Below are 226,336 nucleotides of genomic sequence, written 5' to 3'. Positions count from 1 at the left end.
TTCGAACGATTTCACGCGCAGGCCCATCGCGGCCATGCCATCGCCCATCGCGCTGGTCACCCCGGCGATGACGCCGGTGGCAGAGGCGAGCATCAGCATGCCGGCCAGCACCACGCCGGTGATGGTCCATGCCGCCACGCGCCGCACCGTATCCTGACCGCCGGGCAGGGCCGCGACGGCATGATCCAGGATGCCCGCACGCGGGGTCCGCGCCGTCTGCGGCTTGCGCTTCGGCTTGACCGGCGGGCGATTGGCAACGCGGCGGGTGGACTGGCGCGCCATTACCGGGACGCTGCCATGGGGGCATCGGCCATCGCCTCATCGACGATGCGCTGCACCAGTTCGGGATAGGAAATGCCCAGATGGCTGGCCTGTTCGGGCACCAGGCTGAGCGGCGTCATGCCGGGCTGGGTATTCACCTCCAGCAGGAAAAGCCCGGCGACCCCCCGGTGATCGTCCCAGCGGAAATCCGACCGCGATGCGCCCTTGCACCCCAGCAGGCGGTGGGCACGCAGCGCAATCGCCTTGCACGCATCGGCCACATCGTCGGGGATGTCGGCCGGAAACACGTGTTCGGTCATGCCGTCGGTATATTTGGCGTCGTAATCGTAAAACCCGCTTTTGGGCCGCAATTCGGTGACGCCCAGTGCATGGTCGCCCAGCACCGCCGTCGTCAGTTCCCGCCCGCGAATGAACGGTTCGGCCAGCAATTCGTCAAAGTCGTGCCAGGGCCCGGCGGCATCGCGGCTGATCGGATTGCCGTAATTCCCCTCATCCGTGACGATGGCGACACCGACCGACGATCCCTCGTTGACGGGTTTCAGCACATAGGGCCGCGGCAGGGGATCGCCCGTGAACAGTTCTTCTGTCGCCACGATGCGGCCACCCGGCATGGGGATGCCATGGGGAACCAGGCTGTTCTTGGTCAGCACCTTGTCGATGGCGATGACGGAGGTGGCAAGGCCCGAATGGGTGTAGCGCAGACCCATCAGGTCCATCATCCCCTGAACCGATCCGTCCTCACCGGGGGTACCGTGCAGCGCGTTGAACACTAGGTCCGGCTTTGCCTCGGCCAGCCGCAGCGCGACGTTGCGGTCCATATCGATCCGCGTGACCCGGTGGCCAAGCTGTTCCAGCGCATCGGCAACGCCGGCACCGGACATCAGCGACACCTCACGCTCGGCGGACCAGCCGCCCATCAGGACGGCGATATGGAGGGGGGTTACCGATACGCTCACTTGGCTGCTCCCGCACGCTCATTGCCGCCATCGTCGGCGAACACGCCGACCCGCTGGATTTCCCAGTGCAGGTCGATCCCCGAATGCGCCTTGACCCGCGCGCGGACTTCCTCGCCCAGCGCCTCGATCTCGGCGCTGGTCGCATCGCCGGTGTTGATCAGGAAATTGGTGTGCTTTTCGCTCACCTGCGCCCCGCCCAGCGTCAGGCCGCGACAGCCGGCCGCATCGACCAGCGCCCATGCCTTTTCGCCATCGGGGTTCTTGAAGGTGGAGCCGCCCGTCTTGCTGCGCAGCGGCTGGCTGGCCTCTCGCGCCGCGCCGATCCGGTCCATCTCTGCCTGGATCGCGGCGGGATCGCCCGGCTCGCCCCGGAACAGCGCGCCGACCACGACCGCGCCGTCCGGCAACGCGCTGTGGCGATAGGTGAAGCCCAGCGCATCGAGCGGCAGCGTGACCCGCTCGCCCGAACGCAGCACAACATCGGCCTCGACCAGCACGTCCTTGACCTCGCGGCCATAGGCGCCGCCGTTCATCCGCACGAACCCGCCGACTGTGCCGGGGATGGAGCGCAGGAACTCAAGCCCCGCAATGCCGGCATCGCGGGCGGTGGAGGATACGAGGATGCCCGATGCCCCCGCGCCGCAGCGAAGCAGGGTGTCGTCCAGCCGCTCGACCCGCGCAAACGCCTTGCCCAGCCGCACGACCACGCCGGGCACGCCGCCGTCGCGGACGATCAGGTTGGAACCAAGGCCAAGCGCCATGACCGGCGTTGCAGGGTCCAGATCGCGCAAGAACGCCGACAGATCGTCGGCATCCGCCGGTTCGAACAGCCATTCGGCCAGCCCGCCCGCCTTGAACCACACCAGTGGCGCAAGGGGCGCATTGGCGGTCAGCTTGCCGCGCACGGGGGGCAGCGATGTCGGGGCAGCGGCGGTCAGGGTCATTTCCACCCCCACAGCCTGGCCCAGGCTTTCCAAGCCTTGACGTTCGCCTCGGCCGCCTGTTGCCCGGCGGCCTGCATGTCGGCAATCACCCTGCCCTGATCGAGCAGCTTTTGCGCGGCATGAAGCTGTGCCTGTTGCGCGCGGATGATTTCGCGCTGCATTTCGATCGCGGTGGAGAACCAGTCGCTCATGCCACCGCCTCGCGCTGCCGTTCGATGGCGGGGGCAAGGCCGGCGGCCCATTTGGTGATGTCGCCCGCGCCAAGGCAGACGATCAGGTCGCCCGGCCCGACCTCTGACGCCAGCATCCCGGCCAGCGCATCGGCGCTGTCCACCGTGCGGGCGGACCGGTGGCCTCGGTTCAGGATCGCCTGGGCCAGCGCATCGGCGGAAACGCCCTCGACCGGCGCCTCACCGGCGGCATAGACCGGGGTGACGATGACCGCATCGGCATCGTTGAACGCAGTGGCGAATTCTTCCATCAGGCCGCCCAGCCGCGAATAACGGTGCGGCTGGCACACCGCGATCACCCGCCCCTCCACGCTTTCGCGCGCGGCGGACAGGACGGCGCGGATTTCCACCGGATGATGGCCGTAATCGTCGATCACCGTCGCGGGCGAGCGGCCGTCGCCAAGGGCGATTTCACCGACGCGGGTGAAGCGCCGCTTGACCCCGCTGAACCGGGCAAAGCCGCGCTGGATCGTGGCATCATCCACGCCCAGTTCCAGCGCAACGCCGATCGCCGCCAGCGCGTTCTGAACATTGTGGCGGCCCGCCATGGGCAGGTCCACGCCCTCGATCACCCGTTGCTCGCCGTCGCGCTGACGAACAACGGCATCGAACCGGTTGCCGCCCGGATAGGGGGTGACGTTGGTGCCGCGCACATCCGCCTGTGCGGCAAAGCCATAGGTGACGATGCGCCGGTCGCGCACCTTGGGAATGATCGCCTGAACCTCCGGATGATCGAGGCAGAGCAAAGCCGCGCCGTAAAAGGGGACGTTTTCGACGAATTCGACGAAACATTCCTTCACCCGGTCGAACGACCCGTAATGATCCAGATGTTCCGGATCGATGTTGGTGACGACCGCGATGGTGCCATCGAGGCGCAGGAAGCTGCCGTCGCTTTCGTCCGCCTCCACCACCATCCAGTCGGACGCGCCCAGCCGGGCATTGCTGCCATAGCTGTTGATGATGCCGCCATTGATGACCGTGGGGTCGATGCCACCCGCGTCCAGCAGCGCGGCGATCATGCTGGTCGTCGTCGTCTTGCCATGCGTGCCGGCAACGGCGACCGTGGATTTCAGCCGCATCAGTTCGGCCAGCATCTCCGCCCGGCGGACCACCGGGATGCGGCGGGCATAGGCGGCATCAACCTCGGGATTGCCGCGCTTGATCGCGGTCGAGGTGACGACCACCGCCGCCTCGCCCAGATTGTCGGCATCATGGCCGATGAACACGCGGATGCCCCGGTCGCGCAGGCCCTGGATCACATAGCCCTCGGCCACGTCCGAACCCTGAACCGAATAGCCCATATTGGCCATCACCTCGGCAATGCCGGACATGCCGATGCCGCCGATGCCGACGAAATGGATCGTCCCGATATCGGTGCCGACGCCCTTCATGCGTAGGCCTCCCGGCTGGATGCGGCCTTGACCTTGCCGATCGGCGCGGGCGGTGCGTCGACGCTTTCGACCAGATCGGCCAGATCGCGGACCGCATCGGGGCGACCGACCGACCGGGCGCGGGCGGCGGCATTGGCCAGCGCGTCCGGCTCCAGCCCCAGCTTCTGCATCTGCTTGGCCAGTTCGGTGGCGGTAAAGGCGGACTGGCGAATGGTCCGTGCGCCGCCCGCCTCCGTAATCTCGCGCGCATTGGCGGTCTGATGATCGTCGGTGGCGGTGGGCAGCGGCACCAGGATCGCCGGACGGCCGGCCGCGGTCAGTTCCGCAATGGTCGATGCGCCGGCGCGGGCGATGACGATATGCGCCCAGGCCAGCCGCTCCGGCATATCGGGCAGATAGGTGGCGATTTCGGCCGGGATGCCGTGCGCGGCGTATTTCGCGCGCACACCGTCCACATCCTCTGGCCGCGCCTGATGCGTTACCTGAAGCCGCTGGCGGAAATGCACGGGCAGCATCGCCAGGCCATCGGGCACCACCTGGCTCAGCACGCTGGCCCCCTGACTGCCGCCGGTGACGAGCACGCGAAAGATGCCGTCGGCATCCAGCGGCGGAAACGGCCGGCTGCGCAGATCGAGCACCGCCTCGCGCACCGGATTGCCGACCAGGTGCACCTTGGGCGCATAGGCGGGCTTCAGCCGCTCGACCGTCGCATAGCTGGTGGCTATGCCGTCCACCCGGCCCGCGACAAAGCGGTTCACCCGGCCCAGCACGGCATTCTGTTCGTGCACGATGGTCGGGATGCGCTTGTGAAATGCGCCGAGCAGTGCGGGCAGCGCGGGATAGCCGCCAAAGCCGACCACGGCGGTCGGCCGCATCTTGGTATAGATCTCGATCGCACGGGCGCGTCCCTGACGCATCTGGTTAACCGCACGCAGCCAGCCCAGCGGACCGCCGGTCAGCCGCCCGGCGGGCAGCACATGGGTTTCCACCCCGTCGAACAACCCCGGAAAGCGTACGCCGCGCGCATCGGAAATCAGGGCAACGCTGTGCCCGCGCCGGATCAGTTCAGCAGCCAGCGCCGCCGCCGGCACCATGTGCCCGCCCGTTCCACCGGCCGCCAGCGCAAAATGGCGGGTTCTCTTCATCGTCCGTTCCACCTCGACCCATAGGGAGATTGGGCCAGATACGGATTCCGGCGCGTAAAGGCGAGCAAAAGCCCGGTGGTGATCGCCATTGCACCCATCGACGACCCGCCATAGGAAATGAACGGCAGCGTCATGCCCTTTGCCGGGGCAAGACCGGTGTTGACCATCATGCTGATCAGCGCCTGCAGCCCGATCTGCACGGTGATCCCCGCCCCGGCGAGCAGGCGAAAGGCGTCGGTTTCGTCGAACAGGCGAACCGCGGAACGGATGATCAGCGCAACGAACAGCGCGGCGATGACGGCACAGGCGACCAGCCCGAATTCCTCACCCACCACGGCAAAGATGTAATCGGTATGCGCCTCTGGCAGGCGGAACTTGGCCTGACCCTGAGTGGGTCCGGTGCCCAGCAGCCCGCCGCCGGTCAGCGTTTCCATCGCGCGCTCGATCTGGAACCGGGTGGATTCGGTATCGTCGCTGGAGGGGAACAGGAACGCATCGATCCGGCGCTGGGCCGTGCCGTAGAAGAAATAGGCCGCGACGATCCCGCCAAAGCCCGCCGCGATCAGCGCGGCGATTGCCCGGAACGGGATGCCCGCCAGGATGACCATGACCAGCCAGATGCTGCACAACAGGAACGTCTGGCCGAAATCGGGCTGAAGCATCAGCAGCGCGGCGGTCAGCGCGGTGATCGCGCCGGTCACGCTGAACATCGGCAGATAGGGGGCATCGGCGCGCAGCGACAGCATCCAGGCGGTGGACACGATGAACACCGGCTTCAACAGCTCGGATGGCTGAAACGAAAAGAAGCCGAGCGGGATCCAGCGTGCCGCGCCATTGGTCCCTTCGCCCCCGACCACCGCGGCCAGCCCGACCAGCAGGATGCAGACCGGCAGCGCGGGCAGCGCGATGCGCGACACCAGCCGGGGCGGCGCCATCGACACGGCGATCATCACCGGCACGGAAATGGCCACCCACACCGCCTGCCGCCAAAAGAAATACATCGGCGGAAAGGTAACGTTGGTGCCCGAATAACGAAGCGCAGAGGCAGGCGAGGCCGCAGCGACGGCGAACAGGCCGAACGCGATCAGGATCAGCGTGATGGCCACCAGCGACCGGTCGATTTCGTGAAACCATGCGGAATAGGCGCTGCGGCTGCGCGTGGTCAGTGCCCGGCCGGTCGGCCCGCCACGCAGGATATCAGTCATTTCAGCGCCTCCACCGCCGCGCGAAAGGCGGCCCCCCTGGCTTCGAAATCGCGGAACTGGTCGAACGAGGCACAGGCCGGCGACAACAGCACCGTGTCGCCCGGCACCGCTTCGGCAGCGGCAGCGGCAACGGCGCGGTCCAGCGTGCCCAATTCCTCGACGGCCATGTCCCCCCTCAACAGGTCAGCGAAACGCCCGCCTGCATCGCCGATCGTATAGGCTTTGGCGACATGGGGGAATCCCGCACGGCACGCCTCCAGATCATCGGTCTTGGCCAGTCCGCCGACGATCCAGCGGATGCGTGGATATGCCTGAAGGGCGGGCGCGACCGAATCCGGATTGGTCGCCTTGCTGTCGTTGACGAACGTCACGCCGTTGATCGTCGCCACCCGCTCCATCCGGTGCGGCAGGCCGGGAAACGTCTCAAGCCCCCGGTCGATGGCCGCACGCGGCACGCCCAGCGCCTCGCAAGCCGCGATGGCGGCCAGTGCGTTCAATGCATTGTGCGGCCCCTGAAGCGCGGGCCAGCGCGACTGATCCATGCAAAATCCCGGCGCGATCTTGGTCAGCCGCTCGCCCCGTTTCGACAGGCGGCGGGCAATGGCGGCGGAGGCGGCATCGAAAATGCCGACGATCGCGTGATGATCGTTCGACTGCATGGCGAACAACCGCTCCTTTGCCGCGGCATAGGCATCGAACCCGTCATACCGGTCCAGATGGTCGGGCGTGATGTTCAGCAGCACCGCAACGTCGCAATCGAGCGTCCGGGTGATGTCGATCTGATAGCTGGACAGTTCCAGCACATAGACACCGCCCGCAGGCAACGGATCCTGCTCCAGGATCGGCAGGCCGATATTGCCGCCCATCAGGCTGGGGATATCCGCCCCGGCGATGATGTGGTGGGTCAGCGCCGTCGTGGTGGATTTGCCGTTGGTGCCGGTGATGCCGACCACCTTGTGCGGCGGCAGCGTTGCCCGCGCCTCGGCAAACAATTCGATATCCCCGATCACCGGCACGTCGAACCGGGCGGCATGGGCGGCAATCGGATGCGTGTTCAGTGGCACGCCGGGCGACACGATCACGGCATCGTAACCGGTCAGGTCCAGCGTCAGCGGATCGGCCAGATCCGCGCCCTTCGTGGCGGCGCGTCGCCCCTCATCGGCATCCCATGCAGTGACTTCGGCGCCGCCGGCCAGCAGCGCGCGCACGGTCGCCGCACCGGACCGCGCCAGTCCCAGCACCGCATAGCGTCTGCCGCGCCAGTCGGGGCTGACGATCACCTGAGTTTCAGCGTCGACAGGCCGGCCAGCGCCAGCACCAGCGCGATGATCCAGAACCGGATCACGACGGTCGGCTCGCTCCAGCCAAGCTGTTCGAAATGATGGTGGATCGGCGCCATGCGGAACACGCGCTTGCCGGTCCGCTTGTAGAAGAACACCTGAATGATGACGCTCAGCGCCTCGACCACGAACAGGCCGCCGATGATGCCAAGGACGATTTCGTGGTGCGTCGCAACGGCGATGGTCCCGATGGCCCCGCCCAGCGCCAGGCTGCCCGTATCGCCCATGAACACCGCCGCCGGGGGCGCGTTGAACCACAGGAACGCGAGGCCGGCGCCAACGATGGCCCCGCAGAAAATGGCCAGATCGCCCGCCCCCGCAACGTGCGGGATGCCGAGATACGTGGCGAATTTCACATTGCCGACCAGATAGGCGATCAGCATGAACGCGACGCAGGCGATGATGACCGGCATCGTCGCCAGCCCGTCCAGCCCGTCGGTCAGGTTCACCGAATTGCCGAACGCCACGATCGTGAACGCGGCAAAGACGATGTAGAAATAGCCAAGGTCGATGGCGATGTTGGAAAAGAACGGGACATAGAGCTGCGTGCCGTTCTGACCGGTGATGATCCACGCCGCCAGCGCCGCAATGGCGAATTCGCCGGCCAGCCGCACACGGCCGGAAACGCCCGCCGTGCTCGCCTTTCGCACCTTGTCGTAATCGTCCAGGAACCCGATGAACGCAAAGCCCAGCGTGACGAACAGGCACGCCCAGACATAGGGGTTTTCAAGGTCCATCCAGATCAGGATCGACAGGCTCATCGCCGTCAGGATCATCAGGCCGCCCATGGTGGGCGTGCCGCGCTTGGCCAGGTGCGATTGCGGGCCGTCGGTGCGGATCGGCTGACCCTTGCCCTGCCGCACGCGCAGCCATCCGATGAAGCGCGGCCCGATGACCAGGCCGATGAACAGCGCCGTCGCCACTGCCGCACCGGTGCGGAACGACAGATAGCGCACCAGATTGAGCAGGCCGGGAAAGCCGAGCGCCTCGGCCAGCAGGTACAGCATCAGTTTTTCCCCGCCAGCGCCGCCACCAGCGTCGCCAGCCTCACTCCGTTGGATCCCTTGACGAGCACCACATCCCCCGGCGCCAGCCAGGGGCCGATCGCTGCCGTTGCGGCTGTGGCGTCGGGCACATGGACCATTTCCACCCGCCCCTCAAGCGCCTTGGCCAGCGGGGCCATCCCCTCGCCCACCAACACGGCGAAGCGGACATCGGCCGCGACGACCGGATCGGCCAGCGCCGCGTGCAGCGCCGCCGACTGATCGCCCAGCTCGCGCATTTCGCCCAGCACCACCGCCCGACGAGTCGCCGGTTCGGCCGCCAGCACGGCCAGGGTCGCGCGCATCGAGGCGGCGTTGGCGTTATAGCTTTCATCGATCAGCAGGGCATGGCCGCCGCCGACCGCAATCCCCACCCGCGCGCCCCGCCCCGGCAGGTCGGCCATGTCGGCCAGCGCCAGGCCCGCCAGCGCCAGATCGCCGCCCGCGGCATCGACCGCCGCCAGCACCGCCAGCGAATTGGACACCCAATGCGCACCGGGCATACCGATGCGATAGGTCAGTTGCCGGTCGCCGACCTTTGCCGTCACCTCGCTGCCGCCGGTCAGCGTGCGCACCACGTCCAGCGCGCGCACGTCCGCGCCCTCGCCAGTCCCGAACGTCACGATCCGCCCGGCATGGGGCCGGGCATGGCCGATCAGCCGGTCGCGATGCACGCTGTCGAACGGCACGACCGCCGTACCGCCGGGTTCAAGCCCCTGAAAAATCTCACCCTTGGCGTCGGCGATGCCGCTTTCGTCCTTGAAAAACTCGATATGGGCGGGGGCGATTGCGGTGATGACCGCGACGTGCGGGCGGACCATCCGGGTCAGGGCCGCGATCTCTCCGGCATGGTTCATGCCCATTTCGAACACGCCGAACCGGCTGGCGGCGGGTGCGCGCGACAGGCTGAGCGGAACGCCGGTATGGTTGTTGTAGCTTTTGACCGACCGATGGACCGCGCCCGGTGCCGTCCGGTCCAGCGCGGCGAACAGCGCCTCTTTCGTCCCCGTCTTGCCGACCGAACCGGTGACGCCGATGACCGTACCCGTCATCCGGGTGCGCGCCGCCACGCCAAGGGCGTTCAGTGCGGCAAACCCGTCGGCCACGCGGACATGGGGATGATCCGTCGGCTCGCTGACGATCAGGCCGGCCGCACCGCGAGCCATCGCCTGATCCAGATAGCGATGGCCGTCGCTCGCCTCGCCCTTCATGGCGATGAACAGGTCGCCGGTTTGCACCTCGCGGCTGTCGAAGGTGACGCCGGTGACGGTAAAATCGGCCGAGGCAGTGCCCCCGGTGGCAGCGGCGATTTCGGCTGCGGTCCACAAGGTCATGCGCCCGCGCACTCCCGCGCCACGGAAACATCGTCGAACGGCAGCACCCGGTCGCCCACGATCTGCCCCTGTTCGTGCCCCTTGCCAGCGATCAGCACGATATCGGTCGCGCCCGCCTCTGCAATGGCGGCGGCAATCGCCGCGCGGCGGTCCCCCACCTCCAGCGCACCCGGCGCGCCGGCCAGCACCATGGCGCGGATCGCGGCGGGATCTTCAGACCGGGGATTGTCGTCGGTGACGATCACATGATCGGCCTCGGCCGCTGCAACCTCGCCCATTTCCTCGCGCTTGCCGACATCGCGGTCGCCGCCCGCGCCGAATACCAGGATTAGGCGACCCTCGGCATGGGGCTTCAGCGCGGACGTGGCCGCCGCCAGCGCATCGGGGGTATGGGCATAATCGACATAGACGGGCGCGCCCGCCCGGGTGATCGCCGCCCGCTCCAGCCGCCCGCGCACCGGGGCCAGCCGCCCCAGATTGGCCAACGTCGCCGCCACATCCCCGCCAGAAGCAATCACCAGTCCGGCCGCAACCAGCGCATTGGCCGCCTGATACGCACCGATCAGCGGCAGCATGACCCGGTGCTGCACGCCGTCCGCCTCAATCACCAGCCGCTGGCCAAGCAGCGAGGGTTCGCGCGAGACGAGGCGCAGGGCATCGCCATGCTCGCCCACGGTCAGGATGCGGTTGCCGCGGTGCCGGGCAAGGTCGATGACGCGTTCCGCATGGGGATCGTCGGCCCACACGACCGCCGTTCCGTCCGCGTCCAGCACTTCGCTGAACAGCCGCAGCTTGGCGGTGAAATAGGCGGCCATGTCGCCATGATAGTCGAGGTGATCGCGCGACAGGTTGGTGAACGCCGCCGCGCGGACGGGCAGGCCCTCTGTCCGATATTGCGCCAAGCCATGGCTCGATGCCTCGAACGCAACATGAGTCACGCCTTCCCGCGCAAGGCCAGCGACGTTGGACAGGAAGGTGACGACATCCGGCGTGGTCAGGCCGGTGACCACGCGCTCATCGGCGGTGGTGACGCCCAGCGTGCCGATGCTGGCGGCATGATGGCCGGCCATGCGCCACAACTGGCGGGTCAGCTCGACCGTGCTCGTCTTGCCGTTCGTGCCGGTGACCGCCACCGCCGTTGGCGGAAACGGCGCAAAGAACCGGGCGGCCAGCCGGGCGAAATGCGCCCGCGGCGTATCGTCGGCAATGTGGACCGCGCCTTCGACCCGCGCACCGGGCCGGGCGACGACGGCGATCGCACCGGCTGCCACCGCCGCAGGAATGAAATCCTCGCCATTGACGCGCAGCCCCTCGAACGCGCCAAAGATCGTGCCAGGCGCGACCTTGCGGTGATCGATGGCAAAGCCGGTGACGGTCCGCTCGTCCGTGCCGCCGATCAGGGTCGACAGCCTCATTCCCCCGCCGCCTCCGCGCCGGGCGGCGACCAGAGCAGGGGTTGCAGGTCCGACAGGTCGATGTCGCGGGTGGGATCGGGCAGCACGCCCAGCATCGGGCCGGTGCGCTGGATGGTGCGGCTGACGGCGGGGGCCACCGTCCATGCCGCAGCGGTCTGGCCGAACGTGTCGGCGCTGGCTTTGGGCGAATCAAGCATGGCAACGACCACATAGCGCGGTGCGTCCATGGGGAAAGCCGCTGCAAAGGTGGAGACGTTGACCGTCTTGGAATATCCGCCCGTTGCGCTCAGCCGTTCGGCGGTGCCGGTCTTGGCGCCGACCCGGTACCCGGCGGCGTCCCCGCGCTTTGCCGTGCCGCGCACCGCGATCAGGCGGAGCAGCTGACGCATCCGCTGGCTGGTCGATTCGCTGAACACCCGGGTCCCTTCGGGCACTTGGCTGGGGGCCAGCTTCATCATCGTTGCGGGGCGCAGGATGCCGCCATTGACCAGCGCGGCATAGGCGATGGCCAGGTGCATCGGCGTCACCGCAACGCCGTGGCCGTAGCCGCTGGTCATGATCCGCGCCCGGCTCCACCGCGCATCGGAAAAGCGGGGATTGCTGCGCTCGATCTCGATATCCAGCGGCTGATGAAAGCCAAGGCTGCGGAACAGCGCCTTCATCCGGTCCTCGCCCATCTCGTCCGCCAGCCGGGCGGTGACGATGTTGGACGAATGAACCAGGGTTTCCGGCACGTTCAGGAACCGGCGCTGGGCATGGTCGTCCTTGATGCGGAACCGGCCGACGGCCAGCGGCTCGACCGCGTCATAGCGGCGCTGCATCGACGTCACCACGCCCGCCTCGATCGCGCCGGCAATGGTGATCGGCTTGAACGTCGAGCCGAGTTCGTAAACGCCCTTGGTAACGTTGTTGAACTGTCCCTCCAGCGACCGGACATGATTGGGGTTGAAGCTGGGCAATGACACCATCGCCATCACCTCGCCCGTGTCCACGTCCAGGATCACGCCCGCCGCGCCCAGCGCCTGATGCTTGACCATGGCGTGGCCAAGCTCGCTTTCCAGCGCGGACTGGACGCGAAGGTCGATGGACAGCGATGCCGGCCGGCCCTGCATCCCGCCATCGGTCAGGCGCGCGTCGAGGAACCGTTCCATCCCCATCGCACCGCGCCCCTGCGCGTTGGTGAAGCCAAGGACATGGGCCGCCGTCGCGGATTGGGTATAGAGCCGCTCCGGCTCCCGCCCGATGCGGATGCCGGGATCGCCCAGCGCGTTGACGGCCACCGCCAGTTCGGGCCGGGCATGGCGTTTCAGATACTGAAACGGCTCGGTGCTGGTCAGGCGAGAATAATACCATGCCTCGGTCTGTTCGGGCATCAGTTCGGCCAGCCGCCGGGCCAGATCGCGCTTGTCGCCGATCACCTTGTCCGGCTGAACCCCGATCGACGGCACCAGAATGGTCTGCGCCAGCGGCACGCCGTTGCGATCGACGATATCGCCGCGCGCGCTGGGCACGCCATAGCGGCTGGCCGTCATCTCCGTATCCGGCATCAGCGCCAGCCAGGTCAGCCGGACGATCACGGCCGACACCGCCAGCACGAACAGCGCCAGGATCACGGCCATACGGGCATGGGCGACCGGCACCAGGCCAAGTGGCGGCGGCGGCAGCGGGGTGGGACCGGCGGGCGCCGTGTCGATCGACAGATCGCGCCCAAGCAGCAGCGTGCTCACCGAAGGGTTGACCCCCCGGCATCCGATCCGCGCAGCAGATCGTTGAAGCTGGTTTCGCGCAGCAGCCGCTTTTCAACCGCCTGGGCACGCGGCGAACCGCGCTTGGCCGTGCGTTCGGCCGAAATGGTGACCGATTTCACCTTGACCGTATCGGCAGGCGCAATCGGTCGCGGCTTGACCGGCGCAGTCGCGGCCACCGTCTGCACGGCTGGGGCCGGGGCGGCGGGGCGCGGCGCGGGCTTTTCCGTCGTCGATGCCTCAACCGGTTGAGGCGTGGCCAGTTCCGGCACCGCCTCGGGCACGATGTACCCGGCAAATTGCCGGTCGGTCGGTGCGCCCGGCTGATCCAGCTGCGCCAGCGCGGTTTCGCCCACCAGAAACTGTCCGGCGGCCGGGACGCTGAGGCGCATCATCTCGCCATTCCATTTTTCCAGCTGAGCCGTGTTGGCGCGGGTCATGAACTCCGCCTCCAGCATCCGGATATCGTTCTGGGTCGCGGCAATCGCCTTGTCGAGCGCGACCAGCCGCTGCCGTTCGGCATCGACTCTGGATGAAACCATGTTGCAGCCAAGCGCGACGACGACCGCCCCGCCCAGCCAACCCAGCCCCTTGAAGCCCCTGACTGCCATCAGCCCGTCCTCCTGCTGGTCCATGGCGCGGCGGAGGTCCGCCGGGCCGCACGTAAAGTTGCAGAGCGCGCACGCGGATTGCGCGCCAGTTCTTCCTCATCCGCCCGCACGGCCCGCGCCGGCGTGGCAAAGGTCGCTGCCTGTTCGGCGACCATCGCCGGGCGATGGCGCGATCCGGCCGGCTCGCTGCCCGACCGTTCGCGCAGGAACCGCTTGACCATCCGGTCCTCGCCCGAATGAAAGGTGACGATGGCCAGCCGCCCCTGCGGCGCCAGCACCTGTTCGGCGGCGATCATCGCGTCGGCCAGTTCGTCCAGTTCGCGGTTCACATGAATACGGATCGCCTGAAAGGTGCGGGTGGCCGGATCCTTCTTGTCATGCGGCCGGTGGCCCAGCGCCTTGCGAACCGTGTTGGCCAGCTTGCCCGTGGTGTCGAACGGCCGGTCGGCTACGATCGCACGGGCGACCCGGCGCGCGCGCGGTTCATCGCCATAACGATGCAGGACTTCCGCAATCGCGCCCTCGTCCGCCGTGTTGACGAAATCGGCGGCGCTTTCGCCCTCCTGCGCCATGCGCATGTCGAGCGGGCCGTCCTCCGCCTGAAACGAAAAGCCGCGATGCGCCTGATCCAGCTGCATCGACGACACGCCGATATCCATGACGACGCCGTCGACCGGCACCTTGCCGATCCCGGCCAACGCCTCTGCCATCGCCGAAAAGGGCGCGTGGATCAGCGTCAGCCGCCCTTCGCTTTCGGCCACCAGCGGCTGGCCGTCGCGGATCGCGTCGGGATCGCGGTCGAACGCGATGACCTCTGCCCCGGCGGCCAGCATGGCGCGCGTGTAACCGCCCGCGCCGAACGTCGCATCGACGTGCCGTTCGCCGGGCAGGATGGCGAGCGCGTCGAGCACGGGGCCGAGCAGGACCGGGATATGGGGCTGGCCGGGGGCGCTCACAGCACCACCTTGTTGCGTTCCATGTGGAACCGGCACGCCTCGCGCAGGACGGGCGGCGCGCCCTCGAACGCCATCAGCGTCGCAGGGTCCCAGATTTCGATGCCGGAAATGCGGCCGTAAAAGAACGCATGACGGGTGATGCCGGCATGCGCCTTCAGAAAAGCGGGCAGGATGAAGCGGCCATTGGCATCGAAACTGGCATTTTCGGGCACGCCGGTGCCCAGGCGCAGGATCCAGTCGTTGATCGCGCCATCCTCTGCCCCATGGGCGCGGGCGCGCGATTCGACGTCCAGCATCATCTGGTCGAACCACGGTTCGTCATAGGCGAGCAGGCAGGGATCCCGCTCGTGCGAGGTGATGGTGAGGACGCGGCCTTCCTTGTGCTCGGCCATCGGGCCCAGGTTGCGTTCGACGAGGATGCGGAGCGCCGACGGCAGGGCGACACGACTTTTGTCGTCCACCGCCTGCAGGCCAACGCCCTTATATCCGCTTCGCCCCGTCACGCTCCCGATCGCACCCTTTGCTGGGCAAGGCTCAGGCGCCACCGGAAGCCACGCTGTGAAAGCGTGCCGGAACGTGACTCTGGCGCGTGAAATCCCTGCCCTGTTAGCGATTAGAGCTATCGCAAACCCTGCCGGGATTCAACGCCATTTTCCGGGAATTTGCCCCACAGCGCTCTAAAAGCGGCATGAGCGGCCGAGCGATCCAGTTCTGAGCGCGGTTTATTCGATCTATGTTCTCATTGCCGGGTTAACCATTCGGGGGTCGCAGGCCAACGGATGGGCCCTTTTGCACCCGTCAGCAACGCAAAAGGGGGTTTTCGGCAACCGGTGGGGCGATTTGGGGGCGGTGGTGGGGAAAAGTGGGGGACGCAGCCCCGCGGGATCAGGGCTGCGGAGTCGGCTGGTCCGCAGCGGGATCGGCCGGAACCGCATCTTCCTTTGGCCGGGCACTCGGCGCGACGCCCAGGGTTGCCAGCGGTTCGTCATTGTCGGGCGGGCCGGCGACATTGGCGACAGGCGTGGCCATGGTCATGTTCGCCACGACATCGGGATTGGGCTGGCCGATCACATCGGGCTGCACCTCGCGAGAGGCGGACCGATAGATGATGGCAGCAACCAGAATCAGCAGGACGACGATCGTCAGCCCGGTCAGGCCGACTCGGACCCGCTGAAGAACCTGCCCCCGGTCGGTTGTCGATTGTTGCAGCACTGTTGCAAGGAAGTAACAGGGAAGCCCGTCCCTGTCCACCGCCCATCGCGCACGGTTCGTCAGCCGCGATCCGCCCATTCGGGCACCACCAGCCCCTTTGCCGCGCGCCATTCTGCGTTGTACAGGCTGGACAGATAGCGAAAGCCGGTGTCGCACAGGATCGTCGCCACCCGCGATCCCGGCCCCAGTTCCCGCGCCAGCCGCACCGCGCCCGCCACGTTGATGCCGGACGACAGGCCAAGGCACAGCCCCTCCTCGTCCAGCAGGCGGCGGACCCATTCCATGCCCTCTGCATCCGACACGCGGTACTGGGTGTCGATCGGCGCGCCTTCCAGATTGGCGGTGATCCGCCCCTGCCCGATCCCCTCGGCCACCGACGATCCCTCGGCCTTCAACTCGCCATGGGCGTAATAGTGATAGAGCGCGGCGCCGTGCGGGTCGGTCAGCGCGATCCGCACCTTTTCGTCCCGCTCCTTCAGCCCCAGGCCGATGCCGGCCAGCGTCCCGCCCGTGCCAACGGCGCAGGTGAACCCGTCGATCCGCCCGTCCATCTGATCCCAGATTTCGGGCGCGGTGCCGACGATATGGGCGCGGCGATTGGCGATATTGTCGAACTGATTGGCCCAGATCGCGTTCGGCGTCTCCTCCGCGATCCGACGGCTGGTGTGCACGAAATGGCCGGGATTGGCATAGGGCGCAGCGGGCACCAGCACCAGTTCGGCCCCCAGCGCGCGCAGCGTATCCATCTTTTCCCGGCTCTGCGTTTCCGGCATCACGATGATCGCCTTGTACCCCTTGGCATTGGCGACCAGGGCCAGGCCGATGCCGGTATTGCCGGCCGTCCCCTCGACAATGGTGCCGCCGGGCTGGATGGCGCCGCGCGCTTCCGCATCCTCGACGATGAACAGCGCCGCCCGGTCCTTTACCGACGCGCCGGGGTTGGCGAATTCGCACTTGCCATAGATTTCGGCGCCGGCGGCCTCGCTCGGCCCTTTCAGGCGCACCAGCGGGGTGTTGCCGATCAGGGCGAGCGTATCGGGGATGGTCGTCATGCCCCGTTAGCTATGCCGCCCGCCTGCCCACCGCAAGCAAGGGCTGCTGCGAGCGCATCAAGCGCGGCTTGCCACCCCGGCCCGCGCCAGATGCGGGCCGAGCCGCCCGGTCAGCCACAGGAAGAACATCCGGTAATCGCTGACCAGCGACAAGAACGGATAGGTGAACGTCGCGGGCCGATTGCGCTCCACGCCGAAATGCGCGGCCCAGGCAAAGCCGTATCCGGCCAAAGGGATGCCCAAAAACCACCAGGCCGAACCATTCAGCCCCAGCGCCAGCGCGACAAAGGTCAGCGCGGTGCCCGCATAATGGATCGCCCGCGTTTCCGGCCGCCCATGTTCGCGCAGATAATGCGGCCAGAAATCGGCATAGCGGCGGATCGTGGCGGCCATGGCTTTGCGCTCCTCTGTCCGCCATCCTATCGAATGGCAGGGTCAGCGCAACGGCAGGGGGAACCATGCGGACAAGAGCCAGCATCTGCGCGCGCAAGGCCCGCTATCGCAGCGGCGGGGAGGCCGCAGCCGCGGCCGCCAGCCATGGCCTGGCCCTGTTCCCCTATCGCTGCGACCGGTGCGGCCAGTTCCACCTGACCAGCCGGTCAAAGGGTCGGCGGCTGCCTCGGCCCTGACGCTCGCAATGACGGACATGGGTAACCCCTAACCCGCCACCTGCTCCAGCGCCTCGCTCAGGTCCAGCCAGCGGGTTTCCGCCGCTTCCAGCCGCGCGACGACATCGGCGTGGCGCTTCATCAACTCGCTCATCGGCAGCTTGGCCAGCGCTGGTTGCGCCTCGGCGGGGGCGAACATCGCGTGGTCCAGCGCCTGTTTCTCGGCGGTCAGCTTGGCCACCTCCGCCTCTGCCGCGCGCGCCTGCTTCTTCAGCTCGGCCTCTTTCTCGCGCGCTTCTGCGGCAGCCTTGCGGTCGGCCTTCTTGTCCTTTTTCGACGCCTTTTCGGCGGCATTCTGGCCCAGCACATGGGCGATGTAATCGTCCAGCGTCCCGTCAAACTCCCGCGCCGCGCCCTGATCGACCAGCACCAGCCGGTCGGCCGTCGTCTCCAGCATATGCCGGTCGTGGCTGACCAGCAGCACCGCGCCGGTATAGGCATTGAGCGCCTGGATCAGCGCCTCTCGCGCGTCCACATCCAGGTGGTTGGTCGGTTCGTCCAGGATCAGCAGATGCGGCGCATCCCGCGTGATCAGCGCCAGCGCCAGCCGCGCGCGTTCGCCCCCCGACAGCTTACCGACCTTGGTCGTCGCCTTGTCGCCCGAAAAGCCGAACCGGCCCAGCTGCGCGCGCACCGCCGCCGGGGTCGCCCCCTTCATCTGGCGGGTCATGTGGTCCAGCGGGGTGTCGGTGACGTCCAGTTCCTCGACCTGATACTGGGTGAAATATCCGACCTTCATCTTGCCGGTCGCGTTCATCGCCCCTTCCATCGGGGTCAGCTGCGCGGCGAGCAGGCGGGCCAGGGTCGTCTTGCCATTGCCGTTGCGGCCAAGCAGCGCGATCCGGTCGTCCGGGTCCATCCGCAGGTTCAGCCGCCTGAGGATCGGCGTTTCGCCATAACCGACCGACGCCATGTCCAGCGTGATCAGCGGCGGGCGCAGCTCGTCGGGATCGGGGAAATCGAAGCTGAGCGACGGATCCTCGGCCAGCGAAGCGATCGGCGTCAGCTTGGCCAGCGCCTTTTGCCGCGACTGCGCCTGTTTCGCGGTCGATGCGCGGGCGGAATTGCGGGCGATATAATCCTGCAGCTTGGCCCGCTGCGCTTCCTGGTTCGCCTTGGCCGCGGCCAACTGCGCCATGCGTTCGGCCCGCTGCTTTTCGAACGCGTCATAGCCGCCGGGATAGAGCGTCGCCTTGCCGCCCTGCAGGTGGAGGATATGATCGACGACATTGTTCAGGAAATCGCGCTCGTGGCTGACCACCACGATGGTCGCGCGATAGGCCTTCAGGAAATCCTCCAGCCACATCACCGCTTCCAGGTCGAGGTGGTTGGACGGCTCGTCCAGCAGCAGGATGTCGGGCTGGCTGAAGAGCAGGCTGGCCAGCGCCACGCGCATCTTCCATCCGCCCGAAAAGCTGTCGAGCGGCCGCTGCTGCATCTCCTCGTCGAAGCCCAGCCCGACCAGGATGCGCGCGGCCCGCGCGGGCGCGGCATAGGCGTCGATGGCGATCAGCCGCTCATGCACATCGCCCAGCCGGTCCATGTCGGTCTGGGTCTCGGCCTCCTCCAGCAGCGCGGCCCGCTCGGTATCGGCGGCCAGCACCGTCTCGAACGGCGTGGCGGTGCCCGACGGCGCTTCCTGCGCGATATAGCCAAGGCGGCTGCCGCGCGGCATTTCCACGCTGCCGCCATCCGGTTCCAGCATCCCGGCAATGACGCGCACCATCGTCGATTTGCCGGCGCCGTTCCGCCCGATCAGGCCGACGCGCGACCGGGGGGGCAGTGCGGCACTGGCGCCGTCCAAAATGGTGCGGCCGCCCAGCCGCACGGTGATGTTGTTGAGGTTCAGCATGATCGCCGCGCCCGATAGCAGGGCGCGGCCCTTACCGATAGCCCGCTGCGCGCACCCGCCGGGCGTTCAGTAATTCCATTGCAGCTGGGCACGGATCACATCGCCCTCGGCCCGGCCAAATCGGCGCTCATCCGCCTCCCGCCGCCGCATATGGGCATAGGCAAGCGTCAGCTCGATCGGATCGGCGAACTGGAATTCCGCCCCGATTTCCCAATCGTCGGTTTCCAGCCGGGGCGCGTTCAGCGCGGCCTTCCACCCGCCGCGATAATGCTGCCACCGGGCAAAGGGCGTGACCTCGCCCAGCGGGCTGTCCTTGATGCGGAACATGGTCTGCACATAACCGCCGGTCAGCGGCTTTTCGGCGATGGCGCCGATTGCCGCGTCATATTCCGGCCCCTTGCCCCAGTTCCATTCCGCCTGGATGCCGAAGGGCTGGGGATACAGGATCGCGTGCAGCCCCACCCGCTCCTCGCGGAACGCCGTGGCGCTCACCCCGCCGCTGCGCAATTCCGGCTGGAAATCGTTGCGCAGCAGCGCCCCGCCCAGTTCGATCACCTGTCCGTCCAGCGCGCCGCCAAGCTCGATGGGCCATGTCGCCATGGCCACGGTCATCAGGCCGTTGTTGCTTTCCCGGCGATTGGTCCCCTGTCCGTTATAGACCGACAGGCTGAACGCGCCGTAATTGCCGAACAGCTTCTGCCCATCCTCCTCCAGCCGGTCCCAGATCCGCTGAAACCGGGGCGGCGTGTAGAACAGGGTGACGCCGATATCCCGCTCGCCCGGCACCGCGCTGTTGATCGCATCCGTCCGGTCGATGGGCACGCGGCTGGACGAGGATTGCAGGTTTTCCCATCCGAACGGCACCTTTGCCTTACCGAACCGCACCTGCCAGCTTTTGGCGTCGTCCAGGAACCAGTCGACATAGGCATCGCGCAGCTGGGCATAGCCCTCGCGCGGTTCGCCCGCCGTCTGGTTGCTGACCGCGACGGCGAAATCAGGCTGAACGTAAAAGGACAGGCGGTCGCTCAGGTCGCCCTGCATGACCAGCCGGATGCGCCGGAAACTGAAATTGCCGCGGTCGCTGATCCCGCCATCGGCCACGGATCGCAGCCGCGAGACGCCGGCCGGTGCCGTGGCATCGCCCGCCACGATCTCGTTCAGCCGCAACTGGGCATAACCGCGCAGGCGGATGCGTTCATACCAGTGCGGGGATCGCGGCTTGTCCCCGGTGGCGGCGACTGCAACCGGCGCGGCGGGTACGGCGGGTGCCGCGGGCGGGACGGCAACCGGCGGTGCCGCCGCAATCGCGGGTGTAGCCGGCGGCGGCGGCGGAACCGGTGGGGATGCGGGTTGGGCGGCCAGAGCGGCCTTCAATTCGGCGACCGTTGCCTTCAGCTCGTCAATCTGTCGCTGCAGTTCCTCGACCGTCTGGGCACGCGCCGCATCGACCGGCAGGAACAGCGCCATGGCCCCGATGGCAAGCGCACCGCCCGCCCGCCGCAGCGGGGCGCCTTGCAACATTTCTGTCACGGAAAACCCCTCCGCCGTCACAAATGGTTCACGAACCCGTCCGCCCGGCGATGGACCACCGCCCCGCCGGATGCAAGTCCGTCAGCGGCGGCGCAACCGGACGATTGCGGTGTCCAGCGCCTGCAGAAAGGCGGACCGGTCCGCTTTGCCGAACGGCTTTGGCCCGCCGATCTGATCGCCCCCCGCGCGCAGGTCGGCCATGATCGCGCGTGTGGCGATCGCCGATCCGATCGAACTGGTCGTGAACGGCCGGCCGGTCGGGGCGATGACGGTCGCCCCGGCCTTGAGACACCGGTCGGCAAGCAGGATGTCGGCGGTGACGACGATGCTGCCCGCATCGCTGGCCGCAGCGATCCAGTCGTCGGCCGCGTCGAACCCGTCGCTGACCACCACCCGGGCGATCAGCGGGTGATCGGGCACGCGCAGATGACTGTTGCTGACGACGGTCACGGGCACCTCGTGCCGCCACGCCACCTTGTAGATCTCGTCCTTCACCGGACAGGCGTCGGCGTCGACGAGGATCTTGACGGTCATTTGGGACGCGGACCCCGGTGCGCGGGCTTGCCGCCCGGTCCCTTGCGGAACGGCTTGGGTCCGCCGCGCGGCGGGCCAGCCGGGCGGCTGGGCTGCGCGCGGTGCAGCGTCGGGCGGCCGCGCGGCGGCCCGGCGCGATGATCGCCGCGCACATGGCCCTCCGGGCCGCCCTCGGCAGGCTCGATCCGCACCACATCCTCATCGCCTTCGGTCTGGCCGGTGCGGATGACCGCTGCCTGAAACTTGGCGGCGATGGCGCGGGGGATCTGGAAATGCGTTTCATGCTGGCCGATGCGGATCGCGCCGACCTCGTTCTTGGTGATGTGCCCGCGGCGGCAGATCAGCGGCAGGATCCACCGCGCATCGGCATTCTGGCGACGGCCGATATCGACGCGGAACCACACCGTATCCTCGAACCCCGGACGGTGGCGTTCGGCCTGCGCCTCGCGCCGCGCTTCCGGCGTGTTCTCGATCAGCTCCTCCGGCTGCGGCATGGCGGCGCGGTGGGCGCGCACCAGCGCGGCGGCGATATCCTCTGCCGACCGTTCGGCCAGCAGGCGCGCCGCCAGCGCCCGATCCTCGTCATCCACCTCGACCGGGGCAAGCAGCGCGGCGATCAGCCGTTCGCGATCCTGTTCCCGGATCGCTTCGGCGGTCGGCGCATCGATCCATTCGGCGGCGATGCGCGCCCCGCGCAGCATCGATTCCACCCGGCGGCGACGGGGATAGGGCACGATCAGCACGGCCGTCCCCTTTTTTCCCGCCCGGCCCGTGCGGCCCGACCGGTGCTGCAGCGTTTCAGCATCGCGGGGAATTTCGACATGGATGACCAGGCTCAGCGTCGGCAGGTCGATGCCGCGCGCCGCAACGTCCGTCGCCACGCACACCCGCGCCCGCCGATCGCGCAGCGCCTGCAGCGCATGATTGCGTTCCGACTGGCTGTGTTCGCCCGACAGCGCGACGACGCCAAAGCCGCGTTCCTGCAGCGTCGCGTGCAGATGGCGCACATTGTCGCGCGTGGCACAGAACAGGATCGCCGTTTCCGCCTCGTGATAGCGCAGCAGGTTGACGACCGCCGCCTCGATCTCCGCCGGCGCGACGGTCACCGCCTGATAGGCGATGTCGCCATGGCCGCGATCCGCCCCGACGGTGGAAATGCGCAGGGCATCGCGCTGATACCGGCGGGCCAGCGCAACGATCGGCCCCGGCATGGTGGCGGAAAACAGCAGCGTCCGCCGCCCCTCCGGCGTGCCGTCCAGGATCTGCTCAAGATCGTCGCGAAAGCCCATGTCGAGCATCTCGTCCGCCTCGTCCAGCACCGCGGCGCGCAGGTCCGACAGGTCCAGCGCCCCGCGCTCCAGGTGATCGCGCAGCCGCCCCGGCGTGCCGACGACGATATGCGCCCCGCCACGAAGCGCGCGCCGTTCCTTTGACTGGTCCATGCCGCCGACACAGGTGACGACCCGCGCCCCCGCCTTGGCATAAAGCCACATCAGTTCTCGGCTGACCTGAAGCGCCAGTTCGCGGGTCGGCGCGATGACCAGCGCCAGCGGGCGCTCGGCCGGCGGCGCGGCCCCGTCCGTATCCAGGATATCGCCCGCCATGGCGAGGCCAAACGCAACGGTCTTGCCCGATCCGGTCTGGGCGGAAACGATGAGGTCGCGCCCGGCCGCATCGGCGGCGATGACGGCGGCCTGCACCGCAGTGGGTTCGGCATAGCCACGCTCGGCCAGAGCGTCGGCAAGGATGGTCGGCAATTCTGAAAAGGACATGGATCTCGCAACAGGTCTGCCCGGCACAGGCGTGCGGGGCGGGAGGGAAAGGGGTGGCTCGCCCGTCGCCGGGACAGGGCCTCTCGCTCACCCGTCCATGGCGGCGCAAGGCCGTTCGGCCGGGTCCATAGCCGGTTTGTGCGGAAAATGCGCGTGCTGATTTTCCCTGTCGCGCGATGCCCCCGATTTTCGGTTCTCCGGCCCGGCCATGTTCTGCTATTGTTCCGCGCGTCATGTCGAGTCGTCCCGACCTTCCCCCGCGCCCGCTGCGCTGGCTGTTCCTTGATCTCAACAGCTATTTCGCCAGCGTCGAGCAACAGGATAATCCCGCCTTTCGCGGCCGGCCGCTGATCGTGGCGCCAGTGGACAGCGACACGACGGTTGCCATCGCCGCGTCGGTTCAGGCTAAGAAATTCGGCATTTCGACCGGCACTCCGGTGTGGGAGGCAAAGCGCAAATGCCCCGACATCATCATCACCCCCGCCCGCCACGACCGGTATGTCGCGGTACACGAAGCGGTGGTGGCAGAGGTGTGGCGGCATATCCCGGTCACGCGGGTCTGCTCGATCGACGAAGTCGCCTGCCGCCTGCTCGACAATGAAAACAGCCGGGAACAGGCGGTTGCCCTGGCGCACCGGATCAAGGCCGGGATCCGCGCCAATGTCGGCGAATGTCTGACCAGTTCGGTGGGCATCGCGCCCAACCGGCTGCTGGCGAAACTGGCCAGCGATCTGCAAAAGCCGGACGGGCTGGTGGTGTTCGAGGGGCATGAGCTGCCCGAACGGCTGTACGATCTGTCCCTGCGCGACATTGCCGGGATCGGGGCCAAGATGGAGCGGCGGCTGGCGCGCGACGGCGTGCTCGACATTCGCCAGCTGTGCGCACGGCGGCCGCGCGATGCGGGCACCGCCTGGGGCGGCACCAATGGCGACCGGCTATGGTATCTGCTGCACGGCGTCGATTTGCCCGAAAAGCCGACACAATCGCGCACCATCGGGCACAGCCATGTCCTGTCCCCGCAAAAGCGCGGGCCGGAACCGGTGCGGTTGACCGCCCGCCGCCTGGCGCTGAAGGCCGCAAGCCGCTTGCGGCGCAAGGGCCATGTCAGCCGCCTGCTGGTCCTCCACGCCCGGTTCGAGGACAAGGCGAAGTTTCAGACCAGCATCAAATTACCCGCCACGCAGGACAGTTTCGTCGTGCTGTCCGCGCTCGATCAACTGATCCCCCGGCTGCGGGCCGCTTCGGCAGAACGCCCGCGCGGCGTTCAGGTGCGGATGATCGGCGTCACGCTGATGGAGATCGAGCCGGTGGCCGGGGAACAGGGCAGCCTGTTCGGCGCGCTGAACCCCGATGATCCGCTGGCCCGCGAGACGCGGACGCTCAAGCTGTCGCGGGCGATGGACCGGATCAACGAGAAATTCGGGCGCCACGCCGTATCAGTCGGCCCGATGGGCGGTGGCCGGATCGACCGGGTAGGTGCGAAAATTGCGTTCGGCCGCATCCCGGAGGCGCATGAGTTTCACGATTGACCGCCATGGGCACGAAAACCATCGCTGCGGTGCATCAATGCCGGCGGCGCGGCGAGGCCAAAAGGGTTGACGCGCCGTGCTGCATCAGCGAACAACTGCGCGTCATGAAAAAGCTTCCCCTGCTCGCCGCAGCCGCCATGGCCGCTGCCACCCTCGCCGCCTGCCAGTCCGAACCGGAAGTCGTCTCCAGCCGCGCCCCCGACCCCTATGCCGAGGCAAAGAAGAAGGCCGGCCCGGTCGAGCTGCCGCCGTCGATCCGCGAAACGGTGACGTTCCGGTGCAAGGACAACAGCCTAGTCTATGTCGATTTCTTCAACGGCGACAAGCTGGCGAACATCAAGACCGACCCCAAGGGCACGCCGACCCAGCTGCGCGCCGCAGCCCCGGGTGAGGCGTTCACGGCGGACGGCTATTCGCTGACCGGCGATGCCAAGAACGTCACCGTCACCCTGCCGGGCAAGGGCGAGCTGACCTGCAAGGCGTAAGCGCGTCAATCAACCCGATATCCGATCGGCCGCCGACCCCCAGTCGGCGGCCTTTTTCATGCCCCGGCACGCCCGGCATCCGTTGCACCGCCATCCCGATGCTTGCACCCCGTCCCCTGCTGCGGCAGCTTGGGGACCGTGAGCGCGCTGACTGAACTGGACCCCGTTGTTGTGCTCCGCGCCTATGAGATGGGCGTGTTTCCCATGGCCGATCACCGCGATGCCGCCAGCGTCTATTGGGTGGAGCCCAAATGGCGCGGCGTCCTGCCGCTGGACGGCATGATCCTGTCCCGATCACTGAGGAAACGCATCGGGCAGGACCGGTTCCGCGTCACCGCCGACCGCGATTTCGCCGGCATCATCCAACTGTGTGCGCAAAGCGCCCCCGACCGGCCGGATACCTGGATCAACAGCGCCATCGAACGCTGTTTCCTGCGCCTCCACGCGCTGGGCCATGCCCATTCGGTCGAGGTGTGGGACGCGGACGACAGGCTGGTCGGCGGCCTGTACGGCCTGGCGCTCGGCCGCGCGTTTTTCGGGGAAAGCATGGTCAGCCGGGCGACCGATGCGTCAAAGGTGGCGCTGGCCTGGCTGGTCGCGCGGCTGCGCACCGGGGGCTTCACCCTGCTCGATTGTCAGTTTCAGACGGATCACCTTGCCACGCTGGGCGCGGTGGAAATTCCGCGCGTGCGCTATTCGTCCCTGCTGGGCGCGGCGCTGGGCGGGCTGGATCCGGCTGCGGGCGCGGGCGGCGGGGCGGCCGACGGTTCGGCCCCCTCGGCCGCCGCATCGCCAGCTTCGCCCTCGGGGGATTTCGGTGCACTCGACCGGCTGGCCCCGCCATCGGGCGTTGCGGGCGCATCGGCACCGGGCAAGGTCATCTTGCAGCTCTTGGGCCACACATCATAGATCGGATGCTGGACCACGTTCAGCGCGGGCCGTTCCTTGAACAGCCATCCGGAAAAGGCGCGGCCCCATTGCCCCTCGCTGTTCTGCACGTCCAGCTGGACAAAGGCGCCGGTATATTGATCCGGCTCCCACGGCGCGGTCACCTCGCACGCGCGCAGGCGGACGATCACCGGCCCGGCGCGCACCGCCTGTCCGGGGCGCAGCGTGATATCGCGCGTCTCGCCATTGCGCTTGTTCAGCAGGCCCAGCACGGCGACGCGCTGGTTCATCGGGGTCGCGCCCGCCGTATCGCGGCTCTGCGCGCTGGCCATGGTCACCACGTCCGTGCGCGCGGCGTCCAGCCCGTCCGTGCCCTTCTCGGCAACCGCCTTTGTTTCGGTCCGCTGCGTTGCGCCGGGCCAGAACCACCATGCCGCCGCTCCCGCACCGGCCAGCAGGATCAGACCGCCGGCCGTGGCGGCAAGCCAGCCTCGGCTCAAGCGTCCGGCGTCCATGCTTCATAATCGCCGGTGGCGCGGGCGCGGCGCCCCCCCGCCTCCAGCGCGCCGGGCGGGCGATAGGCCAGGCCAGTGCCGGTCAGGTTCGGCGTCGCCGGTTTTTCGAACACGCGCACCGGCGGCAGCGATTCGTCGGGCGTCCCCTCGATCTGATGGTGCAGCCAGCTGAACCAGTCGGGCGGCACGCGGCTGGAATCATTGGCCCCGGAATAGATCACCCAGCGGCGCGGATTACCGGCGGTATCGCGCCCGCCCTCGTAATAGACATTGCCGAGTGCATCCGAACCAACGCGCTTCTTGCCGCGCAGACCCATATGCGTGCCAAAGGTGGCGCCGTTCCACCACGTGAAGATCGAGCCGAGCAGTCCCATGCCCGCCGCTTAGCCCGGTCGCGCGGCCGGGACAACCGGGGAAGCCGCCATCTGGACGAAAAGTCGGCTTCCCCGATCGAACGGGCTCAGGCGTAGCCCGCCTTACCGCTCATACGCTTTCGGCAGCGCGCCTTCCTGCGGCTGGGCATAGCGCTTGAACAGGCGGGTCTGCCGGTTCTGCAGCGGCTGTTCGACCCCGTCGATATAGACCGCCTGCGCCGCAGAGCCGATTTCCAGCGGATCGCCGTCCCAAATCACGACATCGCCGCGCTTGCCGGGGGCCAGCGATCCGATATCGGTCAGGCCGAGCACCGACGCCGGGCCGGAACTGATCGCGGCAAACGCCTGACCCCAGCTCAGGCCCGATGCGCCCGGCACCTTGGTCAGCGCGACCAGATTGCCGGCATATTGCTTGGCCAGATGCGCCTGACGCGCCTCGTTGTCGTTGATCATGCCGATGCCGATCTTGACCCCGGCGGCGGCCATGCGGCCGATGTTCGACTGGGTCGAGGCAAGCTGGTCAAAGCTTTCGGGCAGGTCGACCAGCGCCGATGCCATCACGGGAATGCCAGCCGCGGCGATCTCGCTGGCCAGCGTCCAGCCCTCACTCGCGCCGACGAACACCAGGTCCAGCGTCGGAAATTCGCGCTTGATCGCGATCAGCGTGCGCATATCCGCGGCGCGCTCGACATGGACCAGCAGCTTTTGCCGGCCGTTCAGCACGGGGACCAGCGCCTCTGCATCGGCGCGGGTCAAGAGCGCGTCCTTGCCCCGGTCCAGATAGGCCGCCGGGCTGGCGGCATAGGCCTTTACCTCAAACAGGGTGTTGCGCAGCATCGCCAGCGCCGCCGGGCGGCTGCCACCCGCCGAGCGCGCGCCTGATTCGCCATATTCCATGAACTGGAACGCCTTGGCCCGCGTCACGGGATCGGTATCGACGCCCAGGTCGATGACCGCGCCCTGCCCGGCAAAGATCGATCCCGCCGTGTCGGGCGCGACCACGGCGCGGGTGATCCCCTCTGCCCGGTTCAGCTGGATGGCGCTGACCCGCGGATTGACCGCCGGAGCAATGTCGATCGCGGCGTTGAACGGCGATCCGCTGGCGCTGGTGTCATTGGTGTCGCCAACGGCATCCACCTCGACAATACCCATCCGGGTAAAGCCCGCGACCAGGCCTGGGGTCACCCATTTGCCACCGGCATCGACGGTCTTGACCCCGGCCGGCACGGCAACGCCGACCCCGGCGGCAACGACCTTGCCGTTCTGGATGACCACGGTGCCGCCGTCCTTGGGCGCGGAACCATCGCCGGTGACCAGCTTGGCATTGGTGATGGCCACCGTCTGGGCGGCAGCGGGAAGGGCGAACGCAAGCGCCGCCGCGGAAAACATCAGGCGGGCGATCATTTCACATCTCCCTCGCCGGGCTGGCCCAGCTCGAAATCGGACACGGGGCGAAGCGCGGGGTTATTGGCGTCGAACATCAGCGCGCCGTCGATCCACACCCGTTCGGGCCGGGTATAGACGCTGAACGGATCGCCGTTCCACAGCACCACGTCCGCCATCTTTCCGGCGACCAGGCTGCCGGTCATCTTGTCGATGCCCATCGCCTTTGCCGGGTGCAGCGACAGCCATCGCCATGCCTGCCCCTTGGTGTATTCCATGCCCGCCCGCTTGGCGTCGGCCAGCACCTTGGCAACTTCCTGGTTCAGCCGCTGGATGCCGTTGGCATCGTCCGAATGGATCATCGCGCACGCACCCGCGCGATCGACCAGCGCCAGGTTTTCCGGCACCATGTCATAGCTTTCCATCTTGAAGCCCCACCAGTCGGCCCAGACGGCGGCACAGGCGTCGCGTTCCTTCAACAGGTCGCCGATCTTGTACGCCTCAACCGCATGGTGGAACGTGCCCAGCTTGTAGCCGAACTCCTTGGCCATATCGAGGACGATGGCCATTTCATCGGCGCGGTAGCAGTGGTTGTGGACGATGATCTCGCCGTCCAGCACGCCGCGCAGCGTGTCCATGGCGATGTCGCGGGTCGGCGCTTCGCCGCCCTCCTTTTCATACTTGTCCCACTTGCGGTCATACTCGCGTGCCTTCGCCCAGGTCTGCCGATCGACCGCGACGTTACCCATGCGCGTCGACGGCTGGCGTCCGCGCGATCCATAGACGCGCTTGGGATTCTCGCCGCACGCCATTTTCAGGCCATATGGCGCGCCGGGAAACTTCATCCCCTGAACCGTGCGGGCATAGACGTTCTTCAGCGTTACCGAACGACCGCCCATCAGGTTCGCCGATCCCGGCAGGATCTGAAGCGCGGTCACGCCGCCATTGGCCAGTGCGCGCGAAAAACCGGGGTCCTGCGGCCAGACCGAATGTTCGGCCCATACGTCCGCCGTCACCGGGCCGGTCGCTTCATTGCCGTCGGAATGCGCGTCCACGCCGGGGCTGGGATAATCGCCCAGATGGCTGTGCACGTCGATGATGCCGGGCGTCACCCATTTGCCGGCGGCGTCGATCGTGGTCGTGCCGGCGGGTACGTTCAGCGCGGCGGCATTTGGCCCGACCGCGACGATCTTGCCATCCGCAAACAGCACTGCACCGCCATCGATCTGCTGCCCCTCGCCGTCCAGCACGGTTGCGTTGACGATCAGCGTCGGCACGCCCGGATAGGGCTTGTAGGTCGACGGGAAAGGATCGCGGTTATAGGTTTCCCCGCCCTTCTTGGCTCCGTCCGATTTTTTCTCCCGCTCCGCGGCGGTGGCGGACATCGCTGTTCCGGCCAGCGCGCACGCAGCGGCCATCGCTGCGCACCGCATCAGCGTCATTTTGTTAAGCACCCCGATCTACTCCCTGTTCCCCAAGCGGCCGGTCTGATCGCGGCCGTCATGTTTAGGTAGTGCGAAGCTGGCGCGAAAAGCATTGCGTGTAAATCGTTCATTTGCTCCAATAAAACGGCAAGGTTGCTGCGACAGTCGCAGCGCCGGGGGACAGCCGCGTTAATGACCGTCACCAATGCGCCCGATGTGACGCAAGCGGCCCCGGCGCCCCCCGCCCCGTTTCCCGATCCGGCCCGATTCGATGGCGCCTATGACCGCGTGCGCGCCGATCCCAGCATCCAGTTCGACCTGCCGTTCAAGGAGGTAAAGCCCGATCCCCCGCCCAAATGGCTGCTCGACCTGATCGGCGCGATCGGGCGGTTCATGGAGTGGGCGGGCCCGGTGTGGTCCTGGCTGTTCTGGATTGTGCTGGCGCTGCTGATCGTCCTGTTGATCGTGGTCGCCGTACCCTCGCTGCGCCAGTGGCTGAAGGAACTGGTCTATCTGCGCCGGCGGCGGGCACAGGCGGCCGAACCGGTCCACTGGGCGCCCACCACCGACGCGGCGCGGCAGTTGCTGGCCGAAGCGGACGCGCTCGCCACGGCCGGGCGGTATGAAGAGGCGGTGCGCCTGCTGCTTCACCGCAGCATCGAGGATATTCAGCGATGGCGCGGCGAACTGGTGCGCCCGTCCCAGACCAGCCGCGATATCGCCGCACTCGACGCGCTGCCGGGTGAGGCGCGGCCGGTATTCGGCCGGATCGTCGCCGTCGTCGAACGCAGCCTGTTTGCCGGACGTGCGCTCGCCCGGTCCGATTGGGAAAGCGCGCGGGGCGATTATGCCCGCTTTGCGCTGAAGGGCGCGTGATGGCAGCAACCGGCACCGCCCCTGCCTTTTCCGTCCGCACCGTCGTTGCGATGGTGGTGGTCGGCGCGCTGCTCGCGCTGGCGACGCTGTTGCTGACCGGGTTCGGTGCCGATATCGACCGGGCGATCGGGCTTCAGGCGCGGGCCGATGCCCGCAACGGCATCGGCTTTCACGCGCTGATGGAATTGACCGAGGCGACCGGCCCTTATGATCGGGTCGTCGTCGGCAAGGCGGACGACCTTTATACCTCCGACATCGTGGTCGCCACGCCGCGGATCGACACCCGGGCAGAGGATGTCGCAGCGCTGATCACCCGGCGGACCTATTATGACGACGATGCCGAGCAGAATGTCGAGGGGCCGACGCTGATCATCCTGCCCAAATGGACCGTGACGGGCATCCCCCTGCTGCGCGACCGGGTGACGCGCACTGGCCTGGTTGAAACCAAGCGGCTGACGGCAATGCTGCCCCCGCTGTTCGGCAAGGTCTCTGTGCTGCAGCAGCCGTCCCAGCCGATCCGCACGGTGTGGAACGGCGCGCGCAGCACGTTCCAGCCGCCGGAGCGGGCCATTCAGACGATAACCGGCAGCAATCTGGAACCGGTGGTCGAGGCGCGCAGCGGCGGCGCGCTGATCGCCAAGGTGAAGGGCCGCGACATCTTCGTCGCCGCCGACCCCGACCTGTTCAACAATTTCGGATTGAGCCGCCGCGACAATGCCCGTGCCGCGCTGGAGATGCTGGCGCTGATGCACCCCGACGATCCCGGCGGCGTCGCGTTCGACGTGACGCTGCTCTACGCCGCTGGCGAGCGCAACGTCCTGAAACTGATGTTCACGCCGCCCTTTCTGGCGGTGACGCTGGCGCTGATTGGCGGGGCGGTGCTGGCGGGCATGGCCACGGCCAACCGGTTTGGCCCGCCCCGGCGCGAACAGCGGGCCTTTGCCGCGGGCAAGCTGGCGCTGATCGACACGGTTGCCATGCTGACCCGGCTGGCCGGGCGCACCGTGGCCAGCGGCGCTGCCTATGCCGATGCGATGCGCGATATCGTGCTGCGCCGCGCCCGGCCCGGCCGGATGCTGACCGATGCGGAGGTCGAGGCGTATCTGGACAGCCTGTCGCCCGATGGCGAGCGACCCTATTCCACCCTGCGCAGCGCAATCGCCGCGGCGCAGACCGAGCCTGAGCTGCTGGATGCGGCACAGGCGCTTCATGACTGGCGAAGGAACGTGACCCGATGACCCTGGAGGAAGTGCGCCAGCTTGGCGCCGCGATCGACGAACAGGTGGCAAAGGCGGTGGTCGATCAATCGGCCATCGTCCGGTTCATGACCATCGCACTGTTTTCCGCCGGCCATGTCCTGCTGGAAGGACCGCCGGGGACGGCAAAGACACTATTGGCGCAAAGTTTCGCCCGCACGCTCGGCCTGGATTTCGGCCGTATCCAGTTCACGCCCGACCTGATGCCCGGCGACATCATCGGATCGAACCTGTTCAATTTCCAGACATCGACGTTCAACCTGACGCGCGGGCCGGTGTTCTGCGAACTGCTGCTGGCGGACGAGATCAACCGCACGCCGCCCAAGACCCAGGCCGCGCTGCTGGAGGCGATGCAGGAACGCGCCATCACCATCGACGGCAAGACAGAGCCGCTGTCCAACCGCTTTACCGTGATCGCGACGCAGAACCCGATCGAACAACAGGGCGTCTATCCCCTGCCCGAGGCGCAGCTCGACCGGTTCCTGTTCAAGGTGTCGGTGGACTATCCGGGCATCGAGGCGGAGCGCGCGATCGTCGCCCAATATGGCGTGCGCACCGGCACCCCGCGTGCCGAGGATATTGGGGTGGAAAAGGTGGCGGATCATGCCGCCATCACAGCCGCCGTCGATGCGGTGTCCGCCGTGACGCTGAAGGAAACGGCGATCGATTATATCGTCGACCTGATCCGTGCGACGCGCAACCATCCCGATCTGTCCAGCGGCGCATCGCCGCGTGCGGCATCGGCGCTGGCCAGCGCGGCGCGCGCTGCGGCGGCGCTGGAGGGGCGCGATTATGTGCTGCCCGACGATGTAAAGCGGCTGGCGCCTGCGCTGATGCGGCATCGCCTGATCCTGTCCCCCGCCGCCGAAATCGACGGCCGCCGGGTGGACGACATCATCGCCGGGATCATCGACAGCGTCGAGGCGCCCCGGTGATCTATCCCACCCAGCGGGCGGTGATCCTGATGGTGGCAGCGGCGCCGGTGGCGCTGCTGATCGGGATCGTGCGGCCCGACGGGTGGATGATCGGCATGGCCTGGGTCGTGCTGTTGATGGCGCTGACGCTGATGGACGGGCTGGTCACGCGGCGGTTTGCCGGCCAGCAATTCGTGCTGGATGCCCCTGCAACGGCACAGGTGGGCGAGGTGATCGACCTGTCGCCCCGCATTGCCGGGCCGCAGGGGGCCGACGATGCCGCCACCACCTTTGCCGTTGAGGCAACAGGCCCGGCAGAGCCGGTTGACCATGCCGGCACCCGCGTGCGGCTGACCCGGCGCGGCACCGCGTCGATCCGGCGCATCTGGGCGCGCCGCCCCGGCCCGCTCGGCCTTGCCTGGCGACAGGCGGTGCGGGACGCCGATCGCGACATCCTGATCCTGCCCGACCTGACGCCGGTCCGGGATCAGGGGATGCGCCAGGTTCAGCGGATTGGCCAGGCGGGCAATCGCCTGCGCCCAGAAGCGGGCGACGGCATGGAATTTCAGACGCTTACCGATTTTCAGCCGGGCATGGCGCGCCGCGCCATCGACTGGAAGGCGTCGGCCCGGCTGAACGCGCTGCTGGCCCGCGAATATCGGCCGGAACGGGAAAATGTCGTCGTTTTTGCCATCGATTCGGGCCGCGCGATGAGCGACCCGGTGGGCGATGTGCCGCGCATCGATCGGGCAGTGTCCGCCGCACTGCTGGCCGGGTTCGTCGCGCTGAAGGCAGGCGACCGTGCCCGCCTGTTCGGCTTTGCCGCCCGCCCCCGGGCGGACAGCGGGACACAGGGCGGCACGCGCGGCTTTTCCGAACTGCACCGTGCCGCCGCCGCCATCGATTACGGCACCGATGAAAGCAATTTCACCCTGTCGCTGGTTACGCTGGATCAGCGGCTGGAACGGCGGTCGCTGATCATCCTGTTCACCGAATTTGCCGATCCGACCGGCGCGGAACTAATGCTGGCGGCGGTTCAGCGGCTCCGGCGGCGGCACCGGGTACTGGTGCTGCTGTTCCGCGACCTCGAACTGGAAACCGTGGTCGATCAACCGCCGAACCGGGCGGACGATGTGGTCCGATCCACCATCGCCCACACCCTGCTGCGCGAACGGCGTATCGTTGCCGAACGCCTGCGCCGGTCGGGCATCGACGTGATCGAGGCCGGACCGGACGACATGGCGCTGGCACTGGTCGAACGCTATCTGAAGATCAGGGAACGGGCATGAACGACACCTCCGCCACGCCGCCGCGCGCCCTGTCCATCTTTACCAGCCGGCATTTCCGTGCGGAGCGGGAGGCGGACTGGCACCGGCTGGAACGGCTGCTCGACCTGGTTGAGGGCAAGTCGCCACGACGGCTTGGCCCGGATGACCTGATCGAATTGCCGCGGCTGTATCGCGCCACCTTGTCGGCGCTGTCGGTGGCGCGCGAAACCTCGCTCGATGCCGCCCTGATTGCGTATCTGGAGGGGTTGTCGACCCGCGCCTATTTCGTGCTGTACGGCACACGCGAGCCATGGCCGCGTCAAATCGGCCGCTTCTTTGCCCATGGCTGGCCGTCGATGGTCCGCCGGTTGCTGCCAGAAATCCTGATCATCACCGCGCTGTTCGTCGCCAGCGCGCTCGCCAGCTATTATCTCGTCGCCAACGATCCGGCATGGTTCGACGCGCTGGTCCCTCAGCAATTCGCCGATCAGCGCAACATGACCGCGAGCGCGGCGACCATGCGGGCCAGCCTGTACGATGCACCCGATCAGGGCGGGCTGGAGGTGTTCGCCGCGTTCCTGTTCAGCAACAATGCCCGCGTCTCGATCTTTGCCTTTGCCCTGGGCTTTGCCTTTGGCATCCCCACGCTGTTGCTGATCGCGTCGAACGCGACGACGCTGGGCGCATTCTATGCCGCCTATATCCCGCACGGCCTGGGCTGGGGTCTGACCGGATGGCTGATGATCCATGGATCGACTGAGCTGTTCGGCATCGTCCTGGCCGGGGCCGCCGGATTGCATATCGGTCGGGCCGTCGCCTTTCCGGGCGAGCTGACCCGCCTGGCCGCAGCATCCGCTGCCGGGCGCCGGGCGGCGACGGTGATGATGGGTGTCGTCATCATGATGGCGGTCGCCGCCCTGCTGGAAGGATTCGGCCGGCAGCTGATCCGCACCGACATGGCGCGATTTGCCATCGCCCTGTCCATGTTCACCTTCTGGGTCGGCTATTTCGCACTGGCCGGGCGGCGGGTCCGGCATGGCTGATCGTCGCCCGCCCCGCCCGCGCCGCCGTGCCGCCACCGATGTGGCCCGCACCCGGCGGCTCGTGACGCCAGAGGGCGTGCCGCTCAACATCACGCTGGGCACGGCGGGTGCGCGGGCCGGGGCATTCTTCCTCGACCTGATCGTGATGCTGTTCGTGCTGATCGTCTTTACCGTCATCGCCCTGCTCACCGGGCTGAACGCGATGAAAGGCGCGGGCGGCATCGTGCTGGCGATCTGGATGATCGGCGCGTTCGTCCTGCGCAATTTCTATTTCATCCTGTTCGAAAGCGGCCGGCGGGCGGCGACGCCGGGCAAGCGGCTGATGAAGCTGCGCGTCGTCAGCCGCGATGGCGGGCGGCTGACTAGCGGGGCGGTGATCGCCCGCAACATGATGCGCGAAATTGAGCTGTTCCTGGCACTGGGCTCGATCCCCGCCGCCCATGTCGAGGGGTTTTCCAGCGGCTGGGCCGCGCTGTTCGGTTTTGGCTGGACGCTGATCTTCCTGTTCTTTCCGTTGTTCAACCGGGACCGGATGCGGGCAGGCGATCTGATCGCGGGCACCTGGGTGGTCGAGGCGGAGCGACGGAAAATCGGCGCGGAACTGCTCGACCGGCGGCCATCGGGCACCGCCATCGCGCCGTTCACCCCGGCCGAGCTGGCGGTGTACGGCCAATATGAGCTGCAACGGCTGGAGGATCTGCTGCGACAAGGCGATGCCGACGCGCTGACCACCGTTGCCGCCACCATCCGGCGCAAGATCGGCCGGCCCGACGACCGCCAGGACCGAGCCTTTCTGGACGCCTATTACACCGCGCTGCGTCAGGAACTGGAACGCAAGCTGCTGTTCGGCAAGCGCAAGGCGGACAAGTTCGACGCCGCAAACTGACGCCGGCGGCTTGCGGGATTGAATGACCGTGCTATCCGATCCCCACGGGCCATGCGGTCGCCCGTTCAGGCATCAGCCCAAGCGCCGCTCCATCAGGCCGCATTTTGCGGCGGGAGCGATCATGCCATGAACTCGTCCGGTCCAGTCACCCCCACCACGCTCGGCCTTGGCCAGTTGTTTTTCCGGTTCCTGCGCTTTGGCTGCCTCGCCTTTGGCGGACCGGTCGCCCAGATCGCGATGATCCGCCAGGCGCTGGTCGAGGAGGAACGCTGGATATCGCCCTCCCGATTCAACCGCCTGCTCGCGGTGATGCAGGTGCTGCCGGGGCCGGAGGCGCATGAGCTGTGCGTGCATCTGGGCATGGTTGCGCGCGGGCGGATCGGCGGCGTGCTTGCCGGACTTGGCTTCATGCTGCCGGGCCTTGTCCTGATGCTGGCTGCGGCATGGAGCTATCATCGCTGGGTTGGCACCATCGACGGGCTGTCCGGGCTGTTCCTGGGCGTTCAGATCGTGGTGCTGGCGATCATCGCCCGCGCGGTGCAGCGGATTGGCGGGCATATCCTGGAAAACCGGCCGCTGTGGCTCATCGCCGCGCTGTCGCTTGCCGCAACTATCGCGGGGGTGCCCTTCTGGATCCCGCTGGTGGCGGGCGGGGCGGCCTATGCCGCTGACGAGCGGCGATGGGCGTGGCCGCTGGTCCTGATCGCGGCGGTGGCGGCCGCATGGATGGTGCATGGCATGGACGGCGCAAGGCCGACACAGGCGCCATCGACGGCCACGACGCTGGCCCTGTTCATCGCGGGGCTGAAGGGCGGGCTGCTCACCTTTGGCGGGGCCTATACCGCCATCCCCTATGTCCGCGCCGATACGGTCCAGCGCGGCTGGCTGAGCGACGCGGCGTTCCTGGACGGGGTGGCGGTGGCCAACATCCTGCCCGCACCGCTGGTCATCTTCGCAACCTTTACCGGCTATGTCGCTGGCGGCATGGCGGGCGCGCTGGCGATCACGGCGGGCATGTTCCTGCCCGCCTTTGCCTTTTCGCTGGTGTTTTTCGAGCGGCTGGAGTCGCTGGTCGACAATCCGGCGCTGCACCGCTGGCTGGCCGGGGTGGCTGCGGCCGTGGTCGGGGTGATCGCAGCGACGCTGATCGACCTTGGCCTCACGGTTGCCGGCCGGACCAGCCAGCCGGTGCCGGCGATCCTGCTGTTCGGGATCGCGCTGGCGATCGTGTGGCGGATCAAGGGGCGCTGGGTTGCGCCGCTGCTGATCGCCGGGGGCGCGGCTGCCGGTTCGCTGGTCGCCCTGTAAGGCTTAACCCGCCGCCTTCGCCTTTGCCGCCAGTTCGTCGTCCAGCGACGCTGCGCGGCGATGGGCGGGGCGATCCTTCAGCCGGTCCCAATAGGCGACGAAACTGTCATGCCGGGGCAGCGTGCCGAACTGCACGCCCCATCCGATCTGCGCGCCGACATACACATCGGCCAGCGTGAACCGGTCCCCCGCGATATAGGGGCGCGTGGCGACCGCATCGGCCAGCACTTCGGCCATCCGGTCGAAGCTACCATAGCCGAACATCCGGCCCTGCTCGGCATCGGGCTCGAACTTCGCATAGCGGTTGGTGATCGCTGCCTCGGCCGGTCCGGCGGCAAAGAACAGCCAACGGAAATAATCCGCCCGCTCCGCCGCCGTCGGCCCCAGCCCCCTGTCGGGAAAACTGTCGGCCAGATAGGCACAGATCGCCGCACATTCGGTGACGACCAGGCCGCGATGGACCAGCGCGGGCACCTTGCCCATCGGATTGATCGCCAGGTAGTCCGGCCCCTTCATCGTCGTTTCGTAATCGAGCACGACGACGTCATAGGGCTCGCCCACCTCTTCCATCGCCCAGCGGGCGACGCGCCCGCGCGAATGGGGGTTGGTGTACAGGATCAGATCGGCCGCCATCCCTTCCTCCTCCGACTCGGGAATTGGAACAAAGGATGAACCCAGCCGATCGGCGGGGCAAGCCGGTCAGGCCATTATTTTCTGAACCCGCTTATTTCTTGAACGCGCTGTCCCAGGCGCTGGCCGGGGTCTGCGCCTCCGGCTCGCCCAGCGCGGCCTGTTCGGCATCGCGCACCGCCTGTTCGCGCTCGGCCCGCAGCTGGGTGATCAGCGCCTCGCGGTCGCCCTCCAGCCGGGTGTCGGTCGGCGCCTCGATGCCCGCGGCCTTGGCGGCCTTGGCTACCAGTGCGTCCAGCTCGCGCTGCGAACACAGGCCCAGCGTCACCGGGTCCTTGGGCGTGATGTTGGCGATGTTCCAGTGGCTGCGGTCGCGGATCGCGGCGATCGTGGTGCGGGTCGTGCCGATCAGCTTGCCGATCGCGCCGTCGCTGATTTCCGGATGGTTGCGGATAATCCAGGCGATGCCGTCGGGCTTGTCCTGCCGCTTGGACACCGGCGTGTACCGCGGCCCCTTGGTCCGGCGGACCTGTTCCGGCCCCTTCATCATCTGAAGCCGGTAATTGGGATCGGCCTGACCCTTTTCGATTTCGTCCTGAGTAAGCTCGTGCGCGCGCACCGGATCGCGGCCGGTCAGCTTTGTGGCGGCGGTATCGTCGGCGATCGCCTGCACCTCAAGGATGTGGAGGCCGCAGAAATCGGCAATCTGCTGAAAGCTGAGCGCTGTATTGTCGACCAGCCAGGCGGCGGTCGCGTGCGGCATGAGCGGCTGGGCCATCTCTTCAAAAATCCTCTAGAAATAACAAGGGCCACCCCTTCCGGGATGGCCGCTGACCCTGATGACTTAATCCTTCTGCCCCGCAAGGGCAAGCATTTGAGGGTTGCGCGGGATTGGTTTTTGATCGAAACTCATTTCATGCGCTATTTCGAAGACATCCAGATCGGCGAAACCCACCGCTTCGGCCAATATGCGGTCAATCGGGACGATGTGATCGCCTTTGCCCGCGCCTATGACCCGCAGCCCTTTCACCTGGATGACGAAGCGGCGGCAGGGACGCATTTCGGCCGGGTCGCCGCCAGCGGCTGGCACAGCTGCGCGATGACCATGGCGATGATCGTCGAACAGTTCGAACAGGATCGGCAGGCATCTTTGGGCGCGGCCGGCATTGACGAACTACGCTGGCTGAAACCCGTCTATCCGGGCGACACGCTGCGCTGCGAGACGGAGGTGCTGGACAAGCGGCCTTCCGCCAGTCGTCCCGAAATGGGCAGCGTGCGCACGCAGATGACCGTGTTCAATCAGGACGATGTGCCGGTGCTCAGCTTCATTTCGATCTCCCTGCTGCGAACCCGCCCGGTCTAATCCTCCGCTCGGCCTTCACGGGCCAGCAACGCCGCCTTGCGATCCAGCCCCCAGGCATAGCCGCCCGGCGACCCGTCGCCGCGCCGGACGCGGTGGCATGGAATGACGACCGCAACCGGGTTCGCCCCGCACGCCGATCCGGTGGCCCGTGTCGCCTGTGGATGCCCGGCGCGCGCGGCCAGCGCGGCATAGCTCAGGCTCTGTCCGGATGGCACCGCCCGCAGCGCCTGCCACACCGCTTCCTGAAACGCTGTCCCGCGAATATCCAGCGGCAGGTCCGCGTCGCTGCCCGGCCGCTCCACCTCGGCCACCACCCGCGCCGCCAGCGTGGACAGCGCCTCGCCCCCCTGCAGGATGTCGGCGCGCGGAAACCGGGCGGACAGCGCCGTCGCATCCTCGTCAAACGCCACCCGGCACAGCCCGCGATCCGTCGCCGCGATCAGCAGCGGGCCAAGCGAAGTTGCCGCGATCGTCCAGCGGATCGTCACCCCCGCTCCGCCCGCCCGCCACGCGGACGGCGTCATGCCCAGCCGGTCTGGCGCGTCGGCATAAAAGCGGCTGGCCGCCCCATAGCCTGCGGCATAAATGGCATCGGTCACACTTCCCTCCTCGATCAGCGCCGACCGCATCCGCTCGCCGCGCAGCGACCGGGCATAGGCGGCCGGCGAAATGCCCATGATCCGTTTGAAAAACCGCTGGAAATGGGCCGGCGAATAACCCGCCTGCGCGGCCAGTTCGGTCAGCGAGGGGGCGGGACCAGCGGCGTCAGCGGCCCTGATGCGTTCGGCCGCCGCACGCACCGTCGCCCGATCGCGGGCCACATCGTCGGGATGGCATCGGCGGCACGGGCGATACCCGGCCGCACGGGCGGCGGCACCATCGGCATGAAAGCTGACCCGTTCCCGCAACGGGCGGCGCGCGGCACAGCTCGGGCGGCAATAGATCCCGGTACTGGCCACCGCGAACACGAAATCCCCGTCCCGCGCCCGGTCGCGCCGGACCACCGCCTGCCAGCAGTCATCGGGATCAGGGTGCATCGTCATGTGCCCGTCCTAGCCCGACCCGATCCCCAAAGCATCCCGCGGCTTGCGATCAAAGCCACGCGATTGGCGCTCCCGCCTTGCCAACGCGTCCTCCTTTCGTCAGGTTAGCGGTAACAAGTCCAATCGGACGCGGAGAGGGATGGATCGCGGATGCTGAGCCGCAGGATAACGGGCCTGCGATGGTGGATCATCGGCATCGTGATGCTGGGCACCATCATCAATTATCTGGTCCGTCAGACGCTCGGCGTCGCGGTGGCGACCGAGCCGTTCCAGGCCGATGTTCCGATGACCAAGGAGGAGTATAGCTGGGTAACCGGCGTGTTTCAGGCATTCATCATGCTGCAGCCCGTGGTCGGCTATATTCTCGACAGCATCGGCCTTCGCCTTGGCATGGCGATCTTTGCCACGGCATGGGGCGTGCTGACCATGGCGCATGGCTGGGTGGCGAACTGGCAGGGGCTGGCGTTGCTGCGCGGCGCGCTGGGCTTTGCAGAGGGCACATCCCACACTCTGGGGCTGAAGGTCGTATCGGAATGGTTTCCAGCGCGCGAACGCGGCTTTGCAGGCGGCATCTATAACCTCGGCGCATCGGCGGGGATAGCGCTGGCCGGGCCGCTGGTCGCCATCGCCATCGTCTGGTGGGATTGGCGTGCGGCATTCTATGTTGCCGGCGTGCTGGCGCTGATCTGGGTCGTCCTGTGGCTGCGCTGGTATCGCACGCCCGAAACCCACCCCAATGTCACCGATGCCGAACGCGCGCTGATTGATCAGGGACAGGAGGCGCATGTGCGCGCCAGCGGCGAAAAGCCGAAGGTGCTGGCACTGCTCGGCCGCCGCAACTTCTGGGGCATCGCCCTGCCCCGCTTTCTGGCCGATCCGACCTGGGCGACACTGACCTTCTGGTTGCCGCTTTATCTCAGCGAGACGCGCGGGCTGAACCTTGGCGAGCTGGCGATCGCGGTCATCCTGCCCTTTGTCGCGGCGGACATCGGATGCCTGGTCGGACCGGCCATCGTCCTGTGGCTGGAACGGCGCGGCATTGCGCTGATAGATGCGCGCCGATGGACGTTCACGCTGGGTGCGGTGCTGATGACCAGCATGATGTTCGTTGGCGGCGTGACCAGCGCCTATGCCGCCGTCGCCCTGCTCAGCATCGGGGCGTTCGCGCATCAGGTGCTGTCGGTCACGTGCATCACGCTGGCCAGCGACCTGTTCCGCCGCGACGAACTGGGCACGGTGGCGGGCATGGCGGGGACTATGGCCAATCTGGGCGTGATGATTTTCACCCTGCTGATCGGCGCGCTGGTGACGCGTATCGGATATGAGCCGTTCTTCATCGCGCTGGCCGTGTTCGACCTGATCGCCGCTGCGATCCTGTGGACGATGGTGGTGAAGCCCGGCGCGGTGCAGCGGGAAAGCGGGATCGTGCCGATCCTGCTGGGCGGCGCGACCACCGCCTATCTGGGCGCGGTTGCCGGGATCGATGCGGCGGGCGTGGCGGGCTATGTCGGCTTTGCATTCGGTGCCCTGCTGCTGGTGCTGGGCATCGCCATCGAGGCGCGGGCACGAAATAGCCGAAAGGGCGTGGCATGATCCTTAATCCCATTCTGCCGGGCTTCAACCCAGACCCGTCGATCGTCCGGGTGGGCGAGGATTATTACATCGCTACCTCCACCTTCGAATGGTTTCCCGGCGTCCAGATTCATCAAAGCCGCGACCTGGAGCATTGGCGGCTGCTGACCCGCCCGCTGACCCGGGCAAGCCAACTGGATATGCGCGGCGATCCCGATAGTTGCGGGGTGTGGGCACCGTGCCTGTCCCATGACGGCGAGCGGTTCTGGCTGATCTATACCGATGTCAAACGTTATGGGCGGACCACGGTGGGGGGCGCATCAGGCGCGAGCTTGCGCGATTTCCACAATTATCTGGTAACGGCGGACAGCATCGAGGGGCCTTGGTCCGATCCCGTCTATATCAATTCCAGCGGGTTCGATCCGTCGCTGTTCCACGCGCCCGATGGCCGCAAATGGTTCCTCAACCAGCTATGGGACCATCGGCCCGGCCGCAACCGGTTTGCGGGCATCGTGGCACAGGAATATGCGCCCGGCGAACAGCGGCTGGTCGGCGAACGGCACCTGATCTTCCCCGGCACCGAGCTTGGCCTGACCGAGGCACCGCATCTCTACCACCGCGACGGCTGGTATTATCTGATCACGGCAGAAGGCGGGACAGGATGGGGTCATGCGGTCACGCTGGCCCGGTCACGCGACCTGCTCGGTCCCTATGAAGTAGCCCCAAACAACCCGATCCTGACCGCACGCGACCGGCCCCATGCCCCGTTGCAGCGGGCGGGCCATGCCGACCTCGTCGAGACGCCGGACGGCACCCCCTGGCTGGTCTATCTGTGCGGGCGACCGATCCCCAATCGCGGCCGCTGCATGCTGGGCCGCGAAACCGCGATCCAGCCGATGCGCTGGACGGCGGATAGCTGGCTGGAAACGCTGGACGGCAGCGGCGATCCGGCGGTCGAGGTGCCAGAGGCGGGCCTGCCCGAACAGCCCTGGCCGGATCAGCCTGTCCGACAGGATTTCCGCGGGCCGGACCTGCCGGTGGACTTCCAGTGGCTGCGCACACCGTATCCGGAGCGGATCTTCTCCCTATCCGCCCGACCCGGAAATCTGCGCCTCTATGGGCGCGAATCGATCGGCAGCCTGTTCGAGCAATCCCTGGTCGCCCGGCGGCTGCAGGCGCATTGCGTCACCGTCACGACGCGGATGGACGCATCGCCCGCCCATTATCAGCAGGCGGCCGGGCTAGTCGCTTATTACAACAGCGCAAAGTTTCACTATCTGCACCTGACGCATGACGATGCCATCGGCCTGCATCTGCGCGTCATGTCCGCACTGCCCGACGGCACCACCGCCGACGCCTTTTCCGAGCCGGTGCCTGTACCACCCGGGCCGCTGGAACTGCGCATGACGATCGACTTCGAAAGGCTGCGCTGTGCCTGGCGTCCGGCCGGCGAAACGGTCTGGCATTGGCTGCCCGAACTGTTCGATGCCAGCATCCTGTCGGACGAGGCGACGGCGCCCGGTGCGCCCAACTTCACCGGATGTTTCGTGGGCGTTGCGGCTCAGGACATGGCGGGTACGGCAATGTCGGCGGATTTCAGCTGGTTCGATTATGTCGAGAGGGACTATGCCACGGACGTGACCCTGCTGGGCTAGGAAGCAATTCCGCACCTATTCCACGGGGTGCGCGGTCACATCCCACCGTTCGACCAGCGTCTGCAACAGGCGGAGCAACGCCTGCCGATCCCGTGCATTCAGCACCCCGAACAGCGCCGCCTCGGTCGCATCGGCAATGCGCGCCAGCACCGGCACCAGCGCCGCGCCCTGCCCGGTCAGTGCCAGCGTCTGATAGCGCCGGTCGCCCCGCCCGCCCCGTGCCCGAACCAGCAGGCCTTTTGCCGTCAGCCGGTCGACCAGCTTGGTAATCGCCCCGCGCGTCATCCCCATCCGCCCGGCCAGTTCGCTGGGCGGCACCGCACCCGCACCATGCAGCGCGCGCAGCAGGACCCATTCGGCCACGGTCACGCCCTCGGCCTCCATCGCGCGGGCAAAGCGATGCGACACATGACCGGACACCAGCCGCAGCCAATGGCCGTGATGATCGTGCAGCGCCGCCGGACCGTCCGTCATCCTTGCCCCTCCCGTTGCATCTTCCTGCCGAAAACTGGCCGAATACAGTTTCCTAGTCAACCACAGGGCGGGAGTCGCTTGCACGTGCCACGGGCGGATGCTAACGGCCGCGCGACTTTGGGCGGACGACATGGTCGTTCCGTCCTTTCATCTTACCAATCGGGGAACCAGGGCGCGTGGAGCATTCCGGCGGACTTCAGGCAGGGTTGAACGGGCGCTATGCAATAGCGCTGTTCAGTCTGGCCCGCGAAGGCAAGACGATCGAAACGGTCGAGGCTAGCCTTGCCACGATCAAGGCGGTGCTGGCCGAATCGGCCGATTTCGCCGCCCTGACCACCAGCCCGCTGATCTCTCGCGCGGCCAGCATGGCAGCGGTCGAAGCGGTGGCAGCCAAGCTGGGCCTGGACCCGGTGACCACGAAATTCCTGGGCGTGCTGGCGAACAATCGCCGCCTGGCTGCCCTGCCCGGCATCATCCGCGCGTTCGGCCAGCTTGCCGCGCATCACCGCGGCGAAGTGACGGCAGAGGTCACCTCCGCCCACCCGCTGACCGATACCCAGGTCACTGATCTGAAGCAGCAGCTTCGCATCCGCATGGGCCGCGAAGTCGCCGTCGATCTTTCCGTTGATCCCGCCCTGCTGGGCGGTCTGGTCGTCCGCATCGGCAGCCAGATGATCGATTCGTCGATCCGCACCCGTCTCAATTCTCTCGCCCACGCGATGAAAGGCTAAGGCACTCGTCATGGATATCCGCGCCGCAGAAATCTCGAAGGTCATCAAGGACCAGATCGCCAATTTCGGCACCGAAGCGCAGGTTTCGGAAACCGGTCAGGTGCTCAGCGTCGGTGACGGCATCGCCCGCATCCACGGCCTCGACAATGTCCAGGCCGGCGAAATGGTCGAATTTGCCAATGGCGTTCAGGGCATGGCGCTGAACCTTGAGGCGGACAATGTCGGCGTCGTGATCTTTGGCTCGGACAGCGAGATCAAGGAAGGCGACACGGTCAAGCGCACCAACACCATCGTCGACGTGCCGGTGGGCAAGGGTCTGCTGGGCCGCGTGGTCGACGGCCTTGGCAACCCGATCGACGGCAAGGGCCCGATCGAGGCGACCGAGCGCCGCCGTGTCGAGGTGAAGGCCCCCGGCATCATCCCGCGCAAGTCGGTGCACGAGCCGATGCAGACGGGCCTCAAGGCGCTGGACGCGCTGGTCCCCGTCGGCCGCGGTCAGCGCGAACTGATCATCGGCGACCGTCAGACCGGCAAGACCGCCGTCGCCATCGACACCTTCATCAACCAGAAGGGCGTCAATGCCGGCACGGATGAGAGCAAGAAGCTCTATTGCATCTATGTCGCGGTCGGTCAGAAGCGTTCGACCGTGGCGCAGATCGTCCGCCAGCTGGAGGAAAACGGCGCGATGGAATATTCCATCGTCGTCGCCGCCACCGCGTCGGAACCCGCCCCGCTTCAGTTCCTCGCGCCCTATACCGGCACCGCGATGGGCGAATATTTCCGCGACAACGGCATGCACGCCGTGATCGTCCATGACGATCTGTCGAAGCAGGCCGTTGCCTATCGCCAGATGTCGCTGCTGCTGCGTCGTCCGCCGGGCCGCGAAGCCTATCCCGGCGACGTGTTCTATCTCCACTCGCGCCTGCTGGAGCGTGCGGCAAAGATGAGCGACGATCAGGGTGCCGGTTCGCTGACCGCGCTGCCGATCATCGAGACGCAGGCCGGCGACGTGTCAGCGTACATCCCGACCAACGTGATTTCGATCACCGACGGCCAGATCTTCCTTGAAACCGACCTGTTCTTTGCCGGCATCCGCCCGGCCATCAACGTCGGCCTGTCGGTCAGCCGCGTCGGTTCGGCCGCGCAGACCAAGGCGATGAAGAAGGTCGCCGGTTCGATCAAGCTGGAGCTGGCCCAGTATCGCGAAATGGCCGCCTTCGCCCAGTTCGGGTCGGACCTCGACGCCTCGACGCAAAAGCTGCTGAACCGCGGCGCGCGCCTGACCGAGCTGCTCAAGCAGCCGCAGTTCAACCCGATGCCGTTCGAGGAACAGGTCGTGTCGATCTTTGCCGGCACCAACGGCTTTATCGACGGTGTCGCGGTGCAGGACGTAGTCCGGTACGAAGCGGCCCTGCTGTCCTGGATGCGCGCCAATCAGGCAGACCTGCTGACCGCGATCCGCGACAGCAAGGACCTGTCCGACGACAGCAAGGCAAAGCTGAAGGACGCGCTGACCGCGTTCGGCAAGACCTTCGCGTAAGCAACGACTGGCGGCAACAAACCTGCCGTCACCCTGAACGTGTTTCAGGGTCCGATGTGCCCAAAGCGACATGGATCGTGGCGGGATGGATGCTGAAACAAGTTCGGCATGACGGTTGAACGATGGTGACGAACTAGATGGCAACGCTCAAGTCGCTGAAACTCCGGATCGGGTCGGTCAAATCGACCCAGAAGATCACCAAGGCGATGAAGATGGTCGCCGCCGCCAAGCTGCGCCGTGCGCAGGAAGCGGCGGAGGCCGGTCGCCCCTATGCCCAGCGGCTGGAGGCGGTCGTCGCCAGCCTGGCGGCAAAGGTCGGCCAGCAGTCGGGCGGTCCGCTGCTCCTGTCCGGCACGGGCAAGGATCAGGTGCATCTGCTGGTCGTCGCAACCAGCGACAAGGGCCTGGCCGGTGCGTTCAACACCAACATCGCCCGCGCTGCCCGCCGCCGGGCCGAGGAACTGCGCGCCGCCGGCAAGACGGTTCAGTTCTACACCATCGGCCGCAAGGGCCGCGGCGTGCTGGCCCGCAGCTATCGGGACCTGATCATCCATTCGATCGAGCCGGGTGACCTGGGCAAGCTGACCTTTGTCGAGGCAAAGGCCTATGCCGACGATCTGATCGCCCGGTTCGAACGCGGCGAATTCGACGTGGCGCACCTGTTCTATGCAACGTTCAAGACGGTGCTGACGCAGGAGCCGACCGAACAGCAGATTCTGCCGGTCAAGGTACCGGCCGCCGCCGCCAACGACACCAGCGGCGCCGTGGTGGAATATGAACCGGACGAGGAATCGATCCTGGCCGATCTGCTGCCCCGCAACGTTGCGATCCAGCTCTATCGTGCGATGCGCGAGAACGCGGCGTCGGAACAGGGCAGCAAGATGACCGCGATGGACAATGCCACGCGTAATGCCGGCGACCTCATCAAGCGGCTGAACATCGAATATAACCGCCAGCGTCAGGCCGCGATCACCACCGAACTGGTCGAAATCATTTCGGGTGCCGAGGCGCTGTAATGGTTCGCTCCGCCGCCCTTGCCCTTGTCAGCATCCTCGCCCTGTCGGCCTGCAAGCCGCAGCCGACGGTGCTTGAGAATGAGGCAGCGGTGGCCAATGAGGTTGCGGCGCTGAACGGCCCCGACCGGTTGTTCGCTGCGCCCGCAGCGGCCACGGGCGCGGCCCGGCAGTTCGGGTTCAAACCCGGCGATTTCGCGGCCGTCGATGACGGATTTGCCAGCACCGGTTCGGCCGTGATTTCCGCACCCGAAGCGGCAAAGCCCAACCGGGTCGATTTCGCCGCCAGCGGCCCGGCCGCCGACCGCATCGACCGCATCCGGTTCGATGTCGTCCTGTCGGATGCCGCCAATGCCGATGCCGCCCGCCAGCGTGCAGCGATGCTGGTGCGCGATTATCTGGCCCAGTTCGATCTGGCCGATCCGGCGATGGTCGATGCCGTTGCCGCGGGCAAGGATGCCCGTGGTACCATCGGCGGCGCCGTCGCTTTCACTGTTGCGCCCAAGGGCGATAGCATCACCGTCACCCTAACCCCGCCGACGCCGTCCGCGTCCGCCTGACCTTCGCAAGCTGAGGACTGAACCATGGCAACCGCGCCTGAAATGACCCGCCCCACCACCGGCAGCAACAATGTCGGCCGCATCGCCCAGGTGATCGGCGCCGTTGTCGACGTGACGTTCGACAATGCGCTGCCCGCGATCCTCAACGCGCTCGAAACCGACAATAACGGCCAGCGTCTGGTGCTCGAAGTGGCGCAGCATCTGGGTGAGAACACCGTGCGCACCATCGCGATGGACGCGACCGAGGGCCTGACCCGCGGTCAGACCGTCACCGACACCGGCGCCCAGATTTCCGTGCCGGTCGGTCCGGCAACGCTCGGCCGCATCCTGAACGTGGTCGGTGAGCCGATCGACGAGCGCGGCCCGGTCGCCACCGATCTCAAGTCGCCGATCCATGCCAAGGCGCCGGAGTTCATCGACCAGTCGACCGACAGCGCCATCCTGGTGACGGGCATCAAGGTCATCGACCTGCTCGCCCCCTATGCCAAGGGCGGCAAGATCGGCCTGTTCGGCGGCGCGGGCGTCGGCAAGACCGTGCTGATTCAGGAACTGATCAACAACATCGCCAAGGGCCATGGCGGCACGTCGGTGTTCGCCGGCGTCGGCGAGCGGACCCGTGAGGGCAACGACCTGTATCACGAATTCCTCGACGCGGGCGTCATCGCCAAGGACGCCGACGGTAACGCCATTTCCGAAGGGTCCAAGGTCGCACTGGTCTATGGCCAGATGAACGAGCCGCCGGGGGCCCGTGCCCGCGTCGCCCTGTCGGGCCTGACCATCGCCGAATATTTCCGCGATGTCGAAGGTCAGGACGTGCTGTTCTTCGTCGACAACATCTTCCGCTTCACCCAGGCGGGTGCCGAAGTGTCCGCGCTGCTCGGCCGCATTCCGTCGGCCGTGGGCTATCAGCCGACCCTGTCCACCGACATGGGCGCGCTGCAGGAGCGCATCACCTCGACCAACAAGGGCTCGATCACCTCGGTCCAGGCTGTGTACGTGCCCGCCGACGACTTGACCGATCCGGCGCCGGCCACCTCGTTCGCTCACCTTGACGCGACGACCGTGCTCAACCGCGCGATCTCCGAACTCGGCATCTATCCGGCGGTGGATCCGCTCGATTCGACCAGCCGCGTGCTCGAGCCGCGCATCGTCGGTCAGGAGCATTACGAAACCGCCCGCGCCGTCCAGTCGATCCTGCAGAAGTACAAGTCGCTGCAGGACATCATCGCCATCCTCGGCATGGACGAGCTGTCCGAAGAGGACAAGCTGACCGTCGCCCGTGCCCGCAAGATCCAGCGATTCCTGTCGCAGCCGTTCCACGTCGCCGAAGTGTTCACCGGCATCCCCGGCGCATTCGTGCAGCTGGAAGACACGGTGAAGTCGTTCAAGGCGGTGGTGAACGGCGAATATGACCACCTGCCCGAAGCAGCCTTCTACATGGTCGGCGGCATCGATCAGGCGGTCGAAAAGGCCAAGAAGCTGGCTGCCGACGCCTAACTGCCAATAGCCCTCTCCCCCTTCCGGGGGGAGAGGGTTGAGAGAGAGACTGTGCCCCGTGCCAGCCGCTCTCCGACACCTCCTCTCCCCGACCCTCTCCCCTGACGGGAGAGGGAGAAGGTAACCACCATGCTGCACTTCGAACTCGTCACGCCCGAAAAGCTGCTCCGCTCGGAACAGGTCCACATGGTCGTCGTCCCCGGCAGCGAAGGGGATTTCGGCGTGCTGGAAGGGCATGCGCCGATGATGTCGACGATCCGCGACGGCCAGCTTGCCATTTACCGCACCGAACGCGGCGAGCCAGAGGTTCTGCCGATCCGCGGCGGCTTTGCCGAGGTGAACGAGCGCGGCCTGACCGTGCTGGCCGAACAGGCCGGCTGATCGCCGCATACCCGGCTTCACGCCTGTGAAAAGGGCCCCGCATCTGCCTGGGCCCTTTTTCGTTTGCCGCACGGCTGCCACGGTCTATCCTGCTCATATGATGGTACGTGCCGCTGCGCTGATCGCGCTCGCCCTTGCCCCCGCCGCTGCGGCCGCCGGGGAACCGCTCAACGGATATGTCCTCGCATGGTCCGATGAATTCGACACCCCCGGCCTGCCGGATGCAACCCGCTGGACCTATGATACGCATCGCAACGCACAGGGCTGGTATAACGAGGAAGCGCAATATTACGCCGCCAGCCGCCCCGAAAATGCGCGGGTGGAGGACGGCAAGCTGATCATCGAGGCGCACAAGGAGACGCTGGATAACGCCCGTTTCCCCGATTTCGGCGGCCAGAACTATACCTCAGCCCGGCTGCTCAGCGCGCCGACCGACTGGCTCTACGGCCATGTCGTGACGCGGGCCAAATTGCCCTGTGCGCGTGGCACCTGGCCCGCCATCTGGATGCTGCCCGTCGCCAGCGATGCGGGATGGCCGCGCGGGGGCGAAATCGACATCATGGAACATGTCGGCCACACCCCCGGCGTGATTCACGGGTCGGTGCATACCGAAGCGTTCAATCACATCCGCAACACGCACAAGACGGGCACAGTCAATTCCGCCGACGTCTGCTCTGCGTTTCACGATTACAGCGTTACCTGGACACCGGACACGGTCGAAATGGCGATGGACGGCCAGCCCTATTTCCGGTTCGACAATGACGGCAAGGGGGATCGGGCGACCTGGCCGTTCGACAAGCCGTTCCGCCTGATCCTCAACATCGCCATCGGCGGCACCTGGGGCGGCAGCAAGGGAATCGACGATGCCGCCTTTCCGCAACGGATGGAGGTGGAGTATGTCCGCTACTATCGCCGCCCGGAATGACCGGGGCCTTGGTTAGTCAATTCTAAACGGTTGCCGCTTACTCCTGCCGGTTGAACGTTATCGACCGGGATAAGAGTGTAACCGTGAGCGCATTCGGGCGACGCAGTGGACCAGGCGGAGGCAGCGGCACCGGGGGACGTCCTGCATTCGGCGTCGCACGCCCGATGCAGGGATCGCCCGCCGGTTCACGCGACATGGACGGGGCCGGACAGTTTCCGTCCATTCCCGAACCCGTCGCGCCCCCGCCCGCTTCCGATCCGTTCGAACCCGCCCCCGGCAGCAGCATGGCCAACGCCGATGCCATGGCGCGGCTGGCCGAGCGCCAGTCCGCATCGGGCGATGCCGCCAACAGCCGCGTCGAGGGGTTCGAAAGCTCGATCCACCGCATCAAGGAACAGGTGCTGCCGCGCCTGCTTGAACGCGTCGATCCCGAAGCGGCCGCGACGCTGGGCAAGGATGAACTGGCCGAGGAATTCCGGCCGATCATCGGCGAGGTGCTGGCCGAACTGAAACTGACGCTGAACCGGCGCGAACAGTTCGCGCTGGAAAAGGTGCTGGTCGACGAACTGCTTGGCCTTGGTCCGCTTGAAGAATTGCTGTCCGATCCGGCGATCAGCGACATCATGGTCAATGGCCCCGAACAGACGTTCGTGGAACGCAAGGGCAAGCTGGAGCTGGCCAATATCCAGTTCCGCGACGAGGAACATTTGTTCCAGATCGCGCAGCGCATCTGTAATTCGGTCGGCCGCCGCGTCGATCAGACTACGCCGCTCGCCGACGCCCGCCTGAAGGACGGATCCCGCGTCAACGTCATCGTGCCGCCACTCAGCCTCAAGGGCACGGCCATCTCGATCCGCAAGTTTTCGGCCAAGCCGATCACGCTGGACATGATGGCCAAGGGCGGATCGATGTCGGACAAGATGGCGACCGCGCTCAAGGTAGCGGGTGCCTGCCGCTTCAACATCGTGATTTCCGGCGGTACCGGCTCCGGTAAGACGACGATGCTGAACGCATTGTCCAAGATGATCGATCCGGGCGAGCGCGTGCTGACCATCGAGGACGCGGCCGAACTTCGCCTGCAACAGCCGCACTGGCTGCCGCTCGAAACCCGCCCGCCGAACCTGGAGGGTGTGGGCGAAGTGACCATCCGCGATCTGGTCAAGAACGCGCTGCGTATGCGGCCGGACCGGATCATCCTCGGCGAAATTCGCGGCTCGGAGTGTTTCGACCTCCTGGCCGCAATGAACACCGGCCATGACGGCTCGATGGCGACGCTTCACTCCAACTCCCCGCGCGAATGCCTCGCGCGTATGGAAAACATGGTGATGATGTCGGACATCAAGGTGCCAAAGGAAGCGATCAGCCGCCAGATCGCCGACTCGGTCGACCTGATCGTGCAGGTCAAGCGTCTGCGCGACGGTTCGCGCCGCGTCACCAACATCACCGAAGTGATCGGGATGGAAGGGCCGGTGATCGTCACGCAGGAACTGTTCAAGTTCGAATATCTGGACGAGAGCGCCGACGGCAAGATCATCGGCGAGTATCGCTCCATGGGCCTGCGCCCCTATACGCTGGACAAGGCAAAGCAGTTCGGTTTCGACCAGGCGCTGCTGGAAGCATGCCTCTGATCCCCGCCCATGGGGTCGCCCCCAGAACGGGACATTAACCAGCATCGGAAGCGGTGGCGGATCCTGGTCACCTGACCTAGCATCCGGTCATGCGGCTGATCTTTGCCCTTGCCCTGCTGTTCCTTGCCATTGCGCCCGCCCGTGCGCAGGACAGCGGCTGGATCGATTTTCAGCGCACGCCCGGCAACCAGATCGCCTTTGAAATGACCGTGGCCGGGCATCCGGTCACTGCGCTGCTCGATACCGGGGCCAGCCACAGCGTGATCGATCAGCGGTTCGCCGCGCACATCGGCCTGCCGCTTGGCGCAGCGGGCCGGGCAAACGCGATTGGCGGCACCGTGCCGATCCGGTGGAGCCGGCCGCTGCCCGTTGTCATCGGCACGCAGGCGCTGGCCCGTCAACGGCTGGCCGTGCTGCCCCTGCCCGCCAGTGCCAGCGGCAATGGCGCGCCGGTCCACATGATCCTGGGCGCCGATATTCTGGGCCGCCATGCGCTTGACCTCGATTTTGCTGCCCGGCGGTTCCGCCTGCTACCCAGCGGGCGGCTGACCTTTCCCGGCCTGATCGCGCCGCTGCGCGCGGGTTATGTCGCCGATCTGGCGCTGGCCGACACCCGGCTTGGCGCGGTGCTGATGGATACCGGCGATGGCGCGGCGCTGACGCTCACTCAGGCGGCGTGGGCGGCGGGCGGCTTTCGCCATGACGGCCTGTCGACGACCATCGGATGGGGCGCGGGCGGGCGCGTGGCGACGGGCCTCGCCATCATCGACCGCATCGACCTTGCCGGACAGGCCGTCCGCCAGATCGAGGCGCGGATCGAGCCGGAGGGCGGCTATACCGCCAGCCGCGGCCTGACCGGACGGATCGGCGCGGGGCTGATGCAGCGATACCGCCTGCTGCTCGATCCCGGTGCCGGGCGCATGGTGCTGGCGCAGACGGAACCCGACACCAGCCCGCTGCGCTCGACCAGCGGCCTGTTGCTGGGCCGGACGGGCGAGCGGCTGACCGTCCTTCACGTCATGCGCGGCAGCCCGGCGGAACGCAGCGGCTTTCGCGCGGACGATGCAATCTGTTCGATCGACGGCGCGGGGGCGCAGCGCGCCGACCTGTCCGTCCTTGCGGGAATGCCGGGCAGGTCGCTGTCGATCGGCCTGTGCGATGGCGGCGAACGGCAACTGGTGCTCAGCCGCTTTTACTGACCGTCAGATCAGCAGTTCCAACAGGCCGATCAGCGGCCGGTCCGCCGGTGGCATCTCCAGCGCATGAAGCTCGATGGGCCGTTTCCACGCCAGCGCAGTCGCATGGCGCGCCGCCGGCACGCCCGACCATTTGCGCAGCGCATAGACCAGCAGCAACAGATGCCGGTCGCCCAGCGGCTCGCTGGCGAACACCGCCGGGGCCAGGCAGCTGTGATCCACGGTCACGCCCAGTTCCTCGTGCAATTCGCGGATCAGCGCCCGTTCCGGCGTTTCCCCCGCTTCAACCTTTCCGCCCGGAAACTCCCACAACCCCGCCATCGGCTTGCCCGGCGGGCGTTGCTGCACCAGCACGCGGCCATCGGCATCGATCATTGCTGCAGCCGTAACGATCAGCAAATTCGCGGTATTTTCACGTCCGCCCATCAGCAATTCATTAACCCCATCTTGGTAATTTTCGCATCGTCGGATGGGAGATTGCGGTGTTTGCGAACCTTGTCAAAGCGATCCGCCGCTTCGCCAGAAACCGGCGGGGCGGCACTGCAATCGAATATGGCCTGATCGTATCGCTGGTGGTGATCGCCATCATCGGCGCGCTGCAATCGCTGGCCAGCGAAACGACGTCGATGTGGAACGATGTTGCGAACAAGGTCGAACGCGCACGCTGATCCATCCTTCGAAAAACGTGTGGCGGCTTAAATATTTGTCAACCCTGCACCGCTTACATGGACGGGCTGATCCGGGGGCAAACCCGGGAAAGCCGGGTAATTGAAGACGTTTTCAACCCTTGGAGATCGGATATGATGAAGATTCGCACGTTCCTGAAGAACAAGAAGGCCGCCACCGCCATTGAATACGGCCTGATCGCCGCTCTGATCGCGGTTGCCGCGATCGCCGCGATGCAGGGCCTGGGCAACGAGCTGAAGACCACGTTCAACAACGTGTCCAGCACGATGGCTGCTGCCAACTAATCGGTTCAACCGATCGGTTAAGGACGGGGGCGGTGGAACACGGGTTCCGCCGCCCCTTTTCTTTTGTGCGGTGGCCCCGTGGCAGGGTCAGGGTGCAGGCGGCGCCTGACCTTCCAGCCACCAGTCCTGCCGGTATCCCGCCTGACTTTCCACCGGCTTGCCTGACGCATCGCGTGCCGGGGTATAGCGGAACCGCTTGCGCGCCAGTGAACAGGTCGCCTCGTCCAGCGCGGCATTGCCGCTGGATCGCGCGATCAGGCATCCGGTGACCCGTCCGTCCGCCGCGACAGTTAACGTCACGATCACCCGCCCGCCCGCACCTGCGCGATAGGCGCTGGGGGGATAATCCCGGTTGCTGATGCTCCCCCTCACCCGCTTTGCCCGCGCCGCGCCGCCGCCCGTGCCATCCCCCGCGCCGCCACTACCAAGGCCGCTACCGACCCCGCCCGCCCCGGTGCCCGGTCCCGGCCGCTCGCTGGCCCCGGCCCGCGCCGCTGTGCCATCGGCCGCAACCGGCGGGGCGGCCAGCGGCGGCGGCTTGCGCGGCGGAACCGGCGGTGCCGTTACTGGCTTTGGCCGCGCCTTCAGTGCCGGGGGAGCAGCCGCGCCGGCTTCCCGCTCGCTCGCCGCCGGCTTTGGGACCGGTTCGGGCGGCGGCGGGGGCGGCGGCGGCACGCTGATGTCGAAAACATCCAGCGCCGAATCGATCCGAACGCCCGTCGTCACGCTCAGTCCGATCAGCAGCACCGCGATGATCCCGCCGACCGCCGCTGCCGATCCCGCCAGCGCGATCCACCGTTCCCGCCGGGGCCGCATCGGCGTCATCCTTGTGGCGGCATCGCCTGCGCCAGCAGGGCGATGCGGTCGTCATGCTCCTTCCGCCCGAACGGAAATGCGCGATAGCACAGCGCCCCCGTCACCCCCAGGCCAAGGTAGATGGCGGCAAAGGCGATGGTCAGCTGGTCAATGACCGGCACCGGCACCGTGCCCGGCGCGGCCCCGGTGGGAAACGCGATCCCGGACAGGATCGCCCCGACCAGCGCAATGCCGATCCCGCTGGTGCATTTCTGAATGAAGAACAGCCCGGCAAAGAACAGCCCTTCGGACCGGCGGCCGGTGCGCGCTTCGGAATGTTCGACCACATCGGCCAGCATCGATGCCAGCAGGATGGTCGAACTGACCCCGCACGCGCCGTTGATGAAATAGAACAGGTACAGCGTCGGCATCATCGCCGCATCGCCCGGTTCGGGAAACATCCCGGCAAGCCGCAACCAATAGGGTGTGCCGTTCAGCACCGCCGCCCCGATCAGCATCAGCATCGCCGCCTTGGGCTTGCCCAGCGCCCGCCCCAGCCGGGGCGCAACCGCGAACGCGGCGACCGCGCCGGCCAACAGGACCAGCCCCAGCCAGGTGAAATCGCTGCCCGCCATGCGCCACACATGGACATACAGGTAATTGGACAGGCCGAAACTGACCCCCTGCGCCACGAAATAGAACAGGCCCCCCGCCATCAGGATCAGAAACGCCCGGTTGTTCAGGCTGTCCCCCATTTCGCGCAGATATCCGGCCAGTGACTGGCGCACGATCGGCGGCTTGGGCAACCGGGCGATTTCCCGGTGCGTGCCCAGCGCGGAAATCAGGATCGCGCCGACGATCAGCGCGGCCCCGGCAACGGAAAATCCGACATAGCCCGCCCGGTCCAGCACCCCCTCCGGCCCGCTCAGGAACACGCCATAGGTCAGGATCAGCATCCCCAGTCCGCCGCCCCAGCCGAACACATAGCGATAGGCCATGATGCGGGTGCGGTCGTCATAATCGGAGGTCAGTTCCGGGCTGAGCGCCTGGCTGGGCACTTCATAGGCCGACACGGCGGAACGGACGAGCACGGCCATGACGAACAGCCAGCCGAGCAGCGCACCGGCGCTCCATTCCGGCGGATTCCACAGGAGCAGCCAGCCCAGCCCGATCGGCAGCGCGGCGCCATACATCCATGGATGCCGCCGCCCCCAGCGGCTGCGCGTGCGATCGGACAGGAACCCCACTGCCGGATCGACAAAGGCATCGATGATCAGCGCGCCGCCGATTACCAGCCCCACCTGCGCCGCCGACAGGCCCAGCACCTGATTGTAGAACAGCAGCAGGAAGGTGGAGAAACAGAAATCCTTGACGCCATAGGCGACCGCGCCCGCGCCATAGAGCGCGCTGATACGGGTCGAAACGCGGCGGCGGGGCGGCAATGCGGCGGGGGCGTCCATGCCCTGTTGATCGCGGGCGCGGCAGGGCGGGTCAAGCCCGCTGGCAGCGATGGCACGGTGTCGCCCCGCATCGCAATCCTTGCCTTAACCATAAGCTGTAACAGCGTGGGACAGGCGAAAATCGGGTAGGGAAAGCGCAACCTGCATCCGGTATCAGGGGGCCGTGATCCAGCGGCGTTGGCCTGTCCTGCAATCGCGCGGCGTGCTGGCCGCGATCCTGGTGTCGATGATCGGCGCCGGGTTTTCGGGCCATGCCGGCTATGTTTCGATGAAGCAGGCGACGCCGCCCGCCCCGCCCGAACGCCTGCCCAGCGGGTATGAGGCGGACGATCATTTTCCCGGCGCGGCGCTGCTCTTGTCGATCGAGGATGGCGATGCGATCGCCCCCGGCGTCACCGGCACCATCGCCCTGCCCGATCTGCCCATTCCGGCACAGGATCCGGGCGCGCTCGCCGCATTGGCCGGCGACGGCACCGTGCGGCCCGCCCCGCCCTTCATCCTGACGGGCAGCGAATCCGACCGGGCCCGCGCGCTGCAATGCCTGACCACCGCCATCTATTACGAGGCGGCGAACGAACCCGCCGACGGACAGGCCGCCGTGGCTCAGGTGATCCTGAACCGGGTGCGCCATCCCGCCTTTCCGAACACGGTGTGCGGCGTGGTGTATCAGGGGTCGGAACGCGCCGGATGCCAGTTCAGCTTTGCCTGCGACGGGGCCATGGCGCGCCGCCCGGTCGCATCGGCATGGGACCGCGCCCGCCGCACGGCACAGCGGGCACTGGACGGCCATGTCATGGCGGCGGTCGGCCACGCCACGCATTACCACACCTATGCCGTCAAACCCTATTGGGCGAGCAGTCTGGTGATGACCGGCGTGTTCGGCGCGCACTTCTTTCATCGGTGGAAGGGGTATTGGGGCACGCCCGGTGCTTTCCGAAGCAGCTATGCCGGCGGCGAACCGGTGCCGGGGCCGCATCGGCCGGTGGCACTGACCGTGATGGCGGACCTCAGTGTCGCCCCGCTGGCAACTCCGGCACCCGCCACTGCGCCGGCCGCCACGACCGCGGTGGCACCGCCCGCCCCGCCGCCCGCTGCGGATCTTCAGGGGATACAGCCGCGCTGGTCGCAATCGGGCAGTGCGATCGGCGCGCCCGCCCCGTTAGCCAGCCCGGCGACCGCGCCGCCCCCGGCGGATGATCAGATCCTGCCCCGCTGGCGCGACAGCGGAAAGCCGATCCGCTGAACCGCGTCCTCGCGGCGAATCAGCTCGGGGATCAGCTCGCCTTGGGCACCCGCTTGTACGGCACGAAATCGCCCAGGATCACGAAACCGCGCTGAAACCCCGTCATCCGGTCGACCAGGTTGACGACATCGTTGCGGCAAAGCTGGCCATTGGGCGTTTGCGTGACCAGGATCGTATCGCGGTCCAGCTGCTCCGACGATCCGCCCTTGGGCCGGTTGACGTACAGCGTCGACCCGGCAGAGCGATAGACGATGGCGGTGCCGCGGATCGAATCCGATCCGCGCAGCTGAGACATCGACACACAGCTGATCGGCTTGCCAGCCTCGCGCCCCTCGACGGCCTTGGCCAGCGCGGCCTCGCCCGTGGGCTTGTCCTCGGCGGGCAGCGTGGCGGCGGTCAGCGCCAGCGGCAGGGCGGCTATCAATGTCATTCGGCGGGACATGGGTGAAACTCCCTCGTCAAATCATGCCGAACTGTATCGCAAATCCGATGAACCGAACATGTCCATCGGCGATGAAAATCAGCGCCAGTGGCGCGCCATGCGCTGACCCAGCCCGGTCAGCAGCTCATATTGCGACCGGCCCGATGCCGCCGCCGCGCTGACCAAGTCGTACTCGACCGCCAGCCAGTCGCCCTCGCCCACGTCGCCGGCATCGGTGACATCGACGATCAACAGGTCCATCGACACCCGGCCCAGCACCGCCAGCCGCCGTCCGTCAGGCCCAACCGCCGCTCCGACGCCGGAAAAGCCGCGGCCATAGCCATCGGCATAGCCGATGTTCAGCGTCGCCAGACGCATCGGCGCGGGCGCGGTAAAGGTGGCGTTGTACCCGACGCTTTCCCCCGCCCCGATCCGGCGGATCTGCAGCACCTCTGCCTCCAGCCGGGCGACGGGGCGGATGACCGCCGCCGCCTGCTCGCCCGGTATGCCGCCATACAGCGACAGGCCGGGCCGCGTCAGATCGAAGCCATAGTCGGGGCCAAGGAAGATGCCCGCGCTGTTCGCCAGGCTGTAGCGGCGGGCCGCCACCGCGCTGCGCAACCCGGTCATCGCATCCAGCTGACGCTGGTTCAGCGGATGCACCTCGTCGGCACAGGCCAGGTGGCTCATCAGCGTGTCCAGCGCCAGCCCCTCGGCCAGCGCGGCCGCATCGCCCGCCGCCACGCCCAGCCGGTTCATACCGGTATCGACCATCAGGTCGCATGGCCGGCCCCCGCCGCCCTGCCGCCAACGGGCGACCTGTTCGGCGCTGTTCAGCACGGGCCGCAGATGGGCAGGAGCCGCTGCAGCCACTGCCATGTCCGCCGACCGGACCCCGTGCAGCACCGCGACCGAGGGGGCCAGGTCGGCGATCGCCAGCGCCTCGGCCCAGGTGGCGACAAAGAAATCGCGGCATCCGGCAGCGGTCAGGCGGCGCACCACCTCGCGCGCGCCGAGGCCATAGCCGTCCGCCTTGACCGCTGCGCCGCAGGCCGCAGCCGGATGCCGCGCCGCCAGGGCCCGCCAGTTGGCGGCCAGGGCATCGCTGTCCAGGATCAGGCGCAGCGGCGGCGGGGGCGGTTCGATGGTCATGCCCGCGCGGCGCTATCCCGCTTTGCCGCCGCGCTCAATCCTTCAGCGGCTCCGGTCGACCGCTTTTCAGGCCCCAGAGCGAGACGAGCAGTGCCATCGCCACGACGGCGATGGTGTACCACAACCCGGCATAGGGATTGCCCGACCGGGCAACCATGTACGCGCTGATAAACGGCAGGAATCCGCCGAAATACCCCGTGCCGATATGATAGGGGATCGACATGGACGAATATCGGATGCGCGGCGGAAACATCTCTGACAACAGGGCCGCGACCGGGCCGAACGTCGCCCCGGCCAGCATGGACAGCGCCAGGATTGCGATCAGGATGATGCCGATATTGCGCGGCGACGGCACCACCCGGTCCAGCCGGTATCCGGCATGTTCCAGCGCCGCGTCGATCGCGGCCGGCTCCAGCGATCCGACGGGAATACCGCCCACCGCCATCGTCACGGCCGGTGCCCGCACCGTGGTGTAGCTGACCCCCCGTTTCGACAGATGGTCGAGGATGCGGCCGCACGCATCCTTCTGTGTCGCTGCAAACGGGTCGAACCCGCATGCCGGACCCGTCACCACCACCGGCGCGCGGTCGGCGGCATAGGCAAGGCCGGGATTGGCGGCATGGCCGATTGTCCAGAAAATCGGGAACAACAGGATCAGCGTGGCGGCATAACCGGTGACGATCGGCGCCTTTCGCCCCACCCGATCAGACAGGCGGCCGAAAAAGATGAACCAGAACAGGCCGCACAGCGCGCCCGCGCCGACGATCAGCTGCGCCGTCGTCTCATCCACCCGCATCGGTCCCTGCAGGAAGCTCAATACGCTGAACATCGCGGTGTACCAGATTACGGTCAGCCCGGCGGCAATGCCGAACAGCGCGACGAACAGCCGCTTCCAGTTGCCGGGATAGGTAAAGCTTTCGATGAACGGGTTCTTTGCCGTCTGGCCCGCCGCCTTCATCGCCTTGAACACCGGGCTTTCCGACAGCTTCACCCGCATCCACAGCGAAATCGCCAGCAGCAGCAGCGAAAACAGGAACGGCGCGCGCCAGCCCCAGTCATTCCACACCTCGGCGCTCATCGACGATTTGAACCCCAGCACGACAATAAGGCTCAGGATGAAACCGCCCGCCACCGATGCCTGAATGAAGCTGGTGTGATAGCCGCTTTTGCCCGGCGGCGAATGTTCGGCGACATAGATGGCGGCCCCGCCATATTCCCCGCCCAGCGCCAGCCCCTGTGCGATGCGCAACAGGATGATGATGACCGGCGCAGCAACCCCGATCGCGGCATAGCTGGGGACCAGCCCGACGCCCGCCGTGGCAATGCCCATCAGCGTGATCGTCACCAGAAACGTGTATTTGCGGCCCAGCTTGTCGCCCAGAAATCCGAACAGGACCGCGCCCAGCGGCCGGAACCCGAACCCGACGGCAAATCCGGCCCAGGCGAGCAGCGTCTGCAGCACCTCGTTCCCGCCGGGGAAAAAGGTGCGGCCGATGATGCCGGACGCGGCCAGCGTGCCATAGATGAAGAAGTCATACCATTCGAACGCGGTGCCCAGCGAGGACGCGGTGATGACCGTGCGGATCTCCTTCGCGCTCGGCTCACGCGGTGTCATGTCGTCACTGGTGACGGTATCGGCCATTGGCTCCCCCGAAATGCTTGCCATGCCCACGCTGGCCGATCCAGCGGGTCGGGGCAAGATGGGTGATGCGGCAAGACCGGACAGTCTTGACGCTTTCGGGCATGATTTTGCCGGATGCGACGGGGAAGCGACCGGAAGGCACCCGCGACGCGACACCCGCGCGACCCGGCCGCACCGGCCCCGTCACAAACGTGCAACCGGATCGCGGCGGATGCGCGGCGGTCATGCGGCGGAGTGGCCACGGTCAGGCGGCAGGGCAGCGCCGGACGCGCCCCGCATCTCGGCAAAGGGATCGGCGAGCCGGGCGGCGTTGACGGCGAGCGCCCGGTCCCACAGCCGGTCGAACGGCGTGCCCGCCAGCCTGAGCCGCAGCCGGTGCGCGCTGGACCGCGACATCCCCGCCGCCCGCGCGGCGCGGGCAATGCTGCCGGTTTCGGCAAGGGCGGTCAGGAAAATGCGCTGGCGGGCGGGCGTCCAAAGCGCGCGGACGCGCGGCGATGCGGAGGGTGCGGGATGATCCATGCGAACAGGATGGAGCATGACCGGCGACCTGTAGGACAGGATTTTCTGCGATGGCGGGCAGCGTTGGCGCGCTTTGGCCGTCGCTGCCATCGCCGCTACAGATGTGGCAGCCTGAATTGAACCAACAAGCTTCCGGCAAACCTGGCGCGGTTCAGGCAGCGGGACCCCGGCTCTAGGCCGGGGTGACGACCGGGAAACCTTAATCCAGGTTCGGGCGCAGCCAGCGTTCTGCCGTGGCGAGGTCCACCCCGCGCCGGGCGGCGTAATCCTCGACCTGATCCTTGCCGACGCGGGCGACACCGAAATAGGCGGCGTCGGGATGGCCGAAGTAAAAGCCGCTGACCGCCGCCGTCGGCAGCATGGCGAAACTTTCGGTCAGCGAAACGCCCGTCGCATGATGCGCGTCCAGCATCTTGAACAGGATCGGTTTCAGGCTGTGGTCCGGGCAGGCGGGATAGCCGGGCGCGGGCCGGATGCCGCGATATTGCTCGCGGATCAGCGCGGCATTGTCGAGCTGTTCGCCCTCGGCATAGCCCCACAGGGACTTGCGGACATATTGGTGCAGCCGCTCGGCAAACGCCTCTGCAAACCGGTCGGCCAATGCCTTGAGCAGGATGTCCGAATAATCGTCCACCGCCGCCTTGAACCGCGCCAGATGCGGCTCGATGCCGTGGATCGACACGGCAAAGCCGCCGATCCAGTCGCCGTCGCGGTCGATGAAATCGGCCAGGCACATGTTTGCGCGCCCTTCGCGCTTGGCGATCTGTTGGCGCAGGAACGGCAGGCGGACATGGCGTTCATCGTCCATATAGACGACGACATCGTCCTCCTCCCGCGCACAGGGCCACAGGCCGACGACGCCGCGCGCGGTCAGCCATCGTTCGGAAACGATCCGGTCCAGCATCCGTTGCGCATCGGCGAACAGCGACGACGCGCTTTCGCCCACCACCGTATCGGTCAGGATCGCGGGATAATTGCCGTGCAGTTCCCACGCGCGGAAAAACGGCGTCCAGTCGATGTAATCGCGCAGGTCCGCCAGATCCCAGTCGGGAAAGCGGTGCACGCCCGGCAGGATGGGCTTGCGCGGTTTCAGGCTCATGTCCGCCTCGAACGCATTGGCGCGGGCGGTGTCCAGCGACACCAGCTCGCTCTGCCCCTTGCCCGCGCGGGCGGCGCGCACCGCCTCATATTCCGCCGCGACCTTGGTCACGTAGTCGTCGCGGATCGTGTCGGACACCAGCGTGGTGGCAACGCCGACCGCGCGGCTGGCGTCGAGGACATGGACGACCGGGCCGGTATAGGCGGGCGCGATCTTCAGCGCGGTATGCACTTTCGACGTGGTTGCCCCGCCGATCAGCAGCGGCATCGTCATGCCCGCGCGCTGCATTTCCTCGGCCACCGTCACCATCTCGTCCAGGCTGGGCGTGATCAGGCCGGACAGGCCGATCATGTCGGCATCATTCTCGTTCGCCGCCTCAAGGATCTTGGTCCAGGGGACCATGACGCCCAGGTCGACGACCTCGAACCCGTTGCACTGCAGCACGACGCCGACGATGTTCTTGCCGATGTCGTGCACATCGCCCTTGACCGTCGCCATGATGACGCGGCCCTTGCCCTTGCTGTCCCCCTCGGCCTTTTCCGCCTCGATATAGGGGAGCAGGTGGGCGACCGCCTTTTTCATCACGCGGGCGGATTTGACGACCTGTGGCAGGAACATCTTGCCGGAGCCGAACAGGTCGCCGACGACGTTCATCCCCTCCATCAACGGGCCTTCGATCACCTCGATCGGGCGGCCGCCGCGGGCAAAGATTTCCTGCCGCGCTTCCTCGGTATCATCGACGACATACATGTCGATGCCCTTGACCAGCGCGTGCTCCAGCCGCTTGACCACCGGCCAGCCGCGCCATTCGGCCGCGGCCTTTTCCGTCGCAGCATCCGTGCCGCGATATTTCTCGGCCAGCGCGACCAGCCGCTCGCCCGCCTCCGGATCGGTGTTGAGGACGACATCCTCGCACGCCTTGCGCAGTTCCGGGTCGATCGTGTCGTACACGTCCAGCTGGCCGGCATTGACGATCGCCATGTCCATGCCCGCCGGGATGGCGTGGTACAGGAACACGCTGTGCATCGCCCGGCGCACCGGTTCGTTGCCGCGGAAACTGAACGACAGGTTGGACAGGCCGCCGGAGATGTGGACGTGCGGGCAACGCCTGCGGATCTCGCGCGTTGCCTCGATGAAATCGACGGCATAGTTGTTATGCTCCTCGATCCCCGTCGCCACGGCGAACACGTTGGGGTCGAAGATGATGTCCTCGGGCGGGAAACCGATGCCGGTCAGCAGGGTGTAGGCGCGTTCGCAAATCTCGATCTTGCGGTCGCGCGTATCGGCCTGGCCCACCTCGTCGAACGCCATGACGACGACCGCCGCGCCATAGGCCATGCACTTGCGGGCATGGTCCAGGAAAGGCCCCTCGCCTTCCTTCATGCTGATCGAATTGACGATCGGCTTGCCGGACACGCATTTCAGGCCCGACTCGATCACCTCCCACTTCGACGAATCGATCATCACCGGCACGCGCGCAATGTCCGGTTCGGCGGTGATCAGCTTCAGGAACGTGGTCATCGCCTCGACCGCGTCGAGCAGCCCTTCGTCCATGTTGACGTCGATGATCTGCGCGCCGTTTTCCACCTGTTGCCGCGCGACCTCGACCGCCTTGGCATAATCCCCCGCCATGATCAGCTTCTTGAACGCAGCCGATCCGGTGACGTTGGTGCGTTCGCCGATGTTGATGAAGACGGTGGAGGCAGTGGCGGTGGTCATGGCTTCTTTCTTTTCCCCGTCCGGCGTGGACGGGAGCGGTCGGCAGAAATTGTGGGCAAATCAGGCAGCGATGATGAACGGCTCCAGGCCGGACAGCTTCATGGTGACGGGCACCTGCGGCAACTGGCGCGGCGGGGCATCGGCGACCGCGCGGGCGATGGCGGCGATATGGTCCGGCGTGGTGCCGCAGCAGCCGCCGACCGCGTTGACCAGCCCCTCGCGCGTCCATTCCGCGATCAGCTCGGCCGTCCGCTCCGGCAACTCGTCATACTGGCCCAGCTCGTTGGGCAGGCCCGCATTGGGATAGGCCAGGATCAGCGTGTCGGCCGTCTTGGCCAGTTCGGACAGATAGGGGCGCAGCAGGTCCGCCCCGAACGCGCAGTTCGCACCGACGGTCAGCGGATTCAGATGGCGCAGCGTGTACCAGAAGGCGTTGATGGTATGGCCCGACAGGTTACGGCCGGACATGTCGGTGATGGTGAAACTGACCATCACCGGCACCTCGCGCCCCGCCTCTGCCTCCGCCTCTTTCGCGGCCATGCCAGCGGCCTTGGCGTTCAGCGTGTCGAAACACGTCTCAATGAGGATGAAATCCACCCCGCCGGCGATCAGCGCGGCGCACTGTTCCTTATACTGTTCCTTCAGGGCGTCGTAATCGACCTCGCGGAACGACGGGTCGTTGACGTCGGGCGACAGCGACAGCGTCTTGTTGGTCGGGCCGATGGAGCCTGCGACGAAGCGGCGCTTGCCGTCCTTCGCGCTTGCCTCCTCCGCCGCCTCGCGCGCCAGTTTCGCGGCGGCCAGGTTGATGTCCCATACCAGATGCTCGCAGCCATAATCGGCCATGGCGATGCGGGTGCCGCTGAACGTGTTGGTTTCCACCATGTCGGCGCCTGCCGCGAAATAGGCGGCATGGATGCCCTTGATGATGTCCGGCCGGGTCAGGCAGAGCAGGTCGTTATTGCCCTTCTGATCCATCGGCAGGTCCAGGTCGCCGCGATAATCCGCCTCCTGCAACCCGAACTTCTGGATCGACGTGCCATAGCCGCCGTCAAAGATCAGGATGCGCTCTGCGGCCATGTCGAGAAAGGCTTGGCGGGCTGTAGACACTTGGTTCTCCGTCACCCCGGCTTGATCCCGGGGGGATATAGGTCCGACCCCGGCACGGGCCGGGGTGAGGTTAAGGGGGGGATCAGGCCGCCGCCCGCCCCTGCTCGCCCTGTGCGCGCAGGCCAAGCAGGTGACAGATGGCAAAGCTGAGTTCCGCGCGGTTCAGCGTATAGAAGTGGAAATGCCGCACCCCGCCCGCATAGAGCCGGCGGCACAGTTCCGCCGCGACGGTCGCCGCGACCAGCTGGCGCGCGGCGGGATGCTCGTCCAGCCCGTCGAACAACCGGTCCATCCAGTCCGGGATCGCCGCGCCGCACATCCCGGCGAACTTGCGCGTCTGGGCCACGTTGGACACCGGCAGGATGCCCGGCACGATTTCAGCGCCGATCCCCGCCGCCGCCGCCGCATCGCGGAACCGGAAAAACGTGTCGGGCGAAAAGAAGAACTGGGTGATCGCGCGGTTCGCCCCGGCGTCGATCTTGCGCTTCAGATTGTCGATATCCGCCGCCACATCGGTCGAATCCGGGTGACATTCGGGATAGGCGGCGACCGAAATGTCGAACGGGTGCAGCGCGCGCAGCCCCGCGACCAGATCGGCCGCATTCCGGTATCCGTCGGGATGGGCGACGAATTTTTCGCCCATCACCGGCATGTCGCCGCGCAGCGCGACGATATGGCGCACGCCCGCCGCCCAATATTCGCGCGCAACGGCGTTCACTTCCTCCTTGCTGGCGCTGACACAGGTCAGGTGCGCGGCGGCCGGGATGCTGGTGTCCCGTGCGATGCGCGCCACCGTTTCATGCGTGCGATCCCGCGTCGACCCACCCGCGCCATAGGTGACAGAGACAAAGCGCGGGCCCAGCGGCGCCAGCGTCATCAGCGCGTCCCACGCCGCCTCGGCCATTTTTTCGGTCTTGGTCGGGAAAAACTCGAAGCTGACCGCCGCATCGCCCGCCAGATCGGCGAACAGCGGCGCTTCCAGCGCCCGGCGTGCTTCTTCGAGCTGGGAAACCGAGATACTCATGCCGCAATCTTCTCCGTCACCGGGGCGGCGCGTTTGCGCCCGACCCATAATTTCACCGTCAGCTCGCCGCCCTCCAGCGTGTCCACCCGTTCGGGGACCAGGCCAGCGGCCGCAAACCAGCCAAGCATCTGTTCGTCCGAAAAGCCCAGCCGGGCGTGCGCCTCCTGCGTCCGCAATTCCTCACGCGAATGGGGTGCGAAATCCACGACCAGCAATCGTCCGCCCGTCGCCAGCACCCGCCCCGCCTCGGCCAGTACCTGTTCGGGGGCGTGCGCAAAATGCAGCACATGGTGCAGGATCGCCGCATCCGCCTCTGCATCCTCGACCGGCAGGGCATAGAAATCCGCCTGGCGCAGTTCCGCCCGGTCCAGCCCCCGCTCGGTCAGCTTGGCCCGTGCCAGCCGCAGCATTTCCGACGACCGGTCGATACCGATCGCGGACGCGGCCATCGGGCCGAACAGTTCCAGCATCCGCCCGGTGCCCGTGCCGATATCGACCAGCCGCCCCAGCGTTTCGGTGCCCAGCGCGTTGAGCATCGCCTGTTCGATCTCGCTTTCGGCGATGTACAGGTTGCGGATCGCGTCCCATTCCCCGGCATGCGCCTGAAACCACTGCGCTGCCGCTGCGGTCCGTTCGGCCAGCACGGCGGCCAGCCGCTGCCCGTCGGCATCCGCCAGCGCGTGATCCAGCGGCCCGGCCCAGGCGTCCATCGCCGCCAGCACAGGGGCCGTCGTCACCGCTGCCCCCAGCGCGACAAAGACCCAGCTTCCCTCCTTGCGCCGCACGGCCAGTCCGGCATCGGTCAGGATCTTGACGTGCCGGGACACGCGCGGCTGGCTTTGTTCCAGCACCTGCGCCAGTTCGCCGACCGACAATTCCATGCGCGCGACCAGCGACAAGATGCGCAGCCGTGTCGGGTCCGCCAATGCCCGGAAAATGTCGAGTGCCTGCGCCATGAATCGTCATATAAAGATTTCTTTATATGCGGTCAACGAGCGATCCGCTTCCAAAGCTTGCAACCTGGTGCACAAACAGGCGTTATGAAGGGCACAGCCGGAACGATCGGCCGAACCATCGGCGATCACTCCGCAGGAATATCAACGACAAAGGGAATAGCTCCGATGCGTAAATCGCTGTTCGTACCGATCATCGCCCTGTCCGCGTTCGGCATGGCCGCCTGTTCCGAACAGGCAAAGAACGAAACCGGCGAAGCGGCCGAAGCCATCGCTTCCGACGCCGAAGCGACCGCCGCAGAGGCCGCCAACGACGTTGACGCAGCGTTCGACACGGCCGAGCGCGCGCTGGACAATGTCGGCGATTCGATCGAGCGCGAAGCCGAGAATGTCGGTGACAACAAGGCCGAATAATCCGCCACAGGCGTGATCATTCGCAGCGGCCGGTGCAGCGATGCGCCGGCCGTTTGCGTTGAACGGCCCTCGACTTCGCCTGATCCCGGCGACTAGGAGAGAGACATAGCGAGACGAAAGGATGCGCCGGATGCGACTGTTGGTTCTTGTGGCGCCGATCGCGTTGCTCTCCGGGTGCGGCCCGGCGCCGACCGATCCGGGGCCCGGCGGCGTGACGGTGGCGGAGGCACAGGCGCTGAACGAAGCGGCGGAGATGGTGGACGTCAACGCCGCCGACGCAGCGGACGAGGGCCAGAACGCGCAATAGGCGGCGTGACCCGGCGCGAACCGGGCTACACGCTGATCGCGCCCCTGCCTATCCCGCCTGCTTCGCGCCGGTGTTGACGCCCATCGACTGCAGATATTTGCGCACATTGCGCGCCGCCTGGCGCAGCCGCTGTTCGTTTTCCACCATGGCGATGCGGACATAGCCCTCGCCATCCTCGCCATAGCCGACGCCCGGTGCGACCGCGACCTTGGCATGGGTCAGCAACTGCTTGGAAAACTCAAGGCTGCCCAGATGGGCGAGTGCGGGCGGCAGCGGTGCCCAAGCGAACATGGACGCCGGCGGCGCCGGGATGTCCCACCCCGCCCGGCCGAAACTTTCGACCAGCACGTCGCGCCGCTTGTGATAGAGCTGGCGGTTCTTTTCCACGATGTCCTGCGGGCCATTGAGCGCGGCACAGGCCGCCGCCTGAATCGGCGTGAACGCGCCATAATCCAGATAGCTTTTGACCCGCGTCATCGCCGCGATCAGCTTCTGGTTGCCGACCGCAAAGCCCATGCGCCACCCGGCCATGGAATAGGTCTTGGACAGCGACGTGAACTCGACCGCCACGTCCTTGGCCCCCGGCACCTGCAGGATCGACACGGTCGGCTTGCCGTCGAAATACAGCTCGGAATAGGCAAGGTCGGACAGCACCCAGACCTTGTTTTCCCGCGCCCACGCGACCAGCCGCTCGTAAAAGGCAAGGTCGACCGTCTCGGCCGTGGGGTTGGACGGATAATTGACGACCAGGATCGACGGGCGCGGCACGGTGAACGCCATGGCGCGTTCCAGCGACCGGAAATAATTCTCGTCCGGCGTGGTCGGTACGCTGCGGATCGTCGCGCCCGCGATGATGAAGCCGAAGGTGTGGATGGGATAGCTGGGATTGGGCGCCAGCACGACGTCGCCCGGTTCGGTGATCGCGGTGGCGAGGCTGGCCAGCCCCTCCTTCGATCCCATGGTGACGACGACTTCCCGCTCCGGGTCCAGCTCGACGCCGAACCGGCGGCCGTAATAATTGGCCTGTGCCCGGCGCAGGCCGGGAATGCCGCGCGACTGGCTGTACCCATGGGCGCCCGGCTTGCGCGCCACTTCGCACAATTTGTCGATGACATGGTCGGGCGGGGGCAAGTCGGGATTGCCCATGCCCAGGTCGATAATGTCCTCTCCGCCCGCACGCGCCGCTGCCCGCATCGCGTTGACTTCGGCGATGACATAGGGCGGCAGCCGCTTCATGCGGTAGAATTCGTCGGACATGGACCTCGTTCTTTCCGTTGGAGGAACGACGACCTTAGCCGGTTTCGCCGGTCACGGGAATCTTTTGCGTCACCGATTTGTCGCCCGCGCCGGTGACGGGCGCCGCAACGGGCTGACGGAGCGGGATGGCTGGGCTAAGACCTTGGCGTCACGCAATGGAGGGATGCCCAGATGACCGACCAGCACGCCGAGCCTCCCCGGCTGGAAGAGCTGCAGCACTGGACCTGGGTGCTTGGCCGCGCGCAGCAGATGATGCTGGAACATGGCTATGGCGCAATGCAGGCCGGGCCGATGGCCGCCTGGGGCGATCCCACCGCCTTTGCCCGCGCCTCTGCCGATTTCTGGGCCGACACGATGAAGCTGTGGCAGCGTTTCCTGGATCCGGAGGCGGCGGCCGGCGAACCGGAACCGCGCGAACTCAGCAGCGATCGCCGGTTCAAGGCGCCGCAATGGCGCGATAATCCGGTGTTCGATTTCCTGCGCCAGAGCTATTTCCTGATCGCCGACCATATGCTGCGCGGCGTCGATTCGCTGGAGGGCGTCGATCCCCGGCACAAGGAACAGCTGCGGTTCGCGACCAAGGGGTTCATCGACGCGATCAGCCCGTCCAATTTCCCCGCGACCAATCCCGTCGTCGTCGAACGCATCATCGAGACGCGCGGCGAAAACCTGCTGAAGGGGCTGTCCAACATGCTGGGCGACATGGCCCGCGGCCAGATGACGCAAGTGGACAGCAGCGGGTTCGAACTGGGCCGCAACATCGCCGCAACGCCGGGCAAGGTCGTGCATCGCACCGACCTGTATGAACTGATCCAGTATTCGCCGACCACCGATCAGGTGTTCGGCGTGCCGCTGATCATCTTTCCGCCATGGATCAACCGGTTCTACATCCTCGACCTGACCCCTGAAAAAAGCTTCATCAAATGGGCGGTGGATCAGGGTCTGACCGTGTTTGTCGTATCCTGGAAATCCGCCGATGCCACGATGAAGGACGTGGTGTGGGACGATTATGTCGAACGGGGTCAGATCGACGCGATCGACACCGTGCGCAACCTGCTGGGCGTCGATAGCGTCCACACCATCGGTTATTGCGTCGCGGGCACCACGCTTGCCGCGACGCTGGCGGTGCTGGCCGCGCGCGGACAGGCGGACAAGGTCAAGAGCGCGACCTTCTTCACCGCGCAGGTCGATTTTTCGGAGGCCGGCGACCTGTCGCTGTTCGTCACTGACGAGCAGCTGGAATTCATCCGATCCATCTCTGCCGAGGGGTTTCTGGACGGGCGGTATATGGCCGCGACGTTCAACCTGTTGCGCGGGCGTGAACTGATCTGGAACTATGTCACCAACAACTACCTGCTGGGCGACGATTATCCGCCGTTCGACCTGCTCCACTGGAATGCGGACGTCACCAACCTGCCCGCACGCTGGCACCTCAGCTATCTGACCGATCTGTACCGCGACAACCGGCTGGTCGTGCCCGGCGCGCTCAGCATCGGCGGCACGCCCATCGACCTGACCCGCATCGAAACCCCCGCCTATATCCAGGCCGGAAAAGAGGATCACATCGCCCCGGCGGCCAGCGTGTGGAAACTCAACACGCATCTGAACGGCCCGGTGCGGTTCGTGCTGGCCGGGTCGGGCCATATCGCCGGCGTGGTCAACCCGCCCTCCGCGCGGAAATACCAGTATTGGACCTGCGACGCCCCGGCCGAATCGCTCGACGCCTTTGTCGCTTCGGCGCGGGAGACGGCGGGCAGCTGGTGGCCGGACTGGATCGAATGGATCGCCGCGCAGGATGCCGGAAAAGTGCCCCCGACCGGGCCGAGAAAGCCGGGCAAGGCGCTGGGCGATGCCCCCGGCGAGTATGTGAAATTACGCTGATGCAACAGGATTATTTCGGCACCGCACTCATCGGCGCAAGCCATTGATAACGGTATCGAAAATCACTTATGTTGCACTGCACAAAAGCCGCTTGATCTTGGCGATCATCATTGTTATATGCTGCGTCGCAGCAATAGCACGAGGAGCTGAATGATGGCGAGCAAGGGTCAAAAGCCCGGTACCGGCAAGCCGGTGGCCCGCGAGGCGGCAAAGGCCGCAGCGCCGGTCAAGCAAGCCGCTTCAGCGGCTGTCGAGGCGGTTGCGGCAACCACGGCGGCAACGACCGCCGTGACGGAAAAGGTGGTGAAGGCCGTTGCCGAAGCCGCCCCGAAAGCAGAACCGGCACCGGCGATTGTCGCCGCTGTCCAGCCGGTCGAACCCGCCAAGCCCGCAGCCAAGGTGGTCGAGGCGGTCAGCAAGGTGGTGGACAAGGCGGTCGACACGATCGCCAAGGCCGCTGCCCCTGTGAAGCCCGCACTCAAGCGCACCGCCGCAAAGAAGGACACCGACATCATGACCACCACGTTCGAAACCGTCACCGAAAAGAGCCAGGCGATGTTTGCCGAGCTGAACGAGCGCGCCAAGGCCGCCATGGAAAAGAATGCCAAGCTGGTCGAGGAAATGAACGACCTGGCCAAGGGCAATGTCGAAGCCGTGGTCGAAAGCGGCAAGATCGCCGTCAAGGGCATGGAAACGCTGGGCCAGGAAGCCGTCGAGCTGAGCCGCAAGCATTTCGAGCAGGCGACCGCCACCATGAAGAGCCTGGCCAGCGCCAAGTCGCCGACCGAGTTCGCCAAGATCCAGAGCGACTATTTCCGCTCGCTGTTCGACACGGTTGTCGCCGAAACGTCGAAGCAGACCGAAGCGATGCTGAAGCTGGCCGGTGACGCCGCCCAGCCGATCAGCAACCGCGTCGCGGTTGCCGCCGACAAGATGAAGATCGCCGCGTAGGCGGTTCTGGTCCGATCCATGGACGGGCGGTCGCACCACCGGGTGCGGCCGCCCTTTCCATTGGTGCGCGCCGGATCGCGCCTTTTTCCTGTCCCGCCCCCTTGCCCCGGGGCCGCGACCTGCCATATTTTTGCTGCATGACCCAGCCGCTGTTCCCCATCCCCGCCACCATGGCCGACGAGCCGGATGACGACGGCAAGGGCACGTCGCTCGGCGTCGCCACCCGTACCCGCACCCGGACGCAAAAGCCCACGCCCTATCGCGTGCTGATGCTGAACGACGATTATACGCCGATGGAATTCGTCGTGCTGGTGCTTCAGCGGTTTTTCCGGATGACGCGGGACGAGGCTACGCAGGTGATGCTGCACGTCCATCAGCGCGGCGTCGGCGTGTGCGGGGTGTTCACGTACGAAGTGGCGGAAAGCAAGGTCAGCCAGGTGATCGATTTCGCCCGGCAGAATCAGCATCCGCTGCAATGCACGCTGGAAAAGGCGTAATCGACTCAAAGGATCGGGTTCGCCCGGCCGCCGCGTGCGGCCATCCCCCTTGCCTCCTGCACCGCACCCGTTACTAACCCGGCGATGGACCGCATCCTTATCCGCGGCGGCAACCGCCTGTCCGGCCGCATCGCCATTTCCGGGGCCAAGAACTCGGCCCTCACCCTGCTGCCCTGCGCGCTGCTCACCGATGAGCCGCTGACGCTGCGCAATCTGCCGCGGCTGGCCGATGTCGACAGTTTCGGGCATCTGCTGAACCAGTTCGGCGTTTCGACCATGATCGAAGGCACGCGGCCCGACGAATTCGGCCGGGTGATGACGATGCGCGCCAGCCGCCTGACCTCCAGCACCGCGCCCTATGACATTGTGCGAAAGATGCGCGCCTCGATCCTGGTGCTCGGCCCGCTGATCGGGCGGATGGGCGAGGCGACGGTGTCGCTGCCGGGCGGCTGCGCAATCGGCAACCGGCCGATCGACCTGCACCTCAAGGCGCTTGAGGCGATGGGCGCGGAAATCGAACTGGCGGCCGGCTATGTCAAGGCGACGGCCCCCGGTGGCCGCCTGCCCGGCGGTCGCTTCACCTTCCCCGTCGTCTCGGTCGGCGCGACTGAAAACGCGCTGATGGCGGCGGCGACGGCCAAGGGCACCACGGTCCTGGAAAATGCGGCGCGCGAGCCGGAGATCGTGGATCTGTGCCGCCTCTTGATCGCGATGGGCGCGTCCATCGACGGCGTCGGCACCGAAACCCTGACAATCGAGGGACGCGACCGGCTGCACGGCGCGACCTATCGCGTGATGCCAGACCGGATCGAGGCGGGCAGCTATGCCTGTGCCGCCGCGATCACCGGCGGCGCGCTGGAACTGGTCGGGGCCGAGGCATCGGACATGCGCGCCACGCTGGTCGCGCTTCAGGAAGCGGGCGTGACGATCACCGAAACCGCAGGCAGCATCCATGTCGCCGCCAACGGCCCGCTGCAGCCGGTGTCACTGTCCACCGCGCCCTTCCCCGGCTTTGCCACCGACATGCAGGCGCAGTTCATGGCGATGCTGACCCAGGCGGACGGGGCCAGCGTGCTGACCGAAACCATCTTTGAAAACCGCTACATGCACGTGCCCGAACTGGCGCGGATGGGCGCGGACATTCAGGTGACGGGCCGTTCCGCCGTGGTGCGCGGCCAATCGCCGCTGATCGGCGCGCCGGTGATGGCGACCGATCTTCGCGCGTCGATGAGCCTGATCCTCGCCGGTCTGGCGGCGACGGGCGAGACCCAGGTCAGCCGCATCTATCACCTCGACCGCGGCTATGAGCGGCTTGAGGAAAAGCTGCAGGCGGTCGGCGCGGATATCGAGCGCGTCGGCGACGGCTGAACGGATCGCCGCGGCCTTGCCCGGCGAACCGGCGGGTCAGGCAACCTCCTCGGGCAGCGCCCAGACCAGGTCCTGCTTGGTCAGCGGGCGGCCGTCATGGGCCAGCACCGACACCTGTCGCACCGGCCGCCGGTCGCGCGCATCGACCAGCACCGGGCTGGCCGGGGTGCCGGTTTCCCACCGCTCGCCCCATTGCCGCAGCGCGACCATGGTGGGCAGCAGCGCGAACCCCTTTTCGGTCAGGCAATATTCCACCTTGCGCCGGTCATCCTCGCACGGCCGCCGTTCCAGGATGCCGTGACCGACCAGCCGGGTCAGCCGGTTGGCCAGGATGTTGCGGGCAATGCCCAGTTCGGACTGAAACTCCTCGAAATGCTTCAATCCGTTGAACGCGGCGCGCAGGATCAAGAACGACCATCGTTCGCCCATCGCTTCAAGTGCCGCGGGCAGGCTGCAATTGGCTGCCAACTCCGCCAGGGGTTCCCGCAATTTTTCCGACATGGTCATCGAATCTATCCCGATCGGGCGCAAATTGGAAACGCTTGTTTTGCGGCAACGCAGCAATGGTTTCCTGTTGCAACCTATGACGCATCTGCGTAAAAACATTGGTGTAAGTATCGTCCTGCAACCTATCTCGATTCGTGTCCAGGGGAGTTTCCGCGAATGATCCGTCTTGCCCTGCTTGCCGCCGCGCTTGTTTCCGCCGCCGCCCCCGCCATGGCGCAATCGCGCGCCGGCTATATGGCCGCCCCTGCGGCTGCAAAGGCCGGTGAAAGCTTCATCACGCGCGGCGTGATGTGGCGTTGCACCGACAATGGCTGCGTCGCGCCCAAGGGCAGCAGCCCGGCAAAGGTGGTGTGCGAGCTGGCCGTGCGCGAAGTCGGCACGCTGACCGCCTTTGCGGTCGATGGCCTGGCCTTCGATGCGGAACAGCTGGCCAAGTGCAATGCCAAGGCCAAGGGCTGATTTCGGCAGAACTGTGCCTTTTGCGCCATATCCGGCGTCACTAACCGCTTGCAAAGACCCGGCACGCCGCCGCACATTGGCGGCGTGCTGAGGCAATATGAACTGGTTGAGCGGGTCAAAAGTTACGACCCGGACGCGGACGAGGCGCTGCTGAACCGCGCCTATGTGTTTTCCATGCACGCCCATGGCAGCCAGAAACGCGCCAGCGGCGACCCCTATTTCAGCCATCCGATCGAGGTTGCGGGCATCCTGACCGACCTGCAGCTGGATGACGAGACGATCGCCACCGCGATCCTGCACGATACGATCGAGGATACGGTCGCCACGCCGGACGAAATCCTGGCAAAGTTCGGCCCCTCGGTCGCCCGGCTGGTCGACGGCGTGACCAAGCTGTCCAAGATCGAGGCGCAGTCGGAAAACGAGCGCGCGGCCGAAAACCTGCGCAAATTCCTGCTCGCCATGTCGGACGACATCCGCGTGCTGCTGGTCAAGCTGGCCGACCGGCTGCACAACATGCGCACGCTCCATCACATCGCAAAGCCGGAAAAGCGCAAGCGCATCGCCCGCGAAACTATGGATATCTATGCCCCGCTCGCCGAGCGGATCGGCATGTACGAATTCATGAAGGAGATGCAGACGCTGGCCATGCGCGAGCTGGAGCCGGAGGGGTATGAATCGATCACCCGCCGGCTGGCCGCGCTCAAGGAAGGCGGCGGCGACCGGATTGCCAAGATTGCGTCGGGTCTGAAGCTGCTCTTGTCGCGCGGCGGGGTGGAGGCGGAACTGTCAGGCCGCGAAAAACACCCCTATTCCATCTGGAAAAAGATGTCGGAACGGCATGTCAGCCTTGAGCAGCTGTCCGACATCATGGCGTTCCGCGCGATCGTGCCGACCGAGGAGGAATGTTATCGCGCACTCGGCATCATCCATCGCCGCTGGCCGATGGTGCCGGGGCGGTTCAAGGATTATATCTCGACGCCTAAGCGCAACGGGTATCGGTCGCTGCACACCACGATCATGCACGCCGGCGACACCCGCGTCGAAATCCAGATCCGCACGGCCGAAATGCACGCCCAGGCGGAGTTCGGCCTGGCCGCGCACTGGGCCTATAAACAGGATGCGGTGCGCCCCGACACGCAGGTCCGCTGGATCCGCGACCTCATCGAAATCCTGGACACTGCCGAAAGCCCGGAAGAGCTGATCGAGCATACCAAGATGGCGATGTATCAGGACCGCATCTTTGCCTTTTCGCCCAAGGGCGAGCTGATTCAGCTGCCAAAGGGCGCGACGCCGATCGACTTTGCCTATGCCGTGCACACCGATCTAGGCGATCAGGCGGTGGGTGCAAAGGTGAACGGCCGCGTCGTGCCGCTGCGCCACGAACTGGCCAATGGCGATCAGGTTCAGATCCTGCGATCCAAGGCGCAACGCCCGCACGAGGCGTGGATGAACTTTGCCATCACGGGCAAGGCGCGCGCCGCGATCCGCCGCCATCTGCGCCAGAAGGAGCGCGTGGAACGCGACAAGCTGGGCCGGAAACTGTTCGAGAACATTGTCGAACGCCTGCCCGCCAAGGTGGGATCGGAAGCGGTGGCAGAGGCGCTGAAGCGGCTGAAACTGGCCGACGAGGCGGCGCTGATGCAGGCGATCGCGCGCCAGAGCCTGACCGACGCACAGGTGATGAACGCGCTGATGCCCGGGTCGGCCGACGCGGACGAGGCGGGGGAACTGCCGCCGCAGCGCCATGCCATCATCATCAAGGGGCTGACCCCAGGCGTCGCATTCGATCTGGCCGATTGCTGCCGTCCGGTGCCGGGCGACCGCATCGTCGGCATCCGCCAGCCGGGGACCGGCATTGCGGTCCATGCCATCGAATGTCCCGAACTCGACCATTTCGACGATGCGCAATGGGTCGACCTGAACTGGGGCGACAAGGCAGAGGGCGGCGTTGCCCGCATTTCGGTGACGCTGAAGAACGAACCCGGTGCGCTGGGTGCCATCGCCACCATCATCGGGTCGCACCGCGCCAACATCCTTGGCCTGCGCATGGACAATCGCGACACCACCTTTCACACCAATGCCATTGATGTGGAGGTGCGCGACAACAGCCATCTGATGCGCCTGCTTGCCGCCCTACGTGCCGCCGATGCGGTGAGTGCCGCCGAACGCGCCTGACAATTCATTGACACTGATGTAAGCAACGGGCATGATCCGGCGCGTGAACACCCCCGTCACCCAGCATGATCATGCCGTGTCGATCGCCCCCGGCGACATCGACTTCATGGGCCATGTGAACAACGCCGTCTATCTGACCTGGGTACAGGATGCCGTGATCGCCTATTGGCGCGCAGTCGCCCCGGCAGAGGCGGTGGCCGCGCATCTGTGGGTCGCGCTGAAGCACGAGATTACCTATCGCCGCCCCGCGTTCCTTGAGGATCAGGTGATCGCCACGGTGGTGGCCGAACGGGTCCAGGGCGCACGCGCGCTGTTCCGCACCCTGATCAAGCGGGGCGAGGACGTGCTGGCAGAGGTGGAAAGCAGCTGGTGTGCGCTCGACGTTCACAGCCGCCGGCCGATCCGTGTCGCGCGCGATATCGCCGCCCGCTTCCTTGCCGACCTGTCGCCTGGCGAAATCCGCGAATCGCAGGATCGCGGTTAACCGCCGGATAACCAATGTCCCCTAACCGGGGATGGTGTTCAGTCGTGTTCGTTTGATCCCCCCCGTATGGCTCGGTCAGTCGCTGGCGGCGTTTGCTGCCCTTGGCGGCCTGACCATGCTGCCCCCGGCGGAAGGGGCGATGCTCATCATCCCGATGGATTCCCGAGACGTGACCGGCCCGGCAATGGACGGCGGCGCTGCGCTGGTCGATCTGGGGCCGCTGCCCGGTTCGATCATCGTCCATGGCCGGCTGGACCGGATTGCCGGCAGCGTCGGCCATGCCCTGATCCTGCGCGCACCCCGCGCCGGTTGCGGAGTTCCCCAATGACGGATGCCCCCTCCCCCAGCCTTGACCGCCTGCGCCGCACCGGTGTCCGGCTGATCGTCCTTGGTGGCTGGGCCTGTGTGCTTGCCATCGGGCTGATCGGCCTTGCCACCGGCTCGCAGCATGTCGGGCTGGCCGTCCTGATCGCGGCTGCCGCGACCATCGTGCCGACCCGCAATTATCTGAACGGTCGTTACGATGCGGGCGCGCGCCTGACCATCGGGTCGCTTGCCGCCGTCTATCCCGCGCTCGGCGTGTTCCTGATGGCCGGGCATGAGTGGCAGATGGACGGCCATATGTACTTCTTCGTCGCGCTCGCCGCCCTGGTGGTGCTGTGCGACTGGCGTCCGATGCTGCTGGCCAGCGCCATGGTCGCGCTGCACCATCTGATCCTGGGCTGGGTCATGCCGGCCTGGGTGTTTCAGGGGACGGAAAATATCGGCCGCGTCATCATCCACGCTGTTGCCGTGGTGCTTCAGTTTGCCGTGCTTGCCTCGCTCACCACGCGCCTTGCCCTGCTGCTTCAGCGTCAGGACGCGGCCCGTGCGGCAAGCGAGACCCATGCCCGTGAGGCGGATGAGCGTCGCCAGCAGGTGGAACAGGCCATGGCCAAGGCCGCACAGGCCGAACAGCTTGCCCGGCACGAACGCGAACTGCGTCAGCGGATCGAAGCCGACGAACGCGCCCAGCGCCGCGCCGAAATCATCCGCTTTGCCGATGGCTTCAACGCCTCGGTCGCCGATCTGGTCGCCCGCGTGGGCAGCGCGGCCGCCGACCTCAACGATTCCGCCCGCGCGCTCAACGACATTGCCCGCCGCGCCACGCGCGACACGGCCCAGGCCGCCGATGCCGCCGACCGGTCCTCGCTCGGCGCCGCCGGCCTTGCCGCGCGCATCCATGAACTCAGCGAATCGATCACCGCCATTGCCGCCACTGCCGAACAACAGGCGCGGCTCAGCGCCGATGCCCGCGACTGTTCACATGCTGGCGCAGCGGCGGTCGGCGTGCTCGGCCACCGGACGGATACGATCAGCGGATTTGCCGAATCGATCCACGATATCGCCGCGCGCACCAACCTGCTCGCCCTTAATGCCACGATCGAGGCGGCGCGTGCGGGAGAGGTCGGGCGCGGCTTTGCCGTCGTCGCCAATGAGGTAAAGCAGCTTGCCGGACAGGCATCGGGCGCGACCACCGAAATCCGGACCCTTGCCGGCTCGATCCATAGCGAGGCGGACCGCGCCGATTCCGCCCTTGCCGATATCGCCGCCATGGTCAGCGAACTGGCCGACGCTGCCCAGTCGGTCCGCGCGGCCGTGCGGCAACAGCATGGCACCGCCGACGCCATCGAACTCAGCGCCCGCGATGTGGCGACAGGCGCGGAAATGATGGCCGATCAGGTCAAGGAAATCGCGCAGGTCGCGTTTCAGACCGAGTTTCTGTCCGACAGCGTCGCCGGCGCCGCCAGCAGCCTGTCGGAAACCGCCGCCACGCTGACAGAGATGACCGCCCGGTTCATGGCCGAACTGCGCGCCGCCTGATCGCGCGCGATCGGCCGCTGAATTGTCCCGCAATCTGTCGATGACTTGCGCGCAACTGCACGTTAAAGCGCGCGGTCATGCAACGTCCCCGGCTTTCCGTCGTCGTCCCTTGTTACAACGAAGAATCCTGTCTTGAGGTGCTGCACGCCCGCATTGCGGCGGCCGCGCGCGCCGCGGTGGGCGAGGATTTCGAAATCGTGCTGGTCAATGACGGATCGCGCGACAACAGCTGGGCGGTGATGCAGCGGCTGGCGGCGGCCGATCCGCACCTGGTCTGCATCAACCTGTCGCGCAATCACGGGCATCAGCTTGCGCTGACCGCGGGGCTTGACCTGTGCAGCGGCGAACAGATCCTGATCATCGACGCCGATCTGCAGGATCCGCCCGAACTGCTGGCCGATATGCGCGCGGTGATGGCGGAACAGGACGCCGATGTCGTCTATGCCGTCCGCCGCAAGCGGGAGGGCGAAAGCCTGTTCAAGAAACTGACCGCCGCTGCCTTTTACCGCGTGCTCGATCGGGTGACGGACACGCCCATTCCGCTGGATACCGGCGATTTCCGCCTGATGAGCCGCCGCGCGCTGGATGCGTTCCTGACCCTGCCGGAACAGGCGCGCTTCATCCGGGGCATGGTCGCCTGGATCGGCTTTCGACAGGTGCCGTTCCTGTATGACCGCGCCGAACGCCATGCGGGCGAGACCAAATATCCGCTGGCCAAGATGATCCGGTTCGCGCTCGATGCAATGACCGGCTTTTCCACCGCGCCCCTGCGGCTGGCCAGCCATATCGGGATGTGGCTGGTCGGCGCGGCCGGGCTGCTGATGCTGTACATTCTGGCCAGCTGGGCGCTGGGCGGCACGGTCGCTGGCTGGACGTCGCTGATGCTGCTGGTCCTGTTCCTGGGCGCGGCGCAGATGTTCGTCCTTGGCCTGATCGGGGAATATCTGGGCCGCCTGTATATCGAGGCAAAGCGCCGCCCGCTCTATCTGGTCGCCGATATCGCCGGAACAGCGCGCGGCCACGCCACCCTGGGCTATAACGCGGTCGAGGCGCGCGATCAGGACGACGTCCACCCGCCGCTGGTGTGAGGTTGGACCTCCGGTCCACCCCCGGCAGGGGACGGATCAGGGTCTGCGCGCGATGGTCAGGATCGACAGCCCCGGCGGCAGCGGCATCCGCCCGACCAGGTGCCGCTCCAGCGAAAAAATCGCCTGAAACGCGGCGTTCAGCGGCGCGGCCGGCGGCGAATCGTCGCTGTCGTCCTTGCCGGTCAGCTTGCCCGCCAGCCGCGCGGCGACCGCTGCGGGAAACAGCAGCGAATTGAACCAGCGCAGGCCATTATGGGTCAGCCCGGCGGCGCGGATCGCGGCGTCCAGCGTGCCTTTGGTATAGCGGCGCTGGTGATGGTTCACCACGTCGTGCGCGCTCCACATCCACGGATGCGCCGGCACCGCGATCAGGATCGCCCCGCCCGGTTTCAGGCAATCGGCCATCGCCTTCAGCGCGCCGACATCGTCCGCGATATGTTCGACCACGTCCAGCACGGCGATCATGTCATAACTGCCGCGCGGCACGCCGGGCAGTTCGGGCAGCGGCGCATCGCCCACCGGCTTGCCCAGCCGCTCGCTGGCAATGGCGCGGGCCGCGGCGTCGATCTCGATCGCGTCCACCGCGCCGAACCGAGCCAGCATCGGCAGGTTGTGGCCGGTGCCGCACCCGATTTCCAGGATGCGTGCGTCCGGCTTCAGCCCCGCCTCACGCGTGATATAGTCGGCCAGAACCTCGCGCCGCGCGCGATACCACCAATGGGTGGTGTCATGTGCCGCCATGCGGTCGTAAACGATGCGATCCATGGCTGCCTGATTACTCCCCGAAAACCCATTGGCGATTGATCCAGAAGGTGAGCAGCGGCACCAGCGTCAGTCCGGGCACCAGCGGCGACCATTCCGGCAACCCCGCCTGCCCCACCATGCCCCAGGTAAGCAGCAGGTGGACGATCAACCCCGCACCCTGCACCATCACGAACTTGACCGGCTGGCCGCCCCCCGATGTGCGCACGCCATGGTCCTTGAAACTCCACCGGCTGTGCAGGAAAAACCCCGCCGTCACGGCAAAGGCAAAGGCAAAGGGGACGGCAAGCACCGCCCGCGCGCCGGGAAACACGGTTTCGGTCAGGGGGACGTAAACGGCGACATAGATCAGCGACGATATGCCGCCCGCGATGCCGAACCGCACCAGCTGACCCATCACCGGATGCCGCCTCAATTCGTTGATCCGCTGGATCATCACCGCCCGTTCAACCATCCATACGACGCCAAGCCGCTTCCTTCGCGCCCATCCCCGGTATAGGGCGGGCGCGTCGGTCGCCCTAATCAAGGGCCGGGATTAGGGAAAGCGGTTTTGCACGGCCAGGGTTCAACGGCACGATGGGCGGTCCGGCAGATCGACCGGCACTGGCTTCGCTGGGTGCTGATCGCATGGGCGGCGATGGCGGCGGTCTATCTGGTTCAGCGCTATCCGCAGATCCGCTGGTTCGTGCTGACCGATACCGACGACAATCTGCGCATGGCACAGGTGCGGGCATGGCTCTCCGGTCAGGGCTGGTTCGACCTCCGGCAATATCGGATGAACCCGCCACAGGGGTTCGACATTCACTGGTCGCGGATCGTCGATTTGCCGATCGCGGCGCTGATCCTGATCCTGAAACCGTTTCTGGGCACCGTGATGGCCGAACGCTGGGCGGCGGGCATCGCCCCGCTGCTGCCGCTGGGCGTCACGCTGGCGGCGATATCGCTGGCCGTCCGCCGGCTGATCTCTCCGCTCGCCTGGCCGCTGGCGGTATTGTTCCTGTTCGGCTGCACCTCGGCGCTGCTCATGTTCATGCCGATGCGGATCGATCATCATGGCTGGCAACTGGCCTGCCTTGGCTGGACGCTGGCCGGGCTTGCCGATCCGCGGGGTGCGCGCGGCGGCGCGACGGTGGGGTTGGCCAGCGCGATCAGCCTGTCGATCGGCCTCGAAATGCTGCCCTATGCCGTTATGGCGGGGGCCATCCTGACGCTGGAATGGGTGTGGGACGGCGACCGGCGCGACCGCCTGATGGCCTATGGCATCACCCTGGCGGGCGGCGTTGCGGCGGGATTTGCCGGATTTGCCAGCCATGACAACTGGGCCATGCGCTGCGACGCGCTGACCCCCGTCTGGCTGTCGGCCATGCTGGCGGCGGGCGGCCTGCTGGTCCTGATCGCCTGGATCGCCCCGCGCGGCCGGGCATCGCGGCTTGCCCTGGCGGCGACGGCGGGCCTGATCGTCGGCGGCGGATTTGCCCTGCTCTATCCCCAGTGCCTTGCCCGCCCGGAAGGGGTGTCGGACGAACTGGTCAGCGTCTGGCTGGGCAATGTGCGTGAGGCAAAGCCGATCTTTCGCCACCCGCTCAAGACGGGTCTGGCCCTTGCCGCCGTCCCGCTGGTCGGCCTGATCGGCGCGCTGATCGCGGCATGGCGGGCGCGCGGCACGGCCCGCCTGACCGGCTGGATCGCGGCCAGTGCGTTCATCGCCTTTGCGGGTGCCATGATGGCGTGGCAGGTCCGCTCCGCCCCGGCGGCACAGCTGATCGGCATGGTGGGCAGCGTGTCGCTCGCCTGGTGGTTGCTGCCCTGGTGCATCCGCCACCGGCTGATGCCGGTGCGCGTACTGGGCACCGTCGGCGTCGGCCTTATCCTGTCGGGCCTTGCCGTCGGGCTGATCATCGACAAGCTGCCGATCGGCGAACGGGGCAGCGCCCGGCGACAGGTGGTCAGTCGCGCCGGGCGACAGTGCAATACCATGACGGCGCTGCGCCCGCTCAACGCCCTGCCGCGCCAGACCGTCTTTACCCATGTCGATCTTGGCCCGCGCATGATCACGCTGACCCGGCACAGCGCGATCGCCGGCCCCTATCACCGCAACGAAGCGGCGATCCTGGACGTGCATCACGGCTTTACCGGCGATCCCGACGGATTTCGCCGGATTGCCCGCGCCCATGGTGCGACGCTGCTGGTCGTCTGTCCCGACATGGCGGAAACCACCATCTATCGCGCCCGCGGACCGCGCGGCTTTTATGCCCGGCTGATGGGCGGCGAACGCTTCGACTGGCTGGAACCCGTCACGCTGCCCGGCGAAACCCCGCTCAGGGTGTGGCAGATCCGCTGACCCGGCTCCGCCCGCCGGGCGTCACGCCACCTCCAGCAGCCGTTCCGCCTGTGCCCGCGCCTCGTCCGTGATCTCCGCGCCGGACAGCATCCGGGCGATCTCCTCGCGCCGCTCGCCTTCGTTCAGCAGCACGACGCCCGTGCGCGTCACCCGCCCGTCATTCGCCTTGGCGATGCGGTAATGCTGGCTGCCCCGCGCCGCGACCTGCGGGCTGTGCGTCACCACCAGCAGCTGCGCGCCGGACGATAGCCGCGCCAGCCGCTCGCCAATCGCGCTCGCCACCGCGCCGCCGACGCCCCGGTCGATTTCGTCAAAGATCAGCGTCGCCGCCCCGCCCCGCTCGGCCAGCGCCACCTTCATCGCCAGGATAAAGCGGGACAATTCGCCGCCCGATGCAATCTTCATCAGCGGCGCGAACGGCGCGCCGGTGTTGGTCGACACCTCGAACTCCACCCGGTCCATGCCCGATGCCGCCCATTGCCCCTCGGCCAGCGGCTCCACCACGGTGCGGAACCGCGCGGCATCCAGCTTCAGCGGCGCCAGCTCGGCCGCCACGGCCGCGTCCAGCCGCTGCCCCGCCTCGACCCGCGCCGCGCTCAGCGCCGCCGCCGCCGCCTGATAGGCGTCGCGCGCTGCCTTTACCTCGGCCTGCAACCGGGCAATCGCCGCCCCGCCGCCTTCGATCAGCGCCAGCCGCGCCGACAGCTGCTCGGTCAGGTCGGCCAGTTCGTCCGGCTGCACCCGATGCTTGCGGGCCAGCGCGCGCAGTTCGAACAACCGCGCCTCATCCGCCTCCAGCCGGGCGGGGTCGAATGCCAGCGCCTCTGCCGCGACGTCCACCTGATCCTGCGCATTGGCGGTTTCGATGATCGCCCGGTCCACCGCGGCCAGCGCCTCGGCCAGCGCATCATGGTCCTCGCCCACCCGCTCCAGGATGCGGGCCGCCTGGCGCAGCCGGGTCAGCGCGCCGTCGCTGCCGTCCAGCAATTCGGCGATCGCCTGCAATTCGCCCGCCACCTTCTCGCCGCGCTGCATCGTCGCCCGCCGCTCGGCCAGCTCCGCCTCCTCCCCCGGTTCGGGGGCCAGCCGGGTCAGCTCGGCAACCGAATGGTCCAGCCATTCGCGGTCGCGGTCCGCCGTTTCCTGTTCGGCCAGCGCCTCGGCCAGCCGCGCCTCGGCTGCGCGCCATGCGGCGTGCAGGCCAGCGACCTCGCCCGGGTTCAGCCGCCCGAAACTGTCCAGCATCGCCCGGTGCCCGCGCGGGTTGAGCAGGCCGCGATCGTCATGCTGGCCATGGATTTCGACCAGCATCCCGCCCAGTTCGCGCAGCAGTGCCGCCGATGCCGGCTGGTCGTTGACGAACGCCCGGCTGCCGCCATCGGCCTTGACGATCCGGCGGATGGTCAGCGGCTCGCCCGGTTCGGCGTCCAGCCCGTTTTCCGCGATCAGCGCATGGATCGCCGCATGGCCCGGCGCCACGTCGAAACTGGCCGTCACCACCGCCTGTGGCGCGCCCTGCCGCACCAGCCCGCTGTCGCCGCGCGCGCCCAGCGCCAGCCCCAGCGCGTCCAGCAGGATGGATTTGCCCGCGCCCGTTTCGCCGGTCAACACGCCCAGACCGCGCTCGAACGCCAGGTCCAGTGCCTCGATCAGCACGACGTCGCGGATGGACAATGCGGTCAGCATGGCATGGCCCTGTCCCGGCCCGGCCCCGCCCGGCGGATCAGCTGCCGCGCGCCGCCGTCACCGGCGCATCGGGCACATTTTCGCGCACCAGCGAATAGGCGCGCTCATACCATTCGGTACCGGGATAATTGGCGCCAAGCACGGCGGCGGTCTTCACCGCTTCGGGCCGCAGCCCCAGCGCCAGGTAACATTCGGTCAGCCGCATCAGCGCCTCTGGCGCATGGCTGGTCGTCTGAAACTCGTCGACGACCTTGCGGAACCGGATGGTGCCCGACAGCCACTGGCCGCGCTGCTGATAATAACGGCCGACTTCCATTTCCTTGCCGGCCAGGTGATCGCGCACCAGATCCTGCTTCAACCGCGCATCGGCGGCATAGCGGCTGGTGGGATAGCGGCGGATCAGCTCGCCCAGCGCGCTCAGCGCCTGATCGGTGATCTTCTGGTCGCGCTGCACGTCGGAAATCTGTTCGTAATAGCTCAGCGCGATCAGATAATAGGCATAGGGCGCATCGCGGTTGCCCGGATGGATCGCCAGAAACCGCTGAGCGCCCTGAATCGCCTTGGTATAATCCTGATCCAGATAATAGCTGAATGCCCCCATCAGCTGTGCCCGGCGCGCCCATACGGAATAAGGGTGCTGCCGCTCCACCTCGTCGAACAGCGCGGCGGCCAGCTTGTACTGGTTGCGGTCCAGCCGCTGCTTGGCGGTGGAATACAACGTGCCCACGTCGCGCGCGATATAGGGCGTGTCGGCATTGCCGGTCGTCTTGCTGCACGCGCTGGTGAGGACAAGCGCGCCAAGCGCCACGGCGGAAAGGGGGCGGAACGGGAACAGGGCCATGGCGGGTGTGTAGCGAAGCGTCGCCGCCGCTACCAACGATTTTTGATGCCCGCTTGCCGCAATGCGGCGCAATGGGGCATCAGGCGTTGGTGAACCGGCACCGCAGCCGACAGGTAACACAGGATCATCGTCCATGCCCGCAACTCGCCTGACCACGCATCGCGTCGAAAAGCCCTGGGGCCGCCACACGCTGTGGCCCTGCTTTGCCGATCCGGCCCCGGACGGCGATCCGGTCGGCGAAATCTGGTTTCAGACGCCGGACGGCGATCAGCCGGACCTGCTGATCAAATATCTGTTCACCAGCGAAAAACTGTCGGTTCAGGTGCATCCGAACGATGGTCAGGCACAGGCACGCGGCCATGCGCGCGGCAAGGATGAGGCTTGGATCATCCTGGCCGCCGAACCCGATTCGACCATCGCGCTCGGCACGCTGGCCCCGATGACCAGCGATGAACTGCGCGCCGCATCGCTGGACGGGTCGATCGAACATCTGCTCGACTGGAAACCGGTCAAGGCGGGCGACTATTTCTATTCTGAGGCGGGGACCGTCCATGCCATCGGCGCGGGCATCACGCTGGTCGAGGTGCAGCAGAATGTCGACCTGACCTATCGCCTCTATGATTATGGCCGCCCGCGCGAGCTTCACCTGGACGATGGCGTCGCGGTGTCCGTGCCCCGCCCGTTCGAGGCACTGCCCGCCCCCGGCCGCGTCGCGCCGGACCGCGAATTGCTGGCCGAGGGGCCGAAATTCGTGCTGGAACGCTGGCCGGGCGGCACGCGCGAAGTCACCCTGCCCGATGGCGTGACCGGCTGGTTCGTGCCCGTCACCGGCACCGGCACGGCGGGCGATGTCGCGTGGCAGGCGGGCGAATGTCTGACCTTCACCGGGGCCACCCGGCTGACGGCCAGCGACGATGCCGTGCTTTACTTCGCCTATCCGGGCAACCGGCGCATCTGACGGATCAGAAGACGCCGCCGCCCAGGATCAGGCGCAACGTCCCGATCGCCAGCACCACCAGGTTCAGGTTCCGGCCGCCATTGCGGTCGGACAGCGCGCCGATGCCCGCCCCGATCACGGCCAGGGGCAGGAACAGCCAGTTGGCCCAGCCCAGCAGCGGGAAAAACGCGATGGCGACCAGTACCAGGGTCACGATCCCGATCAGGATGGATAGTAAATTCAGCATCGCCTGCGCCTCCCGTTCCGCGCCATGATCGCGCAACGCGGCGGCGGGGTCTAGTCCGCCAGCGCGATCAGCACCTCGTTCCGGCGCAGCAGCCCGGGAACGAAGGGCGCGTTATAGAATGCGTGCTCTGCCGGGCCGGCGGGGACCAGGCCGCGATCATAGACCCACCGGCGCAGCCGCGCTTCCTGATCGGCCAGCACCGCGTCGTCCGCCACGCCGGAAAACCGCACCGCCGCCACGCGCCGCGCGGGCAGCGTGGCAATGCTTACCCCGGCCTGCGGCGTCGGGGCCGCTTCGGCGGAATAGCGGGCCGGCAGCACGAACCGGGTGCGCCACGCGCCCTGATCGGTGTCGCTCAGCACGGGCGCGGTCATCGCGATCTTTTCGCCCGGCCGTTCCTTGGCAAAGATGTAATCGGCCAGCATCCCGAACCCGCGCCGCAACGACGGCTCCCGCATCCCGTACTGGCGCGTTTCGGCCACCACCAGCGGGGGATAGGCGCGGATGCTGAACGCGCCATCGGCGGTGATCGTCTGATATTCCGGCTGTTCGCCGCTGCTGGCCAGGCGCTTGGCAGCGACCGCCGCTGCGCCCACGGCCAGCGCGCCCGCGCCGATCCACAGCCAGTGGTTGGTCCCCTGCTTTTCCATCGCCCGCGTTGCCATGATGATCTCCTTGAATGTTCGATACGTTCAAAACATGGGGGTCGCCCGGTCGCCGGCAATGGCACGGCGGCGGCATCTGCCGCGCTTTGCTGCCGCACCGTCCCGGCAATAGGACGGATCCTTAACCATTCCGGGCCATGAACGCGGCAGACCCCATGGAGTTGCGCGATGCGTGCCGCCCTGTCGTTTGCCCTGCCACTGTTGCTTGCCGCTGCGCTGGCCGCGTGCGGGGGTGCGTCGCCCGATGCCGCACGCACCGAAGCCGCCGGCGCGCTGCTCGACACCGCCGCCACGCCCGACCCGGTGATCGCCGCCGCGCTTGAAGAACCGATCATGGTCGATCCCTCGCTGGCGTCGCAGGCGAATGGCGATGCGATCCGCCCCCCGGCCGAACCCTATGCCGCGCCGGTCGCGCCCGATTTCGTCGCCGCCCGTCCGGCCGGTCCTGCGGAACGGCTGACCAGTGCGCCGCGCCCCGATGCCTGCCCCCGCTGCGCCGCCATCGCGGCCAGCGAGACGCTGACCATGCTGGCCGATGCAGCGGCGATGAAGCCGTGCGGCCCGCTGGCCCCGTCGGCCCGCTGGGCCGCTCGCCTGCCGGCCGATCTGCCGCTCCACCCCGCTGCCGCGGTGGCTGAGGCGGCGGGCATCGACGGCCCGTCCTGCCGGGTGCGTGCCGTCAGCTATTCGACGCCTGTCCCGGCCGCCACGATGATCGACTGGATCTATGCCCGCGCACAGCAGGCCGGCTTTGCCCCGCGCCACGAAAGCGACGGGACGCAGCACCTGCTGATCGGCAAACAGCGCGACGGCACCGCCTTTACCGCGCGGATCACCGCGCGCGGGGCCGATGCCAGCGATGTCGACCTGATCGTCGATCGCTGACCCCGGCCCCGTCGCGGCAGCGCATCAGGCGGCAGGCAGTTCGCGCACCGTGCTCGACACCTTCCAGTGATCGATCGCGCCCTCGCTGGCCCATGGATCGATTGCCGCCAGGTCTGCTTCGCTGAACGCAAGGTTGTTGACCGCATCCAGCGAATTGTCGAGCTGCTCCACCGTCCGCGCCCCGATCAGCGCGCTGGTCACGCGCGGATCGCGCAGCACCCATGCAATCGCCATCTGTGCCAGCGTCTGGCCCCGCGCCGCCGCAATCTCATTGAGCTTGCGGATGCGGGTCAGATTATCCTCGTTCAGCATATCCTCGCCAATCGAACCCGAACGGCGGATGCGGGCATCGTCGGGAATGCCGTTCAGATATTTGTTGCTCAGCATCCCCTGCGCCAGCGGGGAAAAGGCGATGCAGCCGGTGCCAAGCTGCTCCAGCGTGTCCAGCAGCTCATCCTCGATCCACCGGTTCAGCATGGAATAGCTCGGCTGATGAATCAGCAGCGGCACCTTGTGCTCTTTCAGGATCGCCGCCGCCTGCCGGGTCAGTTCGGGGGAATAGCTGGAAATGCCGACATACAGCGCCTTACCCTGTTGGTGCAGGCTGGCCAGCGCGCCCATCGTCTCTTCCAGCGGGGTCGTGGGATCGACCCGGTGGGAATAAAAGATGTCGACATAGTCCAGGCCCATTCGCTTCAGGCTCTGGTCGCACGACGCAATCAGATATTTGCGGCTGCCCCCGATCCCGCCATAGGGGCCGGGCCACATGTCCCACCCCGCCTTGGACGAGATGATCAGCTCATCGCGATGCGCGGCCAGGTCCTTGGCCAGCACGCGGCCGAAATTCTCCTCGGCCGATCCAAAGGGTGGGCCGTAATTATTGGCCAGGTCGAAATGCGTGACGCCCCGGTCGAACGCCCGGCGGATCATCGCCCGGCCGGTTTCGAACACGTCGGTGCCGCCGAAATTCTGCCACAGGCCCAGGCTGATCGCGGGCAGGTCAAGCCCGCTGACGCCGCACCGGCGATAGGGCATCCGGCCGTCATACCGGCCCTGTTCCGCGGTGTAGGGGATTTCGAACGACATGGGGAACACTCCAGCGGGGGAAACTCGCCCGCTTCTTTAGCCCAGCGTCCCCCGCCGCGTCACCCCTTCGTCCGGTTGAAGGGGTTCACGCCCGTTCCCCGACACCGGCCGGGGAACGGCGCGCTCCGGCGCGGATCAATCCGCCGAATGATCCTCGACCTCGGCGGCGGGGCCATTCTTCAGGATCGATTCGATGGCATTCTTGGCCGATGCCTTGCTGCTATAGCCTTCGGTCCAGAAAATCGTTTCGGCGTTGTATTTGAACTTCGCAACGAACTCGCCGGCCTTGTTCTTCTCGATCACGAACTTGTGCGCCATGTCAGCCTCCTCTCGGGTGAGTCCCGATGATTGCAGCTTATCGTGGCCGAAACGAAATCCAACCGGATGTTGCTATCGCCTGGGCGCAGGGTTCCGCCACGGGACAGGCGCGGCGCTCGGCTTCCAGCACGGCTCCAGCGTCTGCGCCAGCAGTACCGCCGCTTCACCCGGCGATCCTTTGAATGCCGCCCCGGAATAGCGCACGGCGTGCAGAAAGGTCGGGATGTCCACCGTCACCTTGTCCGCGTGAAGCGCCAGCGGCGGAAAATCGTCGCTGGGCAACAGGGGGTTGGGCGATGGCCAGCGCACTTCGGCCATCGCCTTCAGGGCATCCATCGCGCCCGGACAGGCGGTCAGGTCCGCCTCCACCCAGTCCAGCCCCGCCTTGTCCAGTCGGTCGGCGACCTCCGCCTCGGTCCTGGCACCCTCCAGCGCCGCGACCAGCGCCATGCCGCGCCAGCGGGGCCGCTCCGCCCCCTCGGCCGGAACCGGGGCACGCACCATCCGCGCGATCCGCTGCTTGAAACAGGGCGGCAGGCGCGGCTCCGCCTGGCATCCGTTGCGGATCGTCAGCGACCAGACCGGGAAATCATAATCATCGCCGCGATAGGTGACGCGCATCAGGTCCTGTGCGCTTTCGAACGTGAAATATCGCGCCGGATCGAACGCCAGCCGGTTGATCGCCGCCTTGACGTCGAACGGCTCCGCCTGCTGCGCGGTGGCCGGCATCATGGCCGCAAGTCCAAGGGTCAAGGCAATCGCGATACGCATCACTCACCTCCGGTGGGCGTCGGACAGGATAAGCAGGCTATCGCAAGCCCCCGTCACCGGCAACGGGATGCGGAAACGGGATCAGGTCAGGCCGAACCGCGACGGATGATATCGCTCTGCCTCGATCCCCGCGATGGCGGGGTCGGGCGGCATGGACAACAGCTGCGACGATGCGATCATCGCGGCGGCCGGTGCGGTCTGGATGCCAAACCCGCCCTGTCCGGCGAACCAGTAGAAATCGGTGACGCGCGGGTCGAACCCGTACACCGGCAACCGGTCGGGGGCAAAGCTGCGCAGGCCGGCCCATTTGCGCTCCACCGCCTCGATCCGCCAGTCAACCGCCTGTTCGAACCGGTCGATCGCGATGGCCACGTCCAGCTCCTCCGGCGCGGCATCGCGCGGATCGTCCGGCACCTCGTCATGCGGCGACAACCAGATGCGCCCGCCCGCTTCCGGCTTGAAATAGAACTGGTCGCTCGCATCGCGGATCAGCGGCATGTCCATCGGCGCGGGCGGATCGACGCGCAACTGCACCATCGTCCGGCGATAGGGGCGGATGCCCACCGGGGTCACGCCCGCTATGCGCGCCACCTCATCGGCCCAGGCACCGGCCGCGTTGACCAGCAGGTCCGCCTCGAACGCGCCGCCCCGCGTTTCCAGCCGCCACCCGCTGCGCGCCCGCTCCAGCGCCGCCAGCGTCGCCACGCGCACCCCGCCCCGCCGGGCAACGCCCAGGCACTGGCCGTGCAGCGCGCCGACATCAATGTCCATGCAGGTCGGCTCGGTCACCGCCAGCGTCCATTCCGGCCGCAATCCCGGCACCACGCCGCGCGGATCGGTCCAGGTCAGCGGCACGCCAGTGCCGGCGAAACTGGCCATGAACGCATCCAGCGCGGGCCGGTCCTGTTCCCGCCCGATGAACAATTCGCCCCGGTCCTTCAGGAAACTGGTGCCGCCAAACGCTTCCGGCGGGGATGCCAGCCACGGGCCGGACGCGGTGGTCAGGGGCTGGATGCCCGGCCCGCCATAGCTTTCGGACCAGAAGGCGGCGGACCGCCCCGTCGCATGATATCCCGGCTGCTCCTCCGCCTCCAGCAACAGGACGCGGGCATGGGGCGCCAGGAACGCGGCCAGGCTGGCCCCGGCAATGCCTGCGCCGACGATGGCGATGTCGAACCGGTCGGAACTCATGCGGGCGCGCGCGCCTCCAGGAACAGGTCGATTTCGGCCAGCGCGCGGTTGCGCACGGCATCCGACTCGCGCAGCAGCTCATGCGCCGCCTCCGCTCCGAACCGGACGATGCGCGCATCGGGCATCCGCTCGCCAATGGCAATGGCCGTGCGCGGATCGACCAGCGCATCGGCATCCGCGACCAGCATCAGCGTCGGTACAGCCATGCCCGCCACCCGCGGATCATGGCGCATCGCGTTGGTCGACCGGAGCGCTTCCGCCACCCAATGCCAGCTTGGCGGGCCGGTCACCAGCTCGGGCTGCGCTGCCTGCCACCACAGCTCGTCGGCATATCGGTCGGGATCGTGGGTCAGCAATTCGGCGCGGGTATCGGTGGTAAAGGGCCGCTCATTCCCCTTCCACGCGCGGCGTTCGGGCGGTCCGATGCGGCCCATCGCCCGCGCGATCCGCTCGCCCAGCCACGGCCCGAACGGCCCTTTCAGGCCCAGCATCGGCGCGATCAGGATGGCGGCATCCGGCCGGGCCGCCCCCTCCAGCATCGCCCGCAGCAACAGGTGCCCGCCCATCGAATGGCCGATGACGATATGCGGGCCCGGCACCGCGCCCCGCCATTCAGCGTGAAAGGCACGGAAGTCAGCGATATACTGCGCAAAATCGTCGATATGCCCACAATGGGGATCGCGGGTCAGCCGTCCCGATCCGCCCTGCCCCCGCCAATCGAACGCCGTGATCGTCCAGCCGCGGCTGTGCCAATGGCCGAACGCCTCCAGATATTTTTCGATGATGTCGCCCCGCCCGCCCTGAAACAGGATCGACCCGCGCGGCGTGCTGCTCGCCGGCTGGGGCCAAGCAAAGCAGCGCAGCGTCCATCCGTCGGGCGCTGACCACCGGGTGATCCGGGCGTCGTCGGGGATCGCGCGTCGGGCATATGCGGCATGGGCCATGGCCGCTGGTTACGTTTTGATAAGCCATCCCGTCTAGAGCTGAAGCGTTATGGGGGAATACGCACCGCTCGTTCTGGTGGGCATCTTGCTCTTGTTCCTGGTCTCGGCCGGGATCGAGGATCTGCAAAGGCGCGAGATCGCGAACTGGAAAAATGGCGGCGTCGCGCTGCTGGCCGTGCCGTGGTGGTTTGCGATCGGCCTTGATCCCTGGCCCGACATGGCGATCCAGCTGGCGCTGGGCTTCGGCACGCTGTTCCTGTTCTGGTTCGCCTTTCATCTGGGGATGATGGGCGGCGGCGATGTCAAGATGATCGCCGCGCTTGCCCTTTGGCTGCCGGTGGGCGCGCTCGTCTGGATGCTGGTGCTCATGTCGATCTTTGGCGGCGTGCTGACGCTGATCATGGTGATCGACCATTGGCGGCTGAAACGCGAGGGCCGGCCGGAAATTCCCTATGGGGTCGCGATCGCTGCAGCGACCCTGATGATCCTTAGTGAACCAAATTTTTACCATTTTGGGTGACTGATCGGACCGGGAAAAATCCCGGACCGGCATCGGAAAGGCTGCTTGCGTCATGGACGGACGGAAAATCATGCTTCTGGTGGGCGCGCTGATCGTCGCGGCGCTCACTGCATTTCTGGCGCGCAGCCTGATTCTCGGATCGGCCGCGCCTCAGGCGACGGCCAGCATCGGCCTTACTGCCCCGCAACCGGCCCCGGTCACCGGGCCAAAGGTGCTGGTGGCGACCAAGGCACTGCCGGTCGGCACGATCCTCGATGCCTCCGCCATGAAGTTTCAACCCTGGCCCGCTGAACTGGTCGAGGGTGCCTATTTCGTCGAAGGCCCGGAAACCGACCTTGCCAAGCTGCAGGGCACGGTCGTGCGCTTCGCCATTCCGGCGGGTCAGCCGATCGCGCAGGGCGCGCTGGTCAAGCCGGGCGATCGCGGCTTCCTGGCCGCTGCGCTTGGCCCGGGCATGCGCGCCGTCACCGTGCCGGTGTCCGCACAAAGCGCGGTTGCCGGATTCGTCTTTCCGGGCGACCGGGTCGACCTGGTGCTGACCCAGTCGGTTCCCGGCGGCGGCGATGGCCCGCCGCTGAAGGTTTCGGAAACCGTGCTGCGCAACCTGCGCGTGCTGGCCACCGACCAGAGCACGGACAAGGAAACCGACGACAAGGGCAATACCGTCGTCAACACCTATTCCTCGGTCACGGTCGAGGCGACGCCCACGATCGCCGAGAAAATCGCCGTTGCCCAGACGCTGGGCACCCTGTCGCTGTCGCTGCGCTCGATCGCCGACAATGCGGGCGAGCTTGAGGAAGCGATCGCCAATGGCGACATCGATGTGCCGCAGTCCAACGATCCCAAGGCGGAAAAGGCCATGCTGGCCCGCGCCGCCAGCCGGCCGATCGAGGGCAAGGCAACCTTTTCCACCGGTGCCGACGTGTCGCGCTTCCAGCGCAGCTCGGTGCCTGGAAAGCCCGCGACCGAAGGGGCTTCCGCTGCTGCGGCCCCGCCTCCCCAGTCCAGCTTCCCCGGCGGCGCGCCCGCCGTGGTGCGGGGGCCGGTGGTGCGTGTCGCTCGCGGCAACAACGTGACCGAAGTTCCGGTCGGGGGGACCAAGTAATGGGATACGTCGTCAACGCCGCGCGGGGGGCCGTCAGCATCGTCGCCCTTGCCGCCACGATCGTCGCGCCTGTCGCCGCGCCGCTCGCCGCCCAGTCCGTCGCCGCCACGCCTGACGTGGTTCAGGTGCCGACCGGTCAGGGCCGGATGGTCACGCTGGCTGCGCCCATGTCCGACCTATTCGTCGCCAATGACGCGGTCGCCGATGTGCAGGTCCGCTCGCCGACACAGATCTATCTGTTCGGCAAGGCGCCGGGCCAGACCACGGTCTATGCCACCAACAAGGCAGGCCGCGTCGTCTATTCCGCCACGATCCGCGTGGGCAACAACATCACCAGCGTTGCCGAAATGCTGGCGGTCACCATGCCTGATGCGCAGATCACGGCCACCGCGATGAACGGCGTCATGCTGCTCACCGGCACGGTCAAACATCCCAACGACGTTGCGGAGGCGGAACGGCTGGTCAAAGCCTATATCGGCGAAGGGACTCAGGTGCTCTCGCGGCTCAACACCGCAACACCGCTTCAGGTCAACCTGCAGGTGAAGATCGCCGAGGTGAACCGCAACTTTGCCAAGAATATCGGCATGAATCTGACAACCATCGACAGCACCGGCGGGTTCAAGTTTGGCATTGGTAGCGGACGCAATCCCGCAGCCAGTTACAATCTCGACCCGCGTCTGGGTCTTGGTGTCGGTAGCGCGCCGGAAAGCGTCATCCCGAGCCCGATCGACGGCACGCCAACACTGACTCCCGGCACCAATATTAGCCAGGGCAGCCAGCGAACAACAATCGGCGGACTGACCAAGTTTCTCGGTCTGGACATCCTTGGTGCGCTCGACCTGGGAGAAATCAACGGCCAGGTGACTACGTTGGCTAACCCGAATCTGACCGCTTTGTCAGGCGAAACGTCGAGCTTCCTGGCTGGCGGCGAAATTCCAATTCTTGTCAACCAAGGGCTGGGCGCAGTAGCGGTCGAATACAAACAATATGGTGTCAGCCTGACCTATACTCCGACCGTCCTGTCGGACGGGCGTATCTCACTCCGTGTGCGGCCCGAAGTATCGCAGCTGACGTCCGCGGGTTCCGTGACGATCGGCGGCACGCAGATCCCAGCGCTGACGACACGGCGCGCCGAGACGACGGTGGAACTTGGATCCGGCCAGTCGATGATGATCGGTGGGCTTATGCAAAACACCCACAATAACCTGATCGACAAAACGCCTGGGGCTGGCGACATCCCGATCATCGGCTCGCTGTTCCGGTCGAACGCGTTTCAACGGAACGAAACCGAACTTGTGATCGTGGTGACCCCGTATCTGGTCAAACCGGTAAACAACATGGCGGACATCCATCTGCCGACCGACGGGATCAAGGCGCCGACCGATCTGGGCCGCGTGCTGCTGGGTCAGCTGTCGACCGGCGATGGCGCCCCGCGCCCGGTGCCGACCATGGCGCAGGGCGGCGGCGAACCGGCCATCGGTGCCCAGGCAACGCCTGCGCCCAACGCCGCGCTGCCCGCCGGCCCCGGCCTGCCCCCGGCCTTTCCGGTGCAGCGCAACGTTCAGCCCGCCCAGGGTCCGGCAAAGCCCGCCAAGGGCCGCCCGGTTTCCGCCGCTCCCGGCTTCACCGCCGCGAATTGATGCCAGAAGGGATCGTTACCATGTTCAAGCCTTCATCATTCCGGACACAGGCGGCGATTGCGGCGCTGGTGCTGCTTGCGGGCTGCAACGATGCGACGCGCGGCCTTGAATCGGTCAATCAGCCGGTCGTGACCCGCGCGGATTACGCCTTTGACGTGGCAACCGGCCCGTCGGGACTGGCATCGGGCGAAATCGACCGGCTGGACGGCTGGATGCGCACGCTTCAGGTGGCCTATGGCGACCGCGTCGCGCTGGATGACCCCAGCGGCGATCCGGGCGTGCGCGCCCAGGTGTCGGCTCAGGCACAACGCTATGGCCTGTTCGTCGAAACGGTCGCGCCGGTGACCACCGGTGCGGTCACGCCCGGCACGGCTCGAATCGTTGTCAGCCGGTTCAGCGCCAGTGTGCCGAACTGCCCCAATTTCCGCGATTTCGACGCAACCAATGGCGATGGCCACACCCATCCCAACCATGGCTGCGCGATCAACGGCAACCTCGCCTCCATGATCGCCAACCCGGCCGATCTGGTGCGCGGTCAGCCGGGCAGCGGCACGACCGATCCGGCGATCGCGGCCAAGGCCATCGAAACCTATCGCAAGGCGCCATCGACCGGCGCGGCCGGGCTCAAGAACGAATCCACGGGGGGCAAGTAATGAACGCGCCATGGAATCCCGCACGCGCGGGCAATCGCGATCCCTTCGTGGCCTTTGTGTGTGACGAAACCACCGCAGAGGCGCTGCGCCCCGTCGCCATCGAAATGGGCTGGCCGCCGGAAAAGGTGAACAAGGGCGGGCTGCGCAACGCGGTCCAGACGCTGTCGGTTTCCGCCAGCCCCAACGTCCTGTTCGTCGACCTGTCGGAAAGCGGCGATCCGCTGAACGACATCAACGCGCTTGCCGAAGTATGCGAACCCGGCACCGTCGTTATCGCGGCGGGCCAGGTGAACGATGTGCGCCTGTACCGCGATCTGGTGGCCAGCGGCATTCAGGATTACCTGCTGAAACCGCTGAACCCCGATATGCTGCGCGATGCCTTTGCCTCGGCTCAGGCGATCCTGTCGGCCCCGAAAGCGGCGGAACCGACCGAGGATCGGCCGCATTGCAGCCTGGCGGTGATCGGCACGCGCGGCGGCACCGGCGCGTCCACGCTGGCCACGTCGCTGGCATGGCTGCTCAGTGAAAAGCTGGGCCGCACCACCGCGATGCTCGATCTCGACGTGCATTTCGGCACGGGTGCGCTGGCGCTGGATCTTGAGCCCGGCCGCGGCCTGACCGACGCCATCGAAAACCCCAGCCGTATCGACGGCCTGTTCATCGAACGCGCGATGGTCCGCGCCAGCGACCGGCTGGCCGTGCTGTCGGCCGAAGCGCCGATCAACACGCCGATGCTGACCGATGGCGGCGCCTTTTATCAGCTTCAGGAGGAAATGCGCTCGGCGTTCGAATGCACCGTCATCGATCTGCCGCGCGGCATGCTGGTCCAGCATCCGCACCTGCTGACCGACGTTCAGATGGCGGTGGTGGTGACGGAATTCACCCTGGCGGCCGCACGCGATGCCATCCGCATCCTGTCCTGGTTCAAATCCAACGCGCCGCAGACGCAGATGGTGATCGTCGCCAACCGTGTTCAGCCCGCCGCGCAGCTGGAGATCAGCCGCAAGGATTTCGAACAGTCGATCGAGCGCAAGGTCGATTTCGTCGTGCCGTTCGATCAGAAACTGGCCGCCAACGCCGCCAAGCTGGGCAAGTCGCTGGCGGAGGCGGGCAAGGGCGGCAAGACCGCGGCACCGCTTGTCGAACTGGCCACGCACATCACCCGCGTGACCGATGCCGGCGCCGAAGCGGAGCCGGCACCGGGCAAGGGCAAGGCACGGGCAAAGGATGCCAAGGGCGGCGCCGGCGGCACCGGCACCTCGCTGCTGGGCAAGCTGGTCGCGCTGAAGGGCAAGAAAAAGACCGCCGCCTGAACGGCGGACTCCCCCGGTTCCGGCACAGGCGCGCCGGGGCTGGGCAACGGACGGGAATGACGCATGAACGCAATGCCGATCATCGTGCTTGGGGCCGGAATGGCGCTCATGCTGCTGCTTGTCGTGCTTGCCTTCAGCGGGCCGTCGGCGGCACGGGCCAGTTCCCGCCGCGTGGCGGGGCTTCGCGCCCGCCATGCCGGCTTCGTGCCCGAAAAGGCGATGGAAGCGCAGATGCGCAAGATCGCCAATGTCGGCGCGACGCGCATGGACCTGGCCGTCAGCCGCTTCCTGCCGCGTCCGGCAGAGCTGAACAAGCGCCTGGCGATGACGGGCAAGAAATGGACCGTCGGCCAATATGGCATGGTGACCGCCGGGCTGCTGGTCGTCGTCACCGCGCTGGCCTGGCTTCAGGGGCTGCCGATCCTGCTGGCGCTGTTCCTCGGCCTGTTCGTGGGGGCCGGCCTGCCGCACTTTGCGGTTGGTTTCGTCATCAAGCGCCGCGTGACCAAGTTCAACGCCAAGTTTCCCGATGCCATCGAACTGCTGGTCCGCGGCCTGCGCTCCGGTCTGCCGATCACCGAGACGATCGGCGTCGTGGGCCAGGAGCTGGACGGCCCGGTGGGTGAGGAATTTCGCGCCGTCGCCGACAAGATGAAGATCGGCAAGACGATGGATCAGGCGCTTCAGGAAACGTCCGACCGCCTTGGCACGCCGGAATTCCAGTTCTTTGTCATCACCATCGCGATCCAGCGGGAAACCGGCGGTAACCTGGCCGAAACGCTGGCGAACCTTGCCACCGTGCTGCGCCAGCGGATGCAGATGAAGCTGAAGATCAAGGCGATGTCGTCGGAATCAAAGGCATCGGCCTATATCGTCGGCTCCCTGCCCTTCATCGTGTTCGGCCTCATCTACATGATTTCGGGCGATTACATGCAGCGGTTCTTTGTCGACGAACGGTTGATCATCGCCGGGCTTGGCGGCCTGTGCTGGATGTCCATCGGGGCCTTTATCATGGCCAAGATGGTCAGCTTCGAGATTTGAGGGCGCAGCGATGATGGATCCCAACACCTCGCCGACCATTCTGGGCGTCGACATCTACCTTGTCGCCACCTTCCTGTCGGGCATTGCCGCAGTGGCCGTTCTGGTCGCCATCTATGCCGCCACCACGGTGCGCGATCCGATGGCCAAGCGGGTCAAGGCGCTGACCGAACGGCGCGAACAGCTGAAGGCGGGCATCACCGCCTCCACGTCCAAGCGCCGCGCCAAGCTGGTGCAAAAGCACGAGACGGCGGACCGGATCAAGGCGCTGCTCTCCGGGCTGAAGGTGCTGCAGGACGATCAGGTCAAGGTCGCGCAACGCCGCCTGCTTCAGGCCGGTATCCGGACCAAGGAATGGGCACCCGCCATCATCTTCGGCCGCCTGGTGCTGCCGATCGTGCTGGGCGGCACGGCCGTGTATCTGGTCTATGGCACCCAAGCCTTTTCCGACTGGTCGCCGCTCAAGGCCTATGGCCTGGTCGCCATCACCTTTATCGGTTCCTACAAGGCGCCGGACATCTGGCTGAAGAACAAGATCACGAAACGGTCCGACGCGATCCGAAAGGGGCTGCCGGATGCGCTCGACCTGCTGGTCATCTGCGCCGAAGCCGGTCTGACCGTCGATGCCGCCTTTCACCGCGTGGCAAAGGAACTGGGCCGCGCCTATCCCGAACTGGGCGAGGAATTCAGCCTGACCGCGATCGAGCTGGGCTTCCTGACCGACCGGCGGCAGGCGTTCGAAAACCTGGCCATGCGCATCGATCTGGATGCGGTAAAGGGCGTGGTGACCACCATGATCCAGACCGAGAAATACGGCACCCCGCTTGCGTCGGCGCTGCGCGTGCTGTCGGCCGAATTCCGAAACGAACGCATGATGCGGGCCGAGGAAAAGGCCGCGCGCCTGCCCGCGATCATGACGATCCCGCTGATCCTGTTCATCCTGCCGGTGCTGTTCGTCGTCATCCTTGGCCCGGCGGCCTGCTCGATCAACGATGCGCTGCTCAGCAACTGATCGGTCGGGCGCCGTCCCGTGCGGGGGCGGCACCCGCCGGGATGAGCCCGGCCGTCATTGCGAGCGGGGACGATTGCCCCGCTTAGTCGTTCAGAACGGCAGCAGTTCCGGCCCACCCGGCCAGATCAGATCCTCGGTCCAGTCGATCGTCGCGACCAGCGCCGTCGCGATCACCGCCACGAACGCCACCTGCAGCAACAATACCGCCGCCCAGAAAAAGAACGGGTGCAGGCCATAGATGCGGTCATATCCGCCGCGCGTCACATTGGGCTGTGGCTCGCTCATCGCTTCAGCGCCGCCTGTGCCGCGGCCAGCCGCGCAATCGGCACGCGGTACGGGCTGGCCGACACATAATCCAGGCCCAGCGTCTCGCAGAACGCGATGCTCGCCGGATCGCCGCCATGCTCGCCGCAAATGCCCAGCTTCACGTCGGGCCGCGTCGCCCGCCCGCGCTCTGCGGCCAGTTCGATCAGCTGGCCGACCCCTTCGATGTCCAGCGATACGAACGGATCGCGCGCATAAATGCCCTTGTCGACATATACGCCCAGGAACCGGGCGGCATCGTCGCGGCTGACGCCCAGCGTCGTCTGAGTAAGGTCGTTGGTGCCAAAGCTGAAAAATTCGCCCACCTCGGCGATTTCCCCGGCCTTCAGCGCCGCACGCGGCAGCTCGATCATCGTACCGACCAGATACTCGACCCGCGCCCCCGCCTCGGCAAAGACGGCCTCGGCCACCCGGTCGACCACCGCCTTCATCAATTCCAGCTCGCGCCGCGTCGCGACCAGCGGGATCATCACTTCCGGGATCGGCGCGGCGCCCGACTTTTGCGCCACCGCCAGCGCCGCCTCGAAAATCGCGCGCGCCTGCATTTCGTAGATTTCGGGATAGGTAACGCCCAGCCTGCACCCGCGATGGCCCAGCATCGGGTTCACCTCGTGCAGTTCGGCCGCGCGCCGCTTCAGCGCCTCGATCCCCACGCCCGCCGCCTCGGCCACATCGGCAAATTCGGATTCCTCGTGCGGCAGAAACTCGTGCAGCGGCGGATCGAGCAGCCGGATGGTAACGGGCAGGCCCGCCATCACCTCGAAAATCTCGATGAAATCCGCCCGCTGTTCGGGCAACAGCTTGTCCAGCGCGGCCCGGCGGCCCTTTTCGTCCTCGGCCAGGATCATCTGGCGCACCGCGGTGATCCGCGCGCCGTCAAAGAACATATGCTCGGTGCGGCACAGGCCGACGCCCTCCGCCCCGAAATCGCGCGCGGTGCGGCAATCCAGCGGCGTTTCGGCGTTCGCCCGCACCTTCAGCCGGCGGACCCGGTCCGCCCACACCATCAACGTGCCGAAATCCCCGGCCAGTTCGGGCTGGATCGTCGGCACCTCGCCCGCCATCACTTCGCCGGTCGCGCCGTCGATGGTGATGGTGTCGCCTTCCTTCACCTCGCGGCCGCCCACCCGCATCATCCGCGCCTTGGTGTCGATCTGCAGCGCGCCCGCGCCGGACACGCACGGCCGGCCCATGCCGCGCGCGACCACGGCGGCATGGCTGGTCATCCCGCCCCGCGCGGTCAGGATGCCGCGCGCCGCGTGCATCCCGTGAATATCCTCCGGGCTGGTTTCGATGCGGACCAGGATGACGTTCTCGCCCAGCGCCGCGTGCCGTTCCGCCGTGTCGGCATCGAACACCACCGTGCCGCTTGCCGCGCCGGGCGATGCGGGCAGCCCCTTGGTCAGCACGTCGCGCGGTGCCGCCGGGTCCAGCGTCGGGTGCAGCAACTGGTCCAGCGCCGACGGGTCGACGCGCGCCACCGCCTCCGCCTCGGTAATCAGCCCTTCATTGGCCATGTCCACCGCGATCTTCAGCGCCGCCTTGGCCGTGCGCTTGCCCGACCGGGTCTGTAGCATCCACAGCTTGCCGCGCTCCACGGTGAACTCGATATCCTGCATGTCGCGGTAATGCCGTTCCAGCAGGTCGAACACCGATGCCAGCTCGGCATAGGTTTCGGGCATCGCCTCTTCCATCGACAGCGGCTTGGCCCCCGCGCCCTCGCGCGCTGCCCTGGTCAGATATTGCGGTGTGCGGATCCCCGCCACCACATCCTCGCCCTGCGCGTTGATCAGGAATTCGCCATAATAGGCATTGTGCCCCGTCGACGGATCGCGCGTGAACGCAACGCCCGTGGCCGATGTGTCGCCCATGTTGCCGAACACCATCGCCTGCACATTGACCGCGGTGCCCCAGTCGCCGGGAATGTCATTGAGGCGGCGATAGACCTTGGCCCGTTCCGACTGCCACGATCCGAACACCGCGCCGATGGCGCCCCACAACTGGTCGTGCACGTCCTGCGGGAACGGCTTGCCCCACATCTCCTCGACCAGGGCCTTGTATTCGGCCACCAGCTTCTTCCAGTCCGCCGCCGACAGGTCGGTGTCCAGGTAAAAGCCGTTATCCTCCTTGGCGATCTCCAGCGCCTCCTCGAACCGGCCATGGTCCAGGCCAAGGACGACGTCGGAATACATCTGGATAAACCGGCGATAGCTGTCCCAGGCAAAGCGTTCATCGCCGCTCGTCGCCGCCAGCCCCTCGACCGTCTGGTCATTCAGGCCCAGGTTCAGCACCGTGTCCATCATGCCCGGCATCGACACGCGCGCGCCCGAACGGACGGATACCAGCAGCGGATCGGCCGGATTGCCGAACGTCTTGCCCGTCACCCCCTCGATATGGGCGATGCCGCCCTTGACCTCTGCCTTCACGCTGTCGGGAAACTGCTCGCCATTGTCGTAATAGACCGCGCACATCGGCGTGCCGATGGTAAAGCCGGGCGGAACAGGCAGGCCGATGGACGCCATCTCGGCCAGGTTCGCGCCCTTGCCGCCCAGCAGGTTCTTGTCCCCCTTGCCGCCATCCGACACGCCGCCGCCAAAGCGATACACATATTGGGTCATCTGCTTGTTCCTGCCCCTTGTTCTGGTCGGCACCGCGCGGTTGCGCCGCTCTGGTCCATCGTCGCTTTCACGCCCCTTCACCAGAGCTTGCATTCGTATGCAATGATTTTGTTGCGTCGCAGCGGGACACCACGACCAATGATATCGCTATCCCTCGATCCGGCTGAAGTCGGCGACGGCGTGGACCGCATCCCGCATCCGCGCCAGCAGCGCCAGCCGCGCCGCGCGGATCGCCGGATCGGGGTCGTTGACGATCACATCGGTAAAGAACGTATCGATCGGCGCGCGCAGGCTGGCCAGCGCCGCCATCGCATCGCCAAACCGCTCCTCCGCCACCGCAGCCGCCGCCAGCGGCTCCGCCGCATCCAGCGCCGCGATCAGCGCGGCTTCGGCCGGTGCAGGCGACGGATTGGTCCCCGCACCTTCCGGCACGCCGCCCTCCTTCTTCAGGATGTTCGCCGCGCGCTTGTATCCCGCCAGCAGGTTCGCCCCATCCTCGGTCCCCATAAACGCCTGCAGCGCATGGACACGGGCCAGCAACCGGACGAGATCATCCTCCCCGCCCAACGCGAACACCGCGTCGATCAGATCGTGCCGGACGCCGGCTTCGCGCTGCTGGACCTTGAGGCGGTCGGCGAAGAACCAAACCAAACCGGCATCGCCAGTCGCAATCTCATTCAGAAGAATGCCATCTAATTCATCTCGCCGCGCTTGCCGTTCGCCATCCGTCCTGCCTGACGCGATTACGTCGGTCATTGTCTCAAGCGAATCGTCAAGGCTAAACCGAATGTTGTTTGCCAGCACCGAGCGAATGACACTTAGCGCTGCACGACGAAGCGCAAAGGGATCTTTCGAGCCAGTTGGCTTCTCGCCAATGGCAAAGAAGCACATTAACGTATCCAGCTTGTCCGCCAGCGAAACTGCCACCGTCACCGGATCGGTGGGCACATCGTCGCCCTGCCCGACCGGCTTGTAATGGTCGCGGATCGCCGCTGCGACCGCGGGGTGCTCGCCCTGCGCGGCGGCGTAATATCCGCCCATCAGGCCTTGCAGTTCCGGAAACTCGCCGACCATCCCGGTGACCAGGTCCGCCTTGCACAGCCGCGCCGCCCGTTCGGCAAGGTCGGCCAGCTGTTCCTGGCTCAGCCCCTCCCCTTCAGGGGAGGGGTTGGGGTGGGGGCGCCCCACGGGCGATCCGGCTTGGGGGACACCCCCACCCCCGGCCCCTCCCCTGAAGGGGAGGGGTGAAGGACGGACGATCCCCTCCTCGCACAGCCAGCGGGCCAGCTTCGCCACGCGATCCACCTTGTCGGCCACCGTGCCCAGCTTTTCGTGGAACACGATCTTGGCCAGCTTTTCCGCCTGCTTCTCCAGCGGCACCTTCAGGTCGGTGTCGTAAAAGAACCGCGCATCGCTCAATCGCGCGGCCAGCACCTTCTGGTTGCCCTCGACGATCTTGGCCCCGCCATCGCTCGCCGTGATGTTCGCGGTGCACACGAACGCATTGGCCAGCTTGCCATCCGTATCGGCACAAACGAAATACTTCTGATTAACCCGTGCGGTTAGCTGAATGACCTCCGGCGGCACGTCCAGAAACGCCGGATCGAACCGGCCGATCAGCGGCACCGGCCATTCGGTCAGGCCCGCATTCTCCGCGACCAGCCCCTCATCCTCGATCAGGGTCAGGCCAGCCTCCGACGCCAGTTCTGCGGCGCGCGCGCGGATCATCGCCCGGCGCTCGTCCTGATCGACGATGACATGGGCAGCGCGCAGTGCCTCCGCATAATCCTGCGCCGACCCGATGGTAACCACGCCGTCATGGTGAAACCGGTGGCCCATCGTCTCACGGCCCGACCGGATGCCCGCCACCTCGCAATCGACCACGGCATCCCCGAACAGCGCGACGATCCCCTGCAACGGGCGCACCCAGCGAAGGCTTTCGGTCGAGACCGACGCCGCGCCCCAGCGCATCGACTTGGGCCACGGGAATGCGCGGACGATCGCCGGGATCGCCTCGGCCAGCAGGTCAGCGGTCGGCCGCCCCGCCCGTTCGATCACCGCGAACAGCGTCGCCCGCCCCTTCACGTCCCGCGTCTCCAGCGCGTCGCGGGTCAGCCCCGCCTTGCGCAGGAACCCCTCGACTGCAGCGTCGGGCGCATCGGCGGGCGGGCCTTTCAGCTCCTCGCTCAGCGCGGCCGTCGCCTCCGGCAAGTCCCGCGCGATCAGCGTCAGGCGGCGCGGCGTGGCATAGGTGACGATGCCCCCGGCCTTCAGCCCCGCCTTCTCCAGCTCGGCGACGAACAGCTTTTCCAGATCGGCCCGCGCGCGATCCTGCATCCGCGCCGGGATTTCCTCCGACCGCAGCTCCAGCAGAAAATCGGTCACAGCGTCCACTCCGGAAACTGCGCCTGCCATTCTGGCATCATGTGCTTGATGTGCGCCTCGCAGCTGCCCTTGGCCAGATCGCGGACCCGGCCGATATAGGCCTGACGCTCCGCCACGCTTATGACGCCGCGCGCCTGCAACAGGTTGAACAGGTGGCTCGCCTCGATCGCCTGTTCATAAGCCGCGATGGGCACATTGTGGGTCAGGCAGTTCTCGCATTCGGCCACCGCCTTGCGAAATCCCTCGAACAGTGTCTCGGTGTCCGCCACCTCGAAATTATATTTCGACATCTGGCGCTCGTTTTCCAGGAACACCTCGCCATAGGTCACGCCCGCGTCGTTGAACGCCAGGTCATACACGCTGTCGACATTCTGGATGTACATGGCCAGCCGCTCCAGACCATAGGTCAGCTCGCCCGCCACCGGCTTGCAGTCGAACCCGCCCATCTGCTGGAAATAGGTGAACTGCGTCACCTCCATCCCGTCGCACCACACTTCCCAGCCCAGGCCCCATGCGCCCAGCGTCGGGCTTTCCCAGTCATCCTCGACGAACCGGATATCGTGCCTGAGCGGGTCGATGCCGATTTCGGACAGCGACCCCAGATACAGTTCCTGCAGGTTTTCCGGGCTGGGCTTCAGGATCACCTGATACTGGTAATAATGCTGCAACCGGTTGGGGTTTTCGCCATAGCGGCCATCGGTCGGGCGGCGGCACGGCTGGACGAACGCGGCATTCCACGGCTCCGGCCCCAGCGCGCGCAGCGTCGTTGCGGTGTGAAACGTGCCTGCCCCCATGCGCATGTCATAGGGTTGCAGGATAAGGCATCCGTGACGGCTCCAGTAATCGTGGAGCGTCAGGATCATGCGCTGGAAACTGAGCGGCTGTGCCAAGGCTGGGGTCCATTCGCGAACGGCGGAAAATGTCCCGCGCCGCTTAGGGCCATGGGGCCTTCCCGGTCAATGACTGCCGCCGCGCCCGTGCCTTACGCCATCGCCTCGGCCGCCAGCGCCTCCGCCTCGATCAGCAGTTCGTCGTCCACCGATCCCTGCGCCACGCTCTCCCGCCCGATCAGGACGATGACCGGCACGGCCAGCGGGCTGATCCGGTCCAGTTCGACGTGCAGCATCGTGCCCGCCGCCCGGTCTAGCAGGTCGGCCAGCCGCCCGACATCGGTCATCCGCGCCCGCGCATCCGCCCATGCCGCCTGCAGCAGCAGGTGCCCCGGCTCGTACCGGCGCAGCACGTCGTAGATCAGGTCGGTGGAAAACGTCACCTGCCGCCCCGTCTTGCGCTTGCCCGGCAACTGCCGCTCGACCAGCCCGCCGATCACCGCCACTTCGCGGAACGCCCGCTTCAGCAGCGAGGACCCCTGCACCCAGTCGACAAATTCCTCCTCCAGGATATCGCGCGAAAACAGCGCGGCGGGATCGGTGATCGGCTCCAGCCCATAACAGGCCAGCGCATAATCATTGGACACGAAGCCCAGCGGCTTCAGCCCCTGTGCCTCCATCCGCCGGGTGATCAGCATCCCCAGCGACTGGTGCGCGTTCCACCCCTCGAAACTATAGGCGACCATATAATGCCGCCCCTCCCGCGGAAAGGTTTCGACCAGCAATTCGCCGGGTTCGGGCAGCCGCGATCGCCGCTGCTGCATCTCCAGCCATTCGCGCACATCGGCGGGAAAGCGCGCCCATTCCGCAGGCTCATGCAGGAAATGGCGGACCCGGTTGGCCAGGTTGGTGGACAGCGGCATCCGCGCGCCGACATAGGTGGGGATGCGCGCCGGCCGGCTGGTCGCCCGCACGATCAGCTCGGCAGCGTCCATCCGCTCCACCTCCAGGCTGATTCCGGCAAAGAAGAACGTGTCGCCGGGGCTGAGCGACGCAGCGAAATATTCCTCCACCGTGCCCAGCTTGCGCCCGTTCTTGAACCGCACGTCCAGCACGGGGGCATCGACGATGATCCCGGCATTCAGCCGGTGCTGCGCCACGAACTGCGGATGGCTGACCCGCCACAGGCCGTCCTTGCCCCCCAGCGACTTGTCGAGGATCAGCCGCTTGAACCGGTCATAGGCGCGCAGGGAATAGCCGCCATCGGCGATGAACCCCAGCACCCGGTCGAACGTCTCTGCATCCAGCCCGGAATAGGGCAGCGCCGACTGCACCTCGCGCAGCATCTGTGCAGCATCGAACGGCGCGGCGCACGCGCACGCCATCAGATGCTGGGCCAGCACATCCAGCCCGCCGGGGCGAAAGATATCGGGGTCCAGCTCGCCGTCGCGCACCGCATCCAGCGCCGCCCGCGCCTCCAGATATTCGAACCGGTTGCCCGGCACCAGCACCGCCTCCGATGGTTCGTCCAGCCGGTGATTGGCCCGCCCGATCCGCTGCAACAGGCGCGACGACCCCTTGGGCGCGCCCATCTGAATGACGCAATCGACATTGCCCCAATCGACGCCCAGGTCCAGGCTGGCCGTGGCGACCAGCGCGCGCAGTTCGCCGCGCGCCATCGCTTCCTCCACCTTGCGCCGCGCCTCGATCGACAGGCTGCCGTGATGCACCCCGATCGGCAGCTTCAGCTCGTTGACCTTCCACAACTCCTGAAAGATCAGCTCGGCCAGACCGCGGGTGTTGCAGAACACGATGCTGGTTTCGTGCGTCTCGATCTCCGCCATCACCTGCGGCGCGGCATATCGCCCCGAATGGCCGGACCATGGCACCCGCCCCTCGGGCAACAGGATGGCGATGTCCGGCTCCGCCCCCTCAACCCCGGCGACCAGGTCAACCGCGTCGATATCGCCATCCGGGGCCAGCCAGGCGCGATACCCGTCGGGATCGGCGACCGTGGCGGACAGCGCCACCCGCCGCGCATCGGGCGCAATCGCCTGCAATCGGCTCATCGCGAGAGACAACAGGTCGCCGCGCTTGCCGGTGGCGAACGCATGAACCTCATCGACGATGATGGTCTTCAGGCCCGCCAGCAATTCGAAACTGTCGGGATAGCTGATCAGCAAACTCAGCGATTCCGGCGTGGTCAGCAATATCTGCGGCGGCCGCGCCCGCTGCCGCGCCTTGCGGTCGCTGGGCGTATCGCCGGTCCGCGTCTCCACCCGGATCGGCAGGGCCATGTCCTCGATCGGCGCCAGCAGATTGCGCCGCACATCCACCGCCAGCGCCTTTAGCGGACTGATATAGAGGGTATGCAGCCCCACCGCAGGCGCGCGGATCAGGTCGTCCAGCACCGGCAGGAACCCCGCCATGGTCTTGCCCGCCCCCGTTGGCGCGACCAGCAGCGCGTGCCGCCCCGCCCGCGCCGATGCCAGCATCCGCAACTGATGGTCCCGCACCCCCCATCCCCGCGATGCGAACCAGTCGGTCAGGATGGGGGATAGGTCGCTCACCCGCCCAATGTGGCCCCTTCCCCCCGCTTCGCCAATCCCCGCGCTCACCCATGCGGGCTGCAAGAAGAAGCCCTCACCCTTCCGGCGCTGACGCGCCTACCTCCCTCTCCCGCCTGCGGGAGAGGGAAGGGGCCCGCCGCCGCAGGCGGTGGGAAGGGTGAGGGTGTTCTTCCTTCCACCCTTCCCCACACCCCTGCCCCGCCCCATATCCCCCCCATGGCAAGGCTCGGCGACTGGATAGACCCGCGACCGGAGGGGATTTACGTCCCCGCCGCCGATGCGTGGATCGACCCCAGCCAGCCAAAGCCCCGCGCGCTCGTCACCCACGGCCATGCCGATCATGCGCGCGGCGGGCATGGCGCGGTCTGGGCCACGCCCGAAACCCTCGCCATCATGGGCGTGCGCTATGGCGAACAATCGGGCCATCCTGTCGGCTATGGCGACACCGTCCGGTTGGGCGAGGTGGATATCCGCTTCGTCCCCGCCGGCCACGTCCTTGGCTCGGCCCAGATCGTGCTGGAGCATCGCGGCGAGCGCGTCGTCGTCACCGGCGACTATAAACGCCGCCCCGATCCCACCTGCGCGCCCTTCGAAGTCGTCCCCTGCGACGTATTCGTGACAGAGGCGACGTTCGGCCTGCCCGTCTTCGTCCATCCCGACACGCCGTCAGAGGTTGCCAAGCTGATCGCCGCCGTCCGCGCCGATCCGACGCGCTGCGTGCTGGTCGGCGCCTATGCGCTGGGCAAGGCGCAGCGGGTGATCCGCGAACTGCGCGATGCGAGGTTCGACGATCCGCTGTATCTGCACGGCGCACTGCAGCGATTGTGCGACCTGTATGTTGCCCACGGCGTCGATCTTGGCGAACTGCGCCCGGCGAGCGAGGCGACAAAGGCGGACCTTGCCGGCCGCATCGTGCTTGCCCCACCGTCGGCGCTGAACGACCGCTGGTCCCGCCGACTGCCCGATCCGCTGACCGCCATGGCATCCGGCTGGATGCGGGTGCGTCAGCGCGCGCGCCAGCGCAACGTGGAACTGCCCATCATCCTGTCCGACCATGCCGACTGGGACGAACTCACCACTACCATCCGCGACGTTGCCCCGCGGGAAGTCTGGGTGACCCATGGGCGAGAGGACGCGCTGGTCCACTGGTGCCAGACGCACCAGATCAAGGCCCGCGCCCTCGATCTCGTCGGCTTCGAGGACGAGGACGACTGACCTGCCGCCGGAAGTGACCTAGCGGACGCATACACCCCCTTGCCCCGCGCGCCACAATCGGCCAGCTTCGCGCCCATCCCGAAACCCCGATGCAAAAAGGGCTGCCTGATGTCGCGCAAGCTGTTGCCGCTCCTGATGATTTCCGCCGCTCCGCTGATGCTGGCCGCCGCGCCCGCCGAACCGGCCGCCCAGGCGACGGCGCAGGCGGAGGATGCGCGCCTGACCGCGTTCCTCGACGCCGCGTTCGACAAGGGCGTGGCGCTCAGCCCGGAAACGCAGACCGCGCTCGGCCTCAAGACCAATTACGACAAGCTTGACGATTACACCCCCGCCGATGGCGAAAAGCGGATGAAGCTGGCCGAAGAAACGCTGGCCGCGATGCGCGCCCAGTTCGATCCGGCAAAGCTGTCGCCGCAGGGCCGCCTGTCCTATCGCCTGTATGAAAAGTCGGTCGAAAATCAGCGGCGGCAATATCAGTTCCGCGATTATGGCTTTCCGGTCAGCACCAATGGCTCGCCCGCGGGCCAGATTCCGGTGTTCCTCATCAACAACCACCGCATCGACACCGCCGATGACGCCCGCGCCTATATCGCCCGCATTGCGGAAACCGATCGCGTGATGCGCGAGGTTGCGGCCGAAATGCGCGATCAGGCGGCAAAGGGCATCGTGCCGCCGCAGATGGTGTTCGCCCCCGCCCGCGCCGACGCGCAAAAGGTGCTGGTCGGCGCGCCCTTTGCCAGCGGAGAGGACAGCACGGTGCTCGCCGATTTCCGCAAGAAGGTGACGGCACTGTCGATCCCGCAGGGGGAAAAGGACAAGCTGATCGCCGATGCGTCGGCCGCACTGACCGGCCCGTTCAAGCGCGGTTTCGACACGCTGTTCGCCGTGCTCGACGAAATCGAGCCCAAGGCGACCGGCAATAACGGCGCGTGGAGCCTGCCCAACGGCGCGGCCTATTACGACGCGCGCCTGTCCGCCTACACCACGACCGACCTGACGGCGGATCAGATCCACCAGATCGGCCTCGATCAGGTCGCCGCGATCCGCAAGGAGATGGAGGCGATCAAGACCCGCGTCGGCTTTACCGGCGATCTCAAGGCGTTTTTCGAATATATCCGCACCGATCCCAAGTTCCGCTATTCGAACGATCAGGCCGGCCGTGACCAGTATTTGGCCGACGCCCGCGCCGTCATCGCGCGGATGATGGCCAAGGCGCCGGAATATTTCCGCACCCTGCCCAAGGCGGCGCTGGAAGTGCGCGCGGTGGAAAAATGGCGCGAGGGGACGGCCTCGACCGCCTTTTACAACCGCCCCGCCCCGGACGGTTCGCGCCCCGGCATTTATTACGTCAACCTCGTTGACATGACCCAGACGCAGAAGATCCAGATGGAGGGCATTTCCGTCCATGAAGGCGCGCCGGGCCACCATTTCCAGATCGCCCGGCAGCAGGAGCTTGCCGGCCTGCCCCGCTTCCGCCTGTTCGGCGGCTATTCCGCCTATTCCGAAGGTTGGGGCCTTTATACGGAACGGCTGGCCAAGGAGATGGGCGGCTATACCGACCCCTATTCCGAATTCGGGATGCTCTCGCTTCAGATGTGGCGCGCCATTCGCCTCGTCACCGACACGGGCCTTCATTCCAAACGCTGGACCCGCGAACAGGCGGTCCAGTATTTCCTCGACAACAGCTCGATTTCAAAGGGCGATGTCGAGCGCGAGGTCAACCGCTACATCAACAATCCGGGTCAGGCGACCAGCTACATGATCGGCCAGCTCAAGATCGCCGAGCTGCGCAAGAAAGCGGAAACCCAGCTTGGATCCAAATTCGACATCCGGGATTTCCATGAAGTGATCCTGTCCGGCGGCGCCGTGCCGCTGGATGTGCTGGAAGAACAGGTGAACGCATGGATCGCATCGGTAAAAGCGTAAAATCGATCCTCCCCCGCCAGGGGGAGGTGCCGCGAAATGGCGGCGGAGGGGGCGGATTGGCGCGGGCCTTGCTCGCCACACTGGCACTCACCCTCGCCACCCCTGCCGCCGCGCAGGGTCAGCAGGCGGCGGCGCTCGACCGCTGCCTGTCGGCAAAGACGACGCGGGCGGATCGCACGGCCATGGTCCGCTGGACCTTCGCCGTCGCCTCGCTCAGCCCCGATCTCGCCGATCTGGCGCAGGTGACACCGGCGAAGCGCGAGGCCGCGACACAGGCCGCGGCGGTCGTGTTCAACCGGCTCGCCTTCACCGATTGCAAGGCGGAAATGACCGCCGCCGTCCGCACCGGCGGCCAGGCCGCCCTGCAACAGGGCTTTTCCCGCATCGCCCAGCTCGCGCTTCAGGAGCGCCTGTCCGACCCCCAGGTCGCCGGCGGCCTCATGGCTCTTGTCGCCCGCCTCGACCTCGGCGCACTCGCCGCAATGATGCTGGAGGCCGGCCAGAACCCCTTCGCAGGCATGGGGAATTAAGCGGGAGGAAAAACTGGCTCGGCATGGCCGCGGGGCGGGATGGCATGAAAGGATGCGCTGGCGATCCGCTACCGCTCTGATTGCACCGCACCTCGATTGGGCGACTATGCGCAGTCAGCCCCTGCACTGGCGACCGCTGGAGAACTGAGCGGCTATGTCTCGCTGCAGTTGTCCGCCCAAGGCAAACTCTTCACCCGCCTTGCAGGCTGCGCAAACATAACCGCTCCAACATCAACGCAATCTTCTGGTTGCTGTTCTGCGGCGCCCCGTACCTCCCAAATATAACAACTAGGCCACCATCGTTCATTATTCGAATCGGACGATCACACTATTGCCAATGAGGGATGACGGATAATATCGTTGCGGTCCGGCTCGCTGGGTGGCGTAAGGGGGGCATTGATGATTGCACGGAACAGGCGGCAGGCACGCGTCGCGCGAATGGTGTATTCGGCGTCGGCGTCCATCTTGCTTTGCATGACTGCTGCATGCGGCGGAGGCGGCTCCGGTGGATCGGCGGGCGTGCCAGCGCCTGCACCTCCACCGGCCAATCGGGCACCGGCCTTCACCTCGGCGACCAGCGCGTCCGTGGCCGAAAACAGTGTCGGCGTCGTGTATCGTGCTGCCGCCACCGATGCGGATGGGGATACCGTCACCTTCACCCTCGCCGGCGATGATGCGTCCAGATTTGCCCTGACGCTGAACGGCGAACTGGCGTTCCTGACGCCGCCCGATTTCGACGAACCGGGCGATGCCAATTTCGATAACGAATATCGGCTCACCCTGACTGCAAGCGATGGGCGCGCAACGACCGCGCAGATACTGACCGTTACCGTGACCAACCTGGCGGAAGGCATTGCCGTGCGTCGGATCGATCAGGGGCTGACCAACATCACGGCAATCGCGCCGATCAACGAAACCGAACTGTTGATCGGCGACCGCGGCGGCGCTGTATCCCGGTACAATCTGCAGACGGGGGCTGTCGAACCGCTGGTTCAGATCGGCAACATCGCACCGGACGGCCTGTTGGCGATCACGCCCACCAACCGCTATCCGGCGGATGGCAGTTTCTTTGCCATGTACCTGACGCCGCAAGGGTCGCTGATCGTCAACTGGTATCTCCGCAATCCGGCCGGCCCCTATGTCCCGTCCAATTTCGGCCCCGTACTCGCTCAGCCGGCCCAGAATTATCGGGGCGGTGGCTGGCTCGGCAGGGACGGGCCTGACGGGGTGCTGGCGTTGATCGGTGATGCCGAACTGACTGGCGCAGGCTCCAGCAATGCTCAAAACGATCAAAGCTGGCTCGGCAAACTGTTGCGCATCGCGCCGAACCCCGATCCGTACGCTGGCGCTACGATCAGTTTTTTTACCCGCTCGATCGTGGCAAGGGGGATCAAGTCGCCCAATGGCGGCGCAGCGTTCAATGGCGCCCTGATATTTGCCGATGCCGCCACCACCGGCCAGCAGGAAGTCAATTTCTACACGCCCGGAACTGGCGGTCGCAATTTCGGCTGGCCATTCAGGGAAGGCACCACGGTCATCGGCGGAACCCCGCCAGCCAATCTGGTCGATCCCGTCATTCGATATCAGGCCGCCGTCCTGCCGGGCATCACCGGTCCGGTCATCGGCGGGGCGATGGGACCGCGGTCCATCGCCTCGATCGCCGACCATTATGTGTTCGCCGACGCCAGCGGAGCGATTTTTTCGGCACCGGCCGACCGCCTGAACGCCGCGACGCCGCTCCTGTTGACGGCCGTCAAGCGACGCACGGCGGATTTCACGCCCAATCTGGGGACGATCAATTCACCCCGGGCAATCGTCAACGGGACCGACGGTTCGGTTTTGATCCTCGATTCCGACGGCGAACTCTTCATCGTCCCGGCAAGCTGAGTCCTCGCTTCAACTCACCACGCGCAGTTGCGGCATCCGTGCGCCCGGCACGCTGGTCGGCTCGCCATAAAGGAACCCCTGCGCCTGTGGGCAGCCTTCCTCCATCACCATGCGGCGCTGCGCCTCGGTCTCCACGCCTTCCGCCACGACGGGCAGGTTGAGGCTGCGGCCCAGGCCGACGATCGCCCGCACGATCGACCGCGCGGCATCGTCGTCGGTGACGCTGGACACGAAACTCCGGTCGATCTTGATCTTGTCGAACGGAAAGCTCTGCAGGTTGCTCAGCGACGAATAGCCGGTGCCGAAATCGTCCATCGCGATCCGCACGCCCATCGCCTTGATCTCGTGCAGCGTGGCCAGCGTCGTCGCCCGGTTGCGCAGCAGCGCGCTTTCCGTCACCTCCAGCTCCAGCCGCTTGGGGTCCAGCCCGGCCTGGAACACGGCATCGCGCACCACCCCGGCCAGGTTGGCCAGCTGAAACTGCACGGGCGACACATTGACCGCGATGGTCAGGTCCTGTTCCCAGGTCGCGGCCTGTCGGCACGCCTCGCGCAGCACCCATTCGCCGATCGGCACGATCGCGCCGATTTCCTCGGCCACGGGGATAAAGGTTTCGGGCGGCACCTCGCCGCGTTCGGGGTGGTCCCACCGGATCAGCGCCTCATACCCCATCACCAGCCCGCGCGTGGTCGATACCAGCGGCTGGAACGCCAGCCGGAACTGATGCTGCACCATTGCCTGGCGCAGATCGTGCTCAAGCTGGCGGCGCTCGCGCACCATCTTGTCCATCTCGCCGTTGAAAAAGCACACGCGTCCGCGCCCGCCTTCCTTGGCGTGGTACAGCGCGACATCGGCATTGTTGCGCAGGCTTTCGGCCGCGTCCCCGTCGCCGGGGAACATCGCCACGCCGATGCTGACCCCCACCGCCATCGGATCGCGCGCCGGGTCCATATCGGACGCAAACCGTTTCAGCACCCGGCGGGCCAGCACATGCGCATCGCCCTCGCGCTCGGTATCCGCCTGCAGCATCACGAATTCGTCGCCGCCGATCCGCGCGATCAGGTCGCCGTCGCGCACACAATCGTTCAGGATCGCCGCCACCCGGCGCAGCACCTCGTCGCCCGCCGCATGGCCGAACACGTCGTTCACCGCCTTGAACCGGTCCAGGTCCAGCGCCAGCAGGGCAAAGCCGCCCTCGCCCCGGGCGATCCGTTCGTTCAGCACCCGCTCCAGATGCGCGCGGTTGGGCAGTCCGGTCAGCGAATCATGCGATGCCATATGCTCGATCTGACGCTGCGACCGCTTGCGTTCGGTCAGGTCGCGCACCGCAAACACCTGGCACGGCCGCCCGCGATATTCGATGCCGTGCACCGCGATTTCCAGCACCTCGTCGGGGTGCTGCGCGGTCAGCGCCCGCCCCTCGAAACTGGCCGCGCGTTCGGCGGTGATCGGATGGCCGTCCGCCGCCTCGATCCAGTGGTCGGGCGCGGTGCCGATCATCGCCCGCGGGCTGTCGCCCATCATCTGGGCCAGCCTGCGGTTCACCTCGACGATCCGCCCGCGCGACACGATGGCCAGCCCCTCCAGGCTCGCCTCGGTCAGGCCGTGCATGTCGGTCAGCAACCGGTCGACCAGCGCGCCGGCCAGCACCAGCAGGATCAGGCCAAGCGTCGCCGCAACGATGGCGGGGACCAGCCATGCAACATCCTGCGGCGCGACGATGTGTCCCCTTGCCGGGTCATAGGACATGACGGTCGCCGACATGGCGGTGAAATGCAGCGCGACAACGGCCAGGATCGCGCCCGCCGCCGGCACCGTGATCCGCCACCAGCCTCTCATCCGGGCAAAGGCGATGAAGGATGCGGAAAACGCCGCCGTCCCGACCAGTGCGGCGACCACGATCGGCACGGGGTCATAGGCGATGCGGACCGGTGCAATGATCGCCGCCATGCCGGTAAAGTGCATCGCCGCGACGCCCAGTGTCGCCATCAGTCCGGCCATCAATGACCGCCCGCCGGTCGGCCGTCGGCCCAGCACGCTAAGCGCGGTCCAGAAGAACGCGACGGCAACTCCTACCGACAGCGCGGTGATGCCCACATCATAGCCCACGGGCACGATGCCGCGATAGGCCAGCATGGCGACGAAATGCGTCGCCCAGATGCCGACCCCTGCCGCCAGCGCAGCGACCGCGACCCATTGTCGCCGCCGCCGCTCGACACATTCCGCCGAACGTCGCAGCAATAAAAACAGCGTGATGCTGCCGATGATCCAGATGCCCGCTGCAACGGCGACCAGCCGCTGGTCATGCTGTACGCCAATACACTCCAGAACGTTGAACATGGCCGTTCCTCATGATTGCGCATTCATGATCCGGAAATCGGGTTAAAGAATGGTTCAATGCCGCGATTTGCGAATTGCGGATTTTGCATCCCATTTAACTGATCAATGAAAGCTCAGAGCTGTTCGGCAATTATGCTTTGTATTCCGTGTATTACGACGGCACTGGATATGGCGGCGGACTGTTCGTCCATGCCGATGATCGAATGGGGTCATTTGCGACGACCGTCATAGCGGCCGGTTATCGCATCAGATGGGCATGGCATCGCGCTGCCAGCGGCGCTATGCTGCTGTGCAATGTCGATTGCGCTCGCCATCTTTCTGTCCGCCCTTGCCATGACGGTGATTGTCGGGCTGCGCTATCTGGCCGCGTCCGGCGGATTTGCATTGGCGACGCGGATCAAGTTTCCGGGCCTCTATGCCGGTCTCGACAAACAGATCGTCAGGGAGATCAAATGGTCGCTCGCCTCCGCCGCCATTTACGGCGTGCCGGCGGGCATTGTCGCCTGGGGCTGGCAAAATCGCGGCTGGACGCGGATTTACACGGACGTGGCCGATTACCCGCTCTGGTATCTGCCGGTCAGCGTGCTTGCCTATCTGTTCGCGCACGACACTTGGTTCTACTGGACCCATCGCTGGATGCATCAGCCGAAATGGTTCCGCATCGCCCATGCCGTCCATCATCAAAGTCGCCCGCCAACTGCCTGGGCTGCAATGGCTTTTCATCCCGTTGAGGCGCTGACCGGGGCCATCGTGATTCCGGCACTGGTCTTCGCAATTCCGATCCATGTCGGCGCGCTGGCGCTTGTGCTGTCGATCATGACCGTTATGGGCGTCACCAATCACATGGGCTGGGAGGTTTTCCCCCGGTTCATCTGGGATGGGCCATTGGGGAAGTGGCTGATCACGGCTTCACATCACCAGCGGCATCATGAACGATATGGTTGCAATTACGGATTATACTTCAGGTTCTGGGACCGGCTCTGTGGCACGGATCACGGCCTGGGTGAGTTCAAACAGCGGACACCGCGTCGGGGGATGGCGGCGTCTGGGAATGATGGGGGCGCAATTGGGACGGGAATGGGCTGACGCCGGATTTGGACACCGGATGGCACGCCGCGCAGGAGCGGCGCTGATTTTGGTCAGCCTTTTGCCCGGCGCATCGCCCGTGGGCCGTCTGGACGTGGAAATCGGCAAGCTCCGCTCGGAAAAGGGGATGCTGCGCCTGTGCCTGACCGCGGACCCCGACAATTTTCCCGGCTGTCTGGATGACAAGCATGCGGTGACGCGCAGCGTCGCGGCCTCCGAACGCTCGGTGCGGTTCGACGGACTGTCGGGCGGCCGCTATGCCCTGTCGGTCATCCACGATGAAAACGGCAATGCGAAACTCGATACCTTTGCCGGCATCCCGCGCGAAGGGTTCGGGTTTTCGCGCAATCCCGCCATCCGGTTCGGCCCGCCGCGCTTTTCCTCGGCCCAGTTCGAACTGGCGACGGGCACCCGGAACGAACAGGATGTGCGCATCCGTTACATGTTCTGACACGCCGCGCGGAACCGTGGTGCAGTGCGGGGCGTTACGCGCCTGAAACCGTTGGAGTCTGTTCCCGTCATGAAGGTCGCCCTGTCCGGTGCGCTGTGCGCGCTGATCCTTTCCGCTGCCCCCGCTCTCGCTCAGGAAGGCGGCGCCGGCGCGCCTGACCTCGATCCGAATCGCGACACCCTGTCGATCGGTACGGGCATCATCACCGTGCCCAGCTATGAAGGGTCGGACGAAAATATCGTCATCCCCGAATTCGTGCTGCGGGGTCAGGTGTCGCGATTCTCGTTCTTCTCGCGCGGGCCGATGCTGTTCGTCGACGCGATCCGGGATCAGGGCAATCCGAACGGCATCGATATCGGCGCCGGGCCGACGCTCGGCCTGCGGCTCGACCGCACGACGCTGATCAAGGATCCGCAGGTCGAGGCGCTGGGCAAGCTCAAGACCGCGGTGGAACTCGGCGGCTGGGTCGGCGTCACCAAGACGGGCGTGATCACGTCGGATTATGACATCCTGTCCGCCCGCGTCTCGGTTTCCACCGATGTCGCCGGCTCGCATGGCAGCTACATCGTCACCCCGACCATCGAATATGGCACGCCATTGTCGACCAAGAACTTTGTCGGCATCTCCGTCCTCGCCGATTATGTGGGCAAGGGTTATGGCGACTATTATTTCGACATCAGCCAGGCGGGCGCCGCCGCCAGCGGCCTGTCCCCCTACAGCCAGGCAGGTTCGGGCTGGAAACGCTGGGGCGTCAACGCGCTTGCCGTCCAGTCGCTGACCGGCGACCTGACCGGCGGGCTCAGCCTGGTCGGCGTCGTCGGCCGCTATCAGATGCTCGGCGACTTCAAACGCTCGCCCATCGTGGCAGAGGCGGGCAAGGCGGATCAGTGGATCGCCGGCCTCGGCCTCACCTATACCTTCTGATCCCGGCTTGCTAATCGGGCGACATGGCCCGTCGCCCGACCAGCATCCGCACGCCCCTCCGCGCATTCCAGTCGATGCGGGAGGAGGATTGCGCCGACGGATTTCAGGCGGACCTGCGCTATCTTGAGGGGCGCGACCTCGACCTGTCGGTCCGGCTTGGCGCCATGCTCGCCTTCAACGCGCTGATGATCACCATCGGCACCCATCCGGTCAGCGCATCGCCAGGCGCACCGCTCAGCCTGGATGCGCCCAGCCAGCCCGTCGAGACGATCGCCTCGCTGATCGGCATTCTGCCGCTTGTCATCTCCAGCGTCTTTGTCCTGCGCGCGGTCCTGATCGGCGAGGAAGTGGACGGCGACGGATTGGAGGGCGAGGCGCTGCGCCAGCGGATGCTCGCCGCCTATGTCCGCTCCATCGACGGCCAGACGCGGCTGCTCGGCCTCGCGGTACGCTGGACCGTTGCGGGCGGGGCATCGACGCTGCTCGTCTGGGCGTGGATTCTGGCCGACAAGATCCTGCGCTGACCCCTTACGCCGCCGCCATCGCTCTGCTACAAGCCATGCCATCCCCGGGGGAGCGCTGATGCGCGCTTGAGAGGATGGCAGCAGCCATCGACCCGCTGAACCTGATCCGGCTGACACCGGCGTAGGGAGCGGAGCGCTTGATCCCTCAGGCCATCCCTCCCCCGCCAGAGGAGAGACAAGATGGCTGATATCCCCGCCCGCACCGAACTGCGCGTCACGACAGGCCCCATTCGCGGCAGCCGAAAGGTGCATGTCGGCCCCCTGAACGTCGCGATGCGCGAGATTGACCTGGAGCCGTCCTCCGGCGAGCCGCCGCTGCGCGTCTATGACACCTCCGGCCCCTATACCGATCCCAACGCGACCATGGACATCATGGCCGGCCTGCCCGAACTGCGCCGCGACTGGATTCGCGCGCGCGGCGATGTGGAGGAGGTCGAACAGCGCGAGGTTCGGCCAGAGGATAATGGCCAGCTCGGCCCCGACCGTTCCGGCGGGGTTCAGCCCTTCCCCAATGTCCGCCGCCGCGTCCTTCGCGCGAAACCGGGCATGAACGTCAGCCAGATGCACTATGCCCGGCGCGGCATCGTGACGCCCGAAATGGAATATGTCGCCACCCGCGAAAATCTGGGCCGCGAACGGCTGCGCGAATATCTGCGCGACGGCGAAAGCTTTGGCGCATCCATCCCCGATTATGTGACGCCCGAATTCGTGCGGGACGAGGTTGCCCGCGGCCGCGCGATCATCCCCAACAACATCAACCACCCCGAAACCGAACCGATGGCGATCGGCCGCAATTTCCTGGTCAAGATCAACGCCAATATCGGCAACTCCGCCGTCGCGTCCGACGTCGCGCAGGAAGTCGACAAGATGGTCTGGGCCACCCGCTGGGGCGCGGACACGATCATGGACCTGTCGACGGGCCGCAACATCCACGACACCCGCGAATGGATCCTGCGCAATTCGCCCGTGCCGATCGGCACCGTCCCCATCTATCAGGCGCTGGAAAAGGTCGGCGGCATTGCCGAGGAACTGACCTGGGAAATTTTCCGCGACACCCTCATTGAACAGGCGCAACAGGGCGTGGATTACTTCACCATCCATGCCGGCGTCCGCCTGGCGTACATCCCGATGGCGGCAAAGCGCGTCACCGGCATCGTGTCGCGCGGCGGCTCGATCATGGCGAAATGGTGCCTGGCGCATCACAAGGAAAGCTTCCTCTACGAGCATTTCGACGAGATCACGGAAATCATGAAGGCGTATGACATCGCCTATTCCCTCGGCGACGGCCTGCGCCCCGGCAGCATCGCCGACGCGAATGACGAGGCGCAGTTCAGCGAGCTGTACACGCTTGGCGAACTCACCCACCGCGCCTGGAAAAGCGATGTTCAGGTGATGATCGAAGGGCCGGGCCACGTCCCCATGCACAAGATCAAGGAGAATATGGACAAGCAGCTGGAGGTGTGCGGCGAAGCGCCCTTCTACACCCTTGGCCCGCTGACCACTGACATCGCGCCCGGTTACGATCACATCACCAGCGGCATCGGCGCGGCGATGATCGGATGGTACGGCACGGCGATGCTCTGCTACGTCACGCCCAAGGAGCATCTGGGCCTGCCCGACCGCGACGATGTGAAGGTCGGCGTCGTCACCTACAAGCTCGCCGCCCACGCAGCGGACCTCGCCAAGGGGCACCCCGCGGCGCAGATGCGCGACAACGCCCTGTCAAAGGCGCGCTTCGAATTCCGCTGGCGCGATCAGTTCAACCTGTCGCTCGACCCCGAAACGGCGGAACAGTATCACGATCAGACGCTGCCCGCCGAAGGGGCCAAGACCGCCCATTTCTGCTCCATGTGCGGCCCCAAATTCTGCTCGATGCAGATCAGCCAGGAAGTGCGCGACTTCGCATCGAAACAGAACCAGAGCGTCGAAGGCTTCATCGCCACCGGCCCCACCGGCGCAGAAACCGCCGCCGCCAGCAAGGCCGCAGCCCTTGCCGGCATGGCGGAGATGAGCCGCAAGTACGAGGAAATGGGGAGGGAACTGTACCTCGGCAGCGGCGGGCGCGAACACGATTGACGCGCGCGCTGCTCCGGGCGCTTGCCACCCTGTCGCTGCTGCTCGCCTTGGTGAGCGCGGCGCTGTGGTGGGAACGCCGGACGCTGCCCATGAACGAGGCGGGGCGCCACTTCGACGGCATCGTGGTCTATGACGACAATGCCCCGCTGGTCTATGGCGGGATGGCAATACTGCTCGCCGGGCTGGCGGCGGTGCTTGCAATCCTCGCCCGCGCCCGTCACTGACCGGGGGCGAGCCATGGGACGGAGGGAAGAATGGCGCACGGCAACCGGATCACGGCCCCATGACCGCCGGCATCGCCGCCGCCACGCTGGCGCTGGCCGACCTTGCCCGCGCCGCGGTGCCGGGTGCGGACGTCCGCATCGGCCCGCCCGGTCCTGCGGCCGGTGAGACGCTCTCGGTCGCGCTCTGGCTGGTTCAGGTCGAACCCGACGCCAGCAGCACCAACCGGCGGCGTCCCGATGGCCCCGCCGCCGATCGCCCCGCCAGCTTGCTGACCGCCCGCTATCTGATCGCGGTAGCCGGCACGGACGGCGCGGAAACGCATCGGGCACTGGGTGCGCTAGCCGCCGCACTCGGCAATGGCGCGGGCGTTGCGGGCAAGGGACCGCCGCTTCGGTTCAGCATCGATCCCCTGCCGCTGGACAGCTGCGCCGCCCTCTGGGCCACGCTGGGTCCGTTGCCGATGCAACCCTGGCTGGCGCTGTCCGTGCGCGGCATCGCCGCCGCCTGAGCGCGGCACATCGGGCACAGCGGCCCCCTGCCCCGGCCCCTCGGCGAGACCGGCATGGCGGGGGCAGCACGCGGCGATTGACTCGCGCGCCCAGCTCACGCCTCATCCCCCGGCAACCGCAGCACAAGGGGGGTGCTCATGCCGCAGTTCACCGTCAATCCGAACCGCTTCGATCCTTACAAGGGCTTCAAGTTCCGCGTGAAATGGGACGGCCGCGTCGTCGCCGGCATCTCGAAAATCAGCGCGCTGCGCCGAATCACCGAAGTGGTCGAACATCGCGAGGGCGGCGACCCGTCCCGCCCCCGCCGCTCGCCAGGCATCACCCGCTACGAACCCGTCACCATCGAACGCGGCGTCACCCACGATACGGAATTCGAAGCATGGGCCAATCGCGTCCACCGGCTGGACGCCGGGGCGGGCGACGAAATGGCGCTGGCCGATTTCCGCAAGGATATCGTCATCGAACTGATGAACGAAGCGGGCCAGGTCGCCACCGCCTATCGCCTCTATCGCTGCTGGCCCTCGGAATACACCGCCATGCCCGACCTCGACGCCAACGGAAACGCCGTCGCCATCCAGACCCTGGTCCTCCAGAATGAAGGCTGGGAACGGAACTTGGATGTGGTCGAACCGGCGGAGCCGAAGGAGTAGGACGGCGGAGCGGACGCGAATTTGCGCGCGTGCCGGCTAAAAGATTAGCGTCGGTGACTTCCTCATCACCGGCCCCACCGGCGCAGAAACCGCCGCCGCCAGCAAAGCTGCAGCCCTTGCCGGCATGGCAGAAATAAGCAAGATTTATATCGAGACCGGGCGCGAGCATAATTGAGGATCGATATCTATGTCTGACACGCAGTTCGGACGAACAATCCAACTATTTCTCGTGAACGGAACGCCGAACGGCCTACGTAAAGCAACGATCCATGGCTGGACTGGCCTTACTTTTGTTGCGACCGATTCGACTTTTGGCGCATTGCTTGCGAGGCCTGAGCTTGATCGAACAGGTATCTACATTCTTCATGGCCCTGATCCTCAGCGACAAGGTGGCACACGAGCATATATCGGATCCGCAAATAGTGTTGTGGAGCGCATTAAACAGAGCGCTGGTCAACGCGGGTTTTGGGAAACCGCGATCGCGGTGACGACAAGTGACGACGATTTGTCTAAGGGCCATGTCGAGTATCTTGAAGCTCGTCTGATTGAGATGGCTGCCTCAGCAAAACGGGTAGAGCTTGATAACGGGACGCAGCCGTCTGGCTCGAGGCGGCGTCTACCCGAAGCTGATCAAGCCAACATGGAACAGTTCCTGCTGAACCTGCAGGTTATTTTGCCTGTGATCGGGCTAGATTTGTTGAAGCCTCAACCAAAAGCGGCGGTACAAATTCTGGCTCCTCTCGAACAGCGTACTTATGGCGAGATCAAATTTGAGATCCGTCATAAGGCGGGCGCCGCAGCTGACGCAGTCGAGGAAGATGGAGAATTTATTGTCTTAGAGGGCTCTTTAGCGCTCAAAGATTCAGGTTTTCAGTCAAACACTTATTCGACCTTGAGAGCATCGTTGATTGCTAAAGGTTTATTGCAGGATAATGGAGAAGGCCTTTATCGATTTAACGCGCCATTCTCGTTTAATAGTCCTTCTGCAGCGGCCGCTGTCGTGCTGGACCGGAACGCAAATGGCCGTACTGAGTGGAAGTTGAAAGGAACAAAACGAACTTACGCTGAATGGAAAATCGCGCAAAGTGATCCTGAACTACAGATAGTTATTCCTGATAATGTGTATTGAACGACTTCTAGGGACATAGCCCCCCTTAATAATGATATCGGCACTGGGCGACCTGCAGTTCCTGATCCTTGCCGCTCCCCGCCACGCGATAGACCAGCCGGTGTTCATGGTTGATCCGCCGGGACCACCATCCGGATAGGTTGCCACCCAGCGGTTCCGGCTTGCCCGTCCCCTTGAACGGGTGCCGCCGACATTCCTCGATCAATGCGTTGATCTTGTCGGTCAGCTTGGGGTCATGCTCCTGCCAATGGCGGTAATCGTCCCACGCCGTCGGCCAGAACGAAACCTTCACGGAAACGGGATGCCCGGCGCTTCGCCGCTTTCAAACCCGCGCACCGCTTCCAGCAATCGCTCGGCGTTTTTCGGAGAGCGCAGCAGATACAGCGTCTCTTCAATGGATGCCCATTCGCTTGCGGAAATCAGCACCGCGCCCTCGCCGCGCTGGCGCGTGATGGCCAGCGGCGCACGGTCGGCGACGACCTTGTCGATCATCGCTTTCAGGTTCTCGCGCGCTTCGGAATAGCTGACGGCGTCCATGGGCCGAAACATGGACAATCTTCTGGACAAGTCAACCCTGCCCCATGCCCAATGCCGCGCATGGTCCATCCCCGCGCCGACAGGTCGCGGCACACCCTTTCCCCCGCACCTCGCCCGCGATAGGTCTATGGCGGTGACCGTGCCCTCCTTTCTCATCATCGATGATTTCCTCGCCAATCCGGATGATGCCCGGGCGGCTGCGCTGCGGCTTGGCTATGATCCGGCGGGAAAGGACGGGAATTATCCCGGCCTCTTGTCCGACCGGGCGCTTGCCATTCCGGGGCTGGACGAAACCGTGGGGCGCATCATCGGTGCGCCCGTGCGCCCTGCGCCAGGGACCAGCCACGGGCATTGCCGCCTGACGCTGCGCGGGGATCGCGGGCTGTCGGGCGTTCATGTCGATCCGTGCTTCTATTCCGGCATCCTTTATCTCAACCGGGATCAGGATTGCCGGGGCGGCACCGATTTCTTTCGCCACCGCCGCACCGGGCTGGACCGGGTGCCGCCGACGCTGGACGGGGTGGTGCGCGCCGGGTTCGCCCATCCCGACGATCTGGTGGAACAGGTGGTCAATGCCGACACGCTGAAACCGGCAAAGTGGGAAAAGACGTTCACCGCGCCCATGCGCTACAACCGGCTGATCCTGTTTTCGCCCTGGATGTTCCACAACAGCGCGCCCGGCTTTGGCGACCGGGCGGACAATGGCCGGCTCGTGATGCTGATGTTCTTCGCCGCGGGATAGGAAGCTGGCTTAATCCACCCAGTCCAGCCCGATGTCCCGGTACAGGCTGCGATCCTCCTCCCACCGAGGGTTCACCTTGACATGCAGGTACAGGTGAACGCGAACGCCCATGATCCGCTCCAGCTCGGCGCGGGCGCGCGCGCCGATCTCCTTGATCCGCTGCCCGCCCTTGCCCAGCACGATGGCGCGCTGCGTGTCGCGGGCGACAAAGATCTGCTGGTGGATTTCGACCGACCCGTCCTCGCGCTCCGAATATTTCTCGGTCTCGATGGCGCTGGCATAGGGCAGTTCGGCGTGCAGTTGCAGGTAGATCTGCTCGCGCGTCACCTCGGCGGCCAGCATCCGGTCGGTCGCGTCCGACACCTGGTCCTCGGGGAAATGCCACGGCCCCGCCGGCATCCGGGCGGCCAGCGCGGCCTTCATCTCGGCCACCCCGTCGCCGCTGGTGGCGGAAACAAAGAACGTCTCGTCGAACGCCAGCCGCTCGTTCAGCCGCTGGGCATGGGTCAGCAATCGCGGCTTGTCGGCAATGTCGACCTTGTTCAGGACCAGGATCTTGGGCTCCGGCCGCGCGGCAATGCCGTCCACGATCTCCATGACCCGTTCGGGCAGGCCGCCCTTGGCATCGACGACCAGTGCGATGGCGTCCGCCCCCTCGGCCCCGCCCCATGCCGCGGCGACCATCGCCCGGTCCAGCCGGCGTTCGGGGGCAAAGATGCCGGGCGTGTCGACCAGGATCAGCTGCGTCGACCCTTCGATGGCAATGCCCATCAACCGGGCGCGCGTCGTCTGCGCCTTGGGGCTGACGATCGCGACCTTCTGGCCGACCAGCGCGTTGACCAGCGTCGATTTGCCCGCATTGGGCGCACCCAGCACAGCCACCAGGCCGCATTTCTGTTCAGAATCCATCGATTTCCATCATTCTTGTTCCAGCTCGGCCAACAGCGCAGCAGCAGCGGCCGTTTCCGCCTCCTGCTTGCTCGTCCCCTCGCCCGTCGCTTCGGCCAGCTTGCCAATGGTGACCCGGACGATGAAGCGCGGCGCGTGCTGCGGCCCGCTGCGCTCGACCAGGCTGTATTCCGGCGGCCGCCGCTGATGCGCCGCCGCCCATTCCTGCAACGCCGATTTGGGATGGCGCGGCGCCTTGACCTGCGTCTCGATCCGGTCGGCCCATGCGGCGCGGACGAACGCCGCCGCCGCATCGAACCCGCGCGCCAGATACAGCGCCCCGATCAGCGCCTCCATCACATCGCCCAGCACATTGTCGCTCTGCGCCGCGCCGTCGTCCCGCGCCTGCTTGCCCAGCCTCAGATGCGGCACGACGCCCAGCCCGCGCGCCACATCGGCGCAGACAGCGCCCGTGACCAGCGCATTGAACCGCCGCGACAACGCCCCCTCCGGCTCGGCGGGAAAGCGTTCGTACAGCCACGTCGCCATCGCCAGCCCCAGCACCCGGTCGCCCAGGAACTCCAGCCGTTCGTAATTCGCCGCCGCCTGGCTGCCATGCGTCAGCGCCCGCTCGAAATCGGCCAGCCTGTCCGCAACGCCAAAGGTTGCGGCAATCCATTCCGCCGCGCTCGTCACGGCCTAAAAACCCTCGCCGATCCGCTCGAAGCGGGCGGCGCTTACCCATGTCCACGGCTTGATCCATTCCGCCGACCCGTCGGTGGACCAGAAGGTGACGGCCGCCCGCCCCTCAAGGTTTTCCAGCGGTACGAACCCGATCCCGCTGGCGAACCGGCTGTCCATCGAATCATCGCGGTTGTCGCCCATCAGGAACACGTGACCCGCGGGCACGGTGTACACGGGCGTATCATCGGCGGCGGGGGCAAACCCCTGATCCAGCACGCGATAGCTGCGCCCGCCCGGCAGCGTTTCCAGAAACTGCGGATATCGGCAGAATTGCTGCCCCGTCGCATCGGTATCCATCATGGGTTCCGCGCACCGGCTGTTCGGGCTGACCGGCACGGTGAAATCGGCGATCCGGTCCTTTGGCACCGCCCGTCCGTTCAGGATCAGCGTGCCGCCCCGCATCTGGACGGTATCGCCGGGCAGGCCGATGACCCGCTTGATCCAGTCATCCTTGGCCAGCGGCGGCGCCTTGAACACCACCACATCGCCCCGTTCCGGCATGGTCGACAGGATGCGCCCGGAAATCAGCGGCACGCCATAGGGCAGCGAATAGCGGGAATAGCCATAGTTCCATTTTGTGATGAACAGGTAATCACCGACCAGCAGCCGCGGCAGCATCGACCCCGACGGGATGCTGAACGGCGAAAACAGGAAACTGCGCACGATCACGACCAGCACGATCAGCTTGACCAGGAACAACAGCGTATCGACCAGTTCGGAACGCTTGCCCGCCCGGACGGCGGCGGATCGGGATGCGTGCGGCATGGCCCTCCATCGCGGGCGGGCGGCGGTGCGTCAAGCCGCCTTTCCGGTGGAAAGCCGCGCAAGCCGACGCTAAGGCGCGCTCGGACAATGGAAGGGACCGACATGACCGATTCCGCTTGGGCTGCCGTCGACGCGCTTTCGCCGCGCCCGCTGGCCGATCTGTTCGCCGCCGATCCGGCGCGCGTCGACCATCTCAGCCTCGGGGTCGCCGGCCTCCATTTCGACTGGTCCAAAACGCATCTGGACGATGCCGCCCTGTCCGCCTTTGCCGGGCTGGCCGACGCAGCAGGCCTGACGGCCGCGCGCGATGCGCTGTTCAGCGGCGCGGTCGTCAACGTGACGGAAGGGCGCGCCGTCGAACACACCGCCGAACGCGGCGAAGGCAACCCCGACAGCGTGGCGCGCGCACGCGGGTTTCAGTCGCGGATGCGCGCGCTGATCGACGCGATCGAGGCAGAGGCGCTCGGCCCGGTCCGGCACATCCTGCACATCGGCATTGGCGGTTCGGCCCTTGGCCCGGACCTGATCGTCGATGCGCTTGGCCGCGATGCCGGCCGCTATGACGTGGCCATCGTGTCCAATGTCGACGGCCTTGCCCTGGAAGAGGCGGTGAAGCGGTTCGATCCCGCCGCCACGCTGATCCTGGTCGCGTCAAAGACGTTCACGACCACCGAAACCCTGCTCAACGCCGAAAGCGCGCTTGGCTGGATGACGGAGGGCGGGGTTGCCGATCCCTATGGCCGGATCATCGCGCTGACCGCCGCGCCGGACAAGGCTGTGGCCTGGGGCGTCGACGAAACCCGCATCCTGCCCTTTTCGGAAAGCGTGGGCGGCCGCTATTCGCTGTGGTCGTCGCTCGGCTTTCCCGCCGCGCTCGGCCTTGGCTGGACTGCGTTCGAGGAACTGCTGGAGGGCGCGGCCGAAATGGACCGCCATTTCCGCCTCAGCCCGGTGGAGCGCAACGCCCCCGTCCTCGCCGCCTTTGCCGACCTCTATTATACGCAGGTCAAGGGCTGCGCGACCCGCGCGGTCTTTGCCTATGACGAACGGCTCCGCCTGCTGCCCAGCTATCTTCAGCAGCTTGAGATGGAATCGAATGGCAAGGGCGTGACGGCGGACGGCACGCCCGTCACCCGCGCCACCGCGCCCATCACCTGGGGCGGGGTCGGCACCGATGCCCAGCACGCGGTGTTCCAGTTGCTGCATCAGGGCACGCATATCGTGCCCGTTGAATTCATCGCGGTCATCGAACCGGGCGACACGCTGGCAGAGGCGCATCATCGCCAGCTGCTGCTCAACTGCTTTGCCCAAGGGGCCGCACTGATGGCGGGCCGGGCCAATGCCGATGCCGCCCGCGCCTATCCCGGCGACCGGCCGTCCTCGACCATCCTGCTCGATACGCTCGACCCGCGCACGCTGGGCGCGCTCATCGCGTTTTACGAACACCGCACCTTCGTCAACGCCGTGCTGCTCGGCATCAATGCGTTCGACCAGTTCGGGGTGGAGCTGGGCAAGGAAATGGCCAAGGCCGCCGATGCCGGCGATCTTGATTTCGATGCCAGCACCAACGCCCTGATTGCCCGCGCGCTGGGCTGACGGGTAGCGGACGGGCACCCGGCACCCTAAGTGGCGGGCCTTATCCACCGGGGACAATTCATGGCATTCGACTACGACCTTTTCGTCATCGGCGCGGGTTCGGGCGGCGTGCGGGCGGCCCGCGTTGCCGGCGCCTATGGCACGCGCGTCGCGATTGCCGAGGAATATCGCGTCGGCGGCACCTGCGTCATCCGGGGCTGCGTGCCCAAAAAGCTGCTCGTTTACGGCGCGCATTTTGCCGAGGATCTGCGCGATGCCCGCGAATTTGGCTGGGACGTGCCAAAGGACGTGGCCTTTGACTGGCAGCGGCTGACCGCCAACGTGTTCAAGGAGGTTGACCGGATCAACGGCGCCTACACCAACACGCTGGAAAGCAACAATGTGACGGTGATCGGCGAACGCGCCACCGTGTCCGGCCCCAATGAAGTGACGCTCGCCTCGGGCCGCACCATCACGGCGGAACGCATCCTGATCGCGGTCGGCGCGCGGCCGCACGTGCCGGATTGTCCGGGCGCCGAACATGGCATCACCTCGAACGAGGCATTTCACCTGCCCGCCGTGCCCCGCCGCATCCTGATCGCCGGTGCTGGCTATATCGCCAACGAATTTGCCGGCATCTTCAACGAATTCGGGGCGGAGGTCACGCTGATGAACCGCTCCGACATGATCCTGCGCGGCTATGACGAACAGATCCGCGACCGGCTGTTGCAGATCAGCATGATGAAGGGGATCCAGTTCCGCTTCAACGCCAGCTTCCGGGGGATCGAGAAACTGGCCGACGGCACCCTGCGCGTCAGCATGAGCGGCCATCCGGATATCGATGTCGATTGCGTGATGTTCGCCACCGGCCGCGTGCCCAATTCGGCGGGACTGGGGCTGGACGCGGTCGGCATCACCCTGGCCGAAAACGGCGCGATCCCGGTGGATGAGGACAACCGTACCGCCTGCCCCAGCATCTATGCCGTGGGCGACGTCACCGACCGGGTTCAGCTGACCCCCGTCGCGATCCGCGAGGGTCAGGCCTTTGCCGACAGCGTGTATGGCAACAAGCCGACGCGCGTGGATTATGACTGCATCCCCAGCGCGGTATTCAGCCATCCGCCCATCGCCGCCGTCGGCCTGACCGAGGGGCAGGCAAAGCTGAAATATGGCACGGTCAAGGTCTATGCCAGCGACTTCCGCGCCATGAAGAACGTGCTGGCCGGCCGCAACGAACGCGCGCTGTACAAGATGGTGTGCGAAGCGGAGAGCGGCCGCATCCTTGGCATCCACATCATCGGCCCCGACGCCCCCGAAATCCTTCAGGCCGCGGCCGTCGCGGTCAAGGCGGGGCTGACCAAGGCGGATTTCGACGCAACCGTCGCCATCCACCCGACCATGGCCGAGGAACTGGTGCTGATGCGCTAATGCGCTGACGAAGCGGCGGGGGGGGGCGTCGGCCCCCTGCCCTCACCCCTGGCTGCCCGCCAGGATCGCGTCCGCCTCGGTCCGCTCGTCGCCATCCTCCGCACCGCCGGCGCGCGCGCTGACCGTCGCCGTCACGGCCACGTCCGCCGTCACATTGCCGATGGTCCGCACGATATCGGGCAGCATCTCGACCGCGACCAGCAGCGCCAGCGGCTCGACCGGCAGGCCCATGGCCACCGCGATCGGCGCGATCGAACTGATGAAGCTGATCGTGCCGGGCAGGCTGACCGCCCCCATCGTAGTGATCGCCGCCGCCGCGATCCCCGCCGCCAGCTGCGCCGGGGTCAGCTCGACGCCGAACACATGGGCGACGTAAATCGCGACCGCCAGGTTCATGCACGGCCCGGTATAGCGGAAAATCGCGACCGCCAGCGGCAGGATGACGCCCGACCGCGCCACGGGAATGCCCAGCCCCTCCGACGCGCGCAGCATCGCGGGCAGCGATGCCAGCGACGACTGGGTGGACAGCGCCACGACCTGTGCGGGCAGGATCGCGCGGGCAAAGCGGCCCAGCTTCATCCGCCCGCCGAACACCGCCAGCGGATAGCCGAACAGGGACAGGATCAGGCCCGTACCCCCCACGATCAGGACATAGTGGATCAGCGCACCGACCGCCGCCGTGCCCGCCGTCGCGCCGACCCGGAACGCCAGCGCCGCAACGCCGATCGGGGCCAGCCACAGCACCCACCCGATCATGATCAGCATCGTGTCCGCCACCGCCTGAAAAAACCCGGTCAGGGTCAAGCGCGGCGGCTCCGGCAGGCGCGTGACGGCAAAGGCGAATACGGTGGTGAACAGGATCAGCGGCAGGAACGCGTCATTCACCGCCGCGCCCAGCACGTTGGTCGGCACGATGGCGACCAGAAACTCGGAAAATGGCGGCACATCGCCGACCGGCTCCGCCCCGGCAAAGGTGGATTTCAGCGCCGCCGCCGCCGTCTCGCCCAGCGGGAACAGCTTCAACAGGCCCAGCGTCACGGCCGCGCCGACCGACGAACTCAGCCACAACAGGGTGACGCAGGTCACGATGGTCCGCGCCGCGATCCGGCCCGCCTTTGCTGCCTCCGCCGTCGCGGCAATGCCGGTGACCAGCAACGCGATGACCAGCGGCACGACCGTCATCTGCAATCCGTTCAGCCACGCCCGGCCCACCGGTTCGGCCACGCTGTTGACCGCCGCCGCACCGCCCGGTGCCTCTGCCGCCATGAACACCCCGAGCACCAGGCCCAGGATCAGCGCCGCCAATATTCGTGTCGCCTGTGACATACTCGCCCTTTATTGATGTGCGCGCTATGACGCACCGCAACGCATGGCGGCAAGGTGGAGCAGGCTCGCGCGATGGCAAGGAAATATTTCGGCACCGACGGTATCCGGGGCGCAACCAATGCAGGGGCGATGACCGCGCGCATGGCGATGCAGGTCGGCATGGCGGCGGGCGCGCATTTCCGCCGCGGCGATCACCGCCACCGCGTCGTGATTGGCAAAGATACGCGCCTGTCCGGCTATATGCTGGAAAGCGCGCTGGTCGCCGGCTTTACCAGCATGGGAACCGATGTCGTGATGGTCGGCCCGATGCCGACCCCGGCGGTGGCGATGCTGACCCGGTCGATGCGCGCCGACATGGGCGTGATGATCTCGGCCAGCCACAACCCCTATGCCGATAACGGGATCAAGCTGTTCGGGCCGGACGGCTACAAACTGTCCGATGCCGACGAACTGGCGATCGAGGCACTGATCGACAGCGACATTCCGCTGATCGCGTCCAGCGAAATCGGCCGCGCCCGCCGGATCGAGGATGCGCGCGGCCGCTATATCCATTTTGCCAAGGCGACCTTTCCAGACACGCTGACCCTCGACGGGCTGAAAGTCGTGATCGATTGCGCCAATGGTGCCGCCTATCAGGTCGCGCCCACCACCTTGTGGGAACTGGGCGCTGAAATCATCGCCATCGGCGTCAATCCGAATGGCAAGAACATCAACGACCGCATCGGCTCCACCTATCCGCACACGATGTGCGAAACCGTCGTCGCGTCCGGCGCGGATATCGGGATTGCGCTGGACGGCGATGCCGACCGGCTGATCGTGTGCGACGAACAGGGCCATGTGGTCGACGGGGATCAGCTGATGGCGACCATCGCCGATGGCTGGGCGCGCGACGGCCGGCTGGCGGGCGGCGGCCTTGTTGCCACGGTCATGTCGAACCTTGGCCTTGAACGGCACCTCGACCGGTCCGGCCTTTCGCTGGCCCGCACGCGCGTGGGCGACCGCTATGTGCTGGAGGAGATGCGCGGGTCCGGCTTCAATGTCGGCGGCGAACAATCCGGCCATATCATCCTGTCCGATTATGCCACCACCGGCGACGGCCTGGTTGCCGCGCTTCAGGTGCTGGCCGAACTCAAGCGGGCCGGCGCCCCGGCCAGCCAGGTGCTGCACCGCTTCGACCCCGTGCCGCAACTGCTCAAGAATGTCCGCTTTTCCGGTGGCAAGCCGCTGGAGGCAGCCAGCGTGCGCGACATCATCGCCGCAGCAGAGGCCGAATTGTCGGGCAAGGGCCGCCTGGTCATCCGCCCGTCCGGCACCGAACCCGTCATCCGCGTAATGGCCGAAGGCGACGACGCCGCACAGGTTGAGGCAGTGGTCGACCGCATCTGCGACGCCGTACGATCAGCCGCGGCGTAAGCGGGGAAAGCCCTCTCCCGCTCGCGGGAGAGGGTTGGGTGAGGGCCTTCTTCCCTATACCATTTGTCGATGCCCGCGATCGGCCCGACCAGTCCCCACGCCGCCCGCCTGCGCCGCGAAGCGACCGATGTGGAACAACGCCTCTGGCAATCCCTGCGCAACCGGCAGCTTGGCGGCTACAAGTTCCGGCGTCAGGCGACGGTCGGCCCGTTCATCGTGGACTTTCTCTGCGCCGAACATCGCGTGATCGTGGAACTGGACGGCGGCCAGCACAGCCCCGAACGCGACGCAGCCCGCTCCAAGGCACTGGAAGCAGCAGACTACGCGCTGCTCCGCTTCTGGAACCACGACGTGTTGGAAAACCCGGACGGCGTCCTTGCGACGATCCTCGCCAAGCTCGAGGGGTCAAAGAAAACGCCCTCACCCAACCCTCTCCCGTAGACGGGAGAGGGCTTTTGCGGACCATCCGCGCCGCCAGCCATAGCCCTCTCCCGCTTGCGGGAGAGGGTTGGGTGAGGGCCTTCTTCCTTCTTCTCGTCGTTCCGGATTTGCCCTATCCGTGACCCCATGCTCGACATGCGCCCCGATTGCGAACGCTGCGGCACCGATCTGCCGCCCGCCCGGCCGGGCGCGTTCATCTGTTCGTTCGAATGTACCTTTTGCACCGAATGTGCCGATGCGCTGGACGAACGCTGCCCGAACTGCGGCGGCGAACTGATGGATCGCCCAACGCGCACCGGCGATGCGCTGAAACGCCATCCGGCCAGCACCACCCGTCACTTCACGGGCTAGGCACCGCCCGCCATTGCGCTCCGCCACCCTTTGTGTATTATTCAGGCAATACACACCGGAAGGGAGGGGACGGATGATCGGCACGATGATCCGCATGGGCGCGGCGCTCGCCGCCCTGGTTCAGGATCAGCCGCCGCGCGCGGAACCCGCCGCCCCGCCCGCCGCCTGCGCCCCGGCCCGCGCCGCCGCCGCCGCCGATGCCTTGTTCAGCGTGCCTTTCCGCGTCGTCGATGGCCGCATCTATGTCTCGGCCATGGTCAACGGCACCGGGCCGCACAATTTCGCGGTCGATACCGGGGCCAGCGGCATGGGCCGCGCCGATGCCGCGCTGGTCCGGGACCTCGGCCTCTCGGTCACGGGATCGGGCCAGTCGTCGGACGGGGTGACCACGGCGTCGGTCGACACCGTCCGCCTCGCCTCGGTCGAGCTGGGCGGCCTTGTCCGCCGCGATATCGACGTCATCACCCGCGATTATGCCAGCCGGATGAGCGCGGACGCCGCCTTTGCCGGCATCCTCGGCCGCGCCTTTTTCGAGGACGGGTTGCTGATCATCGATTATCCCGCCCGCCGCCTGACCTTCACCCGCGCCCTGTCGCTGGGTTCGGACGATCCGGGCGTCCTGCGATACGAACGCGCGTTCCGCGTCCCCGTCCGCATCGGCGACACGGTGGTTCAGGGCAATCTGGATACCGGCGCGAACGTCGCGTTCGTCCTGCCAAAGCCGCTGTTCGACCGCATCGACGGCGGCACCGTGACGGCGGCTGGCGAGGGGCGGCTGACCAACGGGTCGATCAGCACCGGCCGCGCCGTCATGAAGGGGCCGTTCCGCATCGGCGCCGCCACCCTGTCGGATATCGAGGTGCGCGTGTCGGACCGCTTCCCCGAACTGCTCGTCGGTGCGTACGCGCTTCAACACTTCACCCTGCTGATCGATCAGCGCAGCAGCCGGGTGGCCCTGTGTCCGGCATGACCCGGCCGGCCATCGTCCCGCCCGGCGTTCAGGACCGGGGCGGACACATCAGCGTCACGGTGCCCGCCGTAAAGTCGTAATCGATCGACGCGCAATGCCCGATCGAATCCATGCCGATATACAGCCGCTGATTGGGCACCTTGCGCTTGCTGTCACCGACAACGACGATCTCGTTCGGGTCCTCTTCCGGTGCGGCACCCTCTGCAATTCCCCGCGCATTGCCGATGTCCGACACCCGCACCGCCAGATTGCGGACCTCAAGCTCGCCCAGCATCAGCGGGCGTTGCAGCTTCAGCGGACGGACCGGGCGTGACACCCCGTACAGGATCGGTGCGGCGCGCGCATCGCCGTCGAAAAACCCGCCATTGGCATCGGCGATCCACCGGCCGGCGGTGGCGGTGACCAGGCTTTCGGCCCGGTCGATGCTGAACGCGGCATAGACCGGGCGGCCGCCCACATCGATGCGGACGCTGGTCTGGCTGTCGCCCATCTTGCGGTCGAGGGGAAAGGTGATCGCCCGGTCGCCCGGCTGCGGATCGCGCAGGATGAACCGGGTTCGGCCGAACGGAAACGTCTCCGGCCCGGCGATCCCGTCCGCGCCCGTCACCAATTGCCGCTGGCTGAACGCAGTACGGACGCGGAACGCCCCCTCGCCCTCCCCATATTGGACCTTGTCGGTGTTAAAGCCGATGCGCTCCGGCCCGATGACATAGATATATCCGATCAGGCTGGGCTTAAGCGCGATGCGCTGGGCCGTATCGGCATTGACGGTGGGCACCGAAATCGCCTCCGGCACCATGCGAAACCGCACCGGTTGGCCGTTGACCACCATCTCGACCGTCTCGCCGCTGCGCACCTCGATTGCCCGCCGCTCCGCTTCCGGGGCAATCGCGGCAACCGGACAAGCGGCGGACATAAGGACAGCGGCAGGGATGCAGGCACGCAGAATCATCGGATCTCCGGTGACAGGAGGAGTAACCGGCCAAAGCCTATCGCGCGGCCCTACCGACGCAAGCTGTGACAACCCACTTCCCGTCCGCTCACCCTTTCCTACCCCCGCCCCGATATGGCATGGCTTGGCCATGTCCTTGCCACTGCCCTGCCCGTCGCGTGCCGCCATCGCTGGCATCGCGCCGCTGTCGCCTGACCGTCGCGTCACTGGCGCGTCGTTCGAAAACCACTGTCATTCTGTCAAAACTGTCATCCGATGAGCATCCCCCGCATCCTCATCATCGCTGGGTCCGACAGCGGCGGCGGCGCGGGCATTCAGGCGGATATCAAAACCGTCACCATGCTCGGCGGCCATGCGATGACCGCCATCACCGCGATCACGGCGCAGAATACGCTGGGCGTCGATGCCGTCCACGCCGTCCCCGCCGACATGGTGGTGGCCCAGATCGACAGCGTGGTGCGCGACATTGGCGTCGATGCGGTCAAGATCGGCATGATCGGCTCGGCCCGCACCGCCCTTGCCGTCGCCAACCGGCTGGCGGACCTGCGCGGCATCCCGATCGTGTTCGACCCCGTGATGGTCGCCACCAGCGGCGCGGCACTGGCCGACGATGCCACCATCGGCGCCTTTGAACGGCTGATGCAGGTCGCCAGCGTCACCACCCCCAACCTGCCCGAATTGCGGGCGCTGGGCGGCGATGCGGCGGCATTGGTCGCGGCCCACGGCACCGCCGTCCTGGTCAAGGGCGGGCATGGCGACGGCGCAACCGTGACCGACCGGCTGTTTCAGCCCGCCGCATCCGGCCCGCCGGAAATCGCCTTCGCCGCGCCGCGCATCGACAGCATGGCGACCCATGGCACCGGCTGCACTCTGTCCAGCGCGCTGGCCACCGAACTGGCCAAGGAATGGGATCTGCCCCGCGCGGTGGAACGCGCCCGGCTGTTCGTCCGTCTGGCGATGCAGGATGCGCCCGGCCTTGGCGGCGGCCACGGGCCGATGGGCCATGCCAGCGTCCGGCTCGACCTTGGCGCCTCGCCCTATGCCCCGGTGATGAACCAGATCACCGTACCGGTCGCCGATATCGCGGCGGCGGAACATTTCTACCGGATGCTCGGCCTCAATCAGATCGTGTCGACCCCCGGCAAATATGCCCGGTTCGAAAGCGATGGCGGCACCACCCTGTCGCTGGAACGGCCCGAAAAGATGGGGACGCGCGCGATGCTCTATTTCGAATGTGCCGATCTCGACATGACCCTGTCCTATCTGCGGGCACAGGGGGTTCAGGTGACGCAGGAGCCGGTCGACGAACGCTGGGGCTGGCGAGAGGCGCGGCTGAACGATCCGGCCGGCAACCCCGTCTGCCTGTATCAGGCGGGGGAAATGCGCCGTTTCCCGCCCTGGCGCCTTGCCGCCACGCCGGAATGACCGCCCCCCTTGTTGCCGGGGTGGACGAGGCGGGGCGCGGGCCGCTGGCCGGGCCGGTGGTCGCCGCCGCCGTCATCCTGTGTCCGGGCGGCATTGCCGGGCTGGATGACAGCAAGAAACTGACCGAGCGCCGGCGAGAGGCGCTGTTCGACCGGATCCGCGACCAATGCACGGTGGGCGTCGGCATTGCCGAGGTGGAGGAGATCGACCGGCTCAACATCCTGTGGGCAACGATGCTGGCGATGGAACGCGCCGTCGCCGCGCTCGGCGTCGATCCGACAGAGGTGCTGGTCGACGGCAATCGCTGCCCGGACTGGCGCTGGCGATCCCGCGCGATCATCGGGGGCGACGCCATCGAACCGTGCATCTCCGCGGCCAGCATCATCGCAAAGGTGACGCGCGACCGGATGATGAAAGCGGCTGATGCCGTCCATCCCGGCTATGGCTGGGCCAGGAACAAGGGCTATGGCAGCGCCGCGCATCTGGCCGCGCTCCGCACGCTTGGCCCCACCCCGCTCCATCGCCGCAGCTTTGCGCCGGTTGCCCAGGCGATATTGCTGTGAAAATCATTCCTGCCCGCCGATTGAGTCTTTTCGGTCACACCCCCAATCCCTTGGGGCTGTGGACAACCCGCGGACTCAATATCTGCCATCATGGCAGGAATCGCCCGGAACCGCATGGAATCCCCGCGCTTTTCGTTAACCATTGCGCGCTTGACGGGGACTCCCGACTTGGGGCCTTGTCCGGCCTCTGACGAATTCGGGGGCATCTCATGGCGGTTGTGGAACGGGTAAAGCGCGCGCAGCGCACGATGGAAAAGGCGCCCGTCCGCCTGCCGCTCGACACCATCCTGATGGACGACTGCATCGCCGCGATGCAGGGTCTGCCCGATGCGTCGATCGACATGATCTTCGCCGATCCGCCCTATAACCTGCAGCTCGGCGGCGATCTGCATCGCCCCGATGGCAGCCATGTCGATGCCGTGACGCAGGACTGGGACAAGTTTTCCAGCCTCGCCGCCTATGACCGCTTTACCAAGGCCTGGTTGACAGAGGCTCGCCGCATCCTGAAACCCAATGGCTCGATCTGGGTGATCGGCAGCTACCACAACATTTTCCGCGTCGGGTATCTGCTTCAGGATCAGGGTTTCTGGATCCTCAACGACATCGTCTGGCGCAAGGCGAACCCGATGCCCAATTTCAAGGGCACGCGCTTTACCAACGCCCATGAAACGCTGATCTGGGCGTCGATGGGCGAAAAGGCGAAATACACGTTCAACTACAAGACGATGAAGACCCTGAACGACGAGTTGCAGATGCGCTCCGACTGGGAATTTCCGATCTGCAGCGGTCAGGAACGACTGAAGGACGATACGGGGCACAAGGTGCACCCGACGCAAAAGCCCGAGGCGCTGCTCTATCGCGTCATGCTGGCCACGACCCAGCCGGGCGATGTCGTCCTTGACCCGTTTTTCGGCACTGGCACCACCGGCGCGGTCGCCCGCCGCCTGGGCCGCAAGTTCATCGGCATCGAACGCGATGCAACCTATGTCGAGGCTGCACAGGCGCGCATCGATGCCGCCCTGCCGCTGGACGAAAGCGCGCTGAAATCGATGAAGTCGGCGGTGAAGCCGCCGCGCGTCGCCTTTGGCCTGCTCATCGAAAACGGAATGCTGACGCCCGGTCAGGTGCTGACCGACGCCAAACGGCGGTGGCAGGCAACCATTCTGGCCGACGGATCGCTGGCGTGCGGTGACCATATGGGATCGATTCACAAGGTCGGATCGCTTGTCCAAAATGCCCCCGCCTGCAACGGCTGGACGTTCTGGCACGTCGATACACCGCAGGGCCTGCGCGCTATCGATCTGATTAGACAGGATTATCTGCTGTCAACCCAGCCCTAGGGCCACTGTTGCAGCAAAGCCACGCTGCTGTGGCTCGCATCGCTTTTGCGGTGAAATCCGTGAAACCAGCGGGTCGGAATGTCGTTGTGCGCTCGATCAGCCTGGCCGGCCAATGGCCGCCTGAATGCTGATTGCGCCAAAAGCATATCTGACAAGAGGACCCGTTCCATGCGTAAGCTCCTTCTCCTTGCCGCTCCGATCGCCCTGATCCCGGCTGCCCCCGCCGCCGCCCAGGTCTATATCGGTGTCCGCGGCGGTGCGACGCTCGACCAGAGCTCGACCAACCAGGGTGAGTTCACCACCACCGTTCCCGCCACCACCGATTTCGGCGCCATCCCGGCCGGCACCTCGCTGGGTTGGGAAACGGATTTCAACACCGGCTATGACGTGTCGGGCCAGCTGGGCTACCGCTTTGACGGCGGCCTGCGCATCGAATTCGAAGGCGGCTATTCCGACAGCAAGGTGGACAGCCACCGCAACCTGGCCGCTGGCGGCGCAGTGATCGACGGCGCCAACGTCGCCGTGCTGACCCGTGGCCCCGCTCTGGCCACCAACCCGACCGTCGGTGCGATCCTCGCCACCGACCCGGGCAGCGTGAAGACGATCTACGGCTTCGGCAACCTCTATTACGACATCAACAGCACCGGCCGGTTCCAGCCCTATTTCGGCGTCGGTCTGGGCGCGATGCAGGTCGATGTCGATTATCAGCCGTCGGGCGTCGAGGTCGTCAACGACAAGCAGACCCGCTTTGCCTATCAGCTGATGGGCGGCGCGACCTACAAGCTGAACAACAACCTCGAAGTGTTCGCCCAGTACACCTGGCGCGCGACGCCGGACCGGGCGCAGACCGACGTTTCGCTGCTGCCCGCGACGCTGGGCGTGGAATCGCGCCAGTCGATCGTCGGCGGCGGTGTCCGCATCGCCTTTGGCGGCGGCAACTGATCGCTTGCAGGGCGGGCCTGATCGGGCCCGCCCCTTTTTCTTGGCGCAACGCTTGGCCTCTGCGCTAAGGCAGCGGGCATGACGCTCAACAGCCTGCCCGCCGATGCGCGGCTCTATCTTCGCCCCACTGCCTTTATCGACAGCCCCATCGGGCTGGATGGACAGGTTGCCCGGCTGGCCGGGGGGCTGTCCTGGTTTTCCGCCTATGAGCTGATTGCGGTCCAGCAGGGTCGCCGGATCGCGCAGATGCTGGTCCGTGTGGAGGAACTGCCCGGCCTGATCGCCGGTCTGCCCGATGGTCAGGCCGAACGGCTCCGCACGCTTGCCGCCGCGATCTCCGCCCCCCGCCCGGTTATCCGCGCGGGCGAACGGATGCTGCGCCTCGATCAGCCGCTGGTCGCCGGAATCCTGAACGTCACGCCCGACAGCTTTTCCGATGGCGGCGCGCATGGCGATGACCCCGCTGCCCTGGCCCAGGCCGCCTATGACATGAGCGCGGCGGGTGCTGCGCTGATCGACATTGGCGGCGAATCCACCCGGCCGGGCGCTACCACCGTGTGGGAAGGGGACGAGATCAAGCGCGTTGTCCCGGTGATCGAACGGCTGGCGGCATCCGGCGCCGCCCTGTCGATCGATACCCGCAAGGCCGCGGTGATGGAGGCAGCGCTTGCCGCCGGGGCGCACATCATCAACGACGTCGCCGCCCTTGCCTATGACGAGCGCGCGGTCGAGGTCGTGGCGGCGGCCGGCTGTCCCGTCATCCTGATGCACTCGCCCGATCCGGCGAGCGGGCCGCACGGCGGCTCCGGTTATGCCGATCCGCTGATCGACGTGTATGACTGGCTGGAGGCGCGGATCGCCGCCGTCAGCGCGCGCGGTATTCAGCGGTCGAACATCCTGATTGATCCGGGCATAGGGTTCGGCAAGGGGCTGACCGACAATCTGGCCCTGCTCAACGGGCTGACGCTGTTCCATGGTCTTGGCTGTCCCGTGATGCTGGGGGCCAGCCGCAAGCGGCTGATCGGCGCGCTGGATAACGAGGCGCCGGTGGACCGCCGGCTCGGCGGCTCCGTCGCGCTGGCGATCAGGGGGGCAGAGGCGGGTTGCCAGCTGTTGCGCGTCCATGACGTGCCGGAAACGGTTCAGGCGGTCCGCGTCTGGCGCGGATGCCGCGATCATGCGCTGGTCGGCCGCCCCGGCTGACGGGTCAGAACCAGCCTGCCGCCTCAAGCTCGGCGGCCTTGCCCCGCGCCACCGGCGCTTCCAGTCCGCCGGTCAGCGTCAGCCGCAGATTGCGGCCCTCGCGCCGCACGCCGGTTACTGCCGCCCGCGCCACCCACCAGCTGCGATGCACCTGCGCCCCGTCCATGCCGTCCAGTTCAGCGACGGCGTCGCGCATCCGCATCAGGATCAGGTCGCTGCCGCTGGCGGTATGCGCCCGCACATAATGATCCTCCATCTCCAGCGCGATCAGTACGCGCCCCAGCCGCGGCGGCAACCGGTCCAGGAACGGTGCGGCCGGGCCGGATGGCGGCGCCGGGGACGCTGGCAAAGACGCTGGCAAGGGGGCCGCGACTGGCGATGCTTCGATGTCGACACTGGCCAGCGCCCGGCGCGCCCGCTGCTGCTGCGCGATCAGGAAAAAGATCATGGTGACGATGGTGCCGATCACCAGCACTTGGCCATATAGAGCCACCGCCTCTTCCAGCGACGGCATCCGCATCGTGCCGCCATGCCATCCGGTCAGCCAGACCACGGCCGACATCGGCACGGTGCCCGCGACGCACGCGGCGACCCACATGGTCCATTCCGGCACCTGCAATCGCGGCGACAGCCATGCCGCGATGCTCCCCGCAGGGCGGTAAAAGGCGTAACCGGCCACGATGACACCGCACCAATAGACCAGCCGCCAGGCAAAGGACGCGCGAAAGCTGCCGAACGGCCCGATCAACGCCATGGCAACGCCGATCACGATCAGGATGGTCAGGTCGATCAGGATCTGGCGGGCCGATGGCATGACGCGACCATGGCTGCCATTTCACGCTTCGTGAAGGGGAAAAACACCGCTTTTCCGCGCGATTGACGCACGCGCTGCACCATCCGCGCACCCGTGCTTGCCCGCGAAATGCCCGCTGGCAAACCGGCCCCGTCATCCAAGACGGAGCCAAGCCATGACGACCGCAACCGCCCTTTCCCGCTCGCCCGCCACGCCGCGCACCGCCCGTTCCGTGGCAATGGATTATCCGCCGCTGGTCCGCTGGGGCCTGATCGCTTCGGCCACGATCATCTCCGTCATGGCACTGGCGGCGGTCGGCCGGGCGATGCTGGGCCTCGCGCCTGAACACTCGTCGTGGAAAAGCCTGGCCGTGATGATCCACGTCATCACCGTGGTGCCTGCCGCGCCGCTGGGCCTCTATATCCTGATCGCGCGAAAGGGTAGCCCGCTGCACAAGCAGCTGGGACGCATCTGGGTGATGCTGATGATTGTCACCGCGATTTCCGCCATCTTCATCCGGCACGTCAATCATGGCGACTTCAGCCTCATCCACCTGTTCGTGCCGATGACGATCATCGGTGCCGTCCGCTCGGTCCATGCCGCGCGCACCGGCCGGATCGACAAGCACCGCTTTCACCTTGCCGGCCTGTATTTCGGCGGCCTGTTCCTGGCCGGACTGTTCAGCTTTGCCGGGGACCGGATGATGGGCGCCTGGCTGTTCGGCTGAACGGCAACACGGCACAAAGCCCGTGTTGCGGGTGGCGGATCGGCCCCCATATCCGCACCATGGCAAGCAACCCCGTTGACGAGCGCGGCCGCGCAGTACCGCAAGGGCGCATCGCCCGCCTTTCCCGCTTCGGCGCGCTGGCTGGCGGCGTCGCGGGCGGGATGCTGGCAGAGGGCGCACGCCAGCTTGCGGCCGGAAAGCGGCCCAGCCGCACCGATCTGTTGCTGACCCCGGCCAATGCGATGCGCGTCACGAAACAGCTGGCCCAGCTGCGCGGCGCGGCGATGAAGCTGGGGCAGCTCGTCTCGATGGACGCGGGCGATGTGCTGCCACAGGAACTGACTGACATTCTCGCCCGGCTGCGGGCGGATGCCCAGCATATGCCGCCCGAACAGCTTCAGCGGGTGCTGGCCCAGCATTGGGGCCGGGACTGGCGCACCCGATTTGCCCGGTTCGGCGCGCGGCCCATCGCTGCGGCCTCGATCGGTCAGGTGCACCGGGCCACCACCCGTGACGGGCGCGATCTTGCGATCAAGGTCCAGTATCCCGGCGTGCGCGAAAGCATCGACAGCGATGTCGACAATGTCGCCACCCTGCTGCGCCTGACCGGCCTGTTGCCCGACACGATCGACCTGGACATGCTGCTGGCCGAGGCCAAGCGACAGCTGCACGAAGAGGCGGATTACCTGCGCGAGGGCGAGCAGATGGAGCGGTTCCGCGCGCTGCTCGACGGCGACGACCGCTATGTTGTGCCCGCGCTGGATACGGAATTCACCGCCGACCACGTGCTCGCCATGACCTATGTCGAGGGGGTGTCCATCGAACGGATGGAGGATGCGGATCAGGCGGTGCGCGACCGGCTGATGACCAACCTCATCGACCTGGTCCTGCGCGAACTGTTCGAATTCGGCTGGATGCAGACCGATCCCAATTTCGCCAATTACCGGGTTCAGCCGGAAACGGGCCGACTGGTGCTGCTCGATTTCGGCGCGGCCCGGCCCGTGACAACGGCCACGGCGCTCGGCTATCACCGGATGCTGATGGCCGGGCTGGATGGCGATGCCGACCGGGTGCGCGAGGCGTCACTGGCGGCGGGCTTTATGTCGCAGCCGCTCGTCGAACGACATCCCGAAACGGTGCGACAGATGATCGATGCGGTGATGGGCGAGCTTGGTCGTGACGGGCCGTTCGACTTTGCCGACCGCGCCGTCGTCCATGCCCTGCGCGAACAGGGGATGGCCGTCGCCGCCGACCGCGCCGTCTGGCACCTGCCGCCCATCGAAACCCTGTTCGCTCAGCGCAAGATCAGCGGCACCGCCCTGCTCGCCGCGCGGCTTCGGGCACGGGTCGATGTCAAATCCATGGTCGCCGCCTGGCGCGACCGCGTGCCCGGCTGAGGTCCGCCGCCGTCACACTCCGCCATGCGCCTTGAACCAGGCGAGCCACCGCTCCATCCGGTCCTTCAGGAAACTGGGCCGGGTAATCCCGTGGAACTGGCCGGGATAAACGATCAGCTGCGTTTCGATCTTCAGGCTGCTTAGCGCCTGATACATCTGCTCGCTGTTCAGCGCGGGGACGTTCAGGTCCTTTTCGCCCACCATGAACAGGGTCGGCGTCCTGATCCGGTCGGCCTTGTAGAACGGATAGCTGTTCTTCATCCACACATCGGTATTGGCCCAGGGCGTGCCCAGCTCCGTCTCGTAATCGCGGATATAATGGTCGGTCCCATATCCGGCCAGCACGTTGGAAATGCTCGCCCCGCTTACCGCCGCCTTGAACCGGGTGTCGCTGGCGATGACGTAATTGGTCAGCATGCCGCCATAGGACCAACCGCCGATGTACAGGCGCTGCGGATCGGCAATGCCGCGCTTGACCGCATCGTCCACCCCGGCCAGCGCGTCGGGCACGGCCGGGCCGCCCCAATCGGCATAGAGCGCAGCCGCGAACGCCTGGCCCCTTCCGGTGCTGCCGCGCGGGTTGGTGGACACGATGGCGTATCCCGCGCCAGCCAGCACCTGCCAGCCAATGTCGAACCCGGCATCGAACTGCGCCTGCGGGCCGCCATGGTTATACAGGATCGTCGGCAGGCGGCGGCCCTTTGGCGCGTCCGGCGGCGTGATCAGGAACCCGTGCACGTCCGTCCCGTCGGCCGACGTAAAGCGCGTCGGCTCCACCTTGGCCAGCTTGACGGATTTCAGCCACGCCTCGTTATGACGCGACAGTTGGCGCGGCTTGCCACCCTCGATCGCGAACACCTCGTCCGGCAGCGCGGGGTTGGAATGCAGCGCGACCAGCGCCCCGCCGGGTCCGGCATCCATCGCGCCGAACGTTCCCGTCACCCGCGCCACGTCGCGCACGTCGCCGCCGACCGCCGCCACTTCGGCAATGCGGACATTGCCGTCATCCTCCACCTGAAAGCGGATGGACTGGCCATCCGGGCTCCACACCGGCCGGGTGACGTTGCGGTCCAGCTCGGGCGTCAGCACCCGCGCCGCCCCGCCTGCCGACGGCACCACCGCCAGCACCTGTACGCCATAACCGATCAGCATCACCGGCCCGCCCTGGATATAGGCGATGCTGCGCCCGTCCGGGCTCCACGCCGGATAGCTGTCGCCGCCGACATCGGCGTCCGCGCCCTCATATGTCGTCAGCACCTTTGGATCGGCGGGCTTGTCGCCCACGGTCACGACGAACAGGTTGCTGTCGTGCGTCCGGTCTGGATCGGCCGCGCGGTTGGAGGCAAAGGCGATGCGCGTGCCATCGGGCGACCATGCGGGCAGACTTTCGTCGAAATTGCCGGTGGTCAGCCGCCGGGCCGTCCGCGTCGCCAGATCATACAGCCACAGCCGCTGCCGCTGCTTGCCCAGATAGCCGACATAATCCTGCTTGAACTGAAACCGGTCGATCACGATCGGCTTTGGCCGGTCCTTGGCCTTGTCGTCCGCCTTCCCGTCCGCCTTTGCATCGGCCTCGGGCTCCGGGTCGGTGACGATCAGCGCCAGCCGCTTGCCGTCGGGCGACCAGGCGAAATCATCGACCGACCCCTTGATGCCGGGCAGCTTCTCGCCCTCGCCGCCCGCGCGCGGCATCAGCCACAGGGCATCGCCGTCCTTGTCGTCCTCTGCCGCGCGGCCCGACAGGAACGCGAGGTAGCGGCCATCCGGGCTGAACCGCGGCTTTGATTCCCGCTCGCCCTTGCGCCCGGTCAGCTGCACCGATCCGCTGCCGTCCCACCGGGTCATCCACAGATGCTTGTCGGTCCGGTCCGCGTCCAGGTCGGTCGTCTGGACGCTGTATGCGACCCATTGTCCCGCCGGATCGACGTCCGGGTCCTCCACCCGCGCCAGCCGGGCGATATCGTCGGGCGTCACCGCGCGCTGGGCAGTGGCCGGCGCGCCAAGCGTCAGGCCTGCGCCCAGCAGCAGCATGAAAACGGGCTTCATTGTGGATCCTGCTCCCCATCGGCGGAACGCCGCATCGGGGGGCTTTTGTCGCCGCGCATCGGCGCGGGTCAAGGGGGACGCGCGGTCAGGCCGCGCTTTGATCGATGCCCAGCTCGCCCAGCTTGCGGTACAGGGTGGACCGCCCGATCCCCAGCCGCCGCGCCACTTCGGTCATCCGCCCGCGATAATGGCCGATCGCCAGCCGGATCACATCCGCCTCGATCTCCTCCAGCGCGCGCAGATTGCCATCGGGGGTGAACAGCGTGACGCCGCCCGAATTGGCATGGACGCGGTGGCCGGGCTGAGCCGTCTGTCCGCCCGCAGCCAGCTGAGCGATCTGCGGGAAATCGGCGCGGGTCAGCGCATCGCCCTCGCACAGCACGGATGCGCGGAACAACGCGTTCTGAAACTGGCGGACATTGCCCGGCCAGTCGTACGTCGCCAGCAGCGCCAGCGCCTCGTCCGTGATGCCCAGCGGGCGCAGCCCCGGCTGCTCCGCAATCCGCGCCAGCAGGTGCCGGGCCAGCGCCGGGATATCGCCCAATCGCTCGCGCAGCGGCGGGATCGTCACCTGAACCACGTTCAACCGGTAATACAGGTCCTCGCGGAACCGCCCGGCCTCGATCTCTTCGGGCAGCGACTTGTTGGTCGCCGCAATCACGCGGACATCGACGACAAAACTGTGCCGCGCGCCCAGCGGCTGGATCTCGCCCGACTGGATCGCGCGCAGCAGCTTGACCTGCGCCTCGATCGGCATTTCGCCCACTTCGTCCAGGAACAGGGTGCCGCCATCGGCTTCCTGAAACCGGCCGATCTTGCGTTCGAACGCACCGGTGAACGCGCCCTTTTCATGGCCGAACAGCTCGCTTTCGACGAGGTTCGCGGGGATCGCGCCGCAATTGACGCGCACGATCGGCTTGCGCGCACGGGGGCTGGCGGCATGGATCGCCTCTGCCACCACTTCCTTGCCGACGCCGCTTTCCCCCTCGATCAGCACGGGGACGCGCGATCGGGCGGATTTCGCCGCGATAGCGAGCGCAGTCCGGAATGCGGGCGCGGACCCCACGATTTCGTCGAACCCCAGCTGCGCCGACAGCTTTTCGGTCAGCGGGCGCAATTCGCCCGCCGTGCGCGCGCCCACGGCGGCATCCAGCGCCGCCAGCAGCCGTTCGGACGCCAGCGGCTTGACCAGGAAATCGGTCGCGCCCGACCGCATGGCCCCCACGGCGGCTGCGACAGAGCTGTTGGCGGTCAGCACCATGATCGGCAGTTGCGGCCGGTTGGCGCGCAGTTCGGCGATCAGCGCGCCGGCATCCAGTTCCTGTGCCCAGCTGTCGATGATGATCGCATCCAGCATCATGCCGTCCGGCGTGCCCAGCGTCGCCAGCGCCGTTTCGGGATCGCCCGCAAACAGCGTGCGCCACCCGCGACGTGCGGCGATTGCGGCGATCAACCTGCGCTGCGCAGGCTCGTCGTCGATCAGCATCAACAGGCGCTGGCCGTTGCGATTCATGGCCGGTTGGGTCCCCTCTTGTCCCGGTTCAGGACGATGACCCTAGGGGCAATGGGTAAAGCTGCTCTTAAGCCCACCTGCCCCAGCGGTTGGTTGACGCTGCGGGCGCGGGGCGGCAAGGCGAACCTTGAGCCGGACGGACTGCGCCGCTAGGACAGGCGCAGGACCAACTATCCGGACCGATTTAGGGGATGATCTATGGCTGGAAACAGCAGCAATACCGGGGCTCACCAGCAAACCTATGACGGGTTCATGCGCATGGTGAAAATCGGCACGGGCATCACCGTTGCCATCGCCGCTTTCGTCGTCTGGCTGATCGCCTGACGTGAAGATCGGCGTCCTGCGGGAAACCGCTCCGGGCGAGGCGCGCGTTGCAGCGACGCCTGAAACCGTCAAGAAATTCGTCGGCCTCGGCGCGACGGTGACGGTGGAACAGGGGGCCGGCAACGGCGCCGCCATTGCCGATTCGGCCTATGCCGATGCCGGCGCCACCCTGGCCCCGCGGGCGGGCGTGATCGCGGACGCCGACATTCTGCTGGGCATTCAGGGTCCGGCACCCGACAGCCTGTCGGGCATCAAATCCGGCGCCTGGCTGGCCGCCGGTCTCAATCCCTTTGGCGAGCGTGCGCGCGTCGACGCCTATGCCGCGCTGGGGATCGAGGCGCTGGCCATGGAATTCATGCCGCGCATCACGCGCGCACAAAGCATGGACATCCTGTCGTCGCAGGCGAACCTGTCGGGGTACAAGGCGGTGCTGGACGCGGCCGCCGAATATGGCCGCGCCTTTCCGATGATGATGACGGCGGCGGGCACCGTTTCGGCCGCGCGCGTGTTCGTGATGGGCGTCGGCGTCGCGGGGCTTCAGGCGATTGCCACCGCCCGCCGCCTGGGCGCGCAGGTGTCTGCAACCGACGTCCGCTCCGCGACCAAGGAACAGATCCTGTCGCTGGGTGCCAAGCCGATCTTCGTCGAAGCGGTGAAGGGCATCGAGGGCGAAGGTTCGGGCGGCTATGCCACCGAAATGAGCGACGAATATAAGGCGGCACAGGCCGAACTGGTATCGTCGCACATCGCCAAGCAGGACATCGTCATCACCACCGCGCTGATCCCCGGCCGCCCGGCCCCGCGCCTGATTTCCGACGCGCAGATCGCATCGATGCGGCCGGGCAGCGTCATCGTCGACCTGGCCGTGGAGAGCGGCGGCAATGTCGAGGGCTCGGTCGCTGGCGAAGTGGTGACGATCCACGGCGTGAAGATCGTCGGCCACAAGAACGTCGCCAGCCGCCTGGCCGCCGACGCCAGCGCCCTGTTCAGCCGCAACCTGTTCAACTTCCTGTCCGCCTTCTGGGACAAGGAAGCCGGCAAGCCCGTGCTGGATGAGGAAATCGGCACCGCCATCCGCCTCACGCATGGCGGCAAGGTCGTGAACGAAAGGCTGCTGGCCTCATGACCATGCAGGGTCCTCCCCATGCCCCGCATGGGGAGGGGGACCGCGCGCAGCGCGGTGGAGGGGCAGGAACAGTGCATCGCGCCCGGATGCTGCGGCGGTCGATGAGCTTGCCGGAGGTCCTGCTGTGGCGTGCGCTTAGGCGCCGTTCGCTGGGGGCCAAATTCCGCCGCCAGCATCCGTTGCCGCCCTATGTCCTTGATTTTTACTGCCCTGCGGCCCGGCTGGTCGTCGAAATCGATGGCAAGGCTCATGCCAATCGTCTGGATCACGACCGGCGGCGTGATGACTTTCTACGGGGCAAGGGACTGACGGTTCTCCGCATCCCGGCCCGCGACGTGCTTTCCGACCCCGACCACACAGCCGAGGCCATCATGGCTTGGGCATCGCCCCTCCACCCCTCGCCTGCGGCGAGCGGTCCCCCTCCCCATGCGATGCATGGGGAGGATCGATTGGGAGCTTGAACCCATGGACTTCATCTCGATCCTGTCGATCTTCGTCATGGCCTGTTTCGTGGGCTATTATGTCGTCTGGTCGGTTACGCCCGCGCTGCACACGCCGCTGATGGCGGTGACGAACGCGATCTCCTCGGTCATCATCGTCGGCGCACTGATCGCATCCGCGGCTGCGGGGTCGCCGGTGGCGAAATGGCTGGGCCTGCTCGGCGTAGTGCTGGCCAGCATCAACATCTTTGGCGGGTTCGCCGTCACCGAGCGGATGCTCGCCATGTACAAGAAGAAGGGCTGAGCCCATGCACGAGGCCGCACCAATCAATCCATGGGTCGCGCTCGCCTATCTGGTGGCGGGCGTCTGCTTCATCCTCGCGCTGCGTGGCCTTTCCAGCCCGTCGACCAGCCGCGCGGGCAATCGCTATGGCATGATCGGTATGACGATCGCGGTGGTCACTACGCTGATCACGCATGAGATCGCCGCGCTGCCCGAAATCCTGATCGCCATCGGCATCGGTGCGGCCATCGGCATCGTCACCGCGCGCCGGATCGCGATGACGGACATGCCGCAGCTGGTTGCCGGTTTCCACAGCCTGGTCGGCCTGGCCGCCGTGCTGGTCGGTGCCGCCGCTTACCTGAACCCCGATGCGTTCGGCATTGCCGATGCCGCGGGCCAGATCGCGACGGTCAGCCGCATCGAACTCGGTCTTGGCGTCGCCATCGGCGCGATCACCTTTTCCGGTTCGGTCATCGCGTTCCTGAAACTCAACGGCAATATGGGCGGCAAGCCGATCCTGCTGCCCGCGCGCCACGTCATCAACCTTGGCACACTTGCGGCCATTGTCGCGCTGGTCGGCTATTTCACTCAGGACCAGAGCCAGTGGGTGTTCTGGACGATCCTCGTCCTGTCCTTTGCCATCGGTTTCCTGCTGATCATCCCGATCGGCGGGGCAGACATGCCGGTCGTCGTGTCGATGCTGAACAGCTATTCCGGCTGGGCAGCCGCGGCGATGGGCTTCACCCTTGGCAACACCGCCATGATCATCACCGGCGCGCTGGTGGGATCGTCCGGCGCGATCCTGTCCTACATCATGTGCAAGGCGATGAACCGCAGCTTCATCAGCGTGATCGCGGGCGGCTTCGGCGCGACCGACAGCGGCCCTGCCGGCGCGGCGGCGGTCGACCGGCCGTGGAAGCGCGGCAGCGCCGAGGACGCGGCCTTCCTGATGAGCCAGGCGGAACAGGTCATCATCGTCCCCGGATACGGCATGGCCGTGGCCCAGGCTCAGCATGCCCTTCGCGAAATGGGCGACAAGCTGAAGGAACATGGCGTCCGCGTGAAATACGCGATCCACCCCGTCGCAGGCCGGATGCCGGGCCATATGAACGTCCTGCTGGCCGAAGCGAACGTCCCCTATGACGAGGTGTTCGAGCTGGAGGACATCAATAGCGAATTCGCTCAGACCGACATCGCCTTTGTCATCGGCGCGAACGACGTCACCAACCCGGCGGCCAAGACCGACAAGTCCAGCCCCATTTACGGCATGCCCGTGCTTGATGTGGAAAAGGCCAAGACGGTGCTGTTCATCAAGCGCAGCATGGGCGGCGTCGGCTATGCCGGGGTGGATAACGAGGTGTTCTATCGCGACAACACCATGATGTTGCTGGCGGACGCGAAAAAGATGGTCGAGGAAATCGTCAAGTCGCTGGACTGACGCGCATATCCGGCTTGCCCCGGCCGCCTCTGCTGCTAGCCTGACGGACAGCAGCATCGGGGGGAATAATGGACGTCGGCAGGATTTTGGGCGCCGGGTTTCGGCTGGTTCAGGCACAGCCTTTTGCGGTGGCGATCTGGGTCATCATCAACATCGCGCTGGCGGCAATCTCGCAGTTCGGTATGGCCTCGATGTTCGGATCGATCCTGTCCGCCGGCAATCCGGGGGCCGATCCGATGGCGGTATTCAGCGGTGTCGGCACGCTGTACGCGGTCCAGTTCGGGGTGATGATCGTTCAGTTGCTGATCTGGGCCGCGGCTTATCGCGCGGTTTTCTATCCCGGAAACAGCGCCTTTGCCTTTCTGCGCCTTGGCGCGGATGAAGGGCGGCTGCTGCTGCTCGGCATTGTCACGGCGCTGATCTCCGGGGCGCTGATGATCGGCATTTTCCTGCCGCTTGGCATCACTGCGGGCATTGCCGGCGCGTCCGGCGGATCGCCCGGGCCTGGCGCGGTGCTGCTGACCTTTGGCGCCATGCTGCTCGCCTTTGTCGCCTTCATCTTCATCGGCGTACGGCTGGCGCTGGCCTGGCCGATGGTGGTGGCCGATCGGCGGATTGCGCTGGGAGAGGCATGGCGACTGTCAAAGGGGCGGTTCTGGCCGATGTTCGGTGCCGCGCTGGTCCTTGCCATCGGGCTCAGCGTCGCGGGACAGATTGTCAGCGCGATCCAGTTCGGTGGCCTGATGACCGCGCTCGTGCCCGGCAGCGACCCCCAACAGATGCAGAACCTGCTGATCGAGCGTTTTTCGTCGATCACTGTGGTCAGCGTCATTGCCTGGATACTGGGCGGCATCGTCAGCACCGCGTGGATCGTGTCGATGGCGGCCGGGATTTCCGACGCGCTGGTTCAGGTAAAGCCCGACGACCATGACGATCTGGCGGAAATCTACGCATGAGGGGTGCGCCTCTGTTTGCGGCTGATCTGCACGCGGCGGATCGGGTTCATGTCCTTGGCCCGTCGGCAGAGGCGCGGCTGACCGTCGATCTGCTGGCCCGCGCCGGGATCGACGCGGTCGCCCGGTCGGTGGACGATGGCCCGGTGCCGCCGGGCGCGCCCTGTTTTGTCGACATTGCCGGGCTGTCGCCGGATGCGGCGGATGCGATGCTGGCCATGGCCGGCACGCCGGGGCGCGGCTGGGTCATGTCCGCCCCGCTCGACGCCATCGATCACCTGATGACGCTGGCGGGGGACAGCGGCGCTGCCCTGCTGTGCGATCCCGACGATGCGGACCGGCTGGCCGCCGTCCGGCTGGCCGTGTGGTACGGGCGGACCCCGGTGCGCGAAGGCGGCGACGAAATGGAGGCGCAGCTGCGCCGCCTGAACGAAGAGGTTGCGCGCATGGCCAGCGTGCTGGCTGACCTCGCCCAGGATCGCGCCGCGCTGGCCGACCGGCGGCGCGACTATGCCGGCCCGCCGCCCGATGCGGATGCCGCCCCGGTGCGTGCGGTCACCGCCAGCGACCTGAAAGCCGCGATCCGCGCCCGCCGCCTTCGTGAACGCTATTTTCCGGCCGACCTGTTCGGCGATCCGGCATGGGACATGATGCTCGATCTGTTGCTGGCGGAAATGGAGCATCGCCGCGTCCCGGTTTCCAGTCTGTGCATCGCCGCTGCCGTCCCATCGACCACCGCGTTGCGCTGGATCGGGCAGATGACGCAGCAGGGCCTGCTGGTGCGCGAGGCGGATGCCCTTGACCGGCGACGCAGCTATGTGAAGCTCGGCACGGATGCCGGCATCCGGATGCGCCGCCTGCTTGGCACGCTGGCGGAACAGGGGCTGCCGATCCCCTGATCCCCGCCCGGCATCTTGCCGCCGCGCGCCGCTTGGCCTAAGGGACCCCCCTTCCGGCACGGCCGGGCGCTTAGCTCAGTTGGTAGAGCATCTCGTTTACACCGAGAGGGTCGGCGGTTCGAGCCCGTCAGCGCCCACCAGCCTTGCGAGCGAAGCAGCACTGCTGCTTCGTGTCACGCGCAAGGCTCGGCCAACGCTGGCCCAGCCAGCGATCGACGAGGCGGCTTGGCCGCAGCGACATTCCCCTTCCCCGCTCGACTTCCCCGAAACCGCCCGATAGCGTCCCCGCCATCGGCGACCGGTCGCCAGGGGAGAGTCGCTCATGTCCTATCGTCGTTCCGCCGCCCTGCTGGCGCTTGCCGCCGCGCTGGCCGCGCCGCCTGCCCTCGCCCAGACCGCGACGCAGCCTGCATCCGCTGCCCCCGCCCCTGCCGCCGCCGCGCCTGCGCTGATCCCGACCGACAGCTACACCCTGCCCAACGGGCTGCGCGTGGTGATGAACGTCGACAAATCCGATCCCGTGGTCGCGGTCGCGCTGGTCGCCCATGTCGGTTCGGGGCGCGAAGTGCCCGGCCGGACGGGCTTTGCCCATCTGTTCGAGCATCTGTTCTTCCTCAATTCCGAAAATCTGGGTCCGGGCGGCCTCGACAAGCTGTCGGCGCGGGTCGGCGGCGAAGGCGCGAACGGCTACACCAATCTCGATCAGACGGTCTATCTGCAAACGGTGCCCAGCGATGCCCTGGAAAAGATGCTGTGGGCCGAAGCGGACAAGCTCGGTTTCTTCATCAACACCGTGACCCCTGCCGTGGTCGCCAAGGAGATCGAGGTCGTCAAGAACGAGAAGCGGCAACGCAACGACAATGTCCCTTATGGTCAGGTGTTGCCGATTGCCCAGGCCGCGCTGTTCCCGCCGGATCATCCCTATAGCTGGACGACCATCGGCTCGCTTGCCGATCTGTCCGCCGCCACGATTGACGATGTCCGCGCTTTTTACCGCCGCTGGTATGTGCCGAACAATGTCAGCCTGGTGATCTCCGGCGATTTCGACCCCGCACAGGTCCGCGTCTGGGTCGACCGCTATTTCGGCGAAATCGCGCGTGGTCAGGCGACCGACGTTCCGCAGCCGCGGCTTGCCATGCTGCCCGCGACAAAGCGGCTGACCCATGTCGACAATTTCGCGCCCCTGCCCCAGCTTTCCGTATTCTGGCCCACCTCGGCCGAAGGAACGCCGGACACCGCCACCAGCGAGCTGATGTTCGCCGCGCTGACCGAAGCGCCGGATGGCCCGATCTATCGCGCGATCGTGGAGGAACAGAAGCTGAGCGAATCGATCGACGGCTTTGTGTTCGACAATCAGATGGCCGGCATGGCCATCATCATCGCGCGCGGGTTCGACGGCGTGCCGCTGGACAAGCTGTCCGCCGCCATCGACGCCGGGATCGCCCGGTTCAAGCGCGAGGGGATCAGTGCCGAACGCCTGGAGCGGATCAAGGCGACGCGAGAGGCCGGCCTGTACCAGCAGATCGGCAGCGTCAGCGGCAAGGTTCAGATGATCGCCGAATCCGAAACCCTGTCGCGCCGTCCCGACATGGTCGATGGCTATCTTGCCCGGCTGAGAGCGACGACACCGGCCGACATCATGGCCGCGCTGGATCGCTACATCGCCGGCCGCCCCCGGCTGGAAATCGGTTCCGTGCCAAAGGGGCAGGAAAAGCTGGCCCTGACCGGTGCATCCACCGCCGTCGTGGAGGCGGAGGAGGCGATCGTTCAGGGCGCGGAAGCCGCCGTGGATCAGACCGCCGACCGTGCCGAGGTGCCGCGCACCCCGTCGCGCATCGACCGTAGCGTGGAGCCGCCCTTTGGACCGCCGCCCGTGGTCGCCACCCCCGCCATCTGGAACGGCACGCTGGCCAACGGCATGGGCGTTTCGGGGATCGAGGACCGCGAACTGCCGGTCGTCGCATTCCAGATCGCGATCGACGGCGGCCAGCTGCGCGACGATCCGGCAAAGCCCGGAGCGGCCAGCCTGGTCGCCGACATGCTGATGCGCGGCACCCGGGACCGGACGCGCGAGGAATTCCTCAACGCGCTGAAGGCACTGGGGGCCAGCCTGTCCATCGATGTGGATCAGGAACGCACGGTCATCACCGGCACGACGCTGGCCCGCAATTTCGACGCCACCGCCGCGCTGGTCCGCGAAATGCTCACCCGGCCGCGCTGGGACCCGGCGGAGCTGGAACTGGCCCGGGCCGCCGCAACCGCGGGTATTCAGGCGTCGCGGGCAGAGCCGGAGGAACTGGCCGAACTGGTCGCGCGGCGGGTGATCTATGGCCGGGGCGCGCTGGCCAACGACGTGCGCGGCACCCCCGCCTCGGTCGCGGCGCTGACCATGGACGATCTGAAACGCTTCATGGCGGACACCTATTCGCCGCGCGCATCGCGCATCCGCGTGACGGGCGCCGTGACCCAGGGTCAGGTGACCGCCGCCTTTGCCCCGCTTGCCGCGGCCTGGACGACAACCACCGCGCCGAAACCGCTGGGCAGCATCAGCTTTGCAGCACCCGCAAGGACGCAGGTCTATTTCTATGACGTGCCCGGCGCGAAACAGTCCGCAATCCTGTTTGCCCGGCCCGGTGTCGCGCGAAATGCCCCGGATTTCTTCCCAGGCTATGCCAGCAACTTCATCCTTGGCGGCGGCGGCTTTGCCTCTCGCCTGACCCAGGAATTGCGGGAGGGGAAAGGCTATACCTATTCCGCCGGATCGCGGTTCGACGGCGACAGCACCGGCGGCCGGGTTCAGTTGAGCGCCCCCGTCCGCGCGAACGTTACGCTGGAATCCGCCACGCTGATGCGCGACATCATGCGCGATTATGGTGCGACCTATACCGACGCCGACCTTGCCCTTACCCGCGAATCGCTGGCCAAGGCGCGGGCGCGATCGTTCGAAACGCCGGCGGCAAAACTTGGCCTGCTCGCCCGGATCGGCGACGATGGCCTGCCCGCCGATTATGTCGCGCGCGAAAATGCGGCGCTGGCTGCGCTGGACAAGCCAACGGTTCAGCGGATCGCCCGCACCTATCTCGATACGGACAAGATGATCGTCGTCGTGGTCGGCGATGCCGCGACCCAGGCCGGGCGGCTGGAGGCGCTTGGCTATGGCAAGCCGGTGATGGTCCCGCCGCTGAAATAAGGGGGATGGGGACGGCCGGGTTCGCCCGCCCCGGCCTGTCCTGCCCCGATCTGTCCTACCCCGGCATATTCCGTCATAAGCGCGTCCATGTCCCGCACCGTCCGCTCCCGGCCCGATCCCGTACACCCCAGTGCGCGGATCGCACGGGGGCATGTTACTGCCGACATGGCATCACCTTTGCCACCTTCCGCCCCTGTGACCGCCTGAAATGACCCTGCCCATCCACGCCGTCCTGCCCGACCTTGTCGCCGCGCTCGATGCCGGATCGACCGCCGTGCTGGTCGCCCCGCCCGGCGCGGGCAAGACGACGGCGGTCGCCCCCGCCCTGCTCGATCGGCCATGGTGCGATGGTGAGGTGATCCTGCTGTCCCCCCGCCGAATTGCCGCCCGCGCCGCTGCCGAACGCATGGCCGCGCTGGCCGGGGAACCGGTCGGCCGGACCTATGGCTATGCCACGCGGATGGACAGCAAACGCTCGGCCGCCACCCGCGTGACCGTGGTGACAGAGGGCATCTTCGTCCGCCGCATCCAATCGGACCCGGAACTGGCGGGCGTCTCTGCCGTCCTGTTCGACGAAGTGCACGAACGCAGCCTGGACAGCGATTTCGGCCTTGCCCTTGCCCTTGATGCACAAGCCGCGTTCCGGCCGGACCTGCGCATCGTGCCGATGTCCGCCACGCTGGACGGGGCGCGCTATGCCGCGATGCTGGGCGATGCGCCGGTGATCCGGTCCGAAGGGCGCAGCTTCCCCCTCGATCTCGTCCATCTGGGCCGCGCGGCAGAAGCGCGGATCGAGGACAGCATGGCCGCCGCGATCCGCCGCGCGCTGGCGGAGGCAGAGGGCGGCCTGCTCGCCTTTCTGCCCGGCGTGGCCGAGATCGAGCGGACGGCGGATCGGCTGGAGGGCCTGTCCGGCATCCGCCTGCACCGGCTGCACGGCCAAATCGATCCCCGCGATCAGCGCGCGGCCATCGCCGCCGAACCGGACGGGATGCGCAAACTGGTGCTGGCGACCAGCATCGCCGAAACGTCACTGACCCTCGACGGCATCCGCATCGTGGTGGACAGCGGCCTTGCCCGCCGCCCCCGCTATGATCGCGCCGCCGGCATGACCCGGCTTGTCACCGAACGCGCCAGTCAGGCCGCCGCCGCCCAGCGCGCGGGCCGTGCCGCGCGGCAGGGACCGGGCGTCGCCTATCGCCTGTGGGAGGCCGCGGCCACCGCCGGAATGCCGCCCTATGACCCGCCCGAAATCCTTGAGGCGGATTTGAGCCAGCTGCTGCTCGACTGCGCGATCTGGGGCGTTTCCGATCCGCGCACCCTTGCCTGGCTCGATCCCCCGCCGGAAGCGGGCGTGGCAGAGGCGCGGGCGCGGCTGACGGCGCTGGGGGCGCTGGACGGCGATGCCCGCCCGACGCCGCATGGCCACGCCATTGCCCGCCTGCCGCTCAGCCCCCGCCTGTCGCACATGCTGATCGCTGCGGGCGAGCTTGGCTTGGCCGGGCGGGCTGCCGAGGTGGCGGTACTGATGTCCGAACGGGGCCTTGGCGGCACCGACCCCGATCTGGATCTGCGCCTGCGCCGCTGGCGCACCGAACGCGCCCCCCGCGCAGAGGCGGGGCGCAAGCTGGCGAAAAGATGGGCATCGATGGTGGACGGGGTCGACAGCGCGGCACCCCGCGATGGCACCGCCATTCCGCTCGCCCTTGCCTTTCCCGATCGCATCGCCCGCCGCCGCGATGCCACCGGCGAACAATGGGCCAGTGTCGGCGGACGCGGGTTCCGGCTCGATCCGGCATCATCGCTCGCGGCCAGCGAATGGCTGGCGGTGGGCGAAACCCAGGGGTCGGCGGCCGGCGCGCGCATCCTGTCCGCCGCCCCGATCGACCTTGCCACCATCGAACAGCTTTATGGCGACCGCATCGAAACCGTCCGCGACGTGCGCTTCGATCCAGCCACCGGCGGCGTCACGGCCACCCGTCAGCGTCGCCTTGGCGCGCTGCGCCTGTCCTCCGGGCCGGACAGCGATGCCCCCGCCGATGCCATTACCGCCGCGCTGATCGATGGGGTGCGCCGCCATGGACTGGACCTGCTCCCCTGGCCGGACACGGCGCAAGCGCTACGCCAGCGCGCGCGTTTCGCGGCCGAACAGGGCGGCCATGCCGTCGCCATCGACGATGCGACGCTGCTCGCCACGCTGGACGACTGGCTGCCGCCGGTGCTGGCGGGCAAGCGGCGGCTGGACGCCGTTTCCCCCGGCGCGCTGATGGCGGTGCTGGAAGGGCTGCTGGGCTGGGACGCGCTTCAGTCGATCAATCGCCTCGCCCCCGCCCGGCTGGAAACCCCCGCCGGGTCCAGCCACACCATCGATTATGGGGCAGAGGGCGGCCCCCGCGTCGAATGTCGGCCACAGGCGCTGTTCGGCCTTGCCGCCCATCCCATGGTCGGCGGCGGCCGCGTGCCGCTGGTGCTCAGCCTCACCTCGCCCGCCGGCCGGCCCATTCAGACGACGCGTGACCTGCCCGGCTTCTGGGCGGGCAGCTGGGCGGCGGTGGCAAAGGAAATGCGCGGCCGTTATCCCCGCCACCCCTGGCCCGACGATCCGGCCGGCGCGGCGGCCACGCTGCGCACGAAAAATGCCGATGCCCGGCGGCGCGGCGGTTGATCCCCCGCTTGTCGAACCGCCACACTTTCCCTAGGTCGCACACCGAATGTGATCGTTCAGCCAGGACTCGAAAGCCATGCCCACCGCCCGCATCTATCAGCGCCCCAAGAACGCGATGCAGTCCGGCCGCGCACGCACCAACAGCTGGGTGCTGGAATTCGACCCGGCCGAGGCGCAGCGCCCCGATCCGCTGACCGGCTGGGCCGGGTCCGGCAACACGCAGACACAGGTCAAGCTGACCTTCCCCGATCTGGCCGCGGCCCAGGCCTATGCCGGCCGCTACGGCATCCCCGCCCGCGTCATCCCCGCGCCGGAAAAGACGCTGAAGCTTCAGGCATATGCCGACAATTTCAAATAAGCTGTCCTGACCCCGGCCGCGCGGCGGGCAGGATTGCCGCTATTTGGCCCGACCGGCGCTGCACCCGGATCAACCCAGCAGATGGGGGCCAAGCAGCATCATCAGCTTGACGTCCATCGCCACCCCGGCCGCCCGGCGTTCGGCGATGAAGTCGGTCAGCCCGGACAACGGCACGCGATGGGGGGTGATCCCCTCTCCCTCCACCCCGCCGCCATCGGACACGCGGGTCAGGCCGCTTGCCCGAACCAGCGTGAAGCTTTCCGACACCATGCCCGGCGATGAATAGAATTCGCCTAGCGATTCCACCTGTGCGGGCCGCCAGCCGGTTTCCTCCTCCAGCTCGCGCGCCGCGCTTTCCAGCGCATCCTCGCCCTCTGTCTCGTCCCCGATCAGCCCGGCGGGCAGCTCCAGGCAACGGCAGCCCAGCGGTACGCGATACTGTTCGACCAACAGGACATGACCGTCCTGCACGGCCAAGATCACCGCCGCACGGATGCCACGCGCCCGCGCGACATATTCCCACCGCCCCTGCTTCTTGGCGACGATGAACCGGCCCTCCCACATCGTCTCGACGGGGGCGTCATGATCGGGGGGCAGGGTCACAGTTCGATCAGCCGGTCGGGCAATTCGTTACGGTCCCCCTCGGTCTTGGGCAGGTGCCGGGCCAGCACATGGCCGACCTCCGTCACCGCCCCGGCCATGCCGTCGGCGATGCGCCCGTCCTTCACCGCGTCGATCAGCACTTCCATGGCGTCTCCCCAGCATTCGGGGGTCACATGCGGCGTGATGGCGGCATCTGCAACGATTTCCGCCCGGTGTTCGTCCAGCGACAGATAGATCAGGATGCCGACCCGCGCGACCGTGCGCTTTTCGGCGCTCGCCCGGAAATACTCGATTGCCCGCCGTCGCACCCGGCGCGACCGGACCGGCAACGGGGCGAGGCGCGCGCGCAGCCCCGCCCGCATCAGCGCGAACTGGATCAGGAAAAACGCCGCCGCCTGTCCGACCAGCAGCACCGCCAGGATCACGCGCGGATCGACGCTCTCGCTGTTCCACCCGCCCGCCAGCCAGTCGAGCTTGGCCGGCAGCACGCCCGGCACCACGACCAGCGCGCCCAGCACGATCAGCATCGCCGCCGCCGCATAATACAGCGCAACGTCGTGATAGGCGTCGGACCGGCGCGCGACGATCGTGACGATCTCTGCATCCGTCCCCGCTTCGGCGGCCGCGACCGCTGCGGTGACACGGGCGTGATCGGCCTCGTTCAGGATCGGGCCCATCACCATCCCCCCGATGCGCCGCCGCCGCCGAACGAGCCGCCGCCGCCGGAAAATCCGCCGCCACCGCCCCAGCCGCCACCGCCGCCGCCTCCCCAGGAGGAGCCGCCGCCCCAGGACGAACCGCCCCCGCCACCGCTGCCCCAGCCGGGGCCCCAGATGATGACCGGCCCGCCGCCGCGCCGCCTGCGTCCGCGATATTTCGTGCCCTTTGCCCGGCCAAAGACCAGCGGCAGCACGATCAGCACGATGACCAGGATCCAGAAGACCAGCATCACCACGCCGAACACGCTGGCCCGGCGCTTCTTCTTCTCCGCCTTTTCACCCAGGATGCGCTTGGCCCGCGCCTCCGCCTGCGGTGCTGGCAGGCGAAGCTGCTCCAGGATCGCGTCGGCTCCGGCACGGATGCCGCCGGGCAGGTCGCCCGCCTTGAACCGCGGTGTTATGACATCGCCGATGATCGCCCCGGACAGGCCGGCGGTCAGCACCGGGGTCAGGCCGTATCCGACCTCGATCCGCACCTTTCGCTCGTTGGGCGCGACGATCAGGATGACGCCGTCATCCACATCCTTGCGGCCCAGCTTCCACTCGCGGCCCAGCCGGTATCCGTAATCCTCGATCGAATAGCCCTGCAGGTCGGGGATGGTCGCCACCACGAACTGCTGGCCCTTTTCCGCCTCGAACTTGTCCAGTTCGGCCGACAGCGCCGCTTCCTGGTCGTCGGGAATGATATTGGCCGCATCGACCACGGGTTCGGTCGTCCGCTTGGGAAAATCCTGTGCCGCCGCCGGCATCGCCAGCGCGCACAGGATCGCCCAGAACAGGAAAAGCCGGCGGATCACTTGGCCTCGAAATTCACCTTGGGCGCCGTATCGGCACCGGGCGTCGTCGCCTTGAACGTCGCCATCGGCTTGGATCCGTAAATGACCTTGGCACCGATCGCGTCGGGAAAGGTGCGGATGGTCGTGTTATAGCTCTGGACCGCGCTGTTGTAATCGCGCCGGGCGATGTTGATCTGGTTCTCGGTCGTCGCCAGCTCGTTCTGCAGCGCGCGGAAATTCTCGTTCGACGTCAGGGTCGGGTAATTCTCGCTGACGACCAGCAACCGGCCCAGCGACGCGCTCAGCGCTCCCTGCGCAGCCTCGAACTGTTCCAGCTTGGCCGGATCGGTCAGGTCATCGGCGCTGACATTGACGCCCGTCGCCCGTGCCCGCGCCTGTGTCACCTCGGTCAGCACGCGCTCTTCCTGCGCGGCAAACCCCTTAACGGTGTTGACCAGATTTGGGATCAGGTCGGCCCGGCGCTGATATTCGCTTTCCACATCGGCCCAGCGCGCCTTGGCGTTCTCCTCGGCCGTGGGCACGCTATTCAGCCCGCATGCCGACAACATCGCCGCCGCCGTCAGTGCAATCACCGCCTTGAACCGCATTCCATCCTCCTCCACCATCGGGCAGCACCGTATTAGCGGAGCGATACGGTGCGTTGAAGCGAAATCGGAACAAGGGGAAGCGAAACATGGGGATGATGAGCGAATTCAGGACCTTCATCGCGCGGGGCAACGTCATCGACCTTGCCGTCGGCGTGATCGTCGGCGGGGCGTTTGCCACCATCACCAAATCGCTGACCGACGACATCATCATGCCCGTGGTCGGATGGCTGTTCGGCGGGTTCGACTTTTCCAGCTACTTCGTCCGCCTTGGCGACATTCCGGCGGGCTATGCCGGATCGCCGACCAATTACGCGGCGCTCAAGGCCGCGGGCGTGCCGCTGTTCGGCTATGGCCAGTTCGTGACGGTCGGCATCAACTTCCTGATCCTCGCCTTCATCATCTTCCTATTCGTCCGCATGGTGAACAAGATCGTAGCCGCCGCGGAACGCGACAAGGTAGCGGCGGAAGCACCAGCCGCCGCCGATCCGGCCGACGTGGTCCTGCTGCGCGACATCCTTGAGGAACTGCGCAAGCAGCGCCCCGGCGCCTGACGGTTCAGTCGGTAAAGGTCGGGCTGCGCCGCGCCAGCCCGGCCGCCACCGCCTCCATCTGATTGGGGGCGCCGATCAACCCGGCCTGCTCCCGGCTTTCGGCCAGCAACAGCGCGTCGGCTGGCTGATCCGGCATGGCGTTGGCCAGCCGCTTGGCAGCGCGCACCGCATCGGGATTGCGCCCGGCAATGTCCCGCGCCAGCGCCATGGCATCGCCATGCGGATCGTCCGATACCCGGGTGACGAACCCCCAGGCGCTGGCCTCTGCCGTATCGAATTCGCGCGCGGTATAGATCAGCTCGCGCAGCACATCGTCGCGGATCAGCCCGCGCCACAAGGCAAAGCCGCCCATGTCCGGCACGATCCCCCATTTCATTTCCAGGATCGAAAACCGCGTCTGGGGCGCGGCAAACCGGATGTCCGCACCAGACAGGATCTGAAGCCCCCCGCCAAACGTCACGCCATGCGCGGCGGCAATCACCGGCACCGGCAATGCGCGCCATCCCCATGCCATCTGCTGGAACCGGTTGGCGATCCCGTCGGTGCGGGCGATCAGGTCCATGCCGCCACCCATCGCCGCCATGCTGGCCATGTCCAGCCCGGCACAAAAGCCGCGCCCGTCACCCGACAGCACGACGGCCCGCACGCCGCGATCGGACGCCAGCCGATCCGTGGCCGCCACCAGCGCATCGATCATCGCCGGATCGAGTGCATTGAGCTTGTCCGGCCGTGCCAGCCGCACATCCGCTACGCCATCCCGGACTGCGATCGTCACCCGTTCCTCTGCCATCGCAGACACCCTTTCCCACGCGGTTGCTCTCTTGCGAACATCGCTAGCGCGGCGCATGATCGTCCCGCAAGCCGGGATCACCGGCGCAGGGGAAGGGTGAAGGAGGGGCATCGCACCATGATCAGGCACATCATCATTCTGTCGGCATTGACATCGCTGTCGGTCGCGGCACCCGCGGGCGGGCAGCAGGCGGCAGCACCGGCCAGCCAGCCGGCACCGGCCACCGGCGTCGCCAACATCTATGGCACTGCGCTTGGCGAGGGGTGGCAGAACTGGAGCTGGGCCAAGACGGAACTGAGCGTCGAACTGAACGGCAGCAGCCGCCGCCCGATCCTGGTCGATCCGCAGGCCGGGTGGCAGGCATTGTTCCTGCATCACGATCCGTTCGACACCACCCCCTATCGCGGCATTTCGATGCTGCTGCACGGGCGCAGCGTCGGCGGACAGAAGCTGAAGATCGTCGCCATTTCGGATGGCAAGCCGATCAACGAGGCCGGGCATCCGGTCACGCTGACCGCGAATGGCTGGACGCAGGTGGTGATCCCGCTGGAACAGCTGGGCGCGGCCAACCGGATGATCGACGGGTTCTGGATCCAGAACGCGACGCCGGACCCCCTGCCCTATTTCTACGCGGCCGAAATCAAGCTGGAGCAATAGGGGGTTCAATCGGCAACCAGCCGGTATCCCCTGCCCTTTTCGGTCAGCAGCATTGGCCGGTCGAACTGGCGGTCCAGCTTGGCACGCAGGCGCGAGACATGGACCGCCACGACATTGGTGCCAGGATCGAAGCGCAGTCCCCACACCTGCGCCAGCAATGCCGTGCGTTCGATGCATTGCCCGGCATGGCGGGCGAGGTGCAGCAGCAGCGCATATTCGCGGGGCAACAGGTCGAGCGGCCGGCCGTCCCGGCTGGCAGCGCGGCTGACCGGATCGATGGTCAGGCCGCCCAGCCCGATCACCGGCGATGGCGGCGTGCGCAGGATCGCAGAGGCGCGCGCAGCAATCTCCGCCAGGTCCGCCGTGTGCGTCACCGCGTCGGCCGCGCCCGCATCGATCGCCTCGGCAACGGCATCGCCGCCGCCCGCGGTCAGGATCAGCATGACCGGCCCGTGCCAGCCCAGCGCGCGAAAGGCGGCCAGCCGGCCAGCGGCAGGCAGCGCCGCCGGAGTCCATCGTGCCAGCACCAGTCCGACACCGTCCAGACCGTCCGACGCGTCTGCATCCGCCAGCCGATGCCCACGCCGGGCCAGCGCCTCTGCCAGCCCCTCTGGCGCATCCCGGATCGCCGCCACCCCCATGGGCAAAGGTTAATCGGGCGAAGCCGATCGAGGCGGGGAACCGGGTCCGTTCCGGTTCAGTCTGTCGGCTTGCCGCCGTGCCATCGCGGCCGCTGCCATGCCGGCGGCAAAAGGGTGCGGATCCGTCATGCCCGTTGCGAGCCAGCGCATCGCCGCATCCGGGCTGTCGGCAGCCCCGGCAAGTGCGTCGATCGCGGCGGCCCGCATTCGTGGATGGGGGTGGCGGACCGCGAAATCTGCTGCCAGATCGGTGCCATTGCCGCCCAGATGCGCCGCGATCCGCAGCAATGCTTCCGACGGTGTCGTCGTCAGCAGCGCGGCAATTCCGCCCGAGCAGAGATCGAACCGATGCTGGTTCACCCATGGCTGTTCGGCATCGACGCCCAGGATGTTGAGCGACACCGAAAACTCATCGGGCGGCAATTGCGCATGAACGTCGCGGCGCATCCGGTACAGCATCAGCTGATCCGGCTCCAGCCGCGCCCGCCCCTGAAAGCACAGCCCCGCCGCCTCGCCGGGCAGGCCGGCCACCGCATTGGCGTCAAAGGTGTAATAATCGCTCCAGTAACCGGGGCCGAGATAGCCATAGGTCAGGAACGGGAAATTGTGATCGTGCGGCAGGTCATAGAAGAACGCGTCCGTGCCGCTTGACCGGACGAGCTGATCGCTGCGCGCGGGCCAGAAATTGGCGCGCACGACATAACGGCCATCGGGCGGCATCAGCAGCATGACCTGCGGACCATATCCGCCCGCCACCGGCCCCACCGCCCCGGCCGGATCGCCCTGATAGCGCCGCTTCAGCGCATCGACCGCCAGATCGCCCAGGAAATCCCGGTTGCGGCCCAGCTGGGCAAGGATCGGCCCCAGCGATGCAAAGGCCGCCTCGTCCCGCAGATCAACCCGCGTCTGGCCCAGCGCATCGATCAGCTGCGCCAAGTCGATGGCATCGCCCACACCGGGATCGAGGATCACCGGCATCAAGCGGCCCGCAGGAGCGTGGCGGTCAGGGTCGCCCGCGCGGCGGCACGCACATCGGGATGGGGATCGCTCGCCGCCATGTCGGCCAGCCGCGCCGCTGCGGCCGGATCCCCCATCAGCAGCCATTCCCGCATCGCTTCCCAGCGAAGTTGATGCCCGGCATCGCGGGTGGCGGCGGCAAAGACCGGCGCGGCATCGGATCGGCGTAGCGCGCGCAGCAGCCGCAACTGCAGCGCCGCGTGCGTGGGTGCAGGATCGATCAACGCCGTCCGCGCAATCCGGCCATCGGCCACCCGCCCCTCCCGCAGGACCGGCAACGCACCAGCCGACAGGATCAGCGTCACGGTCAACACATCGCCCGCGCCCGGCCACAGGATCTGGCCCGTCCGCCGCCCATCCTCCAGCAGCATGGCCCCCGTGCCGATCGGTCGCGGCACCATCCGGCGGCATGGCGCTTCATCCTGTCCGGCAACGCCCGGTCCGGCCGGCGGCGCGCGCCAGCGATGAAGCACCGCCCCGTCGCTGCGCAACACGCGGCTGACTGCAATGCGGCCGGGGATGACGAACCGTTCGGGAAATCCCCGCGCCCGCACCGCCGCGGCATCGGTCAGCGTCACGGCCAGCCGGGCGGCGGGGTGATCGATCAGGACCATGGTGGTCCGCGCCGCATCGCGGCTGACCCGGAATGGCGGATCGAAAAACGGATCGCCGGCCAGCATGGCCAGCGGCCCGGCGATCATCCGCTGGACCAGATCGTCCTGCGCCAGTATCTGCCGGGCAATCGCCACATTGCGGCGCGGACAATCGCTCATCCGGTTCAGGCAGTGGATGACGCCCTGAACCTCCGGCCGAGTCGGCCAGTCGCGGGCAAAGGCCGCGCTGCTCGTCCGGGCGGACAGGATGGCCCCGCGCATCCCGCAATCAGCCCGGATACATCTCGTAGATCAGGGCGGTGATCGATACGGTCGATTCGAAAATCTGATCGTTCATCACATCGGCCGCGGCAATCGCACCGAAACAGGCAATTTCCGTCGCCAGTTCGGCAAGACCCTCGATCTGGAACGGCACAATGGCTGGCAGGTTGATCGGCATGGCATTGCTCCCGGTTTCGCTTGCCGGGCGGGATATCTGCGACAGGCGGGATGCGGCGAGTTACAACGCTGTAACCCGGCCGATTGCGCTGCCCCGCCATGCTGGCTAGGGGACGGCGATCATGGATGCGTCGCCCCAATTCGTGTTTGATCCCGCCCGCTTCTTTGAAGCGCGCGTCGGGGGGCATGGCAGCCATCTGGGCGTCGATTATGGCAGCCATGGCGCCGACTGGTGCGAACTGATCCTGCCGTGGCGCGACGATCTGGTTGGCGATCCGGCCAGCGGGGTCATCGCATCCGGGGCGATCGTCACACTGATGGACATGGCGACCGCCATTTCCGTGTGGCTGAAACGCGGCGTTTTCGCGCCTCAGGCGACGCTCGATCTGCGCATCGATTATCTGCGCGGCGCCCGGCCCGGCGCCACCGTGGTCGGGCGCGGCGAATGTTATCGGGTCAGCCGGTCGGTCGCCTTTGTCCGGGGCCAGGCGCATGACGGCGATGCCGGCGATCCGATCGCCCATGTCGCGGGCACGTTCATGCTGCTGGACATGCCGGCATGACGCTGCCCCCCTATGCCGCCATGCTGGGCGTGACGCTGGATACCGACGCGGGATCGGGTCCGCCGCACCTTGTCCTGCCCTTTGCCGACCATGTGATCGGCCGGCCCGGTTTCCTGCATGGCGGGGCGATTGGCGGCCTGCTGGAGATCGCAGCCATCGTCGCGCTGCGCCATGCGCTTGGCGATGCGGACACCCGTGCCAAGCAGATCAACGTCACCATCGATTTCATGCGCGGCGGCCGGGCCAAACCGACCCGCGCGGTCGGCATCGTCACCCGCCTGGGCAGCCGGATCGCGAATGTGGAGGCCGTTGCGTGGCAGGATGACCGCGATCAGCCGATTGCCGCCGCGCGCATGAACTATCGCCTGGGCGACTGACGCCGCGCATCATCCCGTCAGCGGATATCGCGCCACGGTTTCATACACCGCCCCCTCCCCGCCCAGATGGCTTTCATACAGGCGGAAATCGCCGACCCCCTCCGCACCGCTGCTCAGCCCCGCATTCGCCGCCAGAAAGCCGTCCACCGGCCCGCTGCCCGCATTCAGCCGGGCCAGCGTGATGTGCGGCAGATAGGCGCGCCCCTCGGGCGACAGGCCGATGCGGATCAGCGCCTGATCGATCTTGCGATGCAGCGCGGCCAGCGGCGCGTGCGGCGTCACGCCTGCCCAGACCGCGTCCGTGCGGCCCCGCCGTTCGAACCGGCCAACGCCGTCCAGCGCCAGCGATACCGGCGGCCCCGTGACGCGGCTCAGCGCCAGCGCGATATCCTCTGCCACATCGCCGCGCACCTCGCCGATATAGCGCAGCGTCAGGTGCAACTGGTCGTCCGACTGCCAGCGCGCGGCATGAATGCCGTGCATCAACAGCATCAATTGCTGGCGCATGGCGCGCGGCGGACGGATCGCAACGAACAGGCGGTGCATTATAGAACAAGACTATCAGGAACAGGGTCAATGGTTGAGCGGTTTTGCTTGAAGTCGCGGGCGCAACGTCCGATATTGTGAACAACCGGCATTATGCCGGGCAAGGAGTTTTGAGGATTATGGCAAACTGGTCTGACCCCCGCACGACTGCGGCGCCCTATGGGTCGGGCGTGGACACGCGCTCGGCCGCATTCGATGCCGGCCTGCGGTCCTACATGCTGTCGGTCTATAACTACATGACGTCCGGCGTGCTGCTGACGGGCATTGTCGCGCTGCTCTTTTCATGGGGCGGCGAAAGCTCGCCCGCCTATGCCATCATGGCTGGCGGCGGCCCGCTGGCCTGGATCATCGCGCTGTCGCCGCTTGCGATCGTATTCGCGATGAGCTTTGGCCAGAACCGGATGAGCACTGGCACGCTGCAGGCGCTGTACTGGGGCTTTGCGGTCCTGATGGGTCTGTCGCTGTCGACGATCTTCCTGACCTATACCGGCACGTCGATCGCGGGCGCGTTCTTCGCCACCGCGGCGGGCTTTGCGGCGCTCAGCCTGTGGGGCTACACCACGAAAAAGGATCTGTCGGCGTTCGGCACGTTCCTGATCGTTGGCCTGGTTGGCATCATCGTGGCCAGCCTGATCAACCTGTTCGTGCAGTCGAGCGCGCTCAGCCTGATCGTCTCGATCGCCGGTGTGCTGATCTTCGCGGGCCTGACCGCCTATGACACGCAGAAGATCAAGAGCATCTATTTCCACGTTGCCGGAACGGAGATGCAGGGCAAGGTCGTCATCATGGGCGCGCTGAACCTGTACCTCGATTTCATCAACATGTTCCTGTTCATCCTGCGCCTGTTCGGCAGCCGCGACTAAGGACGACGGAACCGTCAAGACAATCGGCCCGGCGGCATCCCCGCCGGGCCTTTTTTCTTGGCCCGCCCCCTCTGGGAACGGCCGGCGGATTTGATACAAGGCGGGCCATGTCGATCGCCCTGCGCCCCGCGCCGCTGATGCGCGCCGTTCACGCCCTGCTTGCCCTGTCGCTGTTGTTCCTGGCCGCTGGCACTGCACAGGCCAGGCTGATCGTGACCTTCTGGTCGCAGGATTTCGGATCGAACTTCCCCCACGCCTTTTTCACCATTCACGGGACCAGCGACGACGGCACGATCGTGCGGGAAAATTTCGGATTTTCGCCGCGCACCATCTCGCCCGCCGTGCTGTTCGGCCCGGTCAAGGGACGGGTGGACGGCACGGACGAGAAATACATCCTGAAATCCAACGCCCATTTCGCGGTGACGATCACCGATGCGCAGCACGCCGCGCTGCGCAAGCTGGCCGTGGAATGGAGCGAGGCGGGCGATCCCACCTATCGCCTGAACAGCCGCAACTGCGTGCATTTCGCGGCAGAGGCGATGCGCCGGGTCGGGCTGACCGTGGTGGAGGAAAAGAAGCTGATGAAAAAACCGCGCAGCTTTACGCAGTCGATCGCCCTGCTGAACACCGACCGGATCACGCAGTTGAACCTGCCCGCCGCGCAATATGCCGCCTGGCTAGAAGCGCCGCAGCCGCCCGCACCGGCTCAGGCGGCCACCGTCACCGCCACCCCCTGAACCCTGCCGCGGCGGTCCGGCCGGGCCGCTCCTTACCCCCGCTTCAACAGGTCGAGCGTGGCTGCCGTCATCGCCTCGGTCGCGGTTGCGATCACCTTTTCCGCATCGGGGGCCCAGCCGGCATTGTGCAGCGACGGCAGCGCCGCCTTGCCCGCCTCTGCCGCGGCCCACCGGTCCTGCGGCACACCGCCGACCCAGAACAGGGTGGATTGCACGCCCTTGTCGGCCAGCCAGAACCGGCTGAAATCCTCTCCGCCCATCGTCGCGGGCACGTCCTTTACCCGCGCCTCGCCAAAGCGCCCGGTGAACAGCGTGCGCAGCCGGTCGGTCTGCGGGGCGGTGTTGAACGTGGCAGGCGTGAATTCATCCTGCACCGTCACGACCGGCAGGCGATCGTCCGGGATCCCGGCGGCAATCGCCTCTCCCTTGGCAATACGGGCAATTCCGTCGAGCAGCTTCTTGCGAACGGCGTCGGAATAGCTGCGCACGGTGATCTGCAGCTTGGCCTCATCGGGAATGATGTTGTGCTTGGCACCCGCATGGATGCTGCCCACCGTCACCACGCCCGGCTCGCTCTGCACGTCCAGTTCCCGCGACACCAGCGTCTGCAACGCGCCGACGATGCGCGCGGCCAGCACGATCGGGTCCTGCGTCGTGTGAGGGTAGGCGCCGTGCCCGCCCTTGCCGCGCACCAGCACATCGACCGAATCGACATTGGCAAAGATATAATCGTCCTTCATCCCGATCACGCCCGCGGGCAGCCCGGCGCTGTCGTGAAAGCCGATGACGTGCGCGGGCTTGGGAAACCGGGTGTACAGCCCGTCCTCCAGCATCATGCGCGCGCCCTTGCCCACTTCCTCGGCGGGCTGGGCCACCATCACCACGGTGCCGGACCATTGCCCCTTCATCGCCGCCAGGTTGCGCGCCGTGCCGACCCAGCTGGCCATGTGCGTGTCATGGCCACACGCGTGCATGACGCCGGTTTCCACCCCGTCCTTGGTCGTCACCCGTACCTTCGACGCAAAGGGCAGGCCCGTCGCCTCGGTCACGGGCAATCCGTCCATGTCGGCGCGGATCAGCACCACCGGGCCGGGGCCGTTGCGCATCACCGCGACGACGCCGGTGCCGCCGACCTTTTCCGTCACCTCGAACCCCAGCTTGCGCACCTCCACTGCCATGCGGGCGGCGGTCTTTACCTCCTGCAGGCTCAGTTCCGGTGCGGCGTGCAGGTCGCGGTACAGCGTCATCAGCGACGGCATCTCGCGCGCGGTGGCATCGCTGACCGGATCGGCCAGCGCGGGCGTGGCCACGAACAGGCTGGCGATGGCGATGGTGCGGATCATGGCATGGCCCCTTGTTGATTGGCCCCCAGCATTGGGGTCGGGGCCGTGCGTGTCAATCGGCAGCGACCGGCACGATCTCGATCACGTCCAGCTGCGACTCGAACCGCGGGCCGGGGATGACCATGCGCCAGCGCCGGTTGTCGATGCGATCGACATATCCGGCAATGTCGCGCAACGGATCGCGGCCATAGGCATGGGGGACCTGCTCGTGATCCAGCATCAGGCTGCCCAGCGCCACGGCCCGGCCGCTGGTATCGGGCAACAGCATGGCAATCGGCCGCTGCACCCCGTCGTCGAACCGGATGCCGCCCGTCGCACCCTCGGCCCAGACGGTGCATTGCTGCGCCGGCACGGCGACGAACGGATCGGTCGCCCGCCCGATCGTGCCCAGCTTGAACCAGCGACAGCGATAGGCACCGGCGGGCGGGATCGGCCCTTCCACCGCCAGGTCGGGGTCGAAAAGCTTGCCCTCCGCCGCGATTTCTGCCGACGCGACCGGGCGCACGGCGTCCAGCGTGGTGACCCAGGTCTTGCGCCAGTTGCGCAGCCGCGTGCGATCGGCGGGCAGCGCCACCGCCCGCCACTCCATCCCCTCGGCCGCGGCGGGCGGGACCACATCGGCAACGGCTGCCGGCACCCGCAATTCGGGTCCGGTGGAACAGGCCGCCAGCACGGCGAGCGGGATCAGGGGAGCGATGCGCATGTGCTGCTTCTAACCGCACGGCCGCCAGATGCCAGCCTTTGCGGCAGCGGCGGCGTGTGGCGCGTCGGCACGGATCGGCCCCCGGATCAGGCCGGGGATCAGGCCGCCGTCCAGCCGCCATCCATGCTGAGGTTCGCACCCGTAATCGACGCCGCCTCGTCCCGGCACAGGAACAGCGCCAGCGCCGCGACCTGTTCGGACGTCACGAATTCCTTAGTGGGCTGCGCATCCAGCAGCACGTCGTTGATCACCTGTTCCCGCGTCAGACCGCGCGTGGCCATCGTGTCCGGGATCTGCTTTTCGACCAGCGGGGTCCAGACATAGCCCGGCGAGATGCAGTTTACCGTCACGCCGTGCTGCGCCACTTCCAGCGCGATCGTCTTGGTCAGGCCGTTGATGCCGTGCTTGGCGGCAACATAGGCGGACTTGTTGGGGCTGGCGACCAGCGAATGGGCGGACGCGGTGCTGATGATCCGGCCCCACCCCGCCTTTTTCATGTGCGGCACGGCAGCGCGCATCATGTGCCATGCGGACGACAGGTTGATGGCGATGATCGCGTCCCATTTTTCCGGCGGAAAATCCTCGATCGGGGCTACATGCTGGATACCGGCATTGTTGATGACGATGTCCGGCCCGCCCAGTTCGGCATGGCACCGTTCAATCATCGCCGCGATCTGATCGGGCTTTGTCATGTCGGCCGGATCGTAATGCGCGCCCGCACCCGACAGGCCGGCCAGCGCCACCCGCTCCTTTTCGATGGCATCGGCATCGCCAAAGCCGTTGATGACCACCGCCGCGCCCTCGGCCGCCAGCGCCTTGGCATAGGCAAGCCCGATGCCAGAGGTGGAACCGGTGATGATCGCGGTCTTGCCCTTCAGAAACATGGCGAAATCTCCTGTGCGGATTATCGTGTCAGGTCATAGGCGGCGGTTTTGCCGTCTTCGATATTGGCGGCCAGGATGGTCGCATTGGCCATGGTGCGGGCAACGTCGGTCAACCCCGCCTGCCAGTGATCGCGCATCGTCGCGGCCGAAAATTCGAAATCCAGATTGCCGCCCTGCCAATCGGCCCGGCGGTGGATCAGGTGAACGATGCTGACCGGGATATCCTGTGCCATTTCCTCCAGCACCCGAACGTCGCGGTCGCCGCGCAGTTCCGCAGGCAGCTTGGCAATGACGCGGCGGATCGCCTCTCGCTCGCGGCGCAGCTTCAGCCGGTCGTCGGTGATCTGGCGGGTGCGGCTGGAATAGCGGATTTCCTTTTCGCGCGCCGTCACGTCGCTGATCGTCTGGGGGCGCTTGCCGCGGGACGGGAACAGATCGACCTGAAACACCAAAGTCGGTTCGGTCTGATGGTCCAGCACATGGGTCAGCGGCGTGTTGGACACCAGGCCCCCGTCCCACCACCAGCACCCGTCGATCTCAACGGGCGGCAGGCCGGGCGGCAGCGCACCCGACGCCATGATATGCCGCGCATCGATCCGGTCGGTCGTCGTGTCGAAAAACCGGAAATTACCGGTTTCGACATTCACCGCGCCGACCGACAATCGCACCTCGCCGGAATTCAGCCGGTCCCAGTCGACGAACTGGTTCAGCGTTTCGGCCAGCGGCGCGGTGTCGTACAGGCTCAGCGCCTCGCAACTGCCGGGCAGCGACAGCATGGGGTGCATCCAGCGCGGCCGGAAAAATCCGGGCACGCCAAAGGTCGCGACCCAGGCGGCCGATCCTTCATGCACCGCCTCCCGCACCCGGTCGTCGGGATAGATCGGCATGCTGGGCAGGCCGCTGGTCACCAGCGACCAGAAGGCGTGCAGCTGTTCCAGCCGCCGTCCCGGCGGGTTGCCCGCAATGATCGCGGCGTTCACCGCGCCAATGGAAATGCCGGCGACCCAGTCGATCGGCACGCCCGCCTCGTCCAGCGCCTGAAACACCCCGGCCTGATAACTGCCCAGCGCACCCCCGCCCTGCAGCACCAGAGCGACACAATCCGGCAGCGGCATCGATCGGCTGCGGCGGCGGGCGGGGACGGGGTTCGCATCGGCCATGCCGCGAACATGGGGCACGTTGTGCGGTGCATCAACACCCCGCGGCACAACCCGACCGCGATGACCAATGTTTTTTCCGGGGATGCAACGACCCCTGCTTTCGGGCATTGTCGTTGCACTGATGACCAGTGGGAGGGGAGCCGATGCGGCTCGATGATTTCGACCCCAGCGACAATGTTCGCGATCTTGGCAGTTCGTCCGGGCCGGGCGGCGGGTTTGGCGGCGGTGGCGGGGGCAACATCCTGCTTGGCCTGCTGCCGCTCTTGCTGGGGCGAAAGATGGGTTGCGGCACGCTGGCGATCCTTGCAATCGGCGCGGTGCTGTTCTTCTCCATGGGCGGCGGCGGCGGCCTGATCGCCCCGCAATCGGGGGTTCAGGCACCTGCGGGCACGGGCACTGGCGGCGGCGCAACCGGCGCTGCGGCCTGCAACACGCCCGAACGCCGCTTTTCCTGTCAGGTGCTGGCCAGCACCGAACAGACATGGGAACGGATCTTTGCCGAAAGCGGCCAGCGGTATCCCGCCCCCACGCTGAACTTCTACCAGGGCGGCGCAACGTCCGGCTGCGGCTTTGCGTCGTCCGCGGTCGGCCCCTATTACTGCCCGGCGGATCAGGGCGTGTTCCTCGACACCAGCTTTTTCGACGAATTGGCCAACCGATTCGGCGCGGCCGGCGATTTCGCCCAGGCCTATGTCATCGCGCATGAGGTGGGCCATCATATCCAGACCGTGACCGGCACGTCGGAACGCGTGCGCCGCGAACAATCCCGCGTCGGCGAGCGGGAGGGCAACCAGCTGTCCGTCCGCATGGAATTACAGGCGGATTGCTATGCCGGCGTCTGGGCGAACCGGAACAAGCAGTATCTGGAGGCCGGCGATATCGAGGAAGGGCTGCGCGCGGCCGAGGCGATCGGCGACGACACGCTTCAGCGCCAGGCGCAGGGCCGCGTCGTACCGGACAGTTTCACGCACGGTTCGTCGGCTCAGCGGCAGAAATGGCTGCGGATCGGCCTGGACAGTGGCAACCCGGCTGCCTGCGACACGTTCAGTCAACCGATATGAGCGTCGCCTTTCGCCGTGAATCGGACGAGGAACATCTCGAACCGAGCTTTGCCCTGCCGCTGCCGCCCGGTCCCAACTGGGTGACGACGGCGGGTCTGGCGCTGATCGAGCGGCGTCTTGCCGAATGGACCGCGGCGGTGGAGGCGGCGTCCGGGGATGCGGACGCCCTGAAATCCGCCCGCCGCGACCTGCATTACTGGCAAACCCGCTTTTCCACCGCCGAAATCCAGCCTGTTCCGGACGATGAAGAGGTCGCGTTCGGATCGCGGGTGCAGTTCCGGGTGAACGGAGCGGCCCGGACCGTCGATCTGGTCGGCAGTGACGAGGCGGACGCCGCCGCCGGGCGCATCCCCTTCACCGCGCCGCTGGCTCAGGCGCTGATGGGTCTTGCGCCCGGTGAGACGGCGGACTGGCAGGGACGCGCCGACGCGATCGAGGTGCTGGCGACCGGACCGATCCCCGACTGACCGCATGCGTGCAATCGGCCATTGCATCGGGCAATAGAGGTGGCTAAGGGGAGCGCCTTCCGGCGATGCCGGGCGGGTGCGGGGCTGTAGCTCAGATGGGAGAGCGCTGCAATCGCACTGCAGAGGTCAGGGGTTCGATTCCCCTCAGCTCCACCAACCCCGCCCGCCGCCGGAACAAGGTTCCCCTGACATTGTAACCGCCCGCAGCGGCTCGTTTGAGCCGCCCCCGATGCGGGTCGGCGCATCCGCCATCCAACGGCAAAGGGCGGCCCGTTTCCGAGCCGCCCCCTGCTTTGTCCAGAAGTGTTGCGATTACAGCGTGCGGTCGCGCAGCTCCACTTCGAACGTTTCCAGGAAATCGCCCGGCTTGATGTCGGTGAAATTCTGGGTGAACGTCACGCCGCATTCCAGGCCCGCGCGCACTTCCGGCACATCGTCCTTAAACCGGCGCAGCGACGCGATTTCGCCCTGATAGATGATGACGTCGGCACGCGTGATGCGGGCCTTCAGCGCCTTGCGGATCGCGCCTTCGACAACCAGCAGACCGGCCGCCTTGCCATGCTTGCCCGCAGAGAACACCTCGCGGATTTCCGCACGGCCGACCACCGTTTCGAACGCTTCCGGACCCAGCTGGCCCGCCATGCCCGCCCGGATTTCGTCGGTCAGGTCATAGATGACGTCATAATATTTGAACGCCACCTTCTGCCGCTCGGCGATTTCGCGCGCCTTGGCATTGGGACGGACGTTGAACCCGATGATCGGCGCACCGGATGCCCCGGCCAGCGTCACATCGCTTTCGGTGATGCCGCCCACGCCCGAATGAAGGACGCGCGCCTTGATGTCGTCGGTGCTGATCTTGTTGATCGCAGCGACGATCGCCTCGACGGTCCCCTGCGTATCCGCCTTGACGACCAGCGGATATTCCATCGCCTGCTTGTCCTTCAGCGCACTGAACATGCTCTCAAGGCTGGCCGGGGTCTGGGTGGTCCGCTTCTGCTGGATGACGCTGGCGCGATAGGCGGCGACTTCGCGGGCACGTGCCTCGCTCTCCACCACCTGCAACAGGTCGCCGGCCATCGGCACGCCGGACAGGCCCAGCACCTCGACCGGAACGGACGGGCCGGCTTCCTTGACCTGACGGCCCTTGTCATCGACCAGCGCGCGCACCTTGCCGCTCTCCGCGCCGACAACGAACACGTCGCCGACCTTCAGCGTACCGCGATTGACCAGGATGGTGGCCACGGGGCCGCGACCCTTGTCCAGCTTCGCCTCGACCACCGTGCCTTCGGCCGAACGGTCGGGGTTGGCGCGCAGTTCGAGCAGTTCGGCCTGCAACTGGATCTTTTCGATCAGTTCATCCAGGCCCGTCTTCTTCAGCGCGGAAACCTCGACGTCCTGCGTCTCGCCGCCCATGCCCTCGACAATCACCTCATGCTCCAGCAGGCGCTCGCGCACCTTCTGGGGATTGGCGCTGTCCAGATCGACCTTGTTGATCGCCACGATCATCGGCACGCCGGCCGCCTTGGTGTGGTTGATCGCCTCGATCGTCTGCGGCATCAGGCCGTCATTGGCCGCCACCACCAGCACGACGATGTCGGTGACATTGGCACCGCGCGCCCGCATCTCGGTAAACGCTTCATGGCCCGGCGTGTCGAGGAACGTGATCTTCGACTTGTCCTTCAGCGTCACCTGATACGCGCCGATATGCTGGGTAATGCCACCGGCCTCGCCCTTGACCACATCGGTGCCGCGCAGGGCGTCGAGCAGCGAGGTCTTGCCGTGATCGACATGGCCCATGATCGTGACGACCGGCGGACGCGGCTGCAGCAGCTCCTCCGGATCGCTGGTCATGTCGCTCTGCAGATCGATGTCGCTGTCCGACACGCGCTGGATGTTGTGGCCGAATTCGGTCACCAGCAGTTCGGCGGTATCCTGATCGATCGTCTGGTTGACGGTGACCATCATGCCCATCTTGAACAGCGCCTTGACCAGATCGGCACCGCGCTCGGCCATGCGATTGGCCAGTTCCTGCACCGTGATCGCCTCTGGCACCACGACGTCGCGGACCTGCTTTTCGCGGGGCTGGCCCATGCCGCCCATATGCGACCGCTTTTCCTTTTCGCGCGCCCGCTTCAGCGCGGCCAGGCTGCGCGCACGCGCACCCTCGTCGCCGCCAAGCGCACGGTTGACGGTCAGCTTGCCCGACTGGCGCCGGTCATCGGCCTGACGACCGCGCGACGGCTGCTTGGCCGGCGGCTCGGACCGCTTGGGCGCGGGGGCCGGGCCGCCGCGATTGACGGGGGCCGACGGCGCAGCAGCGGTGGCAGCAGGCGCAGCCGCCTCGGCCGCGGGCCGCTGCTCTTCGCGCTTCGGGATTTCGGGGCGCTGCACCGGGGTAAAGCGGCGGGGCGCAGGCAGGCTGGGGTCCAGCCGCAATTCCGTGATCGGCTGGGGCGCTGCGGGCGCGGCGGGCTTGGCCGGGGCAGCGACGGGCGCAGGCTGCGGCTTGGCGGGCGCTTCGGCGACCGGTTCTGGCTCGGGGGCGGGTGCAGCTGCCTCTGCCTCGGCACGCGCCTTGGCTTCGGCACGACGCCGCTCTTCCTCGGCCGCTTCCTGCCGCTCGCGCTCCTCGCGGCGACGCGCTTCCTCCAGCGCGGTCATGCGCTGTTCTTCTGCCTCACGCAGCAGGCGGGCCTGACGCTCCTGCGCCGTCTCGCCGGCCGGGGCACGCGAAGGTGCGGGCGGCGGCGGCGGGGGCGGCGGCGGGGGAGCCGCGACCTGCGGTTCGGCCGGAGCCACGGTTTCCTCGCCCGGACGACCGATCACCCGCCGCCGCTTCACCTCCACCACAACGGTGTTGGAACGGCCATGGCTGAAGCTCTGCTTCACCTTGCCCGTCTCCACCGTGCGCTTCAGGCCCAGCGGCGCGCGTGCGCCCAGTTTCGGCTTGTCGTTGTCGGTATCGCTCATCCGGTTACTCTGATTTCCCATGTCGGACGGGATCGGCCCGTCCCTGATTTCATTCGTCTCGTCAGCCGCCGACAGCCGATGCCCCTTGCGAAGCAGTTTCGCAAGGTTGGGCATTGGGTGCGGGACCGATAAATCGCAGCCAGCGCTCGATGGCGTCCGTTATGCGCCGCGCGGCGCCGGAATCGATGACGCCGATATGGACGACATTTTCCCGGCCCAGCGCCATCGACAATATGGGGCGTTCCACCGGCAATGTCAGCCCCCTGCGGCCACCGCCCTCCTCGCCCATGCCCACACGCCATGCCTGGGCCAGCTTGCCGGCACCATCGGCCCCGGCATCGGCGGCATGGATCAGCAGGGCCAGCTTGCCCGCGCGCGCCTCTGCAGCGATCTTTTCCGATCCGGTCAGCACCGTTCCCGCCCGCGCTTCCAGCCCCAGCCGGTCAAGCGCCGCCTGGCGCAGCTGGGCCGCGATGCGACTGGCCAGATCGTCGGGCACGGTCAGCGTGTTGGTCTTGAATGCCCGCGACAGCGCACCGCGCAGCTTGCCGCGCGCCATGGCGTCGGTCAGCTCCGCCTGATCCGCGCCGATCCACGCCCCCCGCCCCGGCGCCTTGGCACGGATATCGGGCAGCACCTGCCCGTCAGGCGCCAGCGCCAGCCGGATCAGGCCGTCGCGCGGCGCTTCCTCGCGCGACAGGATACAAGTGCGGACCGGATCGCTCATGCGCGCGCCTCCGGTCCGGACATGGCGCATCCCTGCCCCCGACCATCGGCCGGGGGAATGAATGGACCAGCGTTACCCGCGTCAGGGCTTAGCCGTGGCCGATCATTGCTCGGAATCCGCAACTGCGTCCTCCTGAGCTTCGGCCGCGTCGTCATCGGCGAACCAATGCGCGCGCGCGGCCATGATGATCTCGTTGCCCTGTTCCTCGCTCAGCCCATACTGGGCCAGGATGCCGCCCTTGTCCTCGGCGCGCTGCGGGGCCGTGTCGTTGCCGCGGCGACGCGGCTCGGCCCGCTTCTTGGCGACCAGCTCGTCGGTGGCCAGGTCCGCCAGATCGTCCAGCGTCTTGATCCCCGCCTTGCCCAGCGTGACCAGCATCGCTTCGGTCATATAGGGGATGTCGGCCAGCGCGTCCTCGACGCCAAGCGCACGCCGCGCCTCGCGGTTCGCCTCTTCCCGGCGGTCGAGTGCTTCCTGCGCACGGCTTTGCAGCTCCTGCGCCAGCTCCTCGTCAAACCCTTCGATGCTGGCCAGTTCGTCCAGCTCGACATAGGCGACTTCTTCCAGCTCGGTGAAGCCTTCGGCAACCAGCAGCTGGGCCAGCGTCTCGTCGACGTCCAGTTCCTTTTCGAACAGGGCGGTGCGCTCGACAAACTCCTGCTGCCGCTTTTCGCTGGCATCCGTCTCGGTCAGGATGTCGATGCCCTTGCCGGTCAGCTGGCTGGCCAGGCGGACATTCTGGCCGCGGCGGCCGATCGCCAGCGACAGCTGGTCGTCGGGCACCACGACTTCGATCCGGTCCTCTTCCTCGTCGATCACGACGCGGGCGACATTGGCCGGCTGCAACGCGTTGACGACAAAAGTTGCCGTGTCGGGCGACCAGGGGATGATGTCGATCTTTTCGCCCTGCATTTCCTGCACGACGGCCTGCACGCGGCTGCCCTTCATGCCGACGCAGGCGCCGACGGGGTCGATGCTCGAATCATGGCTGATCACGCCGATCTTGGCGCGGCTGCCCGGATCGCGGGCCGCGGCCTTGATCTCGATGATGCCGTCATAGATTTCCGGAACTTCCTGCGCGAACAGCTTCTTCATGAATTCGGGATGCGCGCGGCTCAGGAAGATCTGCGGCCCCCGGTTTTCACGGCGAACGTTCAGGATGATCGACCGAACGCGATCGTTCACACGGACGACTTCGCGCGGGATTTGCTGGTCGCGGCGGATGACGCCCTCTGCCCGGCCCAGATCGACGACGACATGGCCGAACTCGACGCGCTTGACGACGCCGGTGATGATCTCGCCCTGGCGGTCCTTGAATTCCTCGAACTGCCGCTCGCGCTCGGCATCGCGGACCTTCTGAAAGATGATCTGCTTCGACGCCTGGGCCTGGATGCGGCCGAATTCGATGGGGGGCAGCGGATCGACGATGTAATCGCCGACCACGGCACCCTTTTGCAGCTTCTGCGCCTGGGCGACATCGACCTGCTTGAAGAAATCGTCGACGGCCTCGACCACCTCGACGACGCGCCACAGGCGCAGGTCGCCGGACTGGGGGTCCAGCTTGGCGCGGATGTCGTTTTCGACGCCATAGCGGGTCTTGGCGGCGCGCTGGATCGCTTCTTCCAGCGCCTCGATCACGATGGCGCGGTCGATCAGCTTTTCGCGCGCGACCGAATCGGCGATCGCGATCAGTTCGGCCTTGTTGGCGGAAACGGCGGTGGCCATTCCTCTTATCCTTCCACTTCGATGATCTCGTCGGCGCCATCGGCCGAGAGGGGTTGGGTTGCGGCAATCAGCCGGTCGGTCATCACGAGCTTTGCATCCTCGATCAGCGCGAACGGCACATGGTGCTGGACGCCCTGCGCATCGACGATCTGGATCACCTCGCCGGTCGGCTCGACACCGGCCAGGTCGCCCTTGAACTGCTTGCGCCCGTCCAGCTTTTCGGAAAGCGTGATCCGCGCCTCATGCCCGGCCCAGTCGGCGAAATCGCCGATGCGGGTCAGCGGCCGGTCGATGCCGGGCGAGGATACTTCCAGGCGATAGGCATGGTCGATCGGGTCGCGCCCTGCGGCCTCCAGCGCGTCCATCGCATCGGAAATGCGGCGCGACAGCGCGGCGCAATCGTCGATGGTCAGCTGGCGCGTCTCGGGCCGTTCGGCCATCACCTGCAGCGTGGGGTCCGACGTGCCGCCATACATCTTGACGCGCACCAGATCGAAACCGAGCGCACGCGCCTCCGGCTCGATAATCTGGGTCAGGGCGGCGAGATTGGCCATCGGCACTCCGGTTGATGCATCCATGCGCTTTCGGTGCCGGACCCGGTGGGGCCCGACCTCGGCACGTTTGACGATGTCGAGAAAGCACCTGCTCTATACGCCGAAGCGCCGCGCGCCACAAGCCCGGATGGAGCGGCGGGAAATCCGCGACGGCTCAGGCGGGGTTATGCTGTCTCAGAAACGCCTCGACCCGCTGCAGGAAATCGGTCGCCACCGCCGGATCGCTGAAACTGTGCCCCTCCTCCGGATACACGACATAGTCGTGCGGCTTGCCCAGCTTTTCCAGCGCCTCGTGCAGCCGCCGCGACTGATACAGCGGTACATTGTCATCCTTGGCGCCGTGACCGATCAACAGCGGAATGTTGATGCGCTCGGCCGCCTTGATCGGCGATATCTGCGCCAGCTTGAAATCATCATCGCCCCTGACCCGGTCCCGCCAGTCCATGAAATACCGCGTCGCCGCCAGCTTGCGCGCATCATAGCGCAGCATCGACGCCACGTCGGAAATCCCGGCCCAGCTGATCGCACAGCGATAAATGTCCGGGTTTCGCACCGCTGCCCACATTGCGGCATAGCCGCCATAGGATCCGCCCATGATGCAGACGCGCTTGGGATCGACGATCCCCCGCTCGATCAGCCAGCGGACGCCGTCGTCCACATCGTCCTGCATGCCCCGGCCCCATTCGCCGGTGCCCTTCGCCACGAACTGGCGACCATAGCCGGTCGATCCGCGGAAATTGGGCTGCAACACCACATAGCCGCGCGCCGCCAGGAACTGCACCCAGGCATCGAATCCCCATTCGTCCCGCGCAAACGGCCCGCCATGCGGCATGACGATCAGCGGCAGCGCCTTTGCCTCGCGCCCCTTGGGCAGGGTCAGATAGGCGGGAATAATCAGGCCATCGCGCGCCGCATAGCTGACCGGCTCCATCGGGCTCAGCCGCGCCCGGTCGACCGGCGGAAACGGGTCGATCAGCAGCGACAGCGCGCGCTTCGCCGAGTCATACAAATAATAAGCGCCGCGATCCGTATCGGAACCGCTGAACACCAGGATGCGCGCATCGTCCTGGCTGCGCGACACGATCGTGTTGGTCATGCCCGGCAAAGCGCGGTCGATCTTCGCCTGAAGCTGCTTCATCGCCTCGTTGACCCACAGCGTCCGCGGCCGATCATCGGCATACCAGACCGCCTCGATCTCGCCCGCGCCGCTGACTTCATAATCGCTGATGTCGTACCCGTCGGCACCATAGAGCTTTTCGCCAAGCTCGCTCTTGGCGAAATCAAAGCGGTGGACGGCGAACCGGCCATTCTCGTCCGTCGTCGTCACATAGCCCTGGTCGCTGCCGGGCAGGATGGTGAACCCGTCGATCGGCCGACTCGCCGTGCCGCGCTTTGCCTGTTCAACGGCGACGCTGAACGCCTCTTTCTCGCTGGATCGATACAGCAGCGACCAGCCCGTATCCGCATGGCGAATGCCGACGCGGACCACGCCGGTCGAATCGGCGACATAATTCCAGACCTGACCCCTGGGCGTCAGCAACAGCTTGGCCCTGCCCGTCGCCAGATCGAACCGAAACACGGACGGATATTCGTACGGCGTGGCCTGGGTCGACAGGATCACATAGCCGCCATCCTTGTCGACATACATGATGTCGTCGCCGTCAAAGCTCTGTTCCTTCAATCCGATGAAGATGGAGCGGCCCGTCTTCAGATCGAGCGCGGCCAGGCGCGTCGCGCGCCGATCCTCGCCCTCCCATCTGCTGATCAGGGAAAAGCTGACGAGCAAACGGTCATTGCCCGCCCAGCGCATCCATTCGACGGTCAGCCCCTCGGGCACCGCGATGCGCCGCATCCCCTGGGTCGGCGTATCCACCTTCGCAATCAGCAATCTCGTGCCAATCGACAGCTTGCCGATCCCGGCTATGTGGGTCCCGTCGGGCGAGAGCTGCGGCGACAGGATCGCGGCATTCGCGCCCATATCGGCGGCGGATACGGCCGGCCCCGCGGCCACCCTGTCCCCCGCCGGCTTGTCCGCAGCCGGGCTATCCCCAACCGCCTTGTCCTGAACCGCCTTGCCATGCGCGACCGTGCCGATCAGCACCAACGCACTCAACAGCCCCCTGAAACGCATATACACCCCCTCTTTGTCGGGGCTGATCTTGTCGATCGACTGTGGCGGATGCAACTATTGCCAGTTAAGGCCGGATCAATTCCAATCCGCAATGGTTCCACAATCCGAACCCAAGTATAGAGGATGCGTTTCATGATGAAATTTCAGGCATCGATCATCGCCCTCGCGTTCGCGGCGGCGGCCTGTGGACAGGCGGGCGACGCGGCGGCGCAGAACAGCCCGACGACGGGCAAGGCGGCCGATGCCTTCACCATTGCCGAAGTTGCGGATTTCACCGCGCCCTGGGCGATGACGTTCCTGCCCGACGGCCGCGCGCTGGTGACGGAAAAGGCGGGCGAGCTTGTCCTGCTGTCCGCCGATGGCAAAACAAAGACCGTCGTGGCGACGATCCCCGGCGTGGATGCAGAGGGTCAGGGCGGCCTGATGGATGTCGTCCTTCATCCCCAATTCGCGTCCAACGGCATGGTCTATCTCAGCTATTCCACCGCCGGAAATGGCGGCAAGGGCGTGGTGCTCGCCCGCGGCAAGATGGTGGACGGCCCCGCCCCCCGGCTCGACGGGCTGACCACGATCTTTACCGCCGCCCCGTTCGTGGAGGGCGCGGGCCATTATTCGGGCCGCATCGCCTTTGCCCCCGACGGGCATCTGTTCTTCACCAATGGCGAGCGGCAGAAGTTCGATCCGGCACAGGATCCAAAGGCAACGCTGGGCAAGGTGCTTCGGCTGAAGGACGACGGCACGCCCGCGGGCGATCCCGGCCTGACGGCAAAGGGATTCCATCCCGCCGTGTGGAGCTATGGCCACCGCAACCTGCTGGGCATCGCGTTCGATGGTGCGGGCAATCTGTGGGAACAGGAAATGGGGCCAAAGGGCGGGGACGAGGTGAACCTGGTGCTGCCCGGCCGCAACTATGGCTATCCCATCGTGTCCGACGGCGATCATTATGATGGCAAGGATATTCCCGATCACAGCACCCGGCCCGAGTTCGAAAAGCCCAAGGTTTCCTGGAACCCGGTGATCTCGCCCGGCGGCCTGATCGTCTATTCCGGCACGATGTTCCCCGATTATCGCGGCGACATCTTCATCGGCGGCCTGTCGTCCCAGTCGCTGGTCCATGTAAAGGTGACGGGCACGGACGCGGCAAAGGCGGATCAATGGGACATGGGCGCCCGCATCCGCGAGGTGGAACAAGGGCCAAAGGGCGAATTGTTCGTGCTTGAGGACGGCGGGCGCGGGTCGCAGGGCCGGCTGCTCAAACTGACGCCAAAGGGGTGATCAAATCCGTCGGGCGCGCGCGCCGGTTGCACTCGCGCTGACCCTTTCAGGGTTCGCGAGGCACCGGATGGCGCGCTCCGTGTGCTGGAGGACGGCGCGACCGGCCGCCTCCGCCGCCTGCTCCCCGCCGCCTGAGGCAGCGGGGCAGCGCGCCGGTCAGCGGCCGGCCGGGGCGGCAGCGGCCGTGGCCGCCGGCTTGGCATCGGGCACCACCGCCAGCTTCCACGCCTTGCCCGGCACCAGATATTTGGCGGCCAGTGCCTGGATTTCCTCCGGGCTAGACCGGGTGAAATCCTCGATCAGCGTGTTGACGGCGGCCAGCCGGGTCGGGTCCTGCGTCCCGCCCTCGGTCTGCTGCATCCAGAACATGTTGCCGCTGGCATAGCGGGAAATAAGCTGCAGCGTCGGCACCACCGCCCGGCGATATTCGTCCGGGCTGACCGGATTGGCGGCCAGATCGGCGGCAATCTCTCCGGCCAGCTTGAAGAAGAAATCGGTCTTGTCCGGCGGCACCTGGCCGATGGCCATGATCGATCCGCCGGCGGGCAGGCCGACCGGCCACTGGTTGGCGACGTTGGGCGTATAGCTGACCCCGGCTTGCGAACGCAGCTGGTCGAACAACCGGTCGCGGAAGATCGCGGCCAGCAATTCCAGCTTGCGGCTTTCCGCAATGCCCGCGCTGCCCCCGCCGGTGGGCCATGCGATGACAGCCGCTGCCTGATCCTCCTGCCCGCGATGGGTGCGGGTCACCGGCTGGTCGACCGGCTTGGCAAAGGCGATGCCCGCGGTGCTGGCGGGCGCATCGCGCCGCTTGGCCAGCGCACCGATCGTCTCGGCCACCGCCGCAACGGCGGTTTCGGCCGGCACGTCGCCGAACACCTGAACCTCGACCGGCCCGGTTGCCAGCAACGGCTCCCACAGCTTGCGGAACGCCGCCGGGGTCGTCGCCTCGATCGCGGCACGGTCCGGCTGGCCCCAGCGCGGATCGCCGTTCATCATCAACCGGTCCAGTTCCGCCGACAAAACGCTGTCGGGCGACAGGTCGCGGGTATCATATCCGGCCAGCGCCACGGCGCGTGCCCGCTCGACCACGCGCGGGTCCCATGCGGGCTTGGCCAGCTTGGCCGCGATCAGGCGCAACTGATCCTTCAGGTCCGCCGGCGTCGTCTGCGCGGCCAGGACGAAACTGTCATCCTCGACGGCGAACTGCATCCCGATCTGCCGCCCCGCCGTCATCCGGTCGATCTCGTCCTGCGACAGATCGCCGATGCCGCCGGGCAACAGGGCCAGCCCCGCCGCCCATGCCGCGCTTTCGCGCCCGCGCGGCAATGCCTGCCGGCCGCGGCCAAAGCGGACCTTCACATACACCTTGCCGGTCTCGGCATCGTTGGAAAACAGCAGCAGCTTCGATCCATTGGCATAATCCACCTGCTCGACCGCCGGGTCGGTCAGCGCCGCCTTGCGCGCGACAACCTTGCCCGGCTGGCCCAGCTTGGGCAGCTGATCGAAACTGACGGCGCGCTGCTCGGTCTGCGTGGTCGGCACCGTCACCGGCGCATCCAGCGCGGCGGCCAGCTTGGCCTCAACGCCGTCGCCGCCCTTGGGCGTGTTGATCAGCGCGCGGCGGGCCGTGCCCTGCATCAGCTTTTCCAGCGACGCCTTGATCCGCGCGGGCACGAAAAAGCCCTTGTCGACCGCGCCCTTGAATATTTCCAGCGACATTACCGGCCCGGCCACGGTTTCGCGGATGCTGACCGCTTCGGCCAGATTGTCGGCGATCAGCGCGCCTGCCTCGACCCGCGCGGTTGCCACGGCGGTTTCCAGCCCGGACCGGAACACGGCAACCTCCTGATCGATCTCCGCCTGGGCGGGCGGCACCGCGATCAGTTCGGCAACCGCCGTGCGCACATCGCGCAGCGCCGCCTGCCAGTCATCGCCCAGCGGCAGGATCTGCAAACTGGTGACATTGGCCGACCGCGACACATCGTCCAGCGACGCCTGCGCGCTGATGAAACTGCCCCCGGCGCGGGCGCGCGATTCCAGACGGCGGTTCAGCACCTGAACCGCCAGCCAGTCGATCATCCGTTCCTGATTGAACAGGATCGTGTCCGCCTCGATCGCCCATGGCCGGACATAGGCATAGGACAGCATGGGCGGCAGCGCCGGTTCGGTCACCACCCGCACTTCCTTGCCCGTCGCGACCGGCTTTCCGAAATCCGGCTCGGCCGGGGCCGGCCCTTCGGCTTTCCAGTCGGAAAAATGCTTTTTTACCGCCGCTTCCAGCGCCGCGGGATCGGCATCGCCGACAATGATCACCACCGCCCGGTCGGGACGATACCAGCGTTTGTGAAACGCATTGACCGTGGCGGCCGTCGCGCCCTGCAACGTCGGGATGGTGCCGATGGGCGATCGTTCCGCAATCGGCTGTCCCTGAAACATATGTTCGCGGCTGGCATCGGACATCCGCACCTGTGCCCCCGGCCGCTCGCGCAGTTCGGCCAGCACCACCGGGCGTTCGGCGTCCAGCGCCTGCTGCGTCAGCACGGGGCCGGTCATCATGCCCGACAGGATGCGCAGGCTTTCGTCCAGCCCCTCCGGCGTCGCGGCGGGCAGGTCCAGCTTGTACACGGTCTGGGTAAAGCTGGTCGATGCGTTGCTGTCCGCGCCGAACGTCACGCCCAGCCGCTGCCACACCCGTTTCGATTCGCCGTCCGGCACATGTTCGGACCCGCGCACGGTCAGATGCTCCAGCAAATGGGCAAAGCCGCGCTCATGATCCTGTTCCATCAGCGACCCGGCATCGATCGCGACGCGCACAGACACCTGTTGCGGCGGCACGCCATTGTTCCGCACGGCATAGCGCAGGCCGTTGGGCAGCACGCCGAACGTCCAGGCGCGATCCGGCGGAATGTCGCTGCCCTTGAACAGCCACGGCACATCGTCCGCCTGCGCTGCGGTCGGCGTCGCTGGCGCGGCCGGCGTCGCTGGCGGCGACTGGACGGTCTGGGCATCGCCACTGGCGGGCAGGAACAGGGTGGCGGCGACAAGGGCCGCGACGGGCGACAGACGCTTGATGGACAGCATGGGGATAAGCCTAGCGAGGTTTAAGATGAACGGCCAGTGAAGTTGCCGGGCCAATTTTGCAGCTGATTTTGCCCCTGTGGCCGGTTGATCCTTTGCACCGGCTCGCCCACATGGATGCCATGTTGATCGAAACCGAAGCAACGCCCAACCCGGCCACGCTAAAATTCCTGCCCGGCCGGGTCGTCATGGATGCGGGAACCCGCGACTTCGCCTCGCCGGAAGAGGCGGAGGCGTCGCCGCTTGCCGCCGCGATCTTTGGCCTGGGCGATGTCGTCGGCGTGTTTTTCGGCCGCGATTTCGTGTCGGTGTCCATCGCGCCGGGCGCGCAATGGTCGGATGTAAAGCCGGACGTGCTGGCCATCCTGCTCGATCATTTCTCGGCCGGAATGCCGCTGTTTGCCCCTGGCAGCGCGGCGGGGATCAGCGTGCCCGCCGATGACGCTGCGACCGACGACGATCCGGCGGATGCCGAAATCGTCGCGCAGATCCGCGAACTGATCGACACCCGCGTCCGCCCGGCCGTCGCCAATGACGGCGGCGACATCGTCTATCGCGGGTTCCGTGAGGGCAAGGTGTTCCTGCAGATGCAGGGCGCGTGCTCCGGCTGCCCGTCGTCCACCGCAACGCTGAAACAGGGCATCGAACAGTTGCTGAAATATTATGTGCCCGAAGTGACGGAAGTCCGGGCCGTTTGATCCGATGGCGCGTTCTGCGCCGACCCCTTACCTGACCGGGAGAATATCTGAATGGGCACGCCGATCGACGATGCCGCGCTGGATACGCTGTTCCGTACCGCGCGCACCTTTAATGGCTTTACCGACGCGCCGGTGACGGCGGAACACATCCACGCCATCTATGACCTGCTCAAGATGGGGCCGACCAGCGCGAACCAGCAGCCCGCCCGGTTCATCTGGTGCCTCAGCGATGCGGCAAAGGAACGGCTGGCCGACTGTGCATCCGGTACCAATGCCGAAAAGATCCGCGCCGCGCCGGCCAGCGTGGTCATCGGCATGGACCTGAATTTCCATGAACAGCTGCCCTGGCTGTTCCCGCATACCGACGCACGCAGCTGGTTCGCCGGGGATGACAAGGCAGAGGCGCGCCGCATCAGCGCGTTCCGCAACAGCTCGCTTCAGGGCGCGTATTTCATTCTGGCCGCCCGCGCCGTCGGGCTGGACACCGGCCCGATGTCGGGGTTCGACGAGGATCGGCTGAACCAGACCTTCTTTGCCGACCAGCCGGACGTCCGCGTCAACTTCATCTCGACGCTTGGCGTTGGCGATCCGTCGACAATCTTCGATCGCAGCCCCCGTCCGGCATTTGACAAATTCAACCGGATCGACTGACGACCGGGGCGTGAAGACGCTCGTCATTGATACGGCCACCGCCGCCTGCTCCGTCGCTTTGTTCGACGGGGACAGGCTGGTCGGGTCGGGCCACGAAACCGTTGGGCGCGGCCATGCCGAACGGCTGGTCCCGATGATCGCCGACCTGCCCGGCGGCGGCCGCGCCGACCAGGTGCTGGTCGATTGCGGACCGGGCAGCTTTACCGGCGTTCGCGTCGGCCTGGCCGCCGCCATCGGCCTTGGCATCGGCTGGGGTGTTCCGGTGTCGGGCTATTCCTCCATGGCGCTGATCGCTGCGGCCGCACCGGGCGATGGCCCGCTGTCGGTGGCGATCATCGGCGGCCATGGCGAATTGTTCGTGCAGGCATTTGATCGCCACCCGCTCGCCCCGGCCGATGCGCTCCGCTCGCTCATCCCCGCTGCCGCGATCGAAGCGGTGGCCGGCCGGCCCGTCTTTGGCAGCGCCGCCGATCAGCTGACGGCACTCGCCCCCGGCATCGATGCGCACGACGCGCTGCCGGATGCGGCACGGGCCATGCTGCTGCCCCCGGCACTGCGCGCCCTGCCCGCCCGCCCCATCTATGGCCGCGCACCCGATGCGAAGGTAAAGGGTGCAGCCGCCACCCCCGCCATTCCGGCCGGAACCGACGCGGCATGATCCAGCTGATCGACGGCGACAGCGCGCGGCTGGACGAGGTTGGCCGGATCATGGCCGCCGCCTTCGACCCGCGCTATGGCGAGGCATGGACCGCAGCGCAGGTCAGCGGGATGCTCAGCCTGCCCGGCGTGTGGCTGTGCATCGCGCTCACCGATCGCGGCGCCGCCGGCTTTGCGTTGACCCGCATGATCGTGGACGAGGCGGAACTGCTGCTGCTCGCCGTCGATCCGGCCAGCCAGAAACGCGGCATTGGCGCCACGCTGCTGCGATCGGTGTTCCTGCGCGCCCAGGATCGCCAGTTGAAACGGCTCCATCTGGAAGTACGGGCAAACAACCCGGCAATTAAGTTATATCAAGGATTTGGCTTTGAACGCGTCGGAGTTCGGCCCGGCTATTATCGCGGTTCCGACAATCAACTACATGATGCGTTCAGCTATAGCATCGATTTGCACCAGAGTGGGATGAACAGCCCAATTTCCAGTTGCGTTTGATCCGATTCGGACCGATAGGACAATGTACCGAGCGTAAGAACAGACAATCGGGTCGAAAGGAACATCAATGTCGCAGTCTATCGAAATCAACGAAACGCTTGTCACACTCACTGCAGACATCGTTGCTGCCCATGTGAGCAACAACAGCGTCGCTGTATCGGATCTGCCGCTGATCATTCAGAATGTTCACAACGCGCTGGCCGGTCTGGGCACCGTCGCGCCGGAACCTGAAGTGAAGCAGGAGCCCGCCGTTTCGGTCCGCGCCTCGATCAAGCCCGATTACATCGTGTGCCTTGAGGACGGAAAGAAGCTGAAGATGCTGAAGCGTCACCTGATGACGCATTATCAGATGACCCCCGAACAGTATCGGGCCAAGTGGAACCTGCCCGCCGACTATCCCATGGTCGCACCGAATTATGCCGAACAGCGCCGCAGCCTGGCCAAGAAGATCGGCCTGGGCACCGCGCGTCGCAAGGCGCGCTGATCCATCCGCGATCGCGCAGCGGAATAAACGGGGGGCGTGCGGCATGATCTGTGCCGTGCGCCCCCCTTTTTTCATGCGGCACAACGCATTACACCCCTGGGGTAACAGACAAGGATTCCCGCCATGCCCCGTAAGATCGACCTGGAAACACTGTGCCATGAAAAGGGGCTTCGCATCACTGATCAGCGCCGCGTGATCGCCAAGGTGCTGTCGGAAGCGGACGACCATCCCGATGTCGAAAAGGTGTATGAGCGCGCATCCGCCATCGACAGCGGCATTTCGATTGCCACCGTCTATCGCACCGTCCGCTTGTTCGAAGAGGCCGGGATTCTGGACCGTCACGAATTCGGCGACGGCCGGGCGCGGTACGAACCGGCCCCCGAAACGCATCACGATCACCTGATCGACGTCGAAACCGGCCGGGTGATCGAATTTGTCGATCCGGAAATTGAATTGCTGCAGAAACAGATTGCGGAACGGCTGGGCTTCCGCCTGGTCGACCATCGGATGGAGCTGTACGGCGTCGCCCTCGACCGCAAGGGGTGAGCCAGACCGCAATGGCCCCGGACGAACTGCGCGCCCGCGCTCTGGCCGGGGAAGTGACGCCGGTCGATGCGGCCGGTCGCCTGCGCATCGTTCTGCGCGCTGCCGGGCTGCTCGCCCTGCTGATCCTGTGCGTGCCGCTGCATTATCTGTTCCGGCTGTTCCGGCTTGGCTCGCCCTGGCCGAAATTCTTTCTGGGCAGCGTGGCACGCGTCTGCGGCGCGCGGGTGCGCACCATCGGCACGCCGCTGCGCCGCGATGTGTTCTTTGTCGCCAACCATGTCTCGTGGATCGACATTCTAGCGCTTGGCGGGGCAAGCGGCACGGCGTTCGTGGCCAAGGCGGAACTGGCCACCGCGCCCATGGTCGGCTGGCTCGCGGGCCTCAACCGCACGGTTTACGTCAAGCGCGAAAACCGGATGGGCGTGGCGGATCAGATCAATACGCTGCGCAATGCCCTGGCCGACAACTGGTCGATCACCGTGTTCCCCGAAGGGACGACGACCGACAACGCCTCGTTGCTGCCGTTCAAGACGCCGATGCTGCGCGTCCTTGAACCCCCGCCGCCCGGCGTGCTGGTTCAGCCGGTGGTGCTGTTCTATGGCGCTGTCGGTGAGGAGATTGGCTGGATCGGGGAGGAAGGGGGCCTCAACAATGCCCGCCGCGTCCTGTCCCGCCGGGGCAGCTTTCCGGTCGAGGTCCATTATCTCGATCCGTTCGATCCCAACGACGTGCCGGGGCGAAAGGCGATTGCCGCCGAAAGCCGCCGGCGGATTGAGGAACGCCTGACCACCCTGCTCGGCCATCCCCCCCGCCCCTTCGCGCATATGGTCGAGGCGGTGCGGTACAAGGCGGAGCCAGCGTCGCCGGATGCCTGATCGCGGCGCATCGCACCGATGCCCGCCCGCGTCCGGCCCGCCCGCTGCCATTTGCGCCCCCGCTCCGGCTCGCCTATAGGCGCGGCCATCATGAAACCCGCGCCCAAAACCTATGCCGTCAAGTCGTTCGGCTGCCAGATGAACGTCTATGACGGCGAGCGCATGGCCGAACTGATGGCCGAACAGGGCCTGGCCGCGACCGATGCGGCGTCGGCCGATCTGGTCATTCTGAACACCTGCCACATCCGCGAAAAGGCGACGGAAAAGGTCTATTCGGAAATCGGCCGCCTGCGAAAGGACGGACGAAAGCCGATGATCGCGGTCGCTGGCTGCGTCGCCCAGGCAGAGGGCGAGGAAATCGCGCGCCGGGCAAAGGTGGACGTGGTCGTCGGGCCACAGGCGTATCACAACCTGCCCGAACTGGTCAGCACCGCGGCGGAAAAGGGGCTGGCGCTCGACACGGACATGCCGCCCGAACTGAAATTCGCATCCCTGCCCGCCCGGCGAAAGGTCGGCCCGTCGGCGTTCCTGACGGTGCAGGAGGGGTGCGACAAATTCTGCACCTATTGCGTCGTCCCCTATACCCGCGGCGCAGAGGTCAGCCGGCCGTTCGCCGCGATTGTCGAAGAGGCGCGGTCGCTGGTCGGTGCCGGCGCGCGCGAAATCACGCTGCTGGGTCAGAACGTCAATGCCTGGCGCGATGCGGACGGGCGCGGCCTCGAAAAGCTGGCGGAAACGCTGGCCGAAATCCCCGGCCTTGCCCGCATCCGCTATACCACCAGCCATCCCAATGACATGACCGACGGCCTGATCGCCGCGCACCGCGATCTGCCGCAACTGATGCCGTTCCTGCATCTGCCGGTCCAGTCGGGCAATGACCGGGTGCTGCGCGCGATGAACCGCAGCCACAGCCGCGACAGCTATCTGCGCATCCTGGACCGCGTGCGCGCGGTGCGGCCCGACATCGCCCTGTCCGGCGATTTCATCGTCGGCTTTCCGGGCGAGACGGAGGCAGAGTTCGCCGATACGCTCAGCCTGGTCGATGCCGTCGGCTATGCCCAGTGTTTCAGCTTCAAATATTCGCCGCGCCCCGGCACGCCCGCCGCGACGATGGACGATGCGGTCCCCGCCGAGGTGATGGACGATCGCCTGCAACGGCTTCAGGCGGCGCTCAACCGCGATCAGATCGCGTTCAACCGCGCCACGGTCGGCCGGACCTGCGACGTGCTGATCGAACGGACCGGCAAATATCCGGGTCAGATGCTGGGCAAATCGCCCTGGCTGCAATCGGTCATCGTCACCGGCGATCATGCCATCGGCGACATTGTCACCGTCCGTATCGCAGAGGCCGGGCCGAACAGCCTGATGGGCGTGGTGGAACGGGAAACCCCCGCCGCCGCCTGACCGGGTACGATGCCGATTGGCAGCGGCGATTCCCGCCCTACATTGGTGCAACTGAAACGCTTTGCTTGCGGTTGTCGCCCCTGATGGTCCTGTCGCCCACGCCTGAATGGCAACCGCTCGCCCTCTATGCGCTGGGCGGCGCATTGCTGCTGATCCTGCTGTTCAACCTGCCCTATATCGGGCGGGCGATCCGGGCGCTGTTCACACTTGGCCTGATGGCGCTGTGCCTGTTCCTGGTGATCCGCCATGCGCCGTTCGATCCCACGCTGTCCGGGATCACCCGCTGGCTGGGCATCGAACAACAGTCGGTCGTGGGGCGCGAAGTGCGCATCCCCATGGCGCGCGACGGGCATTTCTGGGCCAGGGTCAGCCTGAACGGCACGGAACGGCGGATGCTGATCGACAGCGGCGCGACGATCACCGCCATCTCCGCCGAAACCGCCGATGCCGCCGGAATCGCGCGGGAGGAAAATCCGGTGCCCGTGATTCTTCAGACCGCGAACGGATCGGTCGAGGCCGCGACCGGCCGCATCGACCGGCTGACGCTGGGCGGCATCACTGCAACCCGCCTGCCCGTCGTGATTTCGCCCGCGCTGGGCCGCGTCGACGTGATCGGGATGAACTTTTTGTCCGATTTGCAATCCTGGCGGGTGGAGGGGCGCACCCTGATCCTGGTGCCGCGGCCAGCCGAACCGGCCTGATTTTCCGGCCTGCCGCCCTTTTCCCCGTGGCGGGCCACCCCATATGCGCGTCCCAAGGCCGCTTCGCGTGGCGGCCGCAACCATCCAAAAAATGAATAAGGGAGCCCCCTATGACTCGCGAAACCCTTGCCTATGCCGCGCAGGCGCCAACGACGCCGCTCGCCCCTTTCACCTTTGACCGGCGCGATCCCGGCCCGCGCGATGTGGCCATCGACATCGCCTATTGCGGCGTCTGCCATTCTGATCTGCACACCGCGCGCGGCGAATGGGCGGGCACGCTCTTTCCGTGCGTGCCGGGCCACGAAATCGTCGGCACGGTAACCGCCGTGGGCAGCGAAGTGACCAAGTTCGCCGTGGGCGACACCGTGGGCGTCGGCTGCATGGTCGACAGCTGCCGCACCTGCCCGTCCTGCGATGCGGGCGAAGAGCAATATTGCACCGGCACCGGCTTTGTCGGCACCTATAACGGTCCGGACAAGCATCTGGGCGGTCATACCCTGGGCGGTTATTCCGACCATATCGTCGTCGATCAGGATTTCGTGCTGACCGTCCGTCACGACGCCGCCGATCTGGCCGCCGTCGCGCCGCTGCTGTGCGCCGGCATCACCACCTATTCGCCGCTCAAGCACTGGGGTGCCGGTCCGGGGAAAAAGGTGGGCATCGTCGGCCTTGGCGGCCTTGGCCATATGGGCGTCAAGATCGCCGCCGCGATGGGCGCCGAAGTGCACGTCTTTTCGACCTCGCCCGGCAAGCGCGACGATGCGCTGCGGCTTGGCGCGACCGACCTGATCGTGTCGAAGGACGCGGATCAGATGGCGGCACAGGCCGGCACCTTCGACCTCATCCTCAACACCGTCGCGGCCAGCCACGACCTGGATCCGCTGCTCGCCTGCCTCAAGCGGGACGGCACGATGGTGCTGGTCGGCGTGCCGGAACATCCGCACCCGGCGCTCAACATCGGCACGCTGGTCTTTGCCCGCCGCGCGCTGGCGGGATCGCTGATCGGCGGCATTGCAGAGACGCAGGAGATGCTGGATTTCTGTCATCAGCATGGCCTCACCTCGGATATCGAGATGATCGACATGGCGGAAATCAACACCGCCTATGATCGCATGGTGAAAAGCGACGTCAAATACCGCTTCGTCATCGACATCGCCTCGATGAAGCAGGCGGCCTGACGCCCTGCCCCGCCCCGGCCGGTTGGGCCGGGGCGGGCAATAAAATCCTGTCCAGCGGGCGCGCCTTCTGCCACATTCGTCGGCGCATGAAGCGACTCCGCTCCCTTGCGGTCCCCTCTCCCCGCCATCCCGGTGATCGCGCGCCCGTTCGCTGCCGGCCTGTCGCCCCGTGCATCCAATCCGCCGCTTCATCCGTTGAAAGGACCGCATGAGCAGAAAGCCCGTCCCAGCCCAGCCCGGTGAACGCAGCCGTGTCGAGGTCGTGTTCGACCGGCCCCAGTTGCTGCCCCGCCTGTTCGGCGAATTCGATGCCAACCTTCTGGCGCTGGAGGAGCGGCTGGGCGTCTATATCACCGCGCGCGGCGACCGGGTGGGGATCGAGGGGACGGCCGATTCGGTGGCTCAGGCGCGCGAGGTGCTGCTGGAACTGCAGGCCCGCGTCATCCGGGGCGAGGCGGTGGACACCGGCCTGATCGAAGCCGTCATCGCCATGTCGAACCAGCCGACGCTGAACGGCATCATTCGTCAGGATATGGACGGCGCACCGCCGATCATGATCCGCACGCGCAAGAAGACCATTGTTCCGCGCAGCCTGACCCAGGCGCATTACATGCGCGAGCTGACCCGCAACGACATCATCTTCGCGCTTGGCCCGGCGGGCACCGGCAAGACCTATATCGCGGTGGCACAGGCGGTCAGCCAGCTGATCACCGGCAGCGTGCAGCGCCTGATCCTGTCCCGCCCGGCGGTGGAGGCGGGTGAAAAGCTGGGCTTTCTGCCCGGCGACATGAAGGACAAGGTCGATCCCTATCTGCGCCCGCTCTATGACGCGCTCAACGACTGCCTGCCGGCGGAACAGGTCGAACGGCGCATCGCGAGCGGCGAGATCGAGATTGCGCCCATCGCCTTCATGCGCGGCCGCACCCTTGCCGACGCCTTCGTCATCCTGGACGAGGCGCAGAACACGACGCCGATGCAGATGAAGATGTTCCTGACGCGGTTCGGCCAGAACAGCCGCATGGTGGTGTGCGGCGACCCCAATCAGACCGACCTTCCCGGCGGCACCCGCGCCTCCGGCCTCAACGATGCGGTCGACCGGCTTGAGGGCGTGGAGGGCCTGTCCATGGTCCGCTTCGGCATCGGCGATGTCGTCCGACACCCGATTGTCGGCCGCATCGTCGAGAAGTATGAGGGCCAGGATGCTGGATAGCGCCGTCATTGTCGAGGAACCCTGGCCTCAGGGCGATTGGGAAACGCTGGCCGTTCGTGCGGTCGATGCGGCGATCACGCGCACGCCCTATGCCGATTGGCGTGGCGCGCCGCAGATGGTCGAACTGGCCATCCGCCTGACCAGCGATGACGAGGTGCACGCGCTCAACCGCGACTATCGGCAAAAGGACAAGCCGACCAACGTCCTGTCCTTTCCGATGATCCAGCCCGATCTGCTCGACACGGTCACGCAGAACAGCGACGATGGCGAAGTGCTGCTGGGCGACATCGTCCTCGCGCACGGCGTCTGCGCGGCAGAGGCGGCGGAGCGGGAAATTTCGCTTCAGGATCACGCAAGCCACTTGATCGTTCATGGTTGCCTGCATTTATTGGGCTATGATCATCTGGGGGACGCGGAAGCGGAGGCCATGGAAGCGATCGAGCGCGATGCGCTTGCCGCGCTCGGCCTGCACGATCCCTACCCCGTTCGCGAGGATTGACGACCACCATGCCAGAGGGCCCCAGTAGCAGCACGTCCAGCCAGCAAGGCGACACCGGCGACGGCGGAAGTATCTGGCGGGGCCTGCGCGCCCTGCTGTTCGGCAACGAACATTCCGAAACGCTGCGCACCCGGATCGAGGCGGCGATTGTCGAGCATGAGGCGGAGGACGAAGCCCCGCTGGCCGGCGATCTGGCCCCCATCGAACGGCAGATGCTGCGCAACCTCCTTCATTTCGGCGAGCGCGATGCCGGCGATGTCGGCGTGCCGCGCGCGGACATGACGGCGGTCGAGGAAAACACCCCCTTCGATCAGGTCGTCGCCCTGTTTGCCGAGGCGCGGCACAGCCGCCTGCCCGTTTATCGCGACAATCTGGATGCGGTGATCGGCATGGTGCACATGAAGGATGTGTTCGGCATCCTGGCGGGCACCGCGCCCCGGCCCGACACGATCAAGGGCCTGATCCGCCAGCCGCTTTACGTGCCGCAATCCATGGGCGTGCTCGACCTGCTCGCCCGGATGCAGTCCAGCCACACGCACCTTGCCATCGTGCTCGACGAATATACCGGGACCGAGGGGCTGGTGACGATCGAGGATCTGGTCGAGGAAATCGTCGGCGAGATCGAGGACGAGCATGACGAGGCGCCGACCGAGCTGTTGATCCCCATCGATGATGGCGCGTGGGAAGCCGATGGCCGTGCCGAGCTGGAGGATGTGGGCGAGCGCGTCGATGCGCGCCTGGCCGAGGTGGACGAGGATGTGGAAACGCTGGGCGGGCTTGCCATCGTCCTGGCCGGCCATGTGCCCCATCCGGGCGAACGGGTGATCCACGACAGCGGATGGTGTCTTGAGGTGGTGGAGGCCGATCAGCGGCGGGTGACGCGCCTGCGCCTTCATCCCCCGCTGGAAACGGTCGAGGCGCTGGCGGACGAATAACCGCCCGATCATCGCCCGCCGGGCCTTGGCCATGGCGTGCGGCTGTCCTATCTGCAACGCCATGGCCAAGTTCAGAAAAGCGCTTCTTCCCCTGGGGCTGATTGCCGTTGCCGGCATCGGCGCCGCCACCTGGGTCCTGTGGCCCGACACGGCGCGGCTCGCGCTGGCCGATGTGATGGGCACCCAGCCCCGGATCACCCCGCCGCGCAGCCAGACGATCCCCACGGTTCGCGTGGCAAAGGCGGTCGGCTGGCCCGATGGCGCGATGCCGGTCGCCGCGCCGGGGCTGAAGGTGGAACGCTATGCCGCGGGGCTGGATCATCCGCGCTGGCTCTATCGCCTGCCCAATGGCGACATGCTGGTCGCCGAAACCGCCGCGCCCCCGGCAGCCGAGGACTCCAAGGGCTTTTCGATCGAAAACATGGTGATGGGCGTGCTGATGAAGCGCGCAGGCGCAGCCGTGCCCTCCGCCAACCGCATCACCCTGTTGCGGGACAGCGACGGCGATGGCCGCGTCGACCTGAAGACGCCGTTCATCACCGGCCTCAACAGCCCGTTCGGAATGCAGCTTGTCGGCGACTGGTTCTATGTCGCCAACAACGACGCGCTGGTCCGCTTTCGCTACACCGCCGGGGCGACCCGGATCGACGGCCCTGCGGAAAAGGTCGTCGATCTGCCCGCGGGCGGCAATCACTGGACGCGCAATGTCATCGCCAATCCCGATGGGTCGGGGTCGCTGCTGGTCGCGGTCGGCTCCACCTCGAACATCGCGGAAAAGGGGCTTGAGATCGAGCGCAACCGCGCCGCGATCCTTGAGGTATTCCCGGATCGAAAGACGTTCCGCATCTATGCCGGCGGCCTGCGCAATCCCGTCGGCCTGGCCATCGAACCGGCCAGCAACGCGGTGTGGACCGTGGTCAACGAACGCGACATGCTCGGTTCCGATCTGCCGCCCGATTACATGGCGCGCGTCGGCTTCGGCAAATTCTATGGCTGGCCCTGGTCCTATTGGGGCGGATATGAGGATCGCCGCGTCGAACCGCGCCGCCGCGACATGCTGGAATACAGCGCCCGGCCCGATTACGCGCTTGGCCCGCACACCGCCTCGCTCGGCCTCAGCTTCGCCGCCGACACCCGGCTCGGCCAGCGGTTCGCCAACGGCGCGTTTGTCGGCCAGCACGGATCGTGGAACCGCGTGCCCGTGTCGGGGTACAAGGTCGTGTTCGTACCGTTCGGCAGCAACGGCTATCCGGTCAAGGGTGCCAAGCCGGTCGATGTGCTGTCGGGCTTTCTGGATGCGGATGGTCAGGCGATGGGCCGGCCGGTCGGCGTGATCGCCGATGCCACAGGCGCGCTGCTGGTCGCGGACGATGTCGGCAACGTCATCTGGCGGGTCAGTGCCGCCGGCGCACCGCCAAAGGTCGCTGCCCGCTAAACTCCGCCTGGTTTACTGGTCGCGGTTGCCGCTGCGCCGCCACAGCCCGGCCAGCGCCCGCGCGGCCGCCGCGCTGACGCCGGGCCGCACGAACAGCCAGTCGCGGATCGCCGGCCCGGCCTCTGCCCCGATCACGCCCTTGTACCCGCTATCGCCAGCGCCCCAGTCGACCAGCGTGATCCCGTCCTCGATCGCGCGCACCAGATTGCGGTAATAGAGCAGCTTGCCCGGCGAGTGCTTCGCAACCGCGGGATCGTAACTGTTGGCGATCGCATATTTCAGCGCGCCGGCATTCAGATCGAAGGAAAAGGCCATCGGCTTGCCATCGATGTGCAGCATCGCCGCCCACATCATGCCCGCAATCACCGGATCGGCCGCCGCCGCCCGCCAGAATGCGCCATGCCCGTCCTCGGTGAACTTGGCATCCGACCCATCGGTGCGCGATGCGATCCAGCTTGCCCGCTCCACCTCGGCCAGCGCGTCGAACCGCGCCGCCGTCCAGTCGCCGCCGCTGACGAACGACCATTCCAGAGCGCCATGCGCGCCCAGATGCTTTTCGTGGAACCGGTTTTTCTTCAGCGTCGACGTGCGCGGCCACGCTCCCTCGGTCTGGCGCGCGGCGATATCCAGCACGAAACTGGTCGCCACCGGCCGCGAAATCGCTGCCCATCCGCTGGCCGCCGCGCCCTGACGCAATGCCTCCAGCGCCGGATCGCCGTCATAGACCGGCCCCAGCCGGATCGCCCGCGCCTCCGCACGCGCCGCATTCAACAGCGCCGATGCCGCCCCGGCCACATCGCACGCCGTGTCCACCGGCACGCTGCGAAACGGCCAATAGCATCCCGGCACCTGCATCATGCCCGCCCGCGCCGCCATCGGATTGCCGACGGGGACCAGCGGCATCGCCAGCACCGGACGGCCGGCCTCCCCGACCACCAGCGTCAGCGCGGTCCCGCCATAGGCATCCAGCGCCGCTTGAAACCATGCCCGGCGCAGGAACCGGTGGCTGTGCGGCGCGGCTGCCGCCACCGCGTCCAGCGCCGCGGATACGCCCGGTTCAACCCGCACATCGTGCGTCGGGCCAATCGGCTGGAAATCGGCAGGGCGCATTGGCTGGTTCATGCCAGCCGGTCGATAACGCATCTTTCTTACCAACCCGTAGAAACCGGTTGCCTCAACCGTGCCGCCCCTGAAATAACGATGACCATGATGTTCCAAGGCCCGATGATCGCGACGATCGCCCAGACCATTCAGGCTGCGATAGCGCCGGTCTTTCTGCTGGCCGGGCTGGGGGCCATCCTCAACGTCCTGGCCGGGCGGCTGGCGCGGATCGTCGATCGCGTGCGAAAGCTTGAGGAACTGCACCCGCGCTCCACCGGGCCGGAACATGACCGCCATGTCTGGGAACTGCGCATCCTCGACCAGCGGATATCGGTCATCAATTCCGCCCTTGGCCTGTGCGTCGCCTGTGCCGTCCTGATTTCGATGGTCGTCGCCATGCTGTTCGCGGCACAGCTTGGCGACCTGCATATCGGCTCCGCCATCGCGATCGCCTTCATCCTGGCGATGATCCTGCTCACCGCCGGGCTGATCCTGTTCCTGATCGAGGTGCGCCTGTCGCTCCGGTCAATCCATGTCCGCAAAGAATTGCTGGAGCGCGAAAAGCAGTGACCCTGCCCGTGAATGAAAATCTGACGGCCGACCGGCCGAGCTTTGTCACGCATCTCGAATGCGGACTGACCGGAGAGCGGTACGAGGCGGATCGCCTGCACGGCCTGTCCGCCGCCGGCCGGCCGCTGCTGGTCCGCTACGACCTGGCCGGGGTCGGCGCGGCGATCGACCCGGCGGCGCTGGCCGCGCGCCCGCGCGACCTGTGGCGCTGGCGCGAACTGCTGCCCGTCCGCCGGGCGGAAAGCATCGTCAGCCTGGGCGAAATCGACACGCCGATCATCCCGCTGGATCAGGTGGGGGCCGCCGCTGGCGCTGCGCCCGGCACGCTGCTGGTCAAGGATGAAGGGCGGCTGCCCACCGGATCGTTCAAGGCGCGCGGCCTCGTCATGGCGATCAGCATGGCGCGCGAACTTGGCGTCACGGCCATCGCCATGCCGACCAACGGCAATGCCGGCGCGGCCGCCGCCGCCTATGCGGCCCAGGCGGGGATGGAAGCGATCATCTTCTGTCCCGACGACACGCCCGAAATCAACGTCCGCGAAATCGCGGCACAGGGCGCGCGCGTTTATCGCGTCAACGGCCTGATCGACGATTGCGGCAAGCTGGTGCGCGAGGGCGCAGCCACGCAGGGCTGGTTCGACCTGTCGACGCTCAAGGAACCCTACCGGATCGAGGGCAAGAAGACGATGGGCCTGGAACTGGCCGAACAGTTCGGCTGGCACCTGCCCGATGTCATCTTCTATCCCACCGGCGGGGGCACCGGCCTGATCGGGATGTGGAAGGCGTTTGCCGAGCTTCAGGCGCTGGGCTGGATCGGCGAAAAGCTGCCCCGCATGGTCGCGGTTCAGGCAGAGGGCTGCGCGCCGATGGTCCGCGCCTGGGAACAGGGCGAACGCCACGCAACCCGATGGGAGGATGCGCACACCATCGCCGCGGGCATTCGCGTGCCGCAGGCGGTGGGCGATTTCCTGATCCTCGACGCGGTGCGGGAAAGCGGCGGCCGCGCCATGGCGGTCAGCGACGCCGCGCTGGCTCAGGCGGTGGACGATGCCGCCCGCACCGACGGCCTGCTGCTGTGTCCGGAAGGGGGCGCAACGCTCGCCGCATGGCGACAGGCGCGGGCCGAGGGATGGGTAAAGGACGGCGAAACCGCCCTCCTGTTCAACTGCGCCACCGGCCTCAAATACCCCCTGCCCGACCAGTCCCGGACTCTCGACCGGCACGCCGCCATCGACTTCGCATCGCTTTAATCGCCGGGTGCAACCCGCTTCGCGCGCCGTTCGGCCCAATCGATCAGCGCCTCGGTGGCGACCGCGCTGACGATGCCGATCATGCCGCCGACGATCACGTCGCTGGCATAATGGTTCCGGCTGGGCAGCTGCGCCGCCATCACCGTGCCCGCCGCCGCCGCGATGGCTGGCGCCGCCGCCGGATAATGGCTGGCCGATGCAACCGCCACCGCGGCCAGCCCCGCGCTATGCCCTGACGGCATCGACCGTTTCGGCCCCTGCTTGCTGCGTCCCGGCTTCAGCCGATATCCCTTGCCGTCCAGCGCGTCGTTCGGCCGTGTCCGGTCGATCCGGTTCTTGGCCAGCGTCTTGATCCCCGTCGCCAGGCCATGCGCCGCCAGCATATGGACCCCCGCCCGGGTCATCCGCCCATCCCGGCCGACCATCCCGGCGGTCAGCGTGAACAGCGCGATCGCGGTCAGGGGCGGCTGATCCCCCACCTCGGCGAACCAACGGATCGCCTGTCCCGCGCGCGTCTCGCCGTCCACGGCGACCGCATGGGCGATGGCCAGATCGGCCCGCTCGATGGCGTGCAGCGTCCGACCATCCTCGGTCTTCTTTCGCTTGTGCGGCTTTCCCATGCGCCCCTAACGCACGGCCGGGCGGCGGGTGCCATGCGTGCACCGATGGGACAGATGCTCCCCGTCCCCGCCGCATCAATCTTGTTACGACCATGAAACTGTGCACTCATGCGGGCGGGGGGAGAAACCGGCATGACCTTGGCCGAGCCGAAGCGCATCCTGCGCTGGCACCTGATCGTCATTGGCGTGATTGCGACCGTGCACACGCTGGTCATCATCGCCGCCGCGGCCGGGCACATGAACCTGTACGGGCTGAGCCGCCAGTTCAACCTGAGCGAGGAAAGCAACATCGTCACCACCATCGCGGCCGGGGCGCTGGTTCTGGGCGGCGTTGGGGCAATGCTGGTCAGCCGACTGGAGGCCCGGCCCGCATGGCGGCGCGGCTGGCTGGGCGCGTCGCTCTGCCTGTTCTTCATGGGGCTGGACGAGGCGGCACAGGTGCACGAGTTGTTTTCCACCATCTCGCTGGCATGGCTGACCGGCCGGGATCAGACGCAGAACTGGGTCGCCATCTATCTGCTGATCCTGTTCGCCGCCGGTGTCTATTTTATCAATTTCTGGCTCAGCCTGCCGCCCGGGATCAAATCCGGCCTCGCCCTTGGCGGCGGCATTTTCGTGACCAGCGCCGTCGGCCTCGAAATCGTCGAGGCGCTGCTGCTGCGCACCTATGGCGTCGAGCTATATTATCAGTGGGCGGGCCAGTTTCAGCTGTTCGTCGAGGAAGTCGGCGAAATGGTCGGCGTTGCCATCATCAACTACACAGTGGCCCGGCGTCTCCATGCGCTGACCCCCGACGGGATGACTCTGCAATGGGGCAATTGATCGCGCGCCGATGATCGACGCAAGCCCACCGCCGTGCCCTGTCCGAACGGGCCTTGATCGTCCTCGCACTGCGCGAACGCTTGTTCAGCATGACATTCTGTGCGTTTCTGTCGCCGGAGAGGCGCACAGAACATGACCTTGGCTCAGCCAAAACAGATCCTGCGTTGGCACCTGCTGGTCATCGCGATCCTCGCGTCGGCCCATATCGCGGTCATTGCCGCGGCGGCCGCCGGACATATGCGGCTGCTCGGCCTGCATCGTCAGTTCAGCCTGGTGCAGGAAAGCAATATTCCCACCACCATCGCCGCCCTTGCGATGATCATGGCCGCCATCCTTGCCGGCATTGTCAGCCGCCTTGAAACCCGGCCCGTCTGGCGGCGCGGCTGGCTGGGCGTCGCGATCGCCCTCGTCTTCATGGCGATCGACGAGGCGGCACAGGTGCACGAGATGTTTTCGCTGATCTCCCTCGGCTCGATCGAGGGAAGCGAACACAGCTACAACTGGGTCGCGGCCTATGCGGCGTTCACGCTGGTCACGGGCCTCTATTTCTTTCACTTCTGGCTCAGCCTGCCGCCTGGCATCAAATCCGGCCTGGCGCTGGCCGGCGGCATCTTCGTCGCCAGCGCGATCGGTATGGAAATCGTCGAAATGGCGATCCTTCACCTGTACGGTGTCGGTATCTTCTACACCGCGACCGGCCAGCTGGTGCTGTTTGTCGAGGAAGTGGGGGAGATGATCGGCGTTGCGGTTGCCAATTACACCATCCTCCGGCGCCTGCACGCGCTGACGCCAGAGGGGGCAACCCTGCAATGGAGCCGGTGACGGCGGCGCGCTGACCGGACAAGGCTGACCGGACAAGACTGACCGGGCGGGTGGCGCGTCAGCGCACCCCGTCCAGCCCGCCGCCCTGCGTTACCGTCGCCGGATAGGTCGGCGCCACCCGCGCCTTCGACGCCTGTTCATAGGCATAACCCAGCTCCAGCAGCCGTGCGTCGGTCCACTTGGCACCGATGAACGACAGCCCGGCGGGCAGGCCCTTAACGAGGCCCATGGGCACGGTCAGGTGGGGATAGCCCGACACGGCGGGCAGCTGGCTTGCGCTCGGACCGTTGAACTGGTCGCCATAAACCGGGTCGGACAGCCAGGCCATGCCATAGCTAGGCGTCACGATCGCTGCCGCCCCGGCCTTGGCCAGCATGGCGTCGACCGCCTCGCTGGCCAGTTTCAGCGACTTGGCCCGCGCCTCGGCATATTTGGGGTCGGCCGTCCCGCCGGTCGCTTCCGCCGCCTCGAACGTGGATTGCGCGAAGTAGCGCAGTTCGGTGTCGGCATTCGCCTTGTTGAACGCAATCGCGTCCGCCAGCGTGCGGATCTTCACGCTGTCCGGCGTCGTCGCCAGATAGGCGGCAAGGTCGCTTTTCAGCTCCATCAACAGGACGTTGAACTCCGCCTCGCCCAGTCCCTCGGTCGCCGGCCGCTCGACGGGGATCAGCTCCGCGCCCTGCGCCTTCAGCACCGCCAGCTGCGCGTCGAACTGCGCCGCCAGCGCCGCGCCCATCTGCGGGCGAAGGACGGCCAGCTTCACGCCCTTCAGGCTGGCCTTGGTCCAGTCGGGGGTCAGCGCCTCGCGCTTCGCATCCGCCTCTTTCGTCGCGGCATCGGCCGGATCGGTGCCGATCATGCCGGAAAACAGCGCGGCGGCATCCTTGACGCTGCGCGCCATCGGCCCCGGCGTATCCTGGCTGTGGCTGATCGGGACGACATGGGTACGGCTGATCGCGCCCAGCGTGGGCTTCAGGCCGACCAGGCCGTTGATGCTGCTGGGGCAAACCACCGACCCGTCGGTTTCGGTGCCCACGCCCACCGCGCCCAGGCTGGCGGCGATGGCCGATCCGGTGCCGCTCGACGAACCACAGGCGGTGCGGTCGAGCGCATAGGGGTTGCGCACCAGCCCGCCGACCGCGCTCCATCCGCTCATCGAATCATTGTCGCGGATGTTCGCCCATTCGGACAGGTTGGTCTTGCCCAGAATGATGGCGCCCGCCGCGCGCAGCCGGGCGACCAGCGGCGCGTCGCGCCCGGTGACATTGTCCTTCAGCGCCAGGCTGCCCGCCGTGGTCGCATTTTCGGCCGTTTCGATATTGTCCTTGATCAGCACGGGGATGCCGAATAGCGGCCCGCGCGCGATGCGCAGCCGCCGGTCGCGGTCGGCCTTTTTGGCCTGTTCCAGCGCCTTGGGATTGATGGCAATCACGCTGCGCAGGCTTGGCCCGGCGCGGTCCATCATGCGGATGCGCTCCAGATACCCCTGAACCAGCTGTTCGCTGGTCAGTTCGCCCGTGGCCAGCATCGCCTGCAATTCCTCGATGCTCTTTTCCCCGACCTTCAGCGCGGTCGGGGGCAGTTCCTTCAGCACGATGTCCGCCGATTGCGCATGTGCAGCGATCGGCATGGCGGCAAGGGACAAGGCGGCAGCGACGATTGAAACACGCATGAAAACCCCCGAATCGATGATTTGTGACAGGCTAGGGTCGCTTTCCGCCCCCCGCAATCGCCCTGCTGCAATGATTTCGTCATCGCCCCTTCGCTGCGGCGCAATGTTGGTCGCGCAGGGGCGATGCACACCGAACAAATCATCGAACGGGGAATCAATCAATGGGTCATCGCCTTGCCCGCGTCGCGCTTGCGAAGCTGCTCGTCACCACTGCCTCCGCCGCGCTCGCCCAGCCGATGGCCGATCCGCAGCCGACCGACGAAACCGCGACGAACGACACCGATATCATCGTGTCGGCGCAAAAGACCGATCAGCGGCTGGTCGATGTGCCGATCACCATTTCGGCCAATTCGGGCGAGCGGATGCGCGAGCTTGGCGTGCAGGATCTGGACGAGCTGTCCAACTATGTCCCCGGCCTCAACGTGCAGGAGCAGAGCGCGAACAACCCCGGCATCGTCATCCGGGGCATCACCTCGGACAGCGGCTCGGCGCAGCAGGGGCCGCGCGTCTCGCTCTATTACAATGGCGTCGACATCTCCCGCTCGCGCGGTTCCTATCAGGCGGTCTATGACCTTGAGCGGGTCGAGGTGGTGAAGGGACCGCAGGCGACGCTGTTCGGCACCGCGTCCACCATCGGCGCGATCAGCATGATTTCCGCCCGGCCGCGTCCCGGCTTTTCCGGCGAACTGTCGGGCAGCTACGGCAATTTCAACGCCTGGCGCGTGGCCGGCTTCGTCAATGCCGGCAATGACGTGATCGCCGGCCGCGTAGCGTTCGAGGTGAAGCAGCGGGACGGCTATGTCGAAAATCTCGCCCCGAACCAGGATGACCTCTATGCACAGGATCAGCTTGGCGTGCGCGGCTCGTTGCGCTTCACGCCCACCGATCGCTTCACTGCCGACCTCATTCTCACCTATGATCAGCAGCGCAATTCGGGCACGCCGTTCATCTCGCGCGCGCTGGCGCCCGGCAATCCGTTCGGCGCGGCATGGCTGGGCGGCTCGCCGCGATCCGAGGCCGATCTTGGTGCGGAAAAGCTGGGCCTCAACCGCGAAGTCTATGACGCCAATCTGACGCTCGCCTGGGAAATCGCCGACGATTGGACGCTGACCCTGGTCAATGGCTATCGCAGGTTCGACAGCCTCGAAGTGTTCGATGCCGACGGTTCCGCCGCGCCGTTCCTTGAATTTGCGGAACTGGCCAAGGGGTGGCAGGTCAATCAGGAAACCCGCTTCGCCTATCAAAGCGACCTGTTCCGCGGCTCGTTCGGCTTCAACTATTTCCTTGAGGACAGTTTTCAGAACGTGCCCTTTTCCGGTGAGGAAGGGGTGTTTGCCCAGTGTCTGACGCGCGCGCTGGTGCCGGGGCTTGGCTGTGTCGATGCGGCCGGCAACCCGGTATCGACGCGGGTCACCGCGCTCGTCACCGGCGGCGCGCTGACCGCCGTGCCCTATCGCTCGGTCTTTGAAAATCAGGGCCGCAATGCCAGCTATTCGATGTTCTTTGACGGCACGCTGATCCCCGCTTCCTGGGTCGAGTTGACCGCCGGGGTCCGCTTCCTGATCGAGGAACGGCAATCCGGCTTCTTCGCATCGGCCCCGCGGCCGCAGCTGCTGACGCAGATCCCGCCGCTGCTCGCCGCCGTGCCCAGCTTCCGCGTCTCGCTCGTCCCCGGACAGGTCGATACCCGCGGCCAGACGTTCGAGGCAGAGGGCAATTTCGCCGCCGTCCTGCCGCGCTTAAATGTGCTGCTGCGCGCCAGCGACGATGTGAACCTCTATGCCACCATCTCGCAGGGCCGCCGGTCCCCGGTGGTTCAGGTCGGCGCCCGCAACGGCGCGCTCGGCCCGGAACGCGCCCTGTCGATCATCGATGAGGAAACCGTCTGGAATTACGAAGGCGGGATCAAGGGCGCGTTCGGCCCGCTGTCCGGCACCCTTGGCGTCTATTATCAGCAATATAAGGGCTTTCAGGTCAGCGTCGTCGACCCCGACGGTATCACCCGCACCCGCAGCGCGGGCAATGCCAGCAATTTCGGGGTGGAGGCAGAGGTGCAGCTGCGGGCGACCGACTGGCTGACGGTGTTCGGCAACGGCGCCTATATCGATGCCAAGATCGAGGAAAGCTCGGCGCTGACCCCGGCCTTTTCGGGCGCACGCTTCCGCCTTCAGCCAGAGGTTCAGGCAGCGGGCGGCTTTACCATCGACGCGCGCATCGGCGATGTCCGCGTCTTTGCCACGCCCACCGTCACCTATCGTTCGCAGATCTTTTTCGAAGTGCCGAACAATCCGCTGATCAGCCAGCCGGGCGTCACCCTGTTCAACGCGCGCGCCGGGATCAGCTTTGCCGACGACCGGTACGAGATCGCGGTGTTCGGCCGCAACCTCAGCGACGAGGATTATCTGCTCGACGCCGGCAATACCGGCGGCGCGTTCGGCATCCCCACCTTCATTCCCGCCGAACCCCGCTTCTATGGCGTACAGCTGACCGGCCGCTTCTAACGGGGGGAAAACCGGACCTGCCCATAGCCATGGCCGTCCCTGTTCCGGCAGGGGCGGCCATGGTCGTTGGAGGTATGGGCCGATCCGTCCACGGCCCCGTCCACATCAAAATATTTTTCGTTCCCGCCCCGTTCCCTTGCCCCATCGAAAAGCCAAGGAAGGTCCGCGCGTCGCGCCGCCCCTGTCGTCGGGCCAGTCCATGACCCGAGTCTTTTTAGCGACGAATTGAGTCCCTAAAAGGTCATTTACCGACTTGCTTCGAAGCGCGAATAGCCACAATCTGTAGTGGTCGCTTGTGGGGGCAAGCCCAAGCACTGGTATTTTCGGAACCGCAGGGTTATCTTGCGGACCGGCCATGCTCGCGCAGTGACGGGTCAGGTTGATCACTTTTTGTTCTCGTGCGCGGCGATCGGTGATAGCATCGGCCCTCGCTGCCCGAGTCGGACGAACCGCTGGATTATGATGGGGCAGGCAATGGATTTCAGGGATACTCAGGAAACCGAAATGACAGAAACCGCCACCCTGGAACCGGCTGCGGCCGCAAGTGAATCGACGCGGGTCGACCCGCGCCCCTATGCGCTGGAGGTCGATCATTCGCGCGATGCGCTGCTGACCGATTTCGGCAAGGAAACGCTCAAGGACCGCTATCTGCTGCCGGGCGAAAGCTATCAGGACCTGTTCGTCCGCGTCGCCTCCGCCTATGCCGACGATGCCGCCCACGCCCAGCGGCTCTACGACTATATCTCGCGCCTGTGGTTCATGCCCGCCACCCCCGTGCTGTCCAATGGCGGCACCGGCCGCGGCCTGCCGATCAGCTGCTATCTGAACTCCGTGCCCGACAGCCTGGAAGGGATCGTCGCCACCTGGAACGAGAATGTATGGCTCGCCTCGCGCGGCGGCGGCATCGGCACCTATTGGGGCACGGTGCGCGGCATTGGCGAGCCCGTCGGCCTGAATGGCAAGACCAGCGGCATCATCCCCTTCGTCCGCGTGATGGACAGCCTGACGCTCGCCATCAGCCAGGGGTCGCTGCGCCGCGGCTCGGCCGCCTGCTATCTCGACATCAGCCATCCGGAGATCGAGGAGTTCCTCGAAATCCGTAAACCCTCGGGCGATTTCAACCGCAAGGCGCTGAACCTGCACCATGGCGTGCTGATCCCCGACGCGTTCATGGAAGCGGTGCGTGACGGCGCCGAATGGGAACTGAAATCGCCCAAGGACGGCAGCGTGCGCGGCAAGGTCGATGCGCGCGGCCTGTTCCAGAAGCTGGTTGAAACCCGCCTTGCCACGGGCGAGCCGTACATCGTGTTCAGCGATCATGTGAACCGCACGATGCCCAAGCATCACCGCGATCTGGGGCTAAAGGTTACGACGTCGAACCTGTGCGCCGAAATCACGCTGCCCACGGGCCGCGATCACCTTGGCAACGATCGCACGGCGGTGTGCTGCCTCTCCTCGCTCAACCTCGAAACCTGGGACGAGTGGGAAGGCGACAAGCGGTTCATCGAGGACGTGATGCGGTTCCTCGACAACGTTCTCACCGACTATATCGAGCGCGCGCCCGATGAAATGGCCCGCGCCCGCTATTCGGCCAGCCGCGAACGCTCGGTCGGCCTTGGCGTCATGGGCTTCCACTCCTTCCTCCAGGCCCGCGGCCTGCCGATGGAAGGGGCGATGGCCAAGATGTGGAACCTGCGCATCTTCAAGCACGTCAATGCTCAGGTGAACGAAGCGTCGATGAACCTGGCGGTCGAGCGCGGCCCCTGCCCCGACGCGGCCGACATGGGCGTGATGGAGCGGTTTTCGTGCAAGATGGCGATTGCGCCCACCGCGTCGATCAGCATCATCTGCGGCGGCACCTCGGCCTGCATCGAACCCATTCCGGCCAATATCTACACGCACAAGACGCTGTCGGGCAGCTTCTCGGTCCGCAATCCCTATCTGGAAAAGCTGCTGATCGAAAAATCCAAGAACAGCGAAGGCGTCTGGTCCTCGATCCTTGAGCGCGGCGGCTCGGTCCAGCATCTCGACTTCCTCTCGTCAGAGGAAAAGGACGTGTTCAAGACCAGCTTCGAGATCGACCAGCGGTGGATCCTCGAACTGGCGGGCGACCGCGCGCCGTTCATCGATCAGGCACAGTCGCTCAACCTGTTCATCCCGGCGGACGTGGAAAAATGGGATCTGCTCATGCTCCACTTCCGCGCCTGGGAACTGGGCATCAAGTCGCTCTACTATCTCCGCTCCAAATCGGTGCAGCGCGCCGGTTTCGCCGGCGGCGTAGAGGCGGACAACACGATCGAAAAGCCGAAATTCGATCTGGGCGAAACCACCGACTACGACGAATGCCTGGCGTGTCAGTGAGGTGATGAGAAATGGCAGCGAACGAAAAATCGTCAGCACGGACGGCGAAGATTGCCTCCAAGGCGCTTCGTGATCCGGGCAGTCTGAGCAAAACCGAGATTAAATCACTTGGCGGCGCTGTGCTGACGCAGGCACCTGACAAGCTCAAAAAGCGCTGAGGTGATGCAAGCAGCGCGCCTCGACCATACTTCCTCCTCTCCCCTTGTGGGAGAGGAAGGGGCCCGCGCGGCACGGCCGCGTGGGAAGGTGAGGGGTGCTGCCACAGGCCCGGTTCACCGCGCCCGCGCGCTTCGCCGCAATGCTACTGACGCCGAACGCAGGCTCTGGGCCGCACTCCGCCAATCGCTGCCCGCTGCCGGGTTCCGCCGCCAGGTGCCGCTCGGCCCCTATTTCGCTGACTTCTGCTCTCATTCGCATCGTCTGGTTGTCGAAGTGGATGGCGGTCAGCATGGCGAAGCGCCCCGGGCCGATGCCGCCAGAACCCTGTTCATCGAACAGGAGGGCTATCGCGTGATCCGTTTCTGGAACCACGATGTGCTCGGCAACATAGATGGCGTGCTCGCAACCATCGCCGCTCATCTTCACCGCCGGACGAGGGGCTAGTCCCATGACCAACCCCTCACCCTTCCGCCGCTTCGCGGCTCCCCCCCTCTCCCACAAGGGGAGAGGGACCGGGCAGCATGGCCTCCCTCTCCCGGCGGGAGAGGGGATGTGAAGCGTAACGCCCGCAATCTCGCCACCCTCGCCCTGCTCCTCACCCTCGCCGCCTGTGCGCGGCAGGTGGATACGGCGGTTCAGCCGGATGCGCCCGGCATTCTGCTGGGCGTGTGGCACGGCTTCATCTTTCCGGTCGCCTGGGTCGCCTCGCTGTTCCTGCCCGATGTCGCTATCTATGCCGTGCCGAACAATGGCGGCTGGTATGATTTCGGCTATTTCCTGGGCATCTGCGTGTTCGGCGTCGGTGCCCGCGGCGGGACAAAGGTGATCTATCGCACCCGCACCGTCCCCGCCCGGCGCGGCACCGTGATCGAGAATGATCCACGATGACCCGCGCGCTCGCCATTCAGGCCGGTGTGGCCGGGCTGTCGGGGATCGCCGGTATCGCCCTGTTGGTCCGCGCCCGCCGTGCGGCCGGCGCACCCGCGCGCTATGGTCAGTTCATCGCCGGCACCATGGCGTTGATGCTCGGCATCGCGCTCACCGGCTTTGCCGTCATGGTGGCCGTCGCATGACCATCCATCCACTCATTCTGGTCGGCGCGGTGCTGGCCGTCCTCGGCGCCGGGCTTGCCTTTCTGCTTGGGCCAAAGCTGGCCGCCCGTCCGGCGGTGGCGGGTCGACAACCCCTGCCGATCGCCTTCTTCAGGGCGATCGGCGTCACCGAAATCGTGGTGGGCCTTATCCTGGTCGCCGTTGGTTATCTGAATTAATAAGTTCCGGAGCAATTCCATGTCCCTTCTCGAAGCCCGCAAGACCTACAAGCCGTTCGAATATCCCTGGGCCTATGAGTTCTGGAAGCGTCAGCAGCAGATCCACTGGATGCCGGAGGAAGTGCCGCTGGGCGAGGATTGCCGCGACTGGGCGCAAAAGCTGACCGATCATGAGCGTAACCTGCTGACTCAGATTTTCCGCTTCTTCACGCAGGCCGATGTCGAGGTGCAGGATTGCTATCACGACAAATACGGCCGCGTGTTCAAGCCGACCGAGATCAAGATGATGCTCGCCGCCTTTTCCAACATGGAAACGGTGCACATCGCCGCCTATTCGCACCTGCTCGACACCATCGGCATGCCCGAAAGCGAATATGGCATGTTCCTCGAATATGCCGAGATGAAGGACAAGCACGACTATCTGCAGAAGTTCGGCGTCGACAATGACGAGGATATTGCCAAGACGCTGGCGATGTTCGGCGGCTTTACCGAGGGGCTTCAGCTTTTCGCCTCCTTCGCCATGCTGATGAACTTCCCGCGCTTCAACAAGATGAAGGGCATGGGTCAGATCGTCAGCTGGTCGGTCCGCGACGAAAGCCTGCATTGCGAGGGGATCGTCCACCTCTTCCACGCTTTCGTGAAGGAGCGCGACTGCCTGACCAAGTCGGTCAAGGACGACATCATGGACATGTGCCAGACGACGGTGCGGCTGGAGGATGCGTTCATCGACCTCGCCTTTGAACAGGGCCCGGTCAACGGCATGACGCCCAAGGAGATCAAGAAGTATATCCGCTACATCGCCGACTGGCGCCTGGGCCAGCTGGGCATGAAGCCGATCTATCTGATCGACGAACATCCCCTGCCCTGGCTCGCCCCGCTCTTGAACGGCGTCGAGCACGCCAATTTCTTCGAACAGCGCGCGACCGAATATTCAAAGGGCGCGACCCGCGGCAACTGGAACGATGTCTGGTCGAGCTTCGACAAGCGCCAGAAGGTCAAGCCGCCCGTCGCCAACGAAGATCCGGGCGAAAGCGGCGACATGTTCGCAGCCGCAGGCGTCGCGGCGGAGTAATCCGAACGCTGCTTGGGCGGGGCCACCACCCCGCCCATCGGCACCCTGCAAAGCCTGAGCATTCGGACTGCTGCCCGGCCGGCTCGCAATCTGTCATTTCTCGCCAGACGAGGTCGGGGCTGCATCGATCCGGCCCTGTGCCACTGTGCAATATCCTGTCGGCTGCCTGAAAAAGCCTGGCTATCTCCAGCGCACCACTCGCCAGACCATGCACAACTGGCCCGACCCCAGCCTTGTCAGCGCTGTCAATTCCGGCCAATGAGATCATCCGATAGGATGGAGGGACAGGATGCCGTTCAATCAGGCCGCGACGTGCGGCGTCATCGCGGCGGTTCTCCCCCTCGCCCTGCCCGCCTGCACATCAACGGATGCGCCGCCTGCCATGACCGCCGATCAGCGCGCGGCGATCGCCGGGGATCCCGCCTTCCGGGCGGCAAAGCTGACCCTTGCCGACATCCCCGCCCCCGCCGGTGCTGCGATCAACCTGTTCAACGGCCGCGATCTGTCCGGCTGGTCGCCATGGCTCGGCTATCCCGATCCGTCCGTCACCTACAGCCCGGGTGCGCAGGACAGGCCGATCGGTGTGCCGCAAAACGCCGGGCAGCATTTCGGTGTCCGCATGGTCGATGGCGCGCCAGCGATCTGGATCAAGGGCGAGACATGGGGAAGCCTGCTCCATTCGGCCGATTTCGCCGACTATCATTTGCGCATGGAGTTCAAATGGGGCGACAAAACCTATGCCCCGCGCCTTACCGATCCGCAGAATAACGGCCTGCTCTATCACAGCTACGGTCCGCAGGGTGCCGTGTGGGGGACATGGGCACGATCGGCGGAGTTCGAGGTCATGAAGGGCTCGACCGGCATGATCGTGCCGGTCGGCGCGGGCGTAAAGGCGCGCACCACCGTCGGCTATGATCCATCGATCATTTATCCGCACCGGCGCTTCATGCCGGGTGGCCGCGACATTGACGTGATCGGCAACACCGCTGCCTGGAATGTCGAGGGGCATAGCGATCGGGAAAGGCCGGTCGGCCAGTGGAATGTGCTCGACCTCTATGTGCTGGGCGACCGTGCCGTCCATGTCGTGAACGGGGTACCGGTGATGGCGGTGCGCGATCTGGCGACGGTGGATGCGGACGGCAATCGCCGGCCGCTCAACCGGGGCCGCATCCAGTTCCAGTCCGAAGGTGCCGAAACATATCTGCGCAACATCACGGTGACCCCGATCCGTTCACTGCCGCGCATCGTCTCCGCACGTTAGGGGCGGGCAAACGCCATCGATCTTTGCTGTCCTACAGCAACCGGAAAATGGCAGGACGGCGGCATGCCCGCTCATCCTCTCCTGCCCCCTGCACGGCTCCGTCGCGCCGGTTGTCAGCCGCGGGGGACGGCGGTGGCTATTCCCACAAACCACCCCGTTTGTGTCAAAACTGTCAGCCGACCTGACAACTTCGGCTCAGCACCAGGGGCGTCGTGCCTCGCCATTGTTCGGCCGGGCCAGCCCCTCGCGGATCAGCACGTCGCCCACCGACTGCCCGCCGACCACCAGCCGCCGCAGCTTGCGCCCATTGCGGTCCGCATCGCGCTTGCCCGCCTGCACCGTGACCGCCCCTGCGTTCAGCAGTTCCTGCAGCCGCAGCGTCGCACGCTCGCCCAGCGCCGCCTCCTGCGCGCATCTTGGCGGATGCGTCTCCGGCGCATCGATATCCGCCAGCCGGATTTTCACGCCCCCCATCCAGATCGTATCGCCGTCCACGACGCAATTGGTGCCGCCGCCATCGGTGCACAGCGCGAAATAGGCGCGCTGCCCGCTGGCTACCTCCCGCCAATTCTCCGCATACCAGCCCAGCGGAAAGCGCAGCGCGATCAGGATCAGCAGCAGCACCGCCAGCACGCCCAGCCGCGCCCACAGCGTCGCACGCCGCCGCCGCCCCGCCCGGTGCTGACCGATATCGGGAAAACGGGGGTCGAACCGACTCTTCCGGCTCATCGACGCCCTGCCGCCTTGCTCATGCCACCGCCATCCACTGGCTGGGGAACGGCACGGCCAGCGCCATGGCGGCCGCCGCATCGCCGGTCAGCCAGGTGTCATAGGCATCCTCGGCCAGGATCACGGGCATCGCCTTGGGGTGCAGCGGTGCGACCAGCGGGTTGGGTTCGCACGTCAGGAACGCAAACACCCGCCCCGCCTCGCTGGGCCGCCACACCCCGGCAAAGGCTGCGGCGGGGCGGCCGGTGACGGTAAACCACCATTCCGCCGGTCGGCCCGTCGCCGCATCCTTGCCGGGGCGCGGCTCGGCAAAGCGACTGAACGGGACCAGGCACCGGCGTTCCGGCGCGGCGATCATCCCGCGCCAGAACGGACTGGCCGGGTTGCGGACATTGGTCACATGCTTGGTGACGGTGGTGCCCGGCCGCTTGCCGGGCAGGGTCAACGGCACGCCCCACCGCATCGCATCGATATGGCGCACGCCGCCCTCGATCCGCGCGACCAGACCCGTACCCTTTGGCCACACATCGGTGGCGTCCAGCGCCTCGGCCAGGTCATCGGTGATCCGGTCACCATCGGGGTCGGGCAGGCTCCACCCGATATATTCGGCCCAGCTCTGGATCGCCTCGGGATGCTTCTGGTAATGATTGCACATCGCCGCGCCGCCTCCTCCGGCCGTTCAGCGCAGGCCCAGCGCCTTGTGGTTCTGCAACGTCAGCCGCCAGCGCGGGCGCGCCATCGCCATCGCCACCGCCGCCTCGACATTCGCTGCCCCGCGCGCATCGTCCATCGGCTGGACCAGCAAATGGTCGAACGCCCATGTCTCCATCGCATCGACATCGGATCCCGGCTGCGGCCACACCAGCTTCAGCTCGTTGCCCGACCGCTGCACCACGGTGCTGCCCGCCTTCGGGCTGACGCACACCCAATCGATGCCCGGCTCGACCGGCAGCGTGCCGTTGGTTTCGATCGCGATCATGAACCCCCGGTCATGCAACGCCGCAACCAGCGCCGCATCCACCTGAAGCATCGGCTCACCGCCGGTCAGCACGACGAACCGGCGCTCCGGCTCGCCGCCCCATTTCGCCGCCACCGCATCGGCCAGCGCCGACGCATCGGCAAACTTGCCGCCGCCATCGCCATCGGTGCCGACAAAATCGGTGTCACAGAACCGGCAGACCGCACTGGCCCGGTCCTGTTCGCGCCCCGACCACAGGTTGCACCCGGCAAAGCGGACGAACACCGCCCGCCTGCCCGCCTGCACGCCCTCGCCCTGCAGCGTCAGGAACATTTCCTTGACGGCATAGCCCATCGTTCAGGCCCCGGGCCGCGTCGCATAGCCGGTCGGATCGGGCAGGCCCGCTTCCTCGAACCCCTTCATCCGCAACCGGCAACTGTCGCACAGGCCGCAATGCAGGCCGCCCGGCACGGGATCGTAACACGACCAGCTCATCCCCGCATCCAGGCCAAGCGCCGCCGCCTCGCGCACGATATCGGCCTTTGTCATGTGCTGCAGCGGGGCATGGATGCGGAACGGATGCCCGTCCACCCCCGCCTTGGTCGCCAGTTCGGCCAGCCCCTCGAACCCCGCAATGAACTCCGGCCGGCAATCGGGATAGCCCGAATAATCCAGTGCATTGACCCCGATGAACAGGTCGCGCGCGCCCGCTGCCTCGGCCCAGCCCAGCGCCAGGCTCAGGAAAATGGTGTTGCGGGCGGGCACATAGGTCACCGGGATGCCGGGGCCGACGCCATCCTTGGGCACGTCGATATCGCTGGTCAGCGCGGAACCGCCGAACTGGCGAAGGTCAAGCGGCAGGATGATGTGCCGCTCCGCCCCCAGTGCCGCCGCGATCCGCCGTGCCGCGGCCAGCTCGACCTGATGCCGCTGGTTGTAATCGATGGACAGCGCCAGCAGACGATACCCGTCCGCCCGTGCCCGCGCGGCAGACACCATGGAATCCAGGCCCCCGGACAACAGGGCAACGGCAATCGGCTGTTCGGTCATGACGCCCGTCGCTACGCCCAAGGCGCGCGGACCGCAACCACGCAAAAAAGGGCCGCCGAAGCGGCCCATTTGCTTGGGAACGTCAAAGGGGATGAACGTGCGATCCCTCGCACGCCAACCATCCTATGCCGTTCGCCTAAACGCCGGATTAACGGCCGCGCTTTGGCACCGGGCATGCGCCGATCCGCCGCGCCTCCACGTTCAGCTGAAACGGAACGCCGTTCACCAACCCCTGCGTCTCGATCACCGCGGAACGCGGCGTCACCGCCCGAATGGTGGTATGCCCTTCTCCGGTGCCGGGGCACAGGTAATGCACCGTCGTTTCCTGCATGTCGTCGGTCATCAACTGCTGCCGACACACCACGCCGGCATGACGGATCTGGATCAGCTGAGTACGGTTGCCGATGCACACCAGCCGGCGACTGGGCGTATCGCCCCGTTCGACCAGTTCCCATTGGCCCGCCTCAAGTGATGCCAGAACCCCCGGCGCAGCGGCGGGAACGGCCGCCATCACGCCAGTGGCGCCCAGCATGAAGCCGCCCACAGCCGTCATCCATCGCCGGCGCCGCATCATTGCCATGCTCCTGCCCATCCTGCCAGTCGTTGCGACTATACCCGATACTGCCCCGTCCGGTGCGGCAAAAATCCGGTGGTCACACCGCCAGATCGGCCGGCACCGGAAACTTGCGCGCGCAAAAGGCGCAATCGACGGTAATCACGCCCTGCTCATCGGCCATGTGTGCACGATCCTCGACCGGGAACTTCGCGATCACCTGGCCGATATAGTCGGCATTGCAGCGGCACCCCTTGGACAGGTCGACCGCCGCCAGCGTGCGCACTTCCCGCTCCTCGTTGAACAGGCGCCAGATCAGCGTTTCGAACGAAGCCGACAGGTCGGTCAGTTCGTCCGGGCCCATCGTCGCAGCCAGCGTCTCGACATGCTGCCATTCGGGGTGATCGTCGCGCACGTGCAGTCGCTCACGCCCCTCCTCGCCCTCCGGCAGGTGCTGAAGGAACAGGCCGCCACCGATCATGCCGCCATCGACGCCGCGCGCCACCGCCAGCCGGATCAGGCTGGGGATCTGCTCGGATTGCAGGAAATAGCTTTGCGCCGCATCGGCCAGCGTCGCACCGTCCAGCGGCACGATGCCCTGATACCGCTCGCCCGTCGCCGCCTGGTCGAACGTGATCGCCAGATAGCCGGTGCCGAACAGCGCCATCAGCGTCGGATCGCCCGGCGCCTCGGCCAGCCGGTCGGCGTCATATTGCACATAGCCGCGCACGGCCCCGCCCTGGTAATCGCAAACCAGCAGCGACACGATGCCGCTTTCCGTCTGCGCCTGCAGGGTCAGCTGCCCGCCCGCATCCTTGAGCGTGGAGCCAAGCAGCGCGGTCAGCACCAGCGCCTCCGCCAGCAACTTCTCGATCGCCGGCGGATAGGCATGAGCGGCCAGGATCTCGTCCATCACCGGGCCCAGACGGGCAATACGGCCACGGGCATGACGATCCGGCAGGGTGAAACCGATCGCGCGATCGAGATCGGGGGATTGGGTGTCGGTCACGGGGGTTCTCCGCCGTTCACGTCGGGCGAACGGGTTAAGGACTGTTGAACGCGATATAGTGAAGCAAGATTATTGCTTCAACTCACCCCAACTGGCCGAAGCACCAGCGAAGGACCGACTTCTGGGCGTGCAGGCGGTTCTCCGCCTCGGGCCAGATGCGCGATTGCGGCCCGTCGATCACGGCATCGGTCACTTCCTCGCCGCGATGCGCGGGCAGGCAGTGCAGAAAGATCGCATCGCCCTTTGCCTTTGCCATCAGCGCCTCGGTCACCTGATACGGCATCATCGCCGCCAGCTTGGCCTCGGCATGGGCCTGTCCCATGGAAATCCAGGTGTCGGTGACGATGACGTCGGCGCCGGTCGCTGCCTCCGCCGGATCGCGGGTCACGCGGGCGCGGCCATTGGCGGCGGCCAGCACGGCCGGGTCGGGATCATATCCGGCCGGACAGGCAGCGACGACGTCGAACTGCATCAGGCCGCCCGCCTCGACAATCGAATGAAGGACGTTGTTGCCGTCGCCCAGCCACGCAACCTTCAGGCCGGGCAGCGTCTTGCCCGCCTCGATGATCGTCAGAAGGTCCGCCATGATCTGGCACGGATGCGACTGGTCGGTCAGGCCGTTGATGACCGGGACCGAGGCGTATTCGGCCATTTCCATCAACTTGGCATGATCGTCAGTGCGCACCATGATGGCATCGCAATAACCGGACAGGACCCGGGCGGTATCCGCCACCGTCTCGCCGCGGCCAAGCTGGCTGGTGCCTGCGTCAAGGATGACGGGCGTCCCGCCAAGCTGGCGGATCGCGATGTCGAACGACACGCGGGTCCGCGTCGAATTCTTTTCGAACACCATGGCCAAAGTGCGCCCGGCCAGCGGCGCATCGGCATCGGGCGCGCCCTTGGGCAAGCCGGCCCGCGCCCGCTTGCGGTCCAGCGCGTCGGCCAGCATCGCGGCAATGGCATCGGGTCCGGCATCGGACAGGTCGGTAAAGTGACGAACGGTCATGAAACGGTGCTCCTGCGAAAGCAGGAGCCCAGCGTGGTAACGGTCCGGCGCTGGGCTCTGGGTTCCTGCGCTGGCAGGAACGCCATGGATTTCAGGCGGCTACAGGCAATGCATAGCTGCGGGCGGCGGCACTCATCTTTTCCACCGCCTCGGCAATATGGCTTTCCTCGATCACCAGCGGGGGCAGGATGCGCACGACATTCTCGCCCGCCGCAACGGTCAGCAGCCCGTGATGATCGCGCATATGGGCCACGAAATCGCGGGCAACCGCCGGTTCCTTCAGCTTCACCCCTGCCATCAGGCCCAGCCCGCGCAGTTCGCCGAACAGATGATCGTGATTGGGAATCATCTGCGCCAGCGATGCACGCAGACGGTCACTCATCGCGCTGACATGCTCAAGGAACCCCGGCTCCAGCATCACGTCGAGGATCGCATTGCCCGCCGCCATGGCTAGCGGATTGCCGCCATAGGTGGAACCATGCGTGCCGGCGACCATGCCCTTGGCTGCTTCCTCCGTGGCCAGGCACGCGCCCAGCGGAAACCCGCCGCCAATGCCCTTTGCCGACGCCAGGATGTCCGGCTTCACGCCGTAATGCTCATGCGCCCAGAACTTGCCGGTGCGGCCATAACCGCACTGCACCTCGTCCAGCACCAGCAGCAGGCCATGCTCGTCCGCCGCCTTGCGCAGCCCCTGGATGAACGCTTCCGTGCCGGCGGCAACGCCGCCTTCGCCCTGCACCGTTTCGACCAGGAACCCGGCGGTATGATCGTCGATCAGCGCCAGCGCGGCATCCAGATCGTTGAACGGGGCATAGGCGAAACCGGGCAGCAGCGGCTCGAACCCGTCGCGCATCTTGGCCTGATTGGTCGCGCTGATCGTGCCCAGCGTCCGCCCGTGAAAGGCGTTGTTGAACGTGATCAGCGTATGCCGCTGCGGATTGCCATTGGCGTAGTGGTAACGGCGCGCGGTCTTGATCGCGCATTCCACCGCCTCTGCCCCCGAATTGGTGAAGAACACCGTGTCGGCAAAGCAGTTGTCGACGATCCGCTTGGCCAGCGCCTCGCCCTGCGGCGATCCATACAGGTTGCTGACGTGCATCAGCGTGGCCGCCTGTTCCTGGATCGCCTTGATCAGGTGCGGGTGGCTGTGACCCAGCGCGTTGACCGCGATGCCGCTGGCGAAATCCAGATACCGCTCGCCGCGCTCGCCGATCAGGTAGCAGCCCTCGCCTCGCACCGGACGCACATCGCACCGCGGATAGACGGGCATGAGCGGGGTGATAGTCATGGGAACTGCTCCTCCTTCAAACGAAACGGGTCGAACGGGACTCCGGTCAGAACGAAAAAAGGCGGCCCAATCCGGCCGCCCGGAGCGGGGATTTACAGGGATCGGCCATGGCGCGTCAACACCGCGTCAGTTCTTCGTCTTCCACCCGCTGCGCAACAGGGCATAGGCCGCGATCGCCATGCCGATGTTGATCGCCAGCAGCAGCGCCGCGCCCAGCGTCACGTCCGAATCCGCGCGCTCCAGAAAGCCGTACCGGAAGCCGGAGATGATATAGAAGAAGGGATTGCCATGGCTGATCGCGCGGAAGGTCGGCGACAGCGCCTCGACCGAATAAAAGGTGCCGGAAAGCAGGGCGAGCGGCGCGACCACGAAATTGGTGACCGCAGCTGCATGATCGAACTTTTCCGCCCAGATCGACGTCATCACACCCATCAGCGCCAGCAGGATGGAGCCCATCAGCCCGAACCAGATCATGGCCAGCGGATGGCGCGGCCACACATCGACGCCCCAGACGGCCATCGCGATCCACACCGCCCCGCCGACCAGCACCGCGCGCGTCACTGCCCCGCCGACCAGCGCGGCCAGCAGCTCGGCGGTGGAAAGAGGAGGCATCAGATAATCGACGATCGTGCCCTGAATCTTGCCCACAAGCAGCGAAAAGCTCGAATTGGCGAACGCATTCTGCAGCATCCCCATCACGATCAGGCCAGGCGCGATGAACTCGGCAAAGGGCACGCCCATCACCTGCCGCCCCGATCCGCCCAGCGCGACGGTGAAAATGATGAGAAAGAGCAGCGTGGTGACCGCCGGCGCCCAGATCGTCTGGAGCTGCACCTTGAAGAAACGGCGCACCTCCTTGATATAAAGGGTCTTGAGGCCACCCCAGTTGACCTGACGAATCACCGCGACGCCCGGCTCTGGCAGCATGGGCGGGACAAAGGGACGATTTTCGGGCTGGTGGTGCATGGCGCCTTCGCCTAGTCGGATGGGATAGCGCCTGCAAGTTAGGCGATGGAACGGATTTTGGAATGAGCTGGACCGAAGAACGCATTGAAACGCTGACCCGGATGTGGGCATCGGGCATGACCGCCAGCCAGATCGCGGAAGAGCTGGGCGGCATCAGCCGCAACGCCGTGATCGGCAAGGCGCACCGCCTGGGTCTCAAGCCGCGGCCATCGCCGGTCAAGCCGAACGATCCGGAGGCAAAGGCAGCGAAGGCAGCACCGGCAGCGGCCGCCGCTCCCGCCGCCCCCGCTGCGCCGCCCGTAGCAGCGCCGGTGGAAAAGGCCGCCAAGCCTGCAAAGGTGCCGTTGCCCAAGCCGGAGGCGCCAGCGCCCGCGCCGGTTGCTGCGCCCGTGCAGGAAAAGGTGGCGCCAGAGCCCAAGCCCCAGCCCGAATTGCGCTCCATCGGCCCGGGCGGCTTTCTTCGTCAGAATCCCGGCGAACAGACCGCTCCGTCGCAGCCCGCCCCGCCCCGCCGCCTGGTCCCCGCCCGGCCAAGCGATGCCATTGCGGGCAAGACGACGCTGCTCGATCTCAATGACAAGATCTGCAAATGGCCGATCGGGCATCCCGGCGAACCGGATTTCCACTTTTGCGGCGACAAGGTGAATCCGGGTTTCCCCTATTGCGTCGACCATTGCGGCCACGCCTATCAGGCGCAGCTGCCCCGGCGCGACCGGCGTCCGCCGCCGCCTATGCCCTATGGCGGTCCCCGCGTCCGCTAAAGGCACCCTGGCTGCGGGAAATACGTAGTTTCCCTGTCGCAGCACGCTGAACTGGCCGAATAGCCACGGCGCGCGATACGCGAATCGCGCGCTTGGTCAGCCATGCGCCCGTCACCGCTCGGCAACAGCCCGGCGGGTAAAAGAGCGGCATGAACCGCGTCCGCCCCATCCATGCGTTGCGCAGCGCCCTTGCCGGAGGCGCCGGTGATCGGCGCGGCAATGCGCTGATCGAATTTGCGCTGCTGCTGCCGGTGCTGGCGCTGCTCCTGATGGGGATGCTTGGCTATGGCCAGTATTTCCTACTTGCCCACAATGCCCAGCAACTGGCCAATGACGCTGCCCGCGCAAGCATTGCCGGGATGACGGCCAGCGAACGGGCCATGCTGGCGAATGAGAGCGTAACGACCGGCGCTGCGTCCACCGGCGGCGTCGCGGCCGACCGCGTCTCCAGCAGCATCACTGAAACCGGCACCCGCGTGACGGTGGAGGTCGTGGTAGACGCCAGCGACGTCGCGCTGCTGCAGGTGCCGGTCATCCCGTTTCCCGATCGCGTGATCCGCCGCCGGGCGGTGGCGCACCGCGCGGGCCTGCTCTGATGCGCTCGCTCCGCAGGCTCCTTGCCGACGAGCGGGGCGGCACCGCAGTCCTGATTGGCGCTGCCATGCCATTATTGATCGGTTCTGCCGCGCTAGCCGTCGACATCGGCTCGGTTCAGCTTGAAACCCGGCGGCTTCAGAGCCTGGCAGACGACGCGGCACTGGCCGCGGCCGCCGACGTCGCAAATGCCACGGCTCAGGCGCAGACCGCAGTCAGCCGTGCGGGATCGCCGGCACCCGTTACGGTCACGGTCACCACGGGCAGCTACAGCCCCGATCCGGCAGTGCCCGCCGCCGAGCGCTTTGCCGCCCGGTCCATCGGTGGCAACGCAGCACGCGTCACGCTGACCAGCGAAAGCCCGACCTTCTTTGCCCGGATCTTTGGCCGGCAGGGGGTTGCGATTGCCCGCACGGCAACCGCGGCACGCATGGATTATGCCGCATTTTCGGTGGGATCGCGGCTTGCATCGCTCAATGACGGGTTGCTCAACGCCTATCTGTCCGCGCTGACCGGCGGCAATGTGCAGCTGAATGCGCTGGATTACCGCGCGATTGCGGCGGCCGATATCGACCTGATCGCCTATCTCGACGCGCTGAAGGTGCGCGCCAACCTGACCGACCTCAACTATGGCGCAGTGCTGGATACGGCTGTGACGGGCGAACAGAGCCTTGGCGCGCTGGCCGATGTCATCGGCGATGCAACCGCAGCGGCCGGGATCCGCACGCTGGCCAGCCATGTGCGCGGC

227 protein-coding genes, 2 tRNA genes, 1 pseudogene and 1 riboswitch (2 of these 231 only partly in view) are annotated in these 226,336 nt (G+C 66.6%); of the genes and pseudogenes, 127 read left to right on the top strand and 103 right to left on the bottom strand.

The annotated features are described in order from the left end of the window. The 18 genes from NYR55_RS13170 to NYR55_RS13085 all read right to left on the bottom strand — a co-directional run. On the bottom strand, positions 1–282 hold the 5' end (the start) of the coding sequence (locus tag NYR55_RS13170) for a cell division protein FtsQ/DivIB (RefSeq protein ID WP_260021973.1). It extends 618 nt beyond the left edge of the window; only the first 282 of its 900 coding nucleotides appear in the window; its start codon is at positions 280–282; the stop codon falls past the left edge of the window. Continuing rightward, positions 282–1,238: a D-alanine--D-alanine ligase gene (locus NYR55_RS13165; RefSeq protein WP_260021971.1), complete on the bottom strand. Its 957-nt coding sequence runs from the start codon at positions 1,236–1,238 to the stop codon at positions 282–284. The genes NYR55_RS13170 and NYR55_RS13165 overlap by 1 nt, the downstream gene beginning before the upstream one ends. Beyond that, positions 1,235–2,182 (bottom strand): UDP-N-acetylmuramate dehydrogenase, encoded by a 948-nt coding sequence (gene murB / locus NYR55_RS13160; protein WP_260021969.1) that lies wholly within the window; start codon positions 2,180–2,182, stop codon positions 1,235–1,237. Before murB ends, NYR55_RS13165 begins: the two co-directional genes overlap by 4 nt. Continuing rightward, positions 2,179–2,373: a hypothetical protein gene (locus tag NYR55_RS13155; protein WP_260021967.1), complete on the bottom strand. Its 195-nt coding sequence runs from the start codon at positions 2,371–2,373 to the stop codon at positions 2,179–2,181. The genes murB and NYR55_RS13155 overlap by 4 nt, the downstream gene beginning before the upstream one ends. Beyond that, complete coding sequence (gene murC / locus NYR55_RS13150) at positions 2,370–3,803, bottom strand: UDP-N-acetylmuramate--L-alanine ligase (protein WP_260021966.1); 1,434 nt, start codon at positions 3,801–3,803, stop codon at positions 2,370–2,372. The genes NYR55_RS13155 and murC overlap by 4 nt, the downstream gene beginning before the upstream one ends. Beyond that, on the bottom strand, positions 3,800–4,948 hold the full coding sequence (murG, locus tag NYR55_RS13145; protein WP_260021965.1) for an undecaprenyldiphospho-muramoylpentapeptide beta-N-acetylglucosaminyltransferase: 1,149 nt from the start codon (positions 4,946–4,948) through the stop codon (positions 3,800–3,802). Before murG ends, murC begins: the two co-directional genes overlap by 4 nt. Then, entirely contained in the window at positions 4,945–6,153 is a 1,209-nt protein-coding gene (locus NYR55_RS13140) for a putative peptidoglycan glycosyltransferase FtsW (protein ID WP_260021964.1), read from the bottom strand. The genes murG and NYR55_RS13140 overlap by 4 nt, the downstream gene beginning before the upstream one ends. Continuing rightward, entirely contained in the window at positions 6,150–7,433 is a 1,284-nt protein-coding gene (gene murD, locus NYR55_RS13135; RefSeq protein ID WP_260021963.1) for a UDP-N-acetylmuramoyl-L-alanine--D-glutamate ligase, read from the bottom strand. Before murD ends, NYR55_RS13140 begins: the two co-directional genes overlap by 4 nt. Then, the gene (gene mraY, locus NYR55_RS13130; protein ID WP_260021962.1) at positions 7,430–8,500 is read right to left on the bottom strand and encodes a phospho-N-acetylmuramoyl-pentapeptide-transferase; all 1,071 of its coding nucleotides are present in this window, start codon (positions 8,498–8,500) and stop codon (positions 7,430–7,432) included. The genes murD and mraY overlap by 4 nt, the downstream gene beginning before the upstream one ends. Continuing rightward, the gene (murF, locus tag NYR55_RS13125; protein WP_260021961.1) at positions 8,500–9,870 is read right to left on the bottom strand and encodes a UDP-N-acetylmuramoyl-tripeptide--D-alanyl-D-alanine ligase; all 1,371 of its coding nucleotides are present in this window, start codon (positions 9,868–9,870) and stop codon (positions 8,500–8,502) included. Before murF ends, mraY begins: the two co-directional genes overlap by 1 nt. Then, positions 9,867–11,285, bottom strand: coding sequence for a UDP-N-acetylmuramoyl-L-alanyl-D-glutamate--2,6-diaminopimelate ligase (locus NYR55_RS13120; protein WP_260021960.1), 1,419 nt, complete (start codon positions 11,283–11,285; stop codon positions 9,867–9,869). The genes murF and NYR55_RS13120 overlap by 4 nt, the downstream gene beginning before the upstream one ends. Then, positions 11,282–13,012 (bottom strand): penicillin-binding protein 2, encoded by a 1,731-nt coding sequence (locus NYR55_RS13115; protein ID WP_260021959.1) that lies wholly within the window; start codon positions 13,010–13,012, stop codon positions 11,282–11,284. The genes NYR55_RS13120 and NYR55_RS13115 overlap by 4 nt, the downstream gene beginning before the upstream one ends. Next, positions 13,009–13,641, bottom strand: a complete 633-nt coding sequence (locus tag NYR55_RS13110; protein WP_260021957.1) for a hypothetical protein — start codon at positions 13,639–13,641, stop codon at positions 13,009–13,011. The genes NYR55_RS13115 and NYR55_RS13110 overlap by 4 nt, the downstream gene beginning before the upstream one ends. Continuing rightward, a complete protein-coding gene (gene rsmH / locus NYR55_RS13105) occupies positions 13,641–14,597 on the bottom strand; it encodes a 16S rRNA (cytosine(1402)-N(4))-methyltransferase RsmH (RefSeq protein WP_260021956.1) in 957 nt (318 codons plus the stop codon). Before rsmH ends, NYR55_RS13110 begins: the two co-directional genes overlap by 1 nt. After that, positions 14,594–15,058, bottom strand: coding sequence for a division/cell wall cluster transcriptional repressor MraZ (locus NYR55_RS15010; protein WP_260021955.1), 465 nt, complete (start codon positions 15,056–15,058; stop codon positions 14,594–14,596). Before NYR55_RS15010 ends, rsmH begins: the two co-directional genes overlap by 4 nt. A gap of 424 nt (positions 15,059–15,482) precedes the next feature. Further along, positions 15,483–15,887, bottom strand: a complete 405-nt coding sequence (locus NYR55_RS13095) for a hypothetical protein (protein ID WP_260021954.1) — start codon at positions 15,885–15,887, stop codon at positions 15,483–15,485. Continuing rightward, on the bottom strand, positions 15,869–16,861 hold the full coding sequence (locus NYR55_RS13090) for a cysteine synthase A (protein ID WP_260021953.1): 993 nt from the start codon (positions 16,859–16,861) through the stop codon (positions 15,869–15,871). The genes NYR55_RS13095 and NYR55_RS13090 overlap by 19 nt, the downstream gene beginning before the upstream one ends. Before the next feature lie 57 nt (positions 16,862–16,918). After that, complete coding sequence (locus NYR55_RS13085) at positions 16,919–17,254, bottom strand: DUF962 domain-containing protein (RefSeq protein WP_260021952.1); 336 nt, start codon at positions 17,252–17,254, stop codon at positions 16,919–16,921. A 65-nt stretch (positions 17,255–17,319) separates the two neighbouring features. Between NYR55_RS13085 and NYR55_RS13080 the strand changes: the two genes are divergently transcribed. After that, positions 17,320–17,490 (top strand): hypothetical protein, encoded by a 171-nt coding sequence (locus NYR55_RS13080; RefSeq protein WP_260021951.1) that lies wholly within the window; start codon positions 17,320–17,322, stop codon positions 17,488–17,490. 28 nt (positions 17,491–17,518) lie between these two features. Here NYR55_RS13080 and NYR55_RS13075 read toward each other — a convergent pair whose 3' ends face one another. The 4 genes from NYR55_RS13075 to NYR55_RS13060 all read right to left on the bottom strand — a co-directional run bounded on the left by NYR55_RS13075 (position 17,519) and on the right by NYR55_RS13060 (position 23,217). After that, positions 17,519–19,381, bottom strand: coding sequence for an ABC-F family ATP-binding cassette domain-containing protein (locus NYR55_RS13075; protein WP_260021950.1), 1,863 nt, complete (start codon positions 19,379–19,381; stop codon positions 17,519–17,521). Positions 19,382–19,447: 66 nt separating this feature from the next. After that, complete coding sequence (locus NYR55_RS13070) at positions 19,448–20,848, bottom strand: porin (RefSeq protein WP_260022388.1); 1,401 nt, start codon at positions 20,846–20,848, stop codon at positions 19,448–19,450. A 144-nt stretch (positions 20,849–20,992) separates the two neighbouring features. Next, positions 20,993–21,445: a YaiI/YqxD family protein gene (locus tag NYR55_RS13065; protein WP_260021949.1), complete on the bottom strand. Its 453-nt coding sequence runs from the start codon at positions 21,443–21,445 to the stop codon at positions 20,993–20,995. Further along, positions 21,442–23,217, bottom strand: coding sequence for a DEAD/DEAH box helicase (locus NYR55_RS13060; RefSeq protein ID WP_260021948.1), 1,776 nt, complete (start codon positions 23,215–23,217; stop codon positions 21,442–21,444). Before NYR55_RS13060 ends, NYR55_RS13065 begins: the two co-directional genes overlap by 4 nt. 233 nt (positions 23,218–23,450) lie before the next feature. Here NYR55_RS13060 and NYR55_RS13055 point away from each other — a divergent pair, with 233 nt between their 5' ends. The 3 genes from NYR55_RS13055 to aat all read left to right on the top strand — a co-directional run bounded on the left by NYR55_RS13055 (position 23,451) and on the right by aat (position 26,140). After that, positions 23,451–24,746: a type VI secretion protein ImpB gene (locus NYR55_RS13055; protein ID WP_260021947.1), complete on the top strand. Its 1,296-nt coding sequence runs from the start codon at positions 23,451–23,453 to the stop codon at positions 24,744–24,746. 104 nt (positions 24,747–24,850) lie between these two features. Beyond that, positions 24,851–25,231, top strand: coding sequence for a hypothetical protein (locus NYR55_RS13050; RefSeq protein ID WP_260021946.1), 381 nt, complete (start codon positions 24,851–24,853; stop codon positions 25,229–25,231). Between the two features lie 147 nt (positions 25,232–25,378). After that, positions 25,379–26,140 (top strand): leucyl/phenylalanyl-tRNA--protein transferase, encoded by a 762-nt coding sequence (gene aat / locus NYR55_RS13045; protein WP_260022387.1) that lies wholly within the window; start codon positions 25,379–25,381, stop codon positions 26,138–26,140. Between the two features lie 35 nt (positions 26,141–26,175). Here the strand turns inward: aat and NYR55_RS13040 are convergent. The 4 genes and pseudogenes from NYR55_RS13040 to NYR55_RS13025 form a co-directional block, all read right to left on the bottom strand. Continuing rightward, a pseudogene (locus NYR55_RS13040) lies at positions 26,176–26,409 on the bottom strand (DUF2155 domain-containing protein); the annotation flags it as partial. 206 nt (positions 26,410–26,615) lie between these two features. Next, positions 26,616–27,008 (bottom strand): NADH:ubiquinone oxidoreductase subunit NDUFA12, encoded by a 393-nt coding sequence (locus NYR55_RS13035; protein ID WP_260021945.1) that lies wholly within the window; start codon positions 27,006–27,008, stop codon positions 26,616–26,618. Between the two features lie 102 nt (positions 27,009–27,110). Then, the gene (locus NYR55_RS13030; protein WP_260021944.1) at positions 27,111–28,412 is read right to left on the bottom strand and encodes an amidohydrolase family protein; all 1,302 of its coding nucleotides are present in this window, start codon (positions 28,410–28,412) and stop codon (positions 27,111–27,113) included. Next, a complete protein-coding gene (locus tag NYR55_RS13025; RefSeq protein WP_260022386.1) occupies positions 28,409–29,824 on the bottom strand; it encodes an amidohydrolase in 1,416 nt (471 codons plus the stop codon). The genes NYR55_RS13030 and NYR55_RS13025 overlap by 4 nt, the downstream gene beginning before the upstream one ends. Before the next feature lie 183 nt (positions 29,825–30,007). Between NYR55_RS13025 and NYR55_RS13020 the strand changes: the two genes are divergently transcribed. The 7 genes from NYR55_RS13020 (at position 30,008) to chrA (ending at position 37,366) form a co-directional block, all read left to right on the top strand. Further along, positions 30,008–30,691 carry a hypothetical protein gene (locus NYR55_RS13020; protein ID WP_260021943.1) on the top strand — a complete coding sequence of 228 codons (684 nt, stop codon included), beginning with the start codon at positions 30,008–30,010 and terminating at the stop codon, positions 30,689–30,691. Continuing rightward, a complete protein-coding gene (locus NYR55_RS13015) occupies positions 30,691–31,929 on the top strand; it encodes a hypothetical protein (protein ID WP_260021942.1) in 1,239 nt (412 codons plus the stop codon). Before NYR55_RS13020 ends, NYR55_RS13015 begins: the two co-directional genes overlap by 1 nt. Continuing rightward, positions 31,926–32,882, top strand: coding sequence for a MoxR family ATPase (locus NYR55_RS13010; RefSeq protein ID WP_260021941.1), 957 nt, complete (start codon positions 31,926–31,928; stop codon positions 32,880–32,882). Before NYR55_RS13015 ends, NYR55_RS13010 begins: the two co-directional genes overlap by 4 nt. Continuing rightward, positions 32,879–34,150 (top strand): DUF58 domain-containing protein, encoded by a 1,272-nt coding sequence (locus tag NYR55_RS15005; RefSeq protein ID WP_260021940.1) that lies wholly within the window; start codon positions 32,879–32,881, stop codon positions 34,148–34,150. Before NYR55_RS13010 ends, NYR55_RS15005 begins: the two co-directional genes overlap by 4 nt. Further along, complete coding sequence (locus NYR55_RS13000; RefSeq protein WP_260021939.1) at positions 34,147–35,172, top strand: stage II sporulation protein M; 1,026 nt, start codon at positions 34,147–34,149, stop codon at positions 35,170–35,172. The genes NYR55_RS15005 and NYR55_RS13000 overlap by 4 nt, the downstream gene beginning before the upstream one ends. Next, the gene (locus NYR55_RS12995; RefSeq protein ID WP_260021938.1) at positions 35,165–36,058 is read left to right on the top strand and encodes an RDD family protein; all 894 of its coding nucleotides are present in this window, start codon (positions 35,165–35,167) and stop codon (positions 36,056–36,058) included. The genes NYR55_RS13000 and NYR55_RS12995 overlap by 8 nt, the downstream gene beginning before the upstream one ends. Before the next feature lie 126 nt (positions 36,059–36,184). Continuing rightward, positions 36,185–37,366 carry a chromate efflux transporter gene (gene chrA / locus NYR55_RS12990; RefSeq protein WP_260021936.1) on the top strand — a complete coding sequence of 394 codons (1,182 nt, stop codon included), beginning with the start codon at positions 36,185–36,187 and terminating at the stop codon, positions 37,364–37,366. Positions 37,367–37,369: 3 nt separating this feature from the next. On the opposite strand, the gene NYR55_RS12985 is transcribed toward chrA, so the two are convergent. Then, positions 37,370–37,999, bottom strand: coding sequence for a glutathione S-transferase family protein (locus NYR55_RS12985; protein ID WP_260021935.1), 630 nt, complete (start codon positions 37,997–37,999; stop codon positions 37,370–37,372). Between the two features lie 91 nt (positions 38,000–38,090). Next, positions 38,091–38,774 carry a DUF1013 domain-containing protein gene (locus NYR55_RS12980; protein WP_260021934.1) on the bottom strand — a complete coding sequence of 228 codons (684 nt, stop codon included), beginning with the start codon at positions 38,772–38,774 and terminating at the stop codon, positions 38,091–38,093. Positions 38,775–38,912: 138 nt separating this feature from the next. Here NYR55_RS12980 and NYR55_RS12975 point away from each other — a divergent pair, with 138 nt between their 5' ends. Beyond that, complete coding sequence (locus NYR55_RS12975; protein ID WP_260022385.1) at positions 38,913–39,359, top strand: MaoC family dehydratase; 447 nt, start codon at positions 38,913–38,915, stop codon at positions 39,357–39,359. On the opposite strand, the gene ada is transcribed toward NYR55_RS12975, so the two are convergent. After that, the gene (ada, locus tag NYR55_RS12970) at positions 39,356–40,402 is read right to left on the bottom strand and encodes a bifunctional DNA-binding transcriptional regulator/O6-methylguanine-DNA methyltransferase Ada (protein ID WP_260021933.1); all 1,047 of its coding nucleotides are present in this window, start codon (positions 40,400–40,402) and stop codon (positions 39,356–39,358) included. The two genes, NYR55_RS12975 and ada, sit on opposite strands and share 4 nt — an antisense overlap. A 150-nt stretch (positions 40,403–40,552) precedes the next feature. Here ada and NYR55_RS12965 point away from each other — a divergent pair, with 150 nt between their 5' ends. Continuing rightward, positions 40,553–41,995 (top strand): MFS transporter, encoded by a 1,443-nt coding sequence (locus NYR55_RS12965; RefSeq protein ID WP_260021932.1) that lies wholly within the window; start codon positions 40,553–40,555, stop codon positions 41,993–41,995. Then, positions 41,992–43,629, top strand: coding sequence for a glycoside hydrolase family 43 protein (locus NYR55_RS12960; RefSeq protein ID WP_260021931.1), 1,638 nt, complete (start codon positions 41,992–41,994; stop codon positions 43,627–43,629). The genes NYR55_RS12965 and NYR55_RS12960 overlap by 4 nt, the downstream gene beginning before the upstream one ends. 15 nt (positions 43,630–43,644) lie before the next feature. Here the strand turns inward: NYR55_RS12960 and NYR55_RS14955 are convergent, their stop codons facing one another. Beyond that, positions 43,645–44,103, bottom strand: coding sequence for a MarR family transcriptional regulator (locus NYR55_RS14955; RefSeq protein ID WP_279338864.1), 459 nt, complete (start codon positions 44,101–44,103; stop codon positions 43,645–43,647). 176 nt (positions 44,104–44,279) lie between these two features. Here NYR55_RS14955 and NYR55_RS12950 point away from each other — a divergent pair, with 176 nt between their 5' ends. The 9 genes from NYR55_RS12950 to NYR55_RS12910 all read left to right on the top strand — a co-directional run bounded on the left by NYR55_RS12950 (position 44,280) and on the right by NYR55_RS12910 (position 53,577). Further along, positions 44,280–44,834: a F0F1 ATP synthase subunit delta gene (locus tag NYR55_RS12950; protein ID WP_260021930.1), complete on the top strand. Its 555-nt coding sequence runs from the start codon at positions 44,280–44,282 to the stop codon at positions 44,832–44,834. A gap of 10 nt (positions 44,835–44,844) precedes the next feature. Beyond that, positions 44,845–46,374, top strand: a complete 1,530-nt coding sequence (atpA, locus tag NYR55_RS12945; RefSeq protein ID WP_260021929.1) for a F0F1 ATP synthase subunit alpha — start codon at positions 44,845–44,847, stop codon at positions 46,372–46,374. A gap of 137 nt (positions 46,375–46,511) precedes the next feature. After that, positions 46,512–47,390 carry a F0F1 ATP synthase subunit gamma gene (locus tag NYR55_RS12940; protein ID WP_260021927.1) on the top strand — a complete coding sequence of 293 codons (879 nt, stop codon included), beginning with the start codon at positions 46,512–46,514 and terminating at the stop codon, positions 47,388–47,390. Further along, positions 47,390–47,947 (top strand): hypothetical protein, encoded by a 558-nt coding sequence (locus NYR55_RS12935; protein ID WP_260021925.1) that lies wholly within the window; start codon positions 47,390–47,392, stop codon positions 47,945–47,947. The genes NYR55_RS12940 and NYR55_RS12935 overlap by 1 nt, the downstream gene beginning before the upstream one ends. 24 nt (positions 47,948–47,971) lie before the next feature. Then, positions 47,972–49,444 carry a F0F1 ATP synthase subunit beta gene (gene atpD / locus NYR55_RS12930; RefSeq protein ID WP_279338863.1) on the top strand — a complete coding sequence of 491 codons (1,473 nt, stop codon included), beginning with the start codon at positions 47,972–47,974 and terminating at the stop codon, positions 49,442–49,444. A 129-nt stretch (positions 49,445–49,573) separates the two neighbouring features. Continuing rightward, positions 49,574–49,825: an ATP synthase F1 subunit epsilon gene (locus NYR55_RS12925; protein ID WP_260021923.1), complete on the top strand. Its 252-nt coding sequence runs from the start codon at positions 49,574–49,576 to the stop codon at positions 49,823–49,825. Positions 49,826–49,922: 97 nt separating this feature from the next. Continuing rightward, entirely contained in the window at positions 49,923–50,750 is an 828-nt protein-coding gene (locus tag NYR55_RS12920; protein ID WP_260021921.1) for a glycoside hydrolase family 16 protein, read from the top strand. A gap of 83 nt (positions 50,751–50,833) precedes the next feature. After that, positions 50,834–52,378 (top strand): CpaF family protein, encoded by a 1,545-nt coding sequence (locus tag NYR55_RS12915; RefSeq protein ID WP_260021919.1) that lies wholly within the window; start codon positions 50,834–50,836, stop codon positions 52,376–52,378. Between the two features lie 89 nt (positions 52,379–52,467). Beyond that, the gene (locus NYR55_RS12910; RefSeq protein ID WP_260021918.1) at positions 52,468–53,577 is read left to right on the top strand and encodes an aspartyl protease family protein; all 1,110 of its coding nucleotides are present in this window, start codon (positions 52,468–52,470) and stop codon (positions 53,575–53,577) included. Positions 53,578–53,580: 3 nt separating this feature from the next. Here the strand turns inward: NYR55_RS12910 and NYR55_RS12905 are convergent, their stop codons facing one another. Further along, entirely contained in the window at positions 53,581–53,949 is a 369-nt protein-coding gene (locus NYR55_RS12905; RefSeq protein WP_260021916.1) for a (deoxy)nucleoside triphosphate pyrophosphohydrolase, read from the bottom strand. A gap of 107 nt (positions 53,950–54,056) precedes the next feature. Between NYR55_RS12905 and NYR55_RS12900 the strand changes: the two genes are divergently transcribed. Together NYR55_RS12900 and NYR55_RS12895 are read left to right on the top strand one after the other, a co-directional pair. After that, positions 54,057–54,242: a Flp family type IVb pilin gene (locus NYR55_RS12900; RefSeq protein WP_260021914.1), complete on the top strand. Its 186-nt coding sequence runs from the start codon at positions 54,057–54,059 to the stop codon at positions 54,240–54,242. A gap of 132 nt (positions 54,243–54,374) precedes the next feature. Then, the gene (locus NYR55_RS12895; protein ID WP_260022383.1) at positions 54,375–54,545 is read left to right on the top strand and encodes a Flp family type IVb pilin; all 171 of its coding nucleotides are present in this window, start codon (positions 54,375–54,377) and stop codon (positions 54,543–54,545) included. Between the two features lie 87 nt (positions 54,546–54,632). Here NYR55_RS12895 and NYR55_RS12890 read toward each other — a convergent pair whose 3' ends face one another. Together NYR55_RS12890 and NYR55_RS12885 are read right to left on the bottom strand one after the other, a co-directional pair. Then, positions 54,633–55,361, bottom strand: coding sequence for an energy transducer TonB (locus tag NYR55_RS12890; protein WP_260021913.1), 729 nt, complete (start codon positions 55,359–55,361; stop codon positions 54,633–54,635). Between the two features lie 5 nt (positions 55,362–55,366). Then, a complete protein-coding gene (locus NYR55_RS12885) occupies positions 55,367–56,800 on the bottom strand; it encodes an MFS transporter (protein WP_260021912.1) in 1,434 nt (477 codons plus the stop codon). 163 nt (positions 56,801–56,963) lie between these two features. Between NYR55_RS12885 and NYR55_RS12880 the strand changes: the two genes are divergently transcribed. After that, complete coding sequence (locus tag NYR55_RS12880) at positions 56,964–58,043, top strand: cell wall hydrolase (RefSeq protein ID WP_260021911.1); 1,080 nt, start codon at positions 56,964–56,966, stop codon at positions 58,041–58,043. Between the two features lie 31 nt (positions 58,044–58,074). Here the strand turns inward: NYR55_RS12880 and NYR55_RS12875 are convergent, their stop codons facing one another. From NYR55_RS12875 to NYR55_RS12840, 8 genes are all read right to left on the bottom strand, one after another. Then, positions 58,075–58,473 (bottom strand): hypothetical protein, encoded by a 399-nt coding sequence (locus tag NYR55_RS12875; protein WP_260021910.1) that lies wholly within the window; start codon positions 58,471–58,473, stop codon positions 58,075–58,077. Between the two features lie 90 nt (positions 58,474–58,563). Next, positions 58,564–59,616: an alanine racemase gene (gene alr, locus NYR55_RS12870; RefSeq protein WP_260021909.1), complete on the bottom strand. Its 1,053-nt coding sequence runs from the start codon at positions 59,614–59,616 to the stop codon at positions 58,564–58,566. A 34-nt stretch (positions 59,617–59,650) separates the two neighbouring features. Next, a complete protein-coding gene (locus NYR55_RS12865; protein ID WP_260021908.1) occupies positions 59,651–61,258 on the bottom strand; it encodes an MFS transporter in 1,608 nt (535 codons plus the stop codon). 222 nt (positions 61,259–61,480) lie between these two features. Continuing rightward, on the bottom strand, positions 61,481–61,780 hold the full coding sequence (locus tag NYR55_RS12860; RefSeq protein ID WP_260021907.1) for a LysR family transcriptional regulator: 300 nt from the start codon (positions 61,778–61,780) through the stop codon (positions 61,481–61,483). Positions 61,781–61,979: 199 nt separating this feature from the next. Next, on the bottom strand, positions 61,980–64,598 hold the full coding sequence (gene metH, locus NYR55_RS12855) for a methionine synthase (RefSeq protein ID WP_260021906.1): 2,619 nt from the start codon (positions 64,596–64,598) through the stop codon (positions 61,980–61,982). Positions 64,599–64,658: 60 nt separating this feature from the next. Then, complete coding sequence (locus tag NYR55_RS12850; RefSeq protein WP_260022382.1) at positions 64,659–65,678, bottom strand: homocysteine S-methyltransferase family protein; 1,020 nt, start codon at positions 65,676–65,678, stop codon at positions 64,659–64,661. Positions 65,679–65,790: 112 nt separating this feature from the next. Then, entirely contained in the window at positions 65,791–66,732 is a 942-nt protein-coding gene (metF, locus tag NYR55_RS12845; RefSeq protein WP_260021904.1) for a methylenetetrahydrofolate reductase [NAD(P)H], read from the bottom strand. After that, positions 66,729–67,688, bottom strand: a complete 960-nt coding sequence (locus NYR55_RS12840; protein WP_260021903.1) for a metalloregulator ArsR/SmtB family transcription factor — start codon at positions 67,686–67,688, stop codon at positions 66,729–66,731. The genes metF and NYR55_RS12840 overlap by 4 nt, the downstream gene beginning before the upstream one ends. A 165-nt stretch (positions 67,689–67,853) precedes the next feature. Here NYR55_RS12840 and NYR55_RS12835 point away from each other — a divergent pair, with 165 nt between their 5' ends. Further along, complete coding sequence (locus NYR55_RS12835) at positions 67,854–68,099, top strand: hypothetical protein (RefSeq protein WP_260021902.1); 246 nt, start codon at positions 67,854–67,856, stop codon at positions 68,097–68,099. Between the two features lie 130 nt (positions 68,100–68,229). Further along, positions 68,230–68,406 carry a hypothetical protein gene (locus NYR55_RS12830; protein ID WP_260021901.1) on the top strand — a complete coding sequence of 59 codons (177 nt, stop codon included), beginning with the start codon at positions 68,230–68,232 and terminating at the stop codon, positions 68,404–68,406. 48 nt (positions 68,407–68,454) lie between these two features. Here NYR55_RS12830 and NYR55_RS12825 read toward each other — a convergent pair whose 3' ends face one another. Next, complete coding sequence (locus NYR55_RS12825; RefSeq protein ID WP_260021900.1) at positions 68,455–69,663, bottom strand: LL-diaminopimelate aminotransferase; 1,209 nt, start codon at positions 69,661–69,663, stop codon at positions 68,455–68,457. Between the two features lie 171 nt (positions 69,664–69,834). Between NYR55_RS12825 and phaC the strand changes: the two genes are divergently transcribed. The 4 genes from phaC to murA all read left to right on the top strand — a co-directional run bounded on the left by phaC (position 69,835) and on the right by murA (position 74,360). After that, a complete protein-coding gene (gene phaC / locus NYR55_RS12820) occupies positions 69,835–71,544 on the top strand; it encodes a class I poly(R)-hydroxyalkanoic acid synthase (RefSeq protein WP_260021899.1) in 1,710 nt (569 codons plus the stop codon). Between the two features lie 153 nt (positions 71,545–71,697). Next, positions 71,698–72,495, top strand: coding sequence for a phasin family protein (locus tag NYR55_RS12815; RefSeq protein WP_260021898.1), 798 nt, complete (start codon positions 71,698–71,700; stop codon positions 72,493–72,495). A gap of 170 nt (positions 72,496–72,665) precedes the next feature. After that, a complete protein-coding gene (gene clpS, locus NYR55_RS12810) occupies positions 72,666–72,992 on the top strand; it encodes an ATP-dependent Clp protease adapter ClpS (RefSeq protein ID WP_260022381.1) in 327 nt (108 codons plus the stop codon). An 84-nt stretch (positions 72,993–73,076) separates the two neighbouring features. Further along, a complete protein-coding gene (murA, locus tag NYR55_RS12805; protein ID WP_260021897.1) occupies positions 73,077–74,360 on the top strand; it encodes a UDP-N-acetylglucosamine 1-carboxyvinyltransferase in 1,284 nt (427 codons plus the stop codon). Between the two features lie 36 nt (positions 74,361–74,396). Here murA and NYR55_RS12800 read toward each other — a convergent pair whose 3' ends face one another. Continuing rightward, entirely contained in the window at positions 74,397–74,861 is a 465-nt protein-coding gene (locus NYR55_RS12800; protein WP_260022379.1) for a helix-turn-helix domain-containing protein, read from the bottom strand. Here NYR55_RS12800 and NYR55_RS12795 point away from each other — a divergent pair. The 7 genes from NYR55_RS12795 (at position 74,860) to NYR55_RS12765 (ending at position 80,936) form a co-directional block, all read left to right on the top strand. Next, a complete protein-coding gene (locus NYR55_RS12795; RefSeq protein WP_260021896.1) occupies positions 74,860–75,027 on the top strand; it encodes a hypothetical protein in 168 nt (55 codons plus the stop codon). The genes NYR55_RS12800 and NYR55_RS12795 overlap by 2 nt on opposite strands. Beyond that, entirely contained in the window at positions 75,024–75,326 is a 303-nt protein-coding gene (locus tag NYR55_RS12790; RefSeq protein ID WP_260021895.1) for a hypothetical protein, read from the top strand. The genes NYR55_RS12795 and NYR55_RS12790 overlap by 4 nt, the downstream gene beginning before the upstream one ends. Positions 75,327–75,410: 84 nt before the next feature. Further along, positions 75,411–77,501 (top strand): bifunctional (p)ppGpp synthetase/guanosine-3',5'-bis(diphosphate) 3'-pyrophosphohydrolase, encoded by a 2,091-nt coding sequence (locus NYR55_RS12785; protein ID WP_260022378.1) that lies wholly within the window; start codon positions 75,411–75,413, stop codon positions 77,499–77,501. 31 nt (positions 77,502–77,532) lie between these two features. Beyond that, a complete protein-coding gene (locus tag NYR55_RS12780) occupies positions 77,533–77,985 on the top strand; it encodes a thioesterase family protein (protein ID WP_260021894.1) in 453 nt (150 codons plus the stop codon). A 52-nt stretch (positions 77,986–78,037) separates the two neighbouring features. Next, positions 78,038–78,313 (top strand): hypothetical protein, encoded by a 276-nt coding sequence (locus NYR55_RS12775; RefSeq protein WP_260021893.1) that lies wholly within the window; start codon positions 78,038–78,040, stop codon positions 78,311–78,313. Then, entirely contained in the window at positions 78,310–79,848 is a 1,539-nt protein-coding gene (locus tag NYR55_RS12770) for a methyl-accepting chemotaxis protein (RefSeq protein WP_260021891.1), read from the top strand. The genes NYR55_RS12775 and NYR55_RS12770 overlap by 4 nt, the downstream gene beginning before the upstream one ends. Positions 79,849–79,925: 77 nt before the next feature. After that, the gene (locus tag NYR55_RS12765) at positions 79,926–80,936 is read left to right on the top strand and encodes a glycosyltransferase family 2 protein (RefSeq protein ID WP_260021890.1); all 1,011 of its coding nucleotides are present in this window, start codon (positions 79,926–79,928) and stop codon (positions 80,934–80,936) included. A 36-nt stretch (positions 80,937–80,972) separates the two neighbouring features. Here the strand turns inward: NYR55_RS12765 and NYR55_RS12760 are convergent, their stop codons facing one another. Then, complete coding sequence (locus NYR55_RS12760) at positions 80,973–81,701, bottom strand: class I SAM-dependent methyltransferase (protein ID WP_260021889.1); 729 nt, start codon at positions 81,699–81,701, stop codon at positions 80,973–80,975. Between the two features lie 10 nt (positions 81,702–81,711). Further along, on the bottom strand, positions 81,712–82,152 hold the full coding sequence (locus tag NYR55_RS12755) for a GtrA family protein (protein WP_260021888.1): 441 nt from the start codon (positions 82,150–82,152) through the stop codon (positions 81,712–81,714). Between the two features lie 96 nt (positions 82,153–82,248). On the opposite strand from NYR55_RS12755, the gene NYR55_RS12750 reads away from it, so the two are divergent. Then, complete coding sequence (locus NYR55_RS12750; protein ID WP_260021887.1) at positions 82,249–84,039, top strand: AcrB/AcrD/AcrF family protein; 1,791 nt, start codon at positions 82,249–82,251, stop codon at positions 84,037–84,039. Positions 84,040–84,060: 21 nt separating this feature from the next. Here NYR55_RS12750 and recN read toward each other — a convergent pair whose 3' ends face one another. Beyond that, the gene (recN, locus tag NYR55_RS12745; RefSeq protein WP_260021886.1) at positions 84,061–85,725 is read right to left on the bottom strand and encodes a DNA repair protein RecN; all 1,665 of its coding nucleotides are present in this window, start codon (positions 85,723–85,725) and stop codon (positions 84,061–84,063) included. Positions 85,726–85,762: 37 nt separating this feature from the next. After that, entirely contained in the window at positions 85,763–86,566 is an 804-nt protein-coding gene (locus NYR55_RS12740; RefSeq protein WP_260021885.1) for an outer membrane protein assembly factor BamD, read from the bottom strand. A 133-nt stretch (positions 86,567–86,699) separates the two neighbouring features. Here NYR55_RS12740 and NYR55_RS12735 point away from each other — a divergent pair, with 133 nt between their 5' ends. Further along, positions 86,700–87,524, top strand: a complete 825-nt coding sequence (locus NYR55_RS12735) for a class I mannose-6-phosphate isomerase (RefSeq protein ID WP_260021884.1) — start codon at positions 86,700–86,702, stop codon at positions 87,522–87,524. Between the two features lie 4 nt (positions 87,525–87,528). Here the strand turns inward: NYR55_RS12735 and NYR55_RS12730 are convergent, their stop codons facing one another. Beyond that, positions 87,529–87,750 carry a hypothetical protein gene (locus NYR55_RS12730; RefSeq protein WP_260022377.1) on the bottom strand — a complete coding sequence of 74 codons (222 nt, stop codon included), beginning with the start codon at positions 87,748–87,750 and terminating at the stop codon, positions 87,529–87,531. Positions 87,751–87,800: 50 nt separating this feature from the next. Next, entirely contained in the window at positions 87,801–88,415 is a 615-nt protein-coding gene (locus NYR55_RS12725; RefSeq protein ID WP_260021883.1) for a heme-binding protein, read from the bottom strand. 168 nt (positions 88,416–88,583) lie between these two features. Here NYR55_RS12725 and NYR55_RS12720 point away from each other — a divergent pair, with 168 nt between their 5' ends. Next, a complete protein-coding gene (locus tag NYR55_RS12720) occupies positions 88,584–89,300 on the top strand; it encodes a hypothetical protein (protein WP_260021881.1) in 717 nt (238 codons plus the stop codon). Positions 89,301–89,324: 24 nt separating this feature from the next. Here the strand turns inward: NYR55_RS12720 and mgrA are convergent, their stop codons facing one another. The 5 genes from mgrA to NYR55_RS12695 all read right to left on the bottom strand — a co-directional run bounded on the left by mgrA (position 89,325) and on the right by NYR55_RS12695 (position 93,610). Continuing rightward, complete coding sequence (gene mgrA / locus NYR55_RS12715) at positions 89,325–90,386, bottom strand: L-glyceraldehyde 3-phosphate reductase (protein ID WP_260021879.1); 1,062 nt, start codon at positions 90,384–90,386, stop codon at positions 89,325–89,327. Between the two features lie 135 nt (positions 90,387–90,521). Next, positions 90,522–90,704 carry a DUF1508 domain-containing protein gene (locus tag NYR55_RS12710; protein ID WP_260021878.1) on the bottom strand — a complete coding sequence of 61 codons (183 nt, stop codon included), beginning with the start codon at positions 90,702–90,704 and terminating at the stop codon, positions 90,522–90,524. Between the two features lie 72 nt (positions 90,705–90,776). After that, complete coding sequence (locus NYR55_RS12705; protein WP_260021877.1) at positions 90,777–91,457, bottom strand: hypothetical protein; 681 nt, start codon at positions 91,455–91,457, stop codon at positions 90,777–90,779. Between the two features lie 99 nt (positions 91,458–91,556). Next, a complete protein-coding gene (locus NYR55_RS12700; protein WP_260021876.1) occupies positions 91,557–92,666 on the bottom strand; it encodes an FAD-binding oxidoreductase in 1,110 nt (369 codons plus the stop codon). Continuing rightward, positions 92,663–93,610, bottom strand: coding sequence for an alpha/beta hydrolase (locus tag NYR55_RS12695; RefSeq protein WP_260021875.1), 948 nt, complete (start codon positions 93,608–93,610; stop codon positions 92,663–92,665). The genes NYR55_RS12700 and NYR55_RS12695 overlap by 4 nt, the downstream gene beginning before the upstream one ends. Before the next feature lie 49 nt (positions 93,611–93,659). Between NYR55_RS12695 and NYR55_RS12690 the strand changes: the two genes are divergently transcribed. From NYR55_RS12690 to NYR55_RS12660, 7 genes are all read left to right on the top strand, one after another. Then, complete coding sequence (locus NYR55_RS12690) at positions 93,660–94,130, top strand: prepilin peptidase (protein WP_260021874.1); 471 nt, start codon at positions 93,660–93,662, stop codon at positions 94,128–94,130. Positions 94,131–94,182: 52 nt separating this feature from the next. Next, the gene (cpaB, locus tag NYR55_RS12685) at positions 94,183–95,235 is read left to right on the top strand and encodes a Flp pilus assembly protein CpaB (protein WP_260021873.1); all 1,053 of its coding nucleotides are present in this window, start codon (positions 94,183–94,185) and stop codon (positions 95,233–95,235) included. Then, positions 95,235–96,875, top strand: a complete 1,641-nt coding sequence (locus NYR55_RS12680; protein WP_260021871.1) for a type II and III secretion system protein family protein — start codon at positions 95,235–95,237, stop codon at positions 96,873–96,875. The genes cpaB and NYR55_RS12680 overlap by 1 nt, the downstream gene beginning before the upstream one ends. Positions 96,876–96,895: 20 nt before the next feature. Beyond that, positions 96,896–97,528 (top strand): CpaD family pilus assembly protein, encoded by a 633-nt coding sequence (locus NYR55_RS12675; RefSeq protein ID WP_260021869.1) that lies wholly within the window; start codon positions 96,896–96,898, stop codon positions 97,526–97,528. Next, positions 97,528–98,841, top strand: coding sequence for a pilus assembly protein CpaE (locus tag NYR55_RS12670; protein ID WP_260021868.1), 1,314 nt, complete (start codon positions 97,528–97,530; stop codon positions 98,839–98,841). Before NYR55_RS12675 ends, NYR55_RS12670 begins: the two co-directional genes overlap by 1 nt. 63 nt (positions 98,842–98,904) lie before the next feature. Further along, on the top strand, positions 98,905–99,882 hold the full coding sequence (locus NYR55_RS12665; protein WP_260021867.1) for a type II secretion system F family protein: 978 nt from the start codon (positions 98,905–98,907) through the stop codon (positions 99,880–99,882). A gap of 13 nt (positions 99,883–99,895) precedes the next feature. Then, a complete protein-coding gene (locus tag NYR55_RS12660) occupies positions 99,896–100,891 on the top strand; it encodes a type II secretion system F family protein (protein ID WP_260022376.1) in 996 nt (331 codons plus the stop codon). Positions 100,892–100,981: 90 nt separating this feature from the next. Here the strand turns inward: NYR55_RS12660 and NYR55_RS12655 are convergent, their stop codons facing one another. The 5 genes from NYR55_RS12655 to NYR55_RS12635 form a co-directional block, all read right to left on the bottom strand. Beyond that, the gene (locus NYR55_RS12655; RefSeq protein WP_260021866.1) at positions 100,982–101,176 is read right to left on the bottom strand and encodes a hypothetical protein; all 195 of its coding nucleotides are present in this window, start codon (positions 101,174–101,176) and stop codon (positions 100,982–100,984) included. Beyond that, positions 101,173–103,833, bottom strand: a complete 2,661-nt coding sequence (ppdK, locus tag NYR55_RS12650) for a pyruvate, phosphate dikinase (RefSeq protein ID WP_260021865.1) — start codon at positions 103,831–103,833, stop codon at positions 101,173–101,175. Before ppdK ends, NYR55_RS12655 begins: the two co-directional genes overlap by 4 nt. 147 nt (positions 103,834–103,980) lie before the next feature. Further along, a complete protein-coding gene (gene glyS / locus NYR55_RS12645) occupies positions 103,981–106,218 on the bottom strand; it encodes a glycine--tRNA ligase subunit beta (protein WP_260021864.1) in 2,238 nt (745 codons plus the stop codon). Next, entirely contained in the window at positions 106,215–107,081 is an 867-nt protein-coding gene (locus NYR55_RS12640; RefSeq protein WP_260022375.1) for a glycine--tRNA ligase subunit alpha, read from the bottom strand. The genes glyS and NYR55_RS12640 overlap by 4 nt, the downstream gene beginning before the upstream one ends. 119 nt (positions 107,082–107,200) lie before the next feature. Next, positions 107,201–109,597, bottom strand: coding sequence for a ligase-associated DNA damage response DEXH box helicase (locus NYR55_RS12635; protein ID WP_260022374.1), 2,397 nt, complete (start codon positions 109,595–109,597; stop codon positions 107,201–107,203). A gap of 237 nt (positions 109,598–109,834) precedes the next feature. On the opposite strand from NYR55_RS12635, the gene NYR55_RS12630 reads away from it, so the two are divergent. From NYR55_RS12630 to NYR55_RS12620, 3 genes are all read left to right on the top strand, one after another. After that, positions 109,835–110,833, top strand: a complete 999-nt coding sequence (locus tag NYR55_RS12630) for a ligase-associated DNA damage response exonuclease (protein WP_260021863.1) — start codon at positions 109,835–109,837, stop codon at positions 110,831–110,833. 108 nt (positions 110,834–110,941) lie between these two features. Next, on the top strand, positions 110,942–112,759 hold the full coding sequence (locus NYR55_RS12625) for a DUF885 domain-containing protein (protein WP_260021862.1): 1,818 nt from the start codon (positions 110,942–110,944) through the stop codon (positions 112,757–112,759). Next, on the top strand, positions 112,735–113,289 hold the full coding sequence (locus NYR55_RS12620; RefSeq protein WP_260021861.1) for a hypothetical protein: 555 nt from the start codon (positions 112,735–112,737) through the stop codon (positions 113,287–113,289). Before NYR55_RS12625 ends, NYR55_RS12620 begins: the two co-directional genes overlap by 25 nt. Before the next feature lie 323 nt (positions 113,290–113,612). Here the strand turns inward: NYR55_RS12620 and NYR55_RS12615 are convergent, their stop codons facing one another. Beyond that, positions 113,613–113,765: a hypothetical protein gene (locus NYR55_RS12615; protein ID WP_260021859.1), complete on the bottom strand. Its 153-nt coding sequence runs from the start codon at positions 113,763–113,765 to the stop codon at positions 113,613–113,615. Here NYR55_RS12615 and NYR55_RS12610 point away from each other — a divergent pair. Next, on the top strand, positions 113,764–115,176 hold the full coding sequence (locus tag NYR55_RS12610) for a PQQ-dependent sugar dehydrogenase (RefSeq protein ID WP_260021857.1): 1,413 nt from the start codon (positions 113,764–113,766) through the stop codon (positions 115,174–115,176). The genes NYR55_RS12615 and NYR55_RS12610 overlap by 2 nt on opposite strands. A 9-nt stretch (positions 115,177–115,185) precedes the next feature. On the opposite strand, the gene NYR55_RS12605 is transcribed toward NYR55_RS12610, so the two are convergent. Beyond that, positions 115,186–117,516, bottom strand: coding sequence for a bifunctional diguanylate cyclase/phosphodiesterase (locus NYR55_RS12605; RefSeq protein ID WP_260021856.1), 2,331 nt, complete (start codon positions 117,514–117,516; stop codon positions 115,186–115,188). Positions 117,517–117,816: 300 nt separating this feature from the next. On the opposite strand from NYR55_RS12605, the gene NYR55_RS12600 reads away from it, so the two are divergent. The 9 genes from NYR55_RS12600 to NYR55_RS12560 all read left to right on the top strand — a co-directional run bounded on the left by NYR55_RS12600 (position 117,817) and on the right by NYR55_RS12560 (position 125,090). Beyond that, entirely contained in the window at positions 117,817–118,602 is a 786-nt protein-coding gene (locus NYR55_RS12600) for a sterol desaturase family protein (protein WP_260022373.1), read from the top strand. A gap of 19 nt (positions 118,603–118,621) precedes the next feature. Further along, positions 118,622–119,053, top strand: coding sequence for a DUF2141 domain-containing protein (locus tag NYR55_RS12595; RefSeq protein WP_260021855.1), 432 nt, complete (start codon positions 118,622–118,624; stop codon positions 119,051–119,053). A 69-nt stretch (positions 119,054–119,122) separates the two neighbouring features. Next, a complete protein-coding gene (locus NYR55_RS12590) occupies positions 119,123–119,977 on the top strand; it encodes a MipA/OmpV family protein (protein ID WP_260021854.1) in 855 nt (284 codons plus the stop codon). Positions 119,978–120,000: 23 nt separating this feature from the next. After that, positions 120,001–120,501: a hypothetical protein gene (locus tag NYR55_RS12585; protein ID WP_260021853.1), complete on the top strand. Its 501-nt coding sequence runs from the start codon at positions 120,001–120,003 to the stop codon at positions 120,499–120,501. A gap of 36 nt (positions 120,502–120,537) precedes the next feature. Further along, positions 120,538–120,646, top strand: a riboswitch (TPP riboswitch). 35 nt (positions 120,647–120,681) lie between these two features. Then, a complete protein-coding gene (gene thiC / locus NYR55_RS12580; RefSeq protein WP_260021852.1) occupies positions 120,682–122,577 on the top strand; it encodes a phosphomethylpyrimidine synthase ThiC in 1,896 nt (631 codons plus the stop codon). After that, entirely contained in the window at positions 122,574–122,801 is a 228-nt protein-coding gene (locus tag NYR55_RS12575; RefSeq protein WP_260021851.1) for a hypothetical protein, read from the top strand. Before thiC ends, NYR55_RS12575 begins: the two co-directional genes overlap by 4 nt. 59 nt (positions 122,802–122,860) lie before the next feature. Then, complete coding sequence (locus tag NYR55_RS12570) at positions 122,861–123,310, top strand: DUF4255 domain-containing protein (protein ID WP_260021850.1); 450 nt, start codon at positions 122,861–122,863, stop codon at positions 123,308–123,310. Between the two features lie 138 nt (positions 123,311–123,448). Then, positions 123,449–123,961, top strand: a complete 513-nt coding sequence (locus NYR55_RS12565; protein ID WP_260021849.1) for a phage tail protein — start codon at positions 123,449–123,451, stop codon at positions 123,959–123,961. A 187-nt stretch (positions 123,962–124,148) separates the two neighbouring features. Further along, positions 124,149–125,090, top strand: a complete 942-nt coding sequence (locus NYR55_RS12560; RefSeq protein ID WP_260021848.1) for a GIY-YIG nuclease family protein — start codon at positions 124,149–124,151, stop codon at positions 125,088–125,090. 25 nt (positions 125,091–125,115) lie between these two features. Here NYR55_RS12560 and NYR55_RS12555 read toward each other — a convergent pair whose 3' ends face one another. Both NYR55_RS12555 and NYR55_RS12550 read right to left on the bottom strand, forming a co-directional pair. Next, on the bottom strand, positions 125,116–125,382 hold the full coding sequence (locus tag NYR55_RS12555) for a Txe/YoeB family addiction module toxin (RefSeq protein WP_260021847.1): 267 nt from the start codon (positions 125,380–125,382) through the stop codon (positions 125,116–125,118). Continuing rightward, entirely contained in the window at positions 125,379–125,627 is a 249-nt protein-coding gene (locus NYR55_RS12550; RefSeq protein WP_260021845.1) for a type II toxin-antitoxin system prevent-host-death family antitoxin, read from the bottom strand. Before NYR55_RS12550 ends, NYR55_RS12555 begins: the two co-directional genes overlap by 4 nt. 10 nt (positions 125,628–125,637) lie before the next feature. Here NYR55_RS12550 and NYR55_RS12545 point away from each other — a divergent pair, with 10 nt between their 5' ends. Further along, positions 125,638–126,369 carry a DUF6445 family protein gene (locus NYR55_RS12545; RefSeq protein ID WP_260021844.1) on the top strand — a complete coding sequence of 244 codons (732 nt, stop codon included), beginning with the start codon at positions 125,638–125,640 and terminating at the stop codon, positions 126,367–126,369. Positions 126,370–126,378: 9 nt separating this feature from the next. Here NYR55_RS12545 and era read toward each other — a convergent pair whose 3' ends face one another. From era to lepB, 3 genes are read right to left on the bottom strand one after another with little or no spacing between them, the layout of a single operon-like run. Then, positions 126,379–127,278 carry a GTPase Era gene (gene era, locus NYR55_RS12540; RefSeq protein WP_260021843.1) on the bottom strand — a complete coding sequence of 300 codons (900 nt, stop codon included), beginning with the start codon at positions 127,276–127,278 and terminating at the stop codon, positions 126,379–126,381. Positions 127,279–127,287: 9 nt separating this feature from the next. Then, positions 127,288–127,953: a ribonuclease III gene (rnc, locus tag NYR55_RS12535; protein WP_260021842.1), complete on the bottom strand. Its 666-nt coding sequence runs from the start codon at positions 127,951–127,953 to the stop codon at positions 127,288–127,290. A 3-nt stretch (positions 127,954–127,956) separates the two neighbouring features. Continuing rightward, positions 127,957–128,766, bottom strand: coding sequence for a signal peptidase I (gene lepB / locus NYR55_RS12530; RefSeq protein WP_260021841.1), 810 nt, complete (start codon positions 128,764–128,766; stop codon positions 127,957–127,959). A 102-nt stretch (positions 128,767–128,868) separates the two neighbouring features. Here lepB and pgi point away from each other — a divergent pair, with 102 nt between their 5' ends. Continuing rightward, positions 128,869–130,362, top strand: coding sequence for a glucose-6-phosphate isomerase (gene pgi / locus NYR55_RS12525; protein ID WP_260021840.1), 1,494 nt, complete (start codon positions 128,869–128,871; stop codon positions 130,360–130,362). Positions 130,363–130,422: 60 nt separating this feature from the next. Further along, on the top strand, positions 130,423–131,769 hold the full coding sequence (gene gorA, locus NYR55_RS12520; RefSeq protein WP_260021839.1) for a glutathione-disulfide reductase: 1,347 nt from the start codon (positions 130,423–130,425) through the stop codon (positions 131,767–131,769). 42 nt (positions 131,770–131,811) lie between these two features. On the opposite strand, the gene NYR55_RS12515 is transcribed toward gorA, so the two are convergent. Next, complete coding sequence (locus NYR55_RS12515) at positions 131,812–133,095, bottom strand: dicarboxylate/amino acid:cation symporter (RefSeq protein ID WP_260021838.1); 1,284 nt, start codon at positions 133,093–133,095, stop codon at positions 131,812–131,814. A 72-nt stretch (positions 133,096–133,167) separates the two neighbouring features. Between NYR55_RS12515 and glmM the strand changes: the two genes are divergently transcribed. The 4 genes from glmM to NYR55_RS12495 all read left to right on the top strand — a co-directional run bounded on the left by glmM (position 133,168) and on the right by NYR55_RS12495 (position 136,270). Beyond that, the gene (gene glmM / locus NYR55_RS12510; protein ID WP_260022372.1) at positions 133,168–134,508 is read left to right on the top strand and encodes a phosphoglucosamine mutase; all 1,341 of its coding nucleotides are present in this window, start codon (positions 133,168–133,170) and stop codon (positions 134,506–134,508) included. Positions 134,509–134,577: 69 nt separating this feature from the next. Further along, positions 134,578–134,949 (top strand): DUF559 domain-containing protein, encoded by a 372-nt coding sequence (locus tag NYR55_RS12505; protein WP_260021837.1) that lies wholly within the window; start codon positions 134,578–134,580, stop codon positions 134,947–134,949. 126 nt (positions 134,950–135,075) lie between these two features. After that, positions 135,076–135,300 (top strand): DUF1272 domain-containing protein, encoded by a 225-nt coding sequence (locus NYR55_RS12500; RefSeq protein WP_260021836.1) that lies wholly within the window; start codon positions 135,076–135,078, stop codon positions 135,298–135,300. Between the two features lie 73 nt (positions 135,301–135,373). Then, the gene (locus NYR55_RS12495; RefSeq protein WP_260021834.1) at positions 135,374–136,270 is read left to right on the top strand and encodes an aspartyl protease family protein; all 897 of its coding nucleotides are present in this window, start codon (positions 135,374–135,376) and stop codon (positions 136,268–136,270) included. A gap of 28 nt (positions 136,271–136,298) precedes the next feature. Here the strand turns inward: NYR55_RS12495 and NYR55_RS12490 are convergent, their stop codons facing one another. Then, positions 136,299–137,186, bottom strand: a complete 888-nt coding sequence (locus NYR55_RS12490; RefSeq protein WP_260021832.1) for a hypothetical protein — start codon at positions 137,184–137,186, stop codon at positions 136,299–136,301. Between the two features lie 291 nt (positions 137,187–137,477). On the opposite strand from NYR55_RS12490, the gene thiD reads away from it, so the two are divergent. The 5 genes from thiD to folP all read left to right on the top strand — a co-directional run bounded on the left by thiD (position 137,478) and on the right by folP (position 142,695). Further along, complete coding sequence (gene thiD, locus NYR55_RS12485; RefSeq protein ID WP_260021830.1) at positions 137,478–138,647, top strand: bifunctional hydroxymethylpyrimidine kinase/phosphomethylpyrimidine kinase; 1,170 nt, start codon at positions 137,478–137,480, stop codon at positions 138,645–138,647. Continuing rightward, positions 138,644–139,210 (top strand): ribonuclease HII, encoded by a 567-nt coding sequence (locus NYR55_RS12480; protein WP_260021829.1) that lies wholly within the window; start codon positions 138,644–138,646, stop codon positions 139,208–139,210. Before thiD ends, NYR55_RS12480 begins: the two co-directional genes overlap by 4 nt. A 209-nt stretch (positions 139,211–139,419) precedes the next feature. Next, complete coding sequence (locus tag NYR55_RS12475; RefSeq protein ID WP_260021828.1) at positions 139,420–140,550, top strand: DNA methyltransferase; 1,131 nt, start codon at positions 139,420–139,422, stop codon at positions 140,548–140,550. A 168-nt stretch (positions 140,551–140,718) separates the two neighbouring features. Next, a complete protein-coding gene (locus tag NYR55_RS12470; RefSeq protein ID WP_260021827.1) occupies positions 140,719–141,492 on the top strand; it encodes an outer membrane beta-barrel protein in 774 nt (257 codons plus the stop codon). A gap of 78 nt (positions 141,493–141,570) precedes the next feature. Beyond that, positions 141,571–142,695, top strand: a complete 1,125-nt coding sequence (gene folP / locus NYR55_RS12465) for a dihydropteroate synthase (protein WP_260021826.1) — start codon at positions 141,571–141,573, stop codon at positions 142,693–142,695. A gap of 4 nt (positions 142,696–142,699) precedes the next feature. Here folP and NYR55_RS12460 read toward each other — a convergent pair whose 3' ends face one another. Beyond that, complete coding sequence (locus tag NYR55_RS12460) at positions 142,700–143,509, bottom strand: LytTR family DNA-binding domain-containing protein (protein ID WP_260021825.1); 810 nt, start codon at positions 143,507–143,509, stop codon at positions 142,700–142,702. A 154-nt stretch (positions 143,510–143,663) separates the two neighbouring features. Here NYR55_RS12460 and NYR55_RS12455 point away from each other — a divergent pair, with 154 nt between their 5' ends. Further along, positions 143,664–144,215: a DUF2306 domain-containing protein gene (locus tag NYR55_RS12455; protein WP_260021824.1), complete on the top strand. Its 552-nt coding sequence runs from the start codon at positions 143,664–143,666 to the stop codon at positions 144,213–144,215. Positions 144,216–144,274: 59 nt separating this feature from the next. Beyond that, a complete protein-coding gene (locus NYR55_RS12450) occupies positions 144,275–145,612 on the top strand; it encodes an AarF/ABC1/UbiB kinase family protein (protein WP_260021823.1) in 1,338 nt (445 codons plus the stop codon). Between the two features lie 12 nt (positions 145,613–145,624). Here NYR55_RS12450 and NYR55_RS12445 read toward each other — a convergent pair whose 3' ends face one another. Together NYR55_RS12445 and NYR55_RS12440 are read right to left on the bottom strand one after the other, a co-directional pair. Next, positions 145,625–147,658 (bottom strand): S9 family peptidase, encoded by a 2,034-nt coding sequence (locus NYR55_RS12445; protein WP_260021822.1) that lies wholly within the window; start codon positions 147,656–147,658, stop codon positions 145,625–145,627. Positions 147,659–147,743: 85 nt separating this feature from the next. Beyond that, positions 147,744–149,171, bottom strand: coding sequence for a sigma-54 dependent transcriptional regulator (locus tag NYR55_RS12440; protein ID WP_260021821.1), 1,428 nt, complete (start codon positions 149,169–149,171; stop codon positions 147,744–147,746). Between the two features lie 198 nt (positions 149,172–149,369). On the opposite strand from NYR55_RS12440, the gene NYR55_RS12435 reads away from it, so the two are divergent. The 11 genes from NYR55_RS12435 to NYR55_RS12385 all read left to right on the top strand — a co-directional run bounded on the left by NYR55_RS12435 (position 149,370) and on the right by NYR55_RS12385 (position 160,847). Continuing rightward, positions 149,370–149,495, top strand: coding sequence for an aa3-type cytochrome c oxidase subunit IV (locus NYR55_RS12435; RefSeq protein WP_260021820.1), 126 nt, complete (start codon positions 149,370–149,372; stop codon positions 149,493–149,495). Between the two features lies 1 nt (position 149,496). Further along, complete coding sequence (locus NYR55_RS12430) at positions 149,497–150,621, top strand: NAD(P) transhydrogenase subunit alpha (RefSeq protein WP_260021819.1); 1,125 nt, start codon at positions 149,497–149,499, stop codon at positions 150,619–150,621. An 86-nt stretch (positions 150,622–150,707) separates the two neighbouring features. Next, positions 150,708–151,082 carry a DUF559 domain-containing protein gene (locus NYR55_RS12425; RefSeq protein WP_260021818.1) on the top strand — a complete coding sequence of 125 codons (375 nt, stop codon included), beginning with the start codon at positions 150,708–150,710 and terminating at the stop codon, positions 151,080–151,082. A 4-nt stretch (positions 151,083–151,086) separates the two neighbouring features. Continuing rightward, complete coding sequence (locus NYR55_RS12420; RefSeq protein ID WP_260021817.1) at positions 151,087–151,365, top strand: proton-translocating transhydrogenase family protein; 279 nt, start codon at positions 151,087–151,089, stop codon at positions 151,363–151,365. A 4-nt stretch (positions 151,366–151,369) separates the two neighbouring features. Beyond that, complete coding sequence (locus tag NYR55_RS12415; RefSeq protein WP_260021816.1) at positions 151,370–152,782, top strand: NAD(P)(+) transhydrogenase (Re/Si-specific) subunit beta; 1,413 nt, start codon at positions 151,370–151,372, stop codon at positions 152,780–152,782. Positions 152,783–152,850: 68 nt separating this feature from the next. After that, positions 152,851–153,738: a hypothetical protein gene (locus NYR55_RS12410; protein WP_260021815.1), complete on the top strand. Its 888-nt coding sequence runs from the start codon at positions 152,851–152,853 to the stop codon at positions 153,736–153,738. Next, on the top strand, positions 153,735–154,634 hold the full coding sequence (locus NYR55_RS12405; RefSeq protein WP_260021814.1) for a winged helix DNA-binding protein: 900 nt from the start codon (positions 153,735–153,737) through the stop codon (positions 154,632–154,634). The genes NYR55_RS12410 and NYR55_RS12405 overlap by 4 nt, the downstream gene beginning before the upstream one ends. Positions 154,635–154,698: 64 nt before the next feature. Continuing rightward, a tRNA-Val gene (locus NYR55_RS12400) sits at positions 154,699–154,774 on the top strand. A gap of 182 nt (positions 154,775–154,956) precedes the next feature. Further along, positions 154,957–157,824, top strand: a complete 2,868-nt coding sequence (locus NYR55_RS12395; protein ID WP_260021812.1) for a pitrilysin family protein — start codon at positions 154,957–154,959, stop codon at positions 157,822–157,824. Between the two features lie 208 nt (positions 157,825–158,032). Beyond that, positions 158,033–160,489: an ATP-dependent helicase HrpB gene (gene hrpB / locus NYR55_RS12390; RefSeq protein ID WP_260021811.1), complete on the top strand. Its 2,457-nt coding sequence runs from the start codon at positions 158,033–158,035 to the stop codon at positions 160,487–160,489. Positions 160,490–160,565: 76 nt separating this feature from the next. Then, positions 160,566–160,847, top strand: coding sequence for an ETC complex I subunit (locus tag NYR55_RS12385; protein ID WP_260021810.1), 282 nt, complete (start codon positions 160,566–160,568; stop codon positions 160,845–160,847). Positions 160,848–160,916: 69 nt separating this feature from the next. Here NYR55_RS12385 and NYR55_RS12380 read toward each other — a convergent pair whose 3' ends face one another. The 4 genes from NYR55_RS12380 to NYR55_RS12365 are packed head-to-tail and all read right to left on the bottom strand — an operon-like array spanning position 160,917 to position 163,553. After that, positions 160,917–161,411: an NUDIX hydrolase gene (locus tag NYR55_RS12380; RefSeq protein ID WP_260022371.1), complete on the bottom strand. Its 495-nt coding sequence runs from the start codon at positions 161,409–161,411 to the stop codon at positions 160,917–160,919. A gap of 35 nt (positions 161,412–161,446) precedes the next feature. Continuing rightward, positions 161,447–162,127, bottom strand: a complete 681-nt coding sequence (locus NYR55_RS12375) for a hypothetical protein (protein WP_260022370.1) — start codon at positions 162,125–162,127, stop codon at positions 161,447–161,449. Further along, a complete protein-coding gene (locus NYR55_RS12370; protein WP_260021809.1) occupies positions 162,127–162,966 on the bottom strand; it encodes a TPM domain-containing protein in 840 nt (279 codons plus the stop codon). Before NYR55_RS12370 ends, NYR55_RS12375 begins: the two co-directional genes overlap by 1 nt. Further along, on the bottom strand, positions 162,963–163,553 hold the full coding sequence (locus tag NYR55_RS12365; protein ID WP_260021808.1) for a LemA family protein: 591 nt from the start codon (positions 163,551–163,553) through the stop codon (positions 162,963–162,965). Before NYR55_RS12365 ends, NYR55_RS12370 begins: the two co-directional genes overlap by 4 nt. An 86-nt stretch (positions 163,554–163,639) precedes the next feature. On the opposite strand from NYR55_RS12365, the gene mscL reads away from it, so the two are divergent. Further along, positions 163,640–164,104, top strand: coding sequence for a large conductance mechanosensitive channel protein MscL (mscL, locus tag NYR55_RS12360; RefSeq protein ID WP_260021807.1), 465 nt, complete (start codon positions 163,640–163,642; stop codon positions 164,102–164,104). Between the two features lie 4 nt (positions 164,105–164,108). Here the strand turns inward: mscL and NYR55_RS12355 are convergent, their stop codons facing one another. Further along, the gene (locus NYR55_RS12355) at positions 164,109–164,894 is read right to left on the bottom strand and encodes a crotonase/enoyl-CoA hydratase family protein (RefSeq protein WP_260021806.1); all 786 of its coding nucleotides are present in this window, start codon (positions 164,892–164,894) and stop codon (positions 164,109–164,111) included. Between the two features lie 117 nt (positions 164,895–165,011). Between NYR55_RS12355 and NYR55_RS12350 the strand changes: the two genes are divergently transcribed. Next, positions 165,012–165,551, top strand: coding sequence for a hypothetical protein (locus tag NYR55_RS12350; RefSeq protein WP_260021805.1), 540 nt, complete (start codon positions 165,012–165,014; stop codon positions 165,549–165,551). 5 nt (positions 165,552–165,556) lie between these two features. Here NYR55_RS12350 and NYR55_RS12345 read toward each other — a convergent pair whose 3' ends face one another. The 4 genes from NYR55_RS12345 to NYR55_RS12330 are packed head-to-tail and all read right to left on the bottom strand — an operon-like array spanning position 165,557 to position 168,262. Continuing rightward, complete coding sequence (locus tag NYR55_RS12345; protein ID WP_260021804.1) at positions 165,557–166,186, bottom strand: response regulator transcription factor; 630 nt, start codon at positions 166,184–166,186, stop codon at positions 165,557–165,559. 15 nt (positions 166,187–166,201) lie between these two features. Next, complete coding sequence (locus tag NYR55_RS12340; protein WP_260021802.1) at positions 166,202–167,170, bottom strand: transposase; 969 nt, start codon at positions 167,168–167,170, stop codon at positions 166,202–166,204. After that, positions 167,170–168,084 (bottom strand): hypothetical protein, encoded by a 915-nt coding sequence (locus NYR55_RS12335; protein ID WP_260021801.1) that lies wholly within the window; start codon positions 168,082–168,084, stop codon positions 167,170–167,172. The genes NYR55_RS12340 and NYR55_RS12335 overlap by 1 nt, the downstream gene beginning before the upstream one ends. Positions 168,085–168,091: 7 nt before the next feature. Further along, entirely contained in the window at positions 168,092–168,262 is a 171-nt protein-coding gene (locus tag NYR55_RS12330) for a hypothetical protein (RefSeq protein ID WP_260021800.1), read from the bottom strand. Between the two features lie 121 nt (positions 168,263–168,383). On the opposite strand from NYR55_RS12330, the gene NYR55_RS12325 reads away from it, so the two are divergent. Both NYR55_RS12325 and NYR55_RS12320 read left to right on the top strand, forming a co-directional pair. Then, positions 168,384–168,824 (top strand): PaaI family thioesterase, encoded by a 441-nt coding sequence (locus tag NYR55_RS12325; protein WP_260021799.1) that lies wholly within the window; start codon positions 168,384–168,386, stop codon positions 168,822–168,824. Next, positions 168,821–169,201: a PaaI family thioesterase gene (locus tag NYR55_RS12320; RefSeq protein WP_260021798.1), complete on the top strand. Its 381-nt coding sequence runs from the start codon at positions 168,821–168,823 to the stop codon at positions 169,199–169,201. The genes NYR55_RS12325 and NYR55_RS12320 overlap by 4 nt, the downstream gene beginning before the upstream one ends. A gap of 9 nt (positions 169,202–169,210) precedes the next feature. Here the strand turns inward: NYR55_RS12320 and thpR are convergent, their stop codons facing one another. Further along, complete coding sequence (gene thpR / locus NYR55_RS12315) at positions 169,211–169,747, bottom strand: RNA 2',3'-cyclic phosphodiesterase (RefSeq protein WP_260021797.1); 537 nt, start codon at positions 169,745–169,747, stop codon at positions 169,211–169,213. Positions 169,748–169,866: 119 nt separating this feature from the next. Here thpR and NYR55_RS12310 point away from each other — a divergent pair, with 119 nt between their 5' ends. Beyond that, a complete protein-coding gene (locus NYR55_RS12310; RefSeq protein ID WP_260021796.1) occupies positions 169,867–170,610 on the top strand; it encodes a Bax inhibitor-1/YccA family protein in 744 nt (247 codons plus the stop codon). A gap of 107 nt (positions 170,611–170,717) precedes the next feature. After that, complete coding sequence (locus NYR55_RS12305; protein WP_260021795.1) at positions 170,718–171,347, top strand: hypothetical protein; 630 nt, start codon at positions 170,718–170,720, stop codon at positions 171,345–171,347. Between the two features lie 32 nt (positions 171,348–171,379). Here the strand turns inward: NYR55_RS12305 and NYR55_RS12300 are convergent, their stop codons facing one another. The 4 genes from NYR55_RS12300 to NYR55_RS12285 form a co-directional block, all read right to left on the bottom strand. Next, positions 171,380–172,690, bottom strand: a complete 1,311-nt coding sequence (locus NYR55_RS12300) for an amidohydrolase (protein ID WP_260021794.1) — start codon at positions 172,688–172,690, stop codon at positions 171,380–171,382. 52 nt (positions 172,691–172,742) lie between these two features. Continuing rightward, positions 172,743–173,393, bottom strand: a complete 651-nt coding sequence (locus tag NYR55_RS12295; RefSeq protein ID WP_260021793.1) for a DUF4893 domain-containing protein — start codon at positions 173,391–173,393, stop codon at positions 172,743–172,745. 98 nt (positions 173,394–173,491) lie between these two features. Continuing rightward, positions 173,492–174,277 (bottom strand): 3-hydroxybutyrate dehydrogenase, encoded by a 786-nt coding sequence (locus tag NYR55_RS12290; protein ID WP_260021791.1) that lies wholly within the window; start codon positions 174,275–174,277, stop codon positions 173,492–173,494. 20 nt (positions 174,278–174,297) lie between these two features. After that, positions 174,298–175,437: a patatin-like phospholipase family protein gene (locus tag NYR55_RS12285; RefSeq protein ID WP_260021789.1), complete on the bottom strand. Its 1,140-nt coding sequence runs from the start codon at positions 175,435–175,437 to the stop codon at positions 174,298–174,300. 143 nt (positions 175,438–175,580) lie between these two features. Here NYR55_RS12285 and NYR55_RS12280 point away from each other — a divergent pair, with 143 nt between their 5' ends. The 3 genes from NYR55_RS12280 (at position 175,581) to NYR55_RS12270 (ending at position 177,121) form a co-directional block, all read left to right on the top strand. Next, complete coding sequence (locus tag NYR55_RS12280; RefSeq protein WP_260021787.1) at positions 175,581–176,498, top strand: neutral zinc metallopeptidase; 918 nt, start codon at positions 175,581–175,583, stop codon at positions 176,496–176,498. Then, on the top strand, positions 176,495–176,965 hold the full coding sequence (locus NYR55_RS12275; protein ID WP_260021785.1) for a GreA/GreB family elongation factor: 471 nt from the start codon (positions 176,495–176,497) through the stop codon (positions 176,963–176,965). The genes NYR55_RS12280 and NYR55_RS12275 overlap by 4 nt, the downstream gene beginning before the upstream one ends. Positions 176,966–177,045: 80 nt before the next feature. Next, a tRNA-Ala gene (locus tag NYR55_RS12270) sits at positions 177,046–177,121 on the top strand. A 156-nt stretch (positions 177,122–177,277) separates the two neighbouring features. Here NYR55_RS12270 and infB read toward each other — a convergent pair. From infB to NYR55_RS12245, 5 genes are all read right to left on the bottom strand, one after another. Beyond that, positions 177,278–179,935 (bottom strand): translation initiation factor IF-2, encoded by a 2,658-nt coding sequence (infB, locus tag NYR55_RS12265; protein WP_260022369.1) that lies wholly within the window; start codon positions 179,933–179,935, stop codon positions 177,278–177,280. 61 nt (positions 179,936–179,996) lie between these two features. Beyond that, positions 179,997–180,662, bottom strand: a complete 666-nt coding sequence (locus NYR55_RS12260; protein WP_260021783.1) for a DUF448 domain-containing protein — start codon at positions 180,660–180,662, stop codon at positions 179,997–179,999. Positions 180,663–180,764: 102 nt separating this feature from the next. Next, positions 180,765–182,387, bottom strand: a complete 1,623-nt coding sequence (nusA, locus tag NYR55_RS12255) for a transcription termination factor NusA (protein WP_260021781.1) — start codon at positions 182,385–182,387, stop codon at positions 180,765–180,767. A 5-nt stretch (positions 182,388–182,392) separates the two neighbouring features. Then, complete coding sequence (gene rimP, locus NYR55_RS12250) at positions 182,393–182,941, bottom strand: ribosome maturation protein RimP (RefSeq protein WP_260021780.1); 549 nt, start codon at positions 182,939–182,941, stop codon at positions 182,393–182,395. A 154-nt stretch (positions 182,942–183,095) separates the two neighbouring features. Next, positions 183,096–185,072, bottom strand: coding sequence for a S9 family peptidase (locus NYR55_RS12245; protein ID WP_260021778.1), 1,977 nt, complete (start codon positions 185,070–185,072; stop codon positions 183,096–183,098). A 123-nt stretch (positions 185,073–185,195) separates the two neighbouring features. On the opposite strand from NYR55_RS12245, the gene NYR55_RS12240 reads away from it, so the two are divergent. Then, a complete protein-coding gene (locus NYR55_RS12240; RefSeq protein ID WP_260021777.1) occupies positions 185,196–186,347 on the top strand; it encodes a PQQ-dependent sugar dehydrogenase in 1,152 nt (383 codons plus the stop codon). 156 nt (positions 186,348–186,503) lie between these two features. On the opposite strand, the gene NYR55_RS12235 is transcribed toward NYR55_RS12240, so the two are convergent. Next, positions 186,504–189,431, bottom strand: coding sequence for an insulinase family protein (locus tag NYR55_RS12235; RefSeq protein ID WP_260021776.1), 2,928 nt, complete (start codon positions 189,429–189,431; stop codon positions 186,504–186,506). A 119-nt stretch (positions 189,432–189,550) separates the two neighbouring features. Between NYR55_RS12235 and NYR55_RS12230 the strand changes: the two genes are divergently transcribed. From NYR55_RS12230 to NYR55_RS12165, 14 genes are all read left to right on the top strand, one after another. Further along, a complete protein-coding gene (locus NYR55_RS12230) occupies positions 189,551–190,126 on the top strand; it encodes a NifU family protein (protein WP_260021775.1) in 576 nt (191 codons plus the stop codon). Between the two features lie 51 nt (positions 190,127–190,177). Next, entirely contained in the window at positions 190,178–190,777 is a 600-nt protein-coding gene (locus NYR55_RS12225; protein ID WP_260021774.1) for a malonic semialdehyde reductase, read from the top strand. Positions 190,778–190,787: 10 nt separating this feature from the next. Next, complete coding sequence (tsaB, locus tag NYR55_RS12220; protein ID WP_260021773.1) at positions 190,788–191,435, top strand: tRNA (adenosine(37)-N6)-threonylcarbamoyltransferase complex dimerization subunit type 1 TsaB; 648 nt, start codon at positions 190,788–190,790, stop codon at positions 191,433–191,435. After that, positions 191,432–191,926: a ribosomal protein S18-alanine N-acetyltransferase gene (rimI, locus tag NYR55_RS12215; protein ID WP_260021772.1), complete on the top strand. Its 495-nt coding sequence runs from the start codon at positions 191,432–191,434 to the stop codon at positions 191,924–191,926. The genes tsaB and rimI overlap by 4 nt, the downstream gene beginning before the upstream one ends. Before the next feature lie 67 nt (positions 191,927–191,993). After that, the gene (locus tag NYR55_RS12210; RefSeq protein ID WP_260021771.1) at positions 191,994–192,410 is read left to right on the top strand and encodes a MucR family transcriptional regulator; all 417 of its coding nucleotides are present in this window, start codon (positions 191,994–191,996) and stop codon (positions 192,408–192,410) included. Between the two features lie 123 nt (positions 192,411–192,533). After that, complete coding sequence (locus tag NYR55_RS12205; RefSeq protein WP_260021770.1) at positions 192,534–192,956, top strand: Fur family transcriptional regulator; 423 nt, start codon at positions 192,534–192,536, stop codon at positions 192,954–192,956. 11 nt (positions 192,957–192,967) lie between these two features. Then, positions 192,968–193,831 carry a lysophospholipid acyltransferase family protein gene (locus NYR55_RS12200; protein ID WP_260022368.1) on the top strand — a complete coding sequence of 288 codons (864 nt, stop codon included), beginning with the start codon at positions 192,968–192,970 and terminating at the stop codon, positions 193,829–193,831. A gap of 75 nt (positions 193,832–193,906) precedes the next feature. Beyond that, positions 193,907–195,235, top strand: coding sequence for a tRNA (N6-isopentenyl adenosine(37)-C2)-methylthiotransferase MiaB (gene miaB / locus NYR55_RS12195; protein ID WP_260022367.1), 1,329 nt, complete (start codon positions 193,907–193,909; stop codon positions 195,233–195,235). 83 nt (positions 195,236–195,318) lie between these two features. Continuing rightward, the gene (locus tag NYR55_RS12190; protein WP_260021768.1) at positions 195,319–195,936 is read left to right on the top strand and encodes a retropepsin-like aspartic protease; all 618 of its coding nucleotides are present in this window, start codon (positions 195,319–195,321) and stop codon (positions 195,934–195,936) included. A 110-nt stretch (positions 195,937–196,046) separates the two neighbouring features. Beyond that, positions 196,047–197,114, top strand: a complete 1,068-nt coding sequence (locus NYR55_RS12185) for an NAD(P)-dependent alcohol dehydrogenase (RefSeq protein WP_260021766.1) — start codon at positions 196,047–196,049, stop codon at positions 197,112–197,114. Between the two features lie 208 nt (positions 197,115–197,322). Beyond that, the gene (locus NYR55_RS12180; protein WP_260021765.1) at positions 197,323–198,324 is read left to right on the top strand and encodes a PhoH family protein; all 1,002 of its coding nucleotides are present in this window, start codon (positions 197,323–197,325) and stop codon (positions 198,322–198,324) included. Then, positions 198,314–198,823, top strand: a complete 510-nt coding sequence (gene ybeY / locus NYR55_RS12175; protein WP_260021764.1) for an rRNA maturation RNase YbeY — start codon at positions 198,314–198,316, stop codon at positions 198,821–198,823. The genes NYR55_RS12180 and ybeY overlap by 11 nt, the downstream gene beginning before the upstream one ends. Positions 198,824–198,831: 8 nt before the next feature. Then, the gene (locus tag NYR55_RS12170) at positions 198,832–199,758 is read left to right on the top strand and encodes a hemolysin family protein (protein ID WP_260021763.1); all 927 of its coding nucleotides are present in this window, start codon (positions 198,832–198,834) and stop codon (positions 199,756–199,758) included. Positions 199,759–199,819: 61 nt separating this feature from the next. Continuing rightward, the gene (locus tag NYR55_RS12165) at positions 199,820–201,193 is read left to right on the top strand and encodes a sorbosone dehydrogenase family protein (RefSeq protein ID WP_260021762.1); all 1,374 of its coding nucleotides are present in this window, start codon (positions 199,820–199,822) and stop codon (positions 201,191–201,193) included. 12 nt (positions 201,194–201,205) lie between these two features. Here NYR55_RS12165 and NYR55_RS12160 read toward each other — a convergent pair whose 3' ends face one another. Next, positions 201,206–202,315, bottom strand: a complete 1,110-nt coding sequence (locus NYR55_RS12160; protein WP_260021761.1) for a GNAT family N-acetyltransferase — start codon at positions 202,313–202,315, stop codon at positions 201,206–201,208. Between the two features lie 87 nt (positions 202,316–202,402). Here NYR55_RS12160 and NYR55_RS12155 point away from each other — a divergent pair, with 87 nt between their 5' ends. Together NYR55_RS12155 and NYR55_RS12150 are read left to right on the top strand one after the other, a co-directional pair. Next, positions 202,403–202,864, top strand: coding sequence for a DUF2721 domain-containing protein (locus tag NYR55_RS12155; protein ID WP_260022366.1), 462 nt, complete (start codon positions 202,403–202,405; stop codon positions 202,862–202,864). Positions 202,865–202,866: 2 nt separating this feature from the next. Beyond that, positions 202,867–204,114: a threonine synthase gene (locus NYR55_RS12150; protein WP_260022365.1), complete on the top strand. Its 1,248-nt coding sequence runs from the start codon at positions 202,867–202,869 to the stop codon at positions 204,112–204,114. Here NYR55_RS12150 and NYR55_RS12145 read toward each other — a convergent pair. Continuing rightward, a complete protein-coding gene (locus NYR55_RS12145) occupies positions 204,111–204,734 on the bottom strand; it encodes a phosphatase PAP2 family protein (protein WP_260021760.1) in 624 nt (207 codons plus the stop codon). The two genes, NYR55_RS12150 and NYR55_RS12145, sit on opposite strands and share 4 nt — an antisense overlap. A 132-nt stretch (positions 204,735–204,866) precedes the next feature. Here NYR55_RS12145 and NYR55_RS12140 point away from each other — a divergent pair, with 132 nt between their 5' ends. After that, positions 204,867–205,556, top strand: a complete 690-nt coding sequence (locus NYR55_RS12140; RefSeq protein ID WP_260021757.1) for a hypothetical protein — start codon at positions 204,867–204,869, stop codon at positions 205,554–205,556. Between the two features lie 132 nt (positions 205,557–205,688). Next, on the top strand, positions 205,689–206,378 hold the full coding sequence (locus NYR55_RS12135; protein WP_260021755.1) for a hypothetical protein: 690 nt from the start codon (positions 205,689–205,691) through the stop codon (positions 206,376–206,378). A 58-nt stretch (positions 206,379–206,436) separates the two neighbouring features. On the opposite strand, the gene NYR55_RS12130 is transcribed toward NYR55_RS12135, so the two are convergent. After that, positions 206,437–208,050: an amidase gene (locus NYR55_RS12130; RefSeq protein WP_260021754.1), complete on the bottom strand. Its 1,614-nt coding sequence runs from the start codon at positions 208,048–208,050 to the stop codon at positions 206,437–206,439. Positions 208,051–208,286: 236 nt separating this feature from the next. Here NYR55_RS12130 and NYR55_RS12125 point away from each other — a divergent pair, with 236 nt between their 5' ends. From NYR55_RS12125 to NYR55_RS12085, 9 genes are all read left to right on the top strand, one after another. Continuing rightward, a complete protein-coding gene (locus tag NYR55_RS12125; protein ID WP_260022364.1) occupies positions 208,287–210,551 on the top strand; it encodes a TonB-dependent receptor in 2,265 nt (754 codons plus the stop codon). A gap of 474 nt (positions 210,552–211,025) precedes the next feature. Continuing rightward, the gene (locus NYR55_RS12120; protein WP_260021753.1) at positions 211,026–212,912 is read left to right on the top strand and encodes a ribonucleoside-diphosphate reductase subunit alpha; all 1,887 of its coding nucleotides are present in this window, start codon (positions 211,026–211,028) and stop codon (positions 212,910–212,912) included. Positions 212,913–212,923: 11 nt separating this feature from the next. Continuing rightward, entirely contained in the window at positions 212,924–213,070 is a 147-nt protein-coding gene (locus tag NYR55_RS12115; protein ID WP_260021752.1) for a hypothetical protein, read from the top strand. 4 nt (positions 213,071–213,074) lie between these two features. Next, positions 213,075–213,515: a DUF559 domain-containing protein gene (locus NYR55_RS12110; RefSeq protein ID WP_347709673.1), complete on the top strand. Its 441-nt coding sequence runs from the start codon at positions 213,075–213,077 to the stop codon at positions 213,513–213,515. Positions 213,516–213,623: 108 nt separating this feature from the next. Next, complete coding sequence (locus tag NYR55_RS12105) at positions 213,624–213,959, top strand: hypothetical protein (RefSeq protein WP_260021751.1); 336 nt, start codon at positions 213,624–213,626, stop codon at positions 213,957–213,959. Then, positions 213,956–214,144 carry a hypothetical protein gene (locus NYR55_RS12100; RefSeq protein ID WP_260021749.1) on the top strand — a complete coding sequence of 63 codons (189 nt, stop codon included), beginning with the start codon at positions 213,956–213,958 and terminating at the stop codon, positions 214,142–214,144. Before NYR55_RS12105 ends, NYR55_RS12100 begins: the two co-directional genes overlap by 4 nt. Then, positions 214,141–214,341: a hypothetical protein gene (locus tag NYR55_RS12095; protein ID WP_260021748.1), complete on the top strand. Its 201-nt coding sequence runs from the start codon at positions 214,141–214,143 to the stop codon at positions 214,339–214,341. Before NYR55_RS12100 ends, NYR55_RS12095 begins: the two co-directional genes overlap by 4 nt. 19 nt (positions 214,342–214,360) lie before the next feature. Then, positions 214,361–215,413: a ribonucleotide-diphosphate reductase subunit beta gene (locus tag NYR55_RS12090; RefSeq protein ID WP_260021747.1), complete on the top strand. Its 1,053-nt coding sequence runs from the start codon at positions 214,361–214,363 to the stop codon at positions 215,411–215,413. A gap of 289 nt (positions 215,414–215,702) precedes the next feature. After that, complete coding sequence (locus NYR55_RS12085) at positions 215,703–216,674, top strand: DUF1080 domain-containing protein (RefSeq protein ID WP_260021746.1); 972 nt, start codon at positions 215,703–215,705, stop codon at positions 216,672–216,674. Between the two features lie 195 nt (positions 216,675–216,869). Here NYR55_RS12085 and NYR55_RS12080 read toward each other — a convergent pair whose 3' ends face one another. The 9 genes from NYR55_RS12080 to NYR55_RS12040 form a co-directional block, all read right to left on the bottom strand. Continuing rightward, complete coding sequence (locus tag NYR55_RS12080) at positions 216,870–217,403, bottom strand: thermonuclease family protein (RefSeq protein ID WP_260021745.1); 534 nt, start codon at positions 217,401–217,403, stop codon at positions 216,870–216,872. Positions 217,404–217,422: 19 nt separating this feature from the next. Continuing rightward, the gene (locus NYR55_RS12075; RefSeq protein WP_260021744.1) at positions 217,423–218,058 is read right to left on the bottom strand and encodes an SOS response-associated peptidase family protein; all 636 of its coding nucleotides are present in this window, start codon (positions 218,056–218,058) and stop codon (positions 217,423–217,425) included. Between the two features lie 24 nt (positions 218,059–218,082). Beyond that, positions 218,083–218,715 carry a 7-carboxy-7-deazaguanine synthase gene (gene queE / locus NYR55_RS12070; RefSeq protein WP_260021743.1) on the bottom strand — a complete coding sequence of 211 codons (633 nt, stop codon included), beginning with the start codon at positions 218,713–218,715 and terminating at the stop codon, positions 218,083–218,085. A gap of 3 nt (positions 218,716–218,718) precedes the next feature. Continuing rightward, complete coding sequence (queC, locus tag NYR55_RS12065) at positions 218,719–219,411, bottom strand: 7-cyano-7-deazaguanine synthase QueC (RefSeq protein WP_260021742.1); 693 nt, start codon at positions 219,409–219,411, stop codon at positions 218,719–218,721. 148 nt (positions 219,412–219,559) lie between these two features. Then, positions 219,560–219,985 carry a hypothetical protein gene (locus NYR55_RS12060; RefSeq protein ID WP_260021741.1) on the bottom strand — a complete coding sequence of 142 codons (426 nt, stop codon included), beginning with the start codon at positions 219,983–219,985 and terminating at the stop codon, positions 219,560–219,562. 79 nt (positions 219,986–220,064) lie between these two features. Next, complete coding sequence (locus tag NYR55_RS12055; RefSeq protein WP_260021740.1) at positions 220,065–220,973, bottom strand: Hsp33 family molecular chaperone HslO; 909 nt, start codon at positions 220,971–220,973, stop codon at positions 220,065–220,067. 82 nt (positions 220,974–221,055) lie between these two features. Further along, complete coding sequence (argF, locus tag NYR55_RS12050) at positions 221,056–221,979, bottom strand: ornithine carbamoyltransferase (RefSeq protein ID WP_260021738.1); 924 nt, start codon at positions 221,977–221,979, stop codon at positions 221,056–221,058. A 91-nt stretch (positions 221,980–222,070) separates the two neighbouring features. Beyond that, positions 222,071–223,267: an aspartate aminotransferase family protein gene (locus tag NYR55_RS12045; protein WP_260021737.1), complete on the bottom strand. Its 1,197-nt coding sequence runs from the start codon at positions 223,265–223,267 to the stop codon at positions 222,071–222,073. A gap of 126 nt (positions 223,268–223,393) precedes the next feature. Next, the gene (locus NYR55_RS12040; RefSeq protein WP_260021736.1) at positions 223,394–224,233 is read right to left on the bottom strand and encodes an ABC transporter permease; all 840 of its coding nucleotides are present in this window, start codon (positions 224,231–224,233) and stop codon (positions 223,394–223,396) included. 62 nt (positions 224,234–224,295) lie between these two features. Here NYR55_RS12040 and NYR55_RS12035 point away from each other — a divergent pair, with 62 nt between their 5' ends. The 3 genes from NYR55_RS12035 to NYR55_RS12025 all read left to right on the top strand — a co-directional run. After that, complete coding sequence (locus NYR55_RS12035) at positions 224,296–224,994, top strand: GcrA family cell cycle regulator (protein ID WP_260021735.1); 699 nt, start codon at positions 224,296–224,298, stop codon at positions 224,992–224,994. Positions 224,995–225,143: 149 nt separating this feature from the next. After that, positions 225,144–225,590 carry a TadE/TadG family type IV pilus assembly protein gene (locus tag NYR55_RS12030; protein ID WP_260021734.1) on the top strand — a complete coding sequence of 149 codons (447 nt, stop codon included), beginning with the start codon at positions 225,144–225,146 and terminating at the stop codon, positions 225,588–225,590. Beyond that, positions 225,590–226,336: the beginning of a TadG family pilus assembly protein gene (locus NYR55_RS12025; protein ID WP_260021733.1), read on the top strand. It continues 897 nt past the right edge of the window; the window shows 747 of its 1,644 coding nt (coding positions 1–747); its start codon is at positions 225,590–225,592; the stop codon falls past the right edge of the window. The genes NYR55_RS12030 and NYR55_RS12025 overlap by 1 nt, the downstream gene beginning before the upstream one ends.

Origin of the sequence: Sphingomonas sp. BGYR3 (genome assembly GCF_025153455.1) — a bacterium.
GTDB lineage: Bacteria > Pseudomonadota > Alphaproteobacteria > Sphingomonadales > Sphingomonadaceae > Sphingomonas.
The sequence above is the reverse complement of the archived record's forward strand: the minus strand, read 5'-3'. Positions and strand labels throughout refer to the sequence as shown.

Bases quoted from the DNA above. Each gene is read 5' to 3' on its own strand.
- NYR55_RS12570 (WP_260021850.1), top strand. From the start codon at position 122,861: ATGACCGCCGGCATCGCCGCCGCCACGCTGGCGCTGGCCGACCTTGCC.
- cpaB (WP_260021873.1), top strand. From the start codon at position 94,183: ATGGACGGACGGAAAATCATGCTTCTGGTGGGCGCGCTGATCGTCGCG.
- NYR55_RS12515 (WP_260021838.1), bottom strand. From the start codon at position 133,095: ATGTCACAGGCGACACGAATATTGGCGGCGCTGATCCTGGGCCTGGTG.
- folP (WP_260021826.1), top strand. From the start codon at position 141,571: ATGACGCTCAACAGCCTGCCCGCCGATGCGCGGCTCTATCTTCGCCCC.
- NYR55_RS12330 (WP_260021800.1), bottom strand. From the start codon at position 168,262: ATGCCGATCAACCTGCCAGCCATTGTGCCGTTCCAGATCGAGGGTCTT.
- murG (WP_260021965.1), bottom strand. From the start codon at position 4,948: ATGAAGAGAACCCGCCATTTTGCGCTGGCGGCCGGTGGAACGGGCGGG.
- era (WP_260021843.1), bottom strand. From the start codon at position 127,278: ATGGATTCTGAACAGAAATGCGGCCTGGTGGCTGTGCTGGGTGCGCCC.
- thiD (WP_260021830.1), top strand. From the start codon at position 137,478: ATGAGCATCCCCCGCATCCTCATCATCGCTGGGTCCGACAGCGGCGGC.
- NYR55_RS12760 (WP_260021889.1), bottom strand. From the start codon at position 81,701: ATGGATCGCATCGTTTACGACCGCATGGCGGCACATGACACCACCCAT.
- murA (WP_260021897.1), top strand. From the start codon at position 73,077: ATGGACCGCATCCTTATCCGCGGCGGCAACCGCCTGTCCGGCCGCATC.
- NYR55_RS12180 (WP_260021765.1), top strand. From the start codon at position 197,323: ATGAGCAGAAAGCCCGTCCCAGCCCAGCCCGGTGAACGCAGCCGTGTC.
- NYR55_RS12770 (WP_260021891.1), top strand. From the start codon at position 78,310: ATGACGGATGCCCCCTCCCCCAGCCTTGACCGCCTGCGCCGCACCGGT.
- NYR55_RS12695 (WP_260021875.1), bottom strand. From the start codon at position 93,610: ATGGCCCATGCCGCATATGCCCGACGCGCGATCCCCGACGACGCCCGG.
- NYR55_RS12240 (WP_260021777.1), top strand. From the start codon at position 185,196: ATGCGTTTCATGATGAAATTTCAGGCATCGATCATCGCCCTCGCGTTC.
- thiC (WP_260021852.1), top strand. From the start codon at position 120,682: ATGGCTGATATCCCCGCCCGCACCGAACTGCGCGTCACGACAGGCCCC.
- ada (WP_260021933.1), bottom strand. From the start codon at position 40,402: ATGACGATGCACCCTGATCCCGATGACTGCTGGCAGGCGGTGGTCCGG.
- pgi (WP_260021840.1), top strand. From the start codon at position 128,869: ATGACCGATTCCGCTTGGGCTGCCGTCGACGCGCTTTCGCCGCGCCCG.
- phaC (WP_260021899.1), top strand. From the start codon at position 69,835: ATGACCGACCAGCACGCCGAGCCTCCCCGGCTGGAAGAGCTGCAGCAC.
- argF (WP_260021738.1), bottom strand. From the start codon at position 221,979: ATGACCGTTCGTCACTTTACCGACCTGTCCGATGCCGGACCCGATGCC.
- NYR55_RS12875 (WP_260021910.1), bottom strand. From the start codon at position 58,473: ATGACATTGATAGCCGCCCTGCCGCTGGCGCTGACCGCCGCCACGCTG.
- NYR55_RS12825 (WP_260021900.1), bottom strand. From the start codon at position 69,663: ATGTCCGACGAATTCTACCGCATGAAGCGGCTGCCGCCCTATGTCATC.
- NYR55_RS12225 (WP_260021774.1), top strand. From the start codon at position 190,178: ATGGGCACGCCGATCGACGATGCCGCGCTGGATACGCTGTTCCGTACC.
- NYR55_RS13095 (WP_260021954.1), bottom strand. From the start codon at position 15,887: ATGGGCGGATCGCGGCTGACGAACCGTGCGCGATGGGCGGTGGACAGG.
- NYR55_RS12190 (WP_260021768.1), top strand. From the start codon at position 195,319: ATGGTCCTGTCGCCCACGCCTGAATGGCAACCGCTCGCCCTCTATGCG.
- NYR55_RS12480 (WP_260021829.1), top strand. From the start codon at position 138,644: ATGACCGCCCCCCTTGTTGCCGGGGTGGACGAGGCGGGGCGCGGGCCG.
- NYR55_RS12890 (WP_260021913.1), bottom strand. From the start codon at position 55,361: ATGCGGCCCCGGCGGGAACGGTGGATCGCGCTGGCGGGATCGGCAGCG.
- NYR55_RS13025 (WP_260022386.1), bottom strand. From the start codon at position 29,824: ATGCGGTGCGCAGCGATGGCCGCTGCGTGCGCGCTGGCCGGAACAGCG.
- NYR55_RS12960 (WP_260021931.1), top strand. From the start codon at position 41,992: ATGATCCTTAATCCCATTCTGCCGGGCTTCAACCCAGACCCGTCGATC.
- NYR55_RS12585 (WP_260021853.1), top strand. From the start codon at position 120,001: ATGGCCCGTCGCCCGACCAGCATCCGCACGCCCCTCCGCGCATTCCAG.
- NYR55_RS12280 (WP_260021787.1), top strand. From the start codon at position 175,581: ATGCGGCTCGATGATTTCGACCCCAGCGACAATGTTCGCGATCTTGGC.
- NYR55_RS12910 (WP_260021918.1), top strand. From the start codon at position 52,468: ATGCGGCTGATCTTTGCCCTTGCCCTGCTGTTCCTTGCCATTGCGCCC.
- NYR55_RS12620 (WP_260021861.1), top strand. From the start codon at position 112,735: ATGGATCGCATCGGTAAAAGCGTAAAATCGATCCTCCCCCGCCAGGGG.
- NYR55_RS12380 (WP_260022371.1), bottom strand. From the start codon at position 161,411: ATGTGGGAGGGCCGGTTCATCGTCGCCAAGAAGCAGGGGCGGTGGGAA.
- thpR (WP_260021797.1), bottom strand. From the start codon at position 169,747: ATGCACCGCCTGTTCGTTGCGATCCGTCCGCCGCGCGCCATGCGCCAG.
- NYR55_RS12665 (WP_260021867.1), top strand. From the start codon at position 98,905: ATGAACGCAATGCCGATCATCGTGCTTGGGGCCGGAATGGCGCTCATG.
- NYR55_RS12460 (WP_260021825.1), bottom strand. From the start codon at position 143,509: ATGCCATCGGCCCGCCAGATCCTGATCGACCTGACCATCCTGATCGTG.
- NYR55_RS12740 (WP_260021885.1), bottom strand. From the start codon at position 86,566: ATGGCCCTGTTCCCGTTCCGCCCCCTTTCCGCCGTGGCGCTTGGCGCG.
- NYR55_RS13050 (WP_260021946.1), top strand. From the start codon at position 24,851: ATGAAAAAGCTTCCCCTGCTCGCCGCAGCCGCCATGGCCGCTGCCACC.
- NYR55_RS12655 (WP_260021866.1), bottom strand. From the start codon at position 101,176: ATGAGCGAGCCACAGCCCAATGTGACGCGCGGCGGATATGACCGCATC.
- NYR55_RS12405 (WP_260021814.1), top strand. From the start codon at position 153,735: ATGAGGGGTGCGCCTCTGTTTGCGGCTGATCTGCACGCGGCGGATCGG.
- NYR55_RS12125 (WP_260022364.1), top strand. From the start codon at position 208,287: ATGGCCGATCCGCAGCCGACCGACGAAACCGCGACGAACGACACCGAT.
- NYR55_RS12925 (WP_260021923.1), top strand. From the start codon at position 49,574: ATGCTGCACTTCGAACTCGTCACGCCCGAAAAGCTGCTCCGCTCGGAA.
- clpS (WP_260022381.1), top strand. From the start codon at position 72,666: ATGGCCGACGAGCCGGATGACGACGGCAAGGGCACGTCGCTCGGCGTC.
- NYR55_RS12395 (WP_260021812.1), top strand. From the start codon at position 154,957: ATGTCCTATCGTCGTTCCGCCGCCCTGCTGGCGCTTGCCGCCGCGCTG.
- NYR55_RS12450 (WP_260021823.1), top strand. From the start codon at position 144,275: ATGGCAAGCAACCCCGTTGACGAGCGCGGCCGCGCAGTACCGCAAGGG.
- NYR55_RS13060 (WP_260021948.1), bottom strand. From the start codon at position 23,217: ATGTCCTTTTCAGAATTGCCGACCATCCTTGCCGACGCTCTGGCCGAG.
- chrA (WP_260021936.1), top strand. From the start codon at position 36,185: ATGAACTCGTCCGGTCCAGTCACCCCCACCACGCTCGGCCTTGGCCAG.
- NYR55_RS12675 (WP_260021869.1), top strand. From the start codon at position 96,896: ATGTTCAAGCCTTCATCATTCCGGACACAGGCGGCGATTGCGGCGCTG.
- NYR55_RS13080 (WP_260021951.1), top strand. From the start codon at position 17,320: ATGCGGACAAGAGCCAGCATCTGCGCGCGCAAGGCCCGCTATCGCAGC.
- NYR55_RS12290 (WP_260021791.1), bottom strand. From the start codon at position 174,277: ATGTTTCTGAAGGGCAAGACCGCGATCATCACCGGTTCCACCTCTGGC.
- NYR55_RS12120 (WP_260021753.1), top strand. From the start codon at position 211,026: ATGGATTTCAGGGATACTCAGGAAACCGAAATGACAGAAACCGCCACC.
- NYR55_RS12130 (WP_260021754.1), bottom strand. From the start codon at position 208,050: ATGCGTGTTTCAATCGTCGCTGCCGCCTTGTCCCTTGCCGCCATGCCG.
- NYR55_RS12680 (WP_260021871.1), top strand. From the start codon at position 95,235: ATGGGATACGTCGTCAACGCCGCGCGGGGGGCCGTCAGCATCGTCGCC.
- NYR55_RS12735 (WP_260021884.1), top strand. From the start codon at position 86,700: ATGCCCGCAACTCGCCTGACCACGCATCGCGTCGAAAAGCCCTGGGGC.
- recN (WP_260021886.1), bottom strand. From the start codon at position 85,725: ATGCTGACCGCATTGTCCATCCGCGACGTCGTGCTGATCGAGGCACTG.
- NYR55_RS12985 (WP_260021935.1), bottom strand. From the start codon at position 37,999: ATGGCGGCCGATCTGATCCTGTACACCAACCCCCATTCGCGCGGGCGC.
- NYR55_RS12505 (WP_260021837.1), top strand. From the start codon at position 134,578: ATGCCCGCGATCGGCCCGACCAGTCCCCACGCCGCCCGCCTGCGCCGC.
- NYR55_RS12100 (WP_260021749.1), top strand. From the start codon at position 213,956: ATGACCCGCGCGCTCGCCATTCAGGCCGGTGTGGCCGGGCTGTCGGGG.
- NYR55_RS12795 (WP_260021896.1), top strand. From the start codon at position 74,860: ATGGTCATCGAATCTATCCCGATCGGGCGCAAATTGGAAACGCTTGTT.
- NYR55_RS12140 (WP_260021757.1), top strand. From the start codon at position 204,867: ATGACCTTGGCCGAGCCGAAGCGCATCCTGCGCTGGCACCTGATCGTC.
- NYR55_RS12080 (WP_260021745.1), bottom strand. From the start codon at position 217,403: ATGAGCCGGAAGAGTCGGTTCGACCCCCGTTTTCCCGATATCGGTCAG.
- NYR55_RS12565 (WP_260021849.1), top strand. From the start codon at position 123,449: ATGCCGCAGTTCACCGTCAATCCGAACCGCTTCGATCCTTACAAGGGC.
- NYR55_RS13120 (WP_260021960.1), bottom strand. From the start codon at position 11,285: ATGAGGCTGTCGACCCTGATCGGCGGCACGGACGAGCGGACCGTCACC.
- NYR55_RS12040 (WP_260021736.1), bottom strand. From the start codon at position 224,233: ATGCACCACCAGCCCGAAAATCGTCCCTTTGTCCCGCCCATGCTGCCA.
- NYR55_RS12490 (WP_260021832.1), bottom strand. From the start codon at position 137,186: ATGTCCGCCGCTTGTCCGGTTGCCGCGATTGCCCCGGAAGCGGAGCGG.
- infB (WP_260022369.1), bottom strand. From the start codon at position 179,935: ATGAGCGATACCGACAACGACAAGCCGAAACTGGGCGCACGCGCGCCG.
- NYR55_RS12170 (WP_260021763.1), top strand. From the start codon at position 198,832: ATGCCAGAGGGCCCCAGTAGCAGCACGTCCAGCCAGCAAGGCGACACC.
- NYR55_RS12630 (WP_260021863.1), top strand. From the start codon at position 109,835: ATGGCAAGGCTCGGCGACTGGATAGACCCGCGACCGGAGGGGATTTAC.
- NYR55_RS12275 (WP_260021785.1), top strand. From the start codon at position 176,495: ATGAGCGTCGCCTTTCGCCGTGAATCGGACGAGGAACATCTCGAACCG.
- NYR55_RS12410 (WP_260021815.1), top strand. From the start codon at position 152,851: ATGGACGTCGGCAGGATTTTGGGCGCCGGGTTTCGGCTGGTTCAGGCA.
- NYR55_RS12145 (WP_260021760.1), bottom strand. From the start codon at position 204,734: ATGGGAAAGCCGCACAAGCGAAAGAAGACCGAGGATGGTCGGACGCTG.
- NYR55_RS12155 (WP_260022366.1), top strand. From the start codon at position 202,403: ATGTTCCAAGGCCCGATGATCGCGACGATCGCCCAGACCATTCAGGCT.
- murF (WP_260021961.1), bottom strand. From the start codon at position 9,870: ATGACCTTGTGGACCGCAGCCGAAATCGCCGCTGCCACCGGGGGCACT.
- NYR55_RS12700 (WP_260021876.1), bottom strand. From the start codon at position 92,666: ATGAGTTCCGACCGGTTCGACATCGCCATCGTCGGCGCAGGCATTGCC.
- NYR55_RS12905 (WP_260021916.1), bottom strand. From the start codon at position 53,949: ATGATCGATGCCGATGGCCGCGTGCTGGTGCAGCAACGCCCGCCGGGC.
- NYR55_RS12445 (WP_260021822.1), bottom strand. From the start codon at position 147,658: ATGAAGCCCGTTTTCATGCTGCTGCTGGGCGCAGGCCTGACGCTTGGC.
- NYR55_RS12060 (WP_260021741.1), bottom strand. From the start codon at position 219,985: ATGATGCGGCGCCGGCGATGGATGACGGCTGTGGGCGGCTTCATGCTG.
- NYR55_RS12730 (WP_260022377.1), bottom strand. From the start codon at position 87,750: ATGCTGAATTTACTATCCATCCTGATCGGGATCGTGACCCTGGTACTG.
- NYR55_RS12310 (WP_260021796.1), top strand. From the start codon at position 169,867: ATGGCAAACTGGTCTGACCCCCGCACGACTGCGGCGCCCTATGGGTCG.
- NYR55_RS12030 (WP_260021734.1), top strand. From the start codon at position 225,144: ATGAACCGCGTCCGCCCCATCCATGCGTTGCGCAGCGCCCTTGCCGGA.
- NYR55_RS12165 (WP_260021762.1), top strand. From the start codon at position 199,820: ATGGCCAAGTTCAGAAAAGCGCTTCTTCCCCTGGGGCTGATTGCCGTT.
- NYR55_RS12205 (WP_260021770.1), top strand. From the start codon at position 192,534: ATGCCCCGTAAGATCGACCTGGAAACACTGTGCCATGAAAAGGGGCTT.
- NYR55_RS14955 (WP_279338864.1), bottom strand. From the start codon at position 44,103: ATGACGGACGGTCCGGCGGCGCTGCACGATCATCACGGCCATTGGCTG.
- NYR55_RS13015 (WP_260021942.1), top strand. From the start codon at position 30,691: ATGGCAGCAACCGGCACCGCCCCTGCCTTTTCCGTCCGCACCGTCGTT.
- NYR55_RS12815 (WP_260021898.1), top strand. From the start codon at position 71,698: ATGGCGAGCAAGGGTCAAAAGCCCGGTACCGGCAAGCCGGTGGCCCGC.
- NYR55_RS12095 (WP_260021748.1), top strand. From the start codon at position 214,141: ATGACCATCCATCCACTCATTCTGGTCGGCGCGGTGCTGGCCGTCCTC.
- NYR55_RS12940 (WP_260021927.1), top strand. From the start codon at position 46,512: ATGGCAACGCTCAAGTCGCTGAAACTCCGGATCGGGTCGGTCAAATCG.
- NYR55_RS12895 (WP_260022383.1), top strand. From the start codon at position 54,375: ATGATGAAGATTCGCACGTTCCTGAAGAACAAGAAGGCCGCCACCGCC.
- NYR55_RS12495 (WP_260021834.1), top strand. From the start codon at position 135,374: ATGATCGGCACGATGATCCGCATGGGCGCGGCGCTCGCCGCCCTGGTT.
- atpD (WP_279338863.1), top strand. From the start codon at position 47,972: ATGGCAACCGCGCCTGAAATGACCCGCCCCACCACCGGCAGCAACAAT.
- NYR55_RS12640 (WP_260022375.1), bottom strand. From the start codon at position 107,081: ATGATCCTGACGCTCCACGATTACTGGAGCCGTCACGGATGCCTTATC.
- NYR55_RS12300 (WP_260021794.1), bottom strand. From the start codon at position 172,690: ATGATCCGCACCATCGCCATCGCCAGCCTGTTCGTGGCCACGCCCGCG.
- NYR55_RS12420 (WP_260021817.1), top strand. From the start codon at position 151,087: ATGGACTTCATCTCGATCCTGTCGATCTTCGTCATGGCCTGTTTCGTG.
- NYR55_RS13110 (WP_260021957.1), bottom strand. From the start codon at position 13,641: ATGGCAGTCAGGGGCTTCAAGGGGCTGGGTTGGCTGGGCGGGGCGGTC.
- NYR55_RS12085 (WP_260021746.1), top strand. From the start codon at position 215,703: ATGCCGTTCAATCAGGCCGCGACGTGCGGCGTCATCGCGGCGGTTCTC.
- NYR55_RS12720 (WP_260021881.1), top strand. From the start codon at position 88,584: ATGCGTGCCGCCCTGTCGTTTGCCCTGCCACTGTTGCTTGCCGCTGCG.
- mgrA (WP_260021879.1), bottom strand. From the start codon at position 90,386: ATGTCGTTCGAAATCCCCTACACCGCGGAACAGGGCCGGTATGACGGC.
- NYR55_RS13075 (WP_260021950.1), bottom strand. From the start codon at position 19,381: ATGCTGAACCTCAACAACATCACCGTGCGGCTGGGCGGCCGCACCATT.
- NYR55_RS13140 (WP_260021964.1), bottom strand. From the start codon at position 6,153: ATGACTGATATCCTGCGTGGCGGGCCGACCGGCCGGGCACTGACCACG.
- ppdK (WP_260021865.1), bottom strand. From the start codon at position 103,833: ATGACCCAATATGTGTATCGCTTTGGCGGCGGCGTGTCGGATGGCGGC.
- NYR55_RS12325 (WP_260021799.1), top strand. From the start codon at position 168,384: ATGGATGCGTCGCCCCAATTCGTGTTTGATCCCGCCCGCTTCTTTGAA.
- NYR55_RS12995 (WP_260021938.1), top strand. From the start codon at position 35,165: ATGGCTGATCGTCGCCCGCCCCGCCCGCGCCGCCGTGCCGCCACCGAT.
- NYR55_RS12860 (WP_260021907.1), bottom strand. From the start codon at position 61,780: ATGGATCATCCCGCACCCTCCGCATCGCCGCGCGTCCGCGCGCTTTGG.
- metF (WP_260021904.1), bottom strand. From the start codon at position 66,732: ATGAGTATCTCGGTTTCCCAGCTCGAAGAAGCACGCCGGGCGCTGGAA.
- NYR55_RS12830 (WP_260021901.1), top strand. From the start codon at position 68,230: ATGCGACTGTTGGTTCTTGTGGCGCCGATCGCGTTGCTCTCCGGGTGC.
- murB (WP_260021969.1), bottom strand. From the start codon at position 2,182: ATGACCCTGACCGCCGCTGCCCCGACATCGCTGCCCCCCGTGCGCGGC.
- NYR55_RS12590 (WP_260021854.1), top strand. From the start codon at position 119,123: ATGAAGGTCGCCCTGTCCGGTGCGCTGTGCGCGCTGATCCTTTCCGCT.
- ybeY (WP_260021764.1), top strand. From the start codon at position 198,314: ATGCTGGATAGCGCCGTCATTGTCGAGGAACCCTGGCCTCAGGGCGAT.
- glmM (WP_260022372.1), top strand. From the start codon at position 133,168: ATGGCAAGGAAATATTTCGGCACCGACGGTATCCGGGGCGCAACCAAT.
- NYR55_RS12340 (WP_260021802.1), bottom strand. From the start codon at position 167,170: ATGCCGGTGATCCTCGATCCCGGTGTGGGCGATGCCATCGACTTGGCG.
- alr (WP_260021909.1), bottom strand. From the start codon at position 59,616: ATGACCATCGAACCGCCCCCGCCGCCGCTGCGCCTGATCCTGGACAGC.
- NYR55_RS13085 (WP_260021952.1), bottom strand. From the start codon at position 17,254: ATGGCCGCCACGATCCGCCGCTATGCCGATTTCTGGCCGCATTATCTG.
- NYR55_RS12385 (WP_260021810.1), top strand. From the start codon at position 160,566: ATGCCCACCGCCCGCATCTATCAGCGCCCCAAGAACGCGATGCAGTCC.
- NYR55_RS13020 (WP_260021943.1), top strand. From the start codon at position 30,008: ATGACCGTCACCAATGCGCCCGATGTGACGCAAGCGGCCCCGGCGCCC.
- NYR55_RS12595 (WP_260021855.1), top strand. From the start codon at position 118,622: ATGGCACGCCGCGCAGGAGCGGCGCTGATTTTGGTCAGCCTTTTGCCC.
- NYR55_RS13010 (WP_260021941.1), top strand. From the start codon at position 31,926: ATGACCCTGGAGGAAGTGCGCCAGCTTGGCGCCGCGATCGACGAACAG.
- gorA (WP_260021839.1), top strand. From the start codon at position 130,423: ATGGCATTCGACTACGACCTTTTCGTCATCGGCGCGGGTTCGGGCGGC.
- NYR55_RS12365 (WP_260021808.1), bottom strand. From the start codon at position 163,553: ATGCGGTTCAAGGCGGTGATTGCACTGACGGCGGCGGCGATGTTGTCG.
- NYR55_RS12710 (WP_260021878.1), bottom strand. From the start codon at position 90,704: ATGGCGCACAAGTTCGTGATCGAGAAGAACAAGGCCGGCGAGTTCGTT.
- NYR55_RS12800 (WP_260022379.1), bottom strand. From the start codon at position 74,861: ATGTCGGAAAAATTGCGGGAACCCCTGGCGGAGTTGGCAGCCAATTGC.
- murC (WP_260021966.1), bottom strand. From the start codon at position 3,803: ATGAAGGGCGTCGGCACCGATATCGGGACGATCCATTTCGTCGGCATC.
- lepB (WP_260021841.1), bottom strand. From the start codon at position 128,766: ATGCCGCACGCATCCCGATCCGCCGCCGTCCGGGCGGGCAAGCGTTCC.
- NYR55_RS12110 (WP_347709673.1), top strand. From the start codon at position 213,075: ATGCAAGCAGCGCGCCTCGACCATACTTCCTCCTCTCCCCTTGTGGGA.
- NYR55_RS12765 (WP_260021890.1), top strand. From the start codon at position 79,926: ATGCAACGTCCCCGGCTTTCCGTCGTCGTCCCTTGTTACAACGAAGAA.
- NYR55_RS13035 (WP_260021945.1), bottom strand. From the start codon at position 27,008: ATGGGACTGCTCGGCTCGATCTTCACGTGGTGGAACGGCGCCACCTTT.
- NYR55_RS12780 (WP_260021894.1), top strand. From the start codon at position 77,533: ATGATCCGGCGCGTGAACACCCCCGTCACCCAGCATGATCATGCCGTG.
- NYR55_RS12305 (WP_260021795.1), top strand. From the start codon at position 170,718: ATGTCGATCGCCCTGCGCCCCGCGCCGCTGATGCGCGCCGTTCACGCC.
- NYR55_RS12210 (WP_260021771.1), top strand. From the start codon at position 191,994: ATGTCGCAGTCTATCGAAATCAACGAAACGCTTGTCACACTCACTGCA.
- NYR55_RS12835 (WP_260021902.1), top strand. From the start codon at position 67,854: ATGCGTAAATCGCTGTTCGTACCGATCATCGCCCTGTCCGCGTTCGGC.
- queC (WP_260021742.1), bottom strand. From the start codon at position 219,411: ATGACCGAACAGCCGATTGCCGTTGCCCTGTTGTCCGGGGGCCTGGAT.
- metH (WP_260021906.1), bottom strand. From the start codon at position 64,598: ATGACCACCGCCACTGCCTCCACCGTCTTCATCAACATCGGCGAACGC.
- NYR55_RS12935 (WP_260021925.1), top strand. From the start codon at position 47,390: ATGGTTCGCTCCGCCGCCCTTGCCCTTGTCAGCATCCTCGCCCTGTCG.
- NYR55_RS13000 (WP_260021939.1), top strand. From the start codon at position 34,147: ATGAACGACACCTCCGCCACGCCGCCGCGCGCCCTGTCCATCTTTACC.
- NYR55_RS12920 (WP_260021921.1), top strand. From the start codon at position 49,923: ATGATGGTACGTGCCGCTGCGCTGATCGCGCTCGCCCTTGCCCCCGCC.
- NYR55_RS12725 (WP_260021883.1), bottom strand. From the start codon at position 88,415: ATGGCAACGCGGGCGATGGAAAAGCAGGGGACCAACCACTGGCTGTGG.
- NYR55_RS12235 (WP_260021776.1), bottom strand. From the start codon at position 189,431: ATGCTGTCCATCAAGCGTCTGTCGCCCGTCGCGGCCCTTGTCGCCGCC.
- queE (WP_260021743.1), bottom strand. From the start codon at position 218,715: ATGGGCTATGCCGTCAAGGAAATGTTCCTGACGCTGCAGGGCGAGGGC.
- NYR55_RS12455 (WP_260021824.1), top strand. From the start codon at position 143,664: ATGACGACCGCAACCGCCCTTTCCCGCTCGCCCGCCACGCCGCGCACC.
- NYR55_RS12185 (WP_260021766.1), top strand. From the start codon at position 196,047: ATGACTCGCGAAACCCTTGCCTATGCCGCGCAGGCGCCAACGACGCCG.
- NYR55_RS12755 (WP_260021888.1), bottom strand. From the start codon at position 82,152: ATGGTTGAACGGGCGGTGATGATCCAGCGGATCAACGAATTGAGGCGG.
- NYR55_RS12670 (WP_260021868.1), top strand. From the start codon at position 97,528: ATGAACGCGCCATGGAATCCCGCACGCGCGGGCAATCGCGATCCCTTC.
- NYR55_RS12615 (WP_260021859.1), bottom strand. From the start codon at position 113,765: ATGCAAAGCAAGATGGACGCCGACGCCGAATACACCATTCGCGCGACG.
- NYR55_RS12440 (WP_260021821.1), bottom strand. From the start codon at position 149,171: ATGAATCGCAACGGCCAGCGCCTGTTGATGCTGATCGACGACGAGCCT.
- NYR55_RS13090 (WP_260021953.1), bottom strand. From the start codon at position 16,861: ATGACGACCATCCCCGATACGCTCGCCCTGATCGGCAACACCCCGCTG.
- NYR55_RS12435 (WP_260021820.1), top strand. From the start codon at position 149,370: ATGGCTGGAAACAGCAGCAATACCGGGGCTCACCAGCAAACCTATGAC.
- NYR55_RS12500 (WP_260021836.1), top strand. From the start codon at position 135,076: ATGCTCGACATGCGCCCCGATTGCGAACGCTGCGGCACCGATCTGCCG.
- NYR55_RS12840 (WP_260021903.1), bottom strand. From the start codon at position 67,688: ATGGCGCAGGCACTCGACATTTTCCGGGCATTGGCGGACCCGACACGG.
- NYR55_RS12350 (WP_260021805.1), top strand. From the start codon at position 165,012: ATGATCAGGCACATCATCATTCTGTCGGCATTGACATCGCTGTCGGTC.
- NYR55_RS12975 (WP_260022385.1), top strand. From the start codon at position 38,913: ATGCGCTATTTCGAAGACATCCAGATCGGCGAAACCCACCGCTTCGGC.
- NYR55_RS12470 (WP_260021827.1), top strand. From the start codon at position 140,719: ATGCGTAAGCTCCTTCTCCTTGCCGCTCCGATCGCCCTGATCCCGGCT.
- NYR55_RS13065 (WP_260021949.1), bottom strand. From the start codon at position 21,445: ATGACCGTCAAGATCCTCGTCGACGCCGACGCCTGTCCGGTGAAGGAC.
- NYR55_RS12135 (WP_260021755.1), top strand. From the start codon at position 205,689: ATGACCTTGGCTCAGCCAAAACAGATCCTGCGTTGGCACCTGCTGGTC.
- NYR55_RS12045 (WP_260021737.1), bottom strand. From the start codon at position 223,267: ATGACTATCACCCCGCTCATGCCCGTCTATCCGCGGTGCGATGTGCGT.
- NYR55_RS12475 (WP_260021828.1), top strand. From the start codon at position 139,420: ATGGCGGTTGTGGAACGGGTAAAGCGCGCGCAGCGCACGATGGAAAAG.
- nusA (WP_260021781.1), bottom strand. From the start codon at position 182,387: ATGGCCACCGCCGTTTCCGCCAACAAGGCCGAACTGATCGCGATCGCC.
- NYR55_RS13030 (WP_260021944.1), bottom strand. From the start codon at position 28,412: ATGATCGCCCGCCTGATGTTTTCCGCGGCGGCGCTTGCGTTCGCCCTT.
- NYR55_RS12415 (WP_260021816.1), top strand. From the start codon at position 151,370: ATGCACGAGGCCGCACCAATCAATCCATGGGTCGCGCTCGCCTATCTG.
- NYR55_RS12260 (WP_260021783.1), bottom strand. From the start codon at position 180,662: ATGAGCGATCCGGTCCGCACTTGTATCCTGTCGCGCGAGGAAGCGCCG.
- NYR55_RS12550 (WP_260021845.1), bottom strand. From the start codon at position 125,627: ATGGACGCCGTCAGCTATTCCGAAGCGCGCGAGAACCTGAAAGCGATG.
- NYR55_RS12375 (WP_260022370.1), bottom strand. From the start codon at position 162,127: ATGGGCCCGATCCTGAACGAGGCCGATCACGCCCGTGTCACCGCAGCG.
- NYR55_RS12230 (WP_260021775.1), top strand. From the start codon at position 189,551: ATGTTGATCGAAACCGAAGCAACGCCCAACCCGGCCACGCTAAAATTC.
- rimI (WP_260021772.1), top strand. From the start codon at position 191,432: ATGATCCAGCTGATCGACGGCGACAGCGCGCGGCTGGACGAGGTTGGC.
- NYR55_RS12295 (WP_260021793.1), bottom strand. From the start codon at position 173,393: ATGCGCATCGCTCCCCTGATCCCGCTCGCCGTGCTGGCGGCCTGTTCC.
- NYR55_RS13055 (WP_260021947.1), top strand. From the start codon at position 23,451: ATGTCGAGTCGTCCCGACCTTCCCCCGCGCCCGCTGCGCTGGCTGTTC.
- NYR55_RS12610 (WP_260021857.1), top strand. From the start codon at position 113,764: ATGACTGCTGCATGCGGCGGAGGCGGCTCCGGTGGATCGGCGGGCGTG.
- NYR55_RS12545 (WP_260021844.1), top strand. From the start codon at position 125,638: ATGGACAATCTTCTGGACAAGTCAACCCTGCCCCATGCCCAATGCCGC.
- NYR55_RS12605 (WP_260021856.1), bottom strand. From the start codon at position 117,516: ATGTTCAACGTTCTGGAGTGTATTGGCGTACAGCATGACCAGCGGCTG.
- NYR55_RS12865 (WP_260021908.1), bottom strand. From the start codon at position 61,258: ATGGCCGATACCGTCACCAGTGACGACATGACACCGCGTGAGCCGAGC.
- hrpB (WP_260021811.1), top strand. From the start codon at position 158,033: ATGACCCTGCCCATCCACGCCGTCCTGCCCGACCTTGTCGCCGCGCTC.
- NYR55_RS12090 (WP_260021747.1), top strand. From the start codon at position 214,361: ATGTCCCTTCTCGAAGCCCGCAAGACCTACAAGCCGTTCGAATATCCC.
- NYR55_RS12425 (WP_260021818.1), top strand. From the start codon at position 150,708: ATGCTGCGGCGGTCGATGAGCTTGCCGGAGGTCCTGCTGTGGCGTGCG.
- NYR55_RS12560 (WP_260021848.1), top strand. From the start codon at position 124,149: ATGTCTGACACGCAGTTCGGACGAACAATCCAACTATTTCTCGTGAAC.
- NYR55_RS12885 (WP_260021912.1), bottom strand. From the start codon at position 56,800: ATGGACGCCCCCGCCGCATTGCCGCCCCGCCGCCGCGTTTCGACCCGT.
- NYR55_RS12115 (WP_260021752.1), top strand. From the start codon at position 212,924: ATGGCAGCGAACGAAAAATCGTCAGCACGGACGGCGAAGATTGCCTCC.
- NYR55_RS12320 (WP_260021798.1), top strand. From the start codon at position 168,821: ATGACGCTGCCCCCCTATGCCGCCATGCTGGGCGTGACGCTGGATACC.
- NYR55_RS12625 (WP_260021862.1), top strand. From the start codon at position 110,942: ATGTCGCGCAAGCTGTTGCCGCTCCTGATGATTTCCGCCGCTCCGCTG.
- NYR55_RS12850 (WP_260022382.1), bottom strand. From the start codon at position 65,678: ATGGCCGCAGAGCGCATCCTGATCTTTGACGGCGGCTATGGCACGTCG.
- NYR55_RS13155 (WP_260021967.1), bottom strand. From the start codon at position 2,373: ATGAGCGACTGGTTCTCCACCGCGATCGAAATGCAGCGCGAAATCATC.
- NYR55_RS12335 (WP_260021801.1), bottom strand. From the start codon at position 168,084: ATGCGCGGGGCCATCCTGTCCGCCCGGACGAGCAGCGCGGCCTTTGCC.
- NYR55_RS12285 (WP_260021789.1), bottom strand. From the start codon at position 175,437: ATGGCCGATGCGAACCCCGTCCCCGCCCGCCGCCGCAGCCGATCGATG.
- NYR55_RS12690 (WP_260021874.1), top strand. From the start codon at position 93,660: ATGGGGGAATACGCACCGCTCGTTCTGGTGGGCATCTTGCTCTTGTTC.
- NYR55_RS12790 (WP_260021895.1), top strand. From the start codon at position 75,024: ATGATCCGTCTTGCCCTGCTTGCCGCCGCGCTTGTTTCCGCCGCCGCC.
- NYR55_RS12035 (WP_260021735.1), top strand. From the start codon at position 224,296: ATGAGCTGGACCGAAGAACGCATTGAAACGCTGACCCGGATGTGGGCA.
- NYR55_RS12075 (WP_260021744.1), bottom strand. From the start codon at position 218,058: ATGTGCAATCATTACCAGAAGCATCCCGAGGCGATCCAGAGCTGGGCC.
- mraY (WP_260021962.1), bottom strand. From the start codon at position 8,500: ATGCTGTACCTGCTGGCCGAGGCGCTCGGCTTTCCCGGCCTGCTCAAT.
- NYR55_RS12660 (WP_260022376.1), top strand. From the start codon at position 99,896: ATGGATCCCAACACCTCGCCGACCATTCTGGGCGTCGACATCTACCTT.
- rimP (WP_260021780.1), bottom strand. From the start codon at position 182,941: ATGGCCAATCTCGCCGCCCTGACCCAGATTATCGAGCCGGAGGCGCGT.
- atpA (WP_260021929.1), top strand. From the start codon at position 44,845: ATGGATATCCGCGCCGCAGAAATCTCGAAGGTCATCAAGGACCAGATC.
- NYR55_RS13070 (WP_260022388.1), bottom strand. From the start codon at position 20,848: ATGGCGCTGTTCCTGCCGGTCGATGCGGCGCGTGCCCAGACGGTCGAG.
- NYR55_RS12355 (WP_260021806.1), bottom strand. From the start codon at position 164,894: ATGGCAGAGGAACGGGTGACGATCGCAGTCCGGGATGGCGTAGCGGAT.
- NYR55_RS12965 (WP_260021932.1), top strand. From the start codon at position 40,553: ATGCTGAGCCGCAGGATAACGGGCCTGCGATGGTGGATCATCGGCATC.
- mscL (WP_260021807.1), top strand. From the start codon at position 163,640: ATGGGGATGATGAGCGAATTCAGGACCTTCATCGCGCGGGGCAACGTC.
- NYR55_RS12200 (WP_260022368.1), top strand. From the start codon at position 192,968: ATGGCCCCGGACGAACTGCGCGCCCGCGCTCTGGCCGGGGAAGTGACG.
- NYR55_RS12160 (WP_260021761.1), bottom strand. From the start codon at position 202,315: ATGAACCAGCCAATGCGCCCTGCCGATTTCCAGCCGATTGGCCCGACG.
- NYR55_RS12980 (WP_260021934.1), bottom strand. From the start codon at position 38,774: ATGGCCCAGCCGCTCATGCCGCACGCGACCGCCGCCTGGCTGGTCGAC.
- NYR55_RS12245 (WP_260021778.1), bottom strand. From the start codon at position 185,072: ATGCGTTTCAGGGGGCTGTTGAGTGCGTTGGTGCTGATCGGCACGGTC.